This is a genomic window from Akkermansia massiliensis (assembly GCF_018847375.1).
Classification (GTDB): Bacteria; Verrucomicrobiota; Verrucomicrobiia; order Verrucomicrobiales; family Akkermansiaceae; genus Akkermansia; species Akkermansia massiliensis.
The window spans coordinates 229,536-460,221 of sequence record NZ_CP072036.1 but is presented as its reverse complement, the minus strand read 5'-3'; the positions used below and the strand labels follow the sequence as shown (position 1 = coordinate 460,221).

Here is a 230,686-nt window from a genome sequence, read left to right as displayed (position 1 = left end):
GGCTCTGCGGGAGACGCTGGACAGCCTGGCGGAATCCGCCGTGGGGCTGGTCAGGTCCGGCGTGCGCATCCTGGTGCTGACGGACCGCAACATAGGCCGCGGCTACCTTCCCGTTCCCAGCCTGCTGGCCTGCTCCGTGGTGCACCGCGCCCTGGCGGCCGCCGGACTGCGTTCCGACGTGGGCCTGATCCTGGAAACGGGGGAAGCGCGGGAAACGATGCACTTCGCCCTGTTGCTGGGTTTCGGGGCCACGGCGGTCAATCCGTACCTGGCTCTGGCGACGGTCACCTCCCTGGCCGCGCCGCAGGACTGCCCGCTGGACGTGGTGAAGGCCTCCGGTAACTACATCAACGCCATTGACAAGGGGCTGCTTAAAATCATGTCCAAGATGGGCATTTCCACCCTGCGCAGCTACCGCTCCTCCCAATTGTTCGAGGCCGTGGGGCTGAACCGGGAACTGATTGACGAATTCTTCCCCGGCACCGTCAGCCGCGTGGGCGGCATCGGGCTGGAGGAAATAGCTGCGGAATGCAACCAGCGCGCCGCGCAAAACGCCGGGAAGGAAGGCGGGCTGGATGCGGGCGGCCAGTACAAGTACAGGAAGGGCGGAGAAAACCACCTCTGGAACCCGCAGACGCTCCAGGCCTTCCGCGCCGCCGTTCGCGACAATGACGAACGGAAATACCGGGAATTTGCGGACTACAGCAACCACCAGGCGCAGCATCTCTGCACCCTGCGCGGCCTGTTTGAATTCGCTCCCGCGGACACCGTCCCGCTGGAGGAAGTGGAAAGCGCGGATTCCATCCTGCGCCGCTTCGTCTCCGGGGCCATGTCCCTGGGTTCCCTCAGCCCGGAGGCCCATGAAACCATCGCCATCGCGATGAATAAAATAGGAGCCAAAAGCAACTCCGGTGAAGGGGGCGAGGATGAAGCCCGCTACGAACCCAACGCCAGGGGCGAGGTGCGCTACAGCGCGATCAAGCAGGTGGCGAGCGGACGCTTCGGCGTGACCATCAACTATCTGCGCCACGCCTCCGAGCTCCAGATCAAGATGGCCCAGGGCGCCAAGCCCGGAGAGGGCGGCCAGCTCCCGGCGCACAAGGTGGACCCGTACATCGCCCGGCTGCGCCATTCCATGCCGAACGTCAGCCTCATCTCTCCCCCGCCGCACCATGACATCTACTCCATTGAAGACCTGGCCCAATTGATCTACGACCTGCGGAACTCCAACCCGGACGCCCGCGTCTCCGTCAAGCTCGTCTCCGAGGTGGGCATCGGCGCGGTGGCCGCCGGAGTGGTGAAGGCCCACGCGGACGTGGTTGTGGTCAGCGGCCACGACGGCGGTACGGGCGCCTCCCCGCTCACCAGCGTCAAGCACGCCGGACTGCCGTGGGAACTGGGTCTGGCGGAAACGCAGCAGACGCTTGTGCTCAACAAGCTCCGCTCCCGCGTCCGGCTCCAGGTGGACGGCCAGCTGCGCACCGGGAGGGACGTCGTCATGGCGGCCCTGCTGGGAGCGGAGGAATTCGGCTTCGGCACTGCCGTTCTGGTCGCCATCGGCTGCGCCATGCTCCGCAGGTGCCATGAAAACACGTGCCCGGTGGGCGTTGCCACGCAGGACCCGGCCCTGAGAGCCAAGTTCAGCGGCAAGCCGGAATACGTCATCAACTACCTTCGCTTCGTGGCGCAGGAAACGCGGGAAATCCTGGCTTCCTTGGGCCTCCGCTCCCTGGACGAAGCCGTCGGCAGGGCGGACCTGCTCTCCGTGAACCGCGCCATTGACTTCTACAAGGCTCAGCATCTGGACTTCTCCTCCATCCTGCATGCGGCGGAGGGGGACGGATGCAGGTTTGACCCCTCCTTTGAAAAGGAACCTCTGGACAACTACGACCGGCGCCGCCTGCTCCCGGACTTGAAGGGCCTGCTGGAAAAAGGGGAAAAGACCGAACTCTTCCGCGACGTCCGCAATGTGGACCGGACGGTGGGCACGGAGCTATCCGGAGAGCTGGTGATGAAATTCGGACTGCGCGGCCTGGCGGAGGATACGCTCACGGTGCACTTCACCGGATGCGCGGGGCAGAGCTTCGGGGCCTTTCTGGCGCCGGGCATCACCTTTGAACTCGCCGGGGAGGCGAACGACTTCGTAGGGAAGGGGCTTTCCGGGGGCAAAATCATCGTGAGGCCTCCGGAAAACATCTCCTACGCTCCGTCGGACAACGTCATTGCCGGCAACGTCATCGGCTACGGGGCCACGTCCGGCAGCATCTTCCTGCACGGGCAGGCCGGGGAGCGTTTCGCCATCCGCAACAGCGGAGCCAAGATGGTGGTGGAAGGCATAGGCGACCACGGCTGCGAATACATGACCGGGGGCCGTGTGGCGGTGCTCGGCAAGGTGGGCGTCAACTTCGCCGCGGGAATGACCGGCGGACTGGCCTACGTGTACGATGCGGACAACGACTTCGATCAGAAATGCAACCTGGGCAGCGTGGACCTGGAAACGGTCATGCCGCACTCCGCCGACGAGGCGGAACTGCTCCAGCTCATTTACGAGCACTACATGGCTACGAAAAGCCGCCGGGCCTGCGACCTGTTAAACAACTGGCCGGAGGAACGCGGCAAATTCATCAAGGTCTTCCCGGTGGAATACCGGCATGCCCTGGCCATGCATTCCTGAAAGAAGCATGCAGCAGTTTTCTGTTGTTTGGGTAAGCTGGGGGCCTCCGCGGATGCGGAGGCCCTTTTTTTATTCTTTGAAGTCTTATTGGTCTCATTGCCGGAGCGTCCGCTGACCTTTTCAAGGTAGCAGATTGGCCCTGAAAGCAGGAATGAAGTAAGTTTCTGAAATCCGATATTAAAAAATAACTTTCCATTTGGTTGACTTTGAATGATGCATCAATTATACAGAAAATATCATAAAAGGATAATGAGTGTCATATTCGGAAATTTATGCAGTGCTGTCGCTATGCTGCTGATTGTTATGGGGATGTGGACTGAGGGGGGAATTGCCTTTGTCCAAGTGCCGGAACAACTGCCGGAATGCCCGGTGCGCTTCATCCGCGGTACCCTGGTGGCGCAGGATGGAGCTATATGGGCCGTGGGGGAGAGGGAAAGCGTTTACCGCCTTCAAATCGGCGACAGGGCATACGAGAAGTCGTGGCTCAACATGGATTATTATTCCGGCTTTCCCAAAGGAAAGAATTTCACCTGCATTGCGGAGGACAGGCAGGGCCGCATCTGGGTGGGCACGGACGACAGCGGCGTGGCCGTTTTCAACGGGAGGGAGTGGAAGACGTATGACCGCGGCAATGCCCTGAACGGAGAGCATGTTTATGCGCTGGCCGTCTCTCCCGTTTCCGGAGAGGTGGCCGTTGCCACGTCCGGAGGCGTGTCCGTTTATGATCCCGGGAATGATTCATGGAAGGCGCTGGACCGGTCTACGGGACTGGTGGAAGACCAGGCGGCTTCCGCCGGCTTTGACGCCAGGGGGAATCTGTGGCTGGCCTATGCCTGCGGCGGTATCTCGTATTCACCGCGCAAGTCGGGGTACATGCAGTGGAAGAACGTGCAGGCGCCGTGGTACTGGGACAGCAAGCAGTTTGCCCGGCAGCCGTACCAGCCGTATGGGGACGGGCTGCCTTCCAATATCTGCAATGTTCTGGCCTGTACGGAAAAAGACCAGGTGCTGGTAGGCACTTGGTCCGGCCTGGCGTACAGCAACGGCATCAGCTCCTGGCACTATATGAGAGGGTGCGATTATGCCCGGAAAAACACCGGCATTTATGGCTCCTCGGGACGGAAGACGGCCGTTCCGGGTGAGGGAAATGCCAAAATGCTGTCGGAAGACTTCGTGTCTTCCATCCTCCGGCAGGGAAAGGATATTTTCATCGGCTACCGGACGCAGGGGGTGGACGTGCTGGATGCCGAAAGGATGACGGTGCGCCGGAGAATCAGGCAGGGACTGGAAAACGTTGATGTGTCTTCTCTTCTGGTACTGGGGGATGGAAGCGTATGGGCCGGCACATATGGACGTGGTTTTGTCAGTCTGAAAAAGGGTTCCCTGTCTTATCAACTGGACAGGAAGCAGCAGGACGATGAAATCGTGTTCCCGTCCCCGGCCCGGATGGAGGATTCTGCCGCAGTCCTGAGGAGGCTGGAAAAGCTGGGTGCGGGCGCGCATGCGGGGAAGAGCATTGTGTTCCGCGGGGAGGACTGGTCCACGAAGGGGGACTGGTGCGGGAGGTACGGCCTGACGCGCGCCACGCTGTGCGCCATGAATGCCCCCATGAACAATTCCGAGTTTAAAGCCAAGCAATTACCTGTCCGCATGGAAACGAGCGCTGAAGACCCTAAATGGAAACGAGTGTATCCCTGTTATTGGATTCAGGGACTGATGGGGCTCAACCGCAATCAGGGAGATGGATTGCGCTGGTGGGTACAAAGCGCCAATGTGGCAGGAAACCGCAATGTTCTCTTTGACCCCAGTGATTCCACAAGAACAGAGGCGGAATGGGACGACCACGGGGAAGTATATCCGTCCTTTGTGGACGGTCCCGGTATATGGGTAGCTGTGGAAGTGCCGGAAGGGGTTCATGAAATAGCCCTGTATTTCTATAATCCCAACGGATATCTTCAACATGAATCCAGGCGGGATTATGTGGTAGAAGCCCGGAGGCATCCTTTTTCTTCTTCCATTCAAAGCCTGTTCGACAACAAAGCGGATATTGAAATTGGGAACCGCACTAAAAAAGGGAAGACGCTTGCCGCTTCTATGGAGCAGTGGCAGTCGTTCCCGGTGGAAGCGCGCACGCGCGTTTCCAGGTTTGCGGGGTCCGGAGTTTACAAGCGCTTCATGTGCAGGAAAGGCGGCGTATACTTATTCCATGTTTGCAGGAACGGTTCCTTCAATACTATTTTAAATGGGGTATTCATCAATGCGCTTCTTCCTCTGGAAATGAGAACGCCTGATGAATTGCCTTATTATGTTGATGGATTATTTGCAGGCATTATTCCTTCCCCCGAGAGAGTTCATTTTTCTGTTGCCGGGCCGGAGGAGAAGGTTCTTCTCAATCAACTGCTCACTCTCCAGTATCAGCCACGGTATGTTACGCCCGCAGGATGTTCCTGCTTGAACAGGTACATTCTTTCCTCATTCCGTGAGGCGGTTGAAGGAAAGAAAAAGAGCAGGTGCTTGGAAGACTGGTTTCAATGGGAAGCCAGAATTTACTCTCCCGATGTACGTTCTTCTTTTGACCAGACCATGGCGGCTGCGTGGGACCAGTGTCAGATTTATTATCCGGATCTCAGATCCAGGGAATGTGTTCCGAATGCCCCGGGCACGATACCTTTTTCCGTAAATGAAGTTTATTTGATGGATAAGCTGGATATTGATTGGAGGCAATATCGAGATGATGCCGAACAACCTCCTGTGAAATCAGTTCAAGAGATGAAGAAACACCTTGAACATGAATCCCAAAAGAAAACGACAACATGAATAATAAAATGATATTGGCTGCGGGAATCAGTCTGTTGAGCATGAACGTGCTCAACGGAGAGATTACCGGGGAGCATACCATGTGGTCAGGAACTCATCTGAATTATGATGGGGTTTCCATTATTAATAAGCCGGCGCTTCCCCAAAAGGGAGTGGAAGCAAAAAAGGGTGTAAAAAATGCCTACAATATTATGCCGGGTAAAGTGACGGTGATCACAAGCCTCAATAAAAATCCTCAGGAAAAACAGGAATGGCTGTACAAAAAAATACATGAAGTACGGATATCCATGACTGGAAATATATATGTAGCGCTGATATTCGCCGATACGAAGAATGATGTCCCCTTCGCCTATGATCCCAATAAATTTGGAACATCGGGAACCCTTTATTCACAAGTCTATATCACGGCCCTGCACAAGGTGACTAAAATGGAGAATAAAAGTGATTTCGGGACCAGCGGAAAGGATGAAGACCCTACTTTTACTTTAGTTAAGAAAATATGACCGGCATTCCGGCGGTATGATGCGGAGGTTTTATTCCTTATCCGGAAAGGGATAAGACTTCAAACAAGGGTTTCCGTATGGCAGCGGCCCTTGTTTTTTAGAGTTGGATATATAGCAAACAGGGGCTGTTCCGCACCTTGCTGGCGGAACAGCCCCTGAATGGAGTCTTCTGTTAATTCAGGAAGCTCAGGCCTTCTTTCTGCGGCGCATCAGCAGGGCCGTGAGGCCCAGCAGGCTCAGGGTGGCCGTGCCGGGTTCCGGTACGGCCAGGCCGGTGAAGGTCAGGCTGCCGTTGTTGTAGGTAACGCCGTCCCAGATCAGGTTCTGGCCGTTCTGCGTAAGCGTCAGCAGGGAATCCCAGTCGATGTTGTCCGCCAGGGATGTGCCTTCGCCCACAGTGATCAGGTCGATCGTCAGGGAGGTAAGGTCAAGCGCCAGGGCGCTGTCCAGATTCAGCGTCAGGCCGCCGGTCAGGTTCAGGGTGGACGTTCCCTGCATGTCGATCAGAGCCGTGTTGAAGCTGGAGAGGTTCAGCGTGGCGTTGTTCAGCGTGGCTGAGGTAGTGCCGGAAAGCGTCAGCACCTGGCCTGTGGAAATCATGGGCGCGCCGGAGGCGTTGCCCATGATTACTGTTGAGTTGTTGATGGCGGCGTTCCCCGTCAGGCTGACGGTGAGGTCCTTGGGAGCGGAAGCGCTGCCGAGGTTCTGGATGGTGCCCGTCTGGAGCGTAATGGCGTTGGCCAGGGCCTGGCTGTTGGCGTTGAGCGTTCCTCCCTGCACCAGGACGGAACCCTGGCCAAGTGCGGTTGCGGAGTTGGTCTGGAGCGTTCCCTGCACGATGGTGGTGCCGCCGGTGTACGTGTTGTTGCCGGAGAAAACGACTACGGAGCTGTTCTTGTTCACCTTCACGCTCATCTGGTGGGAGGAGTCCTTGTCGGAAATGACGGAGGAAATGGTGAAGTTGTTGCTTCCGCTGGAACCGTTGGTGACCAGCAGTTCTCCTTCGCCGGTGATCGTTCCGCCAAGGTTGGTGGCGTTTCCGTAAAGGGAGCCGGAGATGGTCACGCCGGCTCCGGCGGCGTCAACGGTAATGTTGGCGCTGATGGGGGTATCCGCGCCATAGGCGCGGCAGTTGAGCATTTCAAATGTGGAGCCGGACTTCATCAGGATATCCGGCGTGCCGCCCAGTACGATGCCTACGCCATTCAGGCTCAGCTTGGAGTTCTGGCCGATGGTGATGGATTCAAACGTGTAGGCGGTGTCGCTGCCGGACAGGTTGACTGTGCCGGCGTCAATGATCAGGTGTGCGATGTCGGAGGCATGGTTGGCATTGATGGTGCCGGTGCCGTCCGTCACCTTGCGGACCGTCAGGGTGCTGTCTGCGTGGGTGATGGGAATGAGCGTTCCCCCTTCAAAGGTGTATTCCACGTCTCCGGCTCCCGTCAGGGTGAGGGAGGAGGCGGTGTGCGCCCAGGAGTCGTTGGCATTGTAGTTGGCCGCCGCTATGGTCAGGGCTCCGGCGAAGGTCCAGTTGGGATTGGCTGCCGTGAGGGAGGCGTTTTCTCCCAGAGTCAGGGCTCCCGTATAGCGGGAGGCGGTATCTCCCGTGATGGAAATGGAGGCGTTGTCCCCCAGAGTCAGGGCTCCGGAACCGGCCAGGCCCGTCAGGGTGCTGGTTCTGTTCATGATGACGGTGCCGGCCCCGTCCAGAGTAGCCGTTCCGGACAGGCTGGAGGATACGGTGAGCGTGGTGCCTTCTGCCGCGCGGAGGATGCCGGGGCCCGACAGGCTCAGGGTGCCGCCGGAAATGGTGAGGTTTCCGCCGGTGAGTAGGATGGCGTCCGTATGGCGCGTTTCCCCGTCCGCAATAGTCAGGGCTCCCGGGCCGTTGGTGACGTTGATGGAAGCATAGGTGCCGGCTCCGTCAGCGGAGTCCGTCCATGCGGCATCCCCCAGTTGGGAGGAAGTCCACTCGGAGGAGGAGGTGCCATCCAGCGTAGCGGAAATTTTAACGCCCTCATAGGTATTGACGATCTGGATGCCTGCAATGCAGCCGCGGGTGCCTGAACCGCTGGTGTTGCTCGGAGCGGTGATGCTCAGGTTGGGTGAAGTCTGGCCTTCCACATACAGCGTATTGGTTCCTTCCACCGCCTGTCCAAAGGTTCCCGTTGCTCCCCACGCGGCAGAGCCTGCCACGGTGGAAGTTCCGTTCCAGGTGTAGGAAACGCCGTTGACGGTCTTGGCGGAGAAATTGCCGTTGGCGGTGTCCGTATTGCAATAAATGTAGACGCCGTAGGTCAGGAAATCAACGCCGCTGACATTGATGGTGATGCCGCTGCCGTCGTCCAGGTAGCCCTTCAGCATCTGGCCGTCCCCGGTGGAGGGGGTGTCGCCTCCGCGCCAGGTATTTTTACTGGACCAGGTGACGGTCGCTCCGGTGGCGTCTCCGTTGTTATCCTTCAGGTTCTGGGCCGTGGATTGGGAAGCTCCGCTGAATTGATTCCAGTTGGAGCCGGGAACGGCTTCAAGCCCGGCGCTGGAAGAATCGGAAATGGTGCCGTTTGGTTCGTTGGTACCAAAATTGATGCTGATGCTTTCTCCGGCAGCCTGGGATTGGGAGGCGAGAGTTCCGAAGAAGGCGGCTGCCATAAGCCACGCTGTTAGTTGATAAGGCAAATGAGGTTGCATGAAATTAATACTATAGTAATTTAAATTATTCCATTCAAAATTCAGGAGAGAAAGAAACCCCTGCGATACCCGGTTCTTATCGGATTCCGAATCCGAAGTCAACAGGAAAGTTTGGTTTAAAACATGTTAGAAGAATTTGGATTTGGAAAAATTGGAGAAATAGCAATTAATGAAAAAATGAATTAAATGATAACTATCTGACAGTCTTGATATTCATGTGTTCAAGGCATTGCAACGGATTCGGAATTCGATGTTGATGAATGTCCGGAAAGAGCATTTTTGAAAGAAGAAAAAGCGGTTGGTCGCCGCTTTTGAGTTAGTCTCCTGCATTTTTTCTGTCCGGGTACAGGAAGGGCGGTGTGTCTTGGGTTTTTCTAAACCTGAATAATTTTTATAACTAACATATATTGAATGACTTATATATTTGACTGTAAACTGATTGTGTGGTTTTTTGATTGGATAAAATTGAGAATAACTTGGAAATGGGGTTGACGTCAGCAAAATACGATAATATTCTCACATAATAATCAGGAAATAATTGGTTATGTTAATTAAATTCAAACATTTCATAGGAACACTCGCATTGGTTTTCCCCCTGCTGGGGGGATGGTCCGCAGGAGAAGTCAAATCTGTCCAGATCCCGGAACAACTGCCGGAATGCCCGGTGCGCTTCATCCGCGGTACTCTGGTGGCGCAGGATGGAGCTATATGGGCCGTGGGGGAGAGGGAAAGCGTTTACCGCCTTCAAGTCGGCGACAGGGCGTACGAGAAGTCGTGGCTCAACATGGATTATTATTCCGGCTTTCCCAAAGGAAAGAATTTCACCTGCATTGCGGAGGACAGGCAGGGCCGCATCTGGGTGGGCACGGACGACAGCGGCGTGGCCGTTTTCAACGGGAGGGAGTGGAAGACGTATGACCGCGGCAATGCCCTGAACGGAGAGCATGTTTATGCGCTGGCCGTCTCTCCCGTTTCCGGGGAGGTGGCCGTTGCCACGTCCGGAGGCGTGTCCGTTTATGATCCCGGGAATGATTCATGGAAGGCGCTGGACCGGTCTACGGGACTGGTGGAAGACCAGGCGGCTTCCGCCGGCTTTGACGCCAGGGGGAATCTGTGGCTGGCCTATGCCTGCGGCGGTATCTCGTATTCACCGCGCAAGTCGGGGTACATGCAGTGGAAGAACGTGCAGGCGCCGTGGTACTGGGACAGCAAGCAGTTTGCCCGGCAGCCGTACCAGCCGTATGGGGACGGGCTGCCTTCCAATATCTGCAATGTTCTGGCCTGTACGGAAAAAGACCAGGTACTGGTAGGCACCTGGTCCGGCCTGGCGTACAGCAACGGCATCAGCTCCTGGCGTTTCTTGCGCGGCCGGGATTATGCCCAGAAGAATAGTAATCTGTATGGTTCCGCTGCGCGGAAGACGGCCGTTCCGGGTGAGGGAAATGCCAAAATGCTGTCGGAAGACTTCGTGTCTTCCATCCTCCGGCAGGGAAAGGATATTTTCATCGGCTACCGGACGCAGGGAGTGGACGTGCTGGATGCCGAAAGGATGACGGTGCGCCAGAGAATCAGGAAGGGACTGGAAAATACGGATGTCCCCTCCCTGCTGGCGCTGAAGGACGGAAGTGTCTGGGCGGCGACGTATGGGAAAGGGCTTGTCAGTCTGAAAAAGGGTTCCCTGTCTTATCAACTGGACAGGAAGCAGCAGGACGATGAGATTCCGTTCCCGTCCCCGGCCCGGATGGAAGACCCTGCCGCAGTCCTGAAGAGACTGGAAAAGCTGGGAGCGGATGCGCATGCGGGGAAGAGCATTGTGTTCCGCGGGGAGGACTGGTCCACGAAGGGGGACTGGTGCGGGAGGTACGGCCTGACGCGCGCCACGCTGTGCGCCACGAATGCCCCCATGAGCAATTCCGAGTTTAAGGCCAAGACCGTGTCGTTCCGAACCCTTTCCTCCGTTCCGGGTTATCCCGGATACCAGGGGGCCGTGTCTTCTTACTGGATCCAGGGATTGATGGGGCTCAACCGCAACAAGGGGGATGCCCTGCGCTGGTGGGTGCATAGCATCAAGGAGAATGATAACCGCAACATTCTTTTCGATCCCACGGATTCCGTGCGGACGGAGGCGGAGTGGGACGACCACGGGGAAGTGTATCCGGGCTTTGTGGACGGTCCCGACATTTGGACCGTTGTGGAAGTGCCGGAGGGCGTCCATGAAATAGCCCTGTATTTCTATAATCCCAACGGTTATCTTTCCAATGAATCCAGGCGGGATTACGTGGTGGAAGCCAGAAGGCATCCTTCCACCTCCTCCCTCGTCTTCCAGTTCAACAATGTGGGAGACCTCGCGATAGGGGAACAGAACAAATGGGGGAAAATTCTTACCGCCGCCATGGAGCAGTGGTATTCCTTCCCGGTGGAAGCGCGCACGCGCGTTTCCAGATTTGCGGGTTCCGGGGTTTATAAGAGGTTCATGTGCAGGAAGGGGGGAATCTACCTGTTCCGTGTTTGCCGCAACGGTTCCTTCAATACCATTTTAAACGGCGTATTCGTGAATGAAAAGATTCCGTGGGAAATCCGCATGCCGGAGGAACTGCCCTATTATGTGGCCGGCCAGCTCGCGGGCATTGTTCCCACTCCAGAGAGAGTGAACGGAGCCACCCTGGGGCAGAGGGAGAAGGCCGTGTGCAAGCCCCTCTATGAGCTGCAATACACGCGCAAGTACCTGACGCCTGCGGCGTGCAGCCTTCAGAACAGGTATATTCTCTCCCTGTGGTGGCAGGCCCGGGAGAACCGGGCGGAGGGCGGCTGCCTGGCGGATTGCCTCCAGTGGGAAGCCAGAGTCAGTGACGACCGGGTAAGGGCTTCCTTTGATGAAACCATGAAGCGCTCATGGGACCAGAGCCAGATTTATTACATCGGCAACCGGTCCCGGGATTTCATGCCTAATGCTCCGGGCACCGTTCCTTTCTCCCCCAGGGAACTGCGCCTCATGGCCAAGCTGCGCATCGACTGGCGGCAGTACCGGGACGATGCGAAAAATCCTCCTGAAAAAACTGTTCAGGAAATGAAGGAATTCCTCAAAAAGGAATTATTAAAACAACAACAAACCAGAAAACAACAATGAACAAAATTGCCTGTGCAATTATGGTTTCTCTCTCAGGGACCTGCTTCCTGAAAGGGGAAATAGCTCCGCCGGAAACGGAGTGGAAAGGGGCGCGCCTCATTTATGAAGGGGTCTCCATCCAGAACGAGGTGACTCTCCCTCAAAAGGGGGTCATGTACCATGATGAGGATAAATTATCCTTCAACATTACAAATGCCACCATCGAGATGACTACCAGCCTCTCCAAGAAGCCGCAATGCGGAAAGGAGTGGTGCTACAAGGGCATCAGCCACATCATTATCAAATATTGTGGTCCGATCGCCGAGCCTGATGACGGAGGGACCATCTACTTCGAGCCGACCTACAATCATCACGTTTGGTTTGATAATGACAAGTATGGACAATGGGGAATTATGTTCTCCAAAGTTTATATCATCACCCGCATCAAAAATGCGAATATCGAGGATACCAAAGACTATGGCATCAGCGGGGAGGACGGAAGCATCTTTTTCCAATACGTGGAAAAGATGATGGCTGAAATGTGAGCTGCGCCCGGTTTCCGCGGATGAAGATTATCGTCCGCTGATTCCGGTCATTCAGGCGCCGGAGGTCTGCAAGTGAGGGCCTTCGGCGCCTTTTTAATGCAACCGGAACCCGGGTTGCGCAGCTCCGGGTGAAGGCGGCAGCAATTCCGCTCTGCTTGATGGAAGGTACGGGCTTCCTGTTCGTGAAAGGCACCCTGTGCCTGGGAAACCTGATGGGATTGAAAAAGAACAATGCCTGGGAAGGATAGTCCAAGCGGCAGTATCCCGGTTGCTGAAACAAAAGCCGGAGGGCATGAAGCCCCTCCGGTTTTTGTTGCGGGTTGATTCAGCAGTTTTTAGGGCGCTTCACAGTACACCGTTCCGTAGGAGTCGCTGCCTCCGGCCCCCTTGAATCTGGCCTTGACCGTGTAGGATGCCCCTTGCCTGGCTTCCGGAACGTTCAGGATGTACTGGATATTTTTCTGATCGGTACCGCTCCTGCCCGAATGAGCGTCCCGGGCAATTTCCTTCTCACCTTCATACAGGGCCACGGATTCGATTTCAATGGCGTGTGCCCCCTTGTCGTAGAGCAGGGTCACGGTGTATTTGCCGGGAACCTTGACCAGTTTGGTGACGTCGAACGAATGCTCCTGTCCGGACAGGTCGTCAGGCGTCCATGTGCCGATCTGCGGCGTGTTGAAAAAGTCGGACTTGTCTATCCGGTTGATCACATCCCCGGCGTACTTGATGCCCATCAGGTCCATGCGCCCGCTATATTCCTTCAAGCGCTTTTTAAAATCCGGGAAATCCTTTTTCCCGGCAGGTGTCCAGCCCACTTCCGCAAAGGCGCAGGCCCGGGGGAATGCCTGGTGGTGGAGGCGCTCCGTATTGGCAATCCATTCCGTCCATACCTGCGTCCCCAGCCCCTTGACCCTGGAATGGTACTGTTCCTCCAGGCCCGGGAAAATGGGCTCGAAGCCGTATGCCTTTTGCAGGGAAATTCTGCCGTAGCTGTAATCAAGGTAAGTGGAGCTGTGGAGGGAATTGATGACCTCATGCCCGTCCTTGATGGCGTTTTTAGCCAGGTCCGTATTCCCTTTCCAGAAGTGGATGACGGCGTTCGTGTCCAGTTTGGTTCCGGCTTTGCCTCCGCCGTCCCCGTTGACGTCATGGCCGTAAATCTCATTCCAGCCCATCATGCGGCGCCCTTTTTTGGCGACGATGCCGGACATGCGGTTGGTGAAGTACATCTGGACGTCCGCATAACTCTTCATGTTGTTCTTTTTCATGAACGCCTCAATTTCCGGAACGTCCTTCCATTGCTGGGCATAGCGCACTTCATCGCCGCCGATATGGATGATCCTGCTGGGGAACAGCGCCACGACTTCATCCAGTACGTCGGACAGGAAGGCATAGGTCTTTTCCGAGGTAGGGTCAAAGGCCGTGTTGACGATGAACGTGGTGGGCACTTCCCTGGGTGATTTCAAGCTCAGGAACGGGTACGCTGCGGCAGCCGCGCTGGCGTGGCCCGGCATTTCAATTTCAGGGACGATGGTGATATTGCGCCGGGCCGCGTATTGAACGATGTCCCTGATCTGCTCCTGGGTATAAAAGCCTTCATGCGGCGTGCCGTCGGACTTGCCGCTGTTCCACGTACCGGTTTCGGATTCCCTGCGCCTGGAACCGATGGTGGTCAGACGGGGATACTTCTTGATTTCAATGCGCCATCCGACGTCGTCCGTCAGGTGCCAGTGCAGGATGTTCATTTTCAACAGGGCCATCTGGTCGATGATCTGCTTGATGGCTTTTTCACCGAAAAAGTGGCGCGCTTCATCAATCATCAGCGCACGCCAGGAGAACCGCGGGTAGTCCACCATGTTGAACGGAGCTCCGGAAATATTCCACTGGACGGCGGATTTGTCCGCCTTCCGGTCGTGGAAAATGACGGGCATCATCTGGATCAGGCTTTGCCCGGCGTAAAAAATGCCTTTGGCATGGGCGGCTGAAAGAATGATTCCCCTGGGGGAGGATTGGATGGAGTAGGCTTCCTCCCCCTTCGCGGCCAGGGCCGGGTCCTTTTTAATGATGATGCAGGCGGCATTCTCCGGCGCTTCTCCGGGCGTTTTAAGGGGGAGGGGCAGTCCGGTTCCTTCGCCGAGCATCTGCTGCAATTGCCTGGCGCGGTTCAGGAAAGCCTTGTCCTGCGTCGCGGTAATGATGGCGGACGCCGGCGTGAGCTGGGCAGGCTTCCCGTGGAACACCGTGATTTCTGCCGGTTTCGGGATAATTTGTTCTTGCGAAAATGCCGCGGGAAGGCAGGCGGACAGAACGAGCGCGGGAATAAGGAACTTCATGAATACGGTCTTGGATACAAATCCTGCTGACACAATCTTTCAATGGAGGTTTGTTTTTTGGCTCTGGAGGCTGCATATTGTTTTTTCCATGGTGTCCCATTTTCAGAAGGCATTTTATCCGGCTGCGGGCGGAGTATCGGCTTGCAGTAAAAAACGGAGCGGGAGTACAACATGGAAGGATGCCGTCCTCGTCCGGATGCGCCGCCCCAGAAAACGCCTGTCCAACCATAAATGAATATGAAAACGAACACTGCGACTCAACTATTGCTGGCGGCCTGTGCGGGTGTGCTGTCATGCCCCGGCGCCTGGGGTTCCACGACGGTTTGCCAGGATCAGTCCTACTACCTGAAGACGGCCTGCCCCCATCCCCTTTCCCTGGCCGGCCCCACGGATGACCGGGTTTATCTGCGCTTCCAGACGGGATGGGCCAGCAAGTACGAGTGCGAGGGTCTTGACCTGTGGGACGGCTCCCTGTGCATGTTCGTTCCTGAAATACAGTACAAGGAATGGGTGGGGAAGATATGGTACGGCGTTTCCACGGACCACCGGAACCATGCGGAATTAAAGTACCGGCTGGATTACATCAAGGAGCTGGGGAACTGGACGGTGATGCCCTGGTATGAGCACAGCTTTGTTTTTCCGGGGGACAAGGGCATCCCGCGCCCCGGCCTGAAGACGACCTATCATTTTTCCGACCGCTGGTTCGGCGGCACGGACCTCTACTGGCAGTATAACAACCATACGTTCCGCGGCTATTACGCCGTGTTTGCGGGGTTGCACGAGGAGATCGCGGATTGCGTGAGGGTGGATGCCGTGGTGCGTTACGGCTACAACGGGGGGTACGTGGGCCCGGTGGTGCACCACGGATCCAACGCCCTGGATTACAACCTGAGTTTTACCTTCCGCGCTACCTCGCGCCTGACCGTGGAATTGTTCACCAACTACAGCCAGGCGCTGACCGTGGTGAAGCAGAGGGACCTGGGGGATGATTTTTATTACGGCATCAACCTGAAATATACGTTCTGACGCCCGGGCCGCTCCGGTGCCGCCTGGGGGCTTCCGCGCACTTTCACGGCCTGGCGAACTGGAAGTGCATCCAGTCGTAATTCCTCTCGCGTCCCAGGGAAAAGGCCCCCTCCTTTTCTACGATGGACCAGAAGGCATCGTATTCCGGTCCGGAAAAGACGGCTTCCGGCGCGCTCATGTACAGGGTATTGCGTTCGGGGTCCATGTCTATCGCAATGCCCCACGCGTGCAGGGACGGGCGGGAGCCTCCGCGGATGGGGCGGTTGTTGAAGCAGCCTCCGTAAACGTCCAGCCGCAGTTCGCGGATGCGCTCCATGCCGTAATGTTCCAGCGTGCGCTGGAAAATCCTGGTGAGCGGCACGGCGATGAAACGGTGGCAGGTAATGGACGCAAGCTCCGTGTCTGGGGACCAGGACGGCCTCAGCGGATAGGGCAGCGGAACCGTAACCAGGGAGGCCGGGTCCCCCGGCTGTCCGAAGATGGAATGGCCGGAAAGCACTTCCCGTTCCGTGGGCCAGACGGAGGCGGGATGTTTGAGGCCGTACAGCTGGCTGCCTGAAATGACGCAGGCAATCAGCAGAAGCGCCTGCTTCCGGAGGCGCGGGGATAGCCGTGGCGGAGGTTGCGGCGTGCGGTCAGGCATGGGAAAAGGGGTTGGGGTTCTTCCGGTGTAGCAGGTTTCCGGCGCGGTGCAAGACCTTTGCCGGGCAGGCGCCTTCTCCGGAGGGAGCGGCCTTCCGCGTCTTGCGGCCCTTCACGGATGAAGCACTGCAGGTATTTTCTGCGGCATCGAACATCCGGAGGCGTTTTTTTGTCACAATGGAATAATATTGCCGCTTTGCCCATGAATTCTCCATCCCCCCAGCCCCAGCCGCCGCCGGATTCCGTCTGGTACGGGTGGATTTTAAGGCTGTTCCATCATTGGAAGGTGGGGGAAAGGCAGGTCACTTACGTGTGGGCCGTGATCGTGGGGGTGGTGGGCGCCAGCATGTCCCTGTTTTTTGAGTGGACGGTGGAAGTGATTCAATGGCTGCTCACGGGCATCTGGTCGGATTCCCGCGTAGGCACCTTTTCCCAGGTGGAGCCTGAGTGGCGCATGTTTATTCCGGTGGTGGGCGGCCTGGCGGCCGGCTGCATCCTGCTGTTCCTGAAAAAAAGGATGCCGGGACAGGCCACGGAATACATGGAGGCCATGTCCATCGGAAACGGGCTGATCAAATTCCGGGCGTCCGCCCTGAAGGTGTTTTCCGCGGCATGGAGCATTGCTTCCGGAGCGGCCATCGGCAAGGAAGGGCCTATCATCCAGTCCTCCGCCCTGATCGCGTCCGCGGTGGGGCAGCGGCTGCACGTGTCCATTCCGCGGCTCCGGCTGCTGGTCGGCTGCGGGGCGGCGGCCGGGTTCACCACGGCGTTCCATGCCCCCTTTGCCGGGTGCCTGTTCGTGAGTGAAATCATCATCGGCACCGTGAGCATGGATATTCTGGCGCCTCTGCTGATTGCCTCCTGCACCGGGTTCGCCATGCTGCACCTGCTGGGGGATCCCGCCCCGCTGTACAGTTCCCCGTTTGAAAGCTTTACCGTCTTTTCCCAGTCCCTGTGGTGCATTGCGCTGGGAGTGGCGGCCGCCGTGGCGGCCAGGGGATGGGTCAGCCTGCTGGATGTAGCTACCAGGTATTTGAACGGCCGCCAGTCCCTCCTGCCGCTGCGCCTGATGGCCGCCGGACTGGTTGTGGGGGTGCTGGCGGTTTTTTATCCGGAGGTGGTGGGCAACGGGCAGGCCCTGATTACCGGGCTGGTGGATGAAGATTACAGCACGCAGCAGGCGTTTATCCTGCTTCTGGTGAAGGTGTCCGCCGTGGCGATCGTGTTCGGCTGCGGTACGGTGGGCGGAGCCATGACGCCCACGCTGTATGTGGGAAGCATGGTCGGGTTTATTTTCAGTACGGTCCTGACGTCTCTGGGCATGGAGGGCAACCATACGGTGGCGTATGCGATGGTGGGGATGGCGGCCTTTTTTGCCGTGGCGGCCCAGGCTCCCCTGACCGCGCTGGTGATGGTGGTGGAGTTCTCCATGAGCGGGGAAATGATTTACCCGCTCCTGATCGGCGTGGTGAGCGCTTATGGAACGGGGCGGCTGATTCGCGCGCGGTCCATGTATGCCGCCAGCCTGTCCGGAAGTCCGGAATCCGTGGTCAACCTGCCCATGGCGCAGGTCCATGTGCATGACCTGGCTCGCCATGTGGTGCCCCAGGTGGCGCCGGACGCTTCCCTGGACGACGTTTCCTCCCTGATGCTGCGGAATCCCGGAGACCTGATTTTTGTGGTGAAAAAGGACGGGACTTATGAGGGTGCCATTTATCCGGATGACTTTCTGGCTGTCCGCCGGCAGATGGAGGAGAAGGGGAAGAGCCCTCCTCCCACCGCCGAGGAGCTGATCCGCGCGGGCGCTCCCGTGCTGGATGCCGGCACCCATCTGACGGATGCCCTGAAATTGTTTGAACAGACCCATCTGCCCGCCTTTCCCGTGGTCTGGAAAAATACCGGGCGGCTGGATGGCGTCCTGTACCGCAACGCGCTGTTCCAGGTCATCACGGAAATGATGAAAAGGGAGTCCGGCGGAGATGTGGGCATGTGAAACGGGAGGAAAGAGGCGCCATGCATTACAATTTTGTAAACTTCTTTTCTCCTTCGTTCATAACATCATCAAAGTTAAGTACTAGAACGTTACCTTCATTTCCCGCGGCAGCTTTTTCCCCGGCTGCATGACGGTGGAAGAAAAAGTAGTTGGTCTGCCAGGACCGTACGGTTAATATTCGCCCAGCCCCGGACTTCATGAATGAAATAAACAAGTCACCGGATTTGGAAATGGTCGTGCTACAGGAAATCAGCTCCGCCATTGTCAATGAACGCAACGGCACGGCGCTGCTCCGGCATATTCTGGACGTGCTCTACCGCCGCATGAAGATGCTGCGCGGCACCTTCACCATCCGCCGCGGGAATGATCTGATGATAGAAGCGTCCCACGGCCTGGACGAGCAGGAGATGAAGCGCGGCCATTACCATGTGGGGGAGGGCATTACGGGCCATGTGGCGGAAACGGGGAGGCCCCATGTGATTGAGGACATTTCCCGGGATTCCAGGTTCCTGAACCGTACCCGTACCCGCAAGAGCGGGGAAAAGGTGGCGTTCATCTGCGTGCCCATCATTCATTTGCAGCAGGTGATCGGCACCTTGAGCATTGACCGCCCCGTGGACAGGGAAACGGACCTGGAACGGGACCAGAAGCTGCTGGAGATTGTGGGCAACATCGTGGGGGACGCGCTGGCGGCCAGCCTGCAGGCGCATGAGGAACGGGCGGCCCTGATGGCGGAGAACGAGAAACTGCGCCAGCTTTTAACAACCAATCCGGGCGAACTGATCGGCAACTGCCGCCCCATGCTCCAGGTGTATGAACAGATACGCCAGGTAGCCCCCAGCGACGCCACGGTGCTGATCCGGGGCAGTTCCGGAACGGGGAAGGAGCTGGTAGCGCGCGCCGTAGTGAACCTGAGCGGCAGGAAGGACAAGCCGCTGGTGACGCTGAACTGTGCGGCCATGCCGGAAAACCTGCTGGAAAGCGAGTTGTTCGGCCATGAAAAAGGCTCCTTCACCGGAGCCACCAGCCGCCGCATCGGCCGGGCGGAGGCGGCGGACGGAGGTACCCTGTTTCTGGATGAAATCGGGGATTTGAGCCTCCAGATGCAGGTGAAGCTGCTGCGCTTTCTTCAGGAAAAGACTTTTTCCCGCGTGGGGAGCAACAGGGAGCTTCATTCCGACGTGCGCTTCATTGCCGCCACCAGCCGCAATCTGGAGGAATTGATGGCGGAAAACAAATTCCGGGAGGACTTGTACTACCGGCTGAACATTTTCCCCATCGTCATGCCGGACCTCTCCAAGCGCAAGGGGGACATCATGCTGCTGGCGGAACACTTTCTTTCCAAGTTCAACCTGAAATACGGGAAAGATATCAAGCGGCTGTCCACGCCAGCCATCAACATGCTCATGGCCTACCACTGGCCCGGCAACGTGCGGGAGCTGGAAAACTGCATGGAGCGTGCAGTCATCACGGCGCAGGACGACTGCATTTACGGTTACAACCTGCCCGCCTCCCTCCAAATGCCCAGCCATGACGCTCCGTCTTCCCGTAACGGAGAGGATCATGCAGACTTGCCGACGATGGTGGATTCCTTTGAACGGGAATTGATTGTGGCCGCGCTGAAACGCTCTCCGGGCAACATGTCCGCAGCGGCGCGGGAACTGGGCATTTCCCCACGGGTGCTCCATTATAAAATGCACAGGCTGGGCCTGCAAAAATCATGAAAGGCCTTCGTCAGCTTCTGTCCGCCGTTTCCCGGTCCTTTTATTTGAGCATGCGCTTCCTGCCCCGGGAGATGCGCCCCGGCGTGGCCGTGGGCTATCTGCTGGCGCGCGCTACGGATACGGTGGCGGATACCGTGGACATGGATTGCCGGGAACGCCTGGCGCTGCTGAGGATGATGGGCGCGACGGTAGCCGGGGACGCCTCCCGGGAGGCCGCCGCCTCCTGTTTTGGCCGTCTGGGCATTCTTTCCACCGTCCAGACGCACCGGGGGGAGGCGGAGCTGCTGGCCCGTTTCCCCGAATGCCTGGCGCTGCTGGAAGCCCTTTCCCCCCGTGAGCAGATGCTCGTGAGGCAGGTGCTGTCCACCATTGTGGAGGGGCAGGCGTGGGATTTGGAATATTTTGAAGCCCGTTCCTCGGTTTCATGTCCCGAACAACTGGAGCATTATACCTACATGGTGGCCGGCTGCGTGGGAGAATTCTGGACCAGGCTGGGCCTGCTGGCGCTGGGGTCAGGCTTCAGCACGCAGCCGGAGGACCAGCTTTTACGCTGGGGCAGGCACTACGGCATGGGGCTGCAATTGGTGAACATTCTGCGCGACCGGGAGGAGGACCTCTCCCGTGGAAGAAGCTATTTGCCTACTCCCGATGTTCAGCCGTGGCTGGACCGGGCGGAACGCTGGCTGAAGGAAGGCGTGTTTTATGCGGAATCCCTCCGGAACGGGCGGCTGCGTTTTTCCACCGTGCTGCCCGCATGGCTGGGGCTGGATACGCTGGAACTGCTCCAACGGCAGGAACAGCCGGGGACAGGAAAGGTAAAAATCACGCGCGGGAACGTTTATTCCCGCATGTGGAAGGCCTTTCTCTTTTCCTGGAAGGAAGCCCTGTAGCCTACGCGGCGGTTTTGCCGGGTTCCGGAGCGGGCGGAGTGACAGGGGAGGCTGCCGGGGCCGGATTTTCCGCCGGGGCATCCGCCTTCTTCTGGTCGTTCGCGGGTGTTTCCGCAGGATTGCCGCTCCCTTGTTTGGGCGCGGGGGGAGCGGGCGGCGGCTTGGGCGCCAGCAGGTCCTCCCACTGGTGGAGCTTGAAATCCTTTCCCATGCCGCCGATGTCATGGAGCAGCTCCTGGCATTTGGCTGTAAGCTTCTCGTAGTCGGGCGGTCCGGCTTCCGGATCCGCGGAACCGGGGAAGATCAGGTAGCTGACTACCAGGTCGGAAACGGGGCGGCTGTAAGGCCCCGCCTTGGGGTTGATTTCACGGCTCAGGCGCAGGGAGCCTTCCCCCGTCTTGTAGCGCGGTCCGGCGTCTCCCACCAGGGCCGGGTACAACTTGTCCCCCACGATGACGACGGCGTAATCCCCGAACTGCGGGGAAAAGGGAGAGGATTGGTTGACCACTCCCAGCGGGACCACGATGAACGGATCGTATTCCGAGATCAGGAAACTGTACCGCTTCAATTCTTCAATGACCCGTTCCGCGTGGTCTATCTTGCGGCGCAGGGCCGGTTTTTCCGCGGCGGAGGCTTTTTCCAGCGTCTTCTTGTAGGAAGCCAGCCTCTGCTGCCAGGGCTTGAGGAGGGGATTGGGCTTGTCCGTGCGCTTCTTCCAGCGGTAGGAAGTGCTGGGCTGGTAGAAGGAGCTTTTCAGGATTTTATCCGGCATGGTGGACAGGCGGTCCCCGTCCGAACCGTCGGAAACAACATCCATTTCACTCTGTAGCCAGAGGAGTTTTCTGCCCGTATCCGGATAGGTGGTTTCCAGAATCGTCTCCGTATCGTAGTAATTATGGCGGTCCAGGAGCTTGAGCAGGGAGGCCAGGTTCTTGCGGATTTCCGTCTGCTTGCGGACGTAAATCTGCCCGTAATAGGGGGAGACCCGCGCATGCTTGAACAGGGTGGACAGGCCGGGAAGCATGGTTCCCAGCTTGGGGTTGATGTTCAGGATGTCCTCCTTCTTTGTCAGGGCCTTGGGCTGCTTGACGTTCAGGGTGAGGGTCATCTGGTAATTGCTTTTAGTCTCCCTGTCCCTGGAAGCCAGGGTGCCGGGCTGGAAATTGACCTGCGTTTTCAGGTTCAGGCCGCGTGCCAGTTCGTAGATATTCGTCATGGCTCCCTCCGCGGGCTTCGTGGGGAGGACGGGCGGGAAGGGGGGATACTGCACCGGAGGGAGGGCAATCGTGCGCTCCGGCGTCCAAGGCGTGGTCAGCCGTGAATCTTCAGGTTCCTTTCCGGAAACGGATGGAGTAAGGGGGGGCGCAGGCTCTTCCTGTCCGGGCTGTTCCGCAGGGATGGATTCATGCGGCGGATAGGCCCCGGAATCCGGGGGCGCCTGTTCGGGTTCCCCTTTCAGGGCCCGGATAATCTGGGCCGGATACGGTGTGAACAGGGATGCCGCCATGGCTGCCAGGCAGATGCAGACTGCAAGCTTGAACCAGGTGAGGCGGGGTGTTCCGCGGCGGTGTGCTTTCATGATGCTGAAGAAGGTGAATCGTTGGGGGCAGGCTGGACTTTCCGCGGGCGCCTGCCCATGAAAAAGCGGATCAGCCCCAGCGGGGCAATGCTCAACAGCAGGGCCGCCAGCCGTATCTTCATGCCGGGGAAGACACGTGCGCGCCCGCGGGACAGGGCGCGGAGGCTGTCTTTCACGACGGTTTCAACGGACGTGTCAAAGGCGTTGCGGCCCGGCATCATGTTTCCGGTAAAGCCGGGGCGCCGGGCCGCTTTTCCGAAGCCCGTGGAAACCGGGCCGGGGCAGACGGCCAGCACGCGGATGCCGTGTTCGCGCAGTTCCAGCCGCAGCGCTTCCGACAGGCTGGAAACATAAGCCTTGGTGGCCGCATAAACGGCAAAATCCGGAATGGGCAGGAGGGCTCCCAGGGAGCTGAGGTTGATGATGTCCCCGCCGTTCCGTTTCATGGAGGGGATCAGCGCATGGCACAGGCGGGTGAGGCTTTCCACGTTCAGGCGCAGCAGGGCGCGGATTTTTTCCCAGCGGCCGTCCGCGAATTCTCCGTAATCCCCGGCTCCCGCATTGTTGATCAGCAGGGTTCTGCCCGGAGGAAGGCTGTCCAGATGTGAAACGAGCGTGTCCAGGGAAGCTTCATCCGCCAGGTCGCAGGGAAAGACGGAGGCGCGCAGGCCGGGGTGGCGTTTTTCCAGCGCGGCGGCAAGCTGGCGCAGGACGTCCCCGTTCCGGGCAATCAGCACCAGTTCCGCCGCATGAGGGGCCAGCGTTCCGGCAAAGGCTTCCCCGAATCCGGACGATGCGCCCGTGATGATAATCCTGTCGTACTGGAGGCGTGGGGTTTGCATGGCGGGTGGGAGCGGTTCGTATCATGGTCAATCCGGTGGGGAACCGCAATGAAAAAGGGGGCTGGAGAACGCAAAAAAGGCGCACCTCCTTTCTTTCCAAAGAGAAAAGAGGGCTGCGCCAACCATGGCGCTTCCCCACCCGGCGAAAGCCTGCCTGCGCTCTCCCGGGAATGAGGGACTCCCGGCCCTCATAGCCATGTCCGGTTAGTAAAAGAGAAAAATGAGCCTAGGTTCCTCTTCGAAAAGCTTTTCAGTACGAAGGCCGGAAAGCCTCCTCCGCTCCGGGGGGAAGGCTTTGTGAGCGGACCGGCTTTCATGGGAACATGGAACCGGTGGTTTTCATCTCCCTCCTTCGGGCAGACGGGGACTCCATGCACCCCAACAAAAAACCGCCTGCCGGGTGAACGGGAGGCGGTTTGATGAAAAAGAAGATTTATTCTTAGGCCTGGGGGGCTTCTTCCTGCACCTGCACCACGCGGAAAGGCACGCGGGAGGCCAGTTCGCCATCAACCGTCAGGTCGATGGAGTAGTTGCCGGGCTTTTCAAAGCGCAGGCCCTGGAAGTTCATAATCAGGTTGCGGGTGAAGAAGGAGGCGCCTTCCGGGAAAGCGGGCACCGGGAAGTTGATCTTGATGGGCATGCGTTCCTTGTCCAGCGGCGTGCCGTCGGCGTCAACGATGCTCAGGCCCAGTTCGTGGGTGCCTTCGTCTTCAGGAGTGAGGCAGATGCGCAGGGCAACGGCGCAGACGGGGTGCACGACGGGGAACTGACGGGCGACCAGGGAGTCAAAACCGCCCTGGATGCAAAGCTTGCCCTGGTAGTCGGCGGCGAAGTCACAAAGAGTAGAAACTAAAATATCCATGTTGTGATAATGTTGATGTATTTGGCTCGCTTTCGCATGGAAAGCATGAACATTGGACAGAACTATACTTCCTCCAGACCTATTGCAAGATAAAGCTGTAGAAAATATTGTCATTTCTCCGTGAAATTCCGGTTGCGCTTGAGGTAGGCCGGGAATCCCTGTACTACTGGTTCCGGCAACGCGTTCCCTGGCATGATCCGATGGTTTTTTGACATACCCTCCAAGCTGATTCACTGGAGGCTGAATCTGGTCAGGACGCTGGGCGCCTACGTGCCGTGGCTGCGCCGGGACGACGGTTCCATGAAAGTGCATGCCGGCACGCTGGTGGACCTGTTTGCCACCATTCTGAGCGGGCGCCGCCACTTGAGCGCGCGCGACGCGGATGCCGCGCTGGACATTCTGCGCTACACCTTCCCGGAAGTGGAGCACCGCTGGCTTTCCAACCGTTTCGAGCGTTCCATGCGGGCCAATCTGACGGTGGCGGATGTGCTGGCTTCCGCCGCCTCCGGCAGGGACGAGACGGAGCGCATGGCGATTGCGCTGGAAGTGCTTTCCCTGCTCATCAACACGGGAGACCCCCGCATGACCGGGGAGCTGTTTGACCAGGTGACGTACGGCCTGGAACTGCCGGGTACGGCAAACCACTTGAGGCAGCTTCTGATGACGCCGGACGTGGAGGCCCAGGAGCCGGCGTACAGCGTCGGTTTTTCCTCCGGCATTGGTGCGGAGGTATCCCTGCCGGAACAGGACAAGGGCATTTCCTTCCGCCTGATCCGGTGTTCGCGCTTGGTGCTGGTGGTGAATGACGGCTCCAGGCCTATTGTGGTGCGCGGCCGCCACCTGCCGCCCGGCGGGGTAATGCCGCTGACCAACGGGCAGGTGGTGCTGCTGCCGTCAGGTCCGCTAAGCTTTGAAGACTTCGCGTTCTTCCTGGATTGCAAGCGTTCCGGCAAGCAGGAAGTATGCTATATTTCCCTGGACAACGGCGCCCTGCAAATCAGCCGGGTGCGTTCACGGGCCAGCGAGGTGCGCGTGAACATGGGGCTGGCGTGCAGGGTGGAGGTTCTGAGGCCGGAAGTGGAATTCGTGGTGGACGGGCGGCGCCTGTACCCCGGTGAGAACGTGCGCATGGCCTACTATTCCTCCTTCACGCTGGACGGGGAGGGGCCTTTTTCCATGGGGGAGGTGCAGAACTCCATGTCGGACATCGGACGCCGCTTCCGCCTGGACCCCGGGACCCGCAAGCTGCGCGTAACCAACCTGCCGGAAAAGGCGCGCAAGGGGGACATGCTGCTGACGCCGGGTCTGGCCGCCGGAGTGGTGCTGGAGGTTTCCTTTTCCAGCGCCACCAATTCCGGCTGGCTGGAAGTGGTGGAGGCTTCCATGCCCCTGCTGCTCAATGGCAGGCCCGTGCGGGGAAGGGTTTCCCTGCGCGACGGGGACGTGGTGCACCTGAACGCCTATCACGCCTTGCGCTGCCGTTTTTCCGCCGGGGTGCTGGATGAAGAATACCACGCCATCAGAACCCTCAGCGTGGAGGGCGTGACCAAGGAATTCATGCGTTCCGGCCGTGTGCTGGACAACATTGACCTGACCGTGAAGCGCGGAGAGATGGTCTGCATCCTGGGCCCCAGCGGATCCGGAAAAAGCACGCTGCTCTCCATGCTGGCCGGGCAGCTTCCGCCCACGCGCGGCTGCATCCGTTACAACAACCAGCTTCTGTACAGCGCTCCGGACCTGATCCGGCCCTACATCGCCTTCATTCCGCGGGAGGACATTCTGGATGCGGCCATGAGCGTTTCCGAGCACATCGCCCAGGCCACCATCATCCGCCGTCCGCGCCTGACCCGGTCGGAGCGCGTCAGGCGGGTGAACGCCATTCTGAAATTCCTGGGACTGACGCACATCGCCTCCCGCCGCGTGGGAGAGATGAATGCGCGCACCATTTCCGACGGAGAGCGCACGCGCCTGAACCTGGGGCTTGACCTGGCGGGCATTGCGGACGTCTTCCTGCTGGACGAGCCCATCAGCGGCCTTTCCACCTCCGACGCCAAGCTGGTCATGCAGACCATGCTGAACATGAGCCGTGACAAGATGGTGATCGCCACCATGCACCGGCCCAGCACGGCCATCCTGAACCAGTTCCAGAAGGTGCTGGTGCTGGACCACGGCGGCCAGATGGCCTACTGGGGGGACGTGCCGGGCATGATGCGCTATTTCCGGAAGGCGGCCGTGGATATGGCCATTGACGTTTCCGAGGAGGCGCGGACGGCCGGCGGCGCGGACTACGTGTTTGAAGTGCTGGAAGCCCCCCTTTCCTGGCATGACCGCCGCAGGCGGCAGCACCCCCGGCTGTGGCAGGAGCGCTTTGAAGGCTACCGGTTCCGCAACGTAATGGGGCACCACCATGAAGGAGGGGCGCCCAGAACGTTGTATGAAGGCACGCTGGAATTCCCGCCTGCCCCCCGGCGCAGCGTGATGCAGCTCTGGCGGCTTTTCCGCATCTGGGCCGTGCGCACCTTCCTGGGCCGCGTGCGGAGCCGCATGGGGCTGTACACCATGCTGCTGGAAGGGCCGGTGCTGGCCCTGCTGATTTCCCTGACCCTGCGCGCCTCTTCCAGCCCGGAATACACGTTTGCCACCGCCCTTCACATACCTTCCTATTTGTTCCTGGCGACCATCGTGGCCATGTTCTTCGGCCTGACCGGGGCGGCCAGCGAAGTGCTCAAGGACCGCGCCCTGCTCAAGCGGGAGAGCAACGCCAAGGTGTTCGTGACCGGTTACGTGCTCGCCAAGGCGCTGGTGCTGACGGGGCTTTCCGCCGTGCAGTCCGCCCTCTTCCTGTGGGTGGGGAACGCCATCCTGGAAATCCATGAAATGTTCCTGATCTACCTGGGGACGATGACCCTGACGGCCTTCATCGGCGTGAGCCTGTCCCTGCTGGTCTCCGTCTTTGCCAAAACGGAGCGCGCGGCTCTCAATATGGTGCCCCTGCTGCTGATTCCCCAGATACTGATGGCCGGGGCCATTGTCCACTTTGATGAAATGAACCAGTTCATCCCGTGGTCCGCCCACCGCACGGATGAACACGGGCGCCTCAAGCCGGGCCGCGTGCCGCTGGTGGCGGAATTCTGCCCCCTGCGCTACTCCTTTGAAACGATGGTGGTGGACCAAGCCTCCAAAAACGTATGGGAAAGGGAGCGTGAAACCATTCAGGAGAAAGTGGACGAGCTCAAGGAGCAGCCCCAATTGGACAACAGAGAATTTGAGGAATTCAAGCTGCTCAAGATGGCGCTCCTGCACATAGCCGCCATCGGGGCGGACGATCCGGAACAGGCCAAGGCCGCGGTCCGGCGGGTACGTAGGGCGGCGGTCAACGGCTATGAGAAAAACTACAGGCAGGTGATTGCGGAACTGGAACAGCAGGGGAAGGGCAAGCCCTCCGTTAAATCCTTTTACGTCAATGACCGCATTGTAATGCTGGATGAATCCGCGGAAATCCAGCGCGTCAGCCGTGATACGCTGGACCGCCCGGAAATTTTCCTGGCGCGCCGCCAGCCCCTGCCGTGGGGCAACACGGGGAAGGCTCCGGACGATCCCGGCTACAGCGCGGACGAAGGAACGGTGCCTACCCCCTGGAAGGACTCCCTGCTGCTGTTCCTGATGGGGGCGGCCCCCCTCTTCATCACGGGGCGCGTGCTCAAGCGGCGTCTGGAAAAGGTCAGGTAGGTTGATCATAAGATGATGCTGCTTATGCATGAACGCTGCTGGAAGATGCGGAGAGGGGTTTCCGTATTTCGCGTGTTTTGATGTGCTGGGGAAGATAAACCAGGCCGTCCGTTCTTTTCCCCGAGGGCTTTGAGTCCGCGGAACAGCATGAAGATGCAGATCAATGCAGTTATTTTGTTGACGTTCTCCCAAGAATCACTATCTTGAAAAAAACTCATTTTCCATTATGTTTGCCCGTGTATTTAACAAGTATTCTCTCTCCTTTTTGTCTCTGGCGGCAGTGTCTGCCGGGCTCCTGTCCTGCGGAGGCAGCGGCGATAGTGGAGAAGGAACCTGTCTTCCCTCAGGCAGCAGGCTGAATATGGTAGTGCCGATTACGGATCAGGTGAACCCGGATAACGCCTCCTCTCTCATCATCCAGCTGGATGGCAATGATACCGACCTTCCTCTGGCGAAGATTCAGGGAGCCGCTGCCGGTACTTCTATTCCCGCCACGACTCACATGGTGTACAGAAGAACGACTGCGGAAAAAGCTTCTCTGGTGGGCAACTTCGTGATTGCTCAGGGCCAGGTCACTTTGCCTGGTCCGATTGTGGTGATTTTCTACGGCTCCGTTCAGGTGAACATGGACATCACATTCAATACCTCTTCAAAGTATGAAACGGCCGAGGGTACGTGTACGGGCAACGTTTCGTTCGTGAGCGGCATTCAGGACGGAGAAGGAGCTATTGTTGCCGGGAACCCCTGGGCGGGAACGGATGGCACGGTGTTCTATTATCCTACCGGTAATTGAGTGGCCCATGAGTCACAGTTTTTATATTCAAAGTGCGGTCGTTCGTGAAGGATGGCCGCGCTTTTTTTTGCAGGAAATATGTTGAAAAATTGGGGAAAATTATGCCTGGTGACATTTTCATGCATGCTGGCGTCTTTTTTGCCGCATGGCTTCGGAACGGAGACTGTTCCGAACGTTCAAGAAGAAGTTCCGGAAACAGCCAGGGACTGCTACATCAATGTATTCAGGGCCAAGGTCGTCCCTGAGAGGATACGTTCTTTTAGCATGCCGGCGGACGGCATCGTCAGCAACTGGATTCCGGCGGACGGCCGCGTTCGGCGGGATACCATCATTGCTACGGTCAATGAGGATGAAATTGAGATGGAGCGGAGGGAGCTGGAGGTCAAGATTTTAAAAGACCGTATCGCCAAGGAGGAGGAACTGTCCGAATTGGAGAAACAATTGGAAGAAATGAAATTTTATTCTTCCCTGTCCAGGGAGGAAAGGCAGTATGCCAGCAAACAGCCGGAAGGCGGCCAACGGGCGGAAAAATCCTTGAAGGACAAGATTGAACTGACCAAAAAGGAATTAGCCATGGTGGGGGACAAGGCCAGATTGGACTTCAGCAAGAAAGAGGAAAAATACATCCTTAAAATGCCCTTTGACGGCAAGCTGCAGTACCAGTTTTCCTTCCCGCGGGACAACAGCGTATCCCTGTATCTGGATGCGGCGGCAGCCATTGCTACCGTTTGTGATGATTCCGCCTATTATATTACCATTTCCATAGCGGATCCTGATTTGACCAGGCTGCCGCCGGAATCATTATATCTGGCTGTTCCCATGAGTGACGGTTCCATGCTGCGGGGGAACTTTGCTTTCAAGCGTGTAGAGAAAAACACTTCCAGCGGGGGGGATTTACTGGCTTATTTTTTCCGCCTGTCTCCAAAGGATCATGACCGGGCTCACGCCATGCTGGGTTCCAATTGCACGGCCAGGCTCTATTATTCTCCTTCCGGAGAGGTGATTCGTCTCAATAAGGTTTTGCTGGCCTCCAGTCCGGAAGGAAGGAAATGTTCCTCCTGGCAGGAACTGCTTGAAAAAACGCATCCGGATATGGAGCTGATCGTAAATGGAGAAACGGAATTGATTGTACGGAAAAAATGAAATTGGCATGTGAATCCGTTTATTTCAGCTACTCAGGAAAGCAATGGATTTTTGAAAACTACAGTAGGCTTTTTTCATCTGGAATCACTATTTTAAAAGGGTATTCCGGATGCGGAAAAACCACGCTGCTGAAACTTTTGGCCGGTTATCTGAAACCCCAGCGCGGAAAGGTTCTTGCTCCCGGCCGGCGTTCTCTCACTGATGCTCTTTATCGCAGGAAGGAAGTAAGTTACATGTTTCAGGGGATCAATCTGCTGCCTCTGGCTACGGTGGAGAGGAATCTTCAATTGTGTGCGGAGATGGCCATGCTGCCTAAAAAACAGTGGACACAAAGAGTGGACGACCTCGTGGAGCGTTTGGGATTGGAATCCCTGCGTCACAAGAAGGCGGGCAGCCTGTCCGGCGGACAGGCCCAGCGTGCGGCTCTGGCCCGTACGCTGATGAAGGATTCAGATATTCTGCTGCTGGACGAACCTACTTCCGGTCTGGATGACAGCAATACGGAGATCATCAAGAAATTGATCAGGGAATACCCGTCCGATAAGATATGCATTTTAAGCACGCATGATTCCCGGCTCTTTGACCTGACTCATGAAATCATTGATTTTAATCAGCCTGTATCTCTTTAAGGATACTCTGCACCGGTGGAGGGAAAGGCCCGCCAGCCCGCTTTCCCGGGTATTGGTAGCGTTTTTCCTCTCCCTGTGCGCCCTTTCGTTTCTTGCGAATTATGTTCTCTCTGCAAAGATGCTGCATGATGAGATCAAAAGAAACGGGGCTGATCTGATTGTAGTCCTTGATACCGTGCGCGACGGTGAACCTTCCAAAAGGAATTTGCTTCAGCATGAATTGCCTTCCTTGTATGGCTGCGACGTCCTGGCGTTAAAAGATGCTCCCGCGGGATTCGCCCGTGTGGGAAAGGCGGTTTTCCCCATTCTGGAATACAATATGGAGTCCTGCTTTTATCTTGCTGATCTGGGGCTGGAGGAAGTGCCTGTCGTCCTTTTGTTTCACCCGGACAGGAGTTCCCTGCATCCGGGACCGTGCAGAGTTGTCATCGGGGATTTTGACTTTTCATTGAATGCATCCCCGTTGCCGGAGAACCACCTTTTAGGGAAATTATATCCTTCAGGAGTGGTGCTGGCTCCGGAAGGAGCTTTCAATACCGGGCAGGAGGCCCCTATAAGCAATGACCGGTATGTGATCAGGGTTCATGAGATGACGGCGGACAATATCCAGAATATTGAGGAAACGCTTAATAATATGGTGCGCTATGACGGGAGCATGACGATGGTTCAGACTCATGTGAGCATGTTGAAGAGGTTGGAAGTGCTGATGAGCAACCAGATGGAATGCCGGACCGGTTTTTCTATCGGTATTGCGGTTATTGTAGGCATTCTTCTGATTGCCCTGGCGTCTATGGAATTCCGGCAGAACGAGTATGTCTATACATTGATGAAAAGTTTTGGGGTGCGTCCGGCTCTGCTGGTGCTGACATTTATTGTGGAGAACATATTCCTGATAGGAATTTCTTATGCCGGAGCTGTATGGGCCTTTATGAAGACTCAAAAGATTGTCCTGGGAGAATTTTTCAAGCTGGGCGATGCGGTGTTGACGTATGCGGACATACGGCAGGATTTGTGGCTTTTGGGAGTTTCACTTTTGATCTGTGTGTTGCTTTCTTCCGTGCCGGTTGCCTTCTCTGCCTATCGCCCTATTGGGAAAGTGTTGAAGTAAGCAGTGCGCATGCCCCATGCCGGGGGGTAAATAATTGTTCCTCCTTCGTTTGAAAATGCGGTTTTTTGATACAAAAAGGCCTGCGGAGGAAGTCCGCAGGCCTTTAAAAGTCAGAGAATGAATTCTGGTTATTTATTGAATTTCGTCAGAGTACCGGGCCGGTCGGTAACGGCAGGATCGGCAAAATAGGGATCAGACAGGGCGCATGTAGCGGTTCCTGTGCCTTTGGTTACATTTTTAACGTCGGTCATGATCAAGTAGCAGGGGAAGGCCTCTTCACCGGCTCTGTTGGTGTACCAGTAAAAAGCTATTTCAGCGGCGGTGTCATCAGCGGGAACATAGCCTCTGACGTGCATGGACGCGACACTGGGCTCCGCGCTCTCTCCGGAATAGATGTTGGCGTTGTGTGTGGAAACAACGTCAAAGGCAACCGTATATACCTGGTTGTTTTCCAGGGAGATTTCTACATTGCGAGCTGTTCCGACAGGAATATAGATTTCTTCCGTTTTACTGGAGCCCCCGCAACCTGTGAGCACGGACGTGCACAAAAAGGAGGGGAGGAGCAGAGATGCCATGATGCAAAAACGAGTATTCATATAGATGGAGGATATTGAAATTATATGAGTAAGACGGAAAGGGATGATTAGTTGCTGTAAGTAATGGTAACGTCTGCACTGACGCCATTGAGAGTTTGCATTTCTTGTCCTGCGGGCTGGCGTGAAAGCGTTCCTCCTTCGCCGCCTACGGATGCATGGGTGGATTGGTCAAATTCCAGAGCAGGGAGGTCCATGGAATATGCCGTAGTATTGTTTTTCCCTGCAATCCAGCGCAGGTTCAGAGTAGCTGCATTATTGCCCGTCTTGTGGTAAATCACGGTTGGAGAGCCATTCCATTCTTCAATATTCTGTCCACGGGTTTGAAGACTGGACTGTCCGTTGGTGGCGGTGATCAGTTCAAAAATATTCGGGAAATCCGATGCCGTTATTCCCAGCCTGATAGATAATACGGTACCGTTGAGGGTATCGGGGGCATTGCCGCCGCTACTGCTGCTTCCGCCGCATTGCGTCAAAAAGAGAAGTCCAAGGGAACAGCAGGCCAGGGAGATTTTCTGGGAAAGAGGGAGCATAACAAATAACTGTAGATAATGTTTATTGAAGGAGATTGTAGTATTTCCTATGATCTGTCAAGGAAGGAAATTTGGAAAATGGAACCCCTTTCAGAAAGGGGATGGAAGAGGATTTCGGCTTGCCATTGCTGATCTTCCTCCTTCCTCCTTTTCCCGGTTCTGCTGTGTTGGTACTTGACTTTTCAGAGGCAGAAGTTATGAAACGGGCACCAGTATGCTCCTTTTCTCCTCGGTTTGCAGCTTTTTCTGGAGTCCATTCAGGGTGGCTCGGTGGAGGACTCTGTTGGGTTTCTGTATTTGCGCCGTTGCATGTACTTCCTGTTCCGTGGATAAGCACATGGAAAGAAAAACGGTGGAGCTGATGGATAAAATGGCTGCCATCCCCAACTGGGACGAACTGCCCCGGAGGGAAATCTCATGGGATACGGCAATGGCCGTCATGATGGAGGGAAATTTGGATTTGAAGCGCTCGGAACAGGCTCTCAGGGCTACGGAACGTTCTGTTATCAGCGTGTATACCCAGGTCATTCCGGGCGTGAACCTGGATTGGATGCTGACAAAAGAGCTGAGCGAGCTGACCCGTGTAACAGCGCAGGATGTAGAGTATAATACCAATATTCTGTTTAATATGCCGTCCCTGACGCAGATACCTTTTGATTATTATTCGGCCAAATCCGCCGTTTATACGGCCCGGAAAACCTTGGAGATGAAAAAAAGGGAGCTGGTGTCCAGGTTGTACCGGCAGGTACTTTCCTATCAGAATGCATGTGTCAGCCATAAGAACCGGCTGGATGCCGTGCCCTATGACGATGATGGAGTTCAGAAGAAATTGATCCAGGATGACTGGGAGAAGAGAGTGAGTGAAATTTCCCAGGGATTTGCTGTCCTCATGGGGAATATGGATGCCCAGTGGCTCGTCAGGCCTGAAACGATGCCCAGGGTGGACTGGAGGAAATACAAGAGTGCTTCCCGCCATTTGGATTTGCTGGTGGTGACCATGGTAGCCATGGAATTGGAAGCTTCCAGGTTGCAGGTTTTAAATGCCAAGATGAAGTTTTTCCCGTCCGTGGATATTAATTTTTACAGCCCTACCTTGTTTTCCAGTACGGGCGGCACTTACCAGGGGTTCTTTGCAGGCGCCGGAGACATGCAGGTGAATATGAGCCTGCGTGAAGAATTGGACACCCGGCTGACCTCCTGGTTCCAATACAAGACGGCCAAGGAAAATCATGATCTGATGCAGAAAAAGGTTGTGATGGATTTGCAGCAGAGGCGCATCAAGGTGGCCGCGCTGATGGAGAGCAGGAAAAGGTTTGAAATCTGGAAGAAAGTCATTTTGAAGGAAATTGAGTTTAAAAAGTCCAGGATGGCTTTATCAGGCAAGGAATATCTGGCGCAAAGGAAGGATATTAAAACCATGCATGAGAATCTGGATGCGGAAGCCGCCAAGAATGCGGAAGTGGAAGCGGCGCTCATCATGGAGTACGGCTGGCTGAAATAAGGGGAAGGCGGAGCGGCCCTGTGTGACTGCGGTGCCTTCCTTTCTTGATGCCTTCAAAGGCTTGTGTTACGGTCCGGACATGCAAAAAGTTCGGCAGCCCGTAGGCATGGCGTTGATGATTCTGGCTTTTCCGGCCGCCATTTACGGGGCGTTCCCGTGGGGAATCGCCCTGGGGGCCTTTTTGTTCCTGCTGGGGGTGGCCGTGGCGGTCAGCCGTTTTTCCGCCATTGTCTGGTCATGGTGCCTGTTTTCCCTGGGGATTTATCTGGCCGCGCCTTTTATCTGGATGTGGAATCCGGACTATTTTTTCAGCCGCCCGTTTGACGTTCTATTCGTGAGCGGCTGTTTGGTGGGCAGTCTGGTTCTGCTGACGATCCGGTTTGCGGTAGTTCCCGTGCTGTGGCCTAAAATCTTCCGCCATTTTGTAGAGGGAAGCCCCACGCTGGAGGACCTGGCTCCGGAGAAGGGAAGGACGGTGGCGGAACTGCGGAACGGCATTAAACGCAGGCAGGTGAATTTCCTGTTCGGGCATGCGGATGAGGAACTGGTGGAAAAATGGGGGAAAATAGCCCAGGGCATCGCGGCGCTTTCCAGGAGCCGTAAACGGTTGACGGCTTGGGTAGTAGGTATTCTTCTGGTCTGGCCCGCAGCCGTGTTTTTCCTTTCCGGAGGCATGGGCGGCGCGCTGGACCGTGACATTGACCGCATGTGGGAAACCCGTCCGTTTCGCAACAGCATGGTGGTTTCCACCCCTGCGGCCATGAATGCGGCGCGGCGCGTTTTCAAGGATGCCCGCGCCCTGCGGGGAATGACGATGGAACAGGCGCGCACGTGGCTGAAAACGGACCGCAGGAATGCCGCCTTCAAGCTCGGCAAGCCCCGTTACGATTTTGAAAAGGATGAAACCGTGCTGGTGCTTTCGGACGGGCGGGATTCCATTCGCCTGGTGGCGGTCTTCAATGACGCCGGGCAGATTACCCATTCCTGGCCGGAAGAATACATGACCCTGATGGTCAGGGATTTGGAGAAAAACTAAATGCCGGAGACAAAGGTTTGAATAGGACCTTTGAGCTTTGGTGTTTGGCCCTTGCGGAACCCCTGCGGATTTCCGCTACAGCGTGCGTTTTTGCGGAGGCGTCAGGTTCAGCCTGCCTTCACTGATGTGGATGCCCATGCCGCTTTCCTCAATCATGTGGATGAGCGGCAGATAGGCCTGGAGCAGGTTTTCAAATGCGGGAAGGAGAAAGATCATGTAGCCCTGGGGGACGGAAAGGCTGCCGATGGTGCCACCCACGTGGATACCCCCCGGCAGAGTCTCGTCATTGTAGAATTCAAAGCGGGTCTGCACCGCCATGTAGTTGTGCGGGTCCATGGACTGGAAGGGCGTCAGGAACAGGGAAATCGTCTGGCGGGAGTCGATGCCCGTATAGCGTTCAATGATGATTTCCATGCAGCCTTCCCCGATGGCGCCGTCCGGCTGTTCCTTGCCGCCGTGCAGCCGGATGCCTACCGCCGGATTGGTGGCGAAGATGGCCAGGGCTCCGTGCTGCTGCGGATGGACGGAGGAGGCCAGGTAGCGGTTGATGTCTTCTTCCGAGAAGGAAACGGAGGCGTCCCTGTTAATGGCCTGTTTCAGGATTTTGGGGATGTCCGGAGCGTTTTCCTTTTGGCGGAAGCCGGGCAGGTCAGCCGTGTTCTGCGGGCTCCAGGAGGAATAAATCAGCCAGGAAATAGCCGCCAGAATGGCTATGGTGAACAGGAAGATGAGGTTGCCGATCAGGGAGAAGGGCGTTTTTTCACGGACGGGTTTCTCCTGGCCGGCCTGTTCCTCCGGATCGTAGAAATGTTCCACGATGTTTTCATGTTCCGGCAGGTCGTGCAGGGATTCCCTGCCGGCGGAGCCGTTCCGGGTGGCGCCTTCGTTGTCGGAGTTGGGGGACATGGTGCGGAGGGGTTACGGGAGTCTGGGGAATTTGGAGAAGTCGGGTGCGCGTTTTTCGACGAAGGCGTTTTTGCCTTCCTTCGCTTCCTCGCTCATGTAGTAGAGCAGGGTGGCGTTTCCGGCCAGGTCCAGCAGGCCCATCTGTCCGTCGCAGTCAGCGTTCAGGGAGGCTTTCAGGCAGCGGAGGGCCAGGGGGCTGTGCCGGAGCATCTGGCGGCACCAGGAGAGCGTTTCCTCTTCCAGCTTTTCCAGAGGCACCACGGTATTGACCAGTCCCATGTCCAGCGCTTCCCGCGCGTCGTACTGCCTGCACAGGTACCAGATTTCCCGAGCCTTTTTCTGGCCCACGATGCGCGCCAGGTAGGAGGAGCCGAGACCGCCGTCAAAGGAGCCGACCTTGGGTCCCGTCTGGCCGAATTTGGCGTTGTCCGCGGCGATGGTGAGGTCGCAGACGACATGGAGGACGTGCCCACCGCCGATGGCGTAGCCGGCCACCATGGCGACGACGGGCTTGGGCATGGTGCGGATGGTGCGCTGCACATCCAGAATATTCAGGCGCGGCACGCCGTCTTCACCGATGTAGCCGGCATTTCCGCGCACTTTCTGGTCGCCGCCGGAGCAGAAGGCGTCAGGGCCTTCCCCGGTCAGGATGACCACGCCCACCTTGGGGTCTTCATGCGCGGCGTTAAGGGCGTTGAGCATTTCATGCACGGTCTGGGGACGGAACGCGTTACGGACTTGGGGGCGGTTGATCGTGATTTTCGCGATGCTGCCGTCGTCCGTTGTTTCATACTTGATATCCGTATATTCCCTGGCGGTGGTCCATTGTGCGCTCATGCGGACTACTTTAATAAGGCGTCCGTCAATGGGAAGCTTAAAATGCGCCGACTTCCGGGTGTATGCGGACTTGGGCGGGGGGAAAGGCGGCGGAGGACGGGAGCAGGCGTTTTTTCTGCGTTTTCCGGGAGACAGGCTCTGGAAAAGCGTGGACGGAGCCGGGCGGCAATCTTTTTCCTTCATCCCGGTTTTCCGCTGCTTTTCCGGAAGGCTTCCCGGTGACGGAAGCTGGCGGCATTTGTAATTTACGGCATGCGCTTCTGTGCTACATTGGGAACGGTATGATACATGACCTACTGGTGCGCGGCGTGACGGTGTTTCCCGGGAGCGAACATTTTGAGTTTGTCCCCGGAATCAATGTGGTGGTGGGCGGCAATGATTCCGGCAAGAGCCATCTGCTGAAATTGTGCTATACCGTAGCCAAGTGGAGCGCGGACGGGGGCAGGAAGTCCCTGCCGGAGAAATGGGCGGAGGAACAGCGGCTCCGGAAGGACCTGATGCGGGTCTTCGCGTCCCGCGGACTGGCCGGGCTGACGGCACGGAACCGCGGGAACGCCCATGCCCATGTGGAGGCTTCCATGGAGGGGGACGGGGTGCCGGAAGGCATGGGGAACCTGGTGTTTGATTTTCAGGCGGGGCATGAGGAGGAGGGGCTGAGCATTCAGGAGATGCCCAAACGCTTCCTGAACGTGCCGGTGGTGTTCCTGGCGGCGCGGGAGGTTCTGACCATTTACCCGAGCTTTGTACAGGTGGGGAGCAGGTTCCCCGAGTTCCTGGACGGGGGGAGCTGGGACCTCTGCCGTTACCTGGACGTGGATGCGGCAGCGGAACCTATCAGCACGGACGCCGGGCGCGTGGTCGCCAGGCTGGAGAAGATCATCGGCGGGGAGGTGGTGAAGCGCGACGGACGGTTCTTTTTGCAGCGTCCCGGACAGCAGCCGATCGAGATGAGCCTGGTGGCGGAGGGCTTCAAAAGGCTGGGCACGCTGAGCTACCTGATCCGGAACGGTTCCGTGAAAAGAGGGTCCGTGCTGTTCTGGGATGAGCCGGAAATGAATCTGAACGCCTCCCATCTGCCCGTGCTGGTGAAAACCCTGACGGGGCTTGCCAAGACGGGGGTGCAGGTGATTCTGTCTTCCCACAGCCTGTTCCTGCTGCGGGAGCTGATGATTCAGCTTTCCGAACCCCGCAATGCCATGGTGCAGAGGAAGTTTTTCGGGATGAGCGTGCCGCGGGGAGACCGCTCCGGGGTAAGGGTATCCTGGGGGGAATCCCTGGAGGATGTGGGGCCTATCGAATCTCTTGAAGCGGAAATCGAGCAGGCGGACAGGTATTTGAAGCTGAGCTATGAGTCATAAGCCGTCAGAAGCTCATTACGTGGAGGGAGTCCACCGTTTCTGGATCGATGAAGGCTACGTCGTGTGCCGCATTGAATGCTCGGATTATTATGCCCGGCAGGCGCAGAATTTCTGCGGGGGGTGCAAGGAGATGGACTTCCTGCTGTATCATCCGGAACGCCGGGATTTATGGCTGGTGGAGGTGAAGGACTACCGTTTTGACGCCCGTCCCAAGGTGGGGGAACTGGTCTGCGCCCTGAGCCGCAAGGTCCGGGATACGATGTTCCTGCTCCGGGCCGCTTCCGTGGCCGCCCCGCATGAAGAGCCGGCGGAGGGCATTTCCCTGAGGGATTTTTCCATTCTGGCCTCGGAGGCGGAAACGCTTCACCTGGCTTTTCTGCTGGAAATGGGCATGGGCGGCGTCTGGACGGACGGCGGCCTGCTGGCAAACGTCAAGAACCTGCTGGTGGGCTCCATGCGGTTTCTGGATGCGGAGCTGATCTGCGCGCCCATCACGTATCCCCACCGCATCGGCCCGTGGCGCGTGACCTCCGCCCACGGGGAGGTGAGCAAGCGGGTGGAAATCCGGCGCGCCAGGAAACTGGCGGAAATTCAGGAACAGCGGCGGCGGGAACGGCTGGAGGCGCAGGAGGAGATCGCCTGGCAGGAAAAGAGCCGGAAGGGGAGCGGCTTTCATCCGGCGGAAACGGCGGAAAAGATGCCCCAGTGGAAGCGCCGCCTCCAGCAGCGCATGAACGGGGAAAGCGCGAATCACGAGGGACGACGCAGAAAAAGGAAACGGGACTGAATCCCGCGCTGTCTATTGCCTCATTGCCGGAAGGCGCTTCCGGGCCCGGAACGGTCCGGTTCCATCCTGCGCCGGCTGTATGGCATGTCTCGGAAAAAAGTTTTATTTTACAAGGACTCGCGTATCATGCCGCCCGATTCATTAACTTCTGTGTGCTAACCACATTATGTCTGACAGAATGCCACCCAGTCCTCCTCGTCCTCCCAAATTTCCCGGCTCCGGAAAGCCCGAATCCCCCAACTGGGGCGTGTGGGTCATGGTTCTTCTCATTGCAGGCGTCCTCGCGTTCGGATTTTTCACCCCGGAATCCTTTGGACTGGGGCCCCGCAAGGAAAACCTGGAATCCTTTGAAGCCCAGTACAAGGCGGGCCGCGTGGTGCTGAACGATCCGAAGGCCCCCGTGGAAGTGGTGCTGAGCGAGAACGGCTCTGAAGGCGTCATCCATGCGCTGGTTTATAAAAAGGACATCCAGCCGAAGGTGGAAATGAAACCCTTCGTGCTGTCCTATTCCATGTCCCTGCCGGACCGCGACAAGCCCCTGCTGAACGAGCTTTCCGGCTACAGGATGGTGGAAAGCCCGTACCGGACGGAGGCGGGGAAAAATGTTTCCATTATTCCTGAAGAAGCGCAGAAGCTTTCCGTGCCCGAGTTCAACCGCCTGGCTCTGGAAGGCCGCATCGCGGGCGGAAATGAGGGCCTTCTCCTGGCGGAAGACGGGAACCAGAACGTGCTGGTCGGCCAGATTGTCACCCGCATCTGGCCTGCTGCCACGGGGGACGCCTCCGTGGACAAGCAGCGTTTTGAACGCGTGGAAGTGCCTTTTACCCTGGAATTCCAGGGAGACCGGGTCAAACAGTTGCTGGGGCCGGATACGAAGTTCAAGCGCGAGTCCGGCTCCTGGGGCGGCATTCTGCTGAACCTGCTGCCTATCGTGCTCATTCTGGTAATCCTGTTCTTCATGTTCCGCGCGCAGAGCGGCGGGGCCAGGGGCGCCATGAGCTTCGGCAAGAGTCGGGCGCGCCTCATCGCCCCGGACAAGAACAAGGTGACGTTCAAGGACGTGGCCGGCATCAGCGAGGCGAAGGAGGAGGTATGGGAACTGGTGGAATTCCTGCGCAATCCGGAAAAGTTCCGTGACCTGGGCGCCACCATTCCCCGCGGCGTGCTGATGGTGGGCTCTCCCGGTACGGGCAAGACCCTGCTGGCACGCGCCATCGCCGGGGAATCCAATGCATCTTTTTATTCCATCAGCGGTTCGGACTTTGTGGAAATGTTCGTGGGCGTGGGCGCGAGCCGCGTGCGCGACATGTTTGAGCAAGCCAAGAGAACGGCCCCCAGCCTGATTTTCATTGATGAAATTGACGCCGTGGGCCGTCAGCGCGGCTACGGCATGGGGGGCGGCAATGACGAACGGGAGCAGACGCTGAACGCCCTGCTGGTGGAGATGGACGGTTTTGAAAACAACTCCAATGTGATCGTAATTGCGGCGACCAACCGTGCGGACATCCTGGACCCGGCGCTGCTCCGTCCGGGCCGTTTTGACCGGCAGGTGGTGGTGAACCTTCCGGACGTCCGGGGGCGCGAACAAATCCTCCAGGTGCACGCCAGAAAGGTGAAAATGGCTCCCGGAGTCGGTTTTGCGCGCATTGCCCGCGGCACGGCCGGCTTCTCCGGAGCCCAGTTGGCCAACCTGATCAATGAAGCCGCCCTGCTGGCCGCCCGTAAGGGATTGAAGGAGATTACGGAAGCGGAACTGGAAGAAGCCCGCGACAAGGTCAGTTGGGGCCGCGAACGCCGCAGCCTGGCGATTAATGAACGCGGGCGCCGCATTACCGCCGTGCATGAGGCGGGACACGCCATCTGCCTGTTGAAGACCCCGCACAGCGAACCTTTGCACCGGGTGACCATCGTTCCCCGCGGGGGAGCCCTGGGCATGACCATGTGGCTTCCTTCGGACGACAAGATGCACCAGCTCCGGTCCGAGATGCTCGACCAGCTCGTCGTGGCGATGGGCGGCCGCTGCGCTGAACAAATCGTCTTTGGCGACGTGACCAGCGGAGCTACCGGAGACATCAAGAGCGCCACCAGCCTGGCCCGCCGCATGGTGTGCGAGTTCGGCATGAGCGAGAAACTGGGGCTGATCGAATACGGCGAACACCAGGGGGAAGTGTACATTGCCCGCGACCTGGGGACGCGATCCCGCAATTATTCCGAATCCACGGCGGAACTGATTGACTCGGAAGTCCGCTTCCTGGTGGACAGCGCGTATGAACGCGCCATGACCATCCTGACGGAGAACCGGGACAAGCTGGACATGCTGACGGAAGCCCTGATGGAATTTGAAACGCTGGAAGGCTCCCAGGTCATGGACATTCTGGAATACGGGGAAATGAAGAATCCTCCCGCCAAGGTGACCCCGCCTCCCATGCCTTCGGAGGTGGAAGAGCAGCCCGGGAAGGGTGATTCCGGTTCTTCCGTGAAGAAGGATGCCGAAGAAGACCGCACGGAGGACGCGGAGGAACGGAAGAAGGAGAGCGGCCAGACGGAGCAGGACCCCTTTTCCTACAATCCCGTGGAGGAGTACGGCAAGGACGGCGAAGAGAAGAAATAATCCAATAGAAACGAATCAATTATGGTAGCCAACGATGCGATGGAACTGGCCAGGATGTGCGCCCGCGCCGCGGATGACGCCAAGGCTGAAAATGTGCGGGTGTACGACCTGCGCGGCATGTCTTCCCTGACGGATTTCATGGTGGTGTGCACGGGCTTGTCCGTCCCCCACCTGCGCGCCGTCATCCGGGAGCTGGAAGAATCCGTCCGGGAAAAGACGGGCGCCCTCCCCACCTATGTGGAAGACACGCCCGTGGCGCTGTGGTCCGTGGTGGACTACATTGACGTGATGGTTCACATCATGGGGCAGGAAACGCGCGAATTCTACGGTATGGACACCCTGTGGAAGGATGCCCCCTTGGTGGAGTACTAACCCCCGGTGATCTGAATTTTCCGCCGTGCCTCTGTCTGACAGCGGCACGGCTTTTTTATCTTTCCGGAGGGGAGGGACGGCTTGTTGGCCGTCCGTCGGAGCAAAGGAATCGGTGACAGGATGTTTGCGCTCCTCCGCATGATGGGGGCCTGATCCGGCCCGGAAGAAAAAAGGGGCAATGATTGTTGCGTCAGCGCATTTTCTTTACCAGGGATTTGGGGGCGCTCTCCCCGGTTTTTCCTTGGAAAAGCGGCATGGCGGCCCGGTTCTAACAAGATTCCAATCTTGCCTTGCAGCCGCAATCAGATTACTCTTTCACCGTTATTTATGAGTAATTCCGGACCTACCTCCACCCCGATGATGGATCAGTACCTTCGCATGAAGAAGGGCTTGCCGGAGGACGTCCTGCTGTTTTTCCGGCTGGGGGATTTTTATGAGATGTTCTTTGAGGACGCCAAGGAGGCTTCCTCCATTCTGGGCCTGACGCTGACCAAGCGCCACGGCATTCCGATGTGCGGGGTGCCTCACCACAGCGCGGAAGGGTATATTGGCCGCCTGGTGAAGGGAGGGAAGCGCGTGGCGATTGCGGAGCAGACCACCATTCCGCAGCCGGGCAAGCTGGTGGAGCGGGAGCTGACCCGCGTGATTTCCGCCGGAACCCTGGCGGATATGAATCTGCTGGATTCCTCCCGCCACAATTACATCGTGGCTCTTTATAAGGATAAAAAGCATTTCGGCCTGGCATGCGTGGACCACACCACGGGGGAATTTTCCGTGGCCCAGTTTGAGCACATGGACCTGCTTCTGGACGAGCTGTCCCGCATCAATCCTTCCGAACTTCTGGTCAGCGACGAGCAGACGGACTGCTTCCCCGGCGCCCATCCCACGCTTTATTACGACGGGTATACGTTCCTGCCTTCCACGGCCATTCCCAATCTGCTGAGCCACTTCCGGGTGCATTCCCTGGACGGTTTCGGCTGCGGGGAGATGACCGCCGCTTTGGGGGCGTCTGGCGCGGTGCTTCATTACCTGGGCTACCAGCTCCGCCGCCCCACGGACCATTTGCGCCGTATTTCCGTGCGCGCCACGGAGAGCGCCGTGCTGATTGACCAGGCCAGCCAGAGGAACCTGGACCTGGTGGATTCCCGCGGCGGCGTGAAGCTTTCCCTGCTGGGCACCCTGGACAGGACGAGCACCCCGATGGGCGCGCGCAAGCTCCGGGACTGGCTGCTCCACCCCCTGTGCGACCTGGAAAAGCTCCAGGCGCGGCAGGAGATGATCTCCGTTCTTTTGCAGGAACCCTACCTGATGAGCAAGCTGCGGGAGAGCCTGAAAAACGTCCGGGACATGGAACGGCTGACGGGCCGCATTTCCCAGGGCGCGGGGAACGCCCGTGACCTCCAGGCGCTGGCTTCCTCCCTGGGGCGCATTCCCGCGCTCAGGGATGATCTGGAATCCCTGCCCGGAAGCGGGGAAATGCTGGAAAGCATCCGCTCCCGCATGGGCTGCTTTGACGAGCTGGTGGACCTGCTCCAGCGCGCCCTGGTGGATGAGCCGCCCGTGACGATCAAGGAGGGCGGCATCATCCGGGAAGGGTACCACGCCGGGCTGGATGAGTTGCGCCTGGCTTCCCGCGACGGGAAGGAGTGGCTGGCCCAGCTCCAGGAGAAGGAGCGCAGGCGGACGGGCATTGATTCCCTGAAAATCCGCTTCAACAACGTTTTCGGCTACTACATTGAAGTAACCAAGAGCCATTACGACAAGGTGCCTCCCGACTACCAGCGCAAGCAGACGCTGGTGAATGCGGAACGCTTCGTCACCCCGGAGCTCAAGCAGATGGAGAATACCATCCTGGGGGCGGACGAACGTTCCCGCCAGGTGGAGTATGAACAGTTCCTGCTGCTGCGGGAGGAAGTGGGGCGCCACATTGACGGCATCCAGATTACGGCGGACGCCATGGCGGACCTGGACGTGCTGCTGGGGCTGGCGGAGGGCGCGCAGCAGTACCAGTACTGCCGCCCCGTGCTGGACAATTCCATGACCCTGCGCATTGTCAACGGCCGCCATCCCGTTATCGAGCAGAATGTTTCCGGCGACGTGTTCGTGCCCAATGACGCCTTTCTGGAACCGGAGGAAAACCGCCTCATCCTGCTGACCGGGCCCAACATGGCGGGCAAGAGCACCTATATCCGCCAGGTGGCCCTGATTACGCTGATGGCCCAGATCGGGGCTTACGTTCCGGCGGAGTCCGCCCACATCGGCCTGGTGGACCGCATTTTCTGCCGCGTGGGGGCCAGCGACGACCTGGCGCGCGGGCAGTCCACCTTCATGGTGGAGATGAGTGAGACGTCTTTGATCCTGAACAACGCCACGGAGCGTTCCCTGATTATTCTGGATGAAATCGGGCGCGGGACCGCCACCTTTGACGGCCTTTCCATCGCGTGGGCCGTGGCGGAATACCTGCATGACGAGTTGAAGTCCCGCACCCTGTTCGCCACACATTACCATGAACTGACGGACCTGGCCCGTTCCAGGGCCGGCGTGCAGAATTACAATGTGGCCGTGCGGGAATGGAAGGAGGAGATTGTGTTCCTGCGCAAGATCGTGCAGGGGGCGGCGGACAAGTCCTACGGCATCCAGGTGGCCCGCCTGGCGGGCATGCCTGCCGCCATCGTGGACCGCGCCAAGGCCATCCTGTCCCATCTGGAAATGAATTCCACGCGGCCCCGGAAAAAGGACCGCGCCCGTCTGGCGGAACCCAGGGCCAAGAATACGGACATGGACGACGATATGCCCACCGGAGAGTACGCCCAGCTGGAGTTGTTCTGATATGACTCTGCCCGCAGACATGATCGGCGGCCTGCGCTTCGCCGCCATTGATTTTGAATCCGCCGGGGCGGCCCGGGGGGAGACGGACCAGCCCGTTCAGATAGGCATTGCCGCCTGTCCTTCCCTGGAAGGGGAGCCGGAGCTGTGGACGTCCTATATTTCTACGGACAAACCCGTTTTATGGTCGGCCTCCCAGGTGCACGGCATTACTACGGAGATGCTGGCGGATGCGCCTTCCTTTCCCTCCCTGTGGCCGGCTATCCGTTCCCGCCTGGGGGACGCCGTGGTGGTGGGACATAACCCCGCCACGGAACGGAAGTTCCTGCGCCGCTTTCCGGGGCACGGCTTCGGGCCGTGGCTGGATACGCTGGCGCTCGGGAAGATGTGCGTGCCGGGCCTGCCGGATTATTCCCTGTCCACTTTGTGTGATTCCCTGGGGCTAACCCCCTCCGTGGATGCTCTGCTTCCCGGCCGCCGGTGGCATGACGCCCTGTATGATGCGCTGGGAAGCCTGCTCGTCGTCCGGTTCCTGGTGCGGGAGCTGAAGCTGTCCTCCCAGCCCCTGGAGGTGCTTGGCAGGGCGTTGGGAAAGTGATTTTCCTTTTCCCCCGGAAAGATTGGCCTGCCGTCCATGCGTATTACAGGGAAGATGAAAGCTTCCGTTTTTCTTGCCGCTTTTCTGCTCCTGTCCCTTTCTTCCGTTTTTGCGGAGAAGCCCCCGGCAGGGATTGTCCTGGATCCCCCGGACGTTCCCAGGATGAACACGCAGCACTGGGTTCCCGCCCGTTACAAGGTAGTCCGGGAGCAGTTGCTGGGGAAGGAGTGCGGCATCCTGTTCGTGGGGGATTCCATCACGCAGGGCTGGGAGCAGGAAGGCGCGGAATGGTGGAAGAAGGTGTTCCTGCCGATGAAGGCGGTCAACTTCGGCGTCAGCGGAGACAGGACGGAGAGCATCCTGTGGCGCATGGAGGATACGGAGCTGGCAGTCAAAACGCCGCCGCGTTACTGCGTTCTGCTGGCCGGGACGAATAACATCGGACGGTGGGAAGGGAAGCAGCCCGCGGAAGAAACGGTAAAGGGCATCCGGGAAGTGGCCGTGCGCCTGCTGAAGAGGTTCCCGGAAACCCGTCTGATCCTGATGGAGGTGACGCCCTACGGTCCCGATCCTTCCGCACCCCTCCGCAAGCGGCAGGAGGAGATCAATGAACGCCTGCGCGGTTTGAAACTGCCCCGGACCACCATTCTCTCCATTAACGGACGCCTGTTGAATGCGGACGGAACGTTCCGGGAAGGAATGTTCAGAGACAAGGTGCACCTGACCGCGAAAGGCTACCAGGCCTGGGCGGAGGCGCTGATGCCCCTGCTGAACCGGGAAGGCTGAGTTTTCCCGGTTTCTTGTCCGCCTTGCCGTTGCTTTTGTGGTCCGGACTGGTTTCCGTCTGCGGAAAAGGCCGCTTTCAGCGGTCCATTTCCGTTTCCAGGAATTCCAGCAGGTAGGAGGGGGACAGGAGTTCCCGGGTGACGATCGGCTTTTTGCCGGGCAGGTACAGGGCGTTCACGGGAACCGCCGTGCGTCCCAGGTTTTTGAGTTCCTGGTCAATGGCGGGGTTCGTGCGGGTTTTGTCCGCCTTCATCATGACAATGCCGTATTTCCTGAAGGCGGCCAGCACTTCATCCGTGTAGGACGCCTTGTTGACCTGGCAGGTGGAGCACCACCGGGCCGTGAAGTCCACGTAAACGGGCTTTCCCTCCTTCAGGGCGGCCTGCATGGCTTCCGGGCTCCAGGGGGTCCACACGCTTCCTTCCGCCTGGCGGGCGGGAGCCGTAGCTGCGGAGGAATCCGCTGTTCCGGAATCCGCTCCGCGGCCGAACCAGGCGGCTCCTTCCGGGGGGAGCATGTAGTACAGGCCGGCCAGCAGGAAAATCACGAAGAAAACGCCCCCCGTGATGCGGGATTTCCGGCTGCGGTACATGGGGCACCATCTGCCGTACACCCAGAAGGCCATGGAGAACAGCACCAGGCCGAAGAACAGGAACAGGATGTCCTGCGGATGGTTGTCCGCGTCAAAGAACGCAATGTAAATCCACAGGAAGTAGGCGGCGGTGCCGAACATCAGGAAGGACATGGACTGCTTGAAGGATTCCATCCACGCTCCCGGTTTGGGAAGGTATTTGGTCAGAACGGGGAAGGCTCCCAGAATGATGTAGGGCAGGGACATCCCGAGGCCCATCATGGTCAGGCAGAGCACGATGCCCAGCGGAGGCTGGAGCATGGCCGCGCCGATGGCCTGCCCCAGGAACGGCGCGCTGCACGGAGTGGAAATGACCGTAGCCAGGGCGCCGGACCAGAAGGAGCCGGCATAGCCCTTCTGGTGCTGGAGGTCGTTGCCCATGGTGGTGGCCTTGACGCCTATTTCAAAAACACCGAACATGCTCAGCCCCATGGCGAGCATCAGGCCCAGCAGGCAGAAGTTCACCCAGGGGTTTTCAAACCAGAAGGCCCAGTTCACAACGCCTTCCGCGCCGTGGCCCAGCCAGAATTCACTGCTGAAAATGCCGGGTCCCGCAGGGGCGCCCCAGTCGAACATGTTCGCTTTCAGCGCAATCAGGATGGCCGTAATGATCCAGAAGGAGATCAGGATGCCCAGCACGAAGGTCAGGGAGTGGGCCAGCACTTTTTTCCGTTCCCCCCCTCCCAGCTGGACGAAGCTCATGATCTTGAGGCCGATTACCGGGAAGACGCACGGCATGACGTTCAGGATGATGCCGCCGATGAACATGAAGAACATGATTTCCCCCAGTCCCATCAGCGGCGGCGCGGGAACGGGTCCGGAAGACGCGGGGGAGGCTTCCGCGGCTGTTGCCGCCGCCTGCGCTCCCTCGGAAAAGGGGCGGTTGTCCGCCGTGATGCTGACGCCTTCCTTCCCTGCGCGCAGGATGCCGGAAAGGCTGGCCAGCGGTTTTCCTTTGTCCGCTTCCGGCAGGTTGTTGGGGTAAAGGCCGTCCGTGGTGTCATTGTACTGCATGGCCAGCTCGTAGTTGGAGCCATCCAGTTTTTTGAAGGTCTGGGGAGTGGTGGGGTTGATTTCCCCCTGGTCGCAGAAGAAATAAACGGAATCTTCCGGAACCGGTTGCCCGTTCGTCCTGAGGTGCAGGGTGACGGTTTTTCCTTCCTGGGAAATCCGGGCCTTCAGTCCCTGCGCCCATGCGGGGGTGGAAAGTCCCGCCATGCCGCCGGACAGTTCGGCCGCGTCGGGGGCGGCCTGTCCGTCTCCGCGTTTCAGCGTCACGCTGAAGTCTTTGGTCTCCGGTGCGGCGCATTGTTCCGCGCACATTTGCCACGTCATGGTGGTGGTGAAGGTCGTTTCCGCGGGGGCGTCCTTCTCAGGAGTCACGCGGAAGGCCATTTTCGCCTTCCCGCTGTAACCGTAAAAATCCACGAGTCCTTTCCCCAATTCCGGAATTTGCCAGAAGGGGCCTTCCACCCGGAAGCCGGGAACGGCCTTGAACGCGGCTTCCATGGGCAGCCCTACCGTTCCCGGATTCTTGTAGTAGACGTGCCAGTGGTCCGGCAGAGTCAGCTCCGTCACGATGACGAAGGGAGTTTCTCCGTAGGACGTGACTGTAGCCTTGGAGGTTCCGGATGCCTGGGGCGTTCCAAAATCTCCCGCGCCGCCGAAGTTCATGGCTCCGAAGTCCTGTGCCGCCCCCGTACCTGCTCCCCCGGCAAAAATACCCAGGGAAACGGCGGCGGCTTTCAAAAAGTTTCTCATAACAAAGGCGGTTACCATAAAGAAAGGGGGGATTCAATGTTTGTGTGTTGCATGGTGCGGCGCCTTGTATAAAATAGGGTCATGGTAAAAACTAAAACGACGTACGAGGGCGGCCTCCACTGCTCCATGGTTCATGAGCCTTCCGGGGCCAAGCTTTCCACGGATGCCCCCGTGGACAACAATGGAAAGGGCGAGTCCTTCTCCCCCACGGACCTGGTAGGCGCGGCGCTCGCCGGCTGCATGAGCACGATCATGGGTATTGTGGCCGAACGCAAAGGAATTAAGCTGGAAGGCATGACGGTGGAAGTGGGCAAGCACATGAATGCTGACCCGCGCCGCATCGGCAAGCTGGAAGTGGTCATCACCGTGCCCCTCCCAGCCGATCATCCGGACAGGAAGCTGCTGGAACAGGCCGCCCTGAGCTGCCCCGTCAAGCACAGCCTGCATCCCGATATTGAAGTTCCCATCACCTGGAACTGGGTGGGTTGACAGCCGCCTGTGTTTTCTTGAGGCCGCCTGTGAAAACAGGCGGTTTTTTTATGATGTTAAAAAATGTTGGAAAAATGTAATAATAATTGAGTGAACTTGACTTATATTGTCAGGTTGTGCATTTTTCCGGGCATGAAGAAATTTTTCCCTGTTTTGTGTTTGGTTCCTGTAACAGTGTGCGGGCTTTTGTGCGGATGCGGCGGCGGTTCGGGAAAATCAGGGGATGACGGGAGCGTTTCCCTCAGTGGTCAGCAGGTAAGCCTCTTTGAGGGAGGGGACATGCTGTTCAGGCTTCAGTTCGGCGGACGGGATGTGGACGTCATCAAGATGGAGACGAGAATCGTGTATGATGGGGTTTACACGTACCGGTTCAATGAAGGCGCGAATTCCGGGGTTTTGAATATTGTGCCGGCTTCCAACAGCCGCGCCGCCTGCGCCATGGCGGACGTGAATATTTCCTTTGACGATGCTGAAAGGAGCACGGGCGTGATTGTCTCCGGAACCGTTACGGAAACCGGACCGGACATTGATTTCTCCATTGACGGCGTTCCGCGCCCCATGGCCGGCTGGACGTGCCGCGTGCACCGGGATTGAGTTTCCGCAGATCAGCAGTCCAGGACGAGGGGAAAGTGCTGGCTGAGCGGGTAATCCGTGACCTGGATCAGCTCCACGCCGTAAAGGCTGGCAATGGCCGGAGCCTCGGACTTGTCATACGGCTCGCAGTAATAAATGGTTTTAACGCCATGGGCGCACAGCGCCTGCATGCATGAGGTGCAGGGCATCGTGGTGCATGCCACCACCTTCGCCTCCCCCCTGCGGAACAGGCTGCACAGGTTGATTTCCGCATGCAGCATGTATTTCTGGCGTTCGTCCCGGCTGGCCCAGAAGGTGTCCTGTGCCTTGAAGCCGGGGTACAGGCCGTTGTAGGCGGTGCCGATCACGCGGTTGTCCGCATCCAGGGCGGCAGCTCCCACCTTGCGGTAGGGGTCTTCCGAGCGCAGGGCGGCCGCATGCGCCAGCGTCATTACATACTGCGGAATGGGGAGGCGGGATGATGAGTTACTGTTCATGGTTGGAAGACTGGAGTTCCGCCAGGAAGCCTGACTCGTCCAGATACAGGTTGGGCGGCAGGGAATATGGGGTGGGGAGCGTAGCCCCGGCGATAACGTTGGAGAGGGGGGGATTCAGGTAAAAGCCCGGGAGAAGGCGTCCTCGCGTTCTGGCCCGCATGCCGAGCTGCACGGTGCCGTCATCCAGCTTGAAGACGCTCCTTTTCATGGACATGGCCAGAATGATGCCGCGGTCCGTGGCGAAGCAGGGGCGCCACCCGATGTTGGGAAGCACCAGGTCTCCGGAGCCGCTGAAATCGTAAAACGGCGTGCGCGTTTCCGGAACCAGGCTGTACAGCCTTCGGCGCAGGAAGTCGGAGCCCGTCACCTGCTTGATGCCCTCCGGCATGCTGTGGTCTCCGTCGCTGATGAGGTACACGGGGGTGCTGGTGAGGATGGGCCACAGGACAGATGCCACCGTTTCATGCACTTCGTCATGCCCCACGCTGGTGAGCAGCAGTTCCCGGGGCTGGAGGGAGTTCACGCGCTCCAATTGCTGGGCGTTCATCCAGAAGTCGCACAGGCGGCTCTGGGAGCGGGAGCTGTCCAGCAGGGTGGCCAGCCACTTCCTGAGTTCCGGGTGGTCCGCCTCCACGGTGTCGTTCATCAGGCATTCGGCTATTTCATACCCGGTGAGCCGCGCGTTTTTTGCTAAAACGAGCGGCTTGTGGGCGATGCGCTCCAGGTGGTTCAGGATGGTGTCCCTGCCGATGCTGGCGGCAATTTCCAGGCAGGTGGAGGAGAGCTCCCGCAGGGTGTTGATGACGATGCGGGGGTTGACGGCATCAGGCGCAATGGGTTCTCCGATGGCGGCCGTGAAGCGGTAGGGGACATGGAGGGGGGCCTTGGAGAAGAAACGGTTGCCGGAGTAGGAGAAGATGCTCCCCCACAGCTCGTCCATGTAGATGGGAACGATGGGGCAGCGCGATTTTTTCGCCAGCATTTCCAGCCCCCTGCGCGCGGCGCACAGGGTGCCCGTGCGGGTGAGCTGGCCTTCCGGGAAGATGCAGATCACTTCTCCGGCCTTGAGGGCCTGAATGGCCTTGGACAGGGATTCCCGGGGATTCCGGGAGGAAATGGGGAGGCAGTTGAAGAGTTCCAGAATCCAGCCGAGCCAGCGGATGGCTACGAATTCCTCCGCCACGATGAAGCGGATGGGCCGCGGACAGATGAGGGAAAGGAACAGCGCGTCCCCGTACGTGACGTGGTTGGAGACGATGATGGCTCCGCCGTCCTCCGGAATGCGGTCCTGGTGGATGATGCGGGAGCGGTAGACGATCCTCATGATCCAGAGGCCCATCATGCGGATGAATTCGCGGGGAATGAGACGGAACGCCACAATCGTGATGACCACGCCCAGGGCGGCCAGCACCCAGAATTGGTTCTGGATGGAGAAGATGTTCCTGAGCATGAGCTGGAAGCCGACGGCCACCAGGCCCATCAGGCAGTCCATCAGGTTGCCCGCGGCGATGACCGTGCTGCGGTTGGAGGGATCGCAGTTGTCCTGGAGGTGAGCGTTCAGCGGCACCAGGTACGCGGCGGCGAAGGCTCCCGTGATACCGAAGCCGATGTTGCTGGGCAGCGAGCCAGGAGCGAAGAAGGACAGGAAGATGCAGCCGATAGTGAAGCCGATCGCGCCCAGGGGGATGAGGCCCAGTTCAATTTTTTTACGGCAAATGATGGAGGCTATGACGCCGCCCACCACCGTGCCGCCGCTGAGCCACGCCATGAGAATGGCCGCGGACATGCTGAATCCGGTGCCGTCAATGGGGTGCTCCTGGGCGATCTGGAGGGAGATGAGCATCAGGGCCCCGGCCAGGAACCAGAAGTAGGAGACGCCGATTTCGCTGAGCCTCAGGTCCCGCTGACTCCACAGGTACTTGAGCTGCACGAAGTGCTCGTAAAAGAGCTTCCACTCGAATTTCCGGGTCTGGTTGGCCGGGTACCGGGGAAGGGACAGGGCCGCAATGGCTACGGGAACGGCGATGCAGGTGAGGATGAGCGTGGGGAAGGCGGCGGCTTCCCAGCCGTCGTTGGAGGAAACTTGCAGGATGTCGAACCAGACGAAGATGCCGATCTGCGCCGCCAGCATGGACAGGATGAGGCTCATTTCCATCAGCCCGGAGGCGTAGCCAAGCTGGCGGGAGCCCACCATGTCCTTCACCACCCCCTTTTTCGCCGGGCTCAGGATGGTCGCCTGGACGGAGAAGACGCAGAACCAGAAGACGGCCATTTCAATGTTCTCATACTTGTAGCACAGGAACATGGCCCCCAGCACCAGGATCTGGAGGAAAGACATGAACTGGATGATGCGGGCCTTGCAGAAGCAGTCCGCCAGCCAGCCGACGAAGGGGGAGAACAGGATGTAGGGCAGTACGAAGATGCAGGCAAGGATGTACTGGAGGGAGTTGACCCAGGAGTCCGGCCCGTACACGGCGCTGTTGGCGGCCAGCCAGACGCCCAGGGGAATCAGCAGGAACTGGGCGGCTTTTTCATTGAAGGCGTTCTGGGCTTGAATGAGAATCAGGGAATAAAAGCCCCTCCATTCCTTTTTTGAGGGCATTTTTTTCTTAGATGTCTGTACGTCATCCATGTGGGGCGGATTGTAGCAGATCACAGGGGGTAGGGAAGGATAATCTGTTTCCGTACCGGAGCGCTCCGGGGAAGGCGTGCAGGAGGCTTTTTCCCGATTTTTGGAAAGGAAAAGGATGCGGGGACGGTGGAACGGCCATGGCCGGACGGAGGTGAAAGCGTGTATTCCCGCAGTGAAGCGGAGGACGCGCCACCGGGCCTGAAAACCCCCGTGGAGCGCCGCAGCCCCGTACGGCTTTGCACGGATGAGGGGCCGGAAGCCGGAGAATCCTTGTCATGAAGCGGTTCGGCAAACAGGCTTTATGGTTGACATGAAGGTAGGGGGCCGTAGGATGCTGGCAGAAAGCTATCACCCGAAGAGAGATCATATGAATACTTCCCAGACGATAGGCGTGCTGCTGGCCGCAGGCGCAATCCTTCTGCCTTCCTGTGAAACGGAACGCGTGAATGAACGCCCCATCGGCATTTATCCTACGGAAAATGTCTATCCGTCCGGCTCCGGCGCCATGGGCGCCCAGGGCAGCAGCCTGTTGAATGAGATTCAGCGTGAAAATTCTCTGGATCCGGTAGCGGGTCAGAATTCCGGCTTCAATCCGGATCCGGCCCAGACCAATTCCGGCACCATCGGCAACATGGTGGGGGGCACCAACAATATCACGCCTCCGCCGCCCGTTGCGCCCAAGCCTGTCGTTCCCAATCCCGTGAGTGACTCTGCCAATTCCGGCATTGCCGCTCCCAGGCCCGTGGAGCCCTCCACTGCCTCCTCCATTCCCGTGGCGTGGCCCACGGCGGACCCCACGGTGGTGGTCAGCCCGTATGACCGCACCAAGAAGATCAAGATTCTGAACCGGGGCACCAACAAGCCCTACCCTTCCGGTACCGTCCTGCGGGACACCAACTTCCCGAACGAGATCAAGAAGTTCCGCGTGCCCTGATGCGGCCGCCGCGAAAAGATGATGCCCGCGCCCCTGAACATGCTGTATGTTCCGGGGCGCTGGTGTATTCTACCCCCTGTGAAACCATGAGCGAAGCTTCCAGAAAACAGCTTTCCTTTTCCTCCGTAGCCATTCTCGGCCCCGGCCTTCTGGGCGGTTCCCTGGCGCTTGCCGTCAGGAAGCAGCTGCCGCATGTCCACGTGCGCCTGTGGGGCAGGAGGGAGGAGCCGCTGGAATATGCCCGCTCTTCCGGAGCCGCCCATGCCGCCTCCACCCGGTTGGAAGAGGTGGTGGAAGGCGCGGACCTGGTCGTGCTGGCTACCCCGGTGGGCGTGATGTCCCGCCTCGTTTCCGGAATGCTCCCCCTGCTGAAACCGGGCGTGCTGGTGACGGACGTGGGTTCCGTGAAGGGCTGCGTCCACCAGTCCGTGGGTTCCGCTCTGACGGAAACCGGCGTGGCGTTTATCGGCTCCCATCCCATGGCCGGTTCTGAAAAGCAGGGCATGGAGCATGCCTCCGGGGAGCTTTTCCGGGACGCCACGTGCATTCTGACCAATGACGAGCACGTGCATGAAGACATGCTGCTACTGCTCCAGCGGTTCTGGGAGCGCGTGGGCTGCCACTGCATCCGCATGAAAGCGGCGGACCATGATTCTTCCGTAGCCCGCATTTCCCATATCCCGCATGCCTTGTCCGCCCTGTGCGTCCACACCGCCCTGGACGGGGGGGATGTGAAGCTGCTGGGGCTGGTGTCCGCCGGCGGTTTTCGCGACACCACCCGCGTTTCCATGGGGGAACCGTCCATGTGGGCGGAAATCCTGACGGAGAATGCCCCCGCCGTCCTGGACCGGCTGGACGAAGCCCTGTCCCAGTTGGGGGAGGTGCGGAACCGGCTGGCCTCCGGAGACAAGGAGGCGCTGCGGGAATGGCTGAAGGCCGCGGCGGAGAGCCGGGCGCAGGCTCTTGGCCTGTGAGAGGCGCCGGGGGCGTTTTGCTGCCGGATGTGCCTTTGCAGGAAGGGAAAGGAACGGCCTGTTATCAAATTGTTAATAATCCGGGATGGACGGCCCGATGTTCCGTTTTATACTTGCCCCATGCGTTTATCCAACATGAATACCCCGCGCCGCCGTCGCCAGGGGCGCGGTTTGCACCGTGCCGCCGCCATTGGGAGCCTGCTTGTCCTCGGGCAGTCCGCCTATGCCGAGACTAAACCCGCCGCCGCAGAGGAGGGCGTGCAGGAAATGCCGGAACGCGTGATGACCATCCGTTCCAAGTCCCTGCGGGCGGAGACGGTCAGTTCCGCCACCCTCACGAACATGAAGACGGAAGAAGTTCCGCAAACGGTAAACGTTATTACGCGGGATCTGATGGATTCCAAGGGTTCCGATTCCCTGGTGGAGGCCCTGCGCATGGATTCCTCCGTCAATACGGGAGGGGACATGCTGCTGTCCCGCACGGCGGACCAGTACACCATCCGCGGTTTTGCCGGCACCGATGTGCAGATAGGCAACATGCCTCTTCCCCGCGGCATGGGATACGGCATGGATACGTCCCTGATAGAAAATATTGAAATTGTCAAAGGCCCCATCGGGTCCATTTCCGGCGGCCAGACCAGTACGCTCGGAGCATACGGCGCCGGCGGTTCCATTAACCTGATCCTGAAGGCGCCTGATTTTGAGGAACGGACGGAGTTGACGGCTTACGCCCGTCTTTCCCATCACGGGCAGAAGTACCGCGTAACTATTGACGACACCCGGTACAGGGGTGATGAAACGGACGGTTTTGCCCTGCGCACGGTGGTAGCCGCCGAGTATGAACGCCCGTTCTGGCTGAGCAACGGAGCCAACGGTGGCCAGAAGTACACGGTTTCCCCCATTTTCCGCTGGCAGCATGATTCCCGTACCAAGACGGTGCTGACGACCAGTTTCCAGTACCAGAATTCGCCGACGACGATGGGCATCCCCGTGCTGGGCGGCCACTTTGTGGGGCCGTATGACGCCTGGTACGGTTCTCCGAGCGGAAGGCTCAATTCCAAATCCCTGCTGGCGATGCTGGATTTCGAGCGCAAGCTGGAGAAGGTCTGGACAATCCGCATCGGCGGCGGCATGGGGTACAGCGATGTGGACTACAATGTCTGGGGCATTTCTTCTTCCGCCGGACGCGGAATGAGCACGGAGGATTATTACAACCAGATGATTGCTTCCGGAAAGGCCAAATACGAAGCCGCGTGGAGCGACGAGTGGAACATCAACTGGAATTTCTATTCCAACGCGCTGGCGGAGTTCAAGACCGGACAGGTGGAGCATGAAGCCCTGATGGGCGTTTCCTACACGGGGAGCAGCACCTATGGCGACGGTTCCAGCCTGGTGACGAACGCTACCGCGAACACGAACGGCTATTTCTCCCTGTACAATCCTCCGCCCTTTTTCCCCGCCGGGCGCGACTATTCCGGAGCCAATGCGACGGATACCGTGGTTCAGCGGGCGGGCGTCCTGCTGCAGGATGTCCTTAGCTACGGACAGTGGCGTTTCCTGGCCGGCGTGCGCGGGGACGCGCATTTCAGCCTGGACAACAATTACGCGTTTGCGTGGAGCCCTCGTTTCGGAATTACCCGCATGTTCGGTGAGCGCGTAGCTCTGTTCGCCAATGCGGCCCGTACTTCCGCCCCCAATTTCGGGTATCTGGATGAAAACGGGAAGGAACTGACCGATTCCTGGCGTACGGACCAGATGGAATTCGGCTTCCGGGTCAGCCCGGTGGACAAGGTGTGGTTCTCCGCTTCCTGGTTTGACATCATCCAGAATAACACTCCCGTAGCCATAGACGGATATACCAACCGGTACTATTCGGACGGCTCCAAGAGGGCGGAAGGCGTGGAACTTTCCCTGAACGGGGAAATCACCAAGAACTGGAGTTCCTACCTTTCCTACACCTACACCCGCACCAAGAACCGGACCTCCGGGGAAGTGTATCCCACCATCGCTCCGAATGCGCTGGCCCTCTGGCAGAAATACCGCATTGACGGCGGCCTGCTGAACGGCACGGTGCTGGGCCTGGGCTACCGCTGCAAGGATTCCTACTATGCCACGTTCCGCGGTGCAAAGATTGCGGATAATTATACCATACCTTCCTACAGCGTGTTTGACTTCACGGTGGAAATCCCCCTGCCGGAAACCAAATGGCTGAAGGATGCCACCCTGAGGCTGGCCGTATACAACATTTTCGACAAGAAATACGTGCAGTCCACCCGCCACGCCGTGCAGTGCACGGTGGGAGAGCCCCGCACGTTTGAAGTAGGCGTGAAGACTACCTTCTAACCATTCCTTCCAGCCATGAGTTCCCCCGTCATTTCCGTCACCCGCCTCAAGCGCAGCTTCAAGTCCGGTTCCGAGGACATAGCCGTGCTGAAAGACATCAGCCTTACCGTGAACCAGGGAGAGTTCGTCGCCGTCATGGGCGCGAGCGGCTCCGGAAAAAGCACCCTGCTGAACGTGCTGGGGGGGCTGCTGCCTCCGGATTCCGGCACGGTGACGGTGGATGGGCTGGACCTCGGCTCCATGTCTGATGCCGCCCTGACAGTGTACCGGCGCGACCGCGTGGGGTTCATCTTCCAGATGTTCAACCTGGTGGGAACCCTGAACGTGGAGGAAAACATCCTGCTGCCCTCCCTGGCGGGGGGCAAAAAAGTGGCCTCTTCCACTCTGGACGCCATGATTGAAAAAGTGGGGCTGTCCCACCGCCGGCACGCCATGCCGGATACGCTCAGCGGCGGGGAACAGCAGCGGGTGGCGATTGCCCGTGCGCTGGTTTCCGGCCCGGCGCTGGTGCTGGCGGATGAACCCACGGGCAATCTGGATTCTGAAAACACCCGGCTCATGGGGGACCTGTTCCGGGATTTGCACCGTACGCAGGGCTGCGCCTTCGTGCTGGTGACGCATGCGCCGGACGTAGCCATGTGGGCGGACCGCGTGATTGTGCTCAAGGACGGCCGCATCGTGGACGACAGGCCCACGGCGGAATTTGCCGGACCTGTAGAATTGTCCTCCTTCTATGAACGCACGCTGAATGACGCCTTATGACGCTGCTGTTCAAACTGATTTGGCGGGACCTGCGCGCCAACCCCGGCCGTGTGGCGGTCAGCGTGTTCGCCATCCTCGTCTCCGTCAGCCTCATTGTCTGGATGATGGGGAGCTATGATACGCTGGTCAAGGAGTTCGATAACGACGCGGAGGCCTACATGGGCAGCTATGACCTTTGCCTGGTGCCGGAGGCGCCCAAAGGGCCGCTTCCCCCCGGGCAGTACCCGCGGTTCAGTGATCCGGATCTGGCCGCGCGCCTGGCTGCCTCCCCCCTGGTGGAATCCGTGAACGCCGCCTGCCAGGTGCCCCGCCTCCAGATCGGCTGCGGGAATGAACGCGGCAGCTTTGACGAGCAGACGCGCGACCGCATGGGGATTCCTCCGCAGAGTCCCATCCTGGTGGGGAACCATGCCGTGGAATGTCCTTATGATTTGAAGGAAGGCGTCTGGCCGGATATGGCTTCCTCCTCCGCCATGGAGGGGGTGCTGGGCAGCGGAAGCGCCAAGTATTTCAGCGCGGGCGTGGGAACCGTCATGAACGTGCGCGTGGGAACGCACGTGTACGACGTGAAGGTCGTGGGCATCGTCAAGCAGGCCAAAGCTACTCCCGGCGTCATTATGGGACCGGGCGGCATGTCCGGACCGGCTTTTTCCTCCCTCTTTGTGCCCGTAAAGGTGTGTGAAAAAATCACGGGCCAGCCTTTTGCCCCCAATTTGATTTACGTTCAGCTCAAGGAAGGGGTGGACAAAAAGGAGTTTGTGGACGGCCTCCGGCAGGAGCTGGCCCAGGCCTCCGCCGTGGTGGCGGATACGGATTCCATTATCCAGCGGCTTTCCAGCGACCGTTCCGTCCGTTCCCAAAAGGAGAGTGCGGAGATGTCCGTCTGGCTCGTCCTGTTCTCCTGCGTCTTCATCATTTTCACGACCCTGAGCATCGGCGTCAGCGAGCGCACCCGCAGACTGGCCCTGATGCGTGCGCTGGGGATGAGCCGCATGCAGATCGCGCTGCTGATTGTGGGAGAGGGGCTTTTCCTGTGCATTCCGGCGCTGCTGGGCGGCCTGGCCGCCGGCTTTTGCCTGGTGTACCTTCTGGAGGAAGGTTCTTCCTCGGTCCCCGTCCTGACCTGGACGACGGTGCTGGCTGCCGCCGCGTGCGCCGTGGGGGGGGCCTTGCTGGCTTCCATCATTCCCGCATGGCGCGCTTCCCGCCAGTCTCCGCTGGAAGCGGCCGTGCCCTCTTCCGGATTCATCGGGAAAGTGAGCCGCGTTCCCGTGTGGTCCGTGATCGCCGGGCTGGCGTGCGTGTGCCTCCAGCCTGCGGCCCTGCTTCTGCCGGGCCTGGAGGTGGAGACGCGCAAGTGGATCTTTTTCTGGCTGGGGTATCCCGGCCTGGTGGCCGGTGCGCTGTTCCTGGCTCCCGCCTTCGTGCGCGTGACGGAGTGGGCCGGGTCATGGATCACGGGGCTGCTGCTGCGCGTGCCGCATTCTTTCCTGAAAGTGCAGCTCAGCCGCAACCTCAGCCGTTCCGTGGGAACCGCCGTATCCATGTCCGTGGGCCTGTCCCTCTTTGTAGGGGTGCAGACGTGGGGATATTCCATGCTGGTTCCCTTCTCTCCGGATACGTCCACGCCCGGAACGCTGGTTTCCTTCCTGCATACGGAGTTCAAGCCTGCGGACGTTCCGGAGCTGATGGCGCGGCCCAGCCTGCGTAATTCGCGGATGTATCCCATTTACGTGGATGAACCGGACATTGCCCCGGCGCAGATGAAGACCCCAGGTTTTTCCGGAATGCGCAACCGCTCCATCGTGCTGGCCGGCATTCCCGTGGCGGAGATGGCTCAGGGAAGCCATCCCCTGTTCAGGCCCGTGTTCGTTTCCGGCAACCCGCAGGAAGCCTATGCCATGCTGGAATCCACCCGTTCCCTGCTGATTCCGGATACCTTTGCCCGGACGGTGGGGCTGAAGGCCGGGGATGACCTGATGCTGGTGAATCCGTCCCATCAGGGGCGCCGTTCCGGGAATGCTCCGTCTGCCGGAGCTCACGGACGGGGCAGAGGCCCCGGCATGCAGGGGGAACTCTGGAAGGTGGCGGGAGTCGTCTCCTTCCCCGGCTGGCACTGGCTGACCAAGACCAGCGGCATGCGCGTGCGCCGCGGCGGCTTTGTGGCGGCCCTGGCGATTGCCGATGAACGCTGGCTCAAGGAGGAATACGGCCATCAGGGGTTCCAGTTCATCTGGGGGGACACCGCCCCCGGGGTAAGCAACCTGGAGCTCCAGAACGACCTGGGGGAATACGCCCTGATGAAGGTGAGGCAGCAGGAGAACGAAGGGGAAGGCGTGAAGCCGCTGGTGAAGGCCCTGACCCGGGAAAGCCTGGGGGGGAGCGTCACCAGCCGCGGTGACGACGTGATCTTTACGATGAGCAAGCTTCCCATCATCATGATGGTGATTGCCGTGCTGGCCGTGCTCAATACTGTTCTGGCCTCCGTGCAGTCCCGCCGCCGGGAATTCGGTCTGATGCGGGCGGTAGGAGTGCCGGCCGCCATGGTGATGCGGATGCTCTGGGCGGAGACGCTGATGGTCTCCCTGTGCGCCGTCGTCATGAGCCTGGCCCTGGGCGTGCTGGGAGCCTGGTGCTCCATCCAGATTCTGGAATACGGCTATCACTTCGGCATCGTCACTCCTCCCATCACGATGCCCTGGGCCCATCTGGGGTATGCGGTGCTTCTGGTGCTGGCCCTTTCCTCCCTGGCGTGCCTTCTGCCTGCGTGGCGCATGAAGCGCGCGTCTGTGACGGACTTGCTTTCCGTCCGGGAGGGGTAGGGGCCTTCTGGATTATATTTGTCGAAAAAAGTATTGATTGCTGAAAATTAAGCAAATAGGATCAGCTGTATACTTTAGAATGAAATATTTTTACCATGACCGGAATGGAGAATTGCATGGTCCTGCTGAACTGGATTTTCTGGCCTGTGAGGTAAAATGGGGCGGTCTGCCTGATCATTTGATGATCCGTCCAGTAGATGGTGAAGAATGGGTTGCCCTGGCGGAGGCAGTGAAAAGGGAAACGGGAACCGGATTTTATCCGAACGTGATGTCTGTTCCGCCGGAAGAGGTAGCCGGTCTGTCGTTTTGGAAGCGTCTCCGGTATTATTATCGGAGATCATGGAGAATGGCATTCGTCTTTTCCGGACGCGCTTCCCGGCGGGAATGCCTGTCCGTTTTCCTGTCCATGACGCTGGCGGATTGCCTGGGGCTGGCGGTTGCCCAGATTCTGCTGGGGCTTGCTCTTCCTCCCCTGATGCCGGGAATCGACGTGTTTTCCTGTTTGTTCTTCATCTTCCTGCTCTTGAGATTGTTGCTGGGGTTGCTAATTGTCCTTCAATTCTTTGCCTTGTGTTGGAGAAGGCTTCATGACTTGTCCCTGGCGGGCGGTTGGTCGTTTGTTCTTCCTTTTGTCCTTCTGGCTGGCAGTTTGCCGGTAGAATGGTTGTTTGGTCGTTTGTTCCAGTCTGATGCGTGGGGAATGTTCATGGCACATGCAGGAAAGGCCGGAGTAATGGCGGCAGGAGGAATGGGAGTGGCCGTTTTCGTGTTGTCCGGAACCTGGGTTGTTGCGCTGCTGGGCCTGTTTCCCGGTACGAAGAAGGAAAATCAATACGGTCATCCCCCGGAGGTATGACCGTTCCGTTTCCCGGACAGAGAAGAACCGGGGATTTTTCCCTTCGCCGGAAAGGGAGGATAATATCGACAAACCCCGTAATGCGTGTTTGACTGAAAGGGCTTTCCCGTGAACCTGTCTTCTTCCAGTCCTGGTCCTTTTTCTGAAAGGAAGTTCAGCTTGCCTGAATGGATGGCGGCAAGATGGAGGTGGCTGTTTTCTTGGTCCGGCCGCATTTCCAGCGCCTCATATTTATACGCGTGGCTGTTTTATGGCGCGTGCATGGGGACGCTGGTTTTTTCAGGATATTGGGCCGCGGTGAATGGGAGTATTCATCCGCGTTTTATGGTAACGGCTGAGCATGGAATAAACCTGGCGTGTTTGAGTGCGGCCATGCTTGTTCCATGCCTGGGACTTGTTTTTCGCAGGCTCCGTGATCTTGATCTGGGCCTCCTCTGGGCGGTTCCCGTTTACGCGGCTTCCTTGGGATGTGCGGAGACGGGCTTTTATCATGTGTACGGATGGGCGCGGGCTGCGGCGGGAGGGAATGCCTCCCTTTTAATTTGCGGCGCCATGTTTTTCTGCATGTTTCTGTTTTGTGCCGTGGCGCCGCTTGCGCTGGGATGTGTTCCCGGCAACAGCCGGTCCGGCATTTCCGGGCGAACCGGGGAAAGAACGGAAGGAAAGGAGTGATTGTGAAACGTTATTATTACCATACGCCGGATGGGGAATTGCATGGGCCGTCCGATTTTGATTTCCTGGTTAGGGAAGTCCGCTATGCCGGATTACCGCTGGGACTGATGGTCAGGGAGGAGCGTTCGGAAGACTGGATATGGATAGGAGACATTCCGGGAGCTCCGCCGGAATGGAAGTTGCTCAAGGAGCGGTATTCCGGAACCGGGGAATGGATGAAAGTGGGCAAAATATGGAAATGCGGCAGAAGAAGTCGTTTTAAGTGGTTTTTTTCCCTGCTGGTGATGCAGTCCCGTTCCTCGCGCCGGGAAGCGGCTGTTACCTACGGCGCACTTCTGGCGTCTGCTCCTCTCGTCTGGATAGTTTGTTTTTGTGGAGCCTGCGATGTTTTTGAACCTCTTCCTTTTGGGATGCTTTTTGCTCTTCTGTCGGGGTTGTTGCTGTTGTTTTTCTTCTTGTTTTGCTTCATTGCGCTGGGCGTCAGACGTTTTCATGATGCCGGGCTGGATGGGGGCTGGTTGGCGATCGTCTGGCCGGTATGGATAGCAGTCCTGATTTGTTCTTTTAAGGGAAAGTTTCTGGCAATGTCCTTTTGCTGGGATCTTGTAGGGGGAATATTTACGGGCATAGCTGTCTTGACTGCTCCCGTCCTGTTCAGTCTTTTGCTGCCGGAGCAAAAGCGCAAAAACATCTATGGAGAGCCTTCCTGGAATAGAAAATAAGTGCATGAAAAAGAAAATAGAAATCGCTTCCTGGCCGCGAAGGTCCCATTACGAGTATTTCCAGACGTTTGAATGTCCCATGTTTTCCATCACGTCTCCCGTGCGGGTGGATGCCTTGTACCGTTATGCGAAACAGGAGGGGATTTCCTTTTTCGCCCTGTGCCTGTTTGTGCTGTTGAAGGCGGTGAATAAGATTCCCCAACTGCGCCAGAGGGTGGAGGAAGGAGAGGTGTGGGAATATGAATCCGTGGACGCCCTGGTTCCGGTGCTGGCGGCGGATGGGGAATTCACCCAGATTTTAGTAGAGTACCGGGCGGAGCTGGCTGATTTTCTGGAGCATGCCGTTCCGCTCATTCAGGCGGCCAAGCAGGCTCCGGCCCGGGCGAATCCCTGCCATCGGACGGATATTGCCGTGTTCAGCTGCCTGCCGTGGATTCCATTTACGCAGGTGGCCAGCGCCTACAGGGTGTTCCGGGGGCAGTACCTTCCCCTCATCCATTGGGGGAAGATGGAGGCGGACGTTTCCGGCAGGCTGATGATGCCCGTGGCCATTCAGGCGAACCATGTGCTGGTGGACGGGGTCCATGTTGGTAATTTTTATAAAAATATTGATTGTTTTTGTTGCGGGTTTTAGGCTGGGACGCATGGCTTCCCTGTTGCCCCTTCCGGCGATTACCGGTCTCTGCTTTCCTACAGAAAGGCGGAGCAGATTTATGATCTGACCTATTATTTTTGTAAGGCGTACTTGTCTTCTCGCGACAGGACGGTTGATCAGATGGTTCAGGCTGCCCGTTCCGGAAAGCAGAATATTGCGGAGGGAAAGGAGGCGGGGCTGGTCTCCATGGAAACGGAAATCAAGCTGATGAATGTAGCCAGAGCCAGTCTGGATGAATTACTGAGTGATTATGAAGACTTTTTGAGAGTGAGAGGCTTTCCCGTGTGGGAAAAGGATTCACGAGAGTCCCTTTTTGTCAGAAAGAAGGGTGCGGATAAATGTCTGGCCCGGGATTATTTTTTGGAACTGGCCCGGACAAGGCAGCCGGAGGTGGTGGCCAATATGGCCATTTGCCTGATTTTCCAGGCCAAGTATTTATTAATGCGGCAGCTCAGGTTTTTGGAGGGGAAGTTTCTTAGAGAAGGGGGGATGAGGGAAAGAATGAGCCGGATGAGAAGGGATAGGGGTGATAGGGGTGATAGGGGTGATAGGGGTGATAGGGGTGATAGGGGTGATAGGGGTGATAGGGGTGATAGGGGTGATAGGGGTGATAGGGGTGATAGGGGTGATAGGGGTGATAGGGGTGATAGGGGTGATAGGGGTGATAGGGGTGATAGGGGTGATGATGGGAATTCCCTATAATCCCTAAAGTTTCCTGTGAGCCCCATAGGCCCTATTCTTCTTCCAAGGTTTTACTGATTCCCGGCCAGGCATCCCGGACAGTTCTGGACTGAGTACCCCGGAGATATTTCCACCAGCTCCGGCTCCCGGTCCGTCAGGCAGAGTTCCGGGTTTCCGAGGGTGTTTCTGGGGCGGAAGCTGCATCCGCAAGGTTCCTGCATCATGTTGGGGGGCAGTCCGGGAATGGTGTAGAGGGGAGAGCCTTTCGCATGGAGTCCGGGAATGGATTTCATCAGGGCCCTGGTGTAGGCGTGCCGGGGATGTTCCAAAAGCTCCCGCGCCGGGGCGCTTTCAACAATGCGGCCTGCGTACATGACGTTGATGCGGTCCGCATATTGGCGCACCACGCCGAGGTCATGCGTGATGAGGATGACGGAGGTGCCCATGTCCTGCTGAAGTTTTCTGATGAGGTCAAGCACCTGCTTCTGCACGGTGACGTCAAGGGCAGTAGTGGGCTCGTCCGCAATGAGGATTTCCGGCCTGGTGATGAGGGCCATGGCGATCATGACGCGCTGGCGCATGCCTCCGGAGAATTGATGGGGATAGGCGTCCATGCGCTGTTCCGCGTCCGGTATTCCTACCAGGGCAAGCTGTTCCAGCGCGCGGTCGCGCGCCTCTTTTTTGCCGGCTCCCTCATGAATGACGAGGGGTTCCGCCACCTGCTCCCCGATGGTCAGGTACGGGTTGAGGGAGGACATGGGATCCTGGAAGATCATGGAGATGCGCTTGCCGCGGATGGAACGGAGTTCCTTTTCCGGACAATGAAGCAGGTCCGTGCCGTCCAGCATGGCGGAACCGCTTTCAATGCGGCCCGGAGGCATTGGGATGAGCCCCATCATGGAGTAGCAGGTGACGGATTTTCCGGATCCGGATTCCCCCACGATGCCGAGCGTTTCCCCCGGCGCCACGTCAAAGGACACGTTTCTCACCGCCCGGACGATGCCGGCCCTGGTGTGGAAGGAGGCGCTGAGGTTCCTGACGGAGAGCATGCGGAGAAGGCGGGATTGTCAGTCATTGCGCACGCGCGAGCGGGCAGAGAAGATGACCGGGATGCCGGGAGCGGGGTAGGCTTCCCTGATTTTGTTGCGCAGGTACTGGGAGTAGCTGTCCGTGAGCAGGTTCTTGTCATTGACGAAGAGGACGTAGCGCGGGACGGGAATGGTGTTGTACTTGGGGTCCACCGCCGTGGTGACGTAGTAGATTTTCAGTCTTCTGGTGGAGCCGCTGGCGGTGCCGGGAGGGTTCATCTGCTGGGCAAGCTGGATGAGGCGGTTGAGCTGTCCGGTGGTGGGCAGGTTACGGGATTCCCGGCGGATGCGCGTGATGACCTTGAAGATGATTTCCACGCCCTCCGCTTTTTTTGCGGAGGTGGCGATGAAGGGCGCATAGTTGATGAAGAAGAGTTCCCTGCGCACCTGTTCCTCCACTTCCGCCATGCGGTCCTTGCGCGGGGCATTCGGGTGGAAGAGGTCGAATTTGTTCACGATGATGATGCAGGGTTTCCCTTCCTCCGCAATGATGCCGGCGATACGGCGGTCCTGCTGCGTGATGCCTGCCGCAATGTCAATGACCAGCAGGCAGATGTCCGCCCGGCGGATGGCTTTTTCACTGCGCATGGCGGAAAAGACTTCCACGGAGGTGTTCCGCCGGGAGCGCGGGCGCATGCCGGCGGTGTCGATCAGCACGTAGGGCTGGCCGTCGTGCAGGTAGGGGACGTCAATGGCGTCGCGGGTGGTGCCCGCCACGTCGGAGACGATGGTGCGCTTGTCCCGGAGGATGGCGTTGACCAGGGAGGATTTGCCCGCGTTGGGGCGTCCAACGACGGCCACCTTGATGGGGGGGGCGGCGTCCTCCCCGTCTTCCGGTTCTTCCTCCAGTTCTTCTTTCAGCGGGGCGCCCTCCTGTTTGAGGAAGTCGTCCAGCCGGGAGGCGAGTTCGGAGAAGCCCCTGCCGTGGGCGGCGGAGAGAAAGATATGGTCGTCAAAGCCAAGTCCGGCGAATTCGCCCAGGTTCAGGTCCTGCTTTTCATGGTCCGCCTTGTTGAGCAGGAGGATGACGGGAACGTCCGACTTGCGGAGGTGGTCCGCAATGCTCTGGTCAATGGGGGTGAGGTGGTCCCGGCAGTCCAGCACGAAGAGGATGAGGTCCGCCGTTTTCATGGCTATGTCCGCCTCTGCCGCCACCTGTTCCGCAAAGCCGTCGCTCAGGCGCGCGCCGATGCCGCCCGTATCCATGATTTTACAGGCGCGGTCCGTAATCTTGCAGGGGGCGGAGAGCCGGTCGCGAGTGACGCCGGGTTCATCATGCACGATGGCGATGCGCCTTCCGGCCATTCTGTTGAAGATGGCGGATTTCCCGACATTGGGCCTGCCTACGATGGCGATGGTGGGGACGTGCTGCATGCGCGCCATGTTACCCGAAGGGCCGGAGCTGTGAAAGCTAATTCCGCGCCAACGGCGGGCGCTTCCGCCGGGGGCTTATCCCTTGTGCCTGGCCTGATTGTGAAGGTACAGCGCCACGGCGATCGTGATGACGTTGGGAAGCCATAGCAGGATGTAGGGGAGCATCGTGTCGCTTTTCCGGGACAGGTCCGCAAAGATCAGGGCCACAAAGTAGAGGGAGGCGATCAGGATGCCCAGGGCAAATCCCGTGGAGGTGTCTTTTCTGCGGGTGTTGATGGCCAGGGGCACGCCAATGAGGGCAAAGACGATGCAGGCCAGGGAGAAGGAGGCGCGCCTGGGCAGTTCCGTGGCGAATTCCGTGGTCTGTTTTTTATCCAGATAGCCGGGCGTGTTCAGGGCTTCCCTGATTTCCCGGTTGGTGAAGCGGTTGGCCTTGATGCGCCGGGAGCGGGATTTGTCCAGGTTGATGCTCAGGGGCATTTCATCCATGGTCACGCTTTGGGAGATGGAGTCCTTTTCCTGCGTGGTGATGAGCGGATTGATGAGGTGCAGGTAAAGGGTTTTTTTCTCGGGAGAGAAGTCCATGGTCACGCGTTCCGAGTGCATGGCCACGGCGGGGGATTTGTCGTCCGCCTTCTGATAGATGTGCATGCCGTGGATGACGTCGTCCACGCGCTTGTCAATGTAGATTTCCAGATTATCGAATTTGGTGATGGCCTGTCCTTCATTGAGAAGCCCCTTCGGGTTGATGGAGGCGGCCTTGATGAGCAGTTCGGAAATGGATTGCTTGGCGCGGGGCGCGATGTCTATGTTGATCCAGTAGCAGAGGCCGGAGAGGGCGATGCCGATGGCGATGGCGGGGGCGCTCAGACGCCACAGGCTCATGCCGGACATGCGCATGGAGGTGAGTTCGTTGTCCGAGGCCAGGCGTCCGTATACCAGCAGCACGGCCGTCAGGAATCCCCATGGAATGGAGAACATCAGCGAGAAGGGTATTACCTGGAAGATGAATTCCAGAACGATGCTGATGGGCGCCTTGTTTTCCACCAGAAGGGGGCGCAGTTCCTTGAACAGGTTGCCCAGGAGCAGCAGGGCGCTCAGGGCCATCACCCCCAGGGCCGTAACACCCAGCAGCTGGCGGGCAATGTATCTGTCAAAGATCTTCATGCAGTAAAACCGTGCCGGAGATTTTGCCCGAAGGCCGCGGACAAGTCAATCACGCGCACGGAACAATCCGTATCCTTCCCCGGAGGGAAGGAGGAGTTGGATGGGAGGATGGAAGTCCGTGCGGCTGGTGAAAAAGGATGCGGCATGTTGTTCAGTTTTCTTTTTGTTCCAGGCTGCCGAGCAGTTTTTCCCGCTGCGGGGGAAGCTTGCCGAAGTGGGATTTCAGAATGACGTGCGCCGGAATGCCGGGATGCGCGATGCCGTGCAGCCGCGCGAGTTCCTGTTCAAAGTGCAGGACGGCGCGGAGGGTGGGGTCGTTGTTTTCCAGATAGGCGTATGCCCGTTGCAGGAGGTCGTAGAATTCCGGGATGGGCGTGTCCGGCTCCAGCATTTGGAGAAACAGGCGCGCGAAGTAGCCTGCTGCGCTGAGCCGGAGGTAGCTTTTCCGGAGGGGCAGGCGGGGGGAGAGCAGGTCTGCGGAAGTCAGGGAGTGCAGGTCTCCCGTTTTTGCCTGCGTCCACTGCATGCGGCACTGGTAGAAGAGGTCCAGGCGCCCGGCAAAGGGGCTGTTGGGCTTTCTGGCGCTTTTGGCCGCCGTTCTGATGATGCCTTCCTCCGTGCACCAGACGACAATCAGGCCGTTCTCTCCGAGGGGATAGAGCTTCAGGACCGTCGCTTCCGCATTCATCAGCGGCGTTTTTCCAGCCCTGTTTTAGCCGGTTGTTCCGTTGGGACGGTCTGCCCGTAGGGGGAGGGCAGGATGCCGGCTTCCGTCATGGCGTCCGTAAAGGCCTGGATGGCGCTGGTGCCTCCGTGGATGCGGATGGCGGAAAGGAGCTGTTCCTGGGCGGCGTCCTTGTCTCCTCCCATGAATTTGATGATGGCCTGGGTGCAGTAGTAGTACGGCGTGTCGTCCATCGGGCCGTACAGGTTTTCCAGTTCCTTGGCCAGGGGCCGGTTGTCCAGCTTGCGGGCGCAGATATAGCGCTTGAATTGCAGCAGGGGAGTCATGCCGGGATTGTCCTTGAAGGGAGGCAGAAGCTCCGTGAAGGCTTTCAGCGCCCTGGCATAGTCATGATTGACGTAGTGCGCTTCCGCCAGGTTGAACTGAATGGTGAGGTTGGAGGGATCCAGCTTCTGGGCCTTTTCAAAGTTTTCCAGGGCCTTTTCAATGTTGCGGATTTCAATGTAGCATGCGCCGCGGAGATTGTATAAGCCCGGGTTTCCTGCATAAAGCTTTTCCAGCTCCGTCAGGGAGAAGAGGCATTCCATGGTTCTCTTCTGCGCAAAGAGCTGTTCCGCCTTGCGGAATTGGTCAATGTAGCTTTTTCTGGTTGCTTCCGGCAGGCTGTTGAATTCCTGAATCCACGCCGGGGACGGAGGTTCCGGCGGTGTTTGCTGCGCGGAGGCGGGGAGAAGGGCAAGCGTCAGGGCTGCCAGTAGGAAGGTGCATGCTTTCATGGATGGGTCAGGAATTCAGGTGGGGAATGATTTTTTGTAGCGCGGCTTCCGCCGTGAGTCCATATTTTTTTCTGAGGATGGGTTCCGAACCGTGTTCGATGAACTGGTCCGGCCATGCGATGGCTTCCACGGGCGTGGTGACGCCTCCGGCTTCCAGGGATTCAAGCACGGCGGAGTTGAAGCCGCCGCTGATGGAATGGTCTTCAAAGGTGCAGACCACCCGGCTGGAGGCCGCATGCCGGCGGATGCATTCGTCATCCAAAGGCTTGATGAAGCGGGCGTTGATGAGGGTGACCGTGTGACCCTGCGCTTCCAGCAGCGCTGCCGTCTCCCGGGCGATGCCGATCATGGTGCCCAGGGAAACGAGGGTCACGTCCTTCCCCGTCTGGAGCACTTCCGCCTTGCCGATGGGGAGGATTTCCGGCGTGGAGGGAAGGGGGACCCCGGCGCCGCAGCCCCGGGGATAGCGGATGACGGTGGGGCCGTTCTGGTAATGGTTCATGGTCCGGAGCATGTGGACGAATTCCGCTTCATCCTTGGGTTGCATGAAGACGATGTTCGGGATGCTGCGGATCATGGCGATGTCAAACAGGCCGTGATGCGTGGGGCCGTCGTCCGGGGAGAGCCCGGCGCGGTCCATGCAGAAGCGCACGGGCAGCTTTTGTAGCGCGGCGTCATGCTGGATCATGTCAATGCAGCGCTGCATGAAGGTGGAGTAAATGGCGATGTAGGGCTTCATGCCTTCCGCCGCCAGCCCGCACGCAAAGAGGGCTCCGTGTTCTTCCGCAATGCCTACGTCAAAGTAGCGCTTGGGGAAGGCTTCCTTGAACAGGTCCAGCTTGGTGCCGCTGGCCATGGCGGCCGTGATGGCCGTGACGGATTCGTCCTCGTGCGCCATTTCCACCAGCGTGGAACCGAAGATGTGGGAGAAGGTGGGGGTGGCGGTTGCCTGCGTTTCGCCGTCCCGCACGCAGTAGGAGCCCAGGCCGTGGAATTTGGTGGGGTTGTCCAGTGCGGGCTGGTAGCCTTTCCCCTTCTGGGTGACCACGTGCAGGATAACGGGTTCGTTGAGGTCCTTGATGTAGGAAAGGGTGCGGATGAGGGTGGGGATGTCGTGCCCGTCCAGGGGGCCGAAGTAGCGCAAGCCGAATTTATTGAAGAGCAGGGAGGGGAAGATGAGGTTCTTGGTGGTGCCTTCCAGCTTGAAGGCGAAGTCCCTGGCCTGCGTGCCTCCCAGCTTTTCAATGAAGGAGGCTGTCTTGTCCCTCAGCCAGGAGAAGGTTTCCGAGGTTTGCAGGGAGTTGAAGTATTTTGCCAGCGCGCCCACGTTTTTATCAATGGCCCATTCATTGTCGTTCAGAATGGTGATGTAGCGCTTGGTGGTCTGGCTGATGTTGTTCAGCGCCTCCAGGGTGGTGCCGCAGGTGAACGCCGCATCCCCGGCTACGGCTACTACATGGTAGTCCTCCCCTTTCAGATCCCTGGCCGCGCACATGCCCAGGGCGGCGGAAAGCGCCGTGCCCGCGTGGCCTGCGCCGTAGGCGTCATGGGGGGATTCCGACATTTTGGCAAAGCCGGAGAGCCCTTCATGCTGGCGGATGGTGTGAATCAGCGGGGCGCGCCCCGTGAGCATTTTATGGACGTAGGCCTGGTGGGAAACGTCAAAGATGATTTTGTCCCGCGGTGTTTCAAAGACGCGGTGAAGGGCAATGCTCAGTTCCACCACGCCCAGGTTGGGGCCCAGATGGCCGCCGGTGAGGGAAAGGGAGTGGATGAGGGTGTTCCGGATTTCTTCCGCGAGCCGGGGCAGTTCCGATTCAGGGATTTTCATCAGGTCTGCATGGCTGCGGATGCTTGCCAGCAGCTCCGGAAGTTCAGGTAAGGGAGAATTCATTGCTGTCTGGTTCATCGGGATCCGTTCCATCCTGGACGGTCTCCGGGTTGCTGAGGGTTTGGATGCGCAGTTCCGCATCATGAAGGATGCCGCGGCAGTGGCGGATGAGCTTGTTGCCTTCTTCCACCAGGGCTATCATGTCTTCCAGTTCGGTGACGGGGGCTTCCGTCAAGCGTATGATTTCTTCCAGGCGGGCTACGGATTCTTCAAATCCGGGAGCGTTTTTCCGTTGTTTGGCCATATGGGGAATTAAGGTTGAGGGGTGGAAGCGGTTTCCTGAAGGTCTTTGTAAAGAATCATGTCCGCTCCCTGGATGAATTGGCGGGAGTCCGGCGTCCCAAAGCGTTGCGACAAGGGGTAGAGCGCACGGCTGTGGTCAAAGAGGTATACGGGATTCCTGTCCTTCGTCTGAAGCAGGACGGTGCCTTCCAGAACGAGGGGGGTGAATTCCCCGTAGGAGGCGGCAATGGTGCGGAGGTCCGCATTGAGCGTGGATGAGGGAGTCACCAGGATGCTGCCCACCTTCCCGCCGTGGAATTTCAGAATGCGTTCCAGCACCATGAATTGCTCCACCATTTTGGGGAGGCCGATGGCTTTCCTGTCTGCGTACCAGCCGACGGCGGACGGCTGGTCCGTGAGGATGAAATCCTTTTCCGACGTCTGGGCGCGAAGGTCCCGGTTGAGGCCTGGGGGGAAATAAGGGGGCCATGCCGGAATGCCGCGGCTGGCCGTCAGGATGCCCACCCGCACCATCTGGGGAAGGCTGAGCAGAAGGGGGAGGGAAGTGATGAGCAGGGCGAGCAGCAGGACGCCGCCCCGCAGGACGGGGACTACCTCCTTGTTGGAGTGCCGTGCGATCAGGTTGAGGACGAAGGCCGTGCCGTAGGCCGTGAAGAAGGGGGCGAAGAGGATTTGAATCTGTCCCAGGGAAATACCGGATTTGTTGGAGGTGTAAAGGGCCATGCCGATGACGGCGGGCACCCACATGGCGAAGACGCCCCATTTGGCCTGGTTGACTTCTGGCCTTCTGAATTTGTGCAGGAGGGCCAGCAGGAACACCATGGCCAGGGGAAGGTTCCCGAGGTTTTCATAAAGGAGGTCGCCCTGCGTCAGGATGTTGTTGACGATAGAGGTGACGGCTTTCTGGGCGGCGATGGGAATGTCCCCGGCGGCCAGGGAGTTCATCGCGATTTCTTCATTGCCGGTCAGCCCCGTGAAGATGGTGTAATAGGCCGTTCCGAAGAAGCCTCCGCTGAGGGAGCGGTTGATGTAAACGGGGTAGGCCAGGAGGAGGAACAGGATCACAAGTCCCGGAATGCAGTACAGGCCGTGAGGCTTGAAGCGGATGCCCACGAAAATCAGAAAGCCGGCCATGGGCCACAGGCCGATCCAGCCGGTGAGGCAGACGCATGAAAAACAGATGGAGCTGTAAATGAGCGGCATCAGGAATTTACGCTTCTCCTCCCTGTTTTGCAGGGCCGTGGACAGGAAATGGATGCCCCAGGCAAAGAAGAAGAGCATCATCATCTGCGGGAGGCCGCTGGTGGCGTATTGCAGGAAGAGGTTGCTGAGAATCATCGTCAGGCAGGTGAAGCTGGCGATGGTGACGTCAAACATTTGGTGGAGGATGTAATAGCAGCTCAGGACAGCCAGGATGAAGAACATGCAGGAAATGCCCGCCACGATGCGGTCCGGCAGGTAGATCATGGAGCTACCCGTCATGCTCCACAGGTCAAACTTGTGGACGCCGGCCACCTTGAAGACGGCGGCTTCCACCAGGATGTTCAGAGGGGCGTTGCGTGTGTCCCGGAGGGCGTAGGGATTGAATTTTTCCGGATTGACGAGGGATTCCCCCTGTCCCGCCAGAATGGTTTCCTGTTCGCGGATCTGGGCGTCGGAAAGAAAGGGGTTGAGGCCGGCGCGGGTGCTCCCGGAGACCATCTGGATGGGTCTCAGCCAGTTGGTGGCCATCCCCTGTCCCCTGGCCACGTTCCGGGCGATCTGGGCCTGGTCCATGGCGGCGCTGGCGGTCAGTCCGTTAAAATTGAAAAAGTACTGCACACCCGTAATCGCCAGCAGCAGGATGAGGATGATAATAAACGGTGTGCGGGATGCCGTGGTGGGCGCATTCATGAAGGTTGAATATCTTGTAATTTGCGTTGAAGGGTGCGGCGGCTGATGCCCAGAAGGTGGGCTGCCGCCGTTCTGTTGCCGTTTGACCGGGCCAGCGCTTGTTGGATGGCATTCCGCTCCAGCAAGGATAAATTCAAAACCCCTGCCGGGACAAGCCCATTCTGTGTGCTGGGGGCATTGTCCTCCAACTGTTCCTGCGCCATGCTCCCCAGGGCGGCCGGCTGCTGCTGCGCGTGCAGCCGGGGTGGGAGGTGGGAAAGTTCTATGCTGGCGGAGTTGCTCATGACGACGCCGTGCTCCATGGCTGTGCGCAGCTCCCGCACGTTTCCGGGCCAGGAGTAGTTCCGTACGGCGTCAAGGGCGTCCCGGGAAAGGGGTTTGAATTCCTTGTTATTCTCCCTGGCGAATTCTTTCAGGAAGGCGGTGGCGAGCAGGGGCACGTCCTCCCGCCGGTCCCGGAGGGGGGGCATCTGGATGTGGACCACGTTGAGGCGGAAATAGAGGTCTTCCCGGAATTTGCCCTCCTGGACGAGTTTCTTCAGTGATTTGTTGGTGGCGGCAATAATGCGCACATTCACCGGGATGGGCGTGTTGGAGCCTACGCGTTCAATGGTCCGTTCGGACAGCACCCTCAGCAGGCGGACCTGCGTTCCGGCGTCTATTTCCCCGATTTCATCCAGGAAGATGGTGCCGCCGTCCGCCTGTTCAAAGCGGCCGATGCGGCGCTGCCCGGCTCCGGTGAAGGAGCCTTTTTCATGGCCGAACAGCTCGCTTTCCAATAACTGGGGGGAAAGGGCCGCGCAGTTGACGGCCACGAATTTATTCTCCGGCCTGCCGGAAAGGGAATGGATGGCCTGGGCCACCAGTTCCTTCCCGGTTCCGCTTTCCCCTTCAATCAGCACCGTCGTCTTGCTGGGCGCCACCTGGCGGATGATGGAGAACACGTGTTCCATGGCGGCGGACCGTCCGAGCAGTTTTTGCAGGCCGGAGTCCGCCTGGATGCGGGTGGTGAGCTCCTGGTTGGCCGTCTCCAGGTTCCGGGTATGGAGCGCCCTTTTGAGCACCAGCTCCACGGCATCCAGGTTCAGGGGCTTTGTGACGAAGTCGTACGCGCCCTGTTTCATGGCTTCCACGGCGGCGTCCACGGATCCGTAGGCGGTCATCATGATGCTCTGGGGGGGATGGGGCAGAGAAGCCGCGGCTTTCAGCACGTCCATGCCGCTTTCCCCGCCCAGCCGCAGGTCCGTCAGGACCAGGTCCGGGGATTCCTCCCGCAGGAGAGTGACGGCCTGGGAAAGATTGGCGGCGGTGTACACTTCGTAATCGTCCTGAAAGCCCATGCGCAGGGCGTCGCGCGTGGGTTTTTCATCATCTACGATCAGCAGAACGGGCATCTTCATGACGGGATGGAGGAGGGCAGGAGCCTGATGGTGCGTTCCACGCGCGGCAGGAAGACCGTGATGGTGGTTCCCTGCCCCGGCTGGCTGGCCAGGGTAATGGAGCCGCCGTGTTCCTTCACGATGCGGCGCACGATGAGCAGGCCCAGGCCGGAGCCGGTGGACTTGGTGGTCAGGAAAGGTTCATAAATGCTGCCCATGACTTCCGGGGAAATGCCGCAGCCGGTATCCGCCACGGTGACGAACACGCTGTCATCCGTATAACCGCTTTTAACCAGAATGGTGCCTCCCTCCGGCGGGATGGACTGGTAGGCGTTTTTGATCAGGTTGTAGAAGACCTGCTTGATCTGGACGGGGTCCAGGCTGAGGATGGGGAGGCTGGGCTGGAGGTCCGTGTTGATCTGGATGCCGCGCTGGCGGATTTCCGGCTCCAGCAGTTTCAGGACCTCCATGATGATGGTTTCAATGTTGTGGGGTTCCCGGATGGGCTTGGTGGGGCGGATGGCCTGGAGGAATTGTTTCAGAATGACGTCCAGCCGCGTGGTTTCGCTCTCTGCCGTTTTCAGCAGTTCTTCCATGTCCGTCCGGTACTCCGCGGGCAGTTGTTTTGCCTTCCGGGCCAGGAGCTGGAGATGAAGGCCGATGGAGTTGAGGGGGTTGCCTATTTCATGGGCCACCCCCGCGGCCAGCAGCGTGAGGGCGTTCAGGCGTTCCGCCTCGATGTTCTCCGCGTTTTTCTTCTGCCGGGGCGTTTCATCCCGTATCAGGATCAGATGGCCCTGGTTCCTGCCGCCGATGGGGGAGATGAAAATGTTCAGGAATTTGTGCTCCGGATAAAAAATCTCCACGTCCCGGGAAACGGCGGTCCGGCTCTGCTGGATGGTGTCCCAGGTGCAGTCCCTGCCCAGGAAGATGCAGAAGTCTTCCGGCGTGATCTGGCCGCGTTCCTTGTCAAGGAGCTTGAGGGCGGCCTGGTTGACAAACAGGATTTTTCCCTTGCTGTCCAGCAGGATCAGACCTTCCTGGATGGCTTCAAACACCTGCTGGAAAAAACCCTGCTGTTCTGCCAGCTTTACAAAGAAACGCTGGAGGTCCTCTTCCTTGATATGGTCAATGCGGCCGATCAGCTTATCGATGGTGTCTTTCTTCATGGCGGCGTTTCCGTCCGGGCTCGCCCCTATATATAAAGAGAGGGATGTCACAAATCAAGCTGATGTGACATATTGTCACGCATTTGCGGCTGGACATGCTTCCGGGAAAGGAGGCAGGATGAAGGCATGCCTGAAGAACTTCCCTGCATCCCCTTTGTCAGAACGCGCCAGGTAGCCTTTCACGATACGGACGCCTCCGGCGTGGCTCATTTCACCCGGCTGCTGTGCCTGGTAGAGGAGGTGGAGCACGAGTACCTGCGTTCCCGGGGGCTGGAGGTTCTTTCCCCCGATTGCGGCTGGCCCCGCGTGCATGTGGAGGTGGATTACGCCAGTTCCGCCGGTCTGGGCGACTGGTTGAGCATTGAATTGAGCCTGGGAGCGGTGGGAACCAGTTCGCTGGAATGGAAGTTTGCGGTGTTCCATTCGGAGCATCCGGTCATGAGTGGAAGGTATGTAGTTGTCCGCGTGGGGAAGGGGGGGAAACCGCAGGCTATTTCAGAGTCGGAGAAGGAATGCCTGATTTCAGGCTTTTCAAAAGGAGGGGATGCCTGTAAATAAGGCCCATGTCTTCTAAAAAGCCTGTCGTTCTTGTCATTCGCGACGGCTGGGGCCGCAATCCGTTGGGGCCTGATGTCGCGAAAGAGTACGGTGACGCCACTGTTCTGGCTGATACCCCCTTTACTGATTACCTCCTGGCCAACTATCCCCACAGCCTGCTGGGCGCTTCCGGGGAGGACGTGGGCCTTCCGGACGGGCAGATGGGCAACTCCGAAGTGGGGCACCTGAACCTGGGCGCTGGCCGCGTGGTTTTCCAGGATCTTTGCCGGGTGGACAACGCCATCAAGGACGGCTCCATGGGTGAAAATTCCGTGCTGAAGACCGCTTTTTCCCAGGCCGCCGGCTCCCGCCTGCACCTGCTCGGCCTGGTGAGCGACGGCGGCGTGCACAGCCATATCAACCATTTGGTAGGCATCGTTAAATACGCCTATGAAGCGGGCGTGCGCGACATCTGCATCCATGCCATCACGGACGGCCGTGACTGTTCCCCCACCAGCGGGGCCGGATTCATGCGCCAACTGGAAGAAGCCATCAAGCCTTACGGCGCGAAAATCGCCACGGTTATCGGCCGCTTCTATGCGATGGACCGCGACAAGCGCTGGGACCGCAACAAGCTGGCATGGGACGCCATCGTGCTGGGCCGCGGCGAACAGTGCACCTGTTCCCCCTCCGAATATGTGGAACAGTGCTACGCCAAGGGCGAGACGGATGAATTCCTGAAGCCCGGCATTTTTGCCTACGGCAACGAACAGCGCGTGCGCGATAATGACGTGGTGTTTTTCTTCAACTTCCGTGCGGACCGCGCCCGCCAGATGAGCGATGCCTTCCTGTATCCCGGGTTTGACGGCTTTGACCGTGAAGTGACGCCCAGGGTTCATTATGTGACGCTGACGGAGTACGATGCCAAGTATCCCTCCCCCATCGTTTTTGAACAGGAGCAGCTGGACAACATTTTCGGACAGATTGTGTCGGAAGCCGGGAAGACTCAGCTCCGCATTGCGGAAACGGAAAAATACGCCCACGTCACTTTCTTCTTTAACGGAGGCGTGGAAACGCAGTTCCCCGGCGAGGACCGCATTCTGGTTCCCTCCCCCCGTGAAGTGGCCACTTATGACCTCAAGCCCCAGATGAGCGCGGAGGAAGTGGCGGACAAGTTTGTGGACGCCGTGGACAAGTACGACGTGGTGATCATGAATTTTGCCAACGGGGACATGGTGGGCCATACCGGATTTGTGGAAGCCGGAGTCGCCGCCTGCGAAGCGGTGGACAGCGCCCTGGAAAAGTGCGTGAAGAAGGTGCTGGCCCTGGGCGGCAAGCTGCTCATCACCGCGGACCATGGCAATGCTGAACACATGCGCAATGAGGACGGCTCCCCGAACACGGCCCATACCACCAATCTTGTGGACCTCATTTACGTGGCGGACGACAAGGACCAGATCAGCCTCTCCAACGGCATTCTGGCGGACGTGGCCCCCACCCTGCTGAACCTGATGGGGCTGAAACAGCCTGCCGAAATGTCCGGGCATTCCCTGGTGACGCCGAAAAAATAACGGTTCCCGCAGTTGATCTTTGGAATCCGTTTCCGGCTTGCGTGGCTGGAAACGGATTTTTTTGTCTCCGTGTTGCCCTGACGGAAAAACGCCGGAAAAGGATGCGGATAAGCAATCCGTTACAGACTGGAGACGGGGAAGCATTCCCCTGTCCACGGGGAGCGGAGCAGTCCTTTGTGGAACTGGAATGCAAACGTCCGCCAGGATGTACCGGCTTTAGGGAAGAGGGTTCGCTAACGTTCCCTTTCAAATTGAGATGCCGGAGAGGCTTGCGCCGCATCCCGTCCGGGCACGCAGTTCCGAAGGTTTTCCCTTTCCATGCAAACGGCTTCCGATAGGCAAGGGGGAGTCATCGCAAGTTTTTCTCCCTTGGAAACACCGCTTGACCACGGATTGCTTATCCGTTGGTTTCCGGATATGCTGCCTGTCAGGAATTATGGATTGGATCTGCTGAGAATTTTGTTGTGCCTGACGGTCGTCTTTTTCCATTACAGGGGGGGAATTGCGGAGGGAGCGTGGCTGTGGATGGCTTTTTTGTCTTGAGCGGTTTTCTGGCCGTTCGATCCGCCGGAGGTTTCACACAAGGAAGCATCGGGGAATATTGCCGGAAAAAGGCTGGCGCCTGCTGCCGGTGCTGTTGATTGTCTGGACTGCCGGTTTCGCCGTTCTTCTTGTTGAAGGCCAGCAGGCGACGGCGTGGGCCGGAGTCACGCTGCTGATAGCCGCGCCGACACTTGCGATGTGGAAGATGATGGGGAATGCGGCGGTCTGGTTCATCGTCTGCATCATGGCCTTTCTGGCGCTGTTTCCGTGGCTTTACCGTTATTACGGGAAAAGGCCGTTCCTGTGGCTTCTGGCGGCAAGCGTTCTTTTTGCTGCGTTCCGGAGCGGCACCGTGATGGACTACGGCAGGCTGTATTATCAGGTGAGTTTCCACCTGTGGCAGTTTTTGCTGGGGATGTGGTGTGCGTCCTGGAATATGGAACAGTGGAAGAGTCCATGGCGGTGGTTTTGGATTGGAGCAGGCGCGGCGTGGCTGCTGGCTTCTTCCGCCGCCAGCCATGAAGGAACCGGAGCCCTGAACTATTCATTCCCGGGGTACGTTGTTTCTTCCGTCATCTTTGCCCTGTGCATTGCCTCCCTGTGGAGCGTCCGCCTGCCGTCCCTGCCTGCCTCCCCCTGAAATGGGCGGGGATTGGCGCGGGAATGAAGTGGCGGGTGGATGGCCCCCCAGTTTTATTCTGGGAATCGCCTTGTGTGTTTCCCTGGTTATCGCCTATTTCGTCTATCAGCATGTGGAGGTCCGCCAGGTGGGGAAGAGGCTGAAAAAGGCGCCGGCAACCCGGAATGAAGCTTGGGAAAGAGCAGGGGAAAATGGCACGGATGAAATATTTAGGAAAAGATGAATAAAAGACTTGTCATGATATAAAATCACGTTATATTGGCCGTCCCCAAACGCGCCGAAAGGCGCAAGAAATACGTTTTCTATCGGGTTTGCCTCCGGAAAAAAGGCGCGCTTCCTGCTTACTGAAAGGGATGTTCGCCTTGAATATCGGACCAGACCGACGAACCACAACCAAAGCAGGAAAACATGCCGACCATTAATCAGCTCGTCCGCAAGGGACGTATTACTCCGGAAGAGAAGTCCAAGTCACGCGCTCTTCATAGCTGCCCGCAACGCCGCGGTGTTTGTCTCCAGGTAATGACCCGTACGCCCAAGAAGCCGAACTCGGCTCTTCGTAAAGTGGCTAAAGTCCGTCTTACCAATGGTGAAGAAGTGATCGCCTACATCGGCGGTGAAGGTCACAACCTCCAGGAACACTCTATCGTGCTCGTTCGCGGCGGTCGTGTGAAGGACTTGCCGGGTGTTCGCTACCATATCGTCCGCGGGGCTCTTGACTGCCTCGGTGTTGACAAGCGCCGCCAGGGCCGTTCCAAGTATGGCGCCAAGCGTCCGAAGGTTGCCGCCAAGTAAACATTAACATCTTACCTACTATATATTATGGCCCGCCGTAAACGCGTCTATAGAAAAATCGAACGTCGTGACCCCCGTTACGACAGCTCTCTTGTTGGCAAACTGATCAGCAAGGTTATGCTGGATGGCAAGCGCTCCCTTGCGGAACGCATTGTTTATGCCGCCATCGACATGGCTAACGAAGGCACGGACAGCATTGATCCCCTGGAAGTGATCACCCGCGCCATTGAAAATGCCAAGCCCCGTGTGGAAGTGAAGAGCCGCCGCGTAGGTGGCGCCACCTACCAGGTGCCTCTGGAAGTGGACCCGGCCCGTTCCGAATCCCTGGCCATGCGCTGGATTGTGAACTACGCCCGCAACCGCAAGGGCGTGCCGATGCACAAGGCTCTTGCCAACGAAATCAAGGAAGCCGCCAACAACCAGGGTTCCTCCGTCCGCAAGCGCGACGACGTTCACAAGATGGCCCAGGCCAACCGCGCCTTTGCCCACTTCCGCTGGTAATCCCTTCAGCGACTGTCAGCCGAACCATTCACTTTCGATCATTACAGATACTTTCCAGACACTATGTCCGATCACGTAAACAATCCCAATCGCAAGGCTCCCCTTGAGCGCTACCGCAACATCGGTATCTCCGCTCACATTGACGCCGGCAAAACTACTTTGTCCGAGCGTATTCTTTTCTACACCGGCATGATCCACAAGATCGGTGAAACCCACGACGGTTCCACCACTACCGACTGGATGGAGCAGGAACGCGAACGCGGTATCACCATTACCTCCGCTGCCGTTACCACCAACTGGAAGCAGGTGAAAAATGAAGGTATCAGCAAAATGTTCGAAGGCGAAAACTTCCAGTTGAACATTATTGACACCCCCGGGCACGTTGACTTCACCGCTGAAGTGGAACGTTCCCTCCGCGTGCTTGACGGCGCCATCGTGGTATTCTGCGGTGTGGCCGGCGTGCAGCCCCAGACGGAAACCGTATGGCGCCAGGCCACCAAGTACAGCGTTCCCCGCATGTGCTTCGTGAACAAGATGGACCGTACCGGCGCCAACTTCAACAACGTGCTGGACGACATCCACAACAAGCTGGGTGCGAACGCCGCCGCCATTCTGATCCCCATCGGCGCTGAAGACCAGCTCCGCGGCCAGATTGACGTGGTGAACCAGAAGGCTGTCATGTATGCCGACAACGACCGTCTGGGCTCCACCTACACGGTTGAGGAAATCCCCGCTGAACTCAAGGAAGAAGCCGAACTGGCCTACCATGAACTGGTGAGCCGCGTGGCCGACGTGGACGACGAACTTGCTGAAAAGGTTCTCATGGAAGAACCCTTCACCCCCAAGGAACTCAAGGAAGCCATCCGCCGCGCCACCATCACCAACAAGTTCATCCCCGTTGCCGGTGGTTCCGCCTTCAAGAACAAGGGCGTCCAGTTCCTGCTTGACGCCGTGGTGGATTACCTCCCCTCTCCGGTGGAAACCGTTCCCGCCCACGCTGAAAGCACGCTGGATGCGGAAGAAACCTTCAAGATTACCGCTACGGACGATGCCAAGCCCATGGTTCTGGCATTCAAGCTCTGGGCTGACAAGTTTGTCGGCAAGCTGGTGTTTATCCGCGTGTACGCCGGCGTCCTCAAGAAGGGTGACACCGTGTACAACCCCCGCACCCGCAAGACGGAACGCGTGGGCCGCATCATCCAGATCCAGGCTGACCAGCACACGGACATTGACGCCGTATACTCTGGCGACATCGCCGCCATCGTGGGCCTGCGCAACGTGACCACGGGCGACACCATCACCAGCCCGGACAACGATGTCTGCCTGGAACCCCCCACCTTCCCGGAAACCGTTATTTCCATGGCCGTGGAACCCAAGACCAAGGCCGACCAGGAAAAAATGTCCAACGCTCTGGGCCGCCTGTCTGAAGAAGACCCGACCTTCCGCGTGAAGACCGACGAAGAAACCGGACAAACCCTGATCTCCGGCATGGGTGAACTTCACCTGGAAATCATCATTGACCGCCTGATGCGCGAATTCAAGGTGGAAGCCGACATCGGCAAGCCCCAGATCGCCTACCGCGAAACCATCACTGCCCCCGCCCATGGCGACGGCAAGCTGGTCAAGCAGTCCGGCGGCCGCGGCCAGTACGGCCACGTGGTGATTGACGTGAAGCCGAACGAACGCGGCAAGGGCCTCACCATCGAAAACAAGATCGTGGGCGGCGCCATTCCGAAGGAATACATGAACGCCGTCTATGCCGGCCTCAATGAAGCCATGACCACGGGCGTTATCGCCGGTTATCCGGTGGTGGACGTGCACGTTGAAGTGGTGGACGGTTCCTACCACGAAGTGGACTCCAACGAAAACGCATTCAAGATGGCCGCCATCTTCGCCATGAAGGACGCCTTCAAGAAGGCCAAGCCCATCATGCTGGAACCCATCATGTCCGTTGAAGCTTCCACGCCGACCGACTACCAGGGCGACATCATGGGTGACCTGAACCGCCGCCGCGGCCAGATCAGCAACATGGAAAACAAGGCCAACGCCTGCATCCTGAAGGCCATGGTTCCCTTGTCCGAAATGTTCGGTTATTCCACCGCCATCCGTACCCTTTCCAGTGGCCGCGCCTCCTACTCCATGGAGCCCTCCCACTTTGAACAGGTGCCTCAGAACCTCGTTGACCAGATCGTCACCGAGAAGGCTAAATAAACAAACCTTTGAAGTATAACCAATAGACCGCACGTCCATGCAAAGTCCAAAAATCCGCATTCGACTCCGCGCATTTGACTCCCGCGCCATCGACCGCTCCTCCCAGGAGATCGTTGAAACCGCCAAGCGCACCGGAGCCAAAGTTCACGGCCCGATCCCGTTGCCGACCCGCATTGAAAAATTCTCCGTGAACCGTTCCGTTCACGTCAACAAGAAGTCGGCTGAACAATTTGAAATCCGCACCCACAAGCGCCTGCTCGACATCGTCGACCCGACCGCCCGCACGATTGATGAGCTCAAGAAGCTCAATCTCCCGGCCGGTGTGGACATCACGATCCGCATCTAGTTTGGTACCCGGATAAGTAATTAAAAAACAGAAAGACACACTACAATGGCTCTAGGACTTATCGGAAAAAAGGTCGGCATGACCCGTCTGTTTGACCAGGAATCCGGCGCTATGGTGCCCGTGACCGTCATTGACGTAAAGGGCAACACCTTCGCCCAGATCAAAACGGAAGACAAGGATGGCTACAACGCCATTCAGGTTGCCTTTGATGCGCAGAAGGAAAGCCGCGTGGCCAAGCCTCAGGCCGGCCACTTCAAGAAACTGGGCATCCAGCCCACCAAGCTCCTCAAGGAATTCCGCGTGGAAGCTTCCGAACTGCCTGCTGAAGGTGCTGAAGATCCCGGCGTGGACCTCTTTTCCGCCGGCCAGTGGGTTGACGTGATCGGCACTTCCAAGGGGAAGGGCTTCCAGGGCGCGATGCGCCGCCACAACTTCCACGGCTCTCCCGCCGCCCACGGTTCCATGATGCACCGCCGTACCGGTGGTGTGGGTGGCTGTTCCACCCCCGGCCGCGTCTGGAAGAACCAGAAGATGCCCGGACAGATGGGCAATGCCAAGCGCACGGTACAGAACCTGAAGGTTGTGGCCGTACGTCCGGAAGACAACGTCATTCTTATCTCCGGCGCCGTTCCCGGTGCACGCGGTTCCTACCTCGTGATCCGCCCCGCCAAGAAGAAGTAAGGCTTTAGTTAACCTCACATTGATTATAGGAAAACCTATCTATGTCCGCAAATACCTTTACATTAGAAGCCGCCGCTGCCGCCAACATCCAGCTTGTAGGCAGTGACAAGGGCTCCCAGGCCGTGCATGACCTCATCGTGGCCTACCAGGCGAACCGCCGCACCGGTTCCGCCAACTCCAAGACCCGCGCTGAAGTCAGCGGCAACAACAAGAAGATCTTCCGCCAGAAGGGCACCGGTAATGCCCGTCACGGCGACAAGCGCGCTCCCATCTTTGTGGGCGGCGGCGTGGTCTTCGGTCCCCGCCCCTGCGACTACACCAAGAAGGTGAACAAGAGCACCCGCCGCCTGGCCCTGCGCCGCGTGCTGGGCGATCTGATCGCCGCTTCCAAGGTCAGCACCGTTGCCGAATTCTCCGTGGCCGACGGCAAGACCAAGTCCTTCATCAAGGCCGTCAAGGATCTGACGGACGCCAGGAAGGTGCTCATCGTAGCCGCTTCCTTTGACGATTCCACCTATCTTGCCGGCCGCAACGTTCAGGAAGTTCTCCTGATGACCGCCGCAGAAGTGAACATTGAACAGCTCATGAACGCTGATGCAGTGATCCTCGTTGACAACGCTTTAGAAACCCTCGCCAGCCGTACTGCTTAAGAAGCCATGAAAGACATTTACCAAGTCATCAAGAAGGTGCGCATCAGCGAAAAGGCCACCATGCTCCAGGAAACCACTGGCGAGCTGGTCCTTGAAGTTGACCGCGACGCCAACAAAATCGAAATCAAAAAGGCTGTCGAAGTCGCTTTCGGCAAGAAGGTCGCTTCCGTGCGCACCGCCAACTATGACGGCAAGCTCAAGCGTCAGCGCCGTGCTGATGCAGGTCGCACCGCTCATTGGAAAAAAGCTTACATCAAGCTTGCCAACGGTGAAACCCTTGACCTCGTTTAAAGCCCCCTACTAGGAAGGAAAGCTATCATGTCCCTCAAGTCATTCAAGCCAGTTACTCCCTCTAACCGCTACAAGGTGTGGCCGTCCTTTGACGAAATCACCACCTCTACCCCGGAAAAGAGTCTCTGCAGACCCCTCAAGAAATCCGGTGGCCGCAATAACAACGGCCGCATCACCACCCGCCACATCGGCGGTGGCCACAAGCGCAAGTATCGCCTGGTGGACTTCAAGCGCAACAAGTTTGACGTGCCCGCCACCGTGCTTACCATCGAATACGATCCCAACCGCACCTGCCGCATCGCCCTGATCGAATACAAGGACGGTGAAAAGTCCTACATCCTGGCTCCTACGGGCCTCCAGGTGGGCATGAAGGTGGAAAGCGGCCAGAAGGTTGCTCCCAAGGTCGGCAATGCGATGCCCCTGAAGAACGTTCCCCTGGGTACCTCCGTTCACAACATTGAAATCCGTCCGGGTTCCGGCGGCAAGGTTGCCCGTGCAGCCGGCCAGCAGGCCATTGTTTCCAACCGTGAAGCAGGTTATGCGCTGATCAAGATGCCCTCCGGCGAAATCCGCCGTTTCAATGAGGATTGCTACTGCACCATCGGTCAGGTTGGCAATACCCAGCACATGAACGAAATGTCCGGCAAGGCCGGCCGCACCCGCTGGATGGGCGTTCGTCCCACCGTGCGCGGTATGACGATGAACCCCGTCGACCACCCGAACGGTGGTGGTGAAGGCAAGTCCAAGTCCGGCGGCGGTCGTCAGCACCTCAAGTCTCCGTGGGGCCACGTCAAGGGCCAGAAGACCCGCCGTCTCCGCAAGCCCAGCGACTCCGTCATCGTACAGCGCCGCAACGCCAAGTAACCAATACACAATAACTTTAACTAGGATCATATAACATGGGACGTTCTCTCAAAAAAGGCCCTTTTGTCAGTCAAAAGCTTCTCGCCAAGATCGACGCTCAGCTTGAAACCGGTGACCGCAAGCCGATCAAGACCTGGAGCCGCGCATCCATGATTACGCCTGACTTCGTCGGTCTGACCTTCCTGGTGCACGCCGGCAAGAACTTTGCCACGGTGTACGTCACGGAAAACATGGTAGGCCACAAGCTTGGTGAATTTGCCCCGACTCGTGTCTTCAAACAGCACGGCGGTATCGGTAAGAAGTAATCAGTAAGTTAACAATCAACATGTCGAACTCTTCTTCCATCCTTGCCTATTCCCTTACCACCCTTGTAGGGCTGGGCGGGATACTGCAGGGAGCGGAAGAGGATACGGCGGCACTGACGCGCAGAATCGAGCGTCTCGAAAAGCAGAATGCGGCCCTCAAGGCATCCTATGTCCAGGCCCGCAGCGACGCCGACAAGGCGGCCGCCCAGCTGGTGGACATCCGTACCCGGCTGGAAGCTTTGGGAGGCGCAGCGCTAGGTAATAGTGAGGAACGCCTGATTCAGGCGGTGGCAGACATCGAAGCCTCCAATGACCGCATTCAGCGGCTGGAGCAGGCGTCCGTCAAGCTCTCCGGAGCCATCCTCGCCTACATGAAACAAGCCATATCCGAGGACGCAAATGCAAGGACGGCAGTGGAAAGCTCCCTGCGCCTGCTGGAGTCCGTTCTGGGATACAGGCAACAGCCCGTGCGAGATGGCGCGGGAACCCTGGCGGAAGCCAAGGTGCTCAGCATTGACTCCGAATCCGGAGTAGTGGTGCTGAACGCCGGCAGAACGGCAGGGATGCAAGTCGGGATGCCCGTACAGGTGACCCGGGGAGCGCAAACCATCGGAGAAGCCGTAGTCACGGACGTCCGCAAGGAAGTATGTGGCGCGCTTGTTCAGAAACTTGCGGCGCCCGCCGAGCCGGTGCGCGTCGGAGATTCTGCCTCAGTAAAAACCAACGACTAAATCATCTTCATCAATAACCTGCACTACGAGGAAAAACCCATGGAAGTGAAAGCTGTTTACAAATACGCCCGCATCTCTGCCAAGAAGATGCGCGATATTGCTCAAGAAATTCAAGGCTTGTCCGTCTCCCAGGCGACCGACATCCTGTCCTACACCCCCAAGAAGGGTGCCTACCTGCTGAATAAGACGCTCAAGTCCGCCTTGGCCAACGCCGAGAATAATGCGGAACTGTCCGTTGACACGCTGGTGGTCAAGTCCGTCATGGTCGATGAAGGCCCCACGATGCGCCGCACGATGCCCCGCGCCCGTGGATCCGCCAACATGATCCGCAAGCGCACATCCCATATCACCGTCGTACTGGCCGATCAAGAAGGCTAAGTCATTCCAATCTAACACACATATAGCTGAACTAATATCATGGGTCAGAAAGTAAATCCAATCGGGTTCCGCCTCGCCGTCAACAAGGACTGGCGTTCCAAGTGGTACGCCACGGGCCAGGATTACGCCACCAAGCTGCATGAAGACTTGGTGATGCGCAAGTACATCAAGGAACAGTTGATGTCCGCCGCCGTCTCCAGCATCGTGATTGAACGCGCCTGGAACAGCGTCCGCATTACCGTCCACACCGCCCGTCCTGGTCTTGTCATCGGCCGCAAGGGTGAAGAAATTGAAAAGATCCGCCAGTACCTCCAGGGCCTGTGCGGCGCTTCCACCCAGGTCAACATTGACATCGTGGAAATCCGTTCCCCTGAAACAGACGCCCAGCTCATCGCTGAAAACGTGGCCGTCCAGCTGGAACGCCGCGTTTCCTTCCGCCGCGCCATGAAGCGCGCCGTGCAGGTAGCCATGGAACGTGGCGCCGACGGCATCCGCATCCGCTGCGCTGGCCGTCTCGGCGGCGCCGATATCGCCCGTGCCGAATGGTACCGCGAAGGCAAAGTGCCGTTGCAGACGCTCCGCACCCCGATTGACTACGGTTTCGCCGAAGCCCGCACCCTGTACGGCATCATCGGCGTGAAGTGCTGGGTCAACAAGCGCGATGAAGTCGTCTCCCAGCAGACCTCACGCCCGTCCGGCCCCCGCGGTCCCCGTCGTCCGCGTGCCTAAGAAAGCCGCCATCACATTGTTCATCACACTTAACACAAGGAGGAATAAGATATGCCTTTAATGCCCAAAAGAGTGAAGCACCGCAAGATGCACCGCGGCAGCCGTTCCGGCAATGCCACCAGCGGTACCTATGTTGCCTTTGGTGACTTCGGCCTTCAGGTGCTCGACCGCGGTTGGATCACCAACAACCAGATTGAAGCCTGCCGTATTGCGATCAACCGTTACCTGAAACGTAAAGGTAAGGTGTTCATCCGCATTTTCCCGCAGAAGTCCTTTACGTCCCGTCCCCCGGATACTCGTATGGGTAAGGGCAAGGGCGCCGTGGAAGGCTGGGTGGCCGTTGTCCGTCCCGGCAACATTCTGTTTGAAGTAGGCGGCGTGACCGAATCCCAGGCCCGTGAAGCCCTTCGTCTGGCTTCCAACAAGCTGGGCGTGCCGACCCGCTTCGTCTATCGTCAAGGCGTTCAACACTAAAGCTACTCATCACCATGTCCGATAAGAATTCCCCCAAAGAACTTCGTGCTATGTCCGCCAAGGAGCTTTCCGCTCTGGTGCGCAGCCTTCGTGAAGAACTCTTCAATCTCCGTCTTCAGCAGGCCACCGGCCAGCTGGAAAACAACCAGAGAATCCGCACTGTCCGCAAGGACCTTGCCCGTGCCCTTACCATTAAGGGTGAAACCGGGGAAGCGTAAGCTGAGGATTTCCGGTAACAACAGAACATTCTAACACTTTTAGAATCCAATGTCCGAACAAACCGAAACAACCAAGAAGCCCGGCCTTCGCAAGACGCGCGTCGGCGTGGTGACCTCCACCAAGATGGACAAGACCATCGTCGTGGAATACGTTGCCCGCGTTCCGCACCCCAAGTTCAAGAAGATCGTCAAGAAGAGCAAGAAGTTCTATGCCCATGACGAAAATTCCACGGCCAAGGTAGGCGATAAGGTACGTATCGTTGAAACCCGCCCGCTTTCCAAGCTCAAGTGCTGGGAACTGGTGGAAGTGCTTACCCACTAATCAGGAATCAACCATTAAATAAAGGAGATTTGATACCATGATCCAGATGGAATCCCTAGTCCAGGTGGCCGACAACACCGGCGCCCGCTCCGCCAAGATGATTGGCGTCATCGGCAAGCGCACCCGTCAGGCCCACATTGGCGACATTATTACCTGCCACATCCGCGAGTCCATTCCCACCGCTTCCGTGAAGAAGGGTACTGTGGTGAAGGCCGTGGTGGTGCGCACCGCCGCCCCGATCCGCCGTGATGACGGCTCCGTGCTCCGCTTTGACGGTAACGCCGTCGTCATTATCGACAAGGACAACAACCCGCGCGGCACCCGTATTTTCGGGCCGGTCGCCCGTGAACTCCGTGAAAAGAAGTTCATGAAGATTGTTTCCCTTGCTCCGGAAGTGCTCTAACCGAGACACCTCAGGATTTTGAACGCCGTTCTCTGAAGAGAGGACGGCGTTTTTTTGTTGCCCGTATTTTTCCGGTGAATGTGTGTTTGAGGCGTTTTTCATGAGAAACAATAAAGTCACCGGAACTACGAGTTTGCCGGGCGTCTGGGAAGAGAGTCCGGAATAGTTTATGGGGCAGGTTTTTTCCTGTTTTTGAAACGTCCCGATGGATTCCCGTGTTTCCGAGTTGGGAACGTGTTTTTACATCGCACGGCATGAAGATGTCGATACGGGTTTTTCAGGCGGAAGGGAGGCAAGGGCCTCAGGCGGTCTGTCTGAGAGAATGTCTTGGGGCGTGCCGGGAGCCAAGAGACTTGAGATGCGCCCGTTCCGCTTCCGGGCAGGGGATGACGGCGGAAGATGCGGGAACCGCTGATAGAAGGCCATTTCAGAGAATTCGGAGAGGGAAGGCTGTTTGTCCCGTCTGAATCCGGATTTGGGGCCCAGGGATAGGGCAAAGAGCGGGAAACGCGTTGTTCGGGATTGCTGTTCTTGCTGCCGCCGGACAGGAAAGGAGCCTTTTTCCGAGCGTTACGCGCAGGAGAAAGGCCGGGAGATCCCGGGGAGGCCAAGGCGGAGGGGGCCACGCGCACGCTAGTGTTTGTGCTGTTCCGCGCGGGTTTTTTCCAACTGCTGGGAGGAACCGCAGGCCGGGCACCGGAACCAGTGGAAGAGGAATATATGCAGAGCCGTGGCAAATACGTAGCCGAAGAGGGGGATGCGATGGGCCGCCTTGTTGCGGGTGTATTTTTTAAAGGAGAAGACGTGGGCGCGGCATACGCTACATTTCCGGGGCAACGCCAGGGAAAGATACAGGATCAGCGCCAGAAACCAGGGGCCGAAGCATAGGCTGATGATTAACCAGCCTCGTTCCCCGTTGAGAAGCACGAGGGTGATGATTGCGATGGAAAAGAGGGTGCAGACGAAGAGGAGGAGGACGGAGGCGGCTCCCAGCCATGTCCGGAAAGGAGTCATGTGCTTGACGCCCTTTTTGCGCAGGTAGGTTTTTGGCTCTTGCCGGACATGGACGCGCTTGGCGGGCTGGTAGCTTTGTTCTTCCTGGCGCCTTGCCTTGGTGGAGAGATGTTTCGCAGGGCCGTCGGCACGAGGGCGTGGCCGTTTTTCCCTGCCGGGTCCGGATGTCCGCGGAGTTGTCTTCACCGCCGGAGCCAGTTCCACCACGGGAGTGGCAAGCGGGAGGCTTCCGTCCGTGGAAGCGTGCAGTGCAGCCGGTTCCGGCGCTGTGGGCATTGCAAGCGCCTGGTTCACCCATTCCCTGAAAACGGGAGCCGGAGGTATTTCCGTGCGCAGTTTCAGCATCCGTTTTGCCTGATGGAGTTCAGGCAAAACGGTGAAAGGGTCCGCGGAAGCGAATTGTTCAAGAGTACGTATGCCCACCGCTTCCAGCAATTCAATGAATTGCTCACGACCGGCAAAGTACTGTTGAAGGTCATTCATTCCCGGAAGAATAGATGATTAGGAAAGGGAATCAAGCATCCCTTTCAGTTGGGCCTGTTTTGCCTCCCAATCCGCCAGACGGGCTTTTTCCTGGTCCACGACTTCCGCCGGGGCTCTTTCTACAAAGCCCGCATTGCCCAGCTTGGAGGAGGATTTGGCGATTTCCCTGGCAATTTTGTCCAGCTCCTTGCCCAGTCGTTCCTTTTCCGCTTCCACGTCAATGAGTCCTTCCAGGGGAAGGAAGAGCTCTCCCAGCGGCGTGAGGGCCGCAGGCGTTCCCTTGGGGGCGGAGTAGGCAGCGTCCCGGGTGACGGATTTGGCGTTTGCCAGAATGGACAGCCGGAAGAGGATGTCCAGCGGGACGTCATGGGTGGTTTTCAGGATGAAGCTGACGTTTTTGTTGTTGGAGAGGTCGTATTCCGCCTTCAGGTTCCGGGCCTTGTTGGCCGTTTCATAGAGAGCCGCAGCCTGGGTGTTCGCCAGCGTGATGCGGGTTTCGTCCAGCCCTGCCAGAAGACCGTCCGCGGAGGGGAGCGGGGTGCGCATGAGCGGAAGGCCGCCGTTGGCGTCCGCAAAGCCCAGGGAAGCCCAGAGTTCCTCCGTGATGTGCGGCATGACCGGATGCAGCAGGGCCAGGTAGTGCCTGAGCACCGTGTCCATGGTGGTTAGCGTGGCCGCCCGTGCCGCAGGGTCCGCTCCGTCCCTCAAATCTCCCTTGACGGCTTCCAGGAAGCGGTCGCAGTATTCGTTCCAGAAGAATTGGTACAGGTTCTGGATGAGGGCGTTGAATTCGTAGTCCGCCAGCGCTTTTTCCACATCTGCATGGAGCTGCTTGAGCTTGGAGATGATGGAGATGTGCACGGGGGAGTAGTGCGGCGCAGCGTCTTCCTCCGCCGCGCCCTGCATCAGGCGGAAGCGGGTGGCGTTGTAAAGTTTGTTGGCAAAGTTCCTGCCCTCGCCGATCTGGTTTTCGTCAAAGCGCACGTCCGTGCCCGTGGGGGCGATGCGCATGAGGCCGAAGCGGAGGCCGTCCGCGCCGTAGTTGGCGATCAGGTCCAGCGGGTCCGGGGAGTTGCCCAGGGATTTGCTCATTTTACGTCCTATTTTGTCGCGGATGATGGACGTGAAGAAGACGTTGCTGAACGGCTTGTCATGCTGGAAGCGGTAGCCGGCCATGATCATGCGGGCCACCCAGAAGAAGATGATGTCCGGTCCCGTGACGAGGTCCGTGGTGGGGTAGAATTTGGCGCGGGTTTCGTCATCCATGGTGGAGAAGGGCCACAGCCAGGAGGAGAACCATGTGTCCATCACGTCGCTGTCCTGAGTCCAGTTTTCCGGATCCGCGGGCGGCTCGGTTCCCACGTAGAGGAAGCCTTGCTCCAGGGCGGAGGCGTCCAGAGCAGGGGCGTTCCTGAGTTCTTCCGCCTTGTCCTTCCGGTACCAGACGGGGATGCGGTGCCCCCACCAGAGCTGGCGGGAGATGCACCAGTCCTGGATGTTTTCCAGCCAGTGGGCATAGGTTTTCGCCCAGCGCGCGGGGCGGAAGGTGATGTCCCCGCCGGCCACGGCGTCCGCCGCCTCCTTCACGCACGGGTATTTGAGGAACCATTGCATGGAGAGGCGCGGTTCGATCGGGACGTTGGCGCGTTCGGAGAAGCCCACCTTGTTGTCATAGTCTTCAATTTTGACCATGAGGCCCGCGGCTTCCAGCATTTCCACGGATTTCCGGCGCGCGTCAAAGCGGTCCATGCCGTGCAGTTCCGGCACTTCCGTGCAGTTGATATGGCCGTCGGGGGTGAGGATGTCTATGATTTCCAGATTGAATTTCCGGCCTATTTCAAAGTCGGCCTTGTCATGGGCCGGGGTGATTTTCAGAGCGCCCGTGCCGAATTCTATTTCCACGTATTCATCCCCGATGATGGGAATGGGGGCGGCGTTGAGCGGGCGCATGACGTTTTTGCCGATGAGGTGGGCGTACCGCGGGTCCTTCGGGTTGACGGCCACGGCCACGTCCGCCATGATGGTTTCCGGACGGGTGGTGGCTACGTGAAGGGCTCCGGAGCCGTCTTCCAGCTTGTAGAGGACGGTGTAAAGCTTGCTTTTTTGCTCCGTCATGATGACTTCCTCATCGGAGAGGGCGGTGAGGGAAACGGGGCACCAGTTGACCATGCGGCGGCCGCGGTAGATGAGGCCTTCCCGGAAGAGGTCAATGAATACCTGCCCGACGGCTTTGGTGTATTCCTCATCCATCGTGAAGCGTTCGCGGTCCCAGTCACAGGAGCAGCCCAGCTTGTGGAGCTGGTTGATGATGATGCCGCCGTGTTTTTCCTTCCATTCCCAGACTTTTTCCAGGAAGGCTTCACGGCCCAGGTCATGGCGGCTCTTTCCCGTCGTCTGCTTGAGGTCCTTTTCCACCCGTACCTGAGTGGCGATTCCGGCGTGGTCCGTGCCCGGCAGCCACAGGGCTTCATATCCTTTCTGGCGCGCGCGGCGCACCAGGATGTCCTGGATGGTGTTGTTCAGCACATGGCCCAGGTGGAGCACTCCCGTGACGTTGGGGGGAGGAATGACGACGGAGTAGGCAGGCTTTTCAGAAGCCGGGTCAGCCTTGAAACAACCTTCTTCAATCCAGCGGGATTGCCATTTTTCTTCCACTAGGGACGGATCATATGCTTTGGGCAGATCAGACATGGGCAAAAGGGTACCATAAAGTTTTTTTCTTTCAATCCCTACCTGCCCTGGGATGGGTGGAAAAACCGGCTCTTTCCGCCCCAGGGGCAGCAGTATGAAAAAGCCGCCGGCTCCCTGGCGGGAACCGGCGGCCTGAGCGGAGTTTTTTCAGGATTTATTTGACCGTCACGGTCGTCTGGGCCGGCTTGAGGCCGTTGGAGATGACCTGGAGCGTCACTTTTCCGGATTCACCCTTGCGGGAACGCAGAATGACCTGGGCAAGACCGTTGAAGGCCTTGATTTTCATGATGTTTTTGTTTTCCGGGTTCGCCATGGTGGTGAAGTCCGTGGGATCGCCGTTGCAGATGCCGGCAATGTCCGCGGGGCCGCTTACCTTGAAGGTGAGCTGGTTTTTGCTGCGGGGCACCATGCGGCCCTGCGCGTCGCGGACGGCCACGGTGACGTAGGAGAGGTCATAGCCGTCTCCCTTGATTTCACTGCGGTCCGGCTTGAGGGTGAGCGCCGCCGGTTTTCCGGTGGTGGTTACCGTGTCCGTAGCCCAGGGCTTGCCGTCTTTTTTGACGACGACTTTGAGGGTGCCGGGCGTGTATTTCACGTCTTCCCACACGAGGCGGTAGCGGTCTTTTTCACCGGTGCCCTTTTTGCGGACGCCCTGGGATTTCCCGTTGAGGAAGAGTTCCGCTTCATCCCCGCTGGTGTAGACATGCACGGGCGTTACCTGGCCTTTGCGTTCCGGCCAGTTCCAGTGCGGCAGGATGTGGGCCATTTTGACATCCGGCCTCCAGTGGGCCTGGTAGATGTAGAAGCGGTCTTTCTTGAAGCCGCACAGGTCCACGATGCCGAAGTAGGAACTGCGGGAGGGAGCGCGGTTGCCCAGCTTCTTGAGCTCGGCCATCAGTTTTTCACGTTCCGGACCTTCCGGCACGTTCAGGGCGTTGGTGGCGTCCAGGTTGTACGGGGTGGGTTCTCCCAGGTAGTCGAAGCCCGTCCACACGTATTCGCCCGCGCTGTTGGGGTTGTCGTCCTGGGCGGCGAATTCCACGTCCGGGCGGTAGGCCCAGCCGGGGGCGTAGAGGTCATAGGAGCTGACCTGGTAGAGGAAGAAGCCCTTGCTCTTGTTCCAGTCCACGGGGAAGAAGTATTCTCCGCGCGTGCTGACGCAGGAGGAGGTTTCACTGGCGTAGAAGGGCTGGTCCGGGCGATCCTTGGAGAAGGCCTTGTACGCCCAGGGCTTGTAGTTGTAGCCATAGACGTCCATCGTGTCCGCGAAGCCGTTCCGGGCGGCCCCGGCGTCATTGCAGCCGGCCGTCACCTTGCGGGTGGGGTCTTCCCGGTGGAAGAGGTCCGTGAGGTTCTGGGAGACGCTATGCAGGTTTTTGTTGCCCTGTTCCGGCACTTCATTGCCCGTGCTCCAGGCGATGACGCTGGGATGGTTGCGGTCCCGGTGGCAGAAGTTGACCAGGTCGCGTTCATGCCATTCGTCAAAGTAGTTGTGGTAGTCCTGCCCTTTTTTGGCGCTGTGCCACATGTCGAAGAGTTCGTCAATGACCAGGATGCCCATTTTGTCGCACAGGTCCAGCACTTCCGGCGCGGGAGGGTTGTGGGACGTACGGATGGAGTTGACGCCGAATTCCTTCAGGATTTCAATCTGGCGTTCATAGCCGCGCGTATGGGCGGCTCCGCCCAGCGGCCCCAGGTCATGGTGCTGGCAGACGCCCTTGAGCTGCACGCGCTCCCCGTTGAGGTAGAAGCCCGTGGGCTTCCATTCAATGGTGCGCACGCCAAAGTTCGTGAGTTTCTGGTCAATGACCTTGTCACCCAGCTTGACCGTGGTTTTCATCTTGTACAGATGGGGGGCCTCAAGCGTCCACAGGGTGGGGTTTTTAAGCGTCAGCGTGCTGGTGACCTTGCCTTTTTCCCCGGCGGGGATCGCTTCCCCCCTGGTGGTGGTTGTGGCCACTACCTTGTCACCGTCCAGAATTTCTTCCGTAACGGAGGGGGTGACGGCCTTGTCCGTGGTGTTTTTCACCGTGGTGTCCACTTCCACCTTGGCGGAGGATTTAGTGATTTCCGGGGTTTTGACGAAGACGCCCCAGTGTTCGATGTGCACGGGGTTGGATTCCGTGAGCCACACATGGCGGTGGATGCCGCCGCCCGGATACCAGCGGGAGGAGTTGGGGGGATTGTCCACCCTGACGGCGATGGTGTTTTTCTGGCCGAATTTCAGGAAGGGCGTGATGTCCACGCGGAAGGAGCCGTACCCGTATTTCCATTCGCCGGCCAGGTCTCCGTTTACATAGATTTTTGGGCGGGACATGATGCCGTCAAAATCCAGATAGAATTGGTTGCCCTTGGCGTCCGCCGGTACTTCCAGCGTTTTGCGGTACCAGCCGATGCCGTCCCACGGGAGTTTGCCTGTTTCATTGGGAAGGTCCATGCGGTATGGCCCTTCCACACCCCAGTCATGCGGCAGGTTCAGGGAACGCCAGTTTTTGTCGTTGAAACCGGGGCTGGAGGGATGGTCCGCTTTGCTGGCTCCGGCGGCGGCCTGCGGGCGGATGATTTCCCCCTTGTCGTTTTTAAAGGTGATTTCACGGATGCTGGCCCAGTTGCTCTGGTTGTTGCCCGTGACGGTGACGCGGAAGTAGCGAGGCTTGCCGGTTTTGTTTTCCACCGTGTCTTCCTTGGAGTCGTTTTGTCCGGAAGTTTTGTCTTCAATGGTCGTCCAGCGTTTTCCGTCACCGGAGCCTTCCAGCTTGAAAAGATGGTTGTTTTGTTTTTCCCACAGGATGTTGACGGTTTTCACGTCCACGGGGCGTCCCATGTCCACAGTGATTTTCTCCCCGCTTTTGCCGCCGTCGGCACACCAGCGGGTGGACTTGTCCCCGTCCACGGCATTGTCCGCCGGATTGCCGGATTCCTCACTGGTGGCAGTGGCGAATCCCATGGCTTTTCCCGGTTCCGGCTGTGTGCTGCCATCCGGCATTTTTCCGAAACGGGCAAATTTCCAGTTCCAATCCAGGCTCTCCGTTTTGGTGGCGTCCAGGGGCGCCGCCATGAGGCTGGCGATGCTGAACGCAGTAATGCAGAGGGTCGTGCGTGTAATGTTGGTGAACATATCTGTGGTATTACGACTGGAAATCTGCAATCTTGCAAGATTTTTATTCAGCAGAATGCGGTTTCTGCACGGATTCCGTCAGCAGGGCTTCACGTATCCGGCGGGATGACTTGCAGCCGCCGTCCGGTTATGTATGGAGGCGTCTTCCGGAAATATGGTTGAGAGGAAGCTGCCCCCGGTCAAAGAAAGAGGACGAATGAATCGGTTGGATGGACTGGAACCGGGGGAATGAAAAAGAGAATGCCGGACCGGCCTTGTTGAATGGGCCGGTCCGGCAACGGGGGAAAGGGGAGAGGCGGGAGGAACTCAGATGTACACCTTGACGATGGCTTTTTTCCGGAGGCGTTCCACCCATTTTTTATAGCGTTCATTGCTGCGCTTGTTGCGCGCCATCATGTCGATCTGCTCCTTGATGGCGGAAAGTGGCGGAGGAGGGGCCAGTTCCTTTTTTTCCACCAGCACGATGGTGAAGCCGGTGGAGTCCACCAGCGGCCCGATGATTTCGCCGGGCTGCGCGCCAAAGATGATGGCGGCGGATTCCGGGGAGAGCGTGGAGCGCTCCGTGACGGGCCAATCGCCGCCTTTTTCCGCATAGAGGTCTTTGGAGTACCGCTTGGCCATGTCTTCAAAGGTGGCGTTTTTGGATTTGATTTCCTTGGCGATGAGTTCCGCCAGGTTGAGCTGCACTTCCGGCGTGGAGGCGGAGTCGTCCCCCAGCATGGGGATGAAGATTTTCTTGAATTTGATTTTGTCCTTGGTCAGGTCCCGGTATTGTTCCTTGGTTGCCTCGTATTCCTGCCGTATTTCTTCCGGGGTGGGCGGTATTTCCTGGTCGTATTTGGAGGCGCGCATGATCTGGACCTGGAGCTGTTTTTTCGTCATTTCCCGGAAGGCGCGGATGGTCATGCCGGAGAGGTTGAGGTTTTTCAGGAAAGCGGAGCGGTCACCGTTGAAGGTGGTCAGGATGGTGCGGTTGATTTCCTGGTCAATGAGGGAGTCGCGGATGACGCCGCCCATGCCTTCGAATTCGTTGCGGAGCAGTTCGCGCTCCACCAGGTCTTCAATGATGTTTTTTTTCGCCAGGGCGAGCTGTTTGTAGAATTCGGGACCCTGTTTGGGGTACTGGGCCGCGAGTTGCGCGCCGATGGGCATGAGCCGCACGCTGACTTCATTGGCCGTGATCGGGCGACCGTTGACGGTGGCCGCTATCCGGTTGACGATGCGCTGGGGCTGCATGCGGGAGGCCGGCGCTTCGTTCGGGGAGATGCGCTTGGATTCGTCCGGACGCACCGTTTCTCTTCCTTCATCCCCGTGGAGCTGAACGGCCCGGGGAAGGGAGGCCCGGGAATCCACGATGCTTTGCGCCTGTGCAGATAAGGCCATGGTACAGATGAGAAGCGCCTGGATGTGGGTTCTGATATTCATGGAGGGGAGAAAAAGAAGCTTTAATGTTTCCGGATGATAGGGAACAGCCCTGTAAAGACAATCTATTTCTGGGTATGTATGGATACCGCCCTGCATGGTAGGGAGGGCCGTCTCCACACTTTTGCTGACTGTGGATGTGCTTGGTAAATGCCGTTTTTCCCTATACAGTGTGCGCCGATGCATGATTGCCGTTTATTGAGGGGAGTGATCCGTTCCTCCCGTCCGGCCAATATTCCCACGCTGTTCACCAATGCGGCCGTGGCGTGGGCTGCCGTCCGGGGAGCGGAGCTGCCGCCTGCCGGCCTGTATGCGGGCGTGGTGCTGATGGGGGTGTGCTTTTATTTGTACGGCATGTGGGAGAATGACCGTGTGGATGCCAGGTGGGACGCTTCCCGTTATCCGGACCGTCCCGTGCCGTGCGGCGCGGTGAGCGTGTCCGTGCTGAGGCTGCTGTCCCTGGTGGCCGGGCTGTCCGGCCTGGTGCTGAATATGGCGCTGGGCGGGGAGTTTGCCGCGGGCGCTGTGCTGCTGATCGTGATTTCCCTGTACAATATGTTTCACAAGTTGTGGAGCGGCTCCGTTTTTCTGATGGGGCTGTGCCGCGGGCTGTGGGTGCTGGCCGCCGGGCTGGTGTTTGCCCATGCGGCCGGGGAACCCGTGCTGCCCGCGTCCCTGCTGTGGTATGCTTTCGGCCTGTTTGCGTTTACCTGCCTGATTTCCATGGTGGCCCGGCGTGAAGCGGGCAGGCCCCGGGTTCAGGCGGCCGTGGTGCTGCTGCTTTCCGGCATGTGCCTGTTTGATGCGGTATGGCTGTTGTGCCTGGGTTCCCTGCTGTGGATCGGCGCCGTTTTATTGTGGGCCGGAACGCGGCTGCTGCAGAAGCTCGGCTGCCGGGCTACATAGGTTTGGATTGAATTTACATGGAAAGTGTGCATCATCTGACGCGAGAAAGTGGGTTATGAATGAATTGATCATCAAGATAGGGCCGTTGTTCTGGGTTTTAAGCATTCTGGCCGTGTACGCGCTGGCGGTTGTTGCGGAGCGGATTTTATATTTCCACAGGATTCAGATTAATACCGGGGATTTTTTAAGGGGCATTTCCAAGCTGGTGAATGCCGGAAAGACGGATGAAGCCCGGCATGAGGCTTCCATTCTGCCTGGCCCGGCGGCCCGTGTGGTTGCCTCCGTGCTGGCGCATGCCGGATTGCGGCGTGAAGAGCTCCGGACCGTGGCGGAGGATTCCGTGCAGATGGAGGTGTTCCAGATTGAGAAGAATATCCGCGGCCTCCTGGTGGTGGCTACGGTGAGTCCGCTGATAGGCGTCCTGGGGACGATTCAGGGGCTGGTGGGTTTTTATTCCCAGCCGGGCCTCCTGGAAGGGAAGGCCCCCACCCTCGCCATGTCGGACGCCGTTTACCAGGCCCTGCTGAGCTCCGCCCTGGGGCTGAGCATTGCGATTCCCGCTTATTTGTTTTATTCCTACCTGGCTTCCCGCTCCCGCCAGATCGTGCATTCCCTGGAACGGGCCGGCACGGAGGCCGTGTGCCTGGTGTGCGACGCCCGCCAGAGGCGCGAGGAGGGAGAGAGCATGGCCGGACGGGGAGTGTAAGCGTAACAGGGAAGGAAAAAAGGCATGCAGATCAAGACGCGCTCAACGTTGCCCACCGGGGCGTTTTTCATGCAGGTGGTCGTCCTGCTGGATTTGGTCGTGCTTGTTTGCGTGCTGACGATCATGACTTCCCGCGTGGGAATGGCGTACGGGTATGAGGTGAAGGCCCCGTCCTCCCGTTTCCTGATGAATATTGTGGGGGATGTGGAGTTTATTTCCGTCACGGCCGGCGACCAGCCCGCTTTTTACATTGGGAACCGCCTGATTGAAGGCGGCCTTCCCGGCGTTTCCGCAGAATTGGACCGGATTTCCCGGGAGAACGAGGGGGATGGAGGGGGACGCGTGGGGATTGCCTTGCGGCTGGATTCCGCCGTTTCTCGGGCTCTGGAACAGCAGTTGGTGGATATGGTGCTTGCCAAGGGAATGACGTGCTATATTGCCGCGGAGCCTGCGGATTGATTTTTTTCCATTCTGCCGCATGAAGCTGAACAAAAAGAGCCGGGCCAAGATTTTCGACCTCCACGTGGGGTTGACGTTTGACTGGCGGGAGACCGGCATTTTGCGCTGGCGCATTTTGCTGTGGATGCTTTTGTTCGGCGTTTGCGCATCCGTGGCCGCCGTGTTTGTCCATGTGGAGGTGCCGGGAGTCCGCCGCCGGGGGGACCAGCCGGGCGCCGTGGTTCTGCTTCCTGCGGATAATCCGCGCCTGCACCAGTATGTGCTGCGCAATACTCCGCTGCCCGTAAGGGGCCCCGTCTGGGCTGATCCGGTGACAGCCGGCCCGATCGGGGAAACGGGCGTGACTCTGCCTTCCCTGCGCTCCGCCGATACGCCTCTGGCTCCTCTTCCCCCCGTGTCCGTCCCCACCGTGGCGGACCAGGTGTGGCGCATGTGGCAGCATCCGGATTTCCATATACGCGCCATGATGAATCCTTCCCTGGATGTTTCCGGCACGTGCATTCCCTACCTGTCTTTTTGTTCTCCGGGGCTGGACGGCCGGATTGTTACAGCCGGCTCCCTGTCCGGTTTTTCCAGGAGCGAGGACCATACGGGGCTGAGAAGCGAGTTTTTTGTGGTAGTGGACGTATGGGGCGTTCCCTCCCAGGTGCTGCTGCTGGAGTCTTCCGGCAGCAATGGAGCGGACGAGTCCGCCATGAGGTTTGCCCGCTCCCTGCGCTGGGTTCCGTCCCGGGAGCCGCGGAGCGGCACCATGTCCATTGAATGGAAGGAGGAAGAGCCGTGAGCATGACCCTTCACGATTTTTTGCTGCGCCTGTTTTTGCTGGCGTCCGGCGGTTTTTGCGCCGTAGTGTTCATTTGCCTGGCAACGGGGTGGGTACGGTCTTTCCTGGACCGGAGGCGCAAGGTACGGTGCCGGATATGCGGGTTCCGGTTTTATGTGGAGGACGGGAATTCCCATGCGGAGTGCCCGCATTGCGGCGCGGCCAATAGAAAAGGCTGAAAAAAGCCCTGGGCGGGAGATCGCGCAGGGCAGTGGGGCCGGATTAATAAATCCGCAGGGATTCTTCATCAATGGGGAGCGAGTCCATGCCCAGGTCTTCCGCGCCGTGCGTTCCCATTTCCTCCCGCACATGGATGACGTCCACCCGGCTGCTCTTGCCTTCACCGGAACGGTAGCGGATGCGCGGTTCCCTGATGACGACGGTGTTGCCGCCCATGGCGGCAGCCTCCCTGGTGAAGTAGTCGATCAGTTCCTTGTCTTCCATGGAGACATGGACAATGCGCCCTTCAGGACCGTTAAAGTGCCCTACGTTGGTATATTCCCCCATGGGGTATTCATCAATGACCAGAACTTCGTTCTGAGGGATGGGCGCACGCGGCGGGCCGGAAGTGACCGGCGTCCACGCATTGGGTCCCGAGGGGGAGGAACAGGCTGCAATCAGACTTGTAATGAGGCAGAAGGCCAGACTGAAAAAAGGCGCTTTCATGGTTGTCCTGCCGTCAATAATCGGCAGGCGGCACAAAAATGCAACGGTAAACTTCGTTGCCGTCATGAAAGATTTGCACCATGACACGTTCCGGAGTTCTTTTAACGCAGTAGGAGTCGTGCTCTTCCGGAATGGGGGGTGCGTAACGGCGCGTGCCGCGGCGTGCAAAGACATGCTGGCGGAATACTCCCACGACGGCATGATTGCTCATTTTGACAATGGTATAGTAGTCGCTGGTAGGCAGGGTGATGGAAGGTGGAACGTCTTTGGCACTCACGGGCGGGATTATAGAGGGCGGCTGAAAACAATGTCGAACCTGAAATGTGGCATGGGATCACGTCCGGAACGTTGGCGCGCTAGTCCGTCCGCCCCATCATTTCCCGTGTTTCCTGGATGGTGCGGGCCTGGGCCTGGCGAGCGCTCATCATGGTGGGTTGTTCAAAGCTCTGCCGCTTGGCTTCAATGTCCCGGTTGACGGTGCGTCCGAGGTGTTTGTCCGCCTCCTTCCAGGAGCGGCCCTGAAGGTCGGATTGCTGCGTGGCGTATTGTTTGGAGGCATCTTGCCAGGACTGGGTATTCACGCCCTTGGCCCGGGCAATGAAGTCCGGTGTTTCCAGTTTTCCATCCGTGAAGGATTTGACGCCGTCCCATTTCCTGGTTTCAAACTGTGTGGCGGCTCCGTCAAATTTCTTTTTTTCAAAGGCGGTGGTTTCAAAGGCCTTTTTCTCAAATTGGGACATGTCGCCGTTGTACCGGAGTCCTTCAAAGGAGCTCCGTTTCTGGGAGACCATCTTGGTGTTGCCTTCCTTGTCCGTCTGCTGGCCGAAGCCGCCGGCGAATTTCGCCTCCAGGGCATCCATCAGCTCCGCGTCCGTTTTTGCCGAGTCCGGGCGCTGTTTGGGCTGAAGGCTGGTGGTCACCGTACGTTCGGTGGCGCAGGAGCAGAGCCCTGCGGCGGCGATCAGGAGAATGTGCTGTATCCGGAACATGCTCACGGTTCCCTATATTCCCGATTGCCGCGCAAATTGCAAACAAAAAGGCGCCTCCATCGCTGAATGGAGACGCCCGGTGTAATTTGTCTGGTCCCTGCGGGGATTACTTGGAGGCGGTCAGCTTGGCGACCTGGTCCTTCAGTTCCTTGCCGACCTTGAATTTGACGACGGAGCGGGCCGGAATCGGCACGTCCTGGTCAGGATTCTTGGGATTGCGGCCTACCTTGGGCTTCACTTCCTTCACCTGGAAGGTACCAAAGTTGCGAATCACCACACGGTCACCTTCCGCAAGTGTGCTGGAGATAATGTCCACGGCACGCTGTACGATGTCGAACACTTCAATCTGGGTGAAGTTGGTTTCGGCGCTGATCTTGTTAACGAGGTCTCGTTTTGTTAATGTTTTAGCCATATGGAGTGCAGAATGATATGAATGTATGAGTTTTATAGTTCAGCGTGCGTGATTTGTCTCCTAAAAAATCACACAATCCGTGGCATGCTTGATTTTTGCGTCCTCAACCGCGTGATGCGGGGATTTTGCTTGACCGGAACGGTTTGAATGCTTCCATTATTCCCCGCCGGGCGTTCCGGCGCCGGGAGGGAGCATATGCGCACCACGTTTACAACCATGCTGACTGACGCTCAGGCCGGAAGGCTTGAGTCCATTCTTGAGGGAAAGGGGTTTGAAAGAAGGGAGGTTCCCTACGCGCGCTTTTCCTTTGCCGGGCCTTCCCTGCTGGTGACGGTTTATGAGAAGAAGAACAAGCTTCTTCTGCAGGGGAAGGGAACGGACGATTTTATAGAGTTTACGCTGGAGCCGCAGGTGACCGGCCTCCTGTCACTGCCGGAGGAAGCGGAAGAGGATGAGGGGGGTAAGGGAGCCCATTTCGGCATTGACGAGAGCGGCAAGGGGGATTATTTCGGCCCTCTGGTGGTGGCCGGTGTTTATGCGGACGGGCGCATAGGCGCCGCGCTGCGCAAGCTGGGCGTCTGTGACAGCAAGCTGGTGGGTTCTTCCGCCAGAATCCGTTCCCTGGCGGAAGGGATACGCAGGGTGCCCGGCATCCGGTTCCATCTGGTGAGCATCGGCCCGGAGAGGTACAACCAGCTTTATCCGGAGTTCAAGAATTTGAACCGTTTTCTGGCCTGGGGGCATGCCACGGTGATTGAGGGCCTGGCGGCCAAGGTGCCGGACTGCCCCATGGCTCTGAGCGACCAGTTTGCCAATCCGTTTGTACTGAAAAGGGCCCTGGCGGCCAAAAAGCTGTCCATCAGGCTGGAACAGCGCGTCCGGGCGGAAAGTGACGTGGCGGTGGCCGCGGCGTCCATTCTGGCGCGCGAACGTTTTGTGAACTGGATGGATGCGGCGGGAGAGGCCGCCGGCATGAAGCTGCCGCTGGGGGCTTCCGGCCAGGTAGTAAAGGCCGCTCGCCAGTTGGTGGCCCAGCATGGGGAGCAGATGCTTCCGAAGGTGGCCAAGATGCATTTCAAGACCACGCAGAACGTGCTGAAGTGAAGGGTCAGGCCGGCGTGGCGTAGGGCGGCGCTTCCCTTTTCCATTTCCCGTCTCCCACGGAGAGGACGGTGATTCTGACCCTGTCCAGTCCGTGGTGTTTCATGTCCAGCCGTTCTGCAGCTTTTTCACTCAGGTCAATGATGCGGTTTTTGATGAAGGGGCCCCGGTCGTTGACGCGCACTTTCACGGTTTTTCCCGTGCGGAGGGACTGGACGAGCACCTCGCACGGGAGGGGCAGGGTGGGATGCGCCGCGTGCAGGTGCCAGGGGCGCACGTTTTCCCCGATGGCCGTTTCTCCGCTGACGAGCCCCCACAGCGCGCATTCATTATAATGGGAGGCGATGCCCGTTTGTTCATAGGACAGCGCCTGTTCCACGCTCATGGGGTGGTAGCGGTGGCCCCGGATGGTGTAGGGGCGGGTCATGTAGCCCGTATAGTCCCGGCTTTTGGGTGAGGAGGAGCAGGAGGCCAGCCATAACAGCCCGGCCAGCATGGCCGCTCCCCTGATGATGCCCGTCTGCATGCCTTATTATATGGCCGGGAAGATGGGGTAATGCAAGACGCCGATGCGTTTTCCCGCTCCGGAGAGGACGCCGCCGCCGGGAATGCTGGCGTGTCTGCGGCAGCCGGGCCGCAGGGACAGGGAGAGGGACGGAATGGCCTTTGCCGATCTTGTTTTGATTTTGGTTGACTTGACTGGGCCGCTTGCGTAGCGTTGGTGCGATTCTGGGAACTTACTACAAATAATAGATAACATAATGAGCAGACAGGCATTTTATCCGCATCTCTCAGTGGATTGTGTGTTGATCGGGTTCGATGAGGAAGGGCTGAAGGTCCTTCTGGTTGAAAAGACACATGTCGCACCCGGCCATACCGGCGCTATTTCCAAGCTGCCCGGTGATTTGATTTATGAGGAGGAAGAACTTGACGCCGCCGCACGCCGTATCCTGTTTGACATGACCGGCATGTCTTCCCCCCATTTGGAGCAGTTCCATACCTTCGGCGCGCCGTCGCGCATCAAGAATCCGGCGGACAGGGAGTGGGTGGAAGCCGTCTCCGGCCAGAAGATAGGCCGCCTGGTGACGGTGGCTTACATGGCCATGCTGAGGATTTCCACCAAGCTGCGCAAGCTGATGGAGAGCCACAAAACCCGCTGGGTGCCCGTGGACGGCCTGCCGGAGCTGGCGTTTGATCACCGGGACATTATTGATCTGGCTCTGGAGAGGATACGTTCTTCCGTGAAGAAGGAGCCCGCGCTGATTTACGACATGCTGCCCGCCAAGTTTACGGCGCTTCAGCTCCGGCGGCTGAATGAGGAGATTCACGGCAAGCCCATGGACGTGCGCAATTTCCACAAGAAGATCGCCTCCCGTCCCTACATTGTGCCGCTGGATGAGAAGGAGGAGGGCGTGGCCCACCGCGCCGCGCGCTATTACCGTTTTGACCGCAAGATTTACAACCGCCTTTATTACCGGAGCTGATGCCCTCCGGCTGTCCGGGTGCGGCCGTTCCGCCTTGCCGGGCCTCTTCCCGCCATGTTTGCGGGGAGGGGCTCTTCTCATTTGACAGAGTCCGTTTTGTAACGCATCTTATCCGCACGTTGATTCCCATGACAGATCCGGCCTTCATTCCAGACGATTTTTTCAAGGTGCTGGCGCCTTCCGATATTTTTGGAACGGACGGCCCGTTTGAAGTGGATCTGGGCTGTGGAGACGGAGGGTTCCTGCTCCAGATGGCGGCCCATTATCCGGAACGCCGTTTTCTGGGCATTGAGCGGCTGTTGGGCCGCGTGCGGGGCGTTTGCTCCCGGGCAGCCGTCCGCGGCCTGGAAAACGTGAAGGTGCTCCGGGTGGAGAGCCGTTATTTCCTGGAATGGATGGTGCGGCCCGGCTGCGTTTCCCGGCTGCACTATTTGTGCCCGGACCCGTGGCCCAAGGAGAGGCACCACAAGAACCGCCTGGTGCAGGATGATTTTCTGCCCGTGCTGCACCGTTCCCTGGCGGACGGCGGGGAATTCCTGTTTAAAACGGATCATGAGGAGTATTTCCTGTGGGTGCTGGACCATGTGGCGCGCAGCGGCCTGTTCAGCAGGTCCGGTTGGGAGGATGATGAGTTTTTTTATCCCCGGACGGATTTCCAGCTTCAATGGGAGTCCATGGGAAAACCGATTTACCGCGCCCGCTTCATTAAATTGCAGAAAGCCTGATTCCGATGCCTTTTACACTTCACCAGAAAGATTCCTCCACGGCTGCGCGCCTGGGCACGCTTGATTTGCCGCACGGCCGGGTTCCCACCCCCATCTTCATGCCGGTGGGAACGCAGGGTTCCGTGAAAACCATGCATCCGCAGGATTTGGAGACGCTGGGGGCCCGGATTATTCTGGGGAATACCTACCATTTGTCCCTGCGTCCCGGTTCCGCCCTGATCCGGGAAATGGGCGGCCTGCACCGGTTTTCCTCCTGGAACCGCCCCATTCTGACGGATTCCGGCGGTTTCCAGGTCTGGTCCCTTGCCAAGCTCCGCAAGATTACGGAGGAAGGGGTGCGCTTCCAGAACCATCTGGACGGCGCGTACATGATGCTGAGTCCGGAGCGTTCCATGGAGATCCAGGCGGACTTGGGCAGTGACATTGCCATGCTGTTTGACGAGTGCCCCCCTTATCCCTGCGACAGGAAGTATGCGGAAGCCTCCCTGGGCTATACGCTCCGGTGGGCGCGCCGCTGCAAGGACTGGGTGCAGGAGCACCGGCCCCGTTCCGGGGAAGGGCGTCAGCACCATTTCGGCATTGTGCAGGGGTCCGTGTATGCGGATTTGAGAAAGAGGTGCGCGGAGGAACTGGCCGCCATGGAGTTTGACGGTTATGCCATCGGGGGCGTTTCCGTGGGAGAGCCGGAGGAAGAGATGCTCCGGGCCATCGACCATTCCGCACCCTGGCTGCCGGAGGACAAGCCGCGGTACGCCATGGGGCTGGGCACGCCTCCCCAGCTATTGGAGATGATCGCCCGCGGCGTGGACATGTTTGACTGCGTGATGCCTACCCGCCTGGCGCGCCACGGCGTGGCCCTGACTCCGGACGGCCCCATGCATATCAAGAACCAGCGCTGGGCGGCGGATTCCCGCCCGATCGACCCGGAAGGGCATCCGCATGTCACACAATTCTCCCGCGCTTACGTGCGCCACCTGTTCAAAGCCGGTGAAATACTCGCTTTAAGATTGCTTTCTTTCCAGAATCTGGAATTCTATCTCCGGCTAATGGCTCAGGCGCGTGAGGCCATAGCCGCCGGCACGTTCGGCTCCTTCAAGGATTCATTCATCGCGCGGTACAAAGCAAACGACATTTTATGAATATCTTCATGTTAGCACAGGCTCAGGATGCGGCGGCCGCCGCCGGACAGGAACCCTCCAATATGTTCCAGCAGATTCTCAGCAGCCCCATGTTCATGTTTGTGATCATCATCGTCCTGTTCTGGGTGATGCTGATCCGCCCCCAGAGAAAGGCCCAGAAGGAACAGCAGGCACGCATCGCGGCCCTGCAGCGCGGGGACAAGGTGGTCACGAACGCCGGGCTGCACGGATTTGTGGAAAAGGTGAATGACCGCACCGTCTCCCTCAAGATTGCGGAAGGCGTGGTGGTTGAACTGGAAAAGAACGCCATCGTTCAAGTGGAGAAGTAAGGTTTTCCGCCTTCCGTACGTTTTCAGCATCCGCCCGTGTCGCCTGACGGCAAGGGCGGATGTTTATTTTTGAAACCGTCTTTTCCCGGCGGGGTTAATAAGAATGATCATGAGATTGCCTCACACGTTCATCCTGTCCTGTTCCGCGGTGCTGGCGTTCGGTTTTCTGCCGCCTGCGGCAGGTCAGACCGCGGCTTCCGTAGACCGCAGGGAAGAGGAGCCTGTTCCCAGGCCCGGACTGGAATGTCTTCAGGTAACCCTGCTGATCCGCCAGATGGTTCTGGACCGGTATGACAGCACAGGAACGGGCATTTTGTCCGAACAGGACAAGGCCCGGCTGGTGGAGGATGCGCGCGCTGCGCAAAGGGAAGCCCGGAAGAAGTTCCTGATGCAGTTTGACAAGGATGGGGACGGAAAGCTTTCTCCGGAAGAGTACAAGGCCTTCCGGGAGCATGTGGAGAAACGCCGCGGTTCCCGCAGGCCGGACGCCGCCCCGGACAAGCGGGGCGAGCTGCCCCCTCCTCCCCCCCCTCCCGGCGAAGGGCGGGAAATGCCCATGGTGGAAATCCGGACGGCGGCCCGGAAGCGCTTCATGGTGGCTCCCGGCCTGTTCCTGCTGACCCGGAACATGCTGATGCAGAAGTATGACGCCAACGGAAACGGCCGCATTGATCCGGAGGAGCATGCCGCTGTCATGAAGGATGCGGCGGCTCTGTACCGGGCCAGAATGAAGGAGATGATGGACCTTTACGACCTGGACCAGGATGGCGTGCTCAGCCCGGTGGAGAAGGAGCAGGCTCTGGCGGACAGCCATAAGGACAGTCCCCTGTATGCCATGGAGGAACCGGACGACATTGACCTGTTCATCCGGGCGAATATCAGTGAAGTGCTGCTGAAGGAGGCTCCCGTGAACAGCGGGGAGGAAAAGGAGAAGGGCACGGAATAATTTTATTCTTCATGATGGAGAACCCTCTGGAACCGGAACAGGCCTTCCTGCAATATCTGGAGGTGGAAAAGCAGGCCTCCCCCCATACGGTGGAGGTATATGCCCGCGCGCTGCGCCAGTTCCGGGCCTGGGCGGCCGGGGTGTTCACAGGGTGGGAAAACTGTACTCCGGACCAGATGAGGGACTGGCTGTTCCAGGAACTGAAGGATGAGGCCGCCACGGCCTCCATCCGCCTGAGGTTTGCCGCCCTGCGCAGTTTTTACCGTTTCATGATGCGGCGGCGCAGCCTGGAAGCGAGCCCGATGACGGGCGTCTCCCTCCCCAGGAAAAAGAAAAACCTGCCCGTTTTCCTGACGCTTAACCAGATGCTGGAATTGCTGGAGCTGCCGTACAAGACGCCTGTTCCTGCGAATGCCCCCGCGTGGCTTCCCTACCGTGACGCGGCTATTCTGGAACTTTTTTATTCCTGCGGGATGCGCCTGAGTGAACTGGTGGGGCTGGACGTCAGCAGCGTGGACCACCGTTTCCGGGGGGTGCGCGTGATGGGAAAGGGGCGCAAGGAGCGCATTCTGCCTGTGGGCGCTCCTGCGCTGGCGGCTCTGGAGGCCTATGCCTCCATGGCCTGCCTGCCTAAGAATTCCCCCCTGTTTGTCTCCCGTATAGGAACCCGGCTCAGCGCGCGCGCCGTTCAGATGATGCTGGACAAGTACGTGAAGCTGTCTTCCATTCCTTTCACCATTTCCCCCCACAAGATCAGGCACACGTTTGCCACGCACATTCTGGATGCCGGGGCGGATCTTCGTTCCGTCCAGGAACTGCTGGGCCATGCCTCCCTGTCCACCACTCAGATTTATACGCATGTGACGCGGGCCAGAATGGCGGAAGTTTACAGGCAGGCGCATCCCAGGGCATAAGGCCGTTTTATCCCATGACGGAAGAACTCATATTCGCAGGAATCCTGCTGCTCTCCCAGGCGTCTCCGGGCCCTGACCAGGCTTTTGTCACCCGGAGCACCCTGGCTTACGGCTTTGGCGCCGGGGTGATGGCGGCTCTGGGCATTGGAACAGGGGTGGTCGCCCACGCGGCGCTGGCTTGCACGGTGGGGGCTTCCGTTTTTCACAGCTCCCTGGGGCTGGTGCTTTTCTGTGCCGCCTCCTGCTGGATGCTGTACCTGGCGTGGAAGATATGGCCGCGGGGGAGGAAGGGCAGCCTTGCCGGGAGCGGGGATATTCCCCCGGCTTCCGGCATTTACCGGGATGCCCTGGTGACCAACCTGATGAACCCCAAGGCCACGTTCTTCTTCGTGGCCCTCTCCGCCCCGCTGCTGGAAAAGAATCATGACCCTTCCTATGCCCTGTTCCTTGGCGCATTGATCGTGGTGACTGGGACGGCGGGGTGGATTCTGTGGGCTCTGGTTTTCCGCTGGCAGCCTATCCGGTCCTTTTATGACCGGCATGCCGGAGGGGTGGATGGAGTGCTGTCTCTTGTGCTGGCGGGGTTCGGCCTCAGCATGCTGTACTCCTTCGGGCGCATGGCGGTGGAAAGTTTTTCCTGATGCGGAGATGGGAGGGAACGGCTTTTTTCTCGGAAAAATAACTCTGGTATTGACAATGACTCCATTATATCGCATACATCTGCACCCGCTGTGGGGAGCTGAACGCGCACGCATGTGAGTGACAAGGCGCGCAAGTTCCCCATTAACACCTTTTACTTATAATTGATATGGCAGTAGCAATCAGACTCAACCGTCAGGGTTCCAAGGACCGTCCTTACTATAAAATCGTAGTTGTCGACAGCCGTGCTCGTCGCGACGGCCGTTACATCGAACAAGTGGGCTCCTATGATCCCATGAAGGAAGGCGTCAACTACACCATCAACCTGGAAAAGGTTGACAAGTGGCTTGCCAACGGCGCGCAGCCCTCTGAAACGGTCAATTCCATGATCCGCAAGGCCCGCAAGGCCTAAGCCCGGTTCTTCATCATCTTTCCTGAAGGCGTTCCTCTGACGGGGACCGCCTTTTGTTGTTTCTTGCGCTGATGCGGGAGAATTGTCAGGTGGCATCCCTGCGTCGGGAATCTCCCGTACATAGAAAAACGGCCCGGCGTCACTGCCGGCGGGACTGGAACACCCTGGCGGATTCCAGAATGCCGAACGCGATCTCATGAATGTGAAGATTGGCCGTGTCAATGGTTAGGTGCGCCGTTTCCCGGTAAAAATCATGCCGCTCTTTCATGAGGCGCCCCAGCACGGCTTTGGGATTGGGCTGCTGGAGCAGGGGGCGGTTGGTGCATCTGGAAATGCGCTGGTACAGGGTGTTCACATCCGTATGAAGCCAGACGACGAAGCCCAGCTTTTTCAGCAGGTCCCGGTTTTCCGGCCTAATAGTGATGCCGCCGCCTGTTGAAATAATGCGGCTTTGCCTGGCCACCCCATGCAATTGGCGCAGAATTCCGGTTTCCAGGTCACGGAAATGTGATTCTCCATGAGCCTTGAAAATCTGCGGAATGCTCATTCCCGTCTGGTGCTCGATCATCTGGTCCGTATCCGTGAAACGAAGGCTCGTCTCCCGGTGCAATTCCTTCCCGATGGTCGTTTTGCCGCACCCCATCAGCCCGATCAGGATGATGTTTGGCAAGGATGTTGGCGCGGCCCCCTTCATGGCCTGATTGTACTCAATCCGGCGGCGTGAGAAAACAACTTTTTAGCCGTATGGCCTTTTCCGTCTCCTGCTTCCGCTCCGGGCGGAATGCCGCAATGGGAAGGGTCAAGGAGGCCCGGTTTGGCAAATAGGGGAAGGCCAGGAACCTTCATGTCCGGCTGAGATGCCGCACTCCCGCGAATTTGACGGCTTCTCCCCTCCGGGGAAGGAGGTCTTACTTGACGCAGGAGCTTCCTTCAGGCAAGGATAAGGCCATGCAAACCGAAATGTTCGAGGTAGACCCCCTGTCAGACAACCGCAAGCTGTATGTTCGTGCGGCGGAAGCGCTGGCTGCGGGAGCGCTGGTGGGAATCCCCACGGAGACCGTGTATGGCCTGGGAGCGGATGCCTTGAATCCGGAAGCGGTAGCCAGAGTTTTTGAAGCCAAGGGAAGGCCCTCCTTCGATCCCCTGATTATCCATGTTCATCATGGAAAGGAGGTGGACAAATACACCGCCATTCCGGAGGAACTGAAGGAACTGGTGCATACGCTGGCCTCCAAATTCTGGCCGGGGCCGCTGACGATGGTATTGCCGAAGGCGGACATCATCCCGGACATCGTGACCAGCGGCCTGCCTACGGTGGCCGTGCGCGTAAGCGCGCATCCCGCCATGCGCGGGGTGGCAAAAGCGCTGGGCCGTCCCGTGGCCGCGCCCAGCGCCAACCGCTTCGGCCATATCAGCCCTACTTCCGCCTCCGCCGTGCAGAAGGAGCTGGATGGACGCATAGAAATGATTCTGGACGCCGGAGCCTGCTCTGAGGGGCTGGAAAGCACCATCGTGCGTCCCATGCTTGACGAGAAGGGAAAGCCCGCGCTGGAACTGCTGCGTGAAGGTCCGGTGACCCGGGAGCAGTTCCGGAACCTGGTGAAGGTGGTGCGCCGCAAGCCTGCTGTCCGTCCCGTTTCGGAAGAAGCTCCGGCGGATGCTCCGGGCCAGCTCGGCAGCCATTACGCTCCGCGCAAACCCATGACGCTGCTGGAAGCCGGGGAAGAATTCGTGCCCGTGGAAGGAGTGCGGTACGGTCTGCTCTCCTATGAGGGAACGTCTGATCTTGCCCAGGAGGGCAGTTGGACGGAAGTGGTGGCCATGAGCCCCGGCAGCGGACGGCTGGCGGAGGCTGCCGTGCGCCTGTTTGCCCTGATGAGGCAGATGGATGAAAATGAAGCCATTGACGTCATCGTGGCGGAACCCGTTCCGGAAGCCGGGTTGGGCCGGGCCATCATGGACCGCCTGCGCCGCGCCTCCGCCGCCAGGGAATGACTTGTCCACGGCTCCCCGGATATGCTACAGTCACCGCGAATCCCTTTTTGAACTTATGGCCGCTACGTTATTTGAAAAAATCTGTTCCGGGGAAATCCCTGCGGACATCGTGTACCAGGATGAACAATGCGTCTGCTTCCGGGACATCAGCCCCCAGGCTCCGGAACACCTGCTGCTGGTTCCTCGCAAACCCATTCCCCGCCTTTCCGGTGCAGGGGAGGAAGACGCCGCCCTGCTGGGCCATATGATGCTGGCCGCCGGACGGATTGCACGGACCCTCCACCTGGATGAAAGCGGCTTCCGCCTGGTCATCAACAACGGCCCGGACGCCGGAGAGGCGGTACCCCATCTGCACATGCACCTGCTGGCAGGCCGCAAGCTGGAATGGCCTCCCGGTTAGGCCGGAGCGGAATTAGCGCCGCCGGTGGGAGGGAGGGGATGTGTCATTCCTGCCCTTTTCCGGGGATGGTGCCGCCCTGTCTGCTTGTCAGGCGTGGAGTCTGCCTGTAAGATGCATTCATGAAAAGATTGCTGGTAGAGCTTGAAAACTTGCCGGAAGCGGGGAAAAAATACAGCGGTGAGCTGGATTCCGAAATCTTCGGCATCGATGATGAAGAGGTTACTTCCATTGGGCCTCTTGCTTTTGACTTGCAGGTGCAGAGATTTGAAAACGAATTATTCGTACGGGGCAATATTTCCGCTCCGTTCAAATTCCGTTGCGTGCGCTGCCTGGGCTACTTTGACTACGTGGTGGAGGTAAGCGATTTTGCCGCCTCTTTTGAAATTGACGCACAGAGTGTTGTAGACGTTTCAGACTCCATGAGGGAGGAAATAGTCCTGGATTTTCCTGCCTATCCGAAATGTGCGGACGGAGGCATGGAAAATGACTGTATGGCGAAAACTCCATATTTTGGAGTGGACAAAGAGGGGGGAACGGGTGTAAACAGTTCTGCCCCGAGTAAGAATAGCGGCGTGTGGGACGCCCTCAATGAGCTGGGGGATCATCATTAATCACCTTTTTACCAACTAAAATTATGGCAGCACCTAAGCGCAGAACGTCCAAGATGAAGCAGCGTACCCGCCTTGCCGCGCAGGCATGGCGTGCTCCGAAGCTCCGCAAGTGCCAGAATTGCGGCAGCAGTACCCCCGGTCATACCGCCTGCCCCAATTGCGGTACGTACACGACCCGCTCCGGCAAGGAAATCGTGGTGAAGGCGGAAGCGTAAGCTCCGCAGGCGCCGCATTTGCCTTGAAAGTTATCGCCGTACTGCGGCGCTACCATGTAGACCTCTCCAGCCGCTTTTGCTCCGCAAAGCGGCTGAACTTGCTTGAAGCAGGCTTTTTTTTCTGCTAACACATTTCTTCAACAAATACTATGAAGATTGCACTGGATGTGATGGGCGGCGACAATGCGCCCGATATTAACATGGACGGGGCGAAGCGGGCCCTGCAGGATTTCCCTCTCATTGAAAAAATCTATCTTGTGGGGAGGGAAGAGGTGGTGCGCAGCTCCTGTGACCGCTGGGGGCTTTCCGGTCCGCGCGTGGAAATCGTTCCCGCCGCGGAAGTGGTGGAAATGAATGAATCCGGGCTGCTGGCGGTAAGGAAAAAGAAAAACTCTTCCATGTCCGTCTCCGTGGACCTGGTCAAGACCGGGGATGCGGACGCCGTGGTCAGCGCGGGCAACACGGGCGCGGCCGTAGCGGCCGCCACCATCAAGCTCAGGCTGCTCGACGGCGTGGAACGCGCGGGCATCGTGACCCAGCTTCCGAATGAATTCGGAGTCTGCAATGTGACGGACACCGGAGCCAATCCGGACGCCAAGCCCCGTCATCTGGTGGGCTATGCCGTTATGGCCAGTATTCTGGCGCGTTCCGTATACGGCAAGCCGATGCCCAAGGTGGGCGTCATGAGCAATGGCTCCGAGGATGAAAAGGGAACGGACTTTACCAAGGGAACTTTTTGTCTGTTGAAGCATCTGGAGGAGCGCGGCGCGCTCCCTTTTAAATTTGTGGGCAATGTGGAAGGCCATGATCTCTTTGAACATGAAATAGACGTGGCGCTGACGGACGGCTTTACCGGGAACGTCCTGCTGAAAACCTGCGAAGCCACCGCCAAGGCGTTCGGCAAATGGCTGAAGGAGGAACTTCAGGCAAACCCGCTCCGCATGATGGGAGCCGCCTGCGCTTCCGGCGCATTTCGCGCCATGAAGGCGCGCCTCTCTGCAGACTCCGTGGGGGGAAGCCCCCTGCTGGGCGTCCGGGGCGTGACGATCATTGCGCATGGCAGCTCCACCCCCGTCGCTATCCGCAATGCCCTGAGAGTCTCCATGGAAATGGTGCAGCAGGGTGTCAATCCCCTCATTGAAGAGGAGATGGCCAGGCTGGGCACTATTCCGGAGGTTTCCGAAGTGTACCCCAAATAATCAATCATGTTTCATTTTCTGAAAAAACATGCCGCAGCAGCGGCAAAAGAAGGAAAAAAACCGGAAGAGGCGGCCTCCGTGCCCCGCTCCCCCGGTGACCGCCTGGACTCCAGCCTGGCGGTATCCGTGGGCCTGTGCGTGCTGGTCTTCATCGTTCTTCAATGGATGGGCAGTTACAGCCCCCATTGGGGGAAATCCGTCTGGCACCATGTGTCGGAAGCCTTTCTGCTCTTCTCCGTGACGCTGGCGCTGATGCCCATGTACTGGCTCTGCGCCGGTTCCCTGCGCAGGAAAAACAAAACCTTTGTCGTCACGTGGGGGGCCATTCTGGTCCAGCTCCTGTTCTTTGGCCTTATCCGGCATGTGACGGCTGATATTACGTCCGACATCGGCAACGAACTCCTGTACCTGCCCTATATGATGGCACCGCTGATTGTAACGGTGCTGCTGGGGCCGCTGCTGGGCATGTTCGCCACCATCTCCATCTGCATGCTCGGTGGATTCTTCATCCTGCCGGAGCAGTACGTACCGGAAAAGCAGGTCCAATTCTGGATCTTGAGCTCCCTCTCCGGCATGCTCACCGTGCTGCTTACCCATAACCTGCGGAACCGTGCCCAGTTGCTGCGCGCGGGCTTCTTCGTGGGGCTGCTCGTCATGGTATTGTGCTGCATCATGGGCGTCATCAATCTCCAGGCGTGGGACTACAACCTGGTAGGCGTACTGGTATGCCTGGCCGTGGCGTTTGGCGTAAGCATGCTGACCAGCGTGCTGATCAGCGGCGTACTGCCTATTATAGAAGGTGTCTTTAAAATCATTACGCCCATTTCCTGGCTGGAAATGGCGGACATGAACCGCCCGCTGATGAAGAGGCTGCAAATGGAAGCCCCGGGTACCTTCCACCACTGCCTGATGGTCGCCCAGCTGGCGGAAGCGGCGGCGGAAGCCATCGGCGCCAATCCCATTGAATGCCGGGTAGCGGCCTATTACCATGACATCGGCAAAATGCAGAACCCCCTCTACTTCATTGAAAATATCATGGACGGTCCCAACCCCCATGATGAGCTCACGCCCAGCATGAGCGCCCGCATCATCATCGACCACGTTCAGGACGGGGTGGAGCTGGCCAGGGCGAACAACCTTCCGCGTCCTCTGGTGGAGGTTATTGAGCAGCATCACGGCACCTCGCTGGCCTACTTCTTTTACCGGAAGGCCCTTCAATACCGGGATGAAATTCTGAGCCGGGTGGAAAGCGGACTGGCCTCTCCGGATGATGTGCCGGAAGTGGTGGAATCCAACTTCCGCTACAAGGGCCCTAACCCCCAGAGCAAGGAAACGGGCATCGTCAGCCTGGCGGACATCGTGGAAAGCGCCACGCGCTCCATGGGAAAAATCTCCTGTGAGGAAATGCAGAAAAGGGTGGATGAACTCCTGAAGCAGAGGGTGGTGGACGGCCATTTGGACGATTGCGGCCTTACCTTCGGGGATCTCAAGAAAATCCGCAACAGCTTCATCAAGACGCTGAAAAGCATTCACCACAACCGCATTGCGTATCCTTCCCACAATCCGGAGGCAAAAATTGAAAAGCCTGTTCTTCCTGTGGTGACTGCCATGAAGGAAGAGGAAAAAGCGGAGAAAAAGGAAGGGGAAGGCAAAGCTGTTCCGGAAATCATGGAACTGCCCGATGCCGGCCAGCAGGAAAAGCCCGCAGAGGTGGAGCAGAAGGACGGGACGGATACGGAGAAAAATGAAACCGCGTCTTGAACTTTATAATCATCTGGAAGAAGGGTGTCTCAGTCCGTCCGTTGCGGATACCCTGGCCCGTGCCCTGGATGCCTGCCTCCCCGCTGTGCTGGCATTGCCTGAAGGCCCTGTGCCCGTCCTCTCCGGATTGGACGAGGTGGAAATAAGCGTGGTGGACGATGACGTGATCCGGGACGTGCACGCCCGTTTTCTGAATGATCCCACGGTGACGGACGTCATCACCTTCCCGCATGGGGACGGAATGGGAGAAATCATCGTCAGTTATGATACCGCCATCCGGCAGGCGTCGGAATTCAATGAGCCGGTTTTCAGGGAGCTCTTCCGGTACATGGTGCATGGTCTTCTGCACCTGCACGGCTACATAGACACGGAGCCGGAAGAACGGGAACGCATGTTCTCCCGTCAGGAACCGCTGGTGCGGGAATTCGGGACTGCCCTGGCAGGCATCTCTTTCCCGGATAACTGCTGACCCGGCGGCTGAAAGCGCGCTTTTAAAAGATACGGGCTTGCCAAGCCGAGATGAACTCTGTTAATCTTTTTCCGCACCATGCGTCCATAGCTCAGTTGGATAGAGCAACTGCCTTCTAAGCAGTGGGTCACTGGTTCGAATCCAGTTGGACGTGCCATCTTTCGGAACCCCGTATTCTTTTTAAGAAAAACGGGGTTCTTTCATGTGAGGGAAAAGTTTCTTTCATCGGTGGAAGCATGCCTGCAAGAACGGTGGAACGGGGCCGGAAATGGTGCAAATGTGGATGGGCGGCCTGAATAAAGCGGCATTATCCCGTGTGGCTGTCTTGCTCCGTTGTCGGAAGAAATAGCAGTTCCCGTTCTTATCTTGTGCACGGAAAAGGAGGCCTCCTGTTCTTCAATCAATCCTGTTGGGCGATGGAACTGATGGAATGGGGGCCGTAGTTAAAAAATCCTTCTGCCGTCATCACACCGGAAGGGGAGGGAAGGGCCTCCGAATGGGCGCCATACTGGATGGAAAGAAACGGTTCAGACTGGCGGGAATACTGAGGCGTTCCGGAGATGGTCCGCGCACGGGGCTAGTGCATTCAATAGCGCATGTATTCACAGAAAGGGAACCGGGAGGCTGAATATTTTTTATTCTGCCTGCCGGGTGCAAATCTCTGGGGTTCTGATGAAACCGGAAGTTTGGAGCGGATTTGAATATTCATCCTGAACGAGTACATTTACGCACAACTCCAGAATTTTATGCATGCCGTACATGGGAAGGTCGATCTCCGGATGGCGTTCCTGAAACTTGTGGATAATGCTCATTTCCGTCTCTGAAAAAATCACGGGAATGGTATTTGATATTTGAATTTTCCAGGGTTCGCCCTCACTCATCAGCTTGCCGATGAAAAGGGACTGGGTGACGGGAATGCTGCCGCGAAAGGCAAACCAGGTGTGCACGGTGCGGACGGAAACCCGGCATTGTTCCGCCAGCCATTGGCGCGTTTTACCGTGTGTGCGGAGCCATTCCTTGATTTTAAGCTTTTCAGGATTGTTTTCTTTCTCAGAGGAAGAAGCGTTTAAATCCGCATCGGCAGCCAGTTCCGGAATGATTCGGGAAAGTGCTTTTTTCGTATTGGCCGATATTTTGCGAACGCTCATCTGTGCGTAAAACGTCTGGGGCCGGATTCCTATTTCCTCCGCCAATTGGTAGGACTTGCGTTTTTGGCATTGCAGCCATTCCTTGACCATGGTGCGTATATCGTCGTCAGACATGAATTGATGCAGGTTATGTGATGAAAGAAAAAATAGGATGGCAGCGTTTGAAACGCTATTTTCTCTTTCCTTGGAACTGTTCCGGGATAGTGAACCCTGCTTTTAACTTTTGCTCTTGATGCTGGAAAGAGCATCCAAAGCCTCACTGGCCCATTCCGGAACGGTCAAACCGTGGCGTTCCGCTTCATTTCTGAACTTCTCATACTTTTGAGGAGTAACGGGAACATAAATACTGTTCGGGTTCTTGGTCTGCACCAAACGTGCGTGTTTGGCGTACTCCTCTTTCATGATTCTGATGATGAGGCGTTGTCGTGCACGGGGAATAGGAACAGTAGAAAGCCATTTATCAACCTGGCTTTTGCTAACGCCGCAAAGATCGGCGAACTCGTCACGTGTCATCTTCGTAAGGGCAAGAAACTTTCTGATGCTGGACTTCATTTCATCCATGCGCGCATTTTTCGCATTCAGAAAAATCTGGCAAGCCATTTCTGGCATATTTTCTATTTTAGAAAATAATATTGTCTTTGTGTATCCGAAAAGGTAAATCGTTTTTCCTAAATCCAATGAAACTCAAAAAAATGTGAATCCTGGAAGCGCCTGTTTTCTTATTTTAGACGAAAAACTTCATGTTTAATATTCTTCCTTCTTCAAGGTATTTTTACCGCTGTTCCGGAAAAGGAGCGCCCGTTGGGAGGGATACTTTCTGGTTCATCTTCTTCTATTGGCTTGACGAAGCCCGTTCCGGGAGTACCGTGTTATCATGTTAAATTCCTCTTTATTCGCCTTGGGGTGTTCCGCGGTTTTTATGATGTCTGCGGGAATGCCTTTACTGGCTGCCTCTCCTGAAAAAAAAGAAAATAAAACTGCCGCTTCTGCGGATGCTCTTCCCACCCTTTCCCTGGAGGGATTGCCGGAAGTATGGCTGCAGGGAACGCCTGTCAAGGAATGGGAAAAGGACAAGGTATACATCTTTGAATTCTGGGCCACCTGGTGCGGACCGTGCCTGGCCGCCATGCCCCATATGGAACAACTGCATCAGGCATTTAAAGACAACCCGGGCATGCAGATCATAGGAGTCAATGTCATGGACCGGAAATCTCCGGAGGCTCTGAAGGAATTTTTAAAAAATCGGCCGTCTCCCCTTACTTACACAATGGCGGTGGATGTGGATGGAAAGAGAACCAGGGAAAAATGGCTGGCTCCTATGGATGTGAACGGCATTCCGCATGCCTTTGCCGTAAAGAACGGTAAACTCATCTGGCGCGGACATCCCGTAAAACTCTCGGAAGAAATCATGCAGGCCATGTTGAAACCTGATTTTTCCGCCGCTTCCCTTCCGTCGGAAAATTCTGATGCGGGCGCCCGTGAGTGGAAGCGTTATCGGGAAGTCTCGAAAAAGCTGGGCGAGGTGGTCCGGAAAGAAGGAAAACAGGGAGCCATGGCGTTTTTAAAGCAAATCCAGGATTCAAGGGAATTTCAACAGGATCAGATGATTCAACTGAAGATGATCCCGTTCATCGTACTAGCGGAAAAAGGAGAATTCCAGGAAGCACAGTCGGTACTTGACAGCTTGTGCAAGGAATATCCGGACAACTACCGCGTGCAGATCAATGTGGCTGGAACCTTGATGGAAGGAAAATCAGTTCCTGCCGGCAAGATGGATGCCGCTCTGGTGGAGCGGTGCCTGAACCGTTGCATTGAAATCTCAAGGAAAGGCAACAAGGAAGCTTCCCTTCCCTGGCGTCTGATGGGTGAACTCCGGGAGCGGCAGGGCAACATGAAGGAAGCGCTTCGGGATATGGAAAAGGCGCTTTCCCTGACCTCCATCAGCAAGGCGTGGACGAAGCTGCAGCAGCTTTCGGGCAATTCGGAGACGTTCCAATCCCTTGTGGACCAGGTAGCTGAGGAAATTAAGCCGGAGCCTCCTCGGAAAATGCAGGAAATGGGGCCTGTGCAGGAAGACAAGGAATACACGCCCCTTTTCAGCAAGCTGAATTGGTTCAATCATCCCGGGCTGACGGGCTTGCCTTCTGACAAAACCGTATTTATCAGCTTCTGGAGAGGAGCTGCGAGGAACAATGGCATGTGGAGTGATGGAGCTCCGGGGAAAACGCTTGATGTAGTCCTGAAAAAATATGGTCTTCTGGACAATCCCAAGGTGAAGGCTGTGGTATTGGGTGTCATTCCGATGGATCAAAAACAGATGCAGGAATATCTGTCTGGTCCGGAAGGATGGACTGCCTACCCTGTCGGTATTCCGTCGGACCATTCCGTGATGGAACTTTTTGATTCCCTGAAGCTTAATTCGTTCCCTGCCGCCGCCGTCGTTCGTGACGGAACATTGCTGTGGGCAGGGGAAATTAAAAGGATGCCCGCGTGGGTGGCGGAAACGGCCCTCTGGGACTCTTTTGACAAGAACCGGTTTGCTGAGGAGGATGCGAAGCGCAAAGCTCATCAGCAGGCCCTGCAGGCAGTCATCAAAAAATCCTTTGAACTGCGCAAGGAAAAGAAATTTGATGAATACAAAAAACTGATTGAGGAAAACGCCGAGCGATTTGCCGATGACGGATGGTTTGCCTCTACAGTGGCGGAAGTTCAGGCGGGGAAAGCCTGGAAGGAGAAGGACTACCAAAAGGTGGCGGACATCATAGACCAGGTGCTGAAGCGTTTTCCGAAGGAAGACTCCCTGGCTTCTTACCTCCTGAAAATCCTGAATGGGTCGGATGAAATGCGTGGATACAACTATCAAGCGGCCCGGCATGCCCTCCAGATCATGAAAGACTTCAATACGCGGGATGACGGTGGTTATAATGCGGCTTGCTATCAAGTCATGATGGAAATGGCCATGGAGAAAAAAGACTACGCCCAGGCGAAAAAAGACGCTGTGAATGCACTCCGGGAATTACCCCTCATGCACCAGTATGTAGCCATGAAGAAAAAACAGGCGGAAGCTTAAGAATTCTGAAACGTTTAGGCCCCTTTCGTGATGAAAGGGGCCTTTTTTGCGGGAAAAGAGAAAAATGTAATACGTTAAGAATCAGTAATATTTAGAATGCTAAAAAAATCTCACAAAAAACGACTCGAAAAAAATTGACAAGGGAGGTGAAAATGGTAGACTTCTCGGCACGCCAACACGGCGACGGGATGAAAAGCCCGGCGGCAGGAGGGACTCGGAAGAGGGCCTGAATGAAGCCGGGGCCGGCCACCCGGAAGAGCCTCATTAAAGGGGCCGATAAGAAGATTTCAAGGGAATGACTACCGAACCCGCCGAGGGTTTTCCTGAATGCGTCGAGAGACGTGTGAGGGAGAAAAAACCCGAAGGAGCGACCTAGCTCCGAGAGGGGCGGATTGGTAGAAGCAAGGGGAAAGAAAAAAGGTCGTGACGCGCGCCGTGCTTGGCAGAGCGAAGAGGACCTCAAGAGACACAACTTGAGGGAAGAGCTGACTGAAGCATGGCGCAGATGAAATCGAAAGATTCCATTTGGTCCAGCAATTTCAAAAATTATATTTGATGGAGAGTTTGATTCTGGCTCAGAACGAACGCTGGCGGCGTGGATAAGACATGCAAGTCGAACGAGAGAATTGCTAGCTTGCTAATAATTCTCTAGTGGCGCACGGGTGAGTAACACGTGAGTAACCTGCCCCCAAGAGTGGGATAGCCCCGGGAAACTGGGATTAATACCGCATAAAATCGCAAGATTAAAGCAGCAATGCGCTTGGGGATGGGCTCGCGTCCTATTAGTTAGTTGGTGAGGTAACGGCTCACCAAGGCGATGACGGGTAGCCGGTCTGAGAGGATGTCCGGCCACACTGGAACTGAGACACGGTCCAGACACCTACGGGTGGCAGCAGTCGAGAATCATTCACAATGGGGGAAACCCTGATGGTGCGACGCCGCGTGGGGGAATGAAGGTCTTCGGATTGTAAACCCCTGTCATGTGGGAGCAAATTAAAAAGATAGTACCACAAGAGGAAGAGACGGCTAACTCTGTGCCAGCAGCCGCGGTAATACAGAGGTCTCAAGCGTTGTTCGGAATCACTGGGCGTAAAGCGTGCGTAGGCGGTTTCGTAAGTCGTGTGTGAAAGGCGGGGGCTCAACCCCCGGACTGCACATGATACTGCGAGACTAGAGTAATGGAGGGGGAACCGGAATTCTCGGTGTAGCAGTGAAATGCGTAGATATCGAGAGGAACACTCGTGGCGAAGGCGGGTTCCTGGACATTAACTGACGCTGAGGCACGAAGGCCAGGGGAGCGAAAGGGATTAGATACCCCTGTAGTCCTGGCAGTAAACGGTGCACGCTTGGTGTGCGGGGAATCGACCCCCTGCGTGCCGGAGCTAACGCGTTAAGCGTGCCGCCTGGGGAGTACGGTCGCAAGATTAAAACTCAAAGAAATTGACGGGGACCCGCACAAGCGGTGGAGTATGTGGCTTAATTCGATGCAACGCGAAGAACCTTACCTGGGCTTGACATGTAATGAACAACATGTGAAAGCATGCGACTCTTCGGAGGCGTTACACAGGTGCTGCATGGCCGTCGTCAGCTCGTGTCGTGAGATGTTTGGTTAAGTCCAGCAACGAGCGCAACCCCTGTTGCCAGTTACCAGCACGTAAAGGTGGGGACTCTGGCGAGACTGCCCAGATCAACTGGGAGGAAGGTGGGGACGACGTCAGGTCAGTATGGCCCTTATGCCCAGGGCTGCACACGTACTACAATGCCCAGTACAGAGGGGGCCGAAGCCGCGAGGCGGAGGAAATCCTAAAAACTGGGCCCAGTTCGGACTGTAGGCTGCAACCCGCCTACACGAAGCCGGAATCGCTAGTAATGGCGCATCAGCTACGGCGCCGTGAATACGTTCCCGGGTCTTGTACACACCGCCCGTCACATCATGGAAGCCGGTCGCACCCGAAGTATCTGAAGCCAACCGCAAGGAGGCAGGGTCCTAAGGTGAGACTGGTAACTGGGATGAAGTCGTAACAAGGTAGCCGTAGGGGAACCTGCGGCTGGATCACCTCCTTTCTATGGAGAAAGTGCATGAAAAATGCACAGGTCGGATCTCTTCCCGAGGGAAGAGAGAGCGAAACCCGCGAGGGCCCGCAACGAACCAAAGATGTGTAAACAGCCAGTTCGCTTGGAGCGAAACTAGGCACGACGTGCGTGACGACCTTTTTTCAAAAAGAACCGCAACTGGGGGTATAGCTCAGTTGGTAGAGCGCCAGCTTTGCAAGCTGGATGTCCGGGGTTCGAGTCCCCGTGCCTCCACCAGTTTCGGTAAGAAGGCGGCAACGGAGAACGATAAATGGCTATTAACTATTGCCTGTTCACTGTTAACTGCCTCTGCGAGACCCAAAACCGGGCCTGTAGCTCAGTTGGTTAGAGCACGCGCTTGATAAGCGCGGGGTCACAGGTTCAAGTCCTGTCAGGCCCACCAAAAAAATCGATTATTGAGGGAAAGCGAAAATTGACATCTGCGTGGCAAAGAAAACAATTGCTGAGAAGCAATTGCTTTCCAACAAAGTGGGTAGTTGAAAAACAACTACAATACACAATTTAAAACATGCATACCAAGAAATAAGACAATACAGTAAGTCACGAAAGGGCTTTGTGGTATTGTGGAAGTGGTAAAAAACTTTTGCAATATGATGAAGTAAGTAAGGGCGTACGGTGAATGCCTTGGTGCCAACAGGCGAAGAAGGACGCGGCAAGCTGCGAAAATCCTCGGGAAGCTGCAAGCAAGCGATGATCCGGGGGTATCCGAATGGGGTAACCTGATCGAGGCAATACTCGATCGTTCATACCTGAATACATAGGGTATGAAACGCGAAACCCGCTGAAGTGAAACATCTCAGTAAGCGGAGGAAAAGAAAGAGAAATCGATTCCGTAAGTAGTGGCGAGCGAAAGCGGATGGAGCCCAAACCGAAGGTACTCCTTCGGGGTTGTAGGACCACGAGATATTCGACCATACTGGATAGTAGAACAGCCTGGAAAGGCTGGCCGTAGAAGGTGAAAGCCCTGTAGACGAAATCCAGCGTGGGAATTAGTGGGATCCTGAGTAATACATCACACGTGGAACGATGTATGAATCAGCGCGGACCACCGCGCAAGGCTAAATACTAGTTGGCGACCGATAGTGAACAAGTACCGCGAGGGAAAGGTGAAAAGAACCGCTGTGAGCGGAGTGAAATAGAACCTGAAACCGTATGTCTACAAAGTGTCAGAGCAGAGCAATCTGCGATGGCGTGCCTTTTGTTTAATGAGTCTGCGAGTCAGTGTTTGTGGCAAGACTAAGGGCTTCCGGCCCGGAGTCGCAGCGAAAGCAAGTCCGAATAGGGCGAATTAAGTCGCAGGTACTGGACCCGAAGCGGAGGTGACCTACCCTTGGCCAGGTTGAAGCATGGGTAAAACCATGTGGAGGACCGAACAGGTGAACGTTGAAAAGTTCTCTGATGAGCTGAGGGTAGGAGTGAAAGGCTAATCAAACCCCGTGATAGCTGGTTCTCTTCGAAATGCATTTAGGTGCAGCGTCACGTGCTGATGCGCGGGGGTAGAGCACTGACAAGGCTAGGGGGCACACCCGCTTACCAAACCTTATCAAACTCCGAATACCGTGCAATGGAACGTGGCAGTGAGACAGTGGGGGATAAGCTTCATTGTCGAGAGGGAAACAACCCAGACCAGCAGCTAAGGTGCCTAAATAACGCTCAGTGGAAAGGATGTGGGATTACACAGACAGTGAGGATGTTGGCTTAGAAGCAGCCACCATTTAAAAAATGCGTAATAGCTTACTCATCGAGTGATCCTGCGCCGAAAATGATTGGCGATCAAGCGTTATACCGAAGCTCTGGACTTTACCTTACGGTAGAGTGGTAGAAGAGCGTTGCATGCGCGTTGAAGGGTGATGGCGACTGACCCTGGAGCACATGCAAGTGAGTATGCAGACATGAGTAACGTAAAGCCGGGTGAAATCCCCGGCCGCCGTAAACCCGAGGTTTCCAGGGCAACGTGTTTCGTCCCTGGGTTAGCCGGGACCTAAGCCGAGGCCGAGAGGCGTAGGCGATGGATATCAGGTTAATAATCCTGAGCTCGCGACCCTTAAACTGGGGGGACGCATGAGAAAAGATGACTAGGTTATTGAATTCCGAGTTGAGTCCACGGACTCAGCGCATCATTGGATCGAGTGCCAAGAAAAGCCCCAGCGTATGCTAAGCGACCCGTACCGCAAACCGACACAGGTGGGTGGGTAGAATATACCAAGGCGTAAGAGTGAAACCTGGTTAAGGAACTCGGCAAATTAGCCCCGTAACTTCGGAAGAAGGGGTGCCTGCAGCGATGCAGGCCGCAGAGAAATGGCCCAACCGACTGTTTATCAAAAACACAGCACTCTGCAAAGACGCAAGTCGAAGTATAGGGTGTGACACGTGACCAATGCCGAAAGATTAAGGCAAGGGGTTAGCCGCAAGGCGAAGCTCTGAACCCAAGTCCCGGTGAATGTCGGCCGTAACTATAACGGTCCTAAGGTAGCGAAATTCCTTGTCGGGTAAGTTCCGACCTGCACGAATCGTGAAACGAGTTGGGCACTGTCTCAACCAGGCGCTCAGTGAAATTGTAGTGGCGGTGAAGATGCCGCCTACCCGCAGAAGGACGGAAAGACCCTATAGACCTTAACTGTAAGCTGTCATTGTTTCTTCGGTTTTAATGCTCAGAGTAAGTGGGAGACGCTGAAGACGCCCTTTAGGGGGCGTCGGAGTCATCAATGAGACACCACCCTTTGAAACTGGAGGATCTAACCCTGAGCCGTGAATCCGGCCAGAGGACCGTGTCAGCCGGTCAGTTTTACTGGGGCGGTATCCTCCCAAAGAGTAACGGAGGAGCGCGAAGGTGGGCTCAGCCCGGTTGGCAACCGGGTGTCGAGTGCATGGGCATAAGCCCGCCTAACTGTGAGACCAACAAGTCGAGCAGATGCGAAAGCAGGCCCAAGTGATCCGGCGGTAGAAAGTGGAATTGCCGTCGCTCAACGGATAAAAGGTACCTTAGGGATAACAGGCTGATCACGCCCAAGAGTTCATATCGACGGCGTGGTTTGGCACCTCGATGTCGGCTCGTCGCATCCTGGGGCTGGAGAAGGTCCCAAGGGTCCGGCTGTTCGCCGGTTAAAGCGGCACGCGAGCTGGGTTCAGAACGTCGCGAGACAGTTCGGTCCTCTATCCTCTGTGGGCGTTGGAAAATTGAGGGGTTCAGACCTTAGTACGAGAGGACCGGGTCTGACGCACCACTGGTGCATCGGTTGTACTGTCAAGTGCATGGCCGAGTAGCTAAGTGCGGACGGGATAAGCGCTGAAAGCATCTAAGCGCCAAGCCCATCCCAAGATGAGTTTTCCCTATAGGTTCGTGGAAGACCACCACGTTGATAGGTCGCAGGTGTAAGTGCAGCAATGTATTGAGCCAAGCGATACTAATCACCAATAGACTTCATCATATTACATCACTCCCGTTCGTGAATAACAACTTGCTGTTGTCTTGTTCATTGGATGTATGTTTAAAAGTAACACCACCAGCCACGCAGATGTCAGTTTACGCTGATTCCTTCCCCTCGTAACGAGAGGAAATCTTCTTAGCCACACACACAACAACCCTTAAAAAATCCCCCTCAAAGCCCCCCAAGGGCTCCCGGGCAGGCAGGATGAAGAGAAAAAAAGCCCTCTTCCCCCTGAAGCCCGGTGGCCAGAGCGCAGTGGTCCCACCCGGTCCCGTTCCGAACCCGGAAGTGAAACGCTGCCGCGCCAATGGTAGTCGGACGATAGGTCCCGCAAGAGTAGGTCGCCGCCGGGATTTTTTTTCATCAGGCCCCGCCAGTTCCTCAACTGGCGGGGCTTGTTCGTTTTCTTGATGGCGCGATCTTCCTTCCTCCGGCTAAGTGGAACATTTGGTACATGCCGCCTGTCCGAGCCGTCGCGCCTTTGCCTCCTCCAAGCTCTTCGGTAGAAAATCAATAAGGGGGGCTATCCAGCTTTTCCCGCCATTGCATTACTCCTTGAAAGACACCGCGGATTTTGCATGTATAGTTGGTGCTATGCTTTCACATGCTTTTGCAGTCGGTTCGGTTCTGGGAACGGTCATGTCCCCGCTTGTTTGCGTCTCTGCCGCGGAAATGTCTCCCGTAGCGGCTGCTGAAGGCGTGGTGGCTCGTGTGACTCCATCTGCAAAAGGCGCCGTTTCGTTCCGCTTGAATCCGGCCATGGGCAACAAGATTACTATTTCTGGCGCTCCCGGAGGCATCCGGGTGGAAGCATCTGACGTGCGCCGCCTGGTAGCGGGGTACGGTTGGTATCTGAAAAATATTGCCAAGGTGCATTTTTCATGGAACGGAGACCGTCTGACGCTTCCCTCTCCGTTGCCTGCTCCGTCCACCCCTGTCACGATTGAGTCCCCGTGGAATACCGTTTTTGCGTATAATTACTGCACGCTGTCCTATACGGCGGCTTTCTGGGACTGGAACCGCTGGCAGCGTGAGATTGATTTTCTGGCTCTGAGCGGGTTTACGCACGCGCTGGTGACGGCAGGCCTGGAGAAGACCTGGGAGGATTTCCTCATTGGCCTGGGGTATCCCCGTGAAAAGGCTCTCCGCTTCATCCCCAATCCCGCTTTTGCCGCCTGGTGGAATATGGGCAACCTGGAAGGACACGGAGGACCGTTGACCCAGCAGCAGATTGACAGGATGGCGCAGATGGGTAGGCGCATCGTGTCCCGCATGGAGCAGTTGGGCATGACTCCCGTCCTTCAGGGTTATGTGGGGTTTGTTCCTGCGGATTTTGCGGAGAACGTGCAGATGAAGGGGCTGAAGCTTATTCCGCAGGGGGAATGGGTCAATTTCAAAAGGCCGTGGGTTGTGGACCCCACTTGCGAGGCTTTTCCGAAGCTGGCCGCGGGCTGGTACAAAGCTCTCCGCAAGGTATACGGCATTTCCGGAAAGATGTTCGGCGGGGATTTGTTCCATGAAGGCGGCAGCAAGGGCGACATTAACGTGACGCGCGCGGCGCAGGCGGTTCAGGGCGCCATGCAGAAGGCTTCACCGGGTTCTTCCTGGGTGATCCAGGCCTGGGGGGGCAATCCTTCCCGCGAGCTGCTGGCCGGTACGGACCCTAGGCATGCTCTTGTGCTGCAGCTCACCAAGGACATGGCTGGCGGCGGGAAGAATTTGAGGACTTTTGACGGTATTCCCTGGGTCTGGTGCGAGCTGGCCAATTTCGGCGGCAATACGGGACTATACGGCGGGGTTCCCCTTCTGTCCCGGCTGGGGAGTGATTTGGTCGGCTACAGGGACAAGGGCCTGGTGGGAATGGGCACCTTGTCCGAAGGGCTGGAAACGAATCCCCTGCATTACGCCCTCTTCAGCGACCGTTTATGGACGGCGGAGGATATTCCCGTCCGGGACTGGCTCAAGAAGTATGCTCGCCAGCGTTACGGCGCCGCTCCGGCAGCGGTCGTGCGGGCTTTGGAAGTCCTGACTTCCTCCATTTACAATCCCGCCCGTTCGCAGGAGGGGTGTACGGAGTCCATTATCTGCGCCCGCCCGTCCTGGGACGTCCGCAAGGCTTCCACGTGGTCCAGCGGAGAGAGGTATTACCATCTGGGAGACATCGTTAAAGCGGCCCGCGGTTATTTGAAGGCGGCCAATGACCAGCCATCCCTGGTGAAGGAGGAGACCTTCCGCTATGATTTGGTGGATGTCGTCCGCCAGGTGCTCGCGGACGCCGCTTTTTACCAGCTCCAGCGGGTCAGGAGCGCTTTTGACGCCGGAGACGTACCTGCCTACAGGAAGCAGGTGAAGCTTTTCCTGTCCCTGGTTTCGGATATGGACGCCCTCCTGGCGACGGACAGCCAGTTCCTGCTGGGAACCTGGCAGAAGAAGGCGCTGGATTGGGGGAGCACCCGGCAGGAGAAGGCCTTGATGGACAAGTCCGCCAAGATGCTTATTACCACGTGGATTGACCAGGCTCCCCGCGCGCTGAATGATTATTCCAACCGCCAGTGGGCCGGGCTTGTGGCCGATTTTTATCTGCCCCGCTGGAAGAATTTTTTTGAATCCCAGCTGGATGTGCTGACTGGAAAGAAGGACCGTGCCGCCGCCCAGGCCGCCTTCATGGATAAGACGGTCCGGGAGGAACTGGCCTTTGCCGGAAATGGAAAGGTGTATTCCACGAAGCCGTCCGGGGATGCTCTGGCCGTCGCCAACCGCGTGATGAATGCCCACCGGGAAATGCTGGACGCCCTGAGCGCGGAAGAAAGACATTCCACGGGAACTCCGTGGGACCTCCAACAGGGATCCCCGTTGCAGTTCAACGTGACGGACCAGGTAACCGGACCAGGCACGTACACCGCCACCTTCCAGTGGAAGAACGGCCCCAGCGCCCTGAAGATTCATTCCGTCAAATTGTACGAGGGGAACAGGGAGGTGGCCGCAGATACCCATGAAGGCTGGACCGGCGTGGAGAATAAGGATAATTCCTACAGGCTTGATCTGAAGAAGTACCGCACAAACCTTGATTCCTATACCTTGAAGGCGGAGGTGAGCGGCGTTTCCGAAGGGGATTCCAAGGGTGAAATGACGTTGAAGAAGGAAGCCCGCTGACGCGATGCCGACCCTGGGCCGGATCTCCGAAATATGCTTTTTTCCGGAGAACCGGAGTCCGTCAAGATATTTAGCGTGCCGCCTGGTAAATGCTGAACATCAGGATGGCCATGCCCGTCAGGGCCGCGCCGGCAATGATGCCGGAAGCGGTGGGGATTTTATATTCCTTGGATTTGGCCTTGAAAAAGCGGTCCGCGGCCCAGCCGAGCACGGCCCCTGCAAAGAAGAGGAAGGAGTCGTTCCACTGGATGGCCCAGGCCAGCCCGAAGCCGATGGGGGTGGGGAGCCATTTGCCTGCGGCGGGAAGGTAGCGGGGGACAAGCACCAGAATGAGGCCGAGGATGCCGCCCGCGATGATGGAAAGAACCTTGATGCTGTGCAAGTGGCTGAACCCCATGCCCAGCGCTTCCGCCGTGGCCGCCCATGTTCTGGCTCCAGGAGCATTGAAGGCCTGAAGCGCGTCCACGTCCGGGACCATGGAGCGGAAGGCCAGCACGGAGACGAGGGTTCCCAGGAAGATTCCGGAGAACTGGGCGATGAATTGCTTGCGGGGATTGGCTCCCAGCAGGTAGCCCACCTTGAGGTCCACGAGCAGGTCTGCCGAAGAACTGGATGCTCCGGAGGTGATGTTGGCCGCCATCAGGTTGGCCGTCACGTGTCCCGGCGCGATTCCGCCGAAGATGAGCTGCGTGACTTTCCCCATGGCTCCGGTAGGCGTGATGTTGGCTTCCCCGGTGATCCGGCAGACGACCAGCGCCAGGAAGAAGGAGATGATTACCGCAATGCAGCTCATCCAGTACGGAACGTCAAAGGTGACGTACGCCAGGTAGCCGAGAGCCCCCAGGGAGACGAGCTGGCCTGCCAGGAACCAGCTCATGGGCGTTTCTATTTTTTCCACGTCCGTCAGCTCCCGCCTTTTAGTCAGGGAGAACATGGCGCCCAGGGAGGAGAAGGAGCGGACGATGCTTTTCCATTGGAACAGGAAGGCCACGATGCTGGCGACGACCATGCAGGCGGTTCCTCCCCACAGGGTCCAGCCCACGCTGTCCCGGTAGCCCGCTCCCGCGGGAAGCAGTCCCTGGCTTTCCAGCCACGGTACGTAGAGAGCCCAGCAGACTGTACCGCCGATGAAGAGGCTGAGGGAAGTTTTCATGCCTACCAGCGCGCCCGCGCCCACGAACATGAGGTCCCATTTGAAGAAGATGGTGCGCTGGTACCAGTTGCCCAGGATTTGCTGCTGGGCGGTGCCCAGCCATTGTTCCCCTCCCGCCGCCATGGCGATGGCGTTGGCGGAGGCGAAGAGGGCGGAGTAAAGAAGGGCTTTGGCCTGTCCAGCCGCCTTTTTGCCTTCTGAATAGAGCACCTTGAGGGTTTCCGCCGTGGCGATGCTGTCCGGGAACCTGATTTGCTCAATGTTGATCATCTGGCGCTTCATCGGAATGGCCATGGTGACGCCCAGCACGGCAATGAAGAATATCCAGGCGAAGGTGACGCCCAGCGGCATGTGCTGCCCCGTCAGCAGGAGCAGGGCGGCCACGGCGGAGGTGAGCGTGCCTCCCGTGGAGTAGCCCGCGGAGCTGGCGGCGGACTGCATGCACGTGTTTTCCAGAATGGTCATGGGGGATTTGGAGATGCCCAGGCGCACGAAGGCGTTCCACAGGGCAAAGGAGATGATGCCCGCCGTCAGGGCCACCCCGAAGGACCATCCCATCTTAAGGTTGGCGTACAGGTTGGTAAGGGAGAGGATGGAGCCGAGGAGCATTCCTACGATGACGGCTCTCCAGGTAAGCTGCTTCATTCTGTCTCCGGAGCCCAGGTAGACACGGTCATACCATTGCTGTTCGATTTCATCCGGCGTGCCCTGGAAGCCGTCCAGGGGCAGCGGCTTTTCCAGGCAGGAGAGAGGAGCGGGGGAAGACTGGGATTCCGTAGGTGCCATACGGGCCGGAACATAGCATGTGCGGGCGCGGTGGAAAAGCCGTATCTGCCTTTTCCTTTCCTCCGGAACGCCCCCCGCTTGGGGCTTGCCTGCCCGTGGAGCCCGTGGTTTAATGAACGGCATGAGCCAATCTTTTACGGATAAACTTGCCGCCCGCATCAGAAAGACCGGTTCCGCCCTGTGCGTGGGGCTGGACCCGCGCCCCGTCATGGATGATTTGCAGTCGGTTCCTTCCCTGTTGAGGAAGGTCGTGGAAGAAACCGCTCCGTATGCGGCGGCGTTCAAGCCGAATATCGCCTATTTTGAGGCCATGGGCCTGCGCGGCCTGGAAATGCTGGAGGAGTTGCTCCCGGATATGCCGGAGGATGTGCCCGTGGTGCTGGACGCCAAGCGCGGCGACATCGGGGAGACGCAGAAGTATTATGCGCAGGCGTATTTTGAACGCCTGGGCGTGGATGCCGTCACATTGAGCCCCTTCATGGGTTATGATACGCTGGAGCCTTTTCTGAATTATGAAGGGAAGGGCATTTATCTGCTGGCGGTCACTTCCAATCCCGGTTCCGCGGACGTGGAGAGGCAGGAGCTGGCCGACGGCCGCAGGGTTTATGAACTGGTGGGGGACATGGTGCGCCGTTCCATGCAGGAAGGGCGCAAAACTTCCGTAGGCATGGTGGTGGGGCTGACCAATGCGGATTCCTCCATTCTGGAGCGCATTCCGGACGCTCCCCTGCTGATTCCCGGTCTGGGAGCCCAGGGCGGCGATCTTTCCAGCCTGAGCGGTTCCGGCCATGCGGCCCCCCCCCTGATTAACGTGTCCCGCGGCATCATGTACCAGAATCCGGAGCTTGGCTTTGCGGAAAAGGCCGGCAGATTCGCCCAGAGCATCCGGGAGGCATTGGGTTATTGATGTCCATGCGTTTTTCCGGCAGATAACAAAATGATAACGGGCTGCTTATGGCGGTGCAGGCGCTTGTCAAAGGGAAGGGCGCTGGTATATTGAACGGGCACTGCCCTTCTCCCTGCCCGTTTTTATGGATGAAAAGCCCGGAATTGTAAGATTCACGCCCCGTTCCACTTCCAAGTCCGCCATGCTGATTGCGGTGGCGGTGGCCGTGGGCGTTCAGGTGGCTTTGTGCGCCGTGCTGGTAGCCATTCATTTTCAGGAGCTGTGGCTGCCCGCCGTGCAGAACGGGGAGGTGGAAATGGAGTTTGTGCCTCCTTCCGAGGAGGTTCTTCAGGAGCTGGCGGAAGTTCAGCCCGTGCCCGTAGAGCCGGTCGCGGCCCCTTCCACGGTCAGCCCCGTTCCGGAAATTTCCGCAGATGAAGACCTGCTTGCGATGAAGCTGCCGGAGAATGAGGATTGTTCCGACATGAAGGATTTTCTTCCGGAGGAGACTCCCACGGAGTATTTGCCGGAGGAGCTTTCCAGCATGCGGATTTCCATGAGGGAGGTAAAGCCCAGGCGTCCCGTGAAGACTCCGGCGGTTTCCCTGCCGGGGCAGCCTAGCCCGGATGAGAACGTGACTCCTGATAAAAAGGTGCGTTATAAACATGCTCCGTCCTTGCCCAATTCCGTCAATTCTTCTAGAGTCGGGAAGGTGAATGCCGTGGTGAAAGTAGTGGTGGGTGTGAATCCCCGTGGCGAACCTTCATCCGTCAATCTCCTTCAATCAACGGGAAATGCGGAACTGGACCGTCTTTTCATGCGCTGGGTGAAAGAGAATTGGACTTTCTATCCGGCAGAAAAAGACGGCGCGCCCATTGCTTCCAAGGTGGTGGTGCCCGTCAGGTTGAATATAGATTAACCTGCGCAGGAGATAAGAGAGATGCTTCCGGAGAAAATAGAGAAAAGGCCCATTTACGTGATCGGCCACCAGAATCCGGATACGGATGCCATTTGTTCCGCCATAGGGAATGCGGAGTTTTTAAGAACCCATGGCGAACCTGACGCGGTTGCCGCCAGATGCGGGGAGATGACGCTGAGGACATCCTGGGTGCTGGAAAAAGCCGGGGTGCCGGAACCGGTGCTGATTCATGACGTGACGCCTACCGCGGGAACCATCTGCCGCCGTGACGTGATCAGCGTGAGTCCGGACGACACGTTCCTGACGGCGTACCGCCGGATGACGGAGAACTCCCTTCAAACCATTCCGGTGATTGACGCGGACCACAATCTTTACGGCCTGCTGCGTTATTTTGATTTGCTGAGCCTGCTGATGCCCCTGAACATGACGGAGATGAATGTGCGCTCCGTTTTTTTCCAGCCTGAGCAACATTGCCACTACCATTGACGGCAAGTGCCTGACCGGGGAGACCCTGAGCGAGGAGGAAACGCAGAATATTCTTCTGGTGGGCGCTTCCAGCGAGCCGAGCGTCCGGACGAGGCTTGCCAATTACAAGAGAAAGGGCATCGTCCGCGATCTGATCGTTATCTGCGGGGACCGCCCGAATGTCCAGCTGTATGCCGTGGAGCACGGCGTGCGCGCTCTGGTGACCACGTCCGGGGCTTTCCCTTCCCTGGATATTATTGAGACGGCCCAGACGACGGGCACATGCATTTTAAGCACCCCGTGGGATACGGCCAGCGTGGGGCAGCTTATCCGCTGCTCCCGGAAGGTGAGGGAACAGGTCCACAAGGATTATACGGTTTTCCCGGAGAACATGCCGCTGCCCGAGTTGAGGCAGGCCGCCGTGAAGCGCAAGCAGGCGCTGTTCCCCGTGATGAGCATCAAGACGAACAAGATGATCGGCGTGCTGAGCAAGACGGATCTGGTGGATCCGCCCCGTACGCGCGTGGCCCTGGTGGACCACAATGAGTTTTCACAAGCCGTGAAGGGAGTGGAGGAAGCGGAAATCGTGGAGGTGATGGACCACCACCGCCTGGGCACCCAGCTTTCCACACGGGACCCGATCCGCTTCCTGAATGAACCCGTGGGCTCCACTTCCACCCTGGTGGCGCGCAGGTTTTACCACCGTGATGCGGAGCCTTCGCAGGCGGTGGCGATTTGCCTGTGCGCCGGGATTCTTTCAGATACGCTGAACCTGACGTCTCCCACGACGGCGCGGGCGGACCGGGAAATGCTGGAATGGCTGACCGGCATTGCCAGGATAGACGCCAAGAAGTTCACGGAGGAATTTTTTGCCACCGGTTCTCTGCTGCGTTCCAAAACGGCGCCCTGCGCGATTGTCCAGGCGGACAGGAAAACCTTTACCGAGTACGGGCACAAGATCAGCATTTCACAGATTGAGGAAATAGGCATGTTCGGCCTGAAGGAAGTTCAGGATGACCTGGTGAAGGAGCTTCAGAAGCTGGTGGAAGAGGAAGGATTGAAGCTGGCGTGCCTGTTGGTCACGGACATTGTCACGCATGATTCCATGCTGCTGGCCGTCGGGGATGAAGAGGTGCTGGAGCACATCGAGTACGAGCGGCTGGGCCCCAACTTGTTTTCCGCCGCCGATGTGGTCAGCCGCAAGAAGCAGCTTTTCCCGGCTATTTCCCGTGCGCTGAAAACCTTGTAGGTTTCCGGGGAAAATTCTTTCCCCGGAAAGTAAAAGCGCCTCCGTTTGGGGAGGCGGATGGAGAAGTTCTTTCTGCCGGAGCGGAATGGCGCGGCCGTGTGGAAAGGGGAATCAGGGCATGGCAATGTCTGCCAGGATGGAGCGGCGGACGGTGTCCGGTATCAGCACAGTGGCGGCTCGCTCGGGTTTGAGCGGCGGCGTGCAGAAAACACGGTCCAGGCGCAGCAGCGGGAAGTTGACAGGTTGAGTGGCTCCGTATCCGGCTCCCTTCAGTTTGAAGCAATCCTGAAAATCGGCGCTGAGCTTGGCGAAAATAGGGGATTGGGGCGCGGCGCTGAAGTTTCCGGCCAGGATGATGGGCAGTTCACCGTGCTGGCTTCCTACCTCCCGCAGGGTGTCAAACAGGTATTGAAGCTGTTTGCGGTGAATGAACCGGAGCGTGTGGAAGTATTTCCAGCAGGCGGGGGAGTACAAGTCAAAGCGGTGTTCAAAAGGCTCCAGGCTGATGTTGATGAGCCGTATCGCCAGGGAAGAATTTTCCGGTATCCAGTCCACGATGAGTCCGGCTGTGTCCGTGATGCTTTGGGCCGGACCAATCTGCCCGTGCCGCACGATGATGGCGCAGCTGCCTATCTGCTTGATGTAGGAAGTGCGTCCGAAAATGCTGTAGGCGAATTTGAGTGTCCGGTTGTGGTTGCTGCATCCCTGGATGAAGATGACGTCTGCGCGGAGTTTGGAGATTTGTTCAATGGGCGGATTTTCCACACAACCCCCGTACAGGGTGAGAACCCTGATTTGCCGGGCATCCGGAGCCGGCGGCATTTTGTAATACTCCATTCCCGTTCTGGAAATGGGAGGAAGAAAGTCCGTAATGACGATGCCGTACGCAAACCAGATAATGACGCCAAGCAGGCCTATCCGGGAACCGAAGACCAGCCATGCAATAAGCGCCGGGAAGGAGAAGATGAGGCAGCATGCCCAAGTGGGCAGTGACGTCATGAAGGCCATTGTGTCCGAACCGGTCCAGAAGATGGTGACGACGATGACCCACAGGCACAGAGAGACGCCGCCCAGCGCTATTCCCAGGTGGTTGACCCCGGATAACGCTGGCAGTGGTTCCGCCAGATGTTTGCGTCTTCTGAGCCGATGCACGGTGGTGGTAGGTTAAAGGCCCATGCCGGGAGGGAGGCTCATGCCGCCCGTCAGTTTTTTCATTTCCGCCGCCGCGGTTTCCTTGCCCTTGGCTATGGCGGCATTGATGGTTTGCAGGAGCAGGTCCTGGAGGAATTCTGAATCGGACGGGTCGATGATGGAGGGATCAATCACCAGCTCCGTGAGGTTTCCGTCACAGGTGGCGGTGACTTTCAGCTTGCCGCCCGCCCCTTCCGTGGCAACGGTCTGGGAGGCCAGCTTTTCCTGGGCGGCGGCAAGTCCGGCCTGCATTTGCTGGACCTGCTTCATCATTTTCATCATGTTCATGGCTGTCGTATTTGGAAGTATGGGTTGATGTTGTTTATTGGGAAATGATGCGGGCGCGGAAGATCTCCATGGCGGCGTCAATCAGGGGGTCCGTATAGTAGGAATTATCTTCATCTTTCTCCCTGGCGGGTTCCTGAACGGCTGCGGCGGGTTTTTCCCGCGGCGCCTGGGGTTTGGGAGAAGGTGCGGAGGCCGCGGGGGGGGGAGGCGCCGGCAGCGGGGCCAGTTCTTCCTGAACCGGCTCCGGCACGGAGGAATCCTGGCGGATGGAAATGGTGACGGGGACTCCGCCGCGTTGGGAAAGGTCCGCTTCCAGGGCCGCCCGCAGGGGGCCGGATCCGAGGCTGTCCATTCCCTGATGGTCGGAGGGATGAAAGGAGATGGCGACGAATGCGCCGTCATGGCCGGAGAAAACGCTGTTGGCCAGAAAGTCCGCCTGGAGGGGGAAGTTGGCGGCGGCACGTTCCAGCGCCGCTTTCCAGTCCTCCTCCGTGATGGTTCTTCCGGATTGCGGGGCAGGGGCTTCCGGTTCCTCTTTTACCATGGGAGCAGGGGTGCGGGAAGGAGCGCTTGCCGTGTCGAACAGGTTGTCAAAGAAGCTGCTGGTGCGCCTTTCCGGCGGGAGGTTTTCCTCAGGGTCCATGAAAGTGGGTTCCGGAGAATCCGGAGGAGCCACCGGGGCATCGGAGATGGCAGAGGCGGGACGTTGAGGCTCTTCCGGGGTGTCGGAAGTGGGCTCCGGCCGCGGTTCAGGTGCGGAACAGGAAGGCTCTTCCTGCGGAATGGCGGGGGAGGGGGCTTTTGCAGCAGTTACGGGAGGTTCCGGCGCGGGATCAGTGGGCTGCGGTTCGGGTTTTTCTGCGGGAGCCGGGGCTGGTTGCGCACTGGCAGGTTCGCTCGCCTGTACCGCGGGAGCCGGGAATGGGTTGGCCGGGGAAAAGTCCGGAACCGGGTCCATCAGGTGTTCTTCCGGAGCGGGCTCCGGTTTTTCCGCAGGAAGGGGCGGCTGGGCGTTTGCCGGAGGCTCCGGCGCAGGGACCGGAGCGGCGGGCGCGGGCATCTCCTGTTCCTGGCGCGGAGCGGGCGCCGGAGAGGAGGATGGGACGGAGGATGCCAGGGGGGCGCCTTCCAGCGCCATGATAATATCGCTGATGCTGGCTTCCGCGAGAGCGTGAACGGCCTTGATCAGGCCCATTTCCAGATGCAGCCTTTTGTTGGTGGACCAGCGCATCTTGTCTTCCGTTTCCGCCAGCACTTCCACCAGGCGCAGGATTTTGTCCGTCTGGGTGCGTTTGACGAGTTCGGAAAGTTCCTCCTTGGAGGATTCCGGCAGGGAATCGAAGCTGGCCTCCGGGTCAACCTTGGAGACCAGGATTTCACGCACGGCGGAGATGATTTCAGAGAGGAACTGGCCCATGTCTCTTCCAGCTTCCGCCTGTTCATGCAGGAGGTGCAGGAGGGAGGGGAGCTCCTTGTTCAGAATCAGCGCCAGCGCATGGGCTACGGTTTCCCGGGACGTGATGCCGAAGATGTGAAGCACCTGCTGTTCTTCAATGTGGTCTCCGCAGAAGGAAACAAGCTGGTCCAGCATGGATTGCGCGTCCCGCATGCCTCCGTCCGCCACCTTGGCGACGGCAAAGGCCGCTTCCCGGCTCAGGCTCACTCCTTCCGCAGAGGCGATGTGAAGCAGGTGTTCCGCAATGATTTCAGAGGGAATGGGGCGCAGGTCGAAGCGCTGGCAGCGCGACAGGATGGTCGGCAGAATCTTGTGGGGTTCCGTAGTCGCAAAAATGAATTTGACGTGGGGGGGCGGCTCCTCCAGCGTTTTCAGCAGGGCGTTGAAGGACTCCTTGGTGAGCATGTGCACTTCATCTATATAGACGATGCGGAAATTGCCCCTGCTGGGAGCGAATCGCACGTTGTCCCTCAGGTCACGGATGTGGTCGATGCCGCGGTTGGATGCGCCGTCTATTTCCAGGACGTCCAGGCTGCGCCCTTCCGCTATTTCCTCGCAGATGTCTTCGTGCGGGTCAAAGTCCACCCTGGGACCGCCGCTGCAATTCAGGGCTTTTGCAAAAATTCTGGCGGTAGATGTTTTTCCCGTTCCGCGGGGGCCTACAAAAAGGTAGGCGTGGGCGAGGCGGTTGTGCTCAATGGCGTTTTTCAACGTCTGGACGACATGATCCTGTCCAAGGACGTCATCGAATGTCAGAGGACGGTATTTTCTGGCAAAGACCTGGTAACTCACGGTTCAGAAAGACTAGAAGATGAGTCCGTGTTTGAAAAGAAAATAGAGCGTAATTGTTTTAAAATGTTGATAAGAGAACTCTTGCGGTATCCTGTTACGGAGCTTCCCTGAAAAAAATATCAAGAAAACAGTGAGGATGACATTTTGATGTTGAAATCTGAAAATGTTCATGCCAATCTCACAAAAGTAACAGGAACCTTCTCATCTCTATTATTTCCTATGTGGGTCAAAGTATCAATAGCAGCCTTGGTCATTGCTCTTCTCGGCGGAGCCATGTATTATCTTGATAACGAGGAAGCTCTAACCAAGGAGCGTAAGGAATGCGTCTCCCGTTATAAGAACCTGAACGGTCTTCGCGGCGAGTTTACGGAAGAAAAGACAAAATATGTCGACTTCCTGGTGAAGAATGAGGCTTTGACGAACGATATCAACGCCCTGACCAAGCAGAAGGACGAGCTGGAAGCCAAGAACCAGGAGCTGGCCGCCGCCAATGAGGCCAAGAAGACGGACCTCCAGGCGCAACAAACAGCCCTGGCGGAACTTCAGTCCAAGAGCAAGGACATGGAAAGTATCCAGGCCATTGCGGACAAGATCAAGGGACTGGAAGAAGAATCCAAGCAGCTGGAAGTAGTCAAGCAGGCGGAGCAGGGCAAGCATGACGCCATCGTTGCTGAAACGGAACAGCTTGTCGTGAACAATGCGGCCCTTCGCCAGCTCAAGGCGGACCAGGATGCGCACCTTTCCCCGCCCAATCTGAAAACGCGGGTTTCCCAGGTGATTAATGATTTCAATGTAGTTGTGATTGACGGCGGTGCTGCCGACCTGGGCGTAGTGCCCGGCTCCAAGCTGGCCGTGATGAGGGACGGCAACAAAATTGCCGAACTTGACGTAAGCGCTGTTGAATCCCGTGTTTCCACGGCCACCATTCTCCCCAGCACGGTAACCGCCGGCGAACGTGTTGAAGCCGGAGACGTCGTTGTATCCGTTCGTCCCTAGTCCTTTCCCGGTTCAATACACACCATACACTCTCACATACATACACAATGAAAACTGTCTTAGTAGTTTTATTGATTCTTGCAGCAGGTGCGGGCGCCTGGTTCTCCGGTCTCAGCGGCCTCTTCGGCGTCAACGGCCAGTATCAGGACTTCAAGGAGATGATCACCTACCGCAAGGTTCTGGACAAGGAAATCCGGAATTGGACGGGATTGCGCAATGACATGATCAAGAACCGCGGTCTGGCTGCGGAGGAAAACCTCAGCTTGACCTCCAACAAGGCCTCCGTGACCCAGCAGCGTGACGAACAGCTCTCCAAGGAAACGGAGCTGAAGGAAGAAGAAGTCCAGCTGAATGCGGACCTGTCCAAGATCAACAAGCAGATGGATGAGCTCAAGGCCAAGCTGAACGACTTCGGCGTTTCCAGCGTGCAGGAAATCCAGGCGAAGATGGAATCCATGGAAGCCTCCAACAAGAAGCTTCAGGAAGACATTGACCAGATCAAGAGCGCTACGGAAGTGGCCGCCAAGAAGCGTGCCGAGCAGGCTACCGAGCTGGCCGGACGCCAGAAGGAACAGGCCGAATACCGCGCCGCCCTCGCCAAGAATGGAGATGAATATCCCGTTCTGTCCGTGGACCCGCAGTGGGGCTTTGTGGTGATTGGCGCCGGGCAGGGCAGCAACATTGATCCGAATACGGTTCTGCTCGTTACCCGTGACGGCCGCAGCATCGGCAAACTGAAGGTGACCTCCCTGGAAAAGAACCAGACGGTGGCTGACATCGTCAAGGACAGCGTGCCCGCCGGCATGAGCATCCAGCCCGGCGACATGGTGCAGCTTCTGCGTCCGTTGCAGTCCGCCAAATAAGGTTTCTGCCGCGTATTTTCCTTGAACCCCGCTGTGCCCTCCGGCATAGTGGGGTTCAACTTTTTAAAAGGAAATGATGAAACGATTCACAGCCTCCCTTTTGCTTACGTCTTTCTCCCTTCTTCTGGTCTCTTCCTGCTCCTGGCTGATGGAGCCGAAGGAACGGGAGCGTGTTCCGCAGCCGCCCCCCGGCCCGGAAAAGAGCGCTCTTCCCCATAACAAGACCCAGAGATTTGAAGCGGAAGCTACGCTGGGACCGCTGGCTTCGCCAAGACGTTAAAGGCGTTCAAATAACGGTTGGCGGTGATTCTGTTCTTTACAGCATCCCGCAAACCGGATACAAACGCTCCCGATTTCCAAGCGGAGAGATGGCTGAGCTGGTCTAAGGCACTCGACTCGAAATCGAACGTGGGCTTTAAAACCCACCGTGGGTTCGAATCCCACTCTCTCCGCCAGTTTTTTTTAAGAGAAAGCCCGTCGCAAGACGGGTTTTTTGTTTTTATCAGGCGTCGTTCCGGAAGAAAATTCGCGGGAACGGTTGTTTAATGATAGAGAGGGAGGCCCTTGTCGGCTTCCCGGAGCCGGTCTCCGTTGGGGTGGTTATAGCTGTAATAGTTTCTGCGAACAGTTTCGGTAGGTTTTCCGATGATCACGTGGTCCAGGAACCGGACGCCCAATAGCTTGGCGCATTCCCGCACGCGTTCGGTCAGGAGGTCGTCCGGGCGGCTGGGAGCCGGGTTCCCGCTGGGATGGTTGTGCGCCAGGACGAAGCCGTAGGCATTGTGGATGACGGCGGGACGCAGAATGTCGCGCGGATGGGCGATGGATTCGTTCAGGGTGCCGCTGGAAATTTCCACGGGTTTGATGAGGCGGCTTTTGGTATCCAGCAGCAGGACGAGTACCGTCTCCTTGTCTTTCCAGCGCATGGCTGTTACCAGGTAGTCATAGACGTCTTCCGGCGTCTGGATGGGTTGCCGGGCCAGCGTTTCCCGGAGAGCCCGCGCCCCCAGTTCAAAGGCGGCGCTCAGCGTGGCCGCTTTCGCCATGCCTATTCCCTTGCAGATGTCCGCTATTTCTGCGGCCTCCATGTGGGCCAGGGCGTCCAGAGAGCCTGCCGACTGGATCAGGTCCGAGGACATGTCCAGCACGTTTTTTCCTTTGATGCCCATCCGCAGGAAGATGGCGAGCAGTTCCGCATTGCTGAGGCTGTGCCTTCCCTGGCGGAGCAGCTTTTCCCGCGGCAGGGATTGGAAGGGAAGATCCTGGAGTTTTCGGTAGGCCATTTTAGTAACAGAGACGTGCGGTGGAAAGAATGGCGGCGGGCAGATGGCGCAGCGTGTCTCCCGCCGTCAGTGTCTGCTGGGTGGAATCTCCGGCGGAGATGGCTATTTCAGAAGCTCGCCCGCAGAGATAGGTTCCCAGAACGGCGGAGACCAGCAGGGATTCCCCCTGGGCCATGAATCCGCCGCAGACGCCTGCCAGCACGTCTCCCTGGCCGGCGGTAGCCATGCCGGGGCCTCCGGTGATGTTGTAGAAGAGAGGTTTTCCCCGCTGGGTGACGATGGTGCGGGCCCCTTTGTAAATCAGGGCCGCTTCATGCTCCGCCAGGAAGCAGTCTGCGATGTCCGCCCGGATGGCGCAGTTGTCCGCGTCCGGCAGCAGACGGCGGATTTCCCCATGGTGGGGTGTCGCCAGAATATGTTCTCCCAGGCTCCATTGCATGGCGGCGGCCAGATTAAGGCCGTCCGCATCCAGGACGGTGGGAGTGCCGGTTTCCAGAATGAGGCGGATGGCTTCCGCGTCTTCCTCCGATACGGAGCCGATGCCGGGGCCAATGAGAAAGGCGCTGAACGTCCGGATGGAGACGTCCGCATAACTGTCCACGGGTTTGACCATGATTTCCGGCGGCATGGACGGCGCTATGAGGGGATAGACGTTCCGGTGGACGTGGAGCGTCACCAGTCCGGCTCCGGCCCGGAGGGCGGCTTCACAGCAGAGCCTGGCAGCGCCCAGCATTCCTTCCGATCCGGCAATGACGCCGATGTGCCCGCGTTTGTTCTTATAGTCCGTATAGGGTCTTGCAGAGAGGAATTTAGTGAGCCGGGAGGAGGTGATGAGTTCCGTGGCGGGAAGCGCCTGCACATGGAGGCCGGGAAGGTCGATGCAGGCCAGGCGCCCCGCATGCAGGGTGGCGTCGTCATCCAGCAGCCCCTGCTTGACCGCTCCTATGCACATCGTGAAATCCGCCTCTACGGCATTTTCCTGGGGCATCCCCGTATCCGGGTCAACTCCGGTGGGAAGGTCGATCGCCACCGTGCGCACGGCTCCGCAGCGGTCCCGCAGGTAGTTCATTTCCGCGCAGAGGGCGGAGATTTCCTTGCGGAGCAGCCCTTTTGCTCCAATGCCCAGCAGGCCGTCCAGCAGAATCATGGGCTTACCCGTACGGGGCAGCGGCGCTTCCTGGTATTCCTGGGGCGGAGGAGATATTTCCGCGAGCTGCCGCGCGGGCAGTTCCCCCCATTCCGCGCGCGGGTAGGCGGCGCGGAAACCTGTTTCCCATCCATGCTGTTTCAGGATATTGAGGACGGTGAGGGCGTCTCCGCCGTTGTTGCCTTTCCCCACGTAGGCTATGCATAACCCGGGGACGGGAAAGAACTGCGTGACGGCTTCCGCAATGCCGGCGGAAGCCAGCTTCATGAGGGTTCTGGCCGGAGTTCCGTTGATGATGAGCTCGCGTTCCGCGATCTGCATATTTTCCGTGGAGCAAACTTTCATGGCGCGCTGATGGGGTCAGTGTGCACTGTACGTTAAAAAACCTTCTCCTGCAAGCCGGAGAAGGTTTTTCGCAAAAGGAGTGAATCCGGGGGCGGTTAACCGATGCGGAACGTGATGCGCGCCTTGGTCATGTCGTAGGGGGACATTTCCATGCGCACCTTGTCGCCCACAACGATTTTGATGAAGCGCTTGCGCATCTTGCCGGAAATGTGGGCCAGCACTTCGTGCCCGTTGGGCAGGCGCACCTTGAACATGGTGCCCGCCAGCACGGCGCAGATGGTGCCTTCCACTTCAATTTCGCTTTCGGAGTTTTCTTCCTTGGGGGCCGATTTGCTGAAATGCCTCCTGCCCTTGGTGTGGCGGCCCCCGCCTCCCTGCGGGCGCGGCCGGTTGGGTCCGCCTCCGGGGCGTGGTCCTCCGCCAGTTCTGGCGCCTCCCGGGCCAGCGGACTGTCCGGCCGGGCGTGCCGGGCCGGTGCCACTCCCGGCAGGCCGGGGCTGTCCGGGACGGCTGGCGTTGCCGGCCGGTCTTGTGCTGCTGCCTGCCGGCCTGGGGCCGGGGCGGGAATTCTGACCGCCGCTGGGGCGGTTGCTGGGTCTTGGATTCGGGCTGATAGGATTCTCCTTGTAAGGTTAAAATGAACGCGCGTGTACGAATTTTCGCGCAGGCGAATAATAGGCCATATTTCCACGAGGGCAAGTCCTGAATGTGGAAACGCCGCAATTAAGCCGCGATTCTGCGGAAGGGACGGAAAAAAGGCCGCAAAAGGGGAGTAAAAGAGAAAAAGTATTTGACATTTACGCGAATAATCATTAGGAATGCGCCCCCGAATTGGAAGATTACGGCAGGATGCCGAAAAACGAGAACGAAGAATTGAACCATGAAGACCTTCTCAGCCAAACCGCAAGAAGTAGAGCGCAAATGGTATGTTATAGACGCTGCCGACAAGGTGCTCGGCCGTGTTGCCGTTGAAGCGGCTAACATTTTGCGTGGCAAGAACAAGACAATTTTCACCCCCCACGTTGATTGTGGCGACTTTGTCATTATCGTGAACGCGGACAAGGTGGTGCTGACCGGCAACAAGGAAAACGCCAAGATTTACACCCGTTTCTCCGGATACGTCGGCGGCAAGCAGGTGGACACTCCGCGGAAAATCCGCGCCCGCCGCCCCGAACTTCTTCTGGAACTGGCCGTCAAGGGCATGGTGCCCCACACCCGCCTGGGCCGTCAGCAAATGACCAAGCTGAAGGTTTATGCCGGCGCCGGTCATCCGCATGAAGCCCAGCAGCCCACTGCCATCACTCTCTAATTGATTTCCCCAGACATGAGTCAGACAACCCCATACAACGCCACCGGCCGCCGCAAGACCGCCATTGCACACGCTTGGCTTACTGAAGGTGCCGGCCGCATCACGATCAATCGTCGCGGTTTTGAAGAATACCTTCCCACCGTCCAGTTGCAGAACGCCGTTCTCCAGCCCTTCCAGGTTACCAACACCATGAACAAATTCGACGTGAACGTCGTCACCAAGGGCGGCGGCATTCACGGCCAGGTGGGCGCCATCCGCATGGCGATTGCCCGCGCTCTGGTTCAGGTTGATGAAGCTTCCCGCGCCCAGCTGCGTGAATTCGGTCTTCTGACCCGTGATTCCCGCATGAAGGAACGTAAAAAGCCCGGTCGTCCCGGCGCCCGCAAGCGTTACCAGTTCTCCAAGCGCTAAGCTTGGCTGGCTGCGAAGGAACTGGCTTTACCATTTCTTTCTCGGAAAAGGAGTGCTCCCTGCGGAGTACTCCTTTTTCGTTGCAGGGGAAGCTGGTTGCTGTTACGATTAATTATTATGGAAGAAGGTCGGCAGCAGGACGGAATTCCGGATTCTTCTCCGGAAGAAGAAAAAACGGAAAGAAGCGTTTTCCCTATTGCTCCTTTACTGCTTGCGCCGCTTTTTCTGGTGATAGCCTCTTTTCTGAAACATTCCCATCGCATGCCGGGGAATGTCTCCGGCCTCAGGAAGGTGGAATACGGTCCCGCTTTCCCTTTGTTTCAATTTGCAGGCGTGGCCTTGTATTTCTATCTGGCTTACGTGGCCTTTAAGAAAGGCTTTCCCGGCTGGGGCTGGGTGTTTGGTTCCCTTGCGGTGGCGTTCAATCCTTTTCCGGCGTTTGCCACGGGAATTGCGGGCGACTCCATGGCATGGGGTGTGGCCGTGCTCGCGACCGTTTCCGTGACGGTGAAAGCCTTGATGGACTCACCGCGGCAGCAAGGAAAGCTTTAGCCGTTTACCGGTGGTACGGCGTTCCCGCCAGAATGGTATGGCAGCGGTAAAGCTGTTCCAGCAGGACGACGAGCGCCAGCTCATGCTGGAGGGTGAATTTGCTCAGGGCCAGGATATGGCCGCACCGGGAACGCAGTTCTTCCGTGTGGCCGTCCGAGGCCCCGATGAGGAACGCGATGCGGCGCACGGAACGCATCTGCCAGTCCCGCGCCAGTTTGACCAGCTTCTCCGTGGTCCAGAGTTCTCCGCGTTCGTCCATGGCGATGCGCAGGCAGCCCTCGCTGGCGGCCAGCAGGCGTTCTGAAACGTCTTTGGAGCTTCCGTCTTTGACGAGTTTGAGTTCCGTCTTGCCGAAAGGCTTGAGGCGGTTGAGGTAGAGTTCCACGCCTTCCCGGGCATAGCCCAGGGCCGGCTTGCCTGCGGCCAGAATCAGGAATTGCATGAGAAGTCAGGAGTTGGAGGATGAATTGAGGTAGTTCAGCAGGTTGCGGGCCCAGGTTTCCGAAATGCCGCGGATGGCGGCGATGGAAGCCGGGTCCGCCCTTTTGATGGCGGCCACGGACTTGAATTTTTCCAGCAGCATGCTTTTTTTTGCCGCGCTCATGCCTGGGGCGTCGTCCAGGGCGCTTTCCCGCATGCGCTTCCGGTAAAGCAGTTCGTTATAGCCGTTGGCGAAGCGGTGGGCTTCGTCGCGGATGCGCTGCATGAGCTTGAGGGCTCCCGTGCTGTGCGGCAGGCAGAGGGGCTGTGGCTGGTGGGGGAAGAAGATTTCCTCCCGCTGCTTGGCGAGGCCGACGATGGGCATGTCACCCAGTCCGATGGCTTCCAGATCGGCCAGGGCGGAGGAGAGCTGGCCTTTGCCGCCGTCCACCACCACCAGGTCCGGAACCTTGATGGGGGCTTTTCCTTCTCCGCTGAGCTTCTTGAGCCACTGGTACAGGGTCATGTCCGCGGGCCGTGAGGCCACGGCGTCGCTCTCCGCCAGAATGCGGGAGTAGCGCCTCCGGATCACTTCAGACATGGAGGCGAAGTCGTTCTGCCCGTCCACCGTGCGGATGCGGTAGCGGCGGTAGGCCTTGTTGTCCGGTTTGCCGTTGGTGAAGCGCACCATGGAGGCCACGATGTGGTTGGAGGAGACGTTGGAAATATCAAAACATTCCATGATGGCTGGAGGCTCTTCCAGGCCCAGGGCCAGCCCCAGTTCCTTCATGTCTTCTTCCGGGCGCACGGTGCCGGGCAGGTTGGGCGTTCCCTTCTGGAACCGCCGCGCGGGCTCCAGAACCTTGACCAGGTTGTCCCGGATGTCCCGCAGGTACGCTGCGCGCTCGAAGTCCAGCTCGTCGGAGGCCTGCATCATTTCCCGGGTGAGCTCGTCCAGAGTGCTTTTTTTGCCGGTTCCTTCCAGCAGGCGCGCCGCCTGGTCGAAGTTCCGGTTATAGTCGCTCACGGAAATGCGCCCGATGCACGGGGCGGAGCAGTTGCGTATCACGTCCGCATGGCAGTGCTTGAACTCGTGGAGACCCGGATTTTTGGCCTTGCAGGTCCGCAGCCGGAAATGCCGGTTCAGCCATTCCTGCGTGGCGTAAAGCGCCTGGGAGTGGACAAAGGGGCCGAAGTAGCGCGCTCCGTCGTCCTTGCGCACCCGCGCCAGCTGGAAGCGCGGCAGTTTTTCCCCCTTGGGAATCTTCAGCAGGGGATAGCGCTTGTCATCCTTCATCTGGATGTTGTAATGCGGGCGGTACTGCTTGATGAGCTTGCTTTCCAGCAGAAAAGCCTCCTGGTCGTTCCTGGTTTCAAAGTAGTCGAATGACGCAATGGCATTGATGAGCGCCCTTGTCTTGTGGTTGGACAGGGTGGCCCCCGTGGGGGAAAAGTAGTTGCCCAGGCGGCGGTGGAGGTCCTTGGCCTTGCCCACGTAAATGGTATTCCCCAGGGCGTCTTTCATGATGTAAACGCCGGGTTTATGCGGAGTTTGCCTCCAGAGTTCCTTCAGAGATGGTTTCTCACGATCTGCCACGGGGATTATTATGCCATATGCGGCAAGAAATGAAACTGCGGAAACGTACTGCATTACGGCTACTTGGCTTGCCTAGGAAGACTTCTTCTGTATAATCCCCTACGTCTTTTGTATGAATCCTGTACCGTTTACCACGCTGGCTGCCGCCATGGACTTTGTGGTGGGAGATAGAAACTATCCCCTCTCCGAGCTGTTTATGAAAGGCGGCTTCATCATGTGGCCGCTGCTCCTGTTATCCATCGCCGGGGTGGTGGTGCTGGTCATGTGCTGTTTTTCCACCCGCGCCTCCGCCGTTCTGCCCACCAAGCTGGTGGAGCAGGCGGAATCCTTCATCCGCAAGAGGGATTATACGGGCCTTTCCATCCTTTGCAAGGATGGGGACTCCTGCTACGCGCGCGTAATGCTGACGGTGGCCAGTTTCATGCTGCGCAATCCTTCCGCCCAGTTTGAAGAGGTGAGGGAAATAGCCGCCGCGGAAGGCGGCCGCCAGGCGGGCTTCCTGAGTCGCCAGATTTCCTGGCTGTCGGACATCGGCGCCCTGGCTCCCATGCTGGGCCTGCTGGGAACCGTAGTCGGGATGATGAAGACCTTTTTTGAGATCGCCAACGGTGATTTCTCCGGCGGCAAGCAGCGCATCGACATGGCGGGCGGCGTGGCGGAAGCCCTGATTACGACCGCGGGCGGCCTGATGCTGGGGATCCCCGCCATCCTGGCCTATGTGTACTTCCGCAGCCGCGTTCACAAGCGCGTGGGGGACCTGGAAGCCGCCGTGACGCACAGCGTTTCCGTAGTAGCCACCCAGCTCCAGAAGCCGCGTGCCGGCGTAGCCGGAGCCTTCCATGAGGAAGAACTTCCCAGGGTTCCCGTTGACCCCACCTCCCTGCGCGACGTGCGCGGGCTTTAGCCGGAAGCGGCCATCCCCACCACACCGGAAGAACGTATGAAATTCCACTATAAAATGCCCAGCCCCATCGGGTTCCAGCTCGCGCCCATGCTGGACATCGTGTTTCTGCTGCTGGTGTTTTTCATCGTGACCCAGACGTTTGAGGATGACGAGCCGGACCTTTCCATCAACCTCCCCTCCGCGGAGACTCCCAAGCCCGGTGAAAACGTTTCCAATGAAATCATCGTGAATATCCGGAAGGACGGCACCGTGGTGATCAACCGCCAGGCGTATACCATGCCGCAGCTGGAGGACAAGCTTCTTTCCGTCGCCCGGCTGGATAAAACCATGCTCGTCCGCATCCGCGTGGATGAGAAGGCGGAATCCGGCGTGGTGGTGCATGTGATGGACGCCTGCCTGAAGGCCGGGCTGAACAATGTTTCCTTCTCCACGCGGCCTCCGGCTCCCTCTTCCGTCAATGTTCCCAACCCCCAGGCTTCATGAAAGCATTATTTTTCATCAATGCAGGTTTAATGACTTTGGCGGCGTTCGCCGCCGCGCAGGAAAACATTCCGGACGCCGCTCCCATTGCGGACGGTCCGCTGGTCGCCAATCCGGAGCAGGATTCCCTGGACATGGCGGACATGCTGTACAAGCAGGCCCAGGAACCGGCGACGAAGGCGAACCGGCAGGAATATGGCCGCCTGCTTGATTTGAGCCTGCGCAAGTATCTTGAATTTGCCCAGCGTTTCCCCCAGTCCGCCCAGGCTCCCCTGGCGGAGTACCGCGCCGCCATGTGCCTGGAGGAGCTCGGCAGGAAGGAGGACGCGCACACCCTGTTCCGCAGGCTGACCCAGACGGGCGGCCCGGCTCTGGTTGCCGCTTCCGCCTACCGCCTGGCGACGGATGCCTCCGCTGCCGGGGAAACGGACAAGGCTATCCAGTATTACCAGCTCGTGGTCCGCAATGCGGAACAGAATGATTTGAAAGTGGACGCCCAGTACCGCCTGGGACGTCTGTTTCTTGCCAGCGGGAATCCGGACGCCGCCGCCACCATGTTCTGCGCGGTGATAGGCAATCCGGAAGCGGATGCGAAATTTGTTTTGGTGTCCCGGATGGGGTATGCCGCCCTGTGTGCGGATACGGGCCGTCTGGGTGAAGCCTATTCCGAATACCGCAAGGTGCTGGAAACGCCAGGCGTGGATGACAGGAACCGGGGCATCGCCACCCTTCAGGCCGCCATGCTGGCAACCAGGCTGAAAAAGACCGCGGAGGCCCAGAACCTTTATGAACGGCTTTTGAAGGACGAATCCCTGAAGGAAATGGCGCCGGAAGCCCGCATGGGGCTGCTGCTGGGGCTGTACAACATGGGCAAGTACAAGGAGATCCTTTCCCAGCACGAGCAGCAGAAGGACATGAAGATGCCGACCAAGGACGGCCAGGTGCGCCTGCTGATGCTTCTGGGCCAGTCTGCCTACAAGCTGAAGGAGTACCAGAAGGCGGCGGATTTCTTCCTGGAGGCGGAAAAGGCCGTTCCCTATACGCAGGAAGCCATGCAGGCCTCCTTTTACCGTCTGCTGTGCTATAATGAACTCAAGCAGAAGGACCTTCCCCAGCGGGCACAGAGCTTTCTGAACCATTACGCCAAGGCCTTTCCGACCAGCGAACTGCACGACATGGTGCGCCTGATGGCCGCGGAGAACCTGTTCAACACCAATCCGGCGGATGCCGCCCGGTTTTACGCCAGCATTGATTTTGACAAGGTGCCCCCCAGGATGCGCGCGGATATCCTGTACAAGAGCGCGTGGGCGATCGCCCAGGCCGGGAACCGGGGCGTGGCCGCCAAACTGCTGACGGATTTCATCAACGATTTCCCGCGGGACCCGCGCATTTGCGAGGCGCTGACCCTGCGCGGGGACATGTACGCCAAGACCAAGAAGGAAGCGGAGGCCCTGATGGATTTTGACCGGGTGATCGCTCGCTGGCCGAAGGCGGAATCCGCCGCCGCCGCGTGGCAGCGGGCCGCCCAGATTTATGCGGGCCGCCAGGATATGGTGAACATGGCCAAGTATTATGAAGGCCTGATTCAGAATTTCCCGAAGGCGTCCCCCGCCGCTCTGGCGGAAGCTCATTTCCTGCTGGGGCGTGCGGCGTTTGACCAGGGAGACTTCAAGTCCTCCATCAGCCACATGGCGGAAGCCAAGACGCTGGACCCCCAGAAGTACGGGGAACAGGTCAATGTGCTTTCCGTTCTGTCCTATCACAAGCTCCAGGACGTGAATAAATTGAAGGAGGCCCTGGAAACCCTGCAAAAGGAAAACCCCTCCGCCGTGGCCCGCGTGCCGGACGTCATCCCCGCATGGCTGGGCCTTCAGGCCTATGGCATGAAGGACCTGGAAACGGCGGACAAGTACATGACCTGGGCTACGCAGAACGACCAGCTTCAAAATGTGAAGAAGGTGATCTGGCGCAACCTGGCGAAGGTGCGCCTGGCGCTCAAGAAGTATGACCGCGCCCTGGTGGCTTCCAACAACTTCCTGAAGGATGAGGACCAGCCCTACCGCCGTGCGGACGGCATGCTGGACAAGGCCTCCATCCTGCTGGGGCTGGGCAAGTACGCGGACGCCCGGAAGACGGCGGAGGAAGCGCTGGCCCTGGGAGTGGAAGGCCCCCTGATGGCCTCCCTGAAAATTGTTCTGGGGGACATTTCCTATGCGGAGAAAAAGTTTGATGAAGCAGCCAAGTATTACGGCGTCACGGCCGAGTTGTTCGTCAATGACGCCGAATTGAAACCCAAGGCCCTGTTCAAGGCGGCGGAAGCGCTGGACAAGGCTGGCCGCAAGTCGGAGGCTTCCCAGTACCGGGCGCGCCTGCAGAAGGAGTTCCCGGATTGGAAGCAGGATGACGAATCACTGCCCCCGGATGCCCGCTAGGCGTCCCCAAGGATCGGAACCGGAATGGAGAACAGGCGTAAAAGATGGTATGATCTGTTCGGATTGCTGCCGCGCAATCTGGGCCGTCTGCTGCTGTGGCTGGGCCTCATTCCTATTGCCTTCATCATCGTCCTGCTCGTTTACGCCTGGAGGGCGGACCAGTATGAACTGGACGAGGTGCTGGCCCCCCTGGAAAATTGCGCCGCGTATGACCGCAACGGCCAGTGGATAGGCACCCTGACGGACCACGACCGGGTGTATGTGGCCCGCAATGAACTGCCTGACAACCTGGTGAATGCCTTCATTGCCCGGGAGGACGAAGCCTTTTTCGATCACGGAGGAATCGTGTATTCCTCCATCATCCGCTCCATTTGCCGGAACCTGACCACGCTGTCCTATGCGCAGGGGGCTTCCACCATCACGATGCAGCTGGCGCGGAATTGCTATGAACTGGGGGGGAAGACCCTGGACCGCAAGGTTCTGGAAATGGCCGTGGCGCGCCGCATAGAAGGCAAATACTCCAAGGATGAAATTCTGACGGCCTACCTGAACCGCATCTACTTCGGACAGCAGTGCTACGGCATTGTGCAGGCGGCGGATTTGTACTTCGGCAAAAAAGTGGCGGACCTGACGCTGGCGGAATGCGCCACGCTGGCCGGGCTGGTGCGCGGACCTTCCATTTACAACCCGGTTTACAGTCCGGAGGCGGCCGTCAAGGTGCGCAACGCGACGCTGGAAAGGATGTTTGAGTGCGAATTCATCACCCAGGAACAACTATGGCAGGCGTCCCGCGAACCGATGACGGTGGCGGGAGAACGGGAAGCGCGTCCCGGCTCCTATCCCATCCTGGTCATTTCCCGTGAGCTGAGTGACCTGGACTGCTGCGACGAGCAGGAGGGAACTTCCAGCATTTTTGTAATGACTACGCTGGATTTGGAATTCCAGCGGATGGTGGAGGAAATAAGCGAGCCTGCGCTGACCGCGCTGGAAGCTTCCCCCGTGTGGGCCGGACTGCCCAGGAGAGTGGACAACCAGTTGAAGAATTGCGTGCAGGCAGCCGTGCTGTGCGTGGATTCCCGCAAAGGGGACCTGCTGGCCGTGACGGGGGGGCGCTCTGCGCTGGACGGCGTGGACCGGTGGCAGACGATGGTGATGCCCGGCGACCTGTTTACTCCCGTCGTCAACCTGTGCGCCGTGGACCAGCGCAGGACTGTTATTCGCAGCAGTCCTGAAGTGACCGGGCGCGGGGTAGGGTTCAATACGGTGATAGAAACGGCGCAGAAGGCCGGGTACAAGGGGGACCTTCCGCGTTCCCCGGATTTGTATGCCGGCAGGTTCCGCGCGCCTCTCTCGCATGCCGTCAATGCGCTGTACCTCATCGGCAACGACGGGCGCAACGTGCAGATTTCCTCCGTCAGGCAGGTGGGCACCACCAAGAAAAATCTGGTGATGGTGAACGCTCCCTCTCCGGAAGAAAGCCGCCGGGAAATCCTGCCGCGGGAATCCGCCCACCTGGTAGCGGCCCTTCCTCCCTTCCGTTACGACGAACGCTCCAGGAAGACGTCCGTCAATGTCAGGCTGCCGGAAAACACGGGGCATTTCTCCGCCGTCATGGGGCGTTATTTCACGGTCTTTGTCTGGGTGGGCTTCGACGAGCCGGATGAAGCCGTCTATAAAAAGAAGGGCGTTGCCTCCGCACTGGCGAAGACCTCCGCCGCGCTGGCCGGGGAAGTGTATGACCGGGCGGAGGAAAACCGTCGCAAAGCCGTCCGGGAGCGCCGGGAGAAGGAAGCTCCTGCGGAGCAGGACACCTGATGGCATCCAATTTTCCATTAATAGAATATCATGAACCACTCACCTGAAATGACCGCGGCCATCCTGGCCGCCAAATCCGCCGGAGCCTTCCTGAAAAAGCATTTTTACGACCAGAAGAAGGTGGATGAAGCCAGCCAGAACGACATCAAGCTGGAGCTGGACAAGCTCTCCCAGAAACTGATTACGGAGGAAATCCTCTCCGTGTTCCCCGCCCACGCCGTTTTGGGCGAGGAAGGGTATACCGGAGACCGCAACAGTGAATATGAATGGATTGTGGACCCTATTGACGGGACGGTGAACTACTTTTACACCATTCCCTGGTTCTGCGTCTCCATCGCCCTGCGCCGCCGCGGGGAAATAGTGCTGGGCGTGATTTATGATCCCATGATGGACGAATGCTGGCATGTGGAAAAGGGAGGCATTCCGTACATGAATGACCATCCCATGCATTGCAGCCGCCGGGAAAAGATGGCGGAGGCCGTGGTGTTCGTGGGACACGGCAAGACGGACGGTTCCAAGGAAAAAGGAATCGAACGCTTCGCAAAAATCGCCTGGCAGGTACGCAAGGTGCGCAACAACGGTTCCGCGGCCCTGGCTCTGGCGTATATTGCCTGCGGCAGGTTTGACGCCTATGTGGAAAGCGTCATTTCCATCTGGGACATCGCCGCCGGGGTTCTGCTGGTGGAAGCTGCGGGAGGGAAGGTTGTCCTGGAACCGAAGGAGGACAATCCGGAACAATTCGCCATCGTCGCCTGGAACGGCCGCATTCCGATCATGGAAGCTCTGGACGAATAACTTGAACGACATTGCCGCAGTATTGTATGAAAGACATGATTGCACTGACCGGGCTGGGATATGATATCCACCGTTTTGCGGAAGCTCCGCGTCCCCTGATGCTGGGCGGCGTGCACATTCCTTCCGCCCGCGGGCTGGACGGCCATTCCGATGCGGACGTTTTGTGCCACGCCATTGCAGACGCGCTGCTGGGTGCGGCCGGGTTGCCGGACATCGGCTACTGGTTCCCGCCGGGAGACCCTGGCTGCAAAGATATTTCTTCCCTGGACATCGTGGCGAAGGCCGTTTCCCTGATTCGTGAGCGCGGCGGCCGCGTGGTGAATGTGGATTCCTCCCTGATTGCGGAAGCTCCGCGCATCTCCCCCTATCTGGAACAGATGAAGGGAGCCCTGGGAAGTGCCCTGGGCATCTCCCCGGCGCGCGTGGGAGTGAAAGCCACCACCAATGAACAGCTCGGCGCCCTGGGCCGCCGGGAAGGCATCGCCGCCTTTGCCGTGGCGGCTATTCTGATGCCGGAAGATTTGACTGCGCCGTAAGAAGACGTCTGCCATATTTCCTTTTTTGGGCTCTTTTTTTAGAAGGGGTGTGGGGGCGGCTGTGCCGCAGGCTGGGGTTCAGGCTTTAGAGCGGCAGACGGATTTGGAATCCGGAGTCAAGCCTACAAAACTGAAAGAAAAACGTTTTCAGGGGATTGAACTTGCCAATATCCTGGGAATTGCCATAGGGAGTTCTTGATGTGACGGGCTTTCTTTTCGTTCCGGCAATCATTAATAACCGTCTTTACACTTCGGCGGCGGTAGCCATCAGGGCCGGGTACCCTGTCTCCCGGACGGTATGCGGCTGTGAAAGGGAACGGTGGAATATTGATGGAGGGCGGTTTTGCGGTTCCGGCGCCTGGGAACGGAAGGCTCCCTCCTTTCGTTGTTGAAACTCTTTCTGTAGCGCAGCGGAAGCTTCTTATCCAATAGCCCCCGGGCCTCTCCACAGGCGGTCCATCAGGACCGGGATGCCCTGTCTCCCGGGGCGATATGCGGCTGTGAATAGGAGATGGAAGAAATATTGGCGGAGCGTCAATTTGGACCGTTTTGGAGCATAGCGAAGGGCAGTATTTCCAGCTATGGAATCCATACCGGATTCCAAATTCGCTAAGTTGATTCTGGTGGGTGTTTGGCATTTTCTGCCGGGCCGCTCCAATTAGCTACACAAAGAATATATGACGAGGAAAACCGGGCTTCTCCGAGTGGAGGGGTCCGGTTTTTTTGAGGGGCTGCCGTATGGAAATTTCCCTTTTCTTCCAGCGCTTGTCATAGGGGGATTTTCTTTCCATCATCCGCCCCAATAAAAAAGTGCGGCCGTGTGAACAGCCGCACTTGCAGGGAAGAGAGAGTAAAGGCGCGCCCCTACTTCTTGGGCGTTATGTTGCGCATGTTGCGGCCCTTGGCCTTGCGCTGCTGTTCCTCCAGGGCCACGCGCTGCTGGTCCATCATCCTCTGGAAGAAGCCGGGCTTCTTCTTTTTGGCGGCGGAGAGCACGGGCATGGGCAGGCGGCGGATGAGGGCCGTCTGGCCGATGGAAATCAGGTTCTGCGTGGTCCAGTACAGGGCCAGGGCGGAAGCGAAGTTATAACAGAACAGGAAGAACATCAGGGGCATCAGGTTCATGATGATGCGCTGGGAGCGTTCGCCCGCCTGCGGGGTCATCCGCATCTGGACAATCATGGTCACGGCCATGATGAGAGGCAGGATGTTGATCGGGATGCCGAACAGGTGGCCTACGGTGTCGGGCAGGGACAGGTCCGTCATCCACAGGCAGAAGGGCTGGCCCCTCAGCTCCGCGGAATACTGGAGCACGCGGTAGAAGGCGAAGAAGATGGGGATCTGGATGAGCATGGGCACGCAGCCGCTGGCAGGGTTGATGCCGTATTTCTGGTACAGCTTCATCATCTCCATGTTCACCTTCTGGGGGTCGTCCGGATATTTTTCCTTAAGCTTGGCCATCTCCGGCTGAACCAGGGACATGCGCTTCATGGCCATGTAGGATTTCTTGTGCAGCGGCCAGATGAGCGCGCGGACGACGATGGTCATGCAGATGATGGCCACGCCCCAGTTTCCGAACCATCCGTGGAAGAGGTTGAGCAGCCAGTTCATCGGCACGCTCAGGAAGACGAGCCAGCCGTACGCCATGATGTCGCTGATGGCGGGGTAGGTGAGGTTCAGGTCGCGCAGGTAGGCGTTGAATTTGGGACCGGTGTAGATGTCGTAGGTGAGCGTCTTTATTTCGTTGGGCGCCATGGTCAGGTTGGGGATGCCCATGGCTACGGTGACGCCGGGCACCAGTGTGTTGTTTTCATGCGCCAGCGGGAATTCCTGGCGGGTGGCGTACACGGTGGAGCCCTTGGACTCGTTCTGGGGAAGAAGAATGGTGGCGTAGTACTGGCTCATCACGCCGGCATAGGTCAGGTCCTGCAAGGGGCCTTCCAGGACGCGGGCCTTTGCGGTGCTGAAAAAGCCGCCCGTGAAATAGGAGGGCACTTCCTGTTCCAGGGAACCGTCCGCATGGTAGAAGAAGTGGGTGTAGGTGTCCTTCGGTTCACTCTTGGCGATGGGGTAGGCGCTGCCGCCGAAGATGCCCATGTAGCGCAGATCCTGGACGTTGGAGGATTTGTTGAGCAGGGAGACGGTCAGGCGGATGAGGTACTTGCTGCCGGGCAGTACTTTTCCTTCCAGATTCTTGACGGGGTGCAGGGTGTAGGTCTTGGAGATGAAGAGCTGCCGTGCGGGATCATAGCCCTCCAGGGTGACGGAGTCCGCCGTGCGGCTGACTTCCTTGTACACGGTGTTGTCATAGGACGGGTCCTGGGTGGCGTCCATGTTGAAGACAAGCTCGCCAATGCCCCTCTGCTGGGCTTCGTTGATGGTGATGTTGTGGTCCGCGACTTTTTGGGAGTCCACAATGTCGTTGTGGAGGGTAACGGCGCCGATGGAGCCGCCGATGCGGTTGAAGGTGTACGTGATGAAGGGTTCCTGCTTGCCGTCCGCTTCCTGCGTGGCCGTCAGCGTGATCGGGCTGGTCTTGTCTTCTTCAAGGGCCTTGTTGACGGAAGGCTGTTCCGGGGCGCTGGGAGCGGCGGGCGCCTGTGCTCCGGGAGCCGGGACGCTTGCCGGAGCGGCGGCCGTCTGCTGGACGGGAGCCGGGGCGGCGGGGACGGGCTCTTCCTTTTTATTGTTGCCCATGTAAATGTTCAGGCCCAGAAGGGCGGCGCAAACGCCTATGACGATCCATGCTGTGCGATCCATAATGTGATATAGCTTGATTGAAGTTGGTTGAGAGGGAGGGGAGAGAAAGGTAATTTAATGCGGCGTGCGGGCCGGAGGCACAGGATCATACCCTGAACCGCCCCACGGGTTGCATCTTAAAATGCGCCATGAGCCAAGAAGAAAGCCGCGCCAGGCTCCATGGACCCGGACGGCCTGGATGAAGTACTGGGAACAGGAGGGAGTATAGCGGCAGCCGCTGCCGGGGCCCCCCAGCGCATGCAGGGGGGCGCTGATGAAGGTTTGGTAGCCCCGTACCAGGGCAATGAGCAGCCATTTCATCATGCTTTGTCTTGTTCCCGGGAAAGAAGTTGAAGTTTGAGCTTGCGGGCGGCTTTCTGCCAGTCCCGCTCCAGGTCTGCATAGCTGGCTTCCACGGCCCGCCAGCGGAGGACGCACACCAGGTGCACGCCGTGTTCAAAGGGGGCTCCGTGCGCCCTCAGGATTTCCCGTACGCGTCTCCGCAGCTTGTTGCGGACGACGGCGCAGCCGATTTTTTTCGTGCAGATGATGCCGAATTTGGAGGGTTCCTCCGGATGTTCCAGCGGGGCTGCACTTAAAACAATAAGCCGACCTGCTACGGATGGTCCCTCGTTGCGCACCCGGGCAAATTGGAATGCCCTGGTCATGCTTTGTTGACGAGTAAGACGCATCTCCCGCGGGTCGGCCCGTGAAAAAGTTCCAAGGAGGCGTTAACCAAGTCCTGGCGGCTGAATTAACGGCCGTGCTGGATGGTATGGCGCTTGTACTGGATTTCGGCTCCCTTGGGAAGCAGGCGCTTGCGGCCTTTGGCGCGGCGGCGGCGAATGATGTCTGCTCCGTTCTTGGTAGCCATGCGTGCACGGAATCCGAACTGACGCTTGCGGCAACGCTTGGATGGTTGATAAGTCCTCTTGCTCATGATGTTGAAAGATGCTTCTTGTGAATTACTAGATTCAGTGCCGTCCGTCTAAGCGGCCTATGCACAACCGGACGGAAAGGATAACTATTTTGGCTGTTTTGTCAATCCGTCAGGCGATTAATTTGCCCTTTTTCTTGGGGAAGGTACTGGAATAAGTGATGTTTATGGTTGATAGCCAGTTATTTTCTGTTCCGGAGGGAGCCCTTTGTTTTACAGAAAGAGCAGTTCCGCATAGGTGGGAACGGGCCACAGGTCTGCGTCCGTCAGGCTTTCCAGCATGTCGATGGTGCTTCTCAGATTGTCCATGCCCGTCTGGATGACCTTTGTCTCGGCTTTGTCCACGGCGCGGCGGAGTTCCTGCACCTGGGTGGGGAGAAGGTCCAGCAGCGTGCCGATCTGGTTGGCGCGGTCCGCGGTGGCTTTCATGCCCGCCTTGATTCCGGCGGCTTTCATCTGGGCGATGGCGGTGGTGAGCTGCGTGAGCTGTTCCGTCACGGCGGGGATGTAGAGGGTTTCCACCATCAGAAGGGCGGTTTCCGCTTCAATGCTGATTTCCTTGTGGAAGATTTCCGTCTGGATTTCATGGCGGGCGTGGAGCTCCACGGGGCTGACCACCTTGTATTTTTCAAAGAGGGCCTTGGCCTTGGGCGTTTCCAGCGCGGCCAGGGCTTCAATGGTGCCGGGAACGTTGGGCAGTTTGCGGCGTTCCGCTTCTTCAATCCAGGCTTCTCCGTAGCCGTCTCCGCTGAAAAGGATGCGCTTGTGCTTCTTGATGATGTTCTGAAGCAGCTTGTTCAGCGTGGCATGGAATTCCTCCGGCTTGTCCTTGACAGGTTCCAGGATGGTGCAGATTTCATCCAGGCTTTCCGCCACGATGGTGTTGAGCACCGTCATGGGCCAGGCGCAGGTCTGGGAGGAGCCTACGGCGCGGAATTCGAATTTATTGCCCGTGAAGGCGAAGGGGCTGGTGCGGTTCCTGTCGGAGGCGTCCAGAGGGAACATGGGCAGGGTATCCACGCCGATGTTGATGGTTTTCTGGGTGCACGCCTTTTTGGTGCCGCCCTTTTCAATTTGCTCAATGATTTCATCCAGCAGATCCCCCAGAAAGATGGAGATGATGGCCGGAGGCGCTTCATGGGCGCCCAGGCGGTGTTCGTTGCCGGATTTGGCGACGGAGGCGCGCAGCAGGTCCGCGTGTTCGTCCACGGCCTTGATCGTGGCGCAGAGCAGGGTGAGGAAGATGGCGTTTTCCTGCGGGCTGGAACCCGGGTTGAGCAGGCTGCCGTAACCGGGGGCGGAGAGGGACCAGTTGTTGTGCTTGCCGGAGCCGTTCATGCCGGAGAAGGGCTTTTCATGCAGCAGGCAGACCATGTCATGCTTGTTGGCGGTCTTGCGGAGCACTTCCATGACCAGCATGTTGTGGTCCACGGCCAGGTTCTGGCTTTCAAAGATGGGCGCAATTTCAAACTGGCCGGGCGCAACTTCATTGTGGCGCGTTTTGGCCGGAATGCCAAGTTTCCAGAGGGCTTCGTCCACGTCCACCATGAATTCCAGCACGCGGTCCTTGATGGAGCCGAAGTAGTGGTCTTCCATCTGCTGGTGCTTGGGGGGGACGTTGCCGAAGAGGGTGCGGCCGCACATCATCAGGTCCGGGCGCAGGGCGTAAAGCTGCTTGTCCACCAGGAAGTATTCCTGCTCCGCGCCCAGATCGGCGCTGACGTGGATGTTGGACGGGCCGCCGAAGCAGGACAGCAGGCGCCTGGCCTGGCGGGTGACGGCGGTCATGGAGCGGAGAAGGGGAGTCTTTTTGTCCAGCGCCTGTCCCTTATAGGAGCAGAAGGCGGTGGGGATGCAGAGGGTGGCGCCGTTTTCCGTGCGCTTGATGAAGGCGGGGCTGGTGGGATCCCAGGCAGTGTAGCCGCGGGCTTCAAAGGTGGCGCGGAGGCCGCCGGAGGGGAAGCTGGAGGCGTCCGGCTCGCCCTGAACCAGGCTCTTTCCGGAGAATTTGAGTTCCAGGTTTCCTTCCGGGTCCACGTCCACGAAGGAGTCATGCTTTTCCGCCGTGCTTCCGTTGAGGGGCTGGAACCAGTGGGTGTAATGGCTGGCGCCCTTTTCCAGAGCCCACGTCATCATGGCCTGGGCCACTTCATTGGCAATGTCCGGGTCCAGCTTTTCGTCCTTGCGGATGGTAGCCAGCAGTTTCTTGTAGACGGGACGGGGCAGGTAGTTGCGCATGGTCTCCATGTTGAAGACATCCTGACCGTAAATTTCCGCAATGAAGGTTGCGGCATTGCCAACATCGGAAGGTGGGTTTGTATGCATCTTGGTAGGGAACGCGCCAAAAGGCTCGGAATCTACCAAACCTTAAAAGGGGGGTTTTTGCAAGCCGAATCCTGCCGGAGAGCTCCACGGAGGGATGATTCAGGGAACAAAAGTTCCGGAGGAGTCCAATTTCACCTTTTGAAGGGAAGGACGGAAAGGCTGCCGTTCTTCATGCTCCCCTGTCCGGAAGCGGTACGGAACGGCCTGGGAGGTCATTCCCCGCGCATGGGGTTTCCTGCCAGCCGTCCGTTCATCCGGAGGCGGAAGGGAGGGGGAATGCCTGCTATTCCAGCGGTCCCACCGTGATTTTCTGGCACAGGGTGTGGGATTGTCCGGAGGCGAGGGGAATGCAGCGGGAACCGGCATTGCCCATTTCCACGCACAGGAATTTGTTCCAGGATTCCGCGCCCAGATCCGCCATGTTTCCGGCTCCCTGCTGTCCCGGGTTCCAGATGATGACGGAAGAGGCGTGGTCCCGCTCCACGGTGATGGCGCGGTTCAGCACGAAGTCTTCCAGCACGATTTTCCCGGAACAGGCCGGGCAGTCGTAAACGCGGTCCAGGCACCCCAGGGGGGCCAGCGGGCGTTCTCCGTGCTTCATGGGCTGGGGCGCTTCTTCCCGGAACGGTACGTCGTCCAGCCCGTGTACGCGGCATTTGGTCAGGTTGCCGACGGCAAAGTAGTTGTGAAAGGCTTCCGTGAGCTTGCAGGGCTGCATGCGGGCGGTGGTTTCCAGCTTCATGGCCAGCGTGCGGCCCAGCGCCAGGCGCAGGATGGCGGCGGGGTAGGATTCGTCTTCCGGATAGAAGGCCAGGGAAAGCAGGGCGTTCCCCCGCTTGTCCGTCTCCTGGTGATGGAGGCGCCATTCCGAGGTGCGCGCCACGCCGTGGGACGGTTCGCCCTTTCGCGGACCGAACCAGGGCCAGCAGACGGGAATGCCGCCGCGGATAGCTTTGCCGGGCGCAAAGACCGCATTGGGGGAAAGGAAGAGGCATTCTTCCTGCCCCTCCGGCTTCCATGACGTGAGGTGCGCCCCTTGCAGGCACAGGGTGGCTGTACAGAGCGGTGTTTCCACGTCCAGGAAAGCAACTCCCTGGTCTGTTGCTCGCCGGGTAATCATGGCTGGAGGCGTTCGATCGTCCAGGAACCGTTTTCCTGGAGCTTGTACATGAAGCGGTCGTGAACGCGGCCGGGGCCGCCCTGCCAGAATTCAAAGGTGTCCGGAATGATCCGGTAGCCGCCCCAGAAGGAGGGCAGGGGGATTTCTCCCTTGGAGAATTTGTTTTTCAGCTCCATCAGCTTCATTTCCAGCAGTTTTCTTCCGGAGATGACGGAGCTTTGCTGAGAGACCCACGCGCCGAGCTGGGATTCCTTGGGACGGGTGAGGAAGTATTTCAGGGATTCCGCGCGGGAAACCTTGACGGCCTTCCCGTAAATGATGACCTGGCGTTCCAGCATCACCCATGGCAGCATCATGCAGACCTGCGGGTTTTCTTCAATGTCATGGGCCTTGTGGCTGCCGTAGTTGGTGAAAAAGACGAAGCCTGTCTGGTCAAAGTATTTGAGCAGCACCGTACGCAGGGAGGGCCTGCCGTGGGCGTTCACCGTAGCCAGGGAAAAGGCGTTGGGTTCCGGAATGTCCGCTTTCAAGGCCTGTTCAAACCAGGTCTGGAATTGTTCAAAGGGGTTTTCCGCCAGGTCTTTTCTGTGAAGCTGGCCCTTGAGGTATTCTTCTCTGAAATTGGACAGGTCCATGATAGGGTGAAAGGTAAGTGTTATTCCACGCTGAAATCCAGCCCCAGGTCCAGGGAGGGGGCGGAGTGGGTGACGTAGCCCACGGAAACGAAGTCCACGCCGGATTCCGCAATGGCGGCCACCGTGTCCAGGTTGACGCCCCCGCTGGCTTCCATCAGGGGCGTGGCGCGGTCGCCGCGCATGGCGACGGCCTGCTTCAGCATCTCCGGCGTCATGTTGTCCAGAAGGATGTGGTCCACTCCTTCCAGCTTGAGGAAGGCTTCCACCTGTTCCAGGGTGTCCGCTTCCAGCTGGATTTCCACGCCGGGCTTTTCCGCGCGCAGCCTGTTGATGCACTGCTGGAGGTGTTCCGTGTTGCCGTCCGTCATCAGGTGGTTGTCCTTCACCATGGCGCGGTCATAAAGGCCCATGCGGTGGTTGGTGCCTCCGCCGTGGGCCACGGCTGCCTTTTCCAGCAGGCGGTAGCCGGGAGTGGTCTTGCGGGTGTCCAGGATGCGGGCGCTGGTGTGGGAAACGGCCTTCACGTATTTCCTGGTGAGCGTGGCTACGCCGGAAAGGCGCTGGATGAAGTTGAGCGCGGTGCGTTCCGCTCCCAGGATGGAGCGGGCGGACCCTTCAATGAGCATCACCACGGCGCCGGGCGCCACGGCCTCCCCGTCATGCAGGTAGACTTCCACCTTCAGGGAGGGGTCCACCTTGCGGAAGACTTCCGCCGCCACGTTGACGCCGGAAAGAACGCCCTTTTTCCGGGGCGTCAGAATGGCTCTGGCGGTCAGGTGTTCCGGGACGAAGTATGTGGAAGTCACATCCCCGGGGCCGAAGTCTTCGGCCAGCGCCAGATTGATCAGGGTTTCCACGTTGTCGGATACGGTTTCTGCGGGCATGAAAGAAAATGCGGCTTAATATTCGCGGTTGAGGAGATAGTTGGCCAGTTCCACCAGGCGGGTGCGGCGTTCTTCCGGGAAGATCATCAGGGCGTCCAGGGCCGCCTGGGTGCGGCATTTCGCTTCGGAACGGGCTCCGTCCATGCCTATCAGGGCCGGGCAGGTGGATTTCTGGGCGTTCACGTCCTTGCCGGCGGTCTTGCCGAGCTTTTCCGTGGAGGCGGTCAGGTCCAGAATGTCATCAATTACCTGGAAGGCGAGGCCAAGGTTGTAGCCGAAGTCCGTGACGGCTTCCAACTGGGCTTCCGTGGCGTTCGCGGACATGGCGCCGAAGCGGAGGGCCGTGGTCAGCAGGGCCGCCGTCTTCCCTTCGTACACGGCGCGCACTTCCGGTTCGGAGAGCTGCTTGTGCTCCCCTTCCAGGTCCAGAATCTGGCCGCCGATGAGCATCGTGCTGCCGCCGGTAGCCGCCAGTTCCCGGACGTAATCCCGGACAGTGTAGCGTTCCGTGTCGTCCACCTGGGCGATCACGGCAAAGGCTTCCGTCAGCAGGGCGTCTCCCGCCAGAATGGCTACCCCTTCCCCGAAGGCCTTGTGGCTGGTGGGCTTGCCGCGGCGCAGGTCGTCATTGTCCATGGCCGGCAGGTCGTCATGAATAAGGGAATACGTGTGCATCATTTCCACGGCGCAGGCGGGCACCAGGGCGTTCACCGCCAGACCGCCGCAGGCTTCCGCGGCCGCCAGGCAGAGCACGGGGCGCATTCTCTTGCCGCCCGCGAACATGCTGTAGCGCATGGCCTTGTGGATGGTTTCAGGACTTTCGTCCTCTGCGGGCAGAAGCCTGTCCAGCGCGGCGTCAATCAAGGCGCACTGTTCTGTAATGTAGTCGTTCAGGGATTGTTCTTCACACATGACGTTAAGGAATGGGTGCGGGGATAGTAGATATAATTCAGCGGCCGACCAGAAGTTCCGCAATCTGTACGGCGTTCAGGGCTGCCCCTTTCCGGACCTGGTCGCCCACGACCCAGAGGGTCAGGGCATTGTCGATCGCCATGTCCATGCGCATGCGCCCCACGTAGCAGGTGTCCCCGTTGGTGCTGTCCAGCGGGGTGGGCCACACGCCTTCCGAGGGATTGTCCATCACGGCGACTCCGGGTTTTCCGTCATAGGCGCGCCGGGCCGTTTCCACATCCACGGGCTGCTCAAACTGGGCAGTCACGGAAATGGAATGGGAGCGGTACACGGGCACGCGCACGCAGGTGCACGTCACCTTGAGGTCGGGAAGGGAAAGGATTTTGCGGCCTTCATTGAGCATTTTAAGCTCTTCTTTCGTGTAGCCGCTTTCCGTGAAGGAGTCGATCTGGGGAAGAAGGTTGAAGGCGATCTGGTGCGGATAAACGTTTTTCACCACGGGATGGCCGTCCACCACGGCGCGCACCTGGGATTCCAGTTCCGCAATGCCGTGCTGCCCGCTTCCGGAAACCGCCTGGTAGCTGGAGGCGATGACGGTTTTCAGCCCGAAGCGCTGGTGCAGGGGGAAGAGGGCCATCAGCGTAATGATGGTGGTGCAGTTAGGGTTGGCGATGATGTTGCGGGGGTGGTTGAGGGCCGCTTCCGGGTTGATTTCCGGCACCACCAGGGGCACGTCCGGGTCCTGGCGGAAGGCGGAGGAATTGTCGATGACCACGCAGCCCGCGGCCGCGGCAATGGGGGCGAACTTCAGGGAAATGCCGCCGCCTGCGCTGAACAGGGCGATGTCCACGCCGTCAAAGGATTTTTCCGTCAATTCTTCCACAGTCAGCATTTCTCCCCGGAAGGCGACCTGTTTTCCGGCGGACCGGGCGGAGGCCAGAAGCTTCAGGGAGCCTACGGGAAAGTTGCGTGTTTCCAGGCAGGACAGGATCTCAACGCCCACCGCTCCGGTGGCGCCGACGATGGCAACATGGGGTGCTTGGTTCATGGTTGTGTCAGAAAATGGCGGAATTCGGTCCGCATGGGTATGATGATAAAGGTTTTTTCCCGGAAAGGCAATACGGGATCGGCAACAGATGAACAGCGCAGGTCAATATGCAAGGTATAAACAATATTAACTATTCACTGTTAACTATTACATGCCTATTTAACCCATTTGCCCACGCCTTCCGGCAGCCTGCCGTCGGAGACAGGGCCGTAGCGGGTGGATTCCGTGTTGCCCCAGAGGGGAACGCCCACGATGCGCTTCCACCAGCCGGACATGCTGGCCCCCGTGTAGCAGCCGAAGCTCCAGCAGTCGGACCGCGGGGTGAAAATGTCCCGGCGGATGCGGTTCAGGTCTGTTTCGTGAATCCATTCCGTGGAGACGGCCATGATGTTGTTGCCGTAGTCCAGCATCCACGCAAAACAGTTGGAATGGCCGAAGTAGTAGAAGGATTCCACGAAGTCTCCGCGGAAGCGCGGGGAGGAATTCAGCGCCCGGATGGCCTGGTCCGCGCTGTCCACCCAGACGAGCTTGATCTTGTACTTGGAAGCCAGGTCGGCAATCCAGCGGGTATAGGGCTTGCCGTCCTCCCTTCCCCGTGTCGCATAGCCCGGACGGTAAACGATCCAGGTGATTCTGGCGGAGGGGTCCTTCTGCTGGATCTGGGCGATGCGGATGGTGGAGGCCCTTACAAAGTTGGCCCACCAGTTGTCATGCCTGTCAGGCTGTATTCTCAGTCCTTCCCATTGTCTGAGGGCGGGACCGCCGCACATGACGACGTGGACGGCATGGGACAGTCCCGTGCCGCCCGCCAGCAGGGCCAGAGCGAGAAAAAGGCGTGAAAACATGCCCGCACCCTACCTTTGCTCCCCGTGTCTGTCAACCCGCCGGAGTGTTTTTTACCGGAACAGACGCACATGGAATCCCATGGGATGATTTCCGTTTCCCTTTAGCAATTCACCACGTTCACGGCCAGGCCGCCCTGGGCAGTCTCCTTGTATTTGGACTGCATGTCCCTTCCGGTGTCCAGCATGGTGCGGATGACCTTGTCCAGAGGGACGAAGTGGGCGCCCGTGCCGCCCAGGGCAATGCGGGCGGCGTTGATGGCCTTGATGGCGGCGATGGCGTTGCGTTCAATGCAGGGTATCTGGACGAGCCCAGCGATCGGGTCGCAGGTGAGGCCCAGATTGTGTTCCATGCCTATTTCCGCGGCGTTTTCCACCTGGTGGGGCGTTCCTCCCAGGTACTCCGCAAGCGCGGCCGCGGCCATGGAGCAGGCCACGCCCACCTCCCCCTGGCAGCCGACGTCCGCGCCGGAGATGGAGGCGTTTTTCTTGTACAGGATGGCGATGCCACCCGCGGTGAGCAGGAAGCGATGCACGGCGTCCGGATACGGTGAAACGCAGAATTTGGTGGCGTAGTTGAGAACCGCCGGAACAATCCCCGCCGCTCCGTTGGTGGGGGCGGTGACGATGCGGCCGCCGGCCGCGTTTTCCTCACTCACGGCAATGGCGTACAGGTTGATCCAGTCCATGATGGAGAGAGGGTCTTTCAGGGCCGATTCTCCATGCACCAGAAGGGATTTGCGGAGCGTCTTGGCGCGGCGGGGCACTTGCAGGACGCCCGGCAGGTTGCCGCGCGCGCTCATGCCGCTGGAAATGGACTGCTTCATGGTGGCCCAGATCAGGTTCAACTTTTCACGGACTTCCCGTTCCGGAAGCAGGGCGCATTCATTGGCCATGACGATGGAGGAGAGGGGGCATTCCCGTTCATCCGCCATGCGCAGCAGTTCTTCCGCGGATTCATAGGGGAGGGGGAACGGCTCCCGGTCCGGTTCCTCCGGATGCAGAAGCTCCTGCTCGGAAGCGACGAAGCCGCCCCCCGTGGAATAAAACACGGCGTCTTCCACCGGTTCTCCCTCCTGGTTGACTGCGGTGAACAGCATCCCGTTCGGGTGCAGGCGCAGAGGCTGGTAGTGGGAAAGGTCCAGGTCGCGGGTGGGGGAGAAACGGACGGTTTTTTCCTCCGTGACAGGTAGCGTTTCCTGCTGGTGCAGGCGGGCGATTTTTCCGGGAATGCTGCGCGGCTCCACCGTGTGGGGCTCTTCCCCCAGCAGGCCCAGCATGATGGCCGTGTCCGTGCCGTGCCCGTGGCCGGTGGCCGCCAGGGAGCCGTAGCATTCACAGCGGATGCCCGTAATTTCCGGCAGCCGGGGGGAATGGCGTATCTGTTCCAGAAAACGGTGCGCCGCCCGCATGGGGCCTACGGTATGGGAGGAGGATGGGCCTATCCCGATGCTGAAAAGCTCAAAAATGCTGTAATGGTGCATGTCCGTTTTCCTGTAGCGGGGCGGGGCGGAATTTCCCGCGGAAACTCCGCCCCGTTCCGGAAGATGGGCTTACAGCCCCAGCAGGTAGCGTTCCGCTTCAATGGCGGCGCCGCAGCCCATGCCGGCGGAGGAAATGGCCTGGCGGTAGTGAGGGTCCGCCACGTCTCCGGCGGCGAACAGGCCCGGCGTCTTGGTCGCCATCAGGCCGGGTTCCCGGATGATGTAGCCGGCGTCGTCCCGGTCTACCAGATCCCCCAGGAAAGACGTGTTCGGCGTGTGGCCGATTGCCATGAAGACGCACTTGACCGGCAGTTCCGTTACATCCCCTTCCACCAGGTCCTTCAGCATGACGGCTTCCAGTTCTCCCTTGTCGTCCGTCTTGTAGCTCACGATGGTGGAATTCCACATGGGGAAAATCTTTTCATTGGACAGCGTGCGCTCCGCCATGATTTTGGAGGCGCGGAGCGTGTCGCGGCGGTGGATCAGGTACACTCTGGAGGCGAAGCGCGTCAGGAACATGGCTTCTTCACAGGCGCTGTCTCCGCCGCCCACCACGCACACGGGCACGTCCCGGTAAAAGGCTCCGTCACAGGTAGCGCAGGCGGTGAGGCCGTGGCCTACCAGCCCTTCCTCTCCCGGAATGCCCAGGTAGCGGGCGGAAGCTCCCGTAGCCACGATGATGCTGCGGGCTTCGTAATTCTGGCCGCTGGTCTTCACGGTGAACAGCCCGGTGGCTTCATCCCTGATGACGCTCTTGACGTCCTCATACGCAAACCGGGTGCCGAACTTTTCCGCCTGCTGCTGCATCAGGAACATCAGGTCCGGCCCCATCACGCCGTCCGGAAAGCCCGGGAAATTTTCCACCTCCGTGGTGGTGGTCAGCTGTCCGCCGATCTGGGAGCCCGTAATGAGAAGCGGAGAGAGATTGGCGCGGGCGGTGTAAATGGCCGCCGTGTAGCCTGCGCAGCCTGCGCCGATGATAATGACTTGTTCGCTCATAATATGTGTAAGTGATCGCCGCAAGGTTAAAGGAACGGCGCCCGTTTTGCGAGTAGATTTTGCGCTATGCGGCAGCAGAGCGGCGGTCTATGGTCCGGCGGTTCCGGGGCGGCTTCCGGCAGAAGAGGAAAAGAGCTGTTTGCACGTATCCCTGGCGACGGTTTGCAGTATTTTGGCCCTGTCTGCGGGAAGGCTGCACAGCCGCACTCCTTTCAGGGACAGTTTGGCCGGGAGGCCCAGCGGAGACTTTCCGAACAGGGTGCAGTACATCACGCAGGCCGCCAGGTAGCTTCCCGCCTCCGTTGGGTGCTGGCCGTCCGCCTGGTACAGGGCAATTCCGGGATGGCGTTTGAGGCAGTTTTCCCAGGCAATTCCCACAGGGGCCACGGCGGCTTTTTCCTTCCGGGCGAGATTCAAATACGTGGCGAGGAGGGCTTTTTGCTCCTGCGGGTCCGGAACGCCGGAGGCGTCCTTTCTTCCCCACGTCAGCATCAGGACGGGCGTTCCCTGGGCGGCGCGTACCTGGGAGCACCATTTGCCGCCGAATTCCATGGTCCGCTCCGGGGCCACGACGGGAGTGGCGCTCTGGTCCTGGAGAATGACGAAGTCCCAGGCCGTTCCTTCCAGCTTTTCACGGGCGCGCCCGTCATTCCAGTGGGACTGGAAGGAGGCTGCCGGAGCCGCGTGCATGTGCACGTCCGGCCGCAGTCCTTTGGTGTCAGCCATGGCCTTGACCATGGCGGGCATGCGGTTGAAAAACGTATAGCTGTTTCCCAGGAAAAGAATATGGCTCCCGGAACGTGCAGGGGCACAGCGCGGCCAGGGGCTTTCCCCTTGCGGTTTTTCCTGCGCCTGGAGGGTGCATGGAAAAGCTGCCCAGGTGAAAAACAGCAGCGGGAAAATTTTCATGGGCGGCATCATGGCTTTAGCTGAATTCTAATGTTTCCGGAATGAAACTTCAAATGGATTTCATGAAGCGCGCCACTTCTCTTTATGCATCAGGTAAAACGTGAATTGAATGGAGATGAAGGGGAAGCGTTCAATCCTTCCGTTTCGGCAAACCCTTGTACAGGTACCGGGCTTCAGGAATCCTGCCGACGGTTCTGTCAAGCAGGGCGGGGATATCCTTGTCGCCGTAGCCGGCCATGCGGAGGTATTTTTTGACTTCCACCGCTTTGGTCGGGAAGCACTGCATTAATTCGCGGACGAATATTCTTTCCCTTCTGGGTATGATGTTCTTAAGTTTATTGTTTCTTGCCTCGTTGGTCGCGAGCCTGTTGGCGAATTCGCCGGCTGCTTCCCGGTCGCCGGTGAGCTGGGGGGCATGGTCCAGAAGCATTTCCGAACAGATCCAGGTGGCCTCAAAGGCGTGATTGAAACTGCTCCGGAATTGCTGGAGAACCAGTGCTCTCGCTGTTAGAAAAAACCGCAGCGCTTCCTCCTTTTCCGGCAAGGTGGAATGCTTGTCCGTTAAGGCGGCTAGCGGCATGCTCCGGGACATGAAATCTTTAACTTTATAGTCCAGGTTAGTGTGGTTCATCAGCCACATGACGTTGCTGTGCCGGTTAACGTCGATGAATGGCGCGGTCGCAATCAGGCGGCACAGGAAGAGGCCGTCGGTCAATTCCTGTGGAGTGACATTTTTTTTTCTGTAAAGGCTGGCCTCCTTCAGCATTTTGTCGGCTTCCTGATAGAAGGGAATGATGCTGTCCTCGTCGAGCAGTCTTTTAAGTTGGAGCAGTTTCGTGTTCTGCTTGTTAAGATTCCTGGTGGCTGAGGGAATGGGCAGGCGGATATCGGAGAAAGCGGGAGAATGGAACAAAAGGAGGGCCGTCCAAGCCAGGAGAATAGGTACATAAACAGGGTTCATGGAATGATATGGAAAAGGATTATTTATGAGTTGGTATGAAGCGCTTTGCCTGTCGTACTGCGTGTCACGGTGCGGCGGAATTTGGAGACGGTTACTTTGACGTTTTGTAATCCTTTGGTTGGAGAATTCTCATCGGTTTCTTCTCCGTCATAAGTGAAATTAAAATCCTGGGGATAGGGTTTGCCATGAATCAGAAGGCAGTCCTTGTCATCGGAACGGACATGCCAGCCGCATGCCCATGAAAAGGGCTTGGGAAGATTGGAAGCCTGCAATTGGGCAATCGAATTCCGGGTTTAAACTTCCATCCGATATAGTCACTGGGAATTGCCTTGTTTTTGGCGTTGGGGCGGAACAAAACGGCGCCGGGATCATGTTCCGGTTTGAATCCTTCCGGATCATTCGCCCGTTCAATGAAGGCGATATTACTGAAACTCACTTTTAATGGATGCAGGGTTAAATCCAGGACGGTGGATGCTCCCGCATGGTCTTTTTCTCCATCTGCTGCACACTTGGGCATTCGTTTCCCCGTATGTACTGCCATGATTTCAGATGGAATAAAAATATGAAGAATCAGAGGTTTTCTCTCCGGCAGCTCTTCGTCGAGATTTGTTTTGACTCGGATTGTAAGAATCTTGTTTTCAGTAATATCCTTGTTGATGGTTAGAATTGCCTGATTATCTCCATCCTCCGATTTTTCAACAGTGGCCAGATTATCCGGTTCCATGGTCCATTCTATGGAATCCAAATCCACCTCTTTTAACCGCTTCCCGGTCAAGGTCAGTTCAACTTCTTCTCCAATACCCACATCAGTCCGTTTTTTGTCGTCCTCCTGGTTTCCTCCGTCAATCATGCATTGGGCGGACGCCACATCCGTCTTTGATTCAATATACAGGGAGCAGTCGTCCATGTCTGGAGTTTCTTCCGCATGAAGAACCGTATTGGCGCCTCCCGGAAATATCAGGAACAGCAGAAGAAATAAAAGGCGGAGAATCGGTGTAAACATGGAGGATGGATGAACTATTTCTGCACTCTTATCACTATATCTTCTTATTTTGTTTATTGTCAACGGTTTATATAATATGTTAGAAAAGTAGTGAATCGTCTGGAAGGTGAATGGGTTAAGTCTGGCCGCGTTGTTGCATGACTGGGGAAGTTTTTCCGGGAGCCTTGCCGAAGGAAGACGGGTGTGGTTGGATATGGGGCATGAAGCCTGAATCGCTGACCAAGCACCGTGCGACGGGAGTGGATGATCCTCTATTCCTGGATTCCCTGGATATTTACCGGACAAGTTTTCCGGTGCACGAACAGCGGCGCGTCCAGGATTTTCCGCTGGCGTTTCAAGACCCGGGCTTTTGTTATGAGGTATTTTTAAACGGGGAAGGCCGGGTGGTTGCCATGCTGGTGAGCTGGCAGCGTGAGGCATTCGTGTATCTGGAATATTTCGCCGTGGATGCCTCCCTGCGCGGACAGGGCGCCGGCCAAAGGATTCTGGAAGAATTGAGGGACGCTTTTCCCCACAAGGTTATTCTGGAGATTGATCCTCCGGAGGACGGGATTTCACGCCGCCGCCTGGGGTTTTACCAGCGGCACGGCTTTGTGCCCAATCCCCAGTTTGATTACATTCATCCCCCTTATACGGATGAAGGGAAGCCTTTCCCCCTCCTGCTGATGACGCATGAAACCTTGCTGGACGAGGAAACGTACCGGAGCTTTGTTGATTTCCACCACAATCACGTGGTGGCGAGGTAGGCGCATTTCCGGGAAAAGGGGCCGCCAGAAAAAGAGCTGTTGAATCCGGCGTCTTCTTCCTTTCCGTTTTAGCGTATTGGTTTTTATTTCCTGATCCTGTCACATCGTTTCCGTGCGTTCAAAATGCCGGGAGGATTGAGTATGATGGGGAATGATTTGCCAACGGATAACAAATCCGGTGTCAAGCGTGTATTTTTGATAAGTAAAGATTTATATTTCTCTTTTAATAGAGCGGCGGCCTTTCTTAAAACCGCTTCTTTAAGAAAAAGAACAGGCGGTTCCTTGTTCTATTTCAATTTATTTCATCATTTACTGCTTGTTTTTTTCAAATACCGGATTTGTTATCCGTTTCAGTGGACGCATGTTCAATCCCCATGGCCATTTAACTTTCAAGGGAACGGCAGTGGCGGCAGCCTTATGCCTCATTTCCGGCGTACAGGCTTCTTCCCTGTTGTACGGACTGGATTTCAACCAGCTTGGGAGCAATCAGAATTTCATCAATCTGGGAAGCGGTTCCACTGCCATTTCAAAAACGACCGGGTACATCAATTGGAGTAATAGTATTACACCCATGACGGACGGCGGTTATTCCCACTGTCCCAACGGAGGAACGTTCAACATCACCAGCACCAATGGCATTGACGGCCTGAATTTTGCCACCGGCTTCAGCGTGGGCATCCACATGTATTACAGTTCTTCCAGTGCTGACTGGAAGGATGCTTTTTCCATGACGATAGCGGGCACGACGATCAGGGTGGAGATGACGGCCGCCAATAAATGGGTGATTTACAACGGGGGGAATATCGGAATTCCGGACGGAACCGAGTTGTTTGCTGCTTCTGATGATACATGGAACTACCTTGGACTGACGTTCAAGGGAAATGAGATGCAGGTTTACCACGATGGCGAGCTTGTCAAAACGGTCACGACGAGTCTTTCCGGTGATTCCAAGGTTACCAGCATCAAGGGGAGCGGGGATCACAATCCTGGGGCCAACGGCCTTTTCGTCGATAACCTGGCTGTGTACGACGGCGTGTTGAACGGAAACGATTTTGCCTACCTGGATACGCACGGCATGCCCTTGTCCATCCCGGAACCGGCCACCGCTACGCTGGGGCTTCTCGGGCTGACGGCGCTCCTGGTGCGCCGCAAACGCGCCTGAGCTTGGTTTTTCTGAACATTAAAAGAGCCGTTCCTCATTTCCGTGGAACGGCTCTTTTAATTTATAAACGAAGTGGGCCCTGGTCCGCAGGGCGCGGAGAATCAGCTCCATGCCCGGTCAACGGCTTCCTGTTCTTCCGGTCCAAGGCGCCTGGAAAGCCGTTCCCTCATGCGCAGCCGGTATTCGGGAATGCTCCAGGAATGGAGCGGCTGAACGGCGGAGTTGGTGAATTGCCAGGAGGGGATGGGCACCACCACATCCAGGACTTCTCCGGCCCTGGACGGCATTCCGCCCAGTACCGCTGCAATGGCGGAGGAAAGCTCCGGACGTTCGTCCAGAACATCCAGCAGCCATCCGCAGCCCAGGTCCGTAGGAATGGCTTCCGTTCCGGCCAGCAGGTCCGCGAGGCGTTCGGAAGGAAGTTTTTTGGAGATGGAGGCCAGATAAGGGGCAAACCGCATGTCGCCCAGGCTCATCAGGGCATCCAGCGCCGGGGCCATGCTCGCCTGGCCGGGTAGCGGATTCGCACAGATGATGTCCGCCAGCCCGGCGATCCCGGGAAAGCGTTCCTCCGGTTTGGGGGAGGCCAGCGTGTAAATCAGGAAGGAGGCCTGCCGGCGGATGTCCGGGGCCTCATCCGTCATGGCGAAGGGCAGGAGGGCCCGCCATCCGTCCCCCTTGCGCTGGCGGATGAAGGTGGCCAGTTGCAGCGCGCATTTGCGCCGCGCGTCCGGTGCGCAGCAGGACTGGAAGATGTTGTAAATGGTGACGCCTTCTTCTTCCCTGCCCATTTCATTGCAGGTGACCAGCCCATAGGCGATCATGGCCAGGGGCCACTGGTCCGGACCGATTTCATCCCTGCGCGAGGGATCCATGACGAGGGCGGCAAGCCGCTTGATTTCCGACAGAGAACTGGTTTGATCCTGAAAAAGGCCCATGCCCGCATGATAGCCGGCGGCAGGAGCCTGCCAAGGAAAAAAGCCGCTGTTTCCTGCCACCCGCGTTCCGGGAGGGCGTTGCGCCTTCCGGCGGCTAGCGGGCGGAGATCCTCTCCATATTGTCCGCAACCAGGGCGGCCAGTTCTTCCTCTTTCATGGAGAGGGCTTGCGCGGCGTTCCGGTAAAGCTCCGGCAAGGCCTCCGGGTGTTCGTCCGATTCCAGCGCCAGCCGATGGAGCGGGATGGAGGAAAGGAGGCCCGGGCGATCCATTTCACGAGGCCCCACGGAGAGAAGCCAGTTGCCGGAAGGGAGCTGCGCGCCGGGGTTCAGGGCACCCGTCCAGCCGTGCAGCACGGCTTTCAGCCGGGGATATTCCTTCAGCATTCCTGCCAGCGTGCCCCACGCGCGGCAGCAGTGCAGGGCGGCGGGGCGGTTCAGGCGCGCGGCCAGCTCCAGGTGCTGTTTCAGCGCTTCCCGCTGTAGGGGCAGCCCCGGAATGCCGCGGCGGCACTTGTCCAGCCCCGTTTCCCCAATGCCCGCACGGGGGAATTTTTTCAGGAAGGATTCCAGCAGGCGCATTTCCTCCTTCCATGCAGCCGGGTTCAGGCGCCAGGGATGAATGCCGAAGAAAGGCGTGACGTTTTTATCCCGTTCCGCCAGAAGGGCCACCTGCTCCCAGTCCGCCGGGGAGGTGCCGCAGATGAAGCGCGGCGCCGTGCCGGGTGCGGCAGGAGCGGGGTGGGTGTGGGCGTCCGGAAGATTCGTCATTGTTTAATGGGACAGCGTGGGCGCGTCTGCGGGTTCAATAATATCAAAGCTCAGCTTCGCCAGGCGCACCGCGGCGGCGCCCGTTTCCATTTCATCATGGATGACGTTGGCGATGCCCGCATGATGCAGGGAAGCCACTTCCGAACGGAATTTGGCGCGGGCTATCACCGTGATGTTCGCGTTGGCTCCCTTGATCTGCATGTAGGTGGACAGGGCCGGGGCGGGGTCCGGGAACGTGAAGGCGATCAGCCGCGCGGTGCGGATTCCCGCCAGGTCCATGGTGATCTGGTGCTGGATGTCCCCCAGGAAGGCCAGATGGCCGTCATTGAGCAGGGTCTTGACGGTGTCCGCGTTCAGGTCGATGATGATGCAGGGGATGCCGTACTGGGACAGGCTTTCATGCAGCCTCCTGCCTACGGGGCCGTAGCCGCAGATGATGGCGTGGTTCTTGATTCCCTCCACGCGCGTGATCATGGTTTCCACGCTGAGGCGTTCCCTTTTTGTCTTCAGGCCCGGAATGCGCACCAGCAGGGGGGTGAGCTTCCGCGCCGCCTTCATCAGCAGGGGCGTCATGCCCATGGAGACGGCGGCAATGGCGTACACATTGGTGGTCACCAGCGCCGGAATGGGGGTGATTTCCTGCATGAAGGGGATGAGCACCAGGGAGAATTCCCCTACGTTGGTCAGCGCGGTGGAGGCCATGATGCCCATGCGGCCGGGGATTTTCAGGAAGCTTGCGGCCACGATGCAGGCCACGAATTTGATCGCGAGGACAAAGGCGGCGAAGGTCGCCACATGGCCGATGTGCTCCCACAGGTCGTCAATGTCAATCAGCAGCCCGGCGGAAACGAAGAAGATGGTCAGGAAAAGGTCCTTGAAGGGGAGCACTTCACTGAGGACGCGGTGGCTGTAGTAGGAGCTGCTGACGAAAAGCCCGGCGGTGAAGGCCCCCAGCGCAATGCTCAGGCCCAGCAGGCTGGCGAGCATGGCGATGCCGGAACAGATGGCGAAGACCATCAGGGTGAAGAGCTCCCGGCTCTTGGTCCGGGCCACGGCCAGCATGATGCGCGGGAGCAGGTAGTGGCCGATCAGCCATGCGGCCCCCAGGAAGACGAGCCCCCGCAGGACGGCCATGCCGATGTTGAGAGCGGTTTCCCAGGAGTCGGGCGTGGCGGCGAAGATCTGCGGCATGATCGCCACCAGCATGATGGCGGCAATGTCCTGGAACAGGGCGATGCCTACCGCCATTTTTGCCCCGGAGGTGCCGCTCAGGCCGAATTCCTGGAAGGATTTCAGCGCCACCGCCGTGGAGGAAAGGCCCATGATGGCCCCGACTGTCAGGGAATGGCTCATATCCATGCCCGTGGCGTAATGGAGCCCCAGGCCGAAGGCGGCGGTGCAGATGAACATCTGGATGCCGCCGCCGACCAGGGCCGTTTTCCGCAGGTGCTTGAGCTCGTCAATGGAAAATTCCAGGCCCAGCGTGAACATGAGCAGGATGATGCCCACCTCGGAAAGGGCCTGGATGCTGACGTCGGAATTGGGGATGTGGTCCAGGATGCCGCAGTTGGCCAGAATCACCCCGCAGATGAAGTAGCCCGCCAGCAGGGACTGCCGGAAATGGGCCAGAATGAGGGCAATCGCAATGATGCCCATGAAGACGACGGTGAGCAGGGTGAAGAAGGGAGGCGCGGCGTTGGGGCCTCCGGAAGCCAGCAGAGAGAGAACCATGGCGGTCGGGAAAAGGGGCTATGGAATGGTGATGAGGTTGATTTCCGGCGGGCAGTTGAAGCGTCCCGGCCCTATGTAGCCTATGCCGCGGGTGACGAAGACCTGCTTGTCTTCATAAGGATGGAAGCCGGAGTACATCGTTTCCCCCTCCGACGTCAGCAGGGGGGTGGAAAAGAAGGGCAGTTTGATCTGGCCGCCGTGCGTATGGCCGGAGAGCATCAGGTTCCAGTGATAGCCGCCCAGCAATTCCCTCCCCTTGGGGTTGTGGCTCAGGACGATGGTGGGCATCACGGATTCTTCCCCCAATTCCCGCGGACTCATGCACCGGTCCGGAAAGAAGTCCCCCTCGCGCAGGTCTCCCAGTCCCACCAGCTTGAACTCCGCGTTCCCCAGCCTGGGGATGGTGACGAAGGCTGCGGAATTCCTCAGCAGGGTGAAACCGCCTTCCTTCAGGATGCGCTCCACGTTGTCCACCAGGGCCATGTCATGGTTGCCCAGGCACGCGTAGGCCGGGGCGATGGAAGAGAGCCGTTTCATCTGCGTGATGTAGCCTCCTGCGTGGGTGGCCCGCAGAAAATCCGTGTACAGGTCTCCCAGGAACACGATCATGTCCGGCCTGGCCTGTTCCGCCATGGCCGCCGCTTTTTCCAGCAGGGGAAGATTGGTGTGGACGTCTGACAGCACCAGGATGCGCAGTCCGGAAAGTCCCGGAACGCAGCCCGCTGGAGCGGTGTTTTCACTGAATTCCAGATGGTTGGCCTCCCAGTTCATGTAGGAGGCCAGTAGGGACCCCAGCAGAATGACTGCCGCGGCTGCGTACAGGAGTTTGCGGAGCAGGGAGCGTTTTTTGGAGGGGGTGGAGTCCGTAGTCATGATTGGGCGGGATTGAGAATAGCCAGTTCCGGCATGGTGAACAAGCCGTTGCGGCGCACCAGGACGCCGTCCAGGTAAATATCGCCTCCGCCGGCTGCTGCCGTCTGGATGCATACCATGTCCCAGTGGATGCGGGACTGGTTGCCGTTGTCCGCCACGTGGTAGGCCTGTCCCGGCGTCAGGTGGAAGGAGCCGGAGATTTTCTCGTCAAACAGGATGTTGCGCATGGGGCGGGTGATGGCCGGATTGACGCCGAAGGCGAATTCCCCCAGCCGCCGCGCGCCGGGGTCCGTGTCCAGAATGGAGTTGAGCTCCGCGGTCTTGTCCCCCGCCTCCGCATGCACCACCAGGCCGTTTTCCAGCGTCAGGCTGATGTTGTCAAAGGGAATGCCCTGGAACAGGCTCGGGGTGTTGAAGGAAATGCGGCCGTTGGCGCTGTCAATGACGGGTGCGGTGAACACCTCCCCGTCCGGCAGGTTGCATTCCCCCGCGCACGGGATGGCGGGCAACCCCTTGATGGAAAAGGAAATGTCCGTTCCCGGTCCGGTGATGCGCACGTGTTCCGCCGCCTCCATCATGGCGGCCAGCTTCTGCATGGCGGGGCGCAGGGCGCCGTAATCCATCAGGCAGGTGCGGAAATAGAAATCCTCAAACTCTTCCGTGCTCATGGCGGCCTGCTGGGCCATTCCCTCTGACGGCCAGCGCAGCCCGCACCAGCGCGTGTGGCGGATGCGCCTCTGGGAGACGGGGTTCAGGGCCTTCATGGCAACGGCCATATTCTTCTGGGGAACGGCGGACAGCTCAAAGGCGTTCCCGCCGCCGCGTATTTCTATATAGGCGTCCATCTCCTCCATTTCCGCCAGGCGGTGGCGGCCGATGATGCCGTATTGCTCCTCCGTGGCTCCGGAGAGCATTTCCCGGTTCAGCCGGGACTGGTTCAGGCGCAGGAAGGGCATTGCGCCTGCGGCGCGTACCTCCCGGATAAGGGCTATTCCCATTTCCTCCGGAATATCCGTTAATTCCAGCAGAACCCGGTCTCCGGGACGCAGGGTGGTGGAATACCCTGCAAGCTGGGCCGCCAGGGCCTGAAAACGGGTGTCTCTCATGCCTTTATTAGGCGAATACCGGGGCCTTTTTGTCAAGCCGGAGACTTGCCACGGGCAAAAAACTGTGGTTTCATCCCCCGGATGTCCAAGTTGCCCAAATTAGGAATACTCGGTTCCGGTTCTGGTTCCAACTGCCAGTCCATTTATGACGCCATCCGGTCCGGCTCCCTCCGGGCGGAAATTGCCGTGGTGATGTCTGACAATCCGGACGCCTACATTCTGGAACGCGCCCGTTCCTGGGGCATCCCGGCGGAGGTGATCGACTGCGGGGGATTTAAAACCAAATTCCCGGAGGCGTCCCAGGCCGCCGTCGCCGCGCGCCTGAAGGAATACGGCGTGGACTGCGTTTGCCTGGCCGGATTCATGCGCCTGGTGAAGCATCCGCTGCTGAAGGAATTCCCTTCCCGCATTCTGAACATTCATCCTTCCCTCCTTCCTTCCTTCCCCGGCCTTCATGCCTGGGAGCAGGCCGTGAAGGCCGGTGCGGCGGAAAGCGGCTGCACCGTTCACTACGTGGATGACGGCATGGACACGGGCCCCATCCTGGGGCAGGCGCGCGTGCCCGTGCTGCCGGGGGATACGCCGGAAAGCCTGCACGCCCGCATTCAGGAGCAGGAGCATGCCCTTTATCCCGCCATGATCGCCCGCGTTCTGGAAACGCTTGCATAACCCGCTGCGTCTTTTGACCGGAGGACGTTCCGCCGCTCCTGGAGGAACGGATGACAGGATGACTGATTCTCTTGTCTTGTTCTGTGAACGGAATCCGTTAAAAAGGAGTCCTCTTTTCAAACAAAGGATAAAAAACAACCATGAAGATGAACCCTTCCATCGCCCTGTTTGCCGTTTCCGCCCTTCTGGCGGGTGTGGCGGGCGCGCAAGAAAAGGCTGCCGAAGCTCCGGCGGCCGACCAACCCAAACAAGAGAAAGAAATTACTGTGTCTCCCGAACAGATGAAAAAGGACCTGGGCTATTTTCTGGGTTTCCAGAGCGGACAGCAGCTCGGCTCCATTCCCACCCTTACCTTTGACGACCTGGACCAGGAATCCTTCCTTCAGGGCATCAAGGACGGCATGGTCCGCAAGCCCGCCAAGGACCAGGAACAGCTGAAACCCGCCCTGGACGCGTTCCAGAAGCAGATTGACGAACGCATCTCCGCCAAGGCCAAGTCCAATCTGGAAGCCAGCAAGAAGTTCATGGAGGAAAACGGCAAGAAGGAAGGCGTGACCACCACGAAATCCGGCCTCCAGTACAAGGTGGTGAACAAGGGCGGCGAAGAAAAATTTGACGAGAAGAAGTTCAAGAACCCCATGTTCAAGGTGAAGTACAAGGGCACGCTGCTGGACGGCACCGTGTTTGACGACACCAAGGGCAAATCCGTGGAACTTCCCCTCCAGGTCATCCCCGGCTTTGCCGAGGCGCTGACCACCATGCCCGTCGGCTCCAAGTGGATCGTGTACATCCCTTCCGAGCTGGCCTACGGTGAAAACACCCCCGGCGCTCCGATCGAGCCCAATTCCCCGCTCATCTTTGATCTGGAACTGGACGGCATTTCGGAAGCCCCGGCTCCCCAGGGCGGTCCCATGAGCATTTCCCCGGAACAGCTCCAGGAGATGCTCAAGCAGAGCGGCGCCCAGCAGCAATAAGGTAAGATTTCCAAGCCAGGGCCGTTCCCGTGAGGGGACGGCCTTTTTGTTTTTGCAGGTACCGCCTTCATCAGGAGGGTGAACGGTCAATCTGGGAATTTATAATCCGTTGGCAAGCCTATTTTCGTTAATGACTCTTCTTAAGCAAATCATGAAGGGGAATAAAACAGGCTTCCTTAAACTATCTCTCCATCCATTTCAAAAATCATTAATGCAATACTTTTAATACAAGCAAGATATGGAAGTTTAAAGAAGAAGAAGGATTATAAATCCGGGTATTACTGGTCATAATATCATTGATACAATATGAGACTTCATCTCCCCCCTTCTTTGCGTTCCGCCCTTCTTGCATCCCTGGTTTCCTTCTCCGGTTTTTACTCTTACTCCCATGCCGCCACATCGGCGGATTTCTGGCAAGCTCCCGCGTTTGGCGGTCCTGATTTTACGTGGACGGGGGCAGGGGAAGGCGATGCCGTAGATACGGCGGGCAACTGGGAAGGGGACGCCGCCCCCTCCCGCCAGGAGAATAAGGGCCCGCATTTGATTTTTAATGATGTAGACGTTACGGTTACGGGCACTCCTCCCAACACTTCGGATGGCGGCGGCATCTCCGTGACGGGGAACAGCAATGTGTCCGTTAGCCTGGGACAATGGGGCGGCAGTGTTTACGTAGGCGCCGGATCCACTCTTTCCACCACCTTCAGCAACCAGATCAAGAGCATGGAGGCAGAGGGGCACGCTAATATTTATGTGGACGGCACGCTGAACCTGACCACTCCGGGAGGCAATCTCAATTTTGACAACGGTACCGGTTCCGGCAGCCACTACTGGCACATCGGGCTTGACGGGATGATCAACCTGTCAAATACCACTACAGTGACCAAGAATGACCGGACGTGGAATGTAGAGGTAGTGGTTGCGGGCGCCATGGAAGCGCTGACGGTTACCAACCGCGAGCTGGTGGACGATGCCCTGCTGACCCGCTATTTCATGTCCACCGGGGCTGATCTGGGAGCTTCCCTGGATTCCCTTCTTATTTGGAAGCAAACCGGGGAGGACACCTATGAGGCATTGACGAGAGTCGATTCCGCCGACCAGCTGGGAGCCGGCAATTTCGTGCTTGTCTCCAACGGTTCCGGCATGTCCGTGCAGTATCAGGGAACAGGCTACAATATGGAAACGCTTGTCTGGAATTCCACTACCGGCACCTGGAGCAACACTGGAACGGGCTGGTACAAGAGTGGAGATGGAGGCAAGACGGATACTTCCTTCCTGAACAATGACTCCGTTATTTTCACGGCTGCGGAAGGGGTTAAAACCATTGCGTTGACCGGCAACATTATCGCCGGTACCGTAACGTTCCAGGACGGGACGAACTACACCTTGAACATGGGAGCCGGGGATTCCCTTCAGGCGGAAGCCCTTTCCCTCGGCAGCCAGGCGACGCTTACGCTTGGGGACGCCGCCATTACGGGGGGAACCTTCACGCTCGGCAATAATGCGGGCCTCCTCGTTTCCGAAGGGAAGACCGCAGCGATCGCTTCTTCCATCACCTTCGGCACGGGCAATACCTTCACGCTGGGGAACAACGCTTCCCTGACGCTGGGAGACGCCACGCATCTCATGGAGTCCTTCTCCTCCACCGTCATGGGCGGGACGAACTCCTCCCTTTCCGTCTGGCTCGGCAATACGGACGGGAGCGTCACCCTTTCTCCTGGATCCACGCTGAAGGACATCACCGTATATGGCAATTACGCCGCCAATACGGCCAGCCAGCCTGCGGCGGACACGCTCAACGGAGCAACCCTGCATATCGGCAACGGCGCCAATTTCATCATTCGCCCCGGAGCGGGAACGATTCGTCCTTCGGACCGCATCGTCGTTGAAGGCGGCATGTACGTCCTGATGAACCACAATGCCGCGGATACGGTCACGATCGCCTCCGACATCGTAGGAGGAGCGGGCGTCACCCAGGATAGTTCAATCACCTTCCGCCGCAGTGAAAACCTCAACCTGAATATCTCCGGCAACGTTGACTATGCAGGAACCATGCAGCTGGACCAGGCTTCCGGCGGTTACGGTCCCCGTGTAACCTTCCTGAACAATACGGTTAACCTGGGCGGCTTGGCCGTCAATTACTGCATCGGGGGCTTCACCCTCACCAATTCGCAGGCCACCATCGGAACCCTCAGCATGTCGAGCAACTGGGCGAGCAGTTCCATTCAGGTCAACTCCGGTTCCGTCGTCAACGCTACGAACGTGCGGCTCCTCAAGAACGGGACCCTTTCCATCAACACCGGCGCCGAGTTGAATGTCACGGGCACCAACAGCGACCACGGAACCGGCCGCAGCTTTATCGTGGACAACGGCAGCACCCTTACTCTTAACGGGGGGCTTCTTACCGGCTCCGCTGCGCTGAACCTTGGGTACAGCGGAACGGGGACCTTCCTTGCTTCCAGCGGCACGGCCAACCTGGGCGGCCTGGACTTCTGGGCCAATGGCAATGGAGTATTCCGCGGGAGATTCCAGTTGGGAAGCGCAACGGCCGGAACGGCCCGCGTCAACTTTGGCGGCAACATCGTTAACTTTGCCAGCGGCAGTGAAATTACGCTCGGCATGGGAACGCTGGGAGCCACGGCCAACTGGTCCGTGACCTACAATAACGAGTTCACTCCCTCCTATATCACGCTGGCGGCTTCCAACGGAAGTTATGTGGATACCCTGGACGCCGGGGACAAGACAACCGGAAGAACCATTACCTTTAATACCGGCCTGACCGGCAGCGGCAAGCTCACGAAGATCGGCGCCGGCACCCTGGTGCTCAATGGAGCTGCCAAGGTTCCGGTTCCCGCGGAAGGTGAAACCGCCGCCGTTCCCGGTTTCACCGGCACGGTGGAATTGAGGGAAGGCGCGCTGACCGTGAAGGACTCCAGCGTCATCGGGCAGGGGGCCCTTCTTATCAACGGCGGCCTGACCGTAGCCGTGACTTCCGCAGACGGTTATTCCCTGGATGCCGGCTCTACGCTGGGAACCATCAATCTTGACGGGGGCACCGCTACTTTGGCGGCTGCTCTGACCCTGAACGGAGGCTCCCTGAGCTTTGGATCCCTGAGTACGGATACCGCGGCATTAACCGTCAATTCAGTGGCGGGCACCGGCGCTACGGCTCTCCAGATAGGCCTTTCCTCCGTCACCGCCAATACGGAATATGCCCTCCTGCACGGAACGGGCATGACGGATACGTCCATGTTCACGCTCGGCGGCTCCGCGGCTGAACTTTACAAGGCTACATTCACCGTCAGCGATGATACGCTGTACGTCTCCCTGTCCGACAAGGACGGCCTGCTGAGATGGAAGAGCGGCAACTGGAACACGGACACCTCCAATACCGCCTGGGACCTTGACGGCACTCCCACGGCTTACGCCGATGGACAGACCGTGTACTTCTCCGATGGTGCGGACGTGAACAAGACTGTAACGATCGTCGGGAATGTTGCTCCGGGTAAAATTAATGTTTCCGGCACGGATTTCATTTTTGCTGGTGACGGCTCCATTACCGGGGATACGACGCTGAATCTGCTGGACGGAGCTTCCCTGACCATCAACAATGCCAACTCCTATAGCGGAAACACCGTATTGTATAACGGCAGCAAGCTCGTCGTCGGCAATGCCGGCGCGCTGGGCACAAGCACGGTTCTCCTCCAGGGCAATTCCATTCTGGAGCTGACCACGGGCACGTGGAACGGCTTGGGCACGCGCCTGAATGCCAATTCCACGGGTACGCTGAAGCTGAGCGGGAATGCCTCCGGCACGACGACGGCCGCGCTGACTGGCGTCAAATATGATGTGGGCGCGGGAACTACCCTGACGCTTTCCGCCGGAACTTACGGAAACACGATCACCGGCGCCGGTTCTCTGATATCTGCTGCCGGCACAACGGTTTTACAGGGTGATGTCAATATAACGGGAAGCTATACTTTGATGGCGGGTGCGAATGCGGCTGCTTCCTGGACGCTGGATTCCGGCGCTTCCCTGACGGCTGGAAGTTTCATCGGCCGTAATGAATACAACGGGACGACGACGCTCACTGTCAAGAAGGATGCTTTCATGAACATTACCGGCGCCCTGCGGATTTCCCGTGACGGGAAGGGGGTCATGAACATTGAACAAGGCGGCATGGTCCTGGCTCAGACGCTGGATCTGGGGCAGAATTGGGCCGGAGCCGCCGCCAAGGGCGCCACCATTAATCTGAATGGCGGTTCCCTGCTTCTCGGAGCGGGAGGCATGACTGCGTCCGGCAATACCAATACGATTGTCCTGAACATGAATTCCGGGACCCTGGGAACGACGGCGGCGGAAGGCTGGTCCTCCGCCTATAACATGAATCTTGCCGGCAACGTGACGGTTGATACCCGCCAATACGATGCGGGAACCAAATCATACAATGACCAGTCTTCCACCAACATCACCCTCGGGGGCGTCCTTTCCGGCGCCGGCGGTTTGACGAAAGTCGGTTCCGGCACGCTGACCCTCTCCGGACAGAATACCTACACGGGCTTGACGAACGTCCAGGCCGGCACGCTGGCATTCACGAATGCGAACGCCATGACCCTGGGCAGCATCTCCATGGGCGCGGGCGCCAAAATGACCACGGCCTCCGCCCTGACGCTGAACAGCGGCGCTACGCTGACCTTTGACATGACTGGAGTCGTGGCAAACGGCCCGATCATCAATATCCAGGCAGGGGCCCTGGCTCTGACGGATGCCAACTGCACGCTGACCATCAACAACTATGGTGAACTGGAAGCATCCGACTACGTCCTGGCCCAGTGGGCTGCGGCGGGCAGCCTGACCACGGATTCCTTCACCTGGACGCCGGACATCACCCGGGAAGGCTTTGAATACTCCGTCGTGGTGGAAAACAACCAGCTCGTGCTGAAAGTCGTGGACGTCAGCGGAGACAACGGTTTTGTCTGGGACGGCGGAACGGACCGCAAGTGGATCAACACCAGCATTGACGGCTGGACCACCAAGCTGACGGGCGTGGACACGCTGAACGACCAGGAAATCTATTTCTCTGCTGCGGAAGCGGGTGAAGTGAAGGTCTCCGGTACCGTGACTCCCAAGAGCGTCGTCTTCAACAGCGGCACTTACACGCTGGTCAGTGATCCGGACAACGCGGGTTATATTGCGGACTCCGTTGCCCCCACTACGCTCACCGTGAACGGCACGGCCAACGTCACCCTGAACCTGGCGAATACCTACACCGGTGGCACAGTGCTCAACGGAGGCACTCTTACCATCGGAGCGGACGACGCGCTGGGTACGGCGGGTGACATTACCTTTAACGGCGGTACGCTGGCTTATGCGGACTCCGCCGCCGGTAGGGACGTGACGGGATATGACGTTTCCAGCCGCGTCAAGGTTGGAGACGGAGGCTCCCTGAACGTTTCCGTAATCGGGGCAGGGGACACTGTCTCCTGGGCCGGACTGACGGCTGACGTCATGGGCGTGGGCACCACGCTGACCAAGACGGGGGACGGCACGCTGGCGCTGGGATACTCCGGGAATACCCTGGCCCACCTCACCGTGGAAGAGGGAACGCTTGCCTTCACGGGCGGAGCGACCATCGGCGTGAACCCCAATAACGCCACCATCGTCCGCGTAAGTGAAGGCGCCTCTCTGGCCCTCTCCGGCGGAACCGTCAACCTGCACGCCCAGCTTAACGGCGCGGGCACCATCACCATTGGGACGGCGGATGCCGCGGGACAGGTCAACATCTCCAATACGGGCAATACCAATTTCACCGGCCGTCTGGAACTGCTCGGAAACGGGGAAAATATGAGTACCAATGCCAACTGGGCGGCTTTCGGCGCGGGGAATACGCTGGGAGGCGGCACCATTTTCATCGACGGCAAGGGCTTCCATTTCTCCGCGGGCACGACGGCGGCCAACTTTGAAATCGGCGCAACCCACGGCACGGTGCAGAACGGTTCTTCCGGCGCCACGTACACCTTCTCCGGTAATCTTTCCGGTTCAGGCGCATGGGGCATGTCCACGAACGTGCGGATGACCAATATCCTCACGGGCTCCCTCAAGGACTTCACGGGAACCCTGTCCACCGATGAAACCTCCGCCAACAACAGCCGCCAGGTCTGGAACTTCGGCAACGGCGGCGCGAGCGTCACGGGTGCGGGGAATGCCATCTTTGGAGACGGCGCCATCCTGGCGGGCAACACGGGCTCCACGGACGCCTCCCTGGCCGCGCAGTACAACGTCAATTACAACAATGCGGAACTGGTGCTGAATGCGCTGGTGCAGGGCAACTCCAACCTGACGCATGCGGGCACGGGCACCCTCATCCTGGATCAGGCCAATACCGCTACGGGAGCCCTCGGCATCACGAATGCCGACGCCATGGTCCAGCTTGGCACGGCGGACAAGGCCGGCCAGTGGGCCGGCACCGTGCTGAACGGAGCGGGAACGCTGAAAATCGTTAACGGATCACTGACCTCCGCCATGACGCGGGGAGAAGGCGCCACCGCGGGCATCGTGGTGGACTCCGCCGCCGCCATCAACCTGGGGGGCACCAATGGCGACATGCTGAAAGGCATCACCCTGGCTGCCGGAGGCAAGCTCACCAACGTCTCCGGAGACATTACGGTGGGTGCGGGAGCTACGGAAACGCTGAACCTTACCCTGGGCGCGGACAACGTCAACCAGGGAGCGGCCGGTACGGCCATCATTGACCAGGGAGACGGCAAGCTCGTCATCAATGATTCCGCCACGGTCAATCTGGATATTGACGCCATTGTGAACACCCTCGTCGCCCATAAGGACGCCGGGGTGGAAAGCTGGCTGACGCTGACGACCGGAACGCTGGAATGCGCCAATCTGGGCGACATCCAGTTCAGCAAAATCCTTTCCAACTACGGCATCCGCGTGACGGGCACCGACGGCGGCAGCCTGGTCCTCAGCGGACAGGTCAACGGCCTTTACATGGTGGACGGCACCGCCTCCTCTGATCCCGATACGGTCACGAACTACGGAACGCTGGGCATGTACGCCGGCGTGGTGATCGCCCAGGGCAAGACGCTTACCGTCCAGTTGGCGGGAGCCCCCGGCGATACCGACGGCGACGGCGCGGTCATCAACAACCTGCTGGGCGCAACGGGAAGCACGCTGAAGGTGGAAAACACCAATGCGGACGGAGGCAACGCCGTTGTCATCCTCAACAACGAACGCCTGGAAACGGGATTGCCCGCACCGGATGATTATGCCGGGGCGGACTCCATCATGGGCGGCAGCATCGTTGGGGAAAACGGGGTCACCTTCATCAAGCAGAACACGGGCAAGCTCACGGTCAACGGCTCCTTTGTGACGGACACCCTCCGCATGGAAGGCGGCACGCTCACCCTGAACGGTGATGGCAGCAACTTCAACCATGTGGTGCTGGCAGGCACGGCGGAAGGCGTGGTTCTGGATGTCAACCGTAATACCGTCATGGGAGACCTGACGGACAGCGGCGAAGGCGCGGACCTGAACATCGGCAGCGGAGCCACCCTCACCATTAACGATGCCAGCAGCCTTTCCGCCAGCACCATCCAGGGCAGCGGCACGCTTGCCCTTCATGATACGCTTGCCCTTTCCGGAACGGCTTCCCTCCAGGGCGGCGTACTGCTGGACCTGGTAAAGAACGGCGATTCCACGGGAACGCTTGACCTTGGCTCAACCACCGGCAACACCGTTGCCGGAATCAGCGGCCAGGGAACCTTGAAGAGCAATGGCGGCGCTCTGGCCGTCAATACCGGCAATTCGGGCAGCGGTTCCGTCTTCAGCGGCACGCTGGAAGGCCGCGGGCAGCTCAACATCTCCGGCAATGCGGGGCAGACGCTTGAAAACGTCATCACCGCCGCCGGCAGCAACTGGGTCATCAACAACACGGGACGCCTCAATATCAAGATGGGCGGCACGGTAGAAGACCCGAGAGCCAATACGGCTCTTACCCTCAGCAGCCTGACGCTGGGCGACGGGTCCAGCACGAACCTCACCTTCAACACGGACTACGCCGGACCCATCATCAGCGTGACCGGGAATATCAGCATCAGCCAGGGAGCGGAAATAACCCTCAGCTCCACCGGCAGGAATGAATTGACGCTGGGCGCGGACGGCAGCTACACGCTCATGCATGCTGATGGAACCATCGACCTGGGTGGAAGCGACAGGCTGGCTATCCTGCTGGATCCCTCCTCCTCCGCTTTCAAGAAGTTTGAAAACAATGCGTACCTGGTGATGGAAAACGGCAACCTCGTTCTGGTGGCTACGGCTTCCAAGGACAACAAGTACGCCCGTATTGCGGATACCGTCAACTCCAGGGCCGGTGCGGAACTTCTCTGGAACCTGCCCGGGGACCTGGCCGCGGACTCCATCCTCAAGAAGGTGGATGACGCCGTGGGCGCCCTGACGTCTTCCAACCCCTCGGAAGCGAAGCGGGTGATGGCAGCCGTAGCGGGCAGCACGGTCAACGCGCTGGGCACGGCCCAGAAGGACGCCCTGCGCGACCAGATGGGCTGGATCAGGAACCGCACCACCCTCATGGGCGTCAACCCCGCCTACATCAACGAAGACCTCCCCTACTTCCACATGTGGATGGAAGGAACGGGGTCCTACAGCAAGCTGGACACCAAGGGGGATGAAAGCGGCTACCAGCTCACCACCTGGGGCGGCACCGTGGGCATGGACGTGGACCTCAGCGACCACTTCACCATGGGAGCTGCCTTCACGGCCAACTACGGCGACCTGACGGCCAGTGCCGCGGACACGGCGGACGGTCACCTGGACAGCTACTACGCCAACCTCTTCGGGCGCTACCAGAGCAAGAGATGGGCCCACACGCTCATCCTGACAGGTGGGTGGAACGACGCGAAGCTCAACCGCACGGTCAACTACGGGGAAGGCAGCTACAGGACGCAGGGCAACACCAGCGGGTGGGGCTTTGGAGCGATGTATGAACTGACCTACGACGTGTACCTCAACGAAGACAGGAGCAGCATCCTGCAGCCCCTGGCCAACGCCTCGGTAGTGACGACGCGCATGGACGGCTACACGGAAACGGGAGCGGGGAACGCGGGCCTGAATGTAGGCAAGCAGGAATGGACGACGGGAACGGTTGCGCTGGGCGGCCGGTGGATGGGGCTCATTGGCAGCAACATCTTCGGGCGAGAAGCGCTGGCTGAGTTCCGGGTGAACGCGGCCCAGGACATGGGCGACCGCCGCGGAGAAACCAATGTGGCGCTGCTGGGCAACCCCGGCTTCATGCAGAGCGTGCGTGGGACCAAGGTGGGAACGACGGCTCTGCAAATAGGAGCGGGGCTGAGCGTGCCGGTAGGAACGCAGGGAACGGTCTTCATCAACGGGAACGCGGACTTCCGTGACGGAGCCAACTCCGTGAACGGAAGCGTGGGCTACCGCTATGACTTCTAAGAGAGTTGAGAGTTAAGAGAGGAGAGTGGAGATCATCCGCTCTCCGCACCGCCAGAGCCGTTCCGGCATTGTCCGGAACGGCCCTGCTGTGTAAGGAAACGGCGTCCTCCGGAGTAATAGACCGTGTGGATGGGAAGGACAGAGGAGGAGAAAGAAAATGGTGTCCATCCTGTCCATGAAGTCCATTCTGTCCACAACTCTCCCCGCGCCGCTCTCCGCCCTCCGCACGGAACGTCCCTTCCAATTCTATAAAACCGCGCAGAATGCTCCTGCACCCCCTTGTCCGCTATCTGATGTCAGAAAAAACCGGGCGGCGAGAAATAGGCCTGTTTTTATGCGATTACAGCGGGTTTTTGCGGAGGTAGCCCCCACACGCGCACGCGCGCTTTCTAACATTAGTCTTGCAAAAAATTAAGATAAGCGTAGTATATTTCAGTTATGTCCGAAGATACCAACGAGGTTGTTGAAACCACCGTTTCCACGACGGCGCAGCATGAATACGGTGCCGCGCAGATTGACAAACTGGAGGGCCTGGAGGCCGTGCGGAAGCGCCCCGGCATGTACATCGGGGACCCTGACGAGAGAGGCTTGCACCACTGCGTATTTGAAGTGCTGGACAACTCCATTGACGAGCATCTGGCCGGCTATTGCAGCAAGATTGACATTGTGATCCATGTGGACGGCTCCATTTCCGTGGTGGACAACGGGCGCGGCATTCCGGTGGATATCCACCCGAAGTTCGGCATCCCCGCCGTGGAACTGGTGCTGACCAATCTGCACGCGGGCGGCAAGTTCGGCCAGGGCGCCTACAAGTACTCCGGCGGTTTGCACGGGGTGGGCGCCAAGTGCGTGAATGCCCTGTCCGACTGGTTCAGGGCGGAAGTGCGCCGCGACGGCAAGCGCTACCAGATCAAGTTTGAACGCGGCAAGACGATCGAACCCCTCCGCGCGGTGGGCGCCTGCGCCTGTGAAATCACGGGCACCACGATCACTTTTTTCCCGGACTCCACCATTTTCACGGATACCACGGAGTTCAAATTTGACCGCCTGACGACGCGCCTGCGCGAACTGGCTTTCCTGAACCCCGGCCTGGTCATCGAGCTGATTGACGAGCGGGAGGCCCCGGTGCGCCGGGAAACCTTCTTCTATAAGGAAGGCATTGTGGAATTCGTGCGCCAGCTGGGCCGGAACAAGGAATTGATCAATGAGGAACCCATCTCCATTTCCGGCGTCCGGAAGGTGGAAGTGGAGTACGACGGCAAGAAGATGGAGGATGACGTCCTGGTGGACGTGGTGTTCCAGTACAACAATACGTATGAAACGAACATCCTCTGCTTTGCCAACTCCATTTACAACGGGGACGGCGGAACGCACCTTTCCGGTTTCCGCGGCGCCCTGACGCGCGTGATCAACGGCTACGCGAAGGCGAACGGCCTGCTGAAGGAGAAGGACCCCTCCCTGAGCGGGGAGGACGTGCGCGAAGGCCTGGTGGCGGTCATCTCCGTCAAGATGCCCAACCCGCGCTTCTCCTCCCAGACGAAGGACAAGCTGGTGAACACGGAGATTGAAGGCGTGGTGGGTAACGTCGTGTACGAGGAAATCAAGACGTACTTTGAAGAAAACCCGGCGATGGCCAAGAAGATCATCGAAAAGAGCATCACGGCCGCCCGGGCCCGTGAAGCCGCCCGCAAGGCACGCGAAACGGTCCGCAAGAGCGCCCTCTCCATCGGCGGCCTTCCCGGCAAGCTGGCGGACTGCTCCGACCGGGACCCCGCCAATTGCGAACTGTTCATTGTGGAAGGTGACTCCGCCGGCGGCTCCGCCAAGATGGGGCGCGACCGCCGCACGCAGGCCATCCTGCCCCTGCGCGGGAAGGTGCTGAACGTGGAAAAGGCCCGCCTGGACAAAGCGCTGGGGAGCAAGGAAATTCAGAACATGATCACGGCCATCGGCGCCGGGATCGGGGAAGGGGACGATGAGGCCTCCTTCAAGCTGGACCGCGTGCGCTACCACAAGATCATCATCATGACTGACGCCGACGTGGACGGCGCCCATATCCGCACCCTGCTTCTCACCTTCTTCTGCCGCCACATGCCGCAGCTTGTCCGCGCCGGGTACCTGTACATCGCGCAGGCGCCTCTGTACCGCATCATCCGCAGGAAAAAGGAGGAATACGTGCAGGATGACGTCGCCCTGAACCGCAAATTGATTGAACTGGCCGTCAATGACGTGACCCTCCGTTTCGCGGACGGTTCCCGTTCCTTCTCATCTGACGAGTTTTCCGCCATTCTGGAAACGCTGGTCAACCTCCAGCGCTACACGGAATCCATGCAGGCGCAGGGCGGCTCCCTGGAAGACCTGCTCAGCCACCGGGAGGCAAACGGGGAATTCCCGGAATTCCTGGTGAAGGTGCGCAGCGGCAATGAAGAGGAAGTCCTCTTCTTCCATGACATGGAAGCTCTCACTGCCTTTTCCGAGGAAAACAGGGACCTCTTCATCTTCGGCATGCCCACGGAAGAGGAACTGCTGGAAAATCCGCTCCCGGACCGGGAGGGCCCCAGCCGCCGTTCCATCACCCATGAACTGCATGAGGCCAAGGCCATCACGCGGGCCCTCGTACGGCTTGCGGAGCTGGGCATTCCGGGGAACATGATCGTATCCATGGATACGCCCCTGTTTGAACTGGTGGAAGGTGAGGGAGAAAAGGAAAAGGTAACGCCCCTGTTCTCCGTGATGGACATTCTGGAATCCGTCATCTCCATCGGCAAGCGCGGCGTGGAAATCACGCGATTCAAGGGCTTGGGTGAAATGGACGCCAAGGACCTGTTCAAGACGACGATGGACCCGGAACGGCGGGAGTTGCTCCGCGTCATCCTGAATGACGACAACGCCGTCAGGGCTGATGAAATGTTCACCATCCTGATGGGGGACGTGGTGGAGCCCCGCAAGAACTACATCGTGGACCACGCGCTCAACGTCCGCAACCTTGACGTTTAATTCCTACACTTTCTCCCAGAACCATGGAAAACAATAGAATCAAACCGGTGGACGTAGCCAGCGAGCTCTCCACTTCTTTCCTGGACTACTCCATGTCCGTCATCATCTCCCGCGCCCTGCCGGACGTGAGAGACGGCCTCAAGCCCTCCCAGAGGCGTATCCTGTACGCCATGAAGGAACTGAACCTGTCCCCCGGCGGGAAGACCCGCAAATGCTCCAAAATCGTGGGTGACACCATGGGTAACTACCACCCGCACGGGGACGCCGCCATTTACGGCACCCTGGTGAACATGGCCCAGGACTGGTCCATGCGGGACATCCTCGTCATCGGGCAGGGCAACTTCGGCACGCCGGACGGGGACCCCCCCCGCTGCCGCCCGATACACGGAAGCCAAGCTCTCCGGCATGGGCGTGGCCCTGATGGCGGACCTGGACAAGGACACCGTGGACTTTGTTCCCACGTACGACAACGAGCACACGGAACCCACCGTGTTTCCCTCCGCCTTCCCGAACCTGTTGGTCAACGGCGGCACGGGCATTGCCGTGGGGATGGCAACCAACATGCCCCCGCACAACCTGGGGGAAGTGGTGGACGGCATCTGCGCCGTGATTGACAACCCGCTCATGACGGTGGATGAACTGCGCCAGTACATCAAGGGACCGGACTTCCCCACCGGGGGCGACGTGCTGGGCTTTTCCGGCATTGACAACTACTTCCGCACCGGGCGCGGCTCCGTGCGCATCCGCGGGAAGATAGACATGGAAATGACGGACTCCGGCAAGGACCTCCTCATCATCCGTGAAGTGCCGTACGGCGTGAACCGCGCCGCCCTCCAGGAACGCATCGCGGAACTGTACAAGGACAAGATCCTGACGGACATTTCCGGCATCCGCGACCTTTCCGACGAGAAAACCTGCATTGAAATCGAGCTCAAGCGGGACGCCCGCCCGCAGGTGGTCATGAACCAGCTTTACAAGCTCACCTCCATGGAAACCTCCTTTGCGGTGAACATGCTGGCGATTCACGACAACCGCCCCAAGACGCTCGCGATGCTGGACGCCATCAACTTCTACATCGAGCACCGCCGGGAGGTGGTCGTGCGCCGCACGCGCTACCTGCTGGGGGATGCGGAAAAGGACGCCGAACGCCTGGAAGCCTTCCTGCTGGCCCTTCACCACATGGATGACTTCATCACCATCATCCGCGACTCCAAGAACAGGGAGGAAGCCCGCGAACGCCTCCAGAACTACACCTTCTCCACGCAGACGGCGGAAAGCCTGGGCATCCTGATCCGTTCCCAGGCCTCCGTGCAGGGGGACCGCTACATCTTTACGGAACGCCAGGTAAACTCCATCCTGGACCTGCGCCTGTACCAGCTCACCGCTCTGGAAAACGACAAGATTTCCGGGGAATACGCGGAACTGCTGGTCCGGATCAAGGACTATCTGGACATCCTGGCGAACGAATCCCGCGTGCTGGGAATCGTGAAGGATGAACTCATGGCCATCAAGGACAAGTACGCCACGCCGCGCGTCACGCGCATCATTCCCTTCTCCGGGGACATGGCCATTGAAGACCTGATCCCGAACGACACGATGATCGTCACCATCACGCACAGCGGCTACATCAAGCGCACCAACTCCGCGGAATACCGCGTGCAGGCCCGTGGGGGCAAGGGCGTGAAGGCCGCCACCACCAAGGGGGCCAGAAAGGATGCGGAGGCGGACTTCATCGAGCACCTCTTCGCCGCCCAAAACCATGACTACCTGATGTTCTTCACGAACACCGGGCGCGTGTACGTGGACCGCGTGTATGAAATTGACGAAGCCGCACGCAGTGCGCAGGGCCGCAACATCAAGAACCTGCTGGACCTCCAGCCGGAGGAAGCCATCGCCGCCATCCTGCGCCTGGAACGCCGGGTGGATGAAAAAGGCAATGACATCACCTTTGCGGAAGGCAGCGGCAACGTGGTCTTCGCGACGAAGGACGGCACGGTGAAGAAAACCAGCCTGAACGACTTTGTCAACTACCGCAAGGCCGGCATCATCGCCATCAACCTGGAGGAAGGCAACACCCTGGTAAACGCTGAACTCACCACCGGGGAAAATGAAATCGTGCTCGTCACGCATGACGGCATGAGCATCCGCTTCCCGGAGGAAGCCCTCCGCACCCAGGGCCGCAACACCATCGGCGTGCGCGGCATCCGTCCGCGCGAGGGAGACTACGTGGTGGCCCTTGCCATTGTGGACCCGCAGAAAACCCTGCTGGTGGCCTCTGAAAACGGCCTTGGCAAGCGCACCTCCTTTGACGAATACCGCACGCAGGGCCGCGGCGGCACCGGCATCAAGACCATGAACTGCACGGACAAGACCGGGAAGGTGGTATCCGCCACGGTCGTTTCCGAGGAGGATGAACTGATGCTCATGACCACGGCGGGGCAGTCCGTCCGCATCAAGGTAGCCACCGTGCGCGAAACGGGCCGCGCCACCCAGGGCGTGAAGCTCATGACGCTGAACGACGGCGAAGCCATCCAGGACATCTCCATCGTCATTCCGGATGATGAAGACGAGGAAGGTGCGGAGGGAGCGGAAGACGCGGAGGCCGGGGAAGATTCCGGTGAAGCGGAAGCCCCTGCGGAAGAATAAAAACTCAAGGAACCCCGCTCCGGAATCATGCCGGAGCGGGGTTCTTCATCCGCCTTTTTTATGGAAGAAACCCTTTCCCTGCAAAAGTGCGCCGAACGCCTGGAACGGCGCGGATTCAGAAGCTTTGTAGTTCCGGGCCTGAAGGAAGCCGCAGGCGTGATGCGCGGCCTGGTACGGGAGCTTCACCCGGCGTCCGCCTCCTACGGGGACTCCATGACCTTGAAGGCCACGGGGATTCTTGACGACCTGCGGGCCAATCCGGACATTCAGTTTTATGACGGCTTTCTTCCGGACATGGACCGGGAGGAAAAATGGGAAATCCGCCGCCGCGGCATGACGGCGGACCTCTTCCTGACCGGCGTCAACGCCGTCAGCATGAAGGGAACCCTGCACTGGGTGGACATGGTGGGCAACCGCGTGGCACCCGTAGCGTTCGGCCCCCGGCACGTCATTCTGCTGGCCGGGGCCAACAAGCTGGTGGGAACGCCGGAGGAGGCGCGGGAACGCATCCGCCGCATCGCCCCGCTGAATGCCAAACGCCATGAAGACTTCAAGACGCCCTGCATGTACACGGGAGTCTGTGCGGACTGCAACTCTCCGGACCGCCTGTGCAACATCCACATGTCCATCGTCAAATGCTTCCCCAAGGGAAGGATCACCGTCATCCTGACGGAGGAATCCGGAGGACTCTGAGCCGTTCTGCCATGCCCGTTCAATCCCGGATAGAAATCATGGCCCCGGCGGGGTCGTTTGAATCCCTGGCCGCTGCGTTGCAGGGCGGGGCGGACTCCGTCTACTTCGGCGTGGGGAAGCTGAACATGCGTTCCCGGGCCACGGCCAACTTTTCAGAGGAAGACCTGCCGGAAATCGTGGCCCGCTGCCATGAGGCGGGGGCTAAGGCCTACCTGACGCTGAACATCATCGTGTATGATGAAGAGCTGGAGGCGGTGCAGGCCCTGTGCGCCGCCGCCCGGAAGGCCGGAGTGGACGCCGTCATCGCCTCCGACCTGGCGGTAATCGCCCATGCCCGCTCCATCGGGCTGGAAGTCCACATGTCCGTGCAGGCCAACGTCTGCAACATGGCCTCCGTCAGGTTCTACGCGCAGTACGCGGATGTGGTGGTGCTGGCACGGGAACTCACCCTGGCGCAAATCCGGCACATCATTGAATCCATCCGGAAGGAGGACGTGAGGGGCCCCTCCGGGGAACTGCTCCGGGTGGAAATCTTTGCCCACGGGGCGCTGTGCGTGGCCGTGTCCGGCAAATGCCACATGAGCCTGGCGGCTTACAACTCTTCCGCCAACCGGGGCGCCTGCTTCCAGAACTGCCGCCGCGCCTACCGCGTGACGGATGAGGAAACGGGCAATGAACTGGTGATAGACAACAAATACGTGATGTCCCCCCGGGACCTGTGCACCGTTCCGGTGCTGGACCAGCTTCTGGACGCGGGCGTCTCCGTGCTGAAGCTGGAGGGGCGCGGCCGCTCCTCGGATTACGTCAGAACGGTCACCTCCGTGTACCGTGAAGCCGCCCAGGCATGCCTGGACGGCACCTTTTCCGCGGACAGGACGGAAGCGTGGATGGAACGGCTGGAATCCGTCTTCAACCGCGGATTCTGGCAGGGCGGGTATTACCTGGGCGTGAAATGGGGGGAATGGAGCGGTTCCGCCAACAGCCGCGCCGCCCTGCTGAAAATCCACATTGCCAAGGTGGAAAACTTTTATAAGAAGAACGGGGTGGCGGCCCTTTATCTGGAAGCCGGCGGCTTGTCCGCGGGGCAGACCATCCTCATTGCAGGCCCCACCACGGGAGCCGTCCGCGTGGAAGTGGAATCCATGCGGCGGGAGACGCCGGCGGGAATGGAACCCGTGGACGCCGCTCAAAAAGGGGAAACCGTCTATCTGGCGGTTCCGGAACAGGTGCGCCGCCGGGACAAGGTGTACCTGCTGCGCCCCCGCACGCTGGAAGATTCCTGAACTTCCTATTCCGCAGGAATGTAACAACAAGGCCGCCGGAAGAAAGGCAAACGGCTGTTCCCTCTTTCTCCGGCGCTTGTTTTTCCCGGATGCCGGGGATGAACGGAGAAATGCCGCTGCTCATTCTCCCGTTCCCTGTCCGGGAAGACGTTAATTCCCGTCGTCAGGCAGTTGGAGCAATGGGGGAGTGAGTCCGGGCCTGCCATGAAAAAAATCCTGGGCATGGAGGACGGCAGGATTCCCCATGCCGCTTTCTGCCTGAGCCGTTTTTCCACAACCTCCTTCCCTTAAAATCAGATATTGAATTCCGGAATTGAGAGCCCGGAGGGATTAAATGATGGATTCACCCTCTGCTGATTAGGCAGAAAATTAATCGGTACGGAAATTCCCGTTGAATGAAAAAGAATTTCTCCTGCGTACTAGTGTAAAACTGTACGCCATGTTTGACTCATGTTCCATCCTGCGCCTTCTCTCCTGCGGCTGTGCCGTACTGGGAGCCGGAATACTCCACGCTTCCGGACTGCAGCCCTGGCTGCGGGAATTGTCCGGAATCCCGCTCGCGGCCTCCGCAGAGGGAAGAAACCAATGGATGCAGCAGGTGTGGGCGCGGACGGCGGAACATGTATCTTCCCTTTCCGATCCGTCTGCCGCGGATGACTGCGGGGATGCGATGGCGCTGCTGGCTCCCGTGTTCCAGGCATGGCCGGACGGGCAGAAAGCCGGGGCCGCACTGGCGGAAATCCTTTCCGTTCCGGCGGAGCGGGTGGGAGCCGTTTCTTCCTGGGACGGCCTGATGAAGCATCAGGAAGCCATCCTGGAAAGAGTCCGTTTTCTCAGGCTGAAGAAACTGGCGGCTTATTATGATGCGGCCGCCATCCGCCGCGCGGTGAAACGCAACCGGGAAAAATACGGGGAACGGTACCCTGATGCTGAGATTTTCCTGTCCCGGCTGGATGAATGGGAGAAGAAGCTGGGGCCGCTGGACCGGTGGGTGGACCGGGCAGGGCCGGAGCAGGCGGACCAATTGCGTGAACTGGTGGAATTGCGGAAAAAGGCCCTTATTGAATCCCTGCCGGAACAGGACTCCCTGCGGGAATGGGTGAGCGTGCGGCGTTTCAACCCGTCCGGAAAAAGCTCCTTCAATCATGACCGCCCGGCCAACTGGCAGGGAATCTCCAGCATGCCGGGTCCGGGCCGCACATACCGCAGCGGCATCGTGAAATTTGACGGCATCTCCTCTTCCTCCCCCGCGGCGCAGCTGCTGGGGGACGACCGCTGGATGGGGCATCTGGAAGTGGACTTTTCCGGGGAAAGGCTCATGTTCACCGGAAACCGCTTCGGCAAGAAGGAAAACAGGCCCTGGGACGTCTTTGAACTGGACCTGAAAACCGGGAAAACGGAAGCCCTCACCGCCCACATGCCGGCGGATACGGACAGCTACAACTCCTGCTACCTGCCGGACGGCCGCGTCATCTTCGTCAACACCTCCGGCATGCAGGGCGTGCCCTGCGTAACCGGGGTGGACTACGTGGGGAACATCCACCTTTACGACCGGGAGAGGAAGACGACCCGGCGGCTCACCTTTGACCAGGATAACAACTGGTTCCCCACCATGCTGCCGGACGGCCGCGTGATGTTCCTGCGCTGGGAATACACGGAGAGCGCCCACTACTTCAGCCGCGTGCTGATGCACATGAATCCGGACGGCAGCGACCAGAAGGAATACTACGGCTCCAACTCCTACTGGCCCAACAGCCTGTTCAACGCCCGCCCGCTTCCCGGCAGGCCGGGCATGTTCGCGGGCATTGTGAGCGGGCACCATGGTGTCAAGCGGCTTGGGGAACTGGTCATCTTTGACGTGAACCGGGGCCGTACCGCCACGGAGGGCGCCGTGCAGAAAATCCCGGGCTACGGAAAACCCGTGGAAAACGTCACCAGGGACCAGTTGGTGGAGGGGTTGAAAACTCCCTATTTTGCGGAACCGTATCCGCTGAATGAGGAGACCTTCCTGGCCGTCTCCTCCCCTTCCGGCAACCAGGGCGTGACCAATGTGGTCTGGTGCGACGTGTACGACAACATCGTTCCTCTCACGGCTTCCTCCTATTTCATTTATGCGGACCCCGCGCCGCTGCGCCCGCGCAAAAAGCCGCCCGTGCTCCATGACCGCGTGAAGCCGGAGAGCAAGACGGCCACGGTCTATATCTCCGACGTGTACCGGGGCCGCGCCATGGCCGGAGTGCCGAAGGGGGTGGCAAAATCCCTGCGCGTCTTCATGTCCGAGTACAGCCCCCGCAACACCGGAAGCCACTATGCCATGGGCATGGAAAGCAACTGGGACTTGAAGGTGCTGTACGGCACCGTTCCCGTGAATCCTGACGGCTCCGCCATCTTTACGGCTCCGGCCAACCAGCCACTGACCCTCCAGGTACTGGACGGGGAAGGGCGCGCCCTGGCGCTGATGCGGAGCTGGTTTTCCGCCATGCCGGGGGAAACGTTAAGCTGCATCGGCTGCCATGAACGGCAGAACTACGCTCCGCCCGCCAAGGCGGTCATGGCCTCCCGGCAGAAGCCTGCCGCCATCACCCCGTGGTACGGTCCGGCGCGCACCTTCTCCTTCATGAATGAAGTGCAGCCCGTGCTGGACCGCCACTGCGTCCGCTGCCACACCGCGGAAGACAAGGCCCGCGCGGGAGTCCCGGACTTCATGACATTGGAGGCCGTCAAGGGTGCGCCCGCTCCCGGGTCCGTCGCGTACTGGAACCTGCACCCCTACGTGCGCCGCAACGGGCCGGAAGGGAACTACCTGGGGCTGGCCCCCACGGAGTTCTTCGCGGATACGTCGGAACTTTACCAGCTCCTTAAAAAGGGGCACCACGGCGTGGAGATGCCGCAGGAGGACTGGAACCGCCTGGTCACGTGGATGGACATGAACGCCCCCTACCTGGGCGAATGGCCGGGAGAGCGCAATGAAGGATTGCTGAAACGCCGCTATGACCTGCACAGGCAATTCTCCGGAGCGGAACGGAATTACGTGACGATGAAGGACTCCCTGTTCCGGAGAAACGCCAGCGGCGTCATCGTTGACGGCGGCAAGTCTGTCCCCAGCGTCAGGGAAAAAAGCGTGCCCGTCCCGGAACCGCGGAATGAAACGCTGTCCGTGGATTTGGGGGGTGGCGTAAGCATGACGTTCCGCCGCATTCCCGCGGGAAAATTCAGGATGGGAAGTGAACGGGAAACCCCGGCGGAAAAACCCGCCTCCCCGGTGGAGATTGAACAACCGTTCTGGATGGGAGAGGCGGAAGTGACGCTGGAGCAATACCGCCGCTTTGACCCGGAATACCTCAACGGATGGTACGACATGCACTACAAGGACCAGGTGAGGCCCGGCTACGACATGGACGCCGATCCGCGTTTTCCGGTCATCCGGGTGCCGTGGACCAGGGCCATGGAATTCTGCCGCTGGCTTTCCGGGAAAACGGGGAAAAAGGTAACGCTGCCCACGGAAGCGCAGTGGGAATACGCGGCGAGGGGCGGCGCGGATACGGACTTCTTCTTCGGGGAACGGGATGCGGACTTCTCCGCATACGCCAACCTGGGGGATGTGACGCTGAAGGAGCTTGCCGTCTCCGGCGTGGACCCCAAGCCGATTAAAAATCCCAACCGTTTCTGGGACTTCGTGCCGCGGGATGAAAAATATAATGACGGGAAGCTTCATCTGGCCCCCGTCAAGAGCTACAAGCCGAATGCCTACGGACTGTACGACATGATCGGAAACGCCGCGGAATGGACCCGTTCCGAATACAGGCCCTACCCGTGGAAGGAAGGGGACGGGCGCAATGAAAGCCTGGACTCCCGCGTTCCCCGTGCCGTGCGCGGCGGTTCCTGGTATGACCGCCCCCGGCGGGCCACGTCCTCCTGGCGCTGGGGGTATCCCGGCTGGCGGCCCGTGTACAACGTGGGGTTCCGCGTGATGATAGAAGACTGAATCTGAAATGGCCATGAAATTGACAAAAACGCTCTGCGCCTCCGCGGCTGCCCTCTTCTGCCTGCTGTCCTTCGTCTCGTGCAGGCAGGATGCGGCGCATGCCTCCGGTCCCGCAGCTCCGGTGGATGTAAAGGTTTTCAATCGCCTGGTAGCCGTGCTGGGGCATGAAAACCGTACCCTGGAACTGGTGGACCCAGCTTCCGGGGAAAAGGTGAAAAGCATCCGTCTGGGCCAGCCGCCCAACGGCATGGCGCTTGACGGTTCCACCGCCTATGTGGCGGAAGGCGGACCGCGCGGCGTGGTGGAGGTGGTGGACCTGGAAAGCGGGGCGCTGAAAGGTTCCTTTCCGGCGGGGCATACGCCCATGGCTCCCGTGCTGCGCGGAGGTAAGTTGTATGTGGCGTGCCGGTTTGATTCCCGTGTGCTGGAAATGGACGCCGCTACCGGGAACGTGCTGAATTCCTGGAATGTTCCCCGTGAACCGGTGGCGCTGGCCGTCTCCCCGGACGGCAGGAAAATATGGGCCGCCGGCCATTTGCCCGCCGGGAAGGCGGACGGGGATTTCACGGCGGCTGCGCTGACCCTGGTGGAAGACGGGAAGGCGGCTCATTTCCCGCTCTCCAACGGGACGCAGGGCGTGCGCGGCATGGCGATGAGCCCGGATGGCCGTTATCTGGCCGTGGCGCACGTGCTGAGCCGCTACCAGGTGCCCACCACGCAGCTGGACCGCGGCTGGATGAACACGAACGCCGTGACGGTTATTGATACGGAACAGCCGGACAAGCCGCACCCCGTCCTGCTGGACGACCCGGATGCGGGGGCGGCCAATCCCTGGGGCGTCGCCTTTTCCGGGGATGGCGGAAAGCTGTTTGTGACGCACGCGGGAACGCATGAGTTATCCGTGATTGATTTTCCCGGCCTGCTGGACCGCATGAAGCGGGAAGACCGGGAAAACGAACCCGTTTCCGAAAGGCTGGGCTTCCTGCACGGCCTCCGCACCCGCATTCCTCTGTCCCTGAACGGTCCGCGCTCCCTGGCGTGCGACGGGAAAAACGTTTATGTGGCCGGATACTTCTCGGACACGCTGGCGCAAGTCCCCCTCAAGGGGGAAGCGCAACCCCGGAAAATCGCCCTGAATGAAGGATTCCAGCCCTCACGGGAAAAGCTGGGGGAACAGTACTTCAACGACGCCTCCCATTGCTTCCAGGGTTGGCAGAGCTGCGCCACCTGCCACCCGGACAGCCGGGTGGACGGCCTGAACTGGGACCTGCTGAATGACGGCATGGGCAACCCGAAAAACACGCGCACCATGTTCCTCTCCCACCGGACGAGCCCGGTGATGACGCTGGGCGTCCGCGCCTCCGCGGAGGTGGCCGTGACGGCGGGCTTCGTTCACATCCAGTTTCTGGAACCTTCCGGGGAACTGGCGGAATGCGTGAATGAATACCTGAAAAACATGAAGGAAGTTCCCAGCCCGTTCCTGATGGCCGGTTCTCCCTCCAAAGAGCAGACGAAACAGGCCTCCTGCGCGCAGTGCCATGCTCCCGGAGTGGAGCGGGGCTCCTTGTCCGAATCCGCGCGGAGGGGGAAGGAAGTCTTTAAAACGGCCGGGTGCGTGCAGTGCCACCCGCACCCGTACTTCACTACCAAGGAACTGGTGGCTGCGGGGACGGCCACGGGGCTGGATGAGGGGAAAAGCATTCTGGTGCCCTCCCTGGTGGAAGTGTGGCGGACCGCCCCCTACCTGCACGACGGCCGGGCGAAGACGATCCGGGAAGCCATTACGACGCACAATCCGGGGGACATCCGCGGGAAGACAAGTTCTTTAAATGACCGTGAGCTGGAGGACCTGGTCAATTACGTGCAGTCCCTGTAAAGGAGGACACCATGGCGGCTAATTTACCTGAAAAACTGGAATGGCGCGGAAAGGGCGGCGCGGAAGAACATTTCTTCTGCATGACGGCGGAACCGGGCGCGAACTTTGAGGCGGAACTGCGTTCCCTGATGGGCAGGTACCGCGAACTGGGCGGCGGAGGGGAAGATGAATTCCTGCTGCGCTTCCACGTCAGCGATCCGATGCGCCAATCGGAAACGCTGCGCCGGATGGCGGGGGAGCGGAACTCCTATGTCTCCGTGGTGGGGCAGCCTCCCGCGAACGGGGCCCGCGTGGCCCTGGAAGCATGGCACATCGGCGGAATGCTGGAAAAAAGGCGGAAAGAGGACCAGGGGGGAACGGTGGTGACGGCCCGGCGTCCGCATTACCGGCTGTTCCTGGCGGGCAGGAAGGAAAGCTCCGCTCCGGACAGCTACGGCCAGATGCGGGAGGAATTCCGCTGGCTGGACCGCGCGGCTGCCGCGCACGGAGGAACCGTGCCGGAGCTGGTTCACCGCACGTGGATTTACTGCCGGGACATTGACAACAACTACCGCGGACTGGTGGAAGGACGCAATGAACGCTTTGACCGTTACGGGCTGACGCCGGAAACCCACTTCATCGCCAGCACCGGGATTGAAGGCTGTACGGAAACGCCGGGGCGGCTGCTGCACATGGACAGCCTGGGAATCGTCGGGCTGAAGCCGGGGCAGGTCCGTTACATGGAGGCTCCGGATTACCTGTCCCCCACGCATCTGTACCGGGTGGCCTTTGAACGCGGCGCCCGCATCGTGTACGGGGACCGCTCCCACTACTTCCTTTCCGGCACGGCCAGCATTGACGCGGAGGGGAACATCGTTCACCCGGGGGATGTAGCGCGGCAGACGGCCCGCACCCTGGAAAACATGAACGCCCTGATGGAAAGGAACGGCGGAAGCCTGTCCGACCTCAAACAGGCCGTGGTGTACCTGCGCGACTGGGCGGACCGGGAAACGGTCAGCCGCCGCCTGATGGAATCCCCGCTGGCCGCCGTCCCCCATCTGCTGTTGAAAGCCCCCGTCTGCCGTCCCGGCTGGCTGGTGGAAATAGACGGAATCGCCGTCAATGGCGCCGGAGACGGTGCATTTGCTCCCCTGTAAAGGAACCGTTCCCGGAACAGCCGGGAGCAGCTGATTTCACTTGTTATCCCATGCACGGAAATGGTACCGTACCCCCGCATGACCTATCGCCTTAATACGGATCGCCTGGTGTTCTTTTCCGTGCTGTTGTGGGCGCTGCTGCCGCCGGGCGTTTTTGCCTGGGAAGGTAATCCCCCCAGTCCGGATAATGTGCGGTGGCTGGAACAATTCTGTTCCAGTTATATTCAGTTCCTCACCATGGGCGGGGTGCTGTGCGTGGTCATCGGCTTTGTATGCGCGGCCTTCATCTGGCTGGTGAACCGCCAGGACTGGGCGCGGAGCCTTAAAATCGGAATCCTGTTTATCGTTTCCGCCCTGTGCCTGGTTTTGTACGGCGGCTCCCTGTCCTTTGCCGTGTTCTACCTCCCCCTGGCCCTGATCAACCCCGCCGTGTACTGCTTCAGCGTGAGCAAGGCGGAATAATCGGCGGAAAATACGCGGTTTATTTCTCTTTTCCGTGGCGGATGTCCGTGGCTTCCTTCAGGAAGACGACGGTGGCGGCGATGGTTTTGGCAATGTCTCCGATGCGCTCCAGGGAGCGGATGATGAAGAGCAGGTTGACGTTGAGGGAGGGCGTGTTTTCCCTTTCCGGGGATACCAGCAGGGCCAGCGCCTTGCGGTGGGCCTTGTCCAGCTTTTTGTCCCGCAGGCGTATTTCCCGTGCGGCGTCCGCGTCCTGCGTTTCCAGGCACCGTGCGGCGTCCCGGAATTCGGAGACGGCCATGTCCAGCAGGGGGAGCACTATATCCGTGCATAGGGACTCCCGGCGCCTGATGGACGCCTTGGCGTGCCTGGCGATGCCCGTGACTTCCTCCATGCATTCCTGGAGCTTGTCCCCGCAGCGGGAAAAGGTGAGCACAAGCCGCAGGTCGGACCCCAGGGGATGGAACTGGGTGAGCACGGCGGCGCAGAGGGAGAGAACCTGGCGGGTTTCTTCGCTGAGCGGTTCCCCGTCCGCAATGATGCCGTTGGCCCCGTCGCTGTCCGGGCCGGAGATGACCCGTTCCAGGACGTCCATGTGTTTCAGCAGGCTGCCGCAGACGGCGTTGACGCGGGTGCGGATGGCGTTCAGGGCCGCGTCATAGTGGGGGAGGATGTGGTTGCCGGGAGGTGTCATGAGGTGAATGGCTTGGAAGTTGGGCTTTTTAGCTGAAACGGCCCGTGATGTAGGCTTCCGTTTCTTTTTCCGCGGGGTTGGTGAAGATTTGGGACGTTTCCCCGTATTCCACCAGGCGGCCCATGTACATGAAGGCGGTGCGGTCCGCAATGCGCGTGGCCTGCTGCATGTTGTGGGTGACGATGACGATGGTGAGGTCTTTTTTCAGGTCTTCCATCAGGTCTTCTATTTTCAGCGTGGCGATGGGGTCCAGGGCGGCGCAGGGCTCGTCCATCAGCAGGATCTGGGGGCGGTTGGCGATGGCGCGGGCGATGCACAGCCGCTGCTGCTGGCCTCCGGAAAGGCCGTAGGCGCTTTCGTGCAGCTTGTCCTTCACTTCGTCCCACAGGGCGGCGCCTTTCAGGCTGCGTTCCACGGTTTCATCCAGTTCCGCGCGCCTGCTGCGTCCCGCCACGCGGAGGGGAAAGACGATGTTTTCATAAATGCTCTTCGGGAAAGGGTTGTATTTCTGGAAGACCATGCCCACGCGCTTGCGCAGGGAGATGACTTCCACGCGCGGATCGTACAGGCTGGTGCCGTCAATGCGGATGTCCCCCTGGTGGCGGACGTCCGGAACCAGGTCGTTCATGCGGTTGATGTTGCGGAGCAGGGTGGATTTTCCGCAGCCGGAGGGCCCGATGAGGGCCGTCACGCGGTTGGTTTCAAAGGTCATGCCGATGTTGAAGAGAACCTGTTTGCTTCCGTAAAAGAAGGAGAAATCTTCCACTTCAATGATGGGATCGTCGTCTGGGGCGGCTGGTTCAGTCATGGGATGGTGAAGGAGAACGGGGTTAGAAGCTGGAGGCCGCGTATTTTTTGCGCAGGCGGTTGCGGATGAGGATGGCCGTGAGGTTCATGACCACCACCAGCAGGATGAGCAGCAGAGTGGTGGCGAAGACCATGGGCTGGGCGGCGTCCGAATCCGGAGACTGGAACCCCACGTCATAGATGTGGAAGCCCAAGTGCATGAATTTGCGCTCCAGGTGGATGAAGGGGCCTTCCCCGTCAATGGGCAGGGAAGGGGCCAGCTTCACCACGCCCGTGACCATGAGTGGGGCCACTTCCCCCGCGCCGCGGGCCATGGCCAGAATGAGGCCGGTCATGACGCCCGGCAGGGCGCTGGGAAGGATGATGCGCTTGATCATCTGCCATTTGGAGGCTCCGCAGGCCAGGGCCGCCTCCCGCAGCCCGCGGGGGACGGCGGAGAGGGCTTCCTCCGTGGAGACGATGACGACGGGCAGCGTCATCAGGGCCAGCGTGAGGGAGGCCCACAGGATGCCGGAGGTGCCGAAGGTGGGCGTGTTGTCCACGGCCAGCTTTTTCCAGTAGAAGAGTTCGTCAATCGTTCCGCCCAGGTAGTAGACGAAGAAGCCGAGGCCGAAGACGCCGAAGACGATGGAAGGCACGCCCGCCAGGTTGTTCACGCAGATGCGCACGGCCTGCACCAGGGCTCCCTGCCGGGCGTATTCCCGCAGGTAGATGGCGCCGATGACCCCCACGGGCGTGACCAGCGCGCTCATGAGCAGGGTCATGATGAAGGTGCCGAAGATGGCGGGGAAGATGCCGCCTTCCGTGTTGGCCTCCCGCGGGTCATCCATGATGAAGTGGTACAGGTTGTGGAGGAAGACGCCGCATTTGCCGAAGAAGCCCAGGTCGTTCGGCTGGTAGCCGTAAACGATTTTGTCCATGCCGGTTTCCTTCCTCTCCCCGTCTCCCAGGGCGTACACGAGCGTGTCCCGGCCCTGCTGTTCCCTCAGCCTGCCCGCCTCTGCGGTGTACCGGGCATATTCCGCGTTGAGCTGCTCCACCCTGGCGCGGAGCCGGTCCAGTTCCCCCGCCGGGTCATCCATGCCCGTGAGGATGGGGTTTTCCCTGGGCGTGGCCGTGCGCCGTCCGTTTTCCTCCCGGATGTCATAGGAGCGTTCAATGGCCTTGATGTCCAGCTTGGCGTCCGCCAGCCGTGTGTTGACGGCGCCGATGTCTTTGGCGTCAATAGCCTTGATGTCGTCCCGCAACTCCGCTTCCCGGTCCAGCGCGCGGCGGAAGGCCGTCATGAATTCCGGGGAGGAGGCCGGGACGGTTTCTCCGGAGGCCAGCTTGAGCTCCAGCGGTTTGACCAGGGCTTTTCCTCCCTCCATGCGTTCCAGGCACAGGAGCCCTTTTGGGGTGGAGGAGGCGGTGACGTTGTGCGCGTCCACGTAGCGGTAGGATTGCCCGTAGGCTTCCTTGCTTCCGGTGAAGAGCTGGTATTCCCGCACGTCCTTCGCCATGGAGCCGGGGAGGGCGGGGTCCGCGGGCATGTGGCGCGTCTGGTCCTTCGTGATGCCGGCGTACAGGACAAGGGGTTTTTCCCCCTGTGAAGCGGGGGCGATCGTCAGTTCATGGACGGTTTTGGGCCAGAAAGCCTCCAGGCCGTTGAAGACGATGATGCCCAGCAGGCCGAAGATCATGATGAGGCCCAGGGAGAGCCCGATGGAGGTGAGCCAGATGTTGACTTCCCCCAGGGGGCGTTTGGGAGCGGGCGGAAGGCTGAAGTCCTGTTTCATGGAAGATGGATTGGAAGAGGGAGGGGAAGTCTCAAACGACGTTGAAGCGTTTGCGGAGCCGCTGGCGCACGATTTCCGCCAGAGTGTTCAGGATGAACGTCATGGAGAAGAGAATGAGGCCGCCCAGGAAGAGGACGCGGTAGTGGGTGGAGTCCTGCGCCGCCTCCGGCAGTTCCGTGGCGATGTTGGCGGAGAGGGTGCGCATGCCGTTGAAGATGTTCCAGTCCATGATAGGGGTGTTCCCCGTGGCCATCAGCACGATCATGGTTTCCCCCACGGCTCTGCCCAGACCTATCATCAGGGCGGAGAAGATGCCCGCGGAAGCCACCGGAAGGACCACGGTGCGGACCATCTGCCAGCGGCTGGCCCCCAGCGCCTCCGAGGCGGCGATAAGGGAAGGGGGGACGTTGCTCAGGGCATCCTCGGAAATGGTGAAGATGACGGGGATGACGGCAAAGCCCATGATGAACCCCACCACCAGGGAGTTGCGCTGTTCATAGGGCATGCCGAAGCCGTTGCGCCACAGGTCCGCGAAGCTGGCGGCCTGGAAGTCCCCCGCGCCCCACAGTCCCATGACGCCGCGGCAGAGGCTGATGAGGGGCTGTTCCAGCCAGTAGCCCAGGTATTCCCAGCAGAACCAGGCGCAGAGCAGGATGACGGGAGTCATGACGATGTATTCCACGCCGCGGCTGAATTTGTTGCGCCAGGCCGCGGGCCGCGTGGTCCAGAACCACGCGATCAGGGCCGCCAGGCCGGGAATGAGGACGGCCATGCAGAGCAGGGCGGGCACCTTGTCCTCCATTCTGGGGGCCAGGTAGAGCGCGCCGAAGAAGCCCAGCACCACGGAGGGCAGGGACGCCATGATTTCCATGACGGGTTTTACCACCCGCTTGACGGAGGGGGCCATGAAGTGGGCCGTGTAAATGGCGGCCATGACCGCTACCGGAACGGCGAAGACGAGGGCGTACAGGGTGCCTTTCAGCGTGCCGAAGACCAGGGGCATCAGGGAGAGCTTGGATTCATAGTCGTCCGTGCCGCCCACGGATTGCCAGAGCCATTTGGGGGAGTCATACCCTTCATACCAGATTTTCCCGGCCAGGGCTTTGGACCCTGCTTCCGGGTGCCTGTCTTCCATGGAGAAGAAGTGGACCTTTCCCCCGGCGTCCACGGCAATGGCGGAGTTGAATTCCGTGCTGGCCGCCAGCTGGACGGGGGTGAATTCCAGCGGGTCGCTGCTCCAGCGGACGTCAGCCGTGGTTCCGTAGCAGAGCCTGAGCTCACGCGGGGTGGAGACCAGGAAGGAACGGTTGATGCCGGAGGAGGCGTAATGCTGCACCGGGCCGTCCAGGGGGGGGAACTGCCTGGTCTGCCCGAAGAGGCGCACGGCGGGGCCGTCCGGGCGGGGGTGGGGATACAGGCTGAAAATTTTAAGGCTTCCCTTGTCGCCGCCTATCACCAGGGACATGTCTCCGAAGAGCCAGTTGACGGAGGTCATTTTTTCTCCGCTTCCCAGGGGGGACGGAATGGTTTGGCGCTTGATCCACGTTTCCCTGTCTTCATCATAGGAGAAGTAAAGGAGTTTGTCCGTGTCCGTAGCGATGACGAGGCTGTCTCCGGAGGCTCCGGGCAGCAGGGCGGCGGGGCGCCCTTCAAGCTGGTCCGTCAGGTCATGGAAGCCGGAGGGGGCCAGCTCCCCTTCATGGAGCAGGGATCGGGATTCCTCCAGCGTCATCAGCAGGAGGCGCGGACCCTGTTCCGTCTCCACGGTGGCGGTGAAGATTTTCCGTTCCCCCGCGTCCGCGTAGGCTATGCGGGATATTCTGCCGGGAACGGAGCCGCTTTCCGTCAAGGGGTAGAGCGGGCTGGTTTCCGTTCCGGCCTTGTCCGGGCCATGGGCGTTCGCCTGGCCGTGGATGTTGAGCCCGGAATGGACGGAGATAAGGCCCGCCTTGCCGGATTCCGTGGCGATGGCGTAGGCCGCCAGGGATGAATCATAGGAATGGGCGCAGACGGTTTCCCCGTCCGGCAGGGATACGGGAGCGGGATTCAGGTTCCCGGTTGCCTTGTCCAGAAAGAAGACGTTTTTGCCGTTGTCATAGACAAAGGGGAGCGTGCCGGAAGGGTCCAGGCCCCAGGTTCCCTGGACCGGGGCGGATGGGGAAAGGTGCTGCCGTTCTTCCACGTCCGCGCCCTGGAAGAGGGGAATGGTGACGGCCAGCAGGAAAAAGAGGATGCCGAAAACGGCTACAATGACGGTAAAGCCCCCGCCGATGATGGTTTTAGTCATGATGCGGTCAAACCACAGCGTGGTTTTTGCCACCTGGAAGCGTTCCGGAACGGGCTTGGGCTTCTTGGGCGGCGCGGGAGAGGGGGATTTGGCGCTCATGACGGCAGGCGGTGGAGAGGGGAGTTGGGGGCAGGACTCCGGCGGGAAGGCCGCAATCCTGCCCCGGCATGTGTTGATGGCGTATGGAAGGGGTGTTTATTCAATGCTCTTGAGGACATCCGCGCTGACCTTGGCGGGAATCGGGTAATAGCCGTCCTTGGTCACGATTTCCTGGCCGTCCTTGGAAACGATGAACTTGATGAATTCCCTGGTCAGGGTGTCCAGGGGTTCGCCGGGCTTCTTGTTGACGTAAATCAGCAGGTAGCGGGAGAGCGGGTATTTGCCGCTGATGCAGTTGTCGTAAGAGGGCTGCACGGCCACCTGGCCGCCTTTTTCCGCCAGGGAGAGGGTTTTCACGCCGGAGGTGACGTATCCGATGCCGGAATAGCCGATCCCCTGTTCGTCAGAGCTGATGCCCTGCACGACGGCGGAGGAACCGGGCTGTTCCTTCACGGAGTTTTTGTAGTCCCCCTTCTTCAGGGCGATTTCCTTCACGAAGCCGTTCGTGCCGGAGGCGCTGTTACGGCCATAGATGGAGATGGCTTTTCCCTTCATGGAGGGGACGCCCGCATCTCCCCAGTCGGAGATGTTGGAGCCCCCGCGCTTGAAGGTGGAGGAGAAGATGGAGTCAATCTGCGACAGGGAAAGGGCCTGGATGGGATTGTTCTTGTTGACGAAGAAGGCCACGGCGTCCAGGGCCACCTTGATTTCCGTCGGCTTGTAGCCGTATTTGGCTTCAAAGGCCGCGATTTCCTCCCGCTTCATCTGGCGGCTCATGGGGGCGAGCTGGGCCGTGCCTGCCGTGAGGGCGGGGGGAGCCGTGGAAGACCCTTTGCCTTCAACGCCTATTTTGACGCTGGGGTACTTCTTGCTGAATCCTTCCGCCCAAAGGGTCATCAGGTTGTTCAGCGTATCGGAACCGACGGCGCTCAGGTTGCCGGAAACGCCGCTGGTGGGCGCATACGGCTTGATGCTGCTGTCAACGGTTACTTTCTCGGCGGCCATGCTCAGGGAGCTGAGAGCGGCTGCGATGGTCAGGATTTTGGCGACAAATTTCATGGCGTCTTTTCTGTTGTGTTGCGTCTTCCGCTTCCCGGACTGTGGCGCCGTTCATGCCGGAAGACGGGGAAGTGATACCCTCCCGCCCCCATGGTGAGGAAGAGAAACCTGGTTAAGAAATCGTCACAAACTGTAATCAATTCCAGGAGAAAAGTTAATGTCGAAGCTTCATGGGATTGGAGCAAAATCCTGAGACAATGAAATCAAGAAATAGTTTTTCGAAGTTTTCAAATTCAATAACATAATACCCTATTTTTCAATTAGCTGTGAAATTGAAAAATAGGGATTGTTTTCTCGATAAATTTGAAAAGTATTGGTCAGAGAATTTTAGATAAAATAATCTTTAAATAATCCTTCTATCCATCGAACATTTAAACGATTTCATTATAAAATTTTCCAAGAAATCAATAAAAATAATGTCCAGAAACCCCTTTTGTGTCGCAGCAACGGTAGAATAAAATTACCATTATATGGTTAAAACAGATAATTTTATTTTGATTTTCAATATTTATTAAAGATATATTCGATTTTTAAATCGATATTTATGAAAAAGATAGAATTTAATATATATTAAAATTTATTATGAGAAATACCTATAAATTTTTCAATTTCTGCACGTGGATACAGAGTATATAAAACCGTGCAAAATAACTCCTTCATCACTAAAAAGAAGTTATTTTGCACGGCGGAGATTATTGCATCTATACTACATCAATAGATATTTGGAAATATAGCTCTAATCGCATTTACCAAAGGTGGAGTAGCTATTCGTACAAAGATTGGAATAGACAAAACTTTCATATATTTCGTGACTCCTTCTCTAAAGGTTTTGGTATCATTCTTACGTAGTGCCAATTCCAGTTCAGTCATAGCGTGATGAAGCCGGTCTATATCTTCGTGAGTAGGAAGAATTCCTCTAATTTGTGCCAATTCATCAGCAAAATCGTTTACAGAATTATTGTCCACGTGTTGGTTTGTCGTTACATTCATAAATGATGAACCATTGCTAACACAAACCCCTTTGATAACATTGTTGCAATTACTTTTATTTATGGATTCCATGGTAATATTCATTTGTTAAGAATCTAAAGATGCGTTAAGAAGAGATGAACCATCACTTACTGTAGCATTTTCAATTTTGTTATTGCAGTTTTGTTGAATCGTATTATTTTTGATATTGATAGTATAATACTCTTTTCTTGAAGAAGTTGTGAGAATTTCTGTTAAGACTTCTAAAACTTCATCTAGAAATTTTTTGTCATGAAATACTAATGTGAAAATTCCTCCTGAATTCAACATAAAGTTCAATTTTTTCTGAGATTTCAATTTTTGAGATTTTTTGTACCAAAGTGCAATCATAGCGATGGCAATTATGAGTAAACCGTACCCTACGACGGAACTTACATTCATGAAAGCAAAGCTTCCGAGAAGGAAAACGATGCTCAACCAAGGAAATGGCTGCTTGTCGATAGATGTTGAAATCAGGGTAATATTGCTGATCTGGATGATAGTATCCTGCCAACTTATTAAGTTTCCTTTGACATTTAAAAAGTCTGTTTCTATCGTCTTGGTATTTTGTTTCAAGTTGATCATATCGTGCTTTTATACAATAAATTATCTGCTAGGCAAGATAAAATTTGATATTTATTTGAGAAAATTTTTGTGAATTACATGCATTGACGGTTTTTTCCATATTAATATTTTTGGATAAGCAACTTTGTGATAGTATGTTTCAATTCTTTTCTATATAATAACTAAACTCCCCTAGAGCAAAGTCCCTTTCTCTTGGCAATATAGGTTTAGGTGACTTCTTTCAAAGAACCCCGCCGTAAAAACAATCCCTTCCCTCCCTCTTCCCTATTCCTCCCTGGAGCACAACAAAAAGAGCCGCTCCCCGTGGATGGGAAGCGGCGCTGGCCGGGAAGAAGAAAAAAACTCTCTCTCTCTTTTATTACACCTCCTCGGGAGACAGCCAGCGGAAGGAGACGATGTTGAACTTCCTCCCGAATGCCTTGTTCACCGCGCTCAGCTCCGTCTCCTCCAGCGCTCCGCTCTTCATGTTGATCTTCTTGACCGGCGTCTCCGGGCTGTCCACCGGGTCCACGTAATTGATCCCCCTCTGCACCACCGCCTCGCACCACGCCCGCGACAGCACCACACCCTCGCGGTTGGTCAGCTCCCCGTAGGCCCGGATCGTAAACGTGTCGTCGCGCGTCGTTAAAATATTGCCCAGCACCGCCAGCACGTCGGACTGGATCAGGTAGCCGGGAGCCGCCGTGTACACCGATCCCTTGGCCGCGTCCTGGTTCGGGTACCCTCCCTTGGGCGTGATGACCATGTCGGAGAGTTCGTCAAAGGTGCTGTTGATGGAGCTTTCGTCGATGGCCGCCTGAAGCGCCCCCTTCACCCCCATCTCCCCGCTCTGCAGGCGGCGGTTGACGAAGTCGGACATGTTCAGGAAGGGACCCCTCTTCTTGACCTCCTGGACCATGTTCCGGGCCAGGGACTTGATCTGCGAGTCGCTGAGCGTTCTGAGGTCGGACCACGCCATGGCCTCCCCGTCCGGGATGCCCTGGGTTACGCCCACCGAGCCGTAGTCGTCCACGTGGGACTTGTCGCTGCTGGCCACCCCGAAGCGGGAGAAGGCCGTCTGGCTGTTGTTGAGCACGGAGGGAGTCCCGCTCCGGGAGTAGAGGAGCTTGCGCTTTTTGAGCCCAAGCAGGGTGGCTTCCCAGGCGCGCTGGGAGGTGGAGTTGACGTTGAAGCCCCCGGCCACGGTGAGGTACTTGGAGGCGTGCTTGTAGCCTTCGTCGGTCTTGGAGAGTTCTTCGACGACGGCCTCGGAGGGCTTGCCCTGGAGGTCGGGCACGAAGCGCCTGTTGGCAATGCCGGCGGCCTTGTTGGAGGAGGCGTCCGTGGAGAAGGCCTGTTGAAGCACGGTTTTAAGTTCCTCCCTGCCCGTGCCTCCGATGCTGGAGGGGCGCGAAGCCAGGGAGGAGGTGAACCAGGAGTCCCAGAGGGCGTCGTTGACCATCAGGCCGTGGTCCCAGAAGTCGCCCAGGGAGGCGTCTCCCATGATTTCATTGTGGGAGAAGACCTTGTCGGGCGGGAGCATGGGGTCGGCAAAAGCGTTGCCGATCCCCACGCCCGGCACGCCGGACTGGTAGGCGAAGCGCTTGGCGATGGCCGCCTTGGAGTCGCTCCTGTACCATCCCGGGGTGAGGCGGCAGCCTGCGAAGCCGGCGAGGCTGGAGGGCTGCTGGAAGGGGAGTTCCGCGGCCACGATCTTGTTGACCTGCTCGGCGCCCGGCCCGCCGAAGGGGGAGAGCCTGGTGCCGTCGTTGGAGAGGATGTTGGAGATGGTGATGGGGAAGAAGTCGCTGTTGGCGTTTTTGACTTCAAACTGGTAGGGACTGTAGAGGCGTCCGAGCTCGGAGGCGGTGGGCATCTGCCCACCCCAGAAGAGAGGGCTGGAGTGCTGCCATGTCTTGGCGCGGTAGTCCTTGCCTTCCGGGTAGGCTCCGATCACCGGAGGCTTGCCCCATTTTACCGATACCCCGTAGTAGGCCACGAAGGTGGAATCCTGGGCCGCACTGCCGTATTTGCCGCGGCGTTTCAGGTTGTCGTCCGGTCCTTCATTGTCCAGGAACATGTCCGCAGGCAGTTTGACCTGGTCAAGCAGGGGTTTTTCCCACGCGCCCCAGTTCAGGTTCAGAATAGAGGGCATGGCTTTGGAGAAAACATTCATGTCTGCTCCGGTGTTTGCGGTTAAATTCCCTGCTTTGCCAATTTGCTTGGGATCCATGATGCCGGAAACCATGACGATGGAACCGAGTTTGTTGGAACTGGAGGAAAATTCGTCTGTATACTTGGTGCAGAGAACAACGCTGTTAGGCGTGTAATTGAGATCGTCCAGCGTTTCCGCAAATTTGATGGACATCATGGCCGTTCCCCTGTCTTCATAACCGCTGCCGGAAAGATACTGGTACTGAATGCCGTCAGCCTGGTTGATAGCATAGGAACTGACCTGTCCGGGGCTCTGGTCCCAGCCTTCCTTGAAAGCAAAGTTGTCCACGCGCACATCGTTCTTGTTTGCCTTGGATTGCGTGACCATGTTGCCGTGTTCGATCCGTTCGACGACGGGATGGGCGAAAATGACGATTTCGCCCGCTTTGAGCGTGGAAGGTTCCCCGGCTTTTCCTACCCCTCCCGAGGTTAATTGCGACGTTTTCCGGAAGGAGGCTCCAAAGTCGGCAATCTGGCGGTTGTTATAGCCGTCGTTGGGGGAATACGGGGAAAAGGGTGATTCTGAATAGGTGGCCGTAGAGGGATCCCAGTTTTCGATCAGATTGCCTTGCATGCGGCCATAATTATTGGTCTGCATGAGCGGCATGTAGCGGTGCTCTCCGAAGAAAGAGCCCCAGGGACCGCCTTCCGCTCCCTGGAATTTCATGTCCACGTTGTACGGGTTCCACCAGACATACACCGGGATCACGGAAACGCGCACGTCAATATGGCCTCCGCGGGCTCCGTGCTGGGCCTCGCGTTTGACGTACTGAATCCCTACGAAGGAGTAGAAGCGCAGCAGGATGGGATGGCGCATGTACGTGTAGCGGTTGTCCATCATTTCCATGTTTGCGGCGGCATCAGCCGCAATCAATGTGCTGGGGGAGCGGCCGTCCCATTGCAGGGCGGCGGAAGTGTCCTGGCCTTCCCTCTTCGTGGAGGAGTCCCACACGTTGGCCCACAGGTAGAGCTGGTTCCAGGAACCGATCGGGCGGTTCTGCTCGGTTGGGCTGCCGTCCTCTGACGTGTACGGGCGGAGGCCGATATCAGAGGTGTCTCCACGGAAATCTTCAGGCAGTTTTTCCTGTGAAAACATGATGTTCAGGTCTTTTTTCAATCCACCGAATTTAGAATCCGTCAGCAGGCTGGAAGAAACCAGGGAGATGTCATGGTACACCTCTCCCAAGTCTTTCAGCCGGCCGTTTTTACTGTTAGCCAGCAGAGAATCAAGGGAAATGAGTTTTCTGACTGTGGACATGTCGTTTCCGGAACTCGATGCCATCATGGAAGAAAGGTTGAGGGGCTCCAAATCGGGACCGGGCGTGTCCCACGTGGAGCGCATCACCGTCAGGGCATCCGTGCTTTCTTCCGAGGCATGCGGCATCAGGTTGATGCGCGCCTTCTGGTTTTCTCCCGTTACCCACCACGCAATGTATTTGCGTGAGTTAGCGTTCTTTTTCAGCCCCATGGTCTTGGAGGAATCGTCCACGCGCACCATGCGGGCGTAGATTTCCTTTTTGTCCTGGTTCTTGGCGCCTACGGGCGTTCCCACCGTGCCATGGTCCACCAAGGCGACACTGCGGAAATTTTGGTTGGTAAGGGAACGTTTGCCCAGCAGGCTTTTGCCCGCTTCCAGCGTGCTGAGCCTGCGCAGGTCCGGGTCGGAAATGAGCCAGCGGCGGAACATGGACTTTCTTCCCGTATCGTAGGTGGAAGAAATGTTCATGCCCTGGGAGTTAGTCTTGTTGAGCCAGGTATCCCAGCTGTTCCAGACGCCCAGGATGTACGGGGCGTTGCCTTCGCTGGCGCCGGAGGAAAGGATGCCCGAGTTGGCGGAAACGCGCTGGTCGGGCCCCAGCTCACACTGGAGCTGCCCGAGGGCCACTTCCAGGGAAAACCTGGCGAGGGATTTGGCCTCCGCGGCAAAGAGCTGTTTTTCGGAAATGCGGACCTGTGAGGATGCGATGGTGAGAAGGCCAACGCTGAGAAGGGCCAGGAGCATCATCAGGGTGATGGTGGCAATCAGGGCAAAACCTTTGCTGACATGCCTGATAGGACGTTTAGTGAAATGTTTAATCTTCATGAAAATGGTGGGTTCCGGCGTGCACTTTTCCGCTCAAGTTTGAGGATATAAAAATCCCCACTGTCACGAAGGTGCGAAGAGCCAATTCTTAACTCTAGTCAATACAAAAAAGAGGCAGTCCATGCAAGCTCAAAATTGCTTCAAACAAGCGCATTGCAGGCAGAATAAATTGACGGAGAAACCATCTGGAAGGAGGAAGGAAGCGGGGAGAATGCATTTTTATGATAATCAGTTCTTAAAATCTTATATTATGGTATTTATAAGAAAAATCGGATTCTAAATTCGGTGGATTGAAAAAAGACCTGAATATCATATTCTCTCAAGAAAAGCTGCCTGAGGAATTCCGTAGCGACACCGCAGACATCGGATTGCGTCCGTATACCTCCGAGGACGGCAGCCCGACCGAGCAGAACCGGCCCATTGCCTCCTGGAACCAGCTCTTCCTGTGGGCCAACGTGTGGGACTCCTCCACGAAGAGGGAAGGCCAGGACGCTTCCGCCACATTGCAGTGGAACGGGACCTCCCCCAGCACATTGATTGCGTCTGACGCCACAGCGAACATGGAAATGATGGACAACCGCTACACGTACATGCGCCATCCTATTCTGCTGCGCTTCTACTCCTTCGTCGGCGTCCAGTACGCCAGATTCGGAGGAACAAACGGCCAGAATCCCTCCGTAAATGGCGGATTCATCAATCTGGCCTTCTCCGTCATTCCCGTCTATGTATGGTGGAACCCATACAACGTAGACATGAAATTCCAGGGGGCCAATGGAGAAGTATGGGGGGCCTACTTCGGCGAACACCGCTTCATGCCCCTGATGTTCTCCCACAACATCAAAAACGGCGGCGGTGTGGGGGCCATGGGCAACTATACGGAACATCCCCTGACTCCCTACGTTCAAAATGCCATAAACAAAAACGACCGCCAGGTGGCGGACTTCGGCGCGTCCTTCCGTGACAAAGTCACCTACCAGTCGGACGGCTCAACCAACAAGGGTAATCCTTCTACCCTGAAAGCCGGAGAAATCGTCATTTTCGCTCAGCCTATTCCCCTGATTGATGACGTGTCCAACCCCTTCCACGGCAACTCCGTCTACCGGTCCAAAGATAATGGTATTGACATTAAAACGGATAACTTTGCCATGAAGGAAGGCTGGTCCCTGGATTCCGCCCAGACCACAGGCTACTCCGTCAACATGTACTCCGGCCTGAAATACCAGAATTTTGACGGCAACAAGTACCTGGACGGAGACCCGTTCATGGCCTCCGCCATTTTCGCCCAGAATGATGACGACCTGAAAGGCTGGTCCGGCACGACCGCCGACCGGACACCCTCCGACCACATCCTCAGCCATAAATATACGGACGAATTCGGAGCCGGTTCCAAAAAGCTGGGAACCTTCACGATGGGGGCCGGTCTCATGAGAGCGGAGCAGATGGGACAACCCACCAAGCTGAACGGCGCCAATACGGCAGACCCCGCCATCTTCTCCAAGACGATGCCCGCCGTGCTGAACCTGAACTGGGGCGCGTGGGAAAAACCTCTGCTTGAAAACATCAAATTCCCGGCGGACATGTGGAAAAACAATACCGGACCGGAAGAGAACAAGGAAAGGCAGGGCTATTATGGCGAGGCGGATCCGGACGCTCTTTTCATCGCCTACTACGGAGTATCGGTCAAATGGGGCAAGCCCCCGGTGATCGGAGCCTACCCGGAAGGCAAGGACTACCGCGCCAAGACATGGCAGCACTCCAGCCCTCTCTTCTGGGGTGGGCAGATGCCCACCGCCTCCGAGCTCGGACGCCTCTACAGCCCCTACCAGTTTGAAGTCAAAAATGCCAACAGCGACTTCTTCCCCATCACCATCTCCAACATCCTCTCCAACGACGGCACCAGGCTCTCCCCCTTCGGCGGACCGGGCGCCGAGCAGGTCAACAAGATCGTGGCCGCGGAACTCCCCTTCCAGCAGCCCTCCAGCCTCGCCGGCTTCGCAGGCTGCCGCCTCACCCCGGGATGGTACAGGAGCGACTCCAAGGCGGCCATCGCCAAGCGCTTCGCCTACCAGTCCGGCGTGCCGGGCGTGGGGATCGGCAACGCTTTTGCCGACCCCATGCTCCCGCCCGACAAGGTCTTCTCCCACAATGAAATCATGGGAGACGCCTCCCTGGGCGACTTCTGGGACCACGGCCTGATGGTCAACGACGCCCTCTGGGACTCCTGGTTCACCTCCTCCCTGGCTTCGCGCCCCTCCAGCATCGGAGGCACGGGCAGGGAGGAACTTAAAACCGTGCTTCAACAGGCCTTCTCCACGGACGCCTCCTCCAACAAGGCCGCCGGCATTGCCAACAGGCGCTTCGTGCCCGACCTCCAGGGCAAGCCCTCCGAGGCCGTCGTCGAAGAACTCTCCAAGACCGACGAAGGCTACAAGCACGCCTCCAAGTACCTCACCGTGGCCGGGGGCTTCAACGTCAACTCCACCTCCCAGCGCGCCTGGGAAGCCACCCTGCTTGGGCTCAAAAAGCGCAAGCTCCTCTACTCCCGGAGCGGGACTCCCTCCGTGCTCAACAACAGCCAGACGGCCTTCTCCCGCTTCGGGGTGGCCAGCAGCGACAAGTCCCACGTGGACGACTACGGCTCGGTGGGCGTAACCCAGGGCATCCCGGACGGGGAGGCCATGGCGTGGTCCGACCTCAGAACGCTCAGCGACTCGCAGATCAAGTCCCTGGCCCGGAACATGGTCCAGGAGGTCAAGAAGAGGGGTCCCTTCCTGAACATGTCCGACTTCGTCAACCGCCGCCTGCAGAGCGGGGAGATGGGGGTGAAGGGGGCGCTTCAGGCGGCCATCGACGAAAGCTCCATCAACAGCACCTTTGACGAACTCTCCGACATGGTCATCACGCCCAAGGGAGGGTACCCGAACCAGGACGCGGCCAAGGGATCGGTGTACACGGCGGCGCCCGGCTACCTGATCCAGTCCGACGTGCTGGCGGTGCTGGGCAATATTTTAACGACGCGCGACGACACGTTTACGATCCGGGCCTACGGGGAGCTGACCAACCGCGAGGGTGTGGTGCTGTCGCGGGCGTGGTGCGAGGCGGTGGTGCAGAGGGGGATCAATTACGTGGACCCGGTGGACAGCCCGGAGACGCCGGTCAAGAAGATCAACATGAAGAGCGGAGCGCTGGAGGAGACGGAGCTGAGCGCGGTGAACAAGGCGTTCGGGAGGAAGTTCAACATCGTCTCCTTCCGCTGGCTGTCTCCCGAGGAGGTGTAATAAAAGAGAGAGAGAGTTTTTTTCTTCTTCCCGGCCAGCGCCGCTTCCCATCCACGGGGAGCGGCTCTTTTTGTGCTTAAGGGGAGGGAGGGAAAGAAAGATAGGGGTTATAAGGTTTAAAGGGGTAATAGGAATAATGGGGACGGGATGGAAGACGGGAAGTGGGGGTGTTGCACAACTGTAATTCTACCAATGCGTTGCTGATTGTGACGATTTCTTAACCAGGTTTCTCTTCCTCTCCTTGGGAGAGGATAGGTGCCGTTGGATAGAAGGAGGGGGCCTTCCTGGAAAGATAAAAGCGGTAGTTTATTCCACAGCCGGTTTCATATGTTGGAGACTTGCAAAGAATACCTTCATTTTTACTTTTCTGTTCCGGTAACGGGAAGAGCACTGCTGGAGAATGCATTTTTTATGGGCAAAGGAGTGGTGGTCAACATGCCTTTCAGAAGAATGAGGCGTCGAATGGATAACGGGATGTCCTGAAACTGCAATAAGGTTTCAAGTTTCCTTAATAGGGGAAAGCCGGAACGCAAGCCGGGTAACGGCGGATGCCGTTCAGCGTGCGGAGATGTGGCGGCTCCTGAAACCGAAGCCGACGGCAAAGGTGACCAGGGTGCCGATGGTTACGCGCCATGGAAAGGCTATTTCCGGAATATATTGCCTCCAGTCGGCGGGCAGGGGGATGAGTTCGGTCAGCAAGGCAATGACCAGGAAGCCTGCCGCCATGGCAATGATGTTTCCTGAATCGTTTCCTCTGGTGCGCGTCAGCATCCCGAGCAGGAAGATGCCAAGCAGCGAGCCGTAGGTGTAGCCGAAGATGCCCAGGGCGATTTGAATGATGCGGACTTCCGGGTGGTGCACCACGTACCACGCCGTGATGGAACCGACGAGGATGAGCAGCAGGGAGAAGCCGGCCGTTCCCCAGCGCACGCACCGGAGGAGCTGACGTTCCGTGGCTTCCGGTTTGAATACTCCCTGGTACCAGTCCTTGGTGGCGGTGGTTGCCAGGGAGTTGAGAGCGGTGGACAGGGAACCCATGGCGGTTGCCAGGAGCCCGGCGATCAGCAGCCCCCGGATGCCGTTGGGCAGTTCATGGATGATGAAGTAGGGGAAGACATGGAGCTGCGGCGTGTCTGCGGGGAGGGACGCCGGATTGTACTGGTAGAAGACGTAGAGAAGAATGCCCGTGAAGAGGAAGACGATGACGATGGGGAAGTCCAGCAGCCCGGATACGATGACTGCCCGCGTTCCCGCCTTGCTGCTTTTTGCGGCCAGCATCCGCTGTACCATGTCCTGGTCCGTGCCGTGTGTAGCCATGGTGATGAAGGTCGCTCCCAGGAAGGCTGCCCATACCGTGTATTCCTGACCCAGGACATGGGCGCATTGCTGGAGGAAGTCCAGGCCTTCCTTGGTGCCCCACGAGAAGAATTTCCAGTCGTCCCCTCCGTTCATGGCGGCTGAGATGGAGTTCCACCCTCCGGGAATGTGGGAGAAGAGAACCCACAGGGCGGAGAGCATGGAGACGCCCAGCACGACGGCCTGGAGGACATCCGTCCAGACGACGGCTTTCAAGCCGCCGATGGCTGTGTAAATGGTGGTGGCGATGGAGATGACGACCAGCGCGGCAATGTAAAGCAGGACAATTTGGTTGGCGTCCGCCGTGGTGTCCGTCATGAATTGGTAGGCAATGACCAGCAGAATGCCTGCAAAGTAAAGTCTTGTTCCACTGGCGAGCACCCGGCTGACCAGGAAGACCATGGAGGCCGTGCGGCGCGTCAGGAGCCCGAATCTTTTTTCCAGGTATTCATAGATGGAGACCACCTTGTAGTCATAGTAGGGTTTGAGGAAGAGCTTGCCGACGATGATGCGGCCCAGGATAGTGCCGATGCAGAGCTGGGCGTACGTGAAGTTGCGGGTATGGTAGCCTTCCCCCGGAGCCCCCAGAAAGGTGGCCGCGCTGATTTCCGCCGCCAGGATGGAGGCCAGAATGGCCCACCAGGGCAGGGAGCGGTTGCCCAGGGCATAGTCCGTCAGGGAGTTCTGCCTGCGTCCCGCATAGATGCCAATGCAGAAGATAGCCAGAAAGTAGACAACGATGACAAGGAGGTCCGTGAACATGCCTGGAAAGAGAAGGCCTTTTCCGGAACAGGGTTTCCGGAAAAGGCCCCGGGCTGGGTGAAGGGTCAGGAGCGGCTCTTGTGTTCCAGCGCGGCTGAAACCAGACCGGAGAAGAGCGGATGAGCCCGGTTGGGTGCGGACTGGAATTCCGGATGGTACTGGCAGGCAATGAAGAAGGGATGGGAGGGAAGTTCCACGACTTCCACCAGGCCGTGTTCATCATTAACGGCGCTGATGACCATGCCTGCGTTTTCCAGTTCTTCACGGTAGGCCGGGTTGAATTCGTAACGGTGGCGGTGGCGTTCCGTGACGCTGTCCTTGCCGTACAGCTTGTGCGCCAGAGTTCCGGGCTGGATCAGGGCTTTATAGGAGCCCAGGCGCATGGTGGCCCCCATGGCTTTGATTCCTTTCTGCTCTTCCTGAAGGCTGATGACGGGGTGGGTGGATTTCTGGTCGAATTCCGTGGAGTTGGCATCGTCCATGCCGCAGATGTGGCGTGCGTATTCAATGACGGCTACCTGCATGCCCAGGCAGATGCCCAGGAACGGGATGCCCTTGGTGCGCGCATATTCCACTGTTTGTATTTTTCCTTCAATGCCGCGGTCTCCAAAGCCGCCCGGCACCAGAATGCCGTCCACGGAACCGATCAGGGCATCCGCGCCTTTTTCTTCAATTTCTTCCGCGTCTATCCGGAGGATTTCCACGCGAGTGTCATTTTCAGCACCGGCATGAGTGAAGGATTCATAGATGGATTTGTAAGCGTCCTGAAGGGCGATGTATTTGCCGACTACGGCAATCCTTACGGAGTGGCTTGGGCTGATGACGCGCCCCACGTAACGCTGCCAGTCCGCCAGGTTGGGAGCGGGAACGTCCAGCCCCAGGCGCTTGGTGACGATGCGGTCTATTTTGTCCTGGCTGAGGTCCAGAGGACATTCGTAAATGGTGTTTTTAACGTCGCGGAAGGCGATGACATTTTTGGCTTCCACGTTGCAGAACATGGCGATTTTCCTCCTTTCGTCTTCGCTCATATCGTATTCCGTCCGGCAGATGATCACGTCCGGCTGAATACCAATTTCCCGGAGCTTGGCGACGGATTGCTGGGTGGGCTTCGTTTTCATTTCCCCGGCGGCCTTGATGTAGGGGAGCAGGGTGACGTGGATGAAGCAGACATTGTCGCGGCCCACTTCCAGCGCGAACTGGCGCAGGGCTTCCAGGAAGATGTGGCCTTCCATGTCCCCTACCGTGCCGCCGATTTCCGTGATGATGATGTCCACGTCCGATTGTTCCGTGACTTCATAAAGGCGGTTTTTGATTTCATCCGTGACGTGCGGAATGTATTGAACCGTTTTACCCAGATAGTCTCCCCGGCGTTCCTTATGCAGCACGCTTTCAAAGACCTGGCCGGAAGTAAGGTTGTTAAGACGGGAGAGGTTGCAATGGACGAAGCGTTCATAATGGCCCAGGTCCAGATCCGTTTCCGCCCCGTCGTTCAAGACGTACACTTCCCCGTGCTGGAACGGGCTCATCGTGCCGGGGTCTACATTCAAGTAGGGGTCGAATTTTTGAAGGGTGACCTTGAGACCGCAGCGTTCCAGCAGAGTACCGATGGATGCCGCCGCCAGTCCTTTGCCGAGAGAGGAGACAACACCACCTGTGACGAAGATGTATTTCATGATTATGGTTCCTAATGTATGTTTAATAAGATTTGTTCCACCTGGGCCGCCTGTTCCGGCGTGTCTACGCCCACGCTGACATGGTCCGTCAGAATGACTCTGATTCTGGCGCCGTTTTCCAGCGCGCGCAGTTGTTCCAGGGATTCCGTTTGTTCCAGGGGGGTGGGTTCCCAGCGCACGTAGTTTTCAAGGAAGTCCCGGCGGTAGGCGTAAATGCCCAGATGGCGCAGCGGGGGGATGACGCGGGGATGGCGGGCATAGGGAATGACGGAACGGGAGAAGTACAGGGCGTCGCCGTTGCCGGCCAGGACCACTTTGACGATGTTCGGGTTGTCCAGGTCTTCCTGCGCGCTGATGGGGCAGGCCACGGTAGCCATGGACAGGGCCCCGTCAGAAACCAGCGCGTCCGCCAGCCTGTCAATCAGGGCCGGGTCAATGAGGGGTTCGTCTCCCTGGATATTGACCACATGAGTGGCGGAGGGGAAGGCTTGCACCGCTTCCGCCAGGCGGTCGCTGCCGCTGGGATGGTCCGGAGAGGTCATGATCGCCTTGGCGCCAAAGGCCACGGCGGTGTCGAAGATGCGCTGGTCGTCCGTGGCGATGGCGATGTCGTCAAGGCGGGAGCAGCGGGAAACGCGTTCCCATACGTGCTGGACAAGCGGTTTTCCTGCAATGAGGTGAAGCGGCTTGCCCGGAAATCTGGAGGACCCCCAGCGTGACGGGATGAGGCCGATGATATGATGAGGAGAGTCTGCTGCCATGAGAAGAGGAAACGCATCGAAAGGTAGCAACTCCCCTTGAATTAGTCCAGCCTCAAGCATCAGATGCGCCCGTTTTTCCGGAGTAGGGGCGGAACGGTCAGGCGGAAATGGCGGGCGCGGCGGCAGGCTGCGGTTTTGCCTCCGTCTTCTGGATAATGAGCGGCATGTATTCCTTGCGGATGTGGAGGGATACGTACAGGCCTTCCTTTTTGGCGCAGGAGAAGAGTACCTTGATGATGGCCAGGGAGATGATGTCCATGGAGATGGTGGTACTATCCCCGAAGATCAGCAGAAAGGTGAGCGGCTTGATGAAGTAGACGGTTGAAACGTAAAGAATGCCCAGCTTGTATTTGTGGTTGCGGTAGATTCTGCTGACGATCCATGCATAGGTCATGCCGATGACGGACAGGATGAGGTACAGGGAAAGCCCCACGTAGCCGAGCGTTTGAATGGTGGAAATGGGGCCGCTGTGCCATAGTCCGTTCCAGGCAAAGGATGACTGGTCCTGGCTGAGGTTGTAGGCTTCCTCATAGATGTTGGCTTTCACGATGCTGATATCCCGTGAAAAGCCGTCTCCGAATACCTTGTCCTGAATGAAGTGTTCGCGGTCGTCCAGAGCCCATTCCCACATTTCAAAGCGCCAGTTCATGGACGCTTCCGCGTTTACTCTGGCTTGCATGCTGACATCCAGGAAAGGAAGGGCTGAAAGTGTGCGCTGGATACCGTAAGGAAAGGAATGGAGCATTCCTGAGGAGGAGAGGAGCAGAAGCAAAAGCATTCCGAAGATGGGAACCAGGATGCAGAAGAACCATCTTTTGTAGATCAGAGATATTGTGAAAAACAGGAGCAGAAGCTGCGCAATAAAGGAGCGGAATCCGCTAAACAGGACTCCGATGGTTCCAAGGACAAGAAGGGCGCCCCACCAGGGACGTTTGATCATCTGCCATACGGAGTAGTTGATGATGAGTAGTTGAACCGCCAATAGGGAAATTTGGAGGAAGGTCGATTGCCGCGTGTCTTCGGAGGCGGCGCTTGCCGAGACTGCGGCCGCCGCCGGGTTCGCTCCGGCAGAATTCGGTGAAAGGATGCCCTGGGCGGTTGAGATCAGCGTGAAGATAATGGTCAGAAAAACGGCCCATTGAAGCACCTTTCCCAGTTCATTGCTGGTGGTTTTCAGGGAGGAGAGGCAAAGATAGGCAAGGAGCGCCTGAAGGAAGAGGACGTATCCCTTGCCCCCGTAGTAGTCTTCCAGCACATTCAGGCCCAGGCCGAAGGGGTGGCTCAGGAAGACGTAGCCCACATGCATGAACAGCACGAGAATGACAGCGTCCAGGAGAGGGGCGGCATTCCATGTCAGGGTTGAACGCTTGAGCATGGCATTCCACAAGTAGAAGGGAATGGTAATGCCGTAGGCGAAGAGGGGTGCGTAGTCCTTTAGTTCCGGTATGGGCAGGAAGAGCAGGGGAAGCCATATCCACAGGTACCATACCTTTTCCTTCATCAGGAAAAGGACGGCCAGGAGGAAGGGGGAAACAGCCAGGGCGATGGAAAAGGGGTCTCCATCCGCCGACATGACGCCGCCTATGATGGCTAGGAGAATGGCAACTACTGAAATCAGTACAATTTTAAATAAATTACCATTCATAGGGCTGCCCGTGATTCCCGCATAAAAGACAATGGCGGGAAAGAGAGATGGATGGTGGAGTATAGGGGATTCGAACCCCTGACCTTCTCATTGCGAACGAGACGCTCTACCAACTGAGCTAATACCCCGTGGAAAATACCGGGGGGAATCTATTCCATCCGCCGCCTGAAAGCAAGAGGAATTCGTCAGGCAACGCAAATAAGATGGAAGATTTCGTGTTCCTTTTCCGCATGCCGCCGTTTCCTGTCCGGCGGAAGTCTGCCGCAGGGGGGAGATTCATTTTTCCGGAAAGGGCCGGGAGGCGGCGCAATACGGGAACCGGGAAAAGGAATGCCTGTATTTCCGTAGAAAGCGGACGGCAGTTCAAAGAGCGGTGAATTTGATGTTCCGGACTCTGGCAAAGGCACGTTTCAAGCGGGAGGAAAGCCATTTTCCGCATGGTTGTTCAATGCCGTAATGCATGGCGGCTCCCACGGCAATCAACAGGAGCGCGGCGCATATCCAGAAGAGGATGGGACGGGTTCCGTACCGGTCCTGCGGCCAGATGTACTGCATGAATTGCAGGAGGGGAACATGCAGCAGGAAGACGGCATAGGTCAGGAGGCTGGCCCGGTTGGTCAAATGGATGAGCACCGCTGGAATTTTAACAGCCGGCGGCTGAGGGGATTTTGCAAGTGAGCACGCGCTGGCGATGGTCAGCACGGCAATCAGCGTGTCGGGAAGGAGGAAGGCCAGGGAGGCAACTTTCCCGCCGGAGCCCCACAAGGCGCCGATGAAAGTCTGGTAGAGAAGGTAGAGCACCCCGAAGGAGAACACAGCCGGGCTCCACCGGAAGAAGCGTTCGTGTTTTTTATAGAGCCGTGCCGCGCAGCAGCCGGCGAGAAATTGCCATAAACGGTAGGGCGGGAAGAAGTAAAGGCGTGCGACGGGTTCCAGGAACGTGCAGGCGACAGCGGTTACAAGGCCCAGTGCCAGCAGCAGGGGAAGGCGTTTCCTTCCATAGGCCACGAGAGGGAAGATAAGGACGAAGAGGATTTCCAGCTTCATGTACCATAAGGCATAATTGTCTCCCGTGTGCAGGTTCATGAATTGATTGCCGCCGAAGGAAACCAGCAGGACGCCGAGCAGGTTGTCCAGCTGGAATTGCTCCTTGTAGGAGACCAGGCTGGACAGGAGGATGGCCGTGAACAGGAGCGGCCACAGCCGCGCAAATTTGGAGATGTAGAAGGAGGGCGGACTGAACGAATTTTCTTTCAGGGTGAACGTCATCAGGAATCCGGAGAGGACGATGAACCAGTCCACGCCCACGGAGCCCGCAACGGGCGACCAGCGCGCCCAGTGGAAGGCGCAGATCATCAGGCAGAGGATGATGCGGATTAATGAGATGCCTGTAATGAAGGAGGAAGGGGCGCTCATTGGAACTGGGGCATCAGCGATCCCGCTTGTTTTTAATGCGGCTCCTGAGGTGGGCTTCTTCAAAAAGGCCCTCCATGTACAGCCCCACGGCCTGCGCTTTTCTGAGGCTTTGGGCTGCATTCCTCAGGGCCGGAAGCGCTTCTTCGTAGGAAGGGATACTTCCTTTTTTGAGGGGGGAGGCTTCCACAAGGTGCCATCCCCACCGGCTTTTAAGAAGCACCGGCTTGTTGTCGGGAACGTTTGCCAGCTCCAGGCCCAGGGTTTCCCGTGCGCGGGCGGGGCTGACCCAGCCAAGTTCCCCGCCTGCGGGCGCGGAGCGCTCGTCCTCACTGAATTCCCTGGCAAGCCGGGAGAAGGTTTCCCCGCCTTGCAGGCGCGCCAGCAGCGTTTCCGCCGCCTGTTTGACCTGGGTTTCATCGTTGTGAAGGGTAGCCAGGAAGATGTGCCTGGTTTTCCGGAGGTCAGGGGTTTTAAGCTGGTCCCGGATCAAATCATAATAGGTTTTCAGGTCTTCGTCGGACGGCTCTGCCGCCTGGGCGGTCGCCCGGTAGAGCTGTTCCGTCTGCTTGAGCCGCGCCGCTATTTTTTCCTGGAATTGCTGCTGCGTGAATTTCTGGTCATGCAGGGTTTTCAGGTATTGTTCCGTGTTCCCGTCAAAGCGGGAACGGATTTGTTCCGCGGCGTGCGCGGCTTCCGCATTGCGGTTGGGAAGCTGAAGGTCGTTGACGCTGGTTTTCAGGCGCAGGAGGGAGGAGCCGATCAGATCGTACCTGGCCCGCGGAGCCAGGTCTCCGGCTACGTCCAGTTCATGGGTGAGCCTGATGCCTCCGTCCATGTCCAGAACGGGAGGCTGGCGCAGGAGCCGGAGTTCCGCAACCCTCCGGGAGAGCTGGTTGGCGGTGACGGGTTCGCCGTAAACTTCCGCAATCCGGGCGGAGTTGTCTCCGGGCGGTCCCGGCATCGGTTTCAGGTAGGCGTCCATCCTGCCGGCCAGGAAGCCGTGCCAGAGAAACAAATCCCCCACCAGATAGAGCAGGAATGCTCCATAGATCACGAGCTTGAACGTGAATTTTCCAGTGGGGGACATGGGAGGGACAGGGAAGGAGCAAAGGGCCTAGTTTCCACCGCCGGAGTCTGCCAGACGGACGGATTCCGGGGGAAGGAAGTTGCGGAACCTCTTCTTTTCAATGCACTTCATGTAGGCTTCCTCCGGAGAGACGACGCCCTGCTGGAGTTTTTGCCAGATGGCGTCATCCATGAATTGCATGCCCATGGCCTTTCCGCCGACGATGACGTCAGGGATTTTCTGCGTGGCGCCTTCACGGATGATGGCCGCCACGGCGGGCGTGGCAAAGAGGATTTCATTGACGGCTACGCGTCCCGGCTTGTCGCTGCGCTTCATCAGGAGCTGCGCCACGACGCCGCGGAGGGAGCCCGCAAGCATGGTGCGTACCTGGGACTGCTGGTCGGACGGGAATACGTCAATGATACGGTCAATGGTTTTGCTGGCGTTGTTCGTGTGCAGGGTGCCGAATACCAGAAGGCCGGTTTCAGCCGCCGTGAGTGCCAGGGAGATGGTTTCCAGGTCGCGCATTTCACCCACCAGCACGATGTCGGAGTCTTCACGGAGGGAAGCCCGCAGGCCGTCTGCGAAGGAG

At 58.5% G+C, this 230,686-nt stretch carries 185 protein-coding genes, 5 tRNA genes, 3 rRNA genes and 1 pseudogene (2 of these 194 only partly in view); 113 read left to right on the top strand and 81 right to left on the bottom strand.

Annotated features, from left to right (window positions below; all coding sequences use genetic code 11):
- The 3 genes from gltB to J5W70_RS01965 all read left to right on the top strand — a co-directional run.
- On the top strand, window positions 1-2,674 hold the 3' portion of the coding sequence (gltB, locus tag J5W70_RS01975; protein ID WP_022396590.1) for a glutamate synthase large subunit. Its footprint begins 1,766 nt before the window's first position; the window shows 2,674 of its 4,440 coding nt (coding positions 1,767-4,440); its start codon lies off the left edge, out of view; it ends in the stop codon at window positions 2,672-2,674.
- 288 nt (window positions 2,675-2,962) lie between these two features.
- Window positions 2,963-5,491: a ligand-binding sensor domain-containing protein gene (locus tag J5W70_RS01970; RefSeq protein ID WP_215832895.1), complete on the top strand. Its 2,529-nt coding sequence runs from the start codon at window positions 2,963-2,965 to the stop codon at window positions 5,489-5,491.
- Window positions 5,488-5,994 carry a hypothetical protein gene (locus J5W70_RS01965; protein ID WP_022397198.1) on the top strand — a complete coding sequence of 169 codons (507 nt, stop codon included), beginning with the start codon at window positions 5,488-5,490 and terminating at the stop codon, window positions 5,992-5,994. The genes J5W70_RS01970 and J5W70_RS01965 overlap by 4 nt, the downstream gene beginning before the upstream one ends.
- A gap of 186 nt (window positions 5,995-6,180) precedes the next feature.
- On the opposite strand, the gene J5W70_RS01960 is transcribed toward J5W70_RS01965, so the two are convergent.
- On the bottom strand, window positions 6,181-8,643 hold the full coding sequence (locus tag J5W70_RS01960) for a beta strand repeat-containing protein (RefSeq protein ID WP_022397197.1): 2,463 nt from the start codon (window positions 8,641-8,643) through the stop codon (window positions 6,181-6,183).
- Window positions 8,644-9,265: 622 nt separating this feature from the next.
- Here J5W70_RS01960 and J5W70_RS01955 point away from each other — a divergent pair.
- Together J5W70_RS01955 and J5W70_RS01950 are read left to right on the top strand one after the other, a co-directional pair.
- A complete protein-coding gene (locus J5W70_RS01955; RefSeq protein ID WP_215832894.1) occupies window positions 9,266-11,809 on the top strand; it encodes a ligand-binding sensor domain-containing protein in 2,544 nt (847 codons plus the stop codon).
- Window positions 11,806-12,333 (top strand): hypothetical protein, encoded by a 528-nt coding sequence (locus J5W70_RS01950; RefSeq protein WP_102726592.1) that lies wholly within the window; start codon window positions 11,806-11,808, stop codon window positions 12,331-12,333. Before J5W70_RS01955 ends, J5W70_RS01950 begins: the two co-directional genes overlap by 4 nt.
- A gap of 335 nt (window positions 12,334-12,668) precedes the next feature.
- Here J5W70_RS01950 and J5W70_RS01945 read toward each other — a convergent pair whose 3' ends face one another.
- A complete protein-coding gene (locus tag J5W70_RS01945) occupies window positions 12,669-14,666 on the bottom strand; it encodes a beta-N-acetylhexosaminidase (protein ID WP_022397728.1) in 1,998 nt (665 codons plus the stop codon).
- A 237-nt stretch (window positions 14,667-14,903) separates the two neighbouring features.
- Here J5W70_RS01945 and J5W70_RS01940 point away from each other — a divergent pair, with 237 nt between their 5' ends.
- Window positions 14,904-15,692 (top strand): hypothetical protein, encoded by a 789-nt coding sequence (locus tag J5W70_RS01940; RefSeq protein ID WP_146018241.1) that lies wholly within the window; start codon window positions 14,904-14,906, stop codon window positions 15,690-15,692.
- Between the two features lie 43 nt (window positions 15,693-15,735).
- On the opposite strand, the gene J5W70_RS01935 is transcribed toward J5W70_RS01940, so the two are convergent.
- A complete protein-coding gene (locus tag J5W70_RS01935) occupies window positions 15,736-16,335 on the bottom strand; it encodes a M15 family metallopeptidase (protein WP_022397730.1) in 600 nt (199 codons plus the stop codon).
- A gap of 201 nt (window positions 16,336-16,536) precedes the next feature.
- On the opposite strand from J5W70_RS01935, the gene J5W70_RS01930 reads away from it, so the two are divergent.
- The 3 genes from J5W70_RS01930 (at window position 16,537) to J5W70_RS01920 (ending at window position 20,941) form a co-directional block, all read left to right on the top strand.
- On the top strand, window positions 16,537-18,327 hold the full coding sequence (locus J5W70_RS01930) for a chloride channel protein (protein ID WP_022397731.1): 1,791 nt from the start codon (window positions 16,537-16,539) through the stop codon (window positions 18,325-18,327).
- A gap of 197 nt (window positions 18,328-18,524) precedes the next feature.
- Window positions 18,525-20,051 (top strand): sigma-54 interaction domain-containing protein, encoded by a 1,527-nt coding sequence (locus tag J5W70_RS01925; protein ID WP_022397732.1) that lies wholly within the window; start codon window positions 18,525-18,527, stop codon window positions 20,049-20,051.
- Window positions 20,048-20,941, top strand: coding sequence for a squalene/phytoene synthase family protein (locus J5W70_RS01920; protein ID WP_022397733.1), 894 nt, complete (start codon window positions 20,048-20,050; stop codon window positions 20,939-20,941). Before J5W70_RS01925 ends, J5W70_RS01920 begins: the two co-directional genes overlap by 4 nt.
- Before the next feature lies 1 nt (window position 20,942).
- On the opposite strand, the gene J5W70_RS01915 is transcribed toward J5W70_RS01920, so the two are convergent.
- The 3 genes from J5W70_RS01915 to J5W70_RS01905 all read right to left on the bottom strand — a co-directional run bounded on the left by J5W70_RS01915 (window position 20,943) and on the right by J5W70_RS01905 (window position 24,224).
- Window positions 20,943-22,520, bottom strand: coding sequence for a glycoside hydrolase family 75 protein (locus J5W70_RS01915; protein WP_022397734.1), 1,578 nt, complete (start codon window positions 22,518-22,520; stop codon window positions 20,943-20,945).
- Window positions 22,517-23,362: an SDR family NAD(P)-dependent oxidoreductase gene (locus J5W70_RS01910; RefSeq protein WP_022397735.1), complete on the bottom strand. Its 846-nt coding sequence runs from the start codon at window positions 23,360-23,362 to the stop codon at window positions 22,517-22,519. Before J5W70_RS01910 ends, J5W70_RS01915 begins: the two co-directional genes overlap by 4 nt.
- Window positions 23,363-23,801: 439 nt before the next feature.
- A complete protein-coding gene (locus J5W70_RS01905; RefSeq protein ID WP_022397736.1) occupies window positions 23,802-24,224 on the bottom strand; it encodes a DUF6941 family protein in 423 nt (140 codons plus the stop codon).
- Window positions 24,225-24,416: 192 nt separating this feature from the next.
- Between J5W70_RS01905 and J5W70_RS01900 the strand changes: the two genes are divergently transcribed.
- The 5 genes from J5W70_RS01900 (at window position 24,417) to J5W70_RS01880 (ending at window position 31,626) form a co-directional block, all read left to right on the top strand.
- Window positions 24,417-27,953: an ATP-binding cassette domain-containing protein gene (locus J5W70_RS01900; RefSeq protein WP_022397737.1), complete on the top strand. Its 3,537-nt coding sequence runs from the start codon at window positions 24,417-24,419 to the stop codon at window positions 27,951-27,953.
- A 226-nt stretch (window positions 27,954-28,179) separates the two neighbouring features.
- Window positions 28,180-28,746: a hypothetical protein gene (locus J5W70_RS01895; protein WP_022397738.1), complete on the top strand. Its 567-nt coding sequence runs from the start codon at window positions 28,180-28,182 to the stop codon at window positions 28,744-28,746.
- A gap of 264 nt (window positions 28,747-29,010) precedes the next feature.
- Complete coding sequence (locus J5W70_RS01890; RefSeq protein WP_146019189.1) at window positions 29,011-29,889, top strand: hypothetical protein; 879 nt, start codon at window positions 29,011-29,013, stop codon at window positions 29,887-29,889.
- The gene (locus J5W70_RS01885) at window positions 29,886-30,518 is read left to right on the top strand and encodes an ATP-binding cassette domain-containing protein (protein WP_022397740.1); all 633 of its coding nucleotides are present in this window, start codon (window positions 29,886-29,888) and stop codon (window positions 30,516-30,518) included. The genes J5W70_RS01890 and J5W70_RS01885 overlap by 4 nt, the downstream gene beginning before the upstream one ends.
- Window positions 30,519-30,570: 52 nt before the next feature.
- Entirely contained in the window at window positions 30,571-31,626 is a 1,056-nt protein-coding gene (locus J5W70_RS01880) for an ABC transporter permease family protein (protein ID WP_208050630.1), read from the top strand.
- 128 nt (window positions 31,627-31,754) lie between these two features.
- Here the strand turns inward: J5W70_RS01880 and J5W70_RS01875 are convergent, their stop codons facing one another.
- Together J5W70_RS01875 and J5W70_RS01870 are read right to left on the bottom strand one after the other, a co-directional pair.
- The gene (locus J5W70_RS01875; protein WP_146017874.1) at window positions 31,755-32,222 is read right to left on the bottom strand and encodes a hypothetical protein; all 468 of its coding nucleotides are present in this window, start codon (window positions 32,220-32,222) and stop codon (window positions 31,755-31,757) included.
- A 47-nt stretch (window positions 32,223-32,269) separates the two neighbouring features.
- Window positions 32,270-32,752, bottom strand: coding sequence for a hypothetical protein (locus tag J5W70_RS01870; RefSeq protein WP_022397743.1), 483 nt, complete (start codon window positions 32,750-32,752; stop codon window positions 32,270-32,272).
- A gap of 337 nt (window positions 32,753-33,089) precedes the next feature.
- Between J5W70_RS01870 and J5W70_RS01865 the strand changes: the two genes are divergently transcribed.
- Together J5W70_RS01865 and J5W70_RS01860 are read left to right on the top strand one after the other, a co-directional pair.
- Complete coding sequence (locus J5W70_RS01865; protein WP_022397744.1) at window positions 33,090-34,253, top strand: hypothetical protein; 1,164 nt, start codon at window positions 33,090-33,092, stop codon at window positions 34,251-34,253.
- A 79-nt stretch (window positions 34,254-34,332) separates the two neighbouring features.
- Window positions 34,333-35,289, top strand: a complete 957-nt coding sequence (locus J5W70_RS01860; RefSeq protein ID WP_022397745.1) for a hypothetical protein — start codon at window positions 34,333-34,335, stop codon at window positions 35,287-35,289.
- Window positions 35,290-35,364: 75 nt separating this feature from the next.
- Here the strand turns inward: J5W70_RS01860 and J5W70_RS01855 are convergent, their stop codons facing one another.
- A complete protein-coding gene (locus tag J5W70_RS01855; protein WP_022397746.1) occupies window positions 35,365-36,195 on the bottom strand; it encodes a hypothetical protein in 831 nt (276 codons plus the stop codon).
- Between the two features lie 12 nt (window positions 36,196-36,207).
- Window positions 36,208-37,032, bottom strand: a complete 825-nt coding sequence (gene menB / locus J5W70_RS01850; RefSeq protein WP_022397747.1) for a 1,4-dihydroxy-2-naphthoyl-CoA synthase — start codon at window positions 37,030-37,032, stop codon at window positions 36,208-36,210.
- 281 nt (window positions 37,033-37,313) lie between these two features.
- On the opposite strand from menB, the gene J5W70_RS01845 reads away from it, so the two are divergent.
- From J5W70_RS01845 to J5W70_RS01815, 7 genes are all read left to right on the top strand, one after another.
- Window positions 37,314-38,390: an AAA family ATPase gene (locus J5W70_RS01845; RefSeq protein WP_022397748.1), complete on the top strand. Its 1,077-nt coding sequence runs from the start codon at window positions 37,314-37,316 to the stop codon at window positions 38,388-38,390.
- Complete coding sequence (locus tag J5W70_RS01840; protein WP_022397749.1) at window positions 38,380-39,177, top strand: hypothetical protein; 798 nt, start codon at window positions 38,380-38,382, stop codon at window positions 39,175-39,177. Before J5W70_RS01845 ends, J5W70_RS01840 begins: the two co-directional genes overlap by 11 nt.
- Before the next feature lie 166 nt (window positions 39,178-39,343).
- Window positions 39,344-41,788 carry an ATP-dependent zinc metalloprotease FtsH gene (gene ftsH / locus J5W70_RS01835; protein ID WP_022397750.1) on the top strand — a complete coding sequence of 815 codons (2,445 nt, stop codon included), beginning with the start codon at window positions 39,344-39,346 and terminating at the stop codon, window positions 41,786-41,788.
- Between the two features lie 21 nt (window positions 41,789-41,809).
- Window positions 41,810-42,160 (top strand): ribosome silencing factor, encoded by a 351-nt coding sequence (gene rsfS, locus J5W70_RS01830; RefSeq protein ID WP_022397751.1) that lies wholly within the window; start codon window positions 41,810-41,812, stop codon window positions 42,158-42,160.
- A gap of 357 nt (window positions 42,161-42,517) precedes the next feature.
- Window positions 42,518-44,989, top strand: coding sequence for a DNA mismatch repair protein MutS (gene mutS / locus J5W70_RS01825; protein WP_215832983.1), 2,472 nt, complete (start codon window positions 42,518-42,520; stop codon window positions 44,987-44,989).
- A gap of 1 nt (window position 44,990) precedes the next feature.
- Window positions 44,991-45,584: a 3'-5' exonuclease gene (locus tag J5W70_RS01820; RefSeq protein ID WP_022397753.1), complete on the top strand. Its 594-nt coding sequence runs from the start codon at window positions 44,991-44,993 to the stop codon at window positions 45,582-45,584.
- Window positions 45,585-45,638: 54 nt separating this feature from the next.
- Window positions 45,639-46,370 carry a GDSL-type esterase/lipase family protein gene (locus J5W70_RS01815; protein WP_180975195.1) on the top strand — a complete coding sequence of 244 codons (732 nt, stop codon included), beginning with the start codon at window positions 45,639-45,641 and terminating at the stop codon, window positions 46,368-46,370.
- A gap of 76 nt (window positions 46,371-46,446) precedes the next feature.
- Here the strand turns inward: J5W70_RS01815 and J5W70_RS01810 are convergent, their stop codons facing one another.
- Window positions 46,447-48,762 carry a protein-disulfide reductase DsbD family protein gene (locus J5W70_RS01810; protein ID WP_215832893.1) on the bottom strand — a complete coding sequence of 772 codons (2,316 nt, stop codon included), beginning with the start codon at window positions 48,760-48,762 and terminating at the stop codon, window positions 46,447-46,449.
- A gap of 81 nt (window positions 48,763-48,843) precedes the next feature.
- Here J5W70_RS01810 and J5W70_RS01805 point away from each other — a divergent pair, with 81 nt between their 5' ends.
- The gene (locus J5W70_RS01805) at window positions 48,844-49,251 is read left to right on the top strand and encodes an OsmC family protein (RefSeq protein ID WP_022397756.1); all 408 of its coding nucleotides are present in this window, start codon (window positions 48,844-48,846) and stop codon (window positions 49,249-49,251) included.
- Between the two features lie 279 nt (window positions 49,252-49,530).
- A complete protein-coding gene (locus J5W70_RS01800) occupies window positions 49,531-49,845 on the top strand; it encodes a hypothetical protein (RefSeq protein WP_022397757.1) in 315 nt (104 codons plus the stop codon).
- Between the two features lie 11 nt (window positions 49,846-49,856).
- Here J5W70_RS01800 and J5W70_RS01795 read toward each other — a convergent pair whose 3' ends face one another.
- Together J5W70_RS01795 and J5W70_RS01790 are read right to left on the bottom strand one after the other, a co-directional pair.
- Window positions 49,857-50,321, bottom strand: a complete 465-nt coding sequence (locus tag J5W70_RS01795) for a deoxycytidylate deaminase (RefSeq protein WP_022397758.1) — start codon at window positions 50,319-50,321, stop codon at window positions 49,857-49,859.
- The gene (locus J5W70_RS01790; RefSeq protein ID WP_180971081.1) at window positions 50,311-52,923 is read right to left on the bottom strand and encodes an MFS transporter; all 2,613 of its coding nucleotides are present in this window, start codon (window positions 52,921-52,923) and stop codon (window positions 50,311-50,313) included. Before J5W70_RS01790 ends, J5W70_RS01795 begins: the two co-directional genes overlap by 11 nt.
- A gap of 397 nt (window positions 52,924-53,320) precedes the next feature.
- Here J5W70_RS01790 and J5W70_RS01785 point away from each other — a divergent pair, with 397 nt between their 5' ends.
- From J5W70_RS01785 to J5W70_RS01740, 10 genes are all read left to right on the top strand, one after another.
- Entirely contained in the window at window positions 53,321-53,887 is a 567-nt protein-coding gene (locus J5W70_RS01785; protein ID WP_102721878.1) for a hypothetical protein, read from the top strand.
- An 86-nt stretch (window positions 53,888-53,973) separates the two neighbouring features.
- Window positions 53,974-54,861 (top strand): prephenate dehydrogenase, encoded by an 888-nt coding sequence (locus tag J5W70_RS01780; RefSeq protein ID WP_022397761.1) that lies wholly within the window; start codon window positions 53,974-53,976, stop codon window positions 54,859-54,861.
- Between the two features lie 120 nt (window positions 54,862-54,981).
- Window positions 54,982-57,204 (top strand): TonB-dependent receptor, encoded by a 2,223-nt coding sequence (locus J5W70_RS01775; RefSeq protein WP_180973239.1) that lies wholly within the window; start codon window positions 54,982-54,984, stop codon window positions 57,202-57,204.
- 15 nt (window positions 57,205-57,219) lie between these two features.
- Window positions 57,220-57,966, top strand: coding sequence for an ABC transporter ATP-binding protein (locus tag J5W70_RS01770; RefSeq protein ID WP_022397764.1), 747 nt, complete (start codon window positions 57,220-57,222; stop codon window positions 57,964-57,966).
- Entirely contained in the window at window positions 57,963-60,788 is a 2,826-nt protein-coding gene (locus tag J5W70_RS01765; RefSeq protein ID WP_022397765.1) for an ABC transporter permease, read from the top strand. Before J5W70_RS01770 ends, J5W70_RS01765 begins: the two co-directional genes overlap by 4 nt.
- Window positions 60,789-60,825: 37 nt before the next feature.
- Window positions 60,826-61,644 (top strand): DUF805 domain-containing protein, encoded by an 819-nt coding sequence (locus J5W70_RS01760; protein ID WP_146019504.1) that lies wholly within the window; start codon window positions 60,826-60,828, stop codon window positions 61,642-61,644.
- 171 nt (window positions 61,645-61,815) lie between these two features.
- Window positions 61,816-62,316 carry a DUF805 domain-containing protein gene (locus J5W70_RS13000; protein ID WP_215833038.1) on the top strand — a complete coding sequence of 167 codons (501 nt, stop codon included), beginning with the start codon at window positions 61,816-61,818 and terminating at the stop codon, window positions 62,314-62,316.
- On the top strand, window positions 62,313-63,038 hold the full coding sequence (locus tag J5W70_RS01750) for a DUF805 domain-containing protein (RefSeq protein ID WP_215832889.1): 726 nt from the start codon (window positions 62,313-62,315) through the stop codon (window positions 63,036-63,038). Before J5W70_RS13000 ends, J5W70_RS01750 begins: the two co-directional genes overlap by 4 nt.
- A 4-nt stretch (window positions 63,039-63,042) precedes the next feature.
- Window positions 63,043-63,672, top strand: coding sequence for a CatA-like O-acetyltransferase (locus J5W70_RS01745; protein ID WP_022397768.1), 630 nt, complete (start codon window positions 63,043-63,045; stop codon window positions 63,670-63,672).
- A gap of 48 nt (window positions 63,673-63,720) precedes the next feature.
- Complete coding sequence (locus J5W70_RS01740; RefSeq protein WP_257228533.1) at window positions 63,721-64,395, top strand: four helix bundle suffix domain-containing protein; 675 nt, start codon at window positions 63,721-63,723, stop codon at window positions 64,393-64,395.
- Window positions 64,396-64,445: 50 nt separating this feature from the next.
- Here J5W70_RS01740 and J5W70_RS01735 read toward each other — a convergent pair whose 3' ends face one another.
- The 10 genes from J5W70_RS01735 to J5W70_RS01690 all read right to left on the bottom strand — a co-directional run bounded on the left by J5W70_RS01735 (window position 64,446) and on the right by J5W70_RS01690 (window position 76,039).
- Window positions 64,446-65,423 (bottom strand): ABC transporter ATP-binding protein, encoded by a 978-nt coding sequence (locus tag J5W70_RS01735; protein WP_022397770.1) that lies wholly within the window; start codon window positions 65,421-65,423, stop codon window positions 64,446-64,448.
- Window positions 65,424-65,441: 18 nt separating this feature from the next.
- Window positions 65,442-66,836 (bottom strand): ribosome biogenesis GTPase Der, encoded by a 1,395-nt coding sequence (der, locus tag J5W70_RS01730; protein ID WP_215832887.1) that lies wholly within the window; start codon window positions 66,834-66,836, stop codon window positions 65,442-65,444.
- 75 nt (window positions 66,837-66,911) lie between these two features.
- On the bottom strand, window positions 66,912-68,003 hold the full coding sequence (locus J5W70_RS01725; protein WP_022397772.1) for an LptF/LptG family permease: 1,092 nt from the start codon (window positions 68,001-68,003) through the stop codon (window positions 66,912-66,914).
- A 151-nt stretch (window positions 68,004-68,154) separates the two neighbouring features.
- Entirely contained in the window at window positions 68,155-68,691 is a 537-nt protein-coding gene (gene recO, locus J5W70_RS01720; RefSeq protein ID WP_022397773.1) for a DNA repair protein RecO, read from the bottom strand.
- The gene (locus J5W70_RS01715) at window positions 68,691-69,464 is read right to left on the bottom strand and encodes a tetratricopeptide repeat protein (protein ID WP_022397774.1); all 774 of its coding nucleotides are present in this window, start codon (window positions 69,462-69,464) and stop codon (window positions 68,691-68,693) included. Before J5W70_RS01715 ends, recO begins: the two co-directional genes overlap by 1 nt.
- A 7-nt stretch (window positions 69,465-69,471) precedes the next feature.
- Window positions 69,472-71,358, bottom strand: coding sequence for a 1-deoxy-D-xylulose-5-phosphate synthase (dxs, locus tag J5W70_RS01710; protein WP_102727666.1), 1,887 nt, complete (start codon window positions 71,356-71,358; stop codon window positions 69,472-69,474).
- Entirely contained in the window at window positions 71,339-71,599 is a 261-nt protein-coding gene (gene xseB / locus J5W70_RS01705) for an exodeoxyribonuclease VII small subunit (protein ID WP_022397776.1), read from the bottom strand. The genes dxs and xseB overlap by 20 nt, the downstream gene beginning before the upstream one ends.
- A gap of 8 nt (window positions 71,600-71,607) precedes the next feature.
- Window positions 71,608-73,491 (bottom strand): hypothetical protein, encoded by a 1,884-nt coding sequence (locus tag J5W70_RS01700; RefSeq protein WP_022397777.1) that lies wholly within the window; start codon window positions 73,489-73,491, stop codon window positions 71,608-71,610.
- Entirely contained in the window at window positions 73,488-74,891 is a 1,404-nt protein-coding gene (locus J5W70_RS01695) for a sigma-54-dependent transcriptional regulator (RefSeq protein WP_022397778.1), read from the bottom strand. The genes J5W70_RS01700 and J5W70_RS01695 overlap by 4 nt, the downstream gene beginning before the upstream one ends.
- The gene (locus J5W70_RS01690; RefSeq protein WP_022397779.1) at window positions 74,888-76,039 is read right to left on the bottom strand and encodes a sensor histidine kinase; all 1,152 of its coding nucleotides are present in this window, start codon (window positions 76,037-76,039) and stop codon (window positions 74,888-74,890) included. Before J5W70_RS01690 ends, J5W70_RS01695 begins: the two co-directional genes overlap by 4 nt.
- Before the next feature lie 126 nt (window positions 76,040-76,165).
- Here J5W70_RS01690 and J5W70_RS01685 point away from each other — a divergent pair, with 126 nt between their 5' ends.
- The 19 genes from J5W70_RS01685 (at window position 76,166) to rplN (ending at window position 89,226) form a co-directional block, all read left to right on the top strand.
- A complete protein-coding gene (locus tag J5W70_RS01685) occupies window positions 76,166-76,597 on the top strand; it encodes an acyl-CoA thioesterase (RefSeq protein ID WP_022397780.1) in 432 nt (143 codons plus the stop codon).
- 5 nt (window positions 76,598-76,602) lie between these two features.
- Window positions 76,603-78,147 (top strand): 2,3-bisphosphoglycerate-independent phosphoglycerate mutase, encoded by a 1,545-nt coding sequence (gpmI, locus tag J5W70_RS01680; RefSeq protein ID WP_022397781.1) that lies wholly within the window; start codon window positions 76,603-76,605, stop codon window positions 78,145-78,147.
- Window positions 78,148-78,649: 502 nt separating this feature from the next.
- Window positions 78,650-79,330 carry an acyltransferase family protein gene (locus tag J5W70_RS01675; RefSeq protein WP_330013385.1) on the top strand — a complete coding sequence of 227 codons (681 nt, stop codon included), beginning with the start codon at window positions 78,650-78,652 and terminating at the stop codon, window positions 79,328-79,330.
- A 408-nt stretch (window positions 79,331-79,738) separates the two neighbouring features.
- On the top strand, window positions 79,739-80,122 hold the full coding sequence (gene rpsL / locus J5W70_RS01670) for a 30S ribosomal protein S12 (RefSeq protein ID WP_102721861.1): 384 nt from the start codon (window positions 79,739-79,741) through the stop codon (window positions 80,120-80,122).
- 27 nt (window positions 80,123-80,149) lie between these two features.
- Window positions 80,150-80,623 carry a 30S ribosomal protein S7 gene (rpsG, locus tag J5W70_RS01665; protein ID WP_022397785.1) on the top strand — a complete coding sequence of 158 codons (474 nt, stop codon included), beginning with the start codon at window positions 80,150-80,152 and terminating at the stop codon, window positions 80,621-80,623.
- A gap of 63 nt (window positions 80,624-80,686) precedes the next feature.
- On the top strand, window positions 80,687-82,834 hold the full coding sequence (fusA, locus tag J5W70_RS01660) for an elongation factor G (RefSeq protein ID WP_022397786.1): 2,148 nt from the start codon (window positions 80,687-80,689) through the stop codon (window positions 82,832-82,834).
- Window positions 82,835-82,871: 37 nt separating this feature from the next.
- Window positions 82,872-83,180 carry a 30S ribosomal protein S10 gene (gene rpsJ, locus J5W70_RS01655; protein ID WP_022397787.1) on the top strand — a complete coding sequence of 103 codons (309 nt, stop codon included), beginning with the start codon at window positions 82,872-82,874 and terminating at the stop codon, window positions 83,178-83,180.
- 45 nt (window positions 83,181-83,225) lie between these two features.
- Window positions 83,226-83,861, top strand: a complete 636-nt coding sequence (gene rplC, locus J5W70_RS01650; protein ID WP_022397788.1) for a 50S ribosomal protein L3 — start codon at window positions 83,226-83,228, stop codon at window positions 83,859-83,861.
- Window positions 83,862-83,902: 41 nt separating this feature from the next.
- On the top strand, window positions 83,903-84,511 hold the full coding sequence (gene rplD / locus J5W70_RS01645) for a 50S ribosomal protein L4 (RefSeq protein WP_022397789.1): 609 nt from the start codon (window positions 83,903-83,905) through the stop codon (window positions 84,509-84,511).
- 6 nt (window positions 84,512-84,517) lie between these two features.
- The gene (rplW, locus tag J5W70_RS01640; RefSeq protein ID WP_022397790.1) at window positions 84,518-84,802 is read left to right on the top strand and encodes a 50S ribosomal protein L23; all 285 of its coding nucleotides are present in this window, start codon (window positions 84,518-84,520) and stop codon (window positions 84,800-84,802) included.
- A gap of 27 nt (window positions 84,803-84,829) precedes the next feature.
- Window positions 84,830-85,666, top strand: coding sequence for a 50S ribosomal protein L2 (gene rplB / locus J5W70_RS01635; protein ID WP_012419358.1), 837 nt, complete (start codon window positions 84,830-84,832; stop codon window positions 85,664-85,666).
- A gap of 35 nt (window positions 85,667-85,701) precedes the next feature.
- A complete protein-coding gene (gene rpsS / locus J5W70_RS01630) occupies window positions 85,702-85,971 on the top strand; it encodes a 30S ribosomal protein S19 (protein ID WP_022397792.1) in 270 nt (89 codons plus the stop codon).
- A 20-nt stretch (window positions 85,972-85,991) separates the two neighbouring features.
- Window positions 85,992-86,702, top strand: a complete 711-nt coding sequence (locus J5W70_RS01625; protein WP_022397793.1) for a hypothetical protein — start codon at window positions 85,992-85,994, stop codon at window positions 86,700-86,702.
- 39 nt (window positions 86,703-86,741) lie between these two features.
- Window positions 86,742-87,080, top strand: coding sequence for a 50S ribosomal protein L22 (rplV, locus tag J5W70_RS01620; RefSeq protein ID WP_022397794.1), 339 nt, complete (start codon window positions 86,742-86,744; stop codon window positions 87,078-87,080).
- Window positions 87,081-87,119: 39 nt separating this feature from the next.
- Window positions 87,120-87,809 (top strand): 30S ribosomal protein S3, encoded by a 690-nt coding sequence (gene rpsC, locus J5W70_RS01615; protein ID WP_022397795.1) that lies wholly within the window; start codon window positions 87,120-87,122, stop codon window positions 87,807-87,809.
- 51 nt (window positions 87,810-87,860) lie between these two features.
- Window positions 87,861-88,283, top strand: coding sequence for a 50S ribosomal protein L16 (gene rplP / locus J5W70_RS01610; protein ID WP_022397796.1), 423 nt, complete (start codon window positions 87,861-87,863; stop codon window positions 88,281-88,283).
- Between the two features lie 14 nt (window positions 88,284-88,297).
- Window positions 88,298-88,501: a 50S ribosomal protein L29 gene (gene rpmC / locus J5W70_RS01605; RefSeq protein ID WP_022397797.1), complete on the top strand. Its 204-nt coding sequence runs from the start codon at window positions 88,298-88,300 to the stop codon at window positions 88,499-88,501.
- A gap of 49 nt (window positions 88,502-88,550) precedes the next feature.
- Window positions 88,551-88,823: a 30S ribosomal protein S17 gene (rpsQ, locus tag J5W70_RS01600; RefSeq protein ID WP_012419351.1), complete on the top strand. Its 273-nt coding sequence runs from the start codon at window positions 88,551-88,553 to the stop codon at window positions 88,821-88,823.
- A 37-nt stretch (window positions 88,824-88,860) separates the two neighbouring features.
- On the top strand, window positions 88,861-89,226 hold the full coding sequence (rplN, locus tag J5W70_RS01595) for a 50S ribosomal protein L14 (protein ID WP_012419350.1): 366 nt from the start codon (window positions 88,861-88,863) through the stop codon (window positions 89,224-89,226).
- 633 nt (window positions 89,227-89,859) lie between these two features.
- On the opposite strand, the gene J5W70_RS01590 is transcribed toward rplN, so the two are convergent.
- From J5W70_RS01590 to J5W70_RS01575, 4 genes are all read right to left on the bottom strand, one after another.
- Window positions 89,860-90,723, bottom strand: coding sequence for a hypothetical protein (locus tag J5W70_RS01590; protein ID WP_022397798.1), 864 nt, complete (start codon window positions 90,721-90,723; stop codon window positions 89,860-89,862).
- Between the two features lie 18 nt (window positions 90,724-90,741).
- Entirely contained in the window at window positions 90,742-93,414 is a 2,673-nt protein-coding gene (locus J5W70_RS01585) for a valine--tRNA ligase (RefSeq protein ID WP_022397799.1), read from the bottom strand.
- Between the two features lie 154 nt (window positions 93,415-93,568).
- The gene (gene galB / locus J5W70_RS01580; protein WP_022397800.1) at window positions 93,569-96,532 is read right to left on the bottom strand and encodes a beta-galactosidase GalB; all 2,964 of its coding nucleotides are present in this window, start codon (window positions 96,530-96,532) and stop codon (window positions 93,569-93,571) included.
- Between the two features lie 306 nt (window positions 96,533-96,838).
- Window positions 96,839-97,957: a peptidylprolyl isomerase gene (locus J5W70_RS01575; RefSeq protein ID WP_022397801.1), complete on the bottom strand. Its 1,119-nt coding sequence runs from the start codon at window positions 97,955-97,957 to the stop codon at window positions 96,839-96,841.
- Window positions 97,958-98,134: 177 nt separating this feature from the next.
- On the opposite strand from J5W70_RS01575, the gene J5W70_RS01570 reads away from it, so the two are divergent.
- Genes J5W70_RS01570 through J5W70_RS01555 form a run of 4 tightly spaced genes read left to right on the top strand, consistent with a single transcriptional unit; the run spans window position 98,135 to window position 100,809 of the window.
- Entirely contained in the window at window positions 98,135-98,860 is a 726-nt protein-coding gene (locus J5W70_RS01570; RefSeq protein ID WP_022397802.1) for a UbiA family prenyltransferase, read from the top strand.
- Between the two features lie 55 nt (window positions 98,861-98,915).
- Window positions 98,916-99,566, top strand: coding sequence for a MotA/TolQ/ExbB proton channel family protein (locus J5W70_RS01565; protein ID WP_022397803.1), 651 nt, complete (start codon window positions 98,916-98,918; stop codon window positions 99,564-99,566).
- Between the two features lie 24 nt (window positions 99,567-99,590).
- Window positions 99,591-100,025, top strand: a complete 435-nt coding sequence (locus J5W70_RS01560) for a hypothetical protein (RefSeq protein ID WP_022397804.1) — start codon at window positions 99,591-99,593, stop codon at window positions 100,023-100,025.
- Between the two features lie 19 nt (window positions 100,026-100,044).
- Window positions 100,045-100,809: an energy transducer TonB gene (locus J5W70_RS01555; RefSeq protein WP_022397805.1), complete on the top strand. Its 765-nt coding sequence runs from the start codon at window positions 100,045-100,047 to the stop codon at window positions 100,807-100,809.
- Window positions 100,810-101,070: 261 nt separating this feature from the next.
- On the opposite strand, the gene J5W70_RS01550 is transcribed toward J5W70_RS01555, so the two are convergent.
- From J5W70_RS01550 to J5W70_RS01535, 4 genes are all read right to left on the bottom strand, one after another.
- The gene (locus J5W70_RS01550; RefSeq protein WP_102721853.1) at window positions 101,071-101,514 is read right to left on the bottom strand and encodes a hypothetical protein; all 444 of its coding nucleotides are present in this window, start codon (window positions 101,512-101,514) and stop codon (window positions 101,071-101,073) included.
- 13 nt (window positions 101,515-101,527) lie between these two features.
- Window positions 101,528-101,791: a hypothetical protein gene (locus tag J5W70_RS01545; RefSeq protein WP_102721852.1), complete on the bottom strand. Its 264-nt coding sequence runs from the start codon at window positions 101,789-101,791 to the stop codon at window positions 101,528-101,530.
- A 79-nt stretch (window positions 101,792-101,870) separates the two neighbouring features.
- Entirely contained in the window at window positions 101,871-102,503 is a 633-nt protein-coding gene (locus J5W70_RS01540; RefSeq protein WP_022397808.1) for a hypothetical protein, read from the bottom strand.
- 106 nt (window positions 102,504-102,609) lie between these two features.
- The gene (locus tag J5W70_RS01535; protein ID WP_256150996.1) at window positions 102,610-102,942 is read right to left on the bottom strand and encodes an HU family DNA-binding protein; all 333 of its coding nucleotides are present in this window, start codon (window positions 102,940-102,942) and stop codon (window positions 102,610-102,612) included.
- 189 nt (window positions 102,943-103,131) lie between these two features.
- Here J5W70_RS01535 and rnhC point away from each other — a divergent pair, with 189 nt between their 5' ends.
- The gene (gene rnhC, locus J5W70_RS01530) at window positions 103,132-104,019 is read left to right on the top strand and encodes a ribonuclease HIII (protein ID WP_215832884.1); all 888 of its coding nucleotides are present in this window, start codon (window positions 103,132-103,134) and stop codon (window positions 104,017-104,019) included.
- A 4-nt stretch (window positions 104,020-104,023) separates the two neighbouring features.
- On the opposite strand, the gene J5W70_RS01525 is transcribed toward rnhC, so the two are convergent.
- Complete coding sequence (locus J5W70_RS01525) at window positions 104,024-104,542, bottom strand: septal ring lytic transglycosylase RlpA family protein (RefSeq protein ID WP_022397810.1); 519 nt, start codon at window positions 104,540-104,542, stop codon at window positions 104,024-104,026.
- Window positions 104,543-104,777: 235 nt separating this feature from the next.
- Between J5W70_RS01525 and J5W70_RS01520 the strand changes: the two genes are divergently transcribed.
- From J5W70_RS01520 to rpsP, 8 genes are all read left to right on the top strand, one after another.
- On the top strand, window positions 104,778-105,500 hold the full coding sequence (locus tag J5W70_RS01520) for an NUDIX hydrolase (RefSeq protein ID WP_022397811.1): 723 nt from the start codon (window positions 104,778-104,780) through the stop codon (window positions 105,498-105,500).
- 128 nt (window positions 105,501-105,628) lie between these two features.
- Window positions 105,629-106,225: a tRNA (guanosine(46)-N7)-methyltransferase TrmB gene (gene trmB, locus J5W70_RS01515; RefSeq protein ID WP_022397812.1), complete on the top strand. Its 597-nt coding sequence runs from the start codon at window positions 105,629-105,631 to the stop codon at window positions 106,223-106,225.
- 5 nt (window positions 106,226-106,230) lie between these two features.
- On the top strand, window positions 106,231-107,364 hold the full coding sequence (gene tgt / locus J5W70_RS01510) for a tRNA guanosine(34) transglycosylase Tgt (protein ID WP_022397813.1): 1,134 nt from the start codon (window positions 106,231-106,233) through the stop codon (window positions 107,362-107,364).
- A gap of 8 nt (window positions 107,365-107,372) precedes the next feature.
- Window positions 107,373-107,693: a preprotein translocase subunit YajC gene (gene yajC / locus J5W70_RS01505; RefSeq protein WP_240454344.1), complete on the top strand. Its 321-nt coding sequence runs from the start codon at window positions 107,373-107,375 to the stop codon at window positions 107,691-107,693.
- A gap of 109 nt (window positions 107,694-107,802) precedes the next feature.
- Window positions 107,803-108,639 carry an EF-hand domain-containing protein gene (locus tag J5W70_RS01500; protein WP_215832883.1) on the top strand — a complete coding sequence of 279 codons (837 nt, stop codon included), beginning with the start codon at window positions 107,803-107,805 and terminating at the stop codon, window positions 108,637-108,639.
- A gap of 11 nt (window positions 108,640-108,650) precedes the next feature.
- The gene (locus J5W70_RS01495) at window positions 108,651-109,553 is read left to right on the top strand and encodes a tyrosine recombinase XerC (RefSeq protein ID WP_022397816.1); all 903 of its coding nucleotides are present in this window, start codon (window positions 108,651-108,653) and stop codon (window positions 109,551-109,553) included.
- Between the two features lie 14 nt (window positions 109,554-109,567).
- Complete coding sequence (locus J5W70_RS01490; RefSeq protein WP_022397817.1) at window positions 109,568-110,194, top strand: LysE family translocator; 627 nt, start codon at window positions 109,568-109,570, stop codon at window positions 110,192-110,194.
- 167 nt (window positions 110,195-110,361) lie between these two features.
- Window positions 110,362-110,604 (top strand): 30S ribosomal protein S16, encoded by a 243-nt coding sequence (rpsP, locus tag J5W70_RS01485; RefSeq protein WP_012419329.1) that lies wholly within the window; start codon window positions 110,362-110,364, stop codon window positions 110,602-110,604.
- A 139-nt stretch (window positions 110,605-110,743) separates the two neighbouring features.
- Here rpsP and J5W70_RS01480 read toward each other — a convergent pair whose 3' ends face one another.
- Window positions 110,744-111,274, bottom strand: a complete 531-nt coding sequence (locus tag J5W70_RS01480; protein ID WP_180973692.1) for a shikimate kinase — start codon at window positions 111,272-111,274, stop codon at window positions 110,744-110,746.
- 278 nt (window positions 111,275-111,552) lie between these two features.
- On the opposite strand from J5W70_RS01480, the gene J5W70_RS01475 reads away from it, so the two are divergent.
- The 8 genes from J5W70_RS01475 to J5W70_RS01440 all read left to right on the top strand — a co-directional run bounded on the left by J5W70_RS01475 (window position 111,553) and on the right by J5W70_RS01440 (window position 117,411).
- Window positions 111,553-112,599, top strand: coding sequence for an L-threonylcarbamoyladenylate synthase (locus tag J5W70_RS01475; protein ID WP_022397819.1), 1,047 nt, complete (start codon window positions 111,553-111,555; stop codon window positions 112,597-112,599).
- Window positions 112,600-112,654: 55 nt separating this feature from the next.
- The gene (locus J5W70_RS01470; RefSeq protein ID WP_022397820.1) at window positions 112,655-112,999 is read left to right on the top strand and encodes a histidine triad nucleotide-binding protein; all 345 of its coding nucleotides are present in this window, start codon (window positions 112,655-112,657) and stop codon (window positions 112,997-112,999) included.
- Between the two features lie 119 nt (window positions 113,000-113,118).
- Window positions 113,119-113,610 (top strand): YceD family protein, encoded by a 492-nt coding sequence (locus J5W70_RS01465; RefSeq protein WP_022397821.1) that lies wholly within the window; start codon window positions 113,119-113,121, stop codon window positions 113,608-113,610.
- Window positions 113,611-113,633: 23 nt separating this feature from the next.
- On the top strand, window positions 113,634-113,825 hold the full coding sequence (gene rpmF, locus J5W70_RS01460; protein WP_012419324.1) for a 50S ribosomal protein L32: 192 nt from the start codon (window positions 113,634-113,636) through the stop codon (window positions 113,823-113,825).
- Between the two features lie 149 nt (window positions 113,826-113,974).
- On the top strand, window positions 113,975-115,024 hold the full coding sequence (gene plsX, locus J5W70_RS01455; RefSeq protein ID WP_022397822.1) for a phosphate acyltransferase PlsX: 1,050 nt from the start codon (window positions 113,975-113,977) through the stop codon (window positions 115,022-115,024).
- A 6-nt stretch (window positions 115,025-115,030) separates the two neighbouring features.
- Entirely contained in the window at window positions 115,031-116,785 is a 1,755-nt protein-coding gene (locus J5W70_RS01450) for an HD family phosphohydrolase (protein ID WP_022397823.1), read from the top strand.
- Entirely contained in the window at window positions 116,769-117,254 is a 486-nt protein-coding gene (gene ybeY / locus J5W70_RS01445; protein WP_022397824.1) for an rRNA maturation RNase YbeY, read from the top strand. Before J5W70_RS01450 ends, ybeY begins: the two co-directional genes overlap by 17 nt.
- An 80-nt stretch (window positions 117,255-117,334) precedes the next feature.
- A tRNA-Arg gene (locus tag J5W70_RS01440) sits at window positions 117,335-117,411 on the top strand.
- A gap of 478 nt (window positions 117,412-117,889) precedes the next feature.
- Here the strand turns inward: J5W70_RS01440 and J5W70_RS01435 are convergent.
- Together J5W70_RS01435 and J5W70_RS01430 are read right to left on the bottom strand one after the other, a co-directional pair.
- Window positions 117,890-118,516: a hypothetical protein gene (locus tag J5W70_RS01435; protein WP_022395911.1), complete on the bottom strand. Its 627-nt coding sequence runs from the start codon at window positions 118,514-118,516 to the stop codon at window positions 117,890-117,892.
- A 102-nt stretch (window positions 118,517-118,618) separates the two neighbouring features.
- A complete protein-coding gene (locus tag J5W70_RS01430; protein WP_022395910.1) occupies window positions 118,619-119,011 on the bottom strand; it encodes a helix-turn-helix domain-containing protein in 393 nt (130 codons plus the stop codon).
- Between the two features lie 325 nt (window positions 119,012-119,336).
- Here J5W70_RS01430 and J5W70_RS01425 point away from each other — a divergent pair, with 325 nt between their 5' ends.
- The 7 genes from J5W70_RS01425 to J5W70_RS01395 all read left to right on the top strand — a co-directional run bounded on the left by J5W70_RS01425 (window position 119,337) and on the right by J5W70_RS01395 (window position 130,147).
- A complete protein-coding gene (locus J5W70_RS01425; RefSeq protein ID WP_180973693.1) occupies window positions 119,337-121,472 on the top strand; it encodes a TlpA disulfide reductase family protein in 2,136 nt (711 codons plus the stop codon).
- Window positions 121,473-122,024: 552 nt separating this feature from the next.
- Window positions 122,025-123,536, top strand: a 16S ribosomal RNA gene (locus tag J5W70_RS01420).
- 170 nt (window positions 123,537-123,706) lie between these two features.
- A tRNA-Ala gene (locus J5W70_RS01415) sits at window positions 123,707-123,782 on the top strand.
- Window positions 123,783-123,871: 89 nt separating this feature from the next.
- Window positions 123,872-123,948, top strand: a tRNA-Ile gene (locus J5W70_RS01410).
- Window positions 123,949-124,158: 210 nt separating this feature from the next.
- Window positions 124,159-126,994 (top strand): 23S ribosomal RNA (locus tag J5W70_RS01405).
- Between the two features lie 237 nt (window positions 126,995-127,231).
- Window positions 127,232-127,347 (top strand): 5S ribosomal RNA (gene rrf / locus J5W70_RS01400).
- Together the 16S, 23S and 5S rRNA genes with 2 tRNA genes alongside form the textbook arrangement of a ribosomal RNA operon.
- A gap of 286 nt (window positions 127,348-127,633) precedes the next feature.
- On the top strand, window positions 127,634-130,147 hold the full coding sequence (locus J5W70_RS01395) for an alpha-N-acetylglucosaminidase (RefSeq protein ID WP_022395977.1): 2,514 nt from the start codon (window positions 127,634-127,636) through the stop codon (window positions 130,145-130,147).
- Window positions 130,148-130,217: 70 nt separating this feature from the next.
- Here the strand turns inward: J5W70_RS01395 and J5W70_RS01390 are convergent, their stop codons facing one another.
- Window positions 130,218-132,086 carry an OPT family oligopeptide transporter gene (locus tag J5W70_RS01390; RefSeq protein WP_022395976.1) on the bottom strand — a complete coding sequence of 623 codons (1,869 nt, stop codon included), beginning with the start codon at window positions 132,084-132,086 and terminating at the stop codon, window positions 130,218-130,220.
- A 121-nt stretch (window positions 132,087-132,207) separates the two neighbouring features.
- Between J5W70_RS01390 and pyrF the strand changes: the two genes are divergently transcribed.
- From pyrF to J5W70_RS01370, 4 genes are all read left to right on the top strand, one after another.
- Window positions 132,208-132,993 carry an orotidine-5'-phosphate decarboxylase gene (pyrF, locus tag J5W70_RS01385; protein ID WP_240454291.1) on the top strand — a complete coding sequence of 262 codons (786 nt, stop codon included), beginning with the start codon at window positions 132,208-132,210 and terminating at the stop codon, window positions 132,991-132,993.
- A 124-nt stretch (window positions 132,994-133,117) separates the two neighbouring features.
- On the top strand, window positions 133,118-133,891 hold the full coding sequence (locus tag J5W70_RS01380; RefSeq protein WP_022395974.1) for an energy transducer TonB: 774 nt from the start codon (window positions 133,118-133,120) through the stop codon (window positions 133,889-133,891).
- A 21-nt stretch (window positions 133,892-133,912) separates the two neighbouring features.
- On the top strand, window positions 133,913-134,377 hold the full coding sequence (locus J5W70_RS01375; protein WP_215841930.1) for a CBS domain-containing protein: 465 nt from the start codon (window positions 133,913-133,915) through the stop codon (window positions 134,375-134,377).
- On the top strand, window positions 134,328-135,605 hold the full coding sequence (locus J5W70_RS01370; RefSeq protein ID WP_215841929.1) for a putative manganese-dependent inorganic diphosphatase: 1,278 nt from the start codon (window positions 134,328-134,330) through the stop codon (window positions 135,603-135,605). The genes J5W70_RS01375 and J5W70_RS01370 overlap by 50 nt, the downstream gene beginning before the upstream one ends.
- Window positions 135,606-135,716: 111 nt before the next feature.
- Here the strand turns inward: J5W70_RS01370 and J5W70_RS01365 are convergent, their stop codons facing one another.
- Genes J5W70_RS01365 through dnaX form a run of 3 tightly spaced genes read right to left on the bottom strand, consistent with a single transcriptional unit; the run spans window position 135,717 to window position 139,332 of the window.
- Complete coding sequence (locus J5W70_RS01365; protein WP_022395972.1) at window positions 135,717-136,757, bottom strand: endonuclease/exonuclease/phosphatase family protein; 1,041 nt, start codon at window positions 136,755-136,757, stop codon at window positions 135,717-135,719.
- Window positions 136,758-136,769: 12 nt separating this feature from the next.
- Complete coding sequence (locus J5W70_RS01360; protein WP_022395971.1) at window positions 136,770-137,084, bottom strand: YbaB/EbfC family nucleoid-associated protein; 315 nt, start codon at window positions 137,082-137,084, stop codon at window positions 136,770-136,772.
- Window positions 137,085-137,118: 34 nt separating this feature from the next.
- Entirely contained in the window at window positions 137,119-139,332 is a 2,214-nt protein-coding gene (gene dnaX / locus J5W70_RS01355; RefSeq protein ID WP_022395970.1) for a DNA polymerase III subunit gamma/tau, read from the bottom strand.
- A 246-nt stretch (window positions 139,333-139,578) separates the two neighbouring features.
- On the opposite strand from dnaX, the gene J5W70_RS01350 reads away from it, so the two are divergent.
- From J5W70_RS01350 to J5W70_RS01335, 4 genes are all read left to right on the top strand, one after another.
- Window positions 139,579-140,328: a coiled-coil domain-containing protein gene (locus J5W70_RS01350; RefSeq protein ID WP_102722916.1), complete on the top strand. Its 750-nt coding sequence runs from the start codon at window positions 139,579-139,581 to the stop codon at window positions 140,326-140,328.
- 47 nt (window positions 140,329-140,375) lie between these two features.
- The gene (locus J5W70_RS01345; RefSeq protein WP_022395968.1) at window positions 140,376-141,191 is read left to right on the top strand and encodes a hypothetical protein; all 816 of its coding nucleotides are present in this window, start codon (window positions 140,376-140,378) and stop codon (window positions 141,189-141,191) included.
- Between the two features lie 73 nt (window positions 141,192-141,264).
- Window positions 141,265-141,471: a hypothetical protein gene (locus tag J5W70_RS01340; protein ID WP_146018184.1), complete on the top strand. Its 207-nt coding sequence runs from the start codon at window positions 141,265-141,267 to the stop codon at window positions 141,469-141,471.
- A gap of 82 nt (window positions 141,472-141,553) precedes the next feature.
- Window positions 141,554-141,646 (top strand) — tRNA-Ser (locus J5W70_RS01335).
- Between the two features lie 87 nt (window positions 141,647-141,733).
- On the opposite strand, the gene radC is transcribed toward J5W70_RS01335, so the two are convergent.
- From radC to infA, 3 genes are all read right to left on the bottom strand, one after another.
- Window positions 141,734-142,474 carry a RadC family protein gene (gene radC, locus J5W70_RS01330; RefSeq protein WP_022395967.1) on the bottom strand — a complete coding sequence of 247 codons (741 nt, stop codon included), beginning with the start codon at window positions 142,472-142,474 and terminating at the stop codon, window positions 141,734-141,736.
- Between the two features lies 1 nt (window position 142,475).
- A complete protein-coding gene (locus tag J5W70_RS01325; protein ID WP_022395966.1) occupies window positions 142,476-143,966 on the bottom strand; it encodes a bifunctional ADP-dependent NAD(P)H-hydrate dehydratase/NAD(P)H-hydrate epimerase in 1,491 nt (496 codons plus the stop codon).
- A gap of 95 nt (window positions 143,967-144,061) precedes the next feature.
- A complete protein-coding gene (gene infA / locus J5W70_RS01320) occupies window positions 144,062-144,262 on the bottom strand; it encodes a translation initiation factor IF-1 (protein ID WP_031930865.1) in 201 nt (66 codons plus the stop codon).
- Between the two features lie 584 nt (window positions 144,263-144,846).
- On the opposite strand from infA, the gene rplM reads away from it, so the two are divergent.
- From rplM to J5W70_RS01305, 3 genes are all read left to right on the top strand, one after another.
- Window positions 144,847-145,275 (top strand): 50S ribosomal protein L13, encoded by a 429-nt coding sequence (gene rplM / locus J5W70_RS01315; protein WP_022396002.1) that lies wholly within the window; start codon window positions 144,847-144,849, stop codon window positions 145,273-145,275.
- Window positions 145,276-145,290: 15 nt separating this feature from the next.
- Window positions 145,291-145,686: a 30S ribosomal protein S9 gene (gene rpsI, locus J5W70_RS01310; protein WP_022396003.1), complete on the top strand. Its 396-nt coding sequence runs from the start codon at window positions 145,291-145,293 to the stop codon at window positions 145,684-145,686.
- 96 nt (window positions 145,687-145,782) lie between these two features.
- On the top strand, window positions 145,783-146,238 hold the full coding sequence (locus J5W70_RS01305) for a hypothetical protein (RefSeq protein ID WP_215832671.1): 456 nt from the start codon (window positions 145,783-145,785) through the stop codon (window positions 146,236-146,238).
- Window positions 146,239-146,242: 4 nt separating this feature from the next.
- Here the strand turns inward: J5W70_RS01305 and J5W70_RS01300 are convergent, their stop codons facing one another.
- The gene (locus tag J5W70_RS01300) at window positions 146,243-146,680 is read right to left on the bottom strand and encodes a 23S rRNA (pseudouridine(1915)-N(3))-methyltransferase RlmH (RefSeq protein ID WP_022396005.1); all 438 of its coding nucleotides are present in this window, start codon (window positions 146,678-146,680) and stop codon (window positions 146,243-146,245) included.
- 6 nt (window positions 146,681-146,686) lie between these two features.
- Window positions 146,687-148,255, bottom strand: coding sequence for an excinuclease ABC subunit UvrC (locus J5W70_RS01295; protein ID WP_257228257.1), 1,569 nt, complete (start codon window positions 148,253-148,255; stop codon window positions 146,687-146,689).
- Window positions 148,256-148,367: 112 nt separating this feature from the next.
- Between J5W70_RS01295 and J5W70_RS01290 the strand changes: the two genes are divergently transcribed.
- From J5W70_RS01290 to ispF, 6 genes are read left to right on the top strand one after another with little or no spacing between them, the layout of a single operon-like run.
- On the top strand, window positions 148,368-149,159 hold the full coding sequence (locus J5W70_RS01290) for a MotA/TolQ/ExbB proton channel family protein (RefSeq protein ID WP_022396007.1): 792 nt from the start codon (window positions 148,368-148,370) through the stop codon (window positions 149,157-149,159).
- 36 nt (window positions 149,160-149,195) lie between these two features.
- A complete protein-coding gene (locus J5W70_RS01285; RefSeq protein ID WP_022396008.1) occupies window positions 149,196-149,642 on the top strand; it encodes an ExbD/TolR family protein in 447 nt (148 codons plus the stop codon).
- A complete protein-coding gene (locus J5W70_RS01280) occupies window positions 149,639-152,071 on the top strand; it encodes a tetratricopeptide repeat protein (protein ID WP_102731863.1) in 2,433 nt (810 codons plus the stop codon). The genes J5W70_RS01285 and J5W70_RS01280 overlap by 4 nt, the downstream gene beginning before the upstream one ends.
- 24 nt (window positions 152,072-152,095) lie before the next feature.
- Window positions 152,096-153,886 carry a transglycosylase domain-containing protein gene (locus tag J5W70_RS01275; RefSeq protein WP_022396010.1) on the top strand — a complete coding sequence of 597 codons (1,791 nt, stop codon included), beginning with the start codon at window positions 152,096-152,098 and terminating at the stop codon, window positions 153,884-153,886.
- A gap of 30 nt (window positions 153,887-153,916) precedes the next feature.
- Window positions 153,917-154,681 (top strand): inositol monophosphatase family protein, encoded by a 765-nt coding sequence (locus tag J5W70_RS01270; protein WP_215832673.1) that lies wholly within the window; start codon window positions 153,917-153,919, stop codon window positions 154,679-154,681.
- Between the two features lie 26 nt (window positions 154,682-154,707).
- Window positions 154,708-155,217, top strand: a complete 510-nt coding sequence (ispF, locus tag J5W70_RS01265) for a 2-C-methyl-D-erythritol 2,4-cyclodiphosphate synthase (RefSeq protein WP_022396012.1) — start codon at window positions 154,708-154,710, stop codon at window positions 155,215-155,217.
- Window positions 155,218-156,081: 864 nt separating this feature from the next.
- On the opposite strand, the gene yidC is transcribed toward ispF, so the two are convergent.
- From yidC to J5W70_RS01185, 16 genes are all read right to left on the bottom strand, one after another.
- Entirely contained in the window at window positions 156,082-157,977 is a 1,896-nt protein-coding gene (gene yidC, locus J5W70_RS01260) for a membrane protein insertase YidC (protein ID WP_022396014.1), read from the bottom strand.
- A 54-nt stretch (window positions 157,978-158,031) separates the two neighbouring features.
- Window positions 158,032-158,280 (bottom strand): membrane protein insertion efficiency factor YidD, encoded by a 249-nt coding sequence (gene yidD, locus J5W70_RS01255; protein ID WP_022396015.1) that lies wholly within the window; start codon window positions 158,278-158,280, stop codon window positions 158,032-158,034.
- Window positions 158,277-158,648 carry a ribonuclease P protein component gene (gene rnpA / locus J5W70_RS01250; protein ID WP_180970901.1) on the bottom strand — a complete coding sequence of 124 codons (372 nt, stop codon included), beginning with the start codon at window positions 158,646-158,648 and terminating at the stop codon, window positions 158,277-158,279. Before rnpA ends, yidD begins: the two co-directional genes overlap by 4 nt.
- 62 nt (window positions 158,649-158,710) lie before the next feature.
- Window positions 158,711-158,896, bottom strand: a complete 186-nt coding sequence (rpmH, locus tag J5W70_RS01245; protein ID WP_012420297.1) for a 50S ribosomal protein L34 — start codon at window positions 158,894-158,896, stop codon at window positions 158,711-158,713.
- Window positions 158,897-159,106: 210 nt separating this feature from the next.
- Window positions 159,107-161,218, bottom strand: a complete 2,112-nt coding sequence (locus tag J5W70_RS01240; RefSeq protein ID WP_102726373.1) for a glutamine synthetase III family protein — start codon at window positions 161,216-161,218, stop codon at window positions 159,107-159,109.
- Window positions 161,219-161,501: 283 nt separating this feature from the next.
- Window positions 161,502-162,338 carry a D-hexose-6-phosphate mutarotase gene (locus J5W70_RS01235; protein WP_022396018.1) on the bottom strand — a complete coding sequence of 279 codons (837 nt, stop codon included), beginning with the start codon at window positions 162,336-162,338 and terminating at the stop codon, window positions 161,502-161,504.
- Window positions 162,335-162,973, bottom strand: coding sequence for a pyridoxamine 5'-phosphate oxidase (gene pdxH, locus J5W70_RS01230; protein ID WP_022396019.1), 639 nt, complete (start codon window positions 162,971-162,973; stop codon window positions 162,335-162,337). Before pdxH ends, J5W70_RS01235 begins: the two co-directional genes overlap by 4 nt.
- Window positions 162,974-162,993: 20 nt before the next feature.
- Window positions 162,994-163,857, bottom strand: coding sequence for a carboxylating nicotinate-nucleotide diphosphorylase (nadC, locus tag J5W70_RS01225; protein ID WP_022396020.1), 864 nt, complete (start codon window positions 163,855-163,857; stop codon window positions 162,994-162,996).
- Window positions 163,858-163,872: 15 nt separating this feature from the next.
- Entirely contained in the window at window positions 163,873-164,769 is an 897-nt protein-coding gene (locus tag J5W70_RS01220) for a polyprenyl synthetase family protein (RefSeq protein WP_022396021.1), read from the bottom strand.
- Between the two features lie 37 nt (window positions 164,770-164,806).
- Entirely contained in the window at window positions 164,807-165,817 is a 1,011-nt protein-coding gene (locus J5W70_RS01215) for an aspartate-semialdehyde dehydrogenase (RefSeq protein WP_022396022.1), read from the bottom strand.
- A 155-nt stretch (window positions 165,818-165,972) separates the two neighbouring features.
- Window positions 165,973-166,662, bottom strand: coding sequence for a hypothetical protein (locus tag J5W70_RS01210; RefSeq protein ID WP_022396023.1), 690 nt, complete (start codon window positions 166,660-166,662; stop codon window positions 165,973-165,975).
- Between the two features lie 101 nt (window positions 166,663-166,763).
- Complete coding sequence (locus tag J5W70_RS01205; RefSeq protein WP_022396024.1) at window positions 166,764-168,143, bottom strand: L-serine ammonia-lyase; 1,380 nt, start codon at window positions 168,141-168,143, stop codon at window positions 166,764-166,766.
- Window positions 168,144-168,212: 69 nt separating this feature from the next.
- Window positions 168,213-169,142 (bottom strand): thioredoxin-disulfide reductase, encoded by a 930-nt coding sequence (trxB, locus tag J5W70_RS01200; RefSeq protein ID WP_022396025.1) that lies wholly within the window; start codon window positions 169,140-169,142, stop codon window positions 168,213-168,215.
- 87 nt (window positions 169,143-169,229) lie between these two features.
- Entirely contained in the window at window positions 169,230-170,051 is an 822-nt protein-coding gene (locus J5W70_RS01195) for an SGNH/GDSL hydrolase family protein (protein WP_146020161.1), read from the bottom strand.
- A 130-nt stretch (window positions 170,052-170,181) separates the two neighbouring features.
- Window positions 170,182-171,012 (bottom strand): hypothetical protein, encoded by an 831-nt coding sequence (locus tag J5W70_RS01190; protein WP_022396026.1) that lies wholly within the window; start codon window positions 171,010-171,012, stop codon window positions 170,182-170,184.
- Window positions 171,013-171,202: 190 nt separating this feature from the next.
- Window positions 171,203-172,015, bottom strand: coding sequence for a hypothetical protein (locus tag J5W70_RS01185; RefSeq protein ID WP_022396027.1), 813 nt, complete (start codon window positions 172,013-172,015; stop codon window positions 171,203-171,205).
- A gap of 200 nt (window positions 172,016-172,215) precedes the next feature.
- Between J5W70_RS01185 and J5W70_RS01180 the strand changes: the two genes are divergently transcribed.
- Together J5W70_RS01180 and J5W70_RS01175 are read left to right on the top strand one after the other, a co-directional pair.
- Window positions 172,216-172,761, top strand: a complete 546-nt coding sequence (locus J5W70_RS01180; RefSeq protein WP_180970900.1) for a GNAT family N-acetyltransferase — start codon at window positions 172,216-172,218, stop codon at window positions 172,759-172,761.
- A gap of 361 nt (window positions 172,762-173,122) precedes the next feature.
- Window positions 173,123-173,923: a LamG-like jellyroll fold domain-containing protein gene (locus tag J5W70_RS01175; RefSeq protein ID WP_022396029.1), complete on the top strand. Its 801-nt coding sequence runs from the start codon at window positions 173,123-173,125 to the stop codon at window positions 173,921-173,923.
- A gap of 101 nt (window positions 173,924-174,024) precedes the next feature.
- On the opposite strand, the gene J5W70_RS01170 is transcribed toward J5W70_RS01175, so the two are convergent.
- The 5 genes from J5W70_RS01170 to J5W70_RS01150 all read right to left on the bottom strand — a co-directional run bounded on the left by J5W70_RS01170 (window position 174,025) and on the right by J5W70_RS01150 (window position 179,340).
- Window positions 174,025-174,861 carry a hypothetical protein gene (locus tag J5W70_RS01170; protein WP_022396030.1) on the bottom strand — a complete coding sequence of 279 codons (837 nt, stop codon included), beginning with the start codon at window positions 174,859-174,861 and terminating at the stop codon, window positions 174,025-174,027.
- A 94-nt stretch (window positions 174,862-174,955) separates the two neighbouring features.
- Complete coding sequence (locus J5W70_RS01165) at window positions 174,956-175,630, bottom strand: TatD family hydrolase (RefSeq protein ID WP_022396031.1); 675 nt, start codon at window positions 175,628-175,630, stop codon at window positions 174,956-174,958.
- 3 nt (window positions 175,631-175,633) lie between these two features.
- Window positions 175,634-177,361: a cation:proton antiporter gene (locus tag J5W70_RS01160; protein ID WP_022396032.1), complete on the bottom strand. Its 1,728-nt coding sequence runs from the start codon at window positions 177,359-177,361 to the stop codon at window positions 175,634-175,636.
- A gap of 18 nt (window positions 177,362-177,379) precedes the next feature.
- Entirely contained in the window at window positions 177,380-178,234 is an 855-nt protein-coding gene (gene yaeI, locus J5W70_RS01155) for a phosphodiesterase YaeI (RefSeq protein ID WP_022396033.1), read from the bottom strand.
- The gene (locus tag J5W70_RS01150; protein ID WP_022396034.1) at window positions 178,231-179,340 is read right to left on the bottom strand and encodes an aminopeptidase; all 1,110 of its coding nucleotides are present in this window, start codon (window positions 179,338-179,340) and stop codon (window positions 178,231-178,233) included. Before J5W70_RS01150 ends, yaeI begins: the two co-directional genes overlap by 4 nt.
- A gap of 81 nt (window positions 179,341-179,421) precedes the next feature.
- Here J5W70_RS01150 and purN point away from each other — a divergent pair, with 81 nt between their 5' ends.
- The 11 genes and pseudogenes from purN to J5W70_RS01095 all read left to right on the top strand — a co-directional run bounded on the left by purN (window position 179,422) and on the right by J5W70_RS01095 (window position 205,544).
- Window positions 179,422-180,009 carry a phosphoribosylglycinamide formyltransferase gene (gene purN, locus J5W70_RS01145; protein ID WP_022396035.1) on the top strand — a complete coding sequence of 196 codons (588 nt, stop codon included), beginning with the start codon at window positions 179,422-179,424 and terminating at the stop codon, window positions 180,007-180,009.
- A gap of 140 nt (window positions 180,010-180,149) precedes the next feature.
- Window positions 180,150-180,983, top strand: coding sequence for an FKBP-type peptidyl-prolyl cis-trans isomerase N-terminal domain-containing protein (locus J5W70_RS01140; RefSeq protein WP_022396036.1), 834 nt, complete (start codon window positions 180,150-180,152; stop codon window positions 180,981-180,983).
- 306 nt (window positions 180,984-181,289) lie between these two features.
- Entirely contained in the window at window positions 181,290-190,466 is a 9,177-nt protein-coding gene (locus tag J5W70_RS01135) for an autotransporter-associated beta strand repeat-containing protein (RefSeq protein WP_215832674.1), read from the top strand.
- A 438-nt stretch (window positions 190,467-190,904) separates the two neighbouring features.
- On the top strand, window positions 190,905-193,463 hold the full coding sequence (gene gyrB, locus J5W70_RS01130; RefSeq protein ID WP_215832675.1) for a DNA topoisomerase (ATP-hydrolyzing) subunit B: 2,559 nt from the start codon (window positions 190,905-190,907) through the stop codon (window positions 193,461-193,463).
- 23 nt (window positions 193,464-193,486) lie between these two features.
- Window positions 193,487-196,109: pseudogene (gene gyrA, locus J5W70_RS01125) on the top strand (DNA gyrase subunit A).
- 60 nt (window positions 196,110-196,169) lie between these two features.
- The gene (locus tag J5W70_RS01120) at window positions 196,170-196,802 is read left to right on the top strand and encodes a lactate utilization protein (RefSeq protein WP_215832676.1); all 633 of its coding nucleotides are present in this window, start codon (window positions 196,170-196,172) and stop codon (window positions 196,800-196,802) included.
- 11 nt (window positions 196,803-196,813) lie between these two features.
- A complete protein-coding gene (locus tag J5W70_RS01115; RefSeq protein WP_215832677.1) occupies window positions 196,814-198,085 on the top strand; it encodes a peptidase U32 family protein in 1,272 nt (423 codons plus the stop codon).
- Between the two features lie 439 nt (window positions 198,086-198,524).
- Window positions 198,525-202,070, top strand: a complete 3,546-nt coding sequence (locus J5W70_RS01110; RefSeq protein ID WP_022397206.1) for an SUMF1/EgtB/PvdO family nonheme iron enzyme — start codon at window positions 198,525-198,527, stop codon at window positions 202,068-202,070.
- A 13-nt stretch (window positions 202,071-202,083) separates the two neighbouring features.
- Window positions 202,084-203,946, top strand: a complete 1,863-nt coding sequence (locus J5W70_RS01105) for a YncE family protein (RefSeq protein WP_215832678.1) — start codon at window positions 202,084-202,086, stop codon at window positions 203,944-203,946.
- Between the two features lie 11 nt (window positions 203,947-203,957).
- Window positions 203,958-205,082 (top strand): Rid family hydrolase, encoded by a 1,125-nt coding sequence (locus tag J5W70_RS01100; RefSeq protein ID WP_215832679.1) that lies wholly within the window; start codon window positions 203,958-203,960, stop codon window positions 205,080-205,082.
- 78 nt (window positions 205,083-205,160) lie between these two features.
- On the top strand, window positions 205,161-205,544 hold the full coding sequence (locus J5W70_RS01095; protein ID WP_102728392.1) for a hypothetical protein: 384 nt from the start codon (window positions 205,161-205,163) through the stop codon (window positions 205,542-205,544).
- Between the two features lie 19 nt (window positions 205,545-205,563).
- On the opposite strand, the gene J5W70_RS01090 is transcribed toward J5W70_RS01095, so the two are convergent.
- The 8 genes from J5W70_RS01090 to J5W70_RS01055 form a co-directional block, all read right to left on the bottom strand.
- Window positions 205,564-206,238 (bottom strand): phosphate signaling complex PhoU family protein, encoded by a 675-nt coding sequence (locus J5W70_RS01090; RefSeq protein ID WP_022397210.1) that lies wholly within the window; start codon window positions 206,236-206,238, stop codon window positions 205,564-205,566.
- Window positions 206,239-206,266: 28 nt separating this feature from the next.
- Window positions 206,267-207,046: a phosphate ABC transporter ATP-binding protein PstB gene (pstB, locus tag J5W70_RS01085; protein ID WP_022397211.1), complete on the bottom strand. Its 780-nt coding sequence runs from the start codon at window positions 207,044-207,046 to the stop codon at window positions 206,267-206,269.
- A gap of 22 nt (window positions 207,047-207,068) precedes the next feature.
- Entirely contained in the window at window positions 207,069-208,823 is a 1,755-nt protein-coding gene (gene pstA, locus J5W70_RS01080) for a phosphate ABC transporter permease PstA (protein ID WP_022397212.1), read from the bottom strand.
- Between the two features lie 31 nt (window positions 208,824-208,854).
- Window positions 208,855-211,209 carry an ABC transporter permease subunit gene (locus tag J5W70_RS01075; protein ID WP_022397213.1) on the bottom strand — a complete coding sequence of 785 codons (2,355 nt, stop codon included), beginning with the start codon at window positions 211,207-211,209 and terminating at the stop codon, window positions 208,855-208,857.
- A 96-nt stretch (window positions 211,210-211,305) separates the two neighbouring features.
- Window positions 211,306-212,268 (bottom strand): PstS family phosphate ABC transporter substrate-binding protein, encoded by a 963-nt coding sequence (locus J5W70_RS01070; protein WP_022397214.1) that lies wholly within the window; start codon window positions 212,266-212,268, stop codon window positions 211,306-211,308.
- 711 nt (window positions 212,269-212,979) lie between these two features.
- Window positions 212,980-213,342, bottom strand: a complete 363-nt coding sequence (locus J5W70_RS01065) for a hypothetical protein (RefSeq protein WP_215832680.1) — start codon at window positions 213,340-213,342, stop codon at window positions 212,980-212,982.
- Between the two features lie 3 nt (window positions 213,343-213,345).
- Window positions 213,346-213,861: a hypothetical protein gene (locus J5W70_RS01060; RefSeq protein ID WP_215832681.1), complete on the bottom strand. Its 516-nt coding sequence runs from the start codon at window positions 213,859-213,861 to the stop codon at window positions 213,346-213,348.
- Between the two features lie 358 nt (window positions 213,862-214,219).
- On the bottom strand, window positions 214,220-218,137 hold the full coding sequence (locus J5W70_RS01055; protein ID WP_215841928.1) for a hypothetical protein: 3,918 nt from the start codon (window positions 218,135-218,137) through the stop codon (window positions 214,220-214,222).
- A gap of 368 nt (window positions 218,138-218,505) precedes the next feature.
- On the opposite strand from J5W70_RS01055, the gene J5W70_RS01050 reads away from it, so the two are divergent.
- Window positions 218,506-221,415: a hypothetical protein gene (locus J5W70_RS01050; protein WP_257228526.1), complete on the top strand. Its 2,910-nt coding sequence runs from the start codon at window positions 218,506-218,508 to the stop codon at window positions 221,413-221,415.
- A gap of 555 nt (window positions 221,416-221,970) precedes the next feature.
- Here the strand turns inward: J5W70_RS01050 and J5W70_RS01045 are convergent.
- The 8 genes from J5W70_RS01045 to J5W70_RS01010 all read right to left on the bottom strand — a co-directional run.
- Complete coding sequence (locus J5W70_RS01045; RefSeq protein WP_022397537.1) at window positions 221,971-223,533, bottom strand: sodium:solute symporter; 1,563 nt, start codon at window positions 223,531-223,533, stop codon at window positions 221,971-221,973.
- 65 nt (window positions 223,534-223,598) lie between these two features.
- Window positions 223,599-225,206 (bottom strand): CTP synthase, encoded by a 1,608-nt coding sequence (gene pyrG / locus J5W70_RS01040; RefSeq protein WP_022397536.1) that lies wholly within the window; start codon window positions 225,204-225,206, stop codon window positions 223,599-223,601.
- Between the two features lie 11 nt (window positions 225,207-225,217).
- Window positions 225,218-225,967 carry a 3-deoxy-manno-octulosonate cytidylyltransferase gene (gene kdsB / locus J5W70_RS01035; RefSeq protein WP_022397535.1) on the bottom strand — a complete coding sequence of 250 codons (750 nt, stop codon included), beginning with the start codon at window positions 225,965-225,967 and terminating at the stop codon, window positions 225,218-225,220.
- Window positions 225,968-226,064: 97 nt separating this feature from the next.
- Window positions 226,065-227,612: an O-antigen ligase family protein gene (locus J5W70_RS01030; protein WP_022397534.1), complete on the bottom strand. Its 1,548-nt coding sequence runs from the start codon at window positions 227,610-227,612 to the stop codon at window positions 226,065-226,067.
- A gap of 52 nt (window positions 227,613-227,664) precedes the next feature.
- Window positions 227,665-227,740: transfer RNA gene (locus J5W70_RS01025), tRNA-Ala, on the bottom strand.
- A 235-nt stretch (window positions 227,741-227,975) separates the two neighbouring features.
- On the bottom strand, window positions 227,976-229,028 hold the full coding sequence (locus tag J5W70_RS01020; protein ID WP_022397533.1) for an acyltransferase family protein: 1,053 nt from the start codon (window positions 229,026-229,028) through the stop codon (window positions 227,976-227,978).
- 13 nt (window positions 229,029-229,041) lie between these two features.
- Window positions 229,042-230,115, bottom strand: coding sequence for a peptidylprolyl isomerase (locus J5W70_RS01015; protein ID WP_022397532.1), 1,074 nt, complete (start codon window positions 230,113-230,115; stop codon window positions 229,042-229,044).
- A gap of 27 nt (window positions 230,116-230,142) precedes the next feature.
- Window positions 230,143-230,686, bottom strand: the 3' portion of a protein-coding gene (locus tag J5W70_RS01010; RefSeq protein WP_022397531.1) for a type IV pilus twitching motility protein PilT. The gene runs 551 nt beyond the window's last position; only the last 544 of its 1,095 coding nucleotides appear in the window; its start codon lies off the right edge, out of view — the gene reads right to left on this strand; it ends in the stop codon at window positions 230,143-230,145.

Excerpts from the sequence above, each read along its gene's own strand:
- J5W70_RS01860 (WP_022397745.1), top strand. The coding sequence starts at position 34,333 with ATGCAAAAAGTTCGGCAGCCCGTAGGCATGGCGTTGATGATTCTGGCT.
- J5W70_RS01840 (WP_022397749.1), top strand. The coding sequence starts at position 38,380 with ATGAGTCATAAGCCGTCAGAAGCTCATTACGTGGAGGGAGTCCACCGT.
- plsX (WP_022397822.1), top strand. The coding sequence starts at position 113,975 with ATGAAGATTGCACTGGATGTGATGGGCGGCGACAATGCGCCCGATATT.
- menB (WP_022397747.1), bottom strand. The coding sequence starts at position 37,032 with ATGAGCGCACAATGGACCACCGCCAGGGAATATACGGATATCAAGTAT.
- J5W70_RS01915 (WP_022397734.1), bottom strand. The coding sequence starts at position 22,520 with ATGAAAGCACACCGCCGCGGAACACCCCGCCTCACCTGGTTCAAGCTT.
- mutS (WP_215832983.1), top strand. The coding sequence starts at position 42,518 with ATGATGGATCAGTACCTTCGCATGAAGAAGGGCTTGCCGGAGGACGTC.
- J5W70_RS01550 (WP_102721853.1), bottom strand. The coding sequence starts at position 101,514 with ATGAAAGCGCCTTTTTTCAGTCTGGCCTTCTGCCTCATTACAAGTCTG.
- J5W70_RS01300 (WP_022396005.1), bottom strand. The coding sequence starts at position 146,680 with ATGCAATTCCTGATTCTGGCCGCAGGCAAGCCGGCCCTGGGCTATGCC.
- J5W70_RS01685 (WP_022397780.1), top strand. The coding sequence starts at position 76,166 with ATGCCTGAAGAACTTCCCTGCATCCCCTTTGTCAGAACGCGCCAGGTA.
- J5W70_RS01195 (WP_146020161.1), bottom strand. The coding sequence starts at position 170,051 with ATGAAAATTTTCCCGCTGCTGTTTTTCACCTGGGCAGCTTTTCCATGC.
- rpsQ (WP_012419351.1), top strand. The coding sequence starts at position 88,551 with ATGTCCGAACAAACCGAAACAACCAAGAAGCCCGGCCTTCGCAAGACG.
- J5W70_RS01210 (WP_022396023.1), bottom strand. The coding sequence starts at position 166,662 with ATGTTTTCACGCCTTTTTCTCGCTCTGGCCCTGCTGGCGGGCGGCACG.
- J5W70_RS01625 (WP_022397793.1), top strand. The coding sequence starts at position 85,992 with ATGTCGAACTCTTCTTCCATCCTTGCCTATTCCCTTACCACCCTTGTA.
- J5W70_RS01585 (WP_022397799.1), bottom strand. The coding sequence starts at position 93,414 with ATGTCTGATCTGCCCAAAGCATATGATCCGTCCCTAGTGGAAGAAAAA.
- rplD (WP_022397789.1), top strand. The coding sequence starts at position 83,903 with ATGTCCGCAAATACCTTTACATTAGAAGCCGCCGCTGCCGCCAACATC.
- rpmF (WP_012419324.1), top strand. The coding sequence starts at position 113,634 with ATGGCAGCACCTAAGCGCAGAACGTCCAAGATGAAGCAGCGTACCCGC.
- J5W70_RS01340 (WP_146018184.1), top strand. The coding sequence starts at position 141,265 with ATGATGAAACGATTCACAGCCTCCCTTTTGCTTACGTCTTTCTCCCTT.
- J5W70_RS01905 (WP_022397736.1), bottom strand. The coding sequence starts at position 24,224 with ATGGATATTTTAGTTTCTACTCTTTGTGACTTCGCCGCCGACTACCAG.
- J5W70_RS01575 (WP_022397801.1), bottom strand. The coding sequence starts at position 97,957 with ATGAATATCAGAACCCACATCCAGGCGCTTCTCATCTGTACCATGGCC.
- J5W70_RS01020 (WP_022397533.1), bottom strand. The coding sequence starts at position 229,028 with ATGAGCGCCCCTTCCTCCTTCATTACAGGCATCTCATTAATCCGCATC.
- J5W70_RS01900 (WP_022397737.1), top strand. The coding sequence starts at position 24,417 with ATGATCCGATGGTTTTTTGACATACCCTCCAAGCTGATTCACTGGAGG.
- J5W70_RS01690 (WP_022397779.1), bottom strand. The coding sequence starts at position 76,039 with ATGAAGAAAGACACCATCGATAAGCTGATCGGCCGCATTGACCATATC.
- J5W70_RS01865 (WP_022397744.1), top strand. The coding sequence starts at position 33,090 with ATGGAAAGAAAAACGGTGGAGCTGATGGATAAAATGGCTGCCATCCCC.
- rplP (WP_022397796.1), top strand. The coding sequence starts at position 87,861 with ATGCCTTTAATGCCCAAAAGAGTGAAGCACCGCAAGATGCACCGCGGC.
- J5W70_RS01015 (WP_022397532.1), bottom strand. The coding sequence starts at position 230,115 with ATGTCCCCCACTGGAAAATTCACGTTCAAGCTCGTGATCTATGGAGCA.
- rplN (WP_012419350.1), top strand. The coding sequence starts at position 88,861 with ATGATCCAGATGGAATCCCTAGTCCAGGTGGCCGACAACACCGGCGCC.
- J5W70_RS01055 (WP_215841928.1), bottom strand. The coding sequence starts at position 218,137 with ATGAAGATTAAACATTTCACTAAACGTCCTATCAGGCATGTCAGCAAA.
- J5W70_RS01060 (WP_215832681.1), bottom strand. The coding sequence starts at position 213,861 with ATGATCAACTTGAAACAAAATACCAAGACGATAGAAACAGACTTTTTA.
- rpsI (WP_022396003.1), top strand. The coding sequence starts at position 145,291 with ATGAGTCAGACAACCCCATACAACGCCACCGGCCGCCGCAAGACCGCC.
- J5W70_RS01950 (WP_102726592.1), top strand. The coding sequence starts at position 11,806 with ATGAACAAAATTGCCTGTGCAATTATGGTTTCTCTCTCAGGGACCTGC.
- J5W70_RS01775 (WP_180973239.1), top strand. The coding sequence starts at position 54,982 with ATGCGTTTATCCAACATGAATACCCCGCGCCGCCGTCGCCAGGGGCGC.
- radC (WP_022395967.1), bottom strand. The coding sequence starts at position 142,474 with ATGGCCTACCGAAAACTCCAGGATCTTCCCTTCCAATCCCTGCCGCGG.
- J5W70_RS01390 (WP_022395976.1), bottom strand. The coding sequence starts at position 132,086 with ATGGCACCTACGGAATCCCAGTCTTCCCCCGCTCCTCTCTCCTGCCTG.
- J5W70_RS01370 (WP_215841929.1), top strand. The coding sequence starts at position 134,328 with ATGTGCGCTCCGTTTTTTTCCAGCCTGAGCAACATTGCCACTACCATT.
- J5W70_RS01325 (WP_022395966.1), bottom strand. The coding sequence starts at position 143,966 with ATGAAAGTTTGCTCCACGGAAAATATGCAGATCGCGGAACGCGAGCTC.
- J5W70_RS01150 (WP_022396034.1), bottom strand. The coding sequence starts at position 179,340 with ATGAGAGACACCCGTTTTCAGGCCCTGGCGGCCCAGCTTGCAGGGTAT.
- J5W70_RS01110 (WP_022397206.1), top strand. The coding sequence starts at position 198,525 with ATGTTTGACTCATGTTCCATCCTGCGCCTTCTCTCCTGCGGCTGTGCC.
- J5W70_RS01810 (WP_215832893.1), bottom strand. The coding sequence starts at position 48,762 with ATGAGAAACTTTTTGAAAGCCGCCGCCGTTTCCCTGGGTATTTTTGCC.
- J5W70_RS01290 (WP_022396007.1), top strand. The coding sequence starts at position 148,368 with ATGAATCCTGTACCGTTTACCACGCTGGCTGCCGCCATGGACTTTGTG.
- J5W70_RS01910 (WP_022397735.1), bottom strand. The coding sequence starts at position 23,362 with ATGCAAACCCCACGCCTCCAGTACGACAGGATTATCATCACGGGCGCA.
- J5W70_RS01075 (WP_022397213.1), bottom strand. The coding sequence starts at position 211,209 with ATGAGCGCCAAATCCCCCTCTCCCGCGCCGCCCAAGAAGCCCAAGCCC.
- J5W70_RS01970 (WP_215832895.1), top strand. The coding sequence starts at position 2,963 with ATGCTGCTGATTGTTATGGGGATGTGGACTGAGGGGGGAATTGCCTTT.
- J5W70_RS01065 (WP_215832680.1), bottom strand. The coding sequence starts at position 213,342 with ATGAATATTACCATGGAATCCATAAATAAAAGTAATTGCAACAATGTT.
- dxs (WP_102727666.1), bottom strand. The coding sequence starts at position 71,358 with ATGAATTCTCCCTTACCTGAACTTCCGGAGCTGCTGGCAAGCATCCGC.
- yidD (WP_022396015.1), bottom strand. The coding sequence starts at position 158,280 with ATGATGAAATGGCTGCTCATTGCCCTGGTACGGGGCTACCAAACCTTC.
- J5W70_RS01590 (WP_022397798.1), bottom strand. The coding sequence starts at position 90,723 with ATGAATGACCTTCAACAGTACTTTGCCGGTCGTGAGCAATTCATTGAA.
- recO (WP_022397773.1), bottom strand. The coding sequence starts at position 68,691 with ATGAATGCGGAAGCGACGGTCCTGAAGCTCTATCCCCTCGGAGAGAAC.
- J5W70_RS01765 (WP_022397765.1), top strand. The coding sequence starts at position 57,963 with ATGACGCTGCTGTTCAAACTGATTTGGCGGGACCTGCGCGCCAACCCC.
- der (WP_215832887.1), bottom strand. The coding sequence starts at position 66,836 with ATGCAGCACGTCCCCACCATCGCCATCGTAGGCAGGCCCAATGTCGGG.
- J5W70_RS01160 (WP_022396032.1), bottom strand. The coding sequence starts at position 177,361 with ATGGTTCTCTCTCTGCTGGCTTCCGGAGGCCCCAACGCCGCGCCTCCC.
- ftsH (WP_022397750.1), top strand. The coding sequence starts at position 39,344 with ATGTCTGACAGAATGCCACCCAGTCCTCCTCGTCCTCCCAAATTTCCC.
- rnpA (WP_180970901.1), bottom strand. The coding sequence starts at position 158,648 with ATGCGTCTTACTCGTCAACAAAGCATGACCAGGGCATTCCAATTTGCC.
- J5W70_RS01945 (WP_022397728.1), bottom strand. The coding sequence starts at position 14,666 with ATGAAGTTCCTTATTCCCGCGCTCGTTCTGTCCGCCTGCCTTCCCGCG.
- gpmI (WP_022397781.1), top strand. The coding sequence starts at position 76,603 with ATGTCTTCTAAAAAGCCTGTCGTTCTTGTCATTCGCGACGGCTGGGGC.
- J5W70_RS01800 (WP_022397757.1), top strand. The coding sequence starts at position 49,531 with ATGCTGTTCAGGCTTCAGTTCGGCGGACGGGATGTGGACGTCATCAAG.
- J5W70_RS01430 (WP_022395910.1), bottom strand. The coding sequence starts at position 119,011 with ATGCCAGAAATGGCTTGCCAGATTTTTCTGAATGCGAAAAATGCGCGC.
- J5W70_RS01090 (WP_022397210.1), bottom strand. The coding sequence starts at position 206,238 with ATGACACCTCCCGGCAACCACATCCTCCCCCACTATGACGCGGCCCTG.
- J5W70_RS01895 (WP_022397738.1), top strand. The coding sequence starts at position 28,180 with ATGTTTGCCCGTGTATTTAACAAGTATTCTCTCTCCTTTTTGTCTCTG.
- J5W70_RS01920 (WP_022397733.1), top strand. The coding sequence starts at position 20,048 with ATGAAAGGCCTTCGTCAGCTTCTGTCCGCCGTTTCCCGGTCCTTTTAT.
- J5W70_RS01570 (WP_022397802.1), top strand. The coding sequence starts at position 98,135 with ATGCATGATTGCCGTTTATTGAGGGGAGTGATCCGTTCCTCCCGTCCG.
- J5W70_RS01450 (WP_022397823.1), top strand. The coding sequence starts at position 115,031 with ATGTTTCATTTTCTGAAAAAACATGCCGCAGCAGCGGCAAAAGAAGGA.
- pyrG (WP_022397536.1), bottom strand. The coding sequence starts at position 225,206 with ATGAAATACATCTTCGTCACAGGTGGTGTTGTCTCCTCTCTCGGCAAA.
- J5W70_RS01435 (WP_022395911.1), bottom strand. The coding sequence starts at position 118,516 with ATGTCTGACGACGATATACGCACCATGGTCAAGGAATGGCTGCAATGC.
- J5W70_RS01070 (WP_022397214.1), bottom strand. The coding sequence starts at position 212,268 with ATGAAATTTGTCGCCAAAATCCTGACCATCGCAGCCGCTCTCAGCTCC.
- J5W70_RS01175 (WP_022396029.1), top strand. The coding sequence starts at position 173,123 with ATGTTCAATCCCCATGGCCATTTAACTTTCAAGGGAACGGCAGTGGCG.
- rpmH (WP_012420297.1), bottom strand. The coding sequence starts at position 158,896 with ATGAGCAAGAGGACTTATCAACCATCCAAGCGTTGCCGCAAGCGTCAG.
- J5W70_RS01360 (WP_022395971.1), bottom strand. The coding sequence starts at position 137,084 with ATGAACATGATGAAAATGATGAAGCAGGTCCAGCAAATGCAGGCCGGA.
- yidC (WP_022396014.1), bottom strand. The coding sequence starts at position 157,977 with ATGGATCGCACAGCATGGATCGTCATAGGCGTTTGCGCCGCCCTTCTG.
- J5W70_RS01805 (WP_022397756.1), top strand. The coding sequence starts at position 48,844 with ATGGTAAAAACTAAAACGACGTACGAGGGCGGCCTCCACTGCTCCATG.
- xseB (WP_022397776.1), bottom strand. The coding sequence starts at position 71,599 with ATGGCCAAACAACGGAAAAACGCTCCCGGATTTGAAGAATCCGTAGCC.
- J5W70_RS01565 (WP_022397803.1), top strand. The coding sequence starts at position 98,916 with ATGAATGAATTGATCATCAAGATAGGGCCGTTGTTCTGGGTTTTAAGC.
- J5W70_RS01185 (WP_022396027.1), bottom strand. The coding sequence starts at position 172,015 with ATGTTTACACCGATTCTCCGCCTTTTATTTCTTCTGCTGTTCCTGATA.
- J5W70_RS01115 (WP_215832677.1), top strand. The coding sequence starts at position 196,814 with ATGCCCGTTCAATCCCGGATAGAAATCATGGCCCCGGCGGGGTCGTTT.
- J5W70_RS01500 (WP_215832883.1), top strand. The coding sequence starts at position 107,803 with ATGAGATTGCCTCACACGTTCATCCTGTCCTGTTCCGCGGTGCTGGCG.
- J5W70_RS01845 (WP_022397748.1), top strand. The coding sequence starts at position 37,314 with ATGATACATGACCTACTGGTGCGCGGCGTGACGGTGTTTCCCGGGAGC.
- J5W70_RS01925 (WP_022397732.1), top strand. The coding sequence starts at position 18,525 with ATGAATGAAATAAACAAGTCACCGGATTTGGAAATGGTCGTGCTACAG.
- J5W70_RS01280 (WP_102731863.1), top strand. The coding sequence starts at position 149,639 with ATGAAAGCATTATTTTTCATCAATGCAGGTTTAATGACTTTGGCGGCG.
- J5W70_RS01345 (WP_022395968.1), top strand. The coding sequence starts at position 140,376 with ATGAAAACTGTCTTAGTAGTTTTATTGATTCTTGCAGCAGGTGCGGGC.
- J5W70_RS01540 (WP_022397808.1), bottom strand. The coding sequence starts at position 102,503 with ATGTTCCGGATACAGCACATTCTCCTGATCGCCGCCGCAGGGCTCTGC.
- J5W70_RS01465 (WP_022397821.1), top strand. The coding sequence starts at position 113,119 with ATGAAAAGATTGCTGGTAGAGCTTGAAAACTTGCCGGAAGCGGGGAAA.
- J5W70_RS01095 (WP_102728392.1), top strand. The coding sequence starts at position 205,161 with ATGACCTATCGCCTTAATACGGATCGCCTGGTGTTCTTTTCCGTGCTG.
- J5W70_RS01965 (WP_022397198.1), top strand. The coding sequence starts at position 5,488 with ATGAATAATAAAATGATATTGGCTGCGGGAATCAGTCTGTTGAGCATG.
- rpsP (WP_012419329.1), top strand. The coding sequence starts at position 110,362 with ATGGCAGTAGCAATCAGACTCAACCGTCAGGGTTCCAAGGACCGTCCT.
- J5W70_RS01745 (WP_022397768.1), top strand. The coding sequence starts at position 63,043 with ATGAAAAAGAAAATAGAAATCGCTTCCTGGCCGCGAAGGTCCCATTAC.
- J5W70_RS01240 (WP_102726373.1), bottom strand. The coding sequence starts at position 161,218 with ATGCATACAAACCCACCTTCCGATGTTGGCAATGCCGCAACCTTCATT.
- J5W70_RS01520 (WP_022397811.1), top strand. The coding sequence starts at position 104,778 with ATGAGCAGACAGGCATTTTATCCGCATCTCTCAGTGGATTGTGTGTTG.
- J5W70_RS01820 (WP_022397753.1), top strand. The coding sequence starts at position 44,991 with ATGACTCTGCCCGCAGACATGATCGGCGGCCTGCGCTTCGCCGCCATT.
- pyrF (WP_240454291.1), top strand. The coding sequence starts at position 132,208 with ATGAGCCAATCTTTTACGGATAAACTTGCCGCCCGCATCAGAAAGACC.
- J5W70_RS01165 (WP_022396031.1), bottom strand. The coding sequence starts at position 175,630 with ATGACGAATCTTCCGGACGCCCACACCCACCCCGCTCCTGCCGCACCC.
- J5W70_RS01870 (WP_022397743.1), bottom strand. The coding sequence starts at position 32,752 with ATGCTCCCTCTTTCCCAGAAAATCTCCCTGGCCTGCTGTTCCCTTGGA.
- J5W70_RS01235 (WP_022396018.1), bottom strand. The coding sequence starts at position 162,338 with ATGATTACCCGGCGAGCAACAGACCAGGGAGTTGCTTTCCTGGACGTG.
- J5W70_RS01780 (WP_022397761.1), top strand. The coding sequence starts at position 53,974 with ATGAGCGAAGCTTCCAGAAAACAGCTTTCCTTTTCCTCCGTAGCCATT.
- rpsC (WP_022397795.1), top strand. The coding sequence starts at position 87,120 with ATGGGTCAGAAAGTAAATCCAATCGGGTTCCGCCTCGCCGTCAACAAG.
- rplW (WP_022397790.1), top strand. The coding sequence starts at position 84,518 with ATGAAAGACATTTACCAAGTCATCAAGAAGGTGCGCATCAGCGAAAAG.
- galB (WP_022397800.1), bottom strand. The coding sequence starts at position 96,532 with ATGTTCACCAACATTACACGCACGACCCTCTGCATTACTGCGTTCAGC.
- J5W70_RS01215 (WP_022396022.1), bottom strand. The coding sequence starts at position 165,817 with ATGAACCAAGCACCCCATGTTGCCATCGTCGGCGCCACCGGAGCGGTG.
- J5W70_RS01785 (WP_102721878.1), top strand. The coding sequence starts at position 53,321 with ATGAATACTTCCCAGACGATAGGCGTGCTGCTGGCCGCAGGCGCAATC.
- rplM (WP_022396002.1), top strand. The coding sequence starts at position 144,847 with ATGAAGACCTTCTCAGCCAAACCGCAAGAAGTAGAGCGCAAATGGTAT.
- J5W70_RS01795 (WP_022397758.1), bottom strand. The coding sequence starts at position 50,321 with ATGAACAGTAACTCATCATCCCGCCTCCCCATTCCGCAGTATGTAATG.
- rpsG (WP_022397785.1), top strand. The coding sequence starts at position 80,150 with ATGGCCCGCCGTAAACGCGTCTATAGAAAAATCGAACGTCGTGACCCC.
- trxB (WP_022396025.1), bottom strand. The coding sequence starts at position 169,142 with ATGAGCGAACAAGTCATTATCATCGGCGCAGGCTGCGCAGGCTACACG.
- rsfS (WP_022397751.1), top strand. The coding sequence starts at position 41,810 with ATGGTAGCCAACGATGCGATGGAACTGGCCAGGATGTGCGCCCGCGCC.
- pdxH (WP_022396019.1), bottom strand. The coding sequence starts at position 162,973 with ATGGACCTGTCCAATTTCAGAGAAGAATACCTCAAGGGCCAGCTTCAC.
- J5W70_RS01495 (WP_022397816.1), top strand. The coding sequence starts at position 108,651 with ATGATGGAGAACCCTCTGGAACCGGAACAGGCCTTCCTGCAATATCTG.
- J5W70_RS01960 (WP_022397197.1), bottom strand. The coding sequence starts at position 8,643 with ATGGCAGCCGCCTTCTTCGGAACTCTCGCCTCCCAATCCCAGGCTGCC.
- rnhC (WP_215832884.1), top strand. The coding sequence starts at position 103,132 with ATGCTGACTGACGCTCAGGCCGGAAGGCTTGAGTCCATTCTTGAGGGA.
- J5W70_RS01890 (WP_146019189.1), top strand. The coding sequence starts at position 29,011 with ATGCCGGCGGACGGCATCGTCAGCAACTGGATTCCGGCGGACGGCCGC.
- J5W70_RS01170 (WP_022396030.1), bottom strand. The coding sequence starts at position 174,861 with ATGGGCCTTTTTCAGGATCAAACCAGTTCTCTGTCGGAAATCAAGCGG.
- pstB (WP_022397211.1), bottom strand. The coding sequence starts at position 207,046 with ATGACTGAACCAGCCGCCCCAGACGACGATCCCATCATTGAAGTGGAA.
- gyrB (WP_215832675.1), top strand. The coding sequence starts at position 190,905 with ATGTCCGAAGATACCAACGAGGTTGTTGAAACCACCGTTTCCACGACG.
- J5W70_RS01770 (WP_022397764.1), top strand. The coding sequence starts at position 57,220 with ATGAGTTCCCCCGTCATTTCCGTCACCCGCCTCAAGCGCAGCTTCAAG.
- yaeI (WP_022396033.1), bottom strand. The coding sequence starts at position 178,234 with ATGACTACGGACTCCACCCCCTCCAAAAAACGCTCCCTGCTCCGCAAA.
- rpmC (WP_022397797.1), top strand. The coding sequence starts at position 88,298 with ATGTCCGATAAGAATTCCCCCAAAGAACTTCGTGCTATGTCCGCCAAG.
- J5W70_RS01940 (WP_146018241.1), top strand. The coding sequence starts at position 14,904 with ATGAAAACGAACACTGCGACTCAACTATTGCTGGCGGCCTGTGCGGGT.
- fusA (WP_022397786.1), top strand. The coding sequence starts at position 80,687 with ATGTCCGATCACGTAAACAATCCCAATCGCAAGGCTCCCCTTGAGCGC.
- J5W70_RS01180 (WP_180970900.1), top strand. The coding sequence starts at position 172,216 with ATGAAGCCTGAATCGCTGACCAAGCACCGTGCGACGGGAGTGGATGAT.
- J5W70_RS01475 (WP_022397819.1), top strand. The coding sequence starts at position 111,553 with ATGCAAACCGAAATGTTCGAGGTAGACCCCCTGTCAGACAACCGCAAG.
- J5W70_RS01100 (WP_215832679.1), top strand. The coding sequence starts at position 203,958 with ATGGCGGCTAATTTACCTGAAAAACTGGAATGGCGCGGAAAGGGCGGC.
- pstA (WP_022397212.1), bottom strand. The coding sequence starts at position 208,823 with ATGAAACAGGACTTCAGCCTTCCGCCCGCTCCCAAACGCCCCCTGGGG.
- J5W70_RS01470 (WP_022397820.1), top strand. The coding sequence starts at position 112,655 with ATGGCCGCTACGTTATTTGAAAAAATCTGTTCCGGGGAAATCCCTGCG.
- J5W70_RS01935 (WP_022397730.1), bottom strand. The coding sequence starts at position 16,335 with ATGCCTGACCGCACGCCGCAACCTCCGCCACGGCTATCCCCGCGCCTC.
- rpsL (WP_102721861.1), top strand. The coding sequence starts at position 79,739 with ATGCCGACCATTAATCAGCTCGTCCGCAAGGGACGTATTACTCCGGAA.
- J5W70_RS01140 (WP_022396036.1), top strand. The coding sequence starts at position 180,150 with ATGAAGATGAACCCTTCCATCGCCCTGTTTGCCGTTTCCGCCCTTCTG.
- J5W70_RS01695 (WP_022397778.1), bottom strand. The coding sequence starts at position 74,891 with ATGAAGATGCCCGTTCTGCTGATCGTAGATGATGAAAAACCCACGCGC.
- J5W70_RS01285 (WP_022396008.1), top strand. The coding sequence starts at position 149,196 with ATGAAATTCCACTATAAAATGCCCAGCCCCATCGGGTTCCAGCTCGCG.
- tgt (WP_022397813.1), top strand. The coding sequence starts at position 106,231 with ATGCCTTTTACACTTCACCAGAAAGATTCCTCCACGGCTGCGCGCCTG.
- rplC (WP_022397788.1), top strand. The coding sequence starts at position 83,226 with ATGGCTCTAGGACTTATCGGAAAAAAGGTCGGCATGACCCGTCTGTTT.
- J5W70_RS01560 (WP_022397804.1), top strand. The coding sequence starts at position 99,591 with ATGCAGATCAAGACGCGCTCAACGTTGCCCACCGGGGCGTTTTTCATG.
- J5W70_RS01190 (WP_022396026.1), bottom strand. The coding sequence starts at position 171,012 with ATGAACCCTGTTTATGTACCTATTCTCCTGGCTTGGACGGCCCTCCTT.
- ybeY (WP_022397824.1), top strand. The coding sequence starts at position 116,769 with ATGAAACCGCGTCTTGAACTTTATAATCATCTGGAAGAAGGGTGTCTC.
- J5W70_RS01725 (WP_022397772.1), bottom strand. The coding sequence starts at position 68,003 with ATGAAGATCTTTGACAGATACATTGCCCGCCAGCTGCTGGGTGTTACG.
- J5W70_RS01930 (WP_022397731.1), top strand. The coding sequence starts at position 16,537 with ATGAATTCTCCATCCCCCCAGCCCCAGCCGCCGCCGGATTCCGTCTGG.
- J5W70_RS01790 (WP_180971081.1), bottom strand. The coding sequence starts at position 52,923 with ATGCCCTCAAAAAAGGAATGGAGGGGCTTTTATTCCCTGATTCTCATT.
- rplB (WP_012419358.1), top strand. The coding sequence starts at position 84,830 with ATGTCCCTCAAGTCATTCAAGCCAGTTACTCCCTCTAACCGCTACAAG.
- J5W70_RS13000 (WP_215833038.1), top strand. The coding sequence starts at position 61,816 with ATGGCGGCAAGATGGAGGTGGCTGTTTTCTTGGTCCGGCCGCATTTCC.
- rpsS (WP_022397792.1), top strand. The coding sequence starts at position 85,702 with ATGGGACGTTCTCTCAAAAAAGGCCCTTTTGTCAGTCAAAAGCTTCTC.
- J5W70_RS01735 (WP_022397770.1), bottom strand. The coding sequence starts at position 65,423 with ATGCTCTCCGTCAGGAACCTCAGCGCCTCCTTCCACACCAGGGCCGGC.
- kdsB (WP_022397535.1), bottom strand. The coding sequence starts at position 225,967 with ATGGCAGCAGACTCTCCTCATCATATCATCGGCCTCATCCCGTCACGC.
- J5W70_RS01045 (WP_022397537.1), bottom strand. The coding sequence starts at position 223,533 with ATGTTCACGGACCTCCTTGTCATCGTTGTCTACTTTCTGGCTATCTTC.
- J5W70_RS01715 (WP_022397774.1), bottom strand. The coding sequence starts at position 69,464 with ATGAAAGCATGCACCTTCCTACTGGCAGCCCTGACGCTTGCCCTTCTC.
- J5W70_RS01855 (WP_022397746.1), bottom strand. The coding sequence starts at position 36,195 with ATGTCCCCCAACTCCGACAACGAAGGCGCCACCCGGAACGGCTCCGCC.
- J5W70_RS01270 (WP_215832673.1), top strand. The coding sequence starts at position 153,917 with ATGAACCACTCACCTGAAATGACCGCGGCCATCCTGGCCGCCAAATCC.
- J5W70_RS01490 (WP_022397817.1), top strand. The coding sequence starts at position 109,568 with ATGACGGAAGAACTCATATTCGCAGGAATCCTGCTGCTCTCCCAGGCG.
- J5W70_RS01030 (WP_022397534.1), bottom strand. The coding sequence starts at position 227,612 with ATGAATGGTAATTTATTTAAAATTGTACTGATTTCAGTAGTTGCCATT.
- J5W70_RS01555 (WP_022397805.1), top strand. The coding sequence starts at position 100,045 with ATGAAGCTGAACAAAAAGAGCCGGGCCAAGATTTTCGACCTCCACGTG.
- rplV (WP_022397794.1), top strand. The coding sequence starts at position 86,742 with ATGGAAGTGAAAGCTGTTTACAAATACGCCCGCATCTCTGCCAAGAAG.
- J5W70_RS01205 (WP_022396024.1), bottom strand. The coding sequence starts at position 168,143 with ATGCACCATTACAGCATTTTTGAGCTTTTCAGCATCGGGATAGGCCCA.
- J5W70_RS01375 (WP_215841930.1), top strand. The coding sequence starts at position 133,913 with ATGCTTCCGGAGAAAATAGAGAAAAGGCCCATTTACGTGATCGGCCAC.
- J5W70_RS01425 (WP_180973693.1), top strand. The coding sequence starts at position 119,337 with ATGCCTTTACTGGCTGCCTCTCCTGAAAAAAAAGAAAATAAAACTGCC.
- trmB (WP_022397812.1), top strand. The coding sequence starts at position 105,629 with ATGACAGATCCGGCCTTCATTCCAGACGATTTTTTCAAGGTGCTGGCG.
- J5W70_RS01700 (WP_022397777.1), bottom strand. The coding sequence starts at position 73,491 with ATGAATGCGCCCACCACGGCATCCCGCACACCGTTTATTATCATCCTC.
- purN (WP_022396035.1), top strand. The coding sequence starts at position 179,422 with ATGTCCAAGTTGCCCAAATTAGGAATACTCGGTTCCGGTTCTGGTTCC.
- J5W70_RS01220 (WP_022396021.1), bottom strand. The coding sequence starts at position 164,769 with ATGTGTGAAGAACAATCCCTGAACGACTACATTACAGAACAGTGCGCC.
- J5W70_RS01875 (WP_146017874.1), bottom strand. The coding sequence starts at position 32,222 with ATGAATACTCGTTTTTGCATCATGGCATCTCTGCTCCTCCCCTCCTTT.
- J5W70_RS01395 (WP_022395977.1), top strand. The coding sequence starts at position 127,634 with ATGTCCCCGCTTGTTTGCGTCTCTGCCGCGGAAATGTCTCCCGTAGCG.
- J5W70_RS01120 (WP_215832676.1), top strand. The coding sequence starts at position 196,170 with ATGGAAGAAACCCTTTCCCTGCAAAAGTGCGCCGAACGCCTGGAACGG.
- J5W70_RS01275 (WP_022396010.1), top strand. The coding sequence starts at position 152,096 with ATGGAGAACAGGCGTAAAAGATGGTATGATCTGTTCGGATTGCTGCCG.
- ispF (WP_022396012.1), top strand. The coding sequence starts at position 154,708 with ATGAAAGACATGATTGCACTGACCGGGCTGGGATATGATATCCACCGT.
- rpsJ (WP_022397787.1), top strand. The coding sequence starts at position 82,872 with ATGCAAAGTCCAAAAATCCGCATTCGACTCCGCGCATTTGACTCCCGC.
- J5W70_RS01380 (WP_022395974.1), top strand. The coding sequence starts at position 133,118 with ATGGATGAAAAGCCCGGAATTGTAAGATTCACGCCCCGTTCCACTTCC.
- J5W70_RS01815 (WP_180975195.1), top strand. The coding sequence starts at position 45,639 with ATGAAAGCTTCCGTTTTTCTTGCCGCTTTTCTGCTCCTGTCCCTTTCT.
- J5W70_RS01135 (WP_215832674.1), top strand. The coding sequence starts at position 181,290 with ATGAGACTTCATCTCCCCCCTTCTTTGCGTTCCGCCCTTCTTGCATCC.
- J5W70_RS01105 (WP_215832678.1), top strand. The coding sequence starts at position 202,084 with ATGAAATTGACAAAAACGCTCTGCGCCTCCGCGGCTGCCCTCTTCTGC.
- J5W70_RS01885 (WP_022397740.1), top strand. The coding sequence starts at position 29,886 with ATGAAATTGGCATGTGAATCCGTTTATTTCAGCTACTCAGGAAAGCAA.
- J5W70_RS01525 (WP_022397810.1), bottom strand. The coding sequence starts at position 104,542 with ATGCAGACGGGCATCATCAGGGGAGCGGCCATGCTGGCCGGGCTGTTA.
- nadC (WP_022396020.1), bottom strand. The coding sequence starts at position 163,857 with ATGCCCGCAGAAACCGTATCCGACAACGTGGAAACCCTGATCAATCTG.
- yajC (WP_240454344.1), top strand. The coding sequence starts at position 107,373 with ATGTTAGCACAGGCTCAGGATGCGGCGGCCGCCGCCGGACAGGAACCC.